Raw genomic sequence first — 230,686 nt, forward strand, 5'->3', positions numbered from 1 at the left:
CCTTTTTTGTCACAAAGTATAATAGCCTAGATAGAAAAAATAGTCTTTATTGGTCTCAGGGTGACGACATATTAGAAGCAGTTCTGAAGAGTGATCGATTGAAGGAGAAAATCATTCCAGAGGGATATCATCTCAGAAGAGCGGATAAAAAGGATGCAAAAAAGCTCGCAAATTTATATGGTCAAGTTTTTCAAGTTTATCCAACTCCATTAAATGAAGCTGCTTATGTAGAGAAAACAATGGAGGAGGATACAATTTATTGGGTTTACGAGAAGGAAGGATGCATTGTAAGTGCGGCATCTGCTGAAATTGATTTTTCACAAAGAAATGCTGAGCTCACTAATTGTGCAACGTTGGTTGAGCACCGTAAGCATGGGTTGATGAAAGAAATAATGAAAAAGTTAGAACAGGATTTAGTAAGTCAATCAATCTATTGTTCTTATACGATTGCACGCTCATTATCTTATGGAATGAACGCTGCTTTCCATCAATTGGGATATATGTATACTGGAAGAATGACAAATAATTGTTACATTTTTGATAAATTAGAAGACATGAATATTTGGGTCAAGGACCTTTCAGAAATAGTCTCTTAATGTATAACTGCCGAAAAATGAGCATAAAATCGCCGGTTTTTCGGCAGTAAAAGGATGGTGAGAATGATGATTTCAACAATTCCAACTAATGAAATGATTAGTGCTATATTAAACAGTATCGATGAAGCAATTCATGCTGTCGACAATAATGGAATGACGATTTTTTATAATCAAGTTGCAGCTGAGAATGATGGCGTATCAGTTGAAGATGTTCTTGGAAAACATGTGCTTGAGGCCTTTCCTTCATTGACGAAAGAAACTAGTACCTTACTCAAGGTATTGGAGACAAAGCAGCCAATTATACAACAGCCTCAACGATATGAGAACATAAAAGGCAAGTTCATTGATACAATTAATACAACAATTCCAATCATGCTAGATGACAATCTCATTGGCGCTGTTGAAATTGCAAAAGACTATTCTACGATTAAAAAGCTAGGAGAAAAGGTTTTAGATTTACAAGCCCGTATGAAGTCACAAACTAAGCAAGGTAAAACAAAACAAGCTCATTCTTATACCATTTCAGATATTCTAACAAATGACACTGCTTTATTAGAGGTTAAAATGCAAGTTGAGAAAGTTGCTAATGCCGATTCAGCAGTACTTGTCGTTGGGGAAACTGGAACTGGAAAAGAACTGTTTGTACAGTCGATTCATCATTGTTCAATTCGTTGTAATAATCCTTTTATTGCTCAAAACTGTGCAGCATTACCGGAATCATTATTAGAAAGTATTTTGTTTGGGACTACAAAGGGTAGTTATACAGGGGCGCTAGACCGTGTAGGATTATTTGAGTTGGCAGATGGAGGAACACTATTTTTAGATGAGCTAAATTCTATGCCGTTAGAGCTTCAAGCTAAGTTATTAAGAGTATTAGAGGATGGGGTCGTTCGACGAATTGGCGACCAAAAGACTCGAAAAGTAAATGTTCGGGTAATTGCTGCGATTAACGAATCACCTTTGGATTGTGTTCAAAATGGAACAATGCGACCGGATTTATATTATCGTCTAAATGTCTTTTCGTTGTTCATTCCGCCTCTACGAGAAAGAAATTTTGATATTGAGTTGCTTACATCTCACTTTGTAGAGCTGTTTAATGAACGTTTCTCAAAAAATGTAAAAAATGTGGAGCATACTGTATTTGAGTTATTTCATCAATACAATTGGCCAGGTAATGTACGCGAATTAAAGCATACGATTGAGCACGCGATGATTATGGCAGAGGGCCATACGCTTACAGTCAAACATCTGCCAATTCAACTTCAACAGATTAAAAAGAGTACTGATACAAAGGGAGTACAACCATTACGAACGGCGATGCAGGAAATGGAGGCTTCGCTCATTAAACAAGCATTACTGCAAACAAAAGGTAATATTCAGCAGGCTGCAGCACTGCTTGAAATACCGCGACAAACGCTTCAGTATAAGATTCAAAAACAAAACATTACTGTATAAGCTGCCGAAATGTAGGCGGAGCAAAGTGCCGAAAAAACGATCATTGTCTTAGCTTCTTCATCTGCATTCAAAGCTCCCTGGAATCCATGGTAATGCTACTCTTAATCAGGTTTTATGCCTCTAAAGATGAGCGATACAATCAGTCTATACATCATTTTTTATAGTTAATTACAAAATAAGCCGCCTAAATTTAGGCGGTTTTTATGTTTGTTTCATATTAAAAGATTGTTTTACTAAAATTCAATATGATTTCAAATGTGTAAAAAAATAAAATAAAACGTTAGAATAGTTAGAATTTTCAAATGTTAAAGCGTGTTTATGAATGATTAAAGGTAATGTTAGATAAAGTTTGGCACGACTCTTGCTTTATAAAAAATATAATATTCGAAAGGGGATGTACGTATGGTAAATGCAGTTTACGCTCCAGATAGACATTGGAAAGAAATCGAGTTGTGGAAAGACGTAACAGAAGAACAGTGGAATGATTGGGTTTGGCAACTAACAAACACAATTAAGACATTAGATGACTTAAAAAAGGTAATCAATATGACACCAGAAGAAGAAGATGGCGTAAAAATTGCTACAAAAACGATTCCGTTAAACATTACACCATACTACGCTTCTCTAATGAATCCTGAAGATCCGCGTTGTCCGGTCCGTATGCAATCAGTACCTATTTCTTCAGAGATTAACAAAACAAGATATGATTTAGAAGATCCATTACATGAAGATGAGGACTCTCCAGTGCCGGGATTAACTCATAGGTATCCGGATCGCGTTTTATTTTTAGTAACGAACCAATGCTCAATGTATTGTCGATATTGTACAAGACGCCGATTCTCAGGCCAAATCGGAATGGGTGTACCAAAAAAGCAGCTTGATGCAGCTATTAATTATATTAGTAAAACGCCACAAGTTCGAGATGTATTAATCTCAGGTGGAGATGGTTTATTAATTAATGATAATATCCTTGAATATATTTTAAAAAATTTAAGAGAAATTCCACACGTAGAAATTATTCGTATTGGTACTAGGGCGCCGGTTGTGTTCCCACAACGAATTACAGAAAATCTTTGTAATATCTTAAAAAAATATCATCCAGTATGGTTAAATACACACTTTAATACTTCAATTGAAATTACAGAAGAATCAAAACGAGCGTGTGAAATGCTTGCAAATGCTGGTGTACCTTTAGGAAACCAAGCAGTTATCCTTGCGGGAATTAACGATAGTGTTCCAATCATGAAAAAGCTAATGCATGACCTAGTTAAAATTCGCGTTCGCCCATACTATATTTATCAGTGCGATTTATCAGAGGGAATCGGTCATTTCCGTGCACCTGTTTCTAAAGGATTAGAAATTATGGAAGGTCTACGTGGTCATACTTCTGGCTATGCGGTCCCAACATTCGTAGTTGATGCTCCTGGTGGTGGAGGGAAGATTTCTCTGCAGCCAAATTATATGATTTCACAAAGTGCAGATAAGGTTGTTCTTCGAAATTTTGAAGGCGTTATCACAACATATCCAGAGCCACAGAATTATGTTCCGGGAAGAGCAGATGCTTATTTTAAAGAAATTTATCCTAACATGGATGAAAAACGCTCTAACGCTGGGATTGCGGGATTAATGAATGAAACAAAATTCAATCTAGTACCTGAAGGATTACAGCGTATGGATCTTCGAAAAACATATGCAACAAATCCAGAACATGCTTCATTAAAGGATAAACGTGAAAAACGTGATGAATTAAAAGAAAAGAAATTCCAAGCACAAATGACAAAGGTGCAAAGTACAGAAGAACTAGTTGGTAGTGCAAATGCTAAAGGTGATGCCGAATGAAGACATGTCAATGGTGTGAGTCTGTCAATATAGTAGAGACAACAAACACAGTATATTGGGAACTTCCAGATGGAACAAAAGCGATTGAGATTCGGGAAACACCATGTATTGAATGTCACGAATGTCATATAACGTATCAAACTGATGAAACTGTAAACGTAATTGAGGAACAACTATTTCTAATTAATACAAAGTTGCTTGAGAAAACGCTACGATTTGTAGAATTATTGCAGCAACCAAGACTATTAAAAAGAAATTATTTTGATTTCTCCAAATAGGGGATCGGAAGCGACTAACTGCTTCCGATTTTTCTCTAATTAGGTGACTACCGATTAGAAAGCTCATTTATATGAGAGGAATAAAGAAATGTAAGCGTTTTAGAGATAGGCTAATAAATAAAAATAGTAGAGTACATAAGTCATTGAATAAAAGAATACCAGCATATACGAATAATTGATGGAATGAAAAGGAACACTTTCAATCTTATGTTTCAAAAGTTGACTGAAAAAAGGAGTAGTGTAATGAAAAATTCAGTAAGTACATTAACAGTCCTTGAATCTAAGAATCAATTATCATCGGTGACAGGTGAGTTAAAACGAGGTTTAAAGCCTCGACATTTAACAATGATTTCACTCGGTGGAACAATCGGAACTGGTTTATTTTTAGCAAGTGGTGGTGCAATTCACAATGCTGGACCCGGTGGTGTTCTCGTATCCTATATCGCGATAGGCATAATGGTGTATTTTTTAATGACAAGCCTTGCTGAAATGGCTACATATATGCCAGTAGCAGGATCTTTTAGCACGTACGCAACTAAATTCGTAGATCCTGCGCTAGGCTTCGCTCTTGGTTGGAATTACTGGTATAACTGGGCAATTACCATCGCTGCTGAATTAGCGGCAGTCACTATGATTATGAAATTTTGGCTCCCAGAAACGTCTTCAATTCTATGGAGTGCATTGTTTTTAGCAATTATATTTCTACTAAACTATCTCTCTGTTAAAGGATTTGGTGAATCAGAATACTGGTTTTCATTAATCAAAGTTGTAACAGTTATCGTTTTTCTAATTGCAGGATTCTTAATGATTTTTGGAATCATTGGTGGAGAAGCAGTCGGGTTTAAAAATTTTACCATAGGTGATGCACCTTTTCATGGCGGATTTATGACAACTCTTGGGATTTTTATGGCAGCAGGTTTTTCATTCCAAGGAACTGAATTATTAGGTGTTGCAGCTGGAGAAAGTGAAGAACCAAATAAGAATATTCCTCGTGCAGCTCGCCAAATATTCTGGCGCATTCTTTTATTTTACGTTTTATCAATTATTGTAATTGGACTATTAATTCCCTATACAAATGAAAATCTAGCAAGTGGAGATGTTGCCGTTAGTCCATTCACTCTCGTATTTGATAAAGCAGGAATTGCTTTTGCAGCATCTATTATGAATGCTGTTATCTTAACTGCAGTATTGTCTGCAGGAAATTCAGGTATGTACGCTTCGGCAAGGATGCTATGGGACCTTGCTAGACAAAATAAAGCACCAAAATTTCTTGGTAAATTAAACAAGCGCGGAATTCCGGTAAATGCTTTGATTGCAACTTCTGCAGTAGGAACAATTGCATTTTTAGCTTCTTTATATGGTGATGGTGTTGTATATGTTTGGTTATTGAATGCTTCTGGAATGTCTGGGTTTATTGCGTGGATCGGCATAGCTATATGTCACTATCGTTTTAGAAAAGCATATATTGCGCAAGGGAGAGACATAAACGAATTACCGTATAAGGCTAAATGGTATCCGTTTGGACCATTATTTGCATTTGCTCTATGTGGAATTGTCATTCTTGGTCAAAACTATGCTGCATTTACTGGAGAATCTATCGACTGGAATGGAGTTCTTGTTTCATATATTGGTTTACCACTTTTTCTTGCACTTTGGATTGGTTATAAACTGATAAAAAGAACGAAAATCGTTCCAATCAATGAATGTGATTTAGATCATAACTAATAAAAAAAGAACAAATGACTGGAAAGTTTTGATTTCCGACATTTTATATAGGACGGTGTAAAAATGAGTAAAAGAAAATTTGTAAAAATCGAAACATCAATTCCTGGACCAAAGTCTAAGGATTTACTTGAGCGAAGAAAGAAAATAGTGCCAAAAGGTATTAGTAATAATAGTGAAACCTTTGTAAATAAAGCAAGTGGAGCACTTGTCGAAGATATTGATGGTAATACATTCATTGATTTTGCAGGTGCAATTGGAACTTTAAATGTGGGACATTCTCATCCTAGAGTAGTTAGAGCGCTTCAAAGTCAGACCGAGAATTTTATTCATACTGGTTTTAATGTCATGATGTATGAATCTTATATTCAACTGGCTGAACGCCTAGCTGAAATTTCACCTGGAAGTTTTGAAAAACAAGTAGCTTTTTTTAATAGTGGAGCAGAAGCAGTCGAAAATGCAGTGAAGATTGCGAGAAAGTATACAAAACGTCAAGGCATCATTTCATTTACTAGAGGTTTTCATGGAAGAACTTTGATGACAATGACGATGACAAGTAAAGTCAAACCTTATAAGTATGGTTTCGGACCATTTGCACCTGAGGTTTATAAAGCACCTTATCCATACGTTTATCGACGACCAGATCAGCTTAGTGAGCAAGAATATAGTCAATTTATGATTGAACAATTTGAACAGCTTCTAATTTCTGAAGTTGCGCCTGAAACTATTGCAGCCGTAGTAATGGAACCAATCCAAGGTGAAGGTGGTTTTATCGTTCCAGATCATAACTTTGTGAAAAGAGTAAGAGAAATCTGTACTGAATATGGCATTTTATTTGTGGCTGATGAAATACAAACGGGATTTGCTAGAACAGGTAAATACTTTGCGATCGAACATTTTGGAATTGAGCCTGACTTAATAACTATCTCTAAGTCTATGGGTGCTGGCGTACCGATTAGTGGTGTAATTGGTCGAAAAGAGGTAATGGATGTTTCTGAGAGCGGGGAATTAGGAGGCACATACGCAGGCAGTCCACTTGGTTGTCAGGCAGCATTAGCTGTTCTAGATATTATTGAGGATGAAGGTTTGAATGAACGAGCTGTTTTCATTGGAGATACAGTAAATAGAAGAATGAATCAATGGGCACAGCGTTTTGATCAAATCGGCGATATCAGAGGTATTGGTGCAATGTGTGCGATGGAAATTGTCACTAACAAAACTGATAAAACACCTGATAAAGTAGCTGTTGGGAAAATTGTAAAAGAAGCAAATAGTAGAGGACTGATGCTTTTAAGTGCTGGAATATTTGGGAATGTCATTCGTTTACTGATGCCATTAACGATTACTGATGAACAACTGGAAGAAGGTCTCGACATCTTAGGAGAATCGATTGAGGTAGTACTATCATCAGAATTACAAATGGAGGTAAACTTATGAGCCAAATAAAAGAAACATATAAAATCTATCCAATGTATATAGATGGGAATTGGGTAGGCAATGATAAAGGTTCATTTACTAAAGTAACAAACCCTGCAACTGGAGATGTAATAGGTGCAATTCCAACTGGAGGTACTATAGAAGCAAAACAAGCAGTAGATGCTGCTCATAATGCTTTTAAGATTTGGTCGAAAAAGACAGCTGAAGAACGATCCCATTTACTGATGAAGTGGCATCGTTTGATTGATGATCACAAAGAAGAGCTAGCTAAGTTAATGACGCTTGAGCAAGGAAAGCCTTTAAAGGAAGCACTTGGAGAGATGATTTATGCAAATGGATTTATATCTTGGTACGCAGAAGAAGGAAAGAGAATTTATGGTGAAACAATTCCAGCGTCTCAACCTAATAAACGAATCTTGGTAAGAAAAGAACCAGTTGGAGTTGTAGCGGCAATTACGCCATGGAATTTTCCTGCTGCAATGATTACGAGAAAAGTAGGACCTGCACTTGCCGCAGGGTGTACAGCTGTCATTAAACCAGCGACACAAACACCTCTAACAGCATTAAAGCTTGCTGAATTAGCGCATGAAGCTGGAATACCAAAAGGTGTGCTGAACGTCGTTACAGGTAAATCTTCAGAAATTGGCGAAGCATGGTTAAAAGATCCTCGAGTGACTAAAATTACATTTACTGGATCAACTGAAGTCGGAAAAACGCTCATGAGGAATGCAGCGGAAAATGTTAAAAAAGTTTCATTGGAGCTTGGTGGAAATGCACCTTTTATTGTTATGGACGACGCAAATTTGTCAAAAGCAGTAGTAGGTTTGGTTCAATCAAAATTTCGTAATGCAGGTCAAACTTGCATTTGTACGAACAGAATATATGTACATGAAAAAGTAGCTGAAGAATTTACATTGCTTTTTCAGAAAGAGCTAGAGAAGTTAAAGGTCGGCAATGGATTAGATGAAGGTATCGATATCGGACCATTAATCGATCAAGCCGCATTAGATAAAGTCAAAATGTTAGTTGATGATGCGACTAAAAATGGAGGTAAAGTTGTATATAGTGGCGTCCAACCAACTGAGTTAGAAGGGTTTTATTATGCTCCAACGATATTGTCAGGTATCACAGATGATATGGCGTGCATGAAGGAAGAAATTTTTGGCCCCCTTGCACCAATATCTACGTTCAAAACTGAGGAAGAAGTAATCGAAAGAGCCAATAATTCTGTATATGGGTTAGCTGCTTATGTGTATACGGAAAACTTAAGCCGTTCATTTAGAATAACAGAAGCATTAGAGTACGGGATAATCGGGTTAAATGATGCATTGCCTTCAGCTGTTCAAGTTCCTTTCGGAGGCTATAAAGAAAGCGGGCTCGGAAGAGAAGGTGGCCATTTTGGAATAGAAGAGTTTTTAGAAGTTAAATATATTTCTATAGGGTTAGATCTATAGGAAAAAACTTTAAGACATGGAGTCATATTGATTCTTATGTCTTTTTTTTATGCTCAATTATCATTTTTGTTAGTGAGTATTTAATAAGAAATTAACTAATTTCAGGTCGCAATCGACAAAAACAACTGAGGAGAAAAATAAAATTCGTGAAATCTTTCTTCAACCCTAACTATTTGGTAAGATAGTAGCTACTTGGATACGCAGGATCTCTTACGAGGTTGCAAAAATCATGATCATAAAGTTTCGTATGGGGTGAAGTCGATGGATTCAACTATTCAAACGTATTTTGAGAATCTTGATTCTACTGATAAGAATCTACAATATGAGGCATTTAACTATATTATTTCAGTTACTAAAGAAAAGGTAGATTGGTCGTACGATGTGTGGGACAAGTTAAAAGCAGATTTAACGCATAAAGGTAACCACCAAAGATCCAGAGCAGCACAGTTTCTTTCTAACCTGGCAATTAGTGATCCCGAAAAAAGAATCGTAAATGATTTCCCTGACATTTGGAAAGTAACTTACGATCCAAAATTCGTAACAGCAAGGCATACCTTGCAAGCCATTTGGAGAGTAGGATTAGCTGGTCCTGAACAAAGAGAAATGGTCATTCATCATTTATCAGACCGATTTCTAAATTGCAAAGAAAAGAAAAACTGTACTTTAATTCGCTTCGATATCATTCAGTGCTTAAAGAACTTATATGATGAAGTAGGAATTGAGGAGATTAAATATCTTGCCTTAGAATTAATTGAAAAGGAAGATGATCTTAAATATCAAAAAAAATATAAGACAGTGTGGAAATAAGTCATTTTTAGAAAAAAGGAATCCTATAACAAATGAGGATTCTTGTAGTCAATGTTTAATAATTTAATACTGTTTTTTTTTCAACATTTTGAAACCTAGAAACCTAGAGAATTATCTGGTAATAGCTTATGTTATGTTAAAAAATGGATTCGAATTATTCTAAGTTGTTGTAAATGTTGATATTCCGATTAAATTTGGACTAAATGTTTATAAAAAATACTTTTTTAAGTTATTAGTAAGAGATAAGTTTTATGAAAAATCTTGTTCATATGATTAAGTTGATTGGAACGGAAGGGTGATCGACTCCTGTGGGAAGTGCGTGAAGGCTGAGACCCCGCAGGAGGCCCACAGGATGTGGGTCATGCATGCGTTACGACAGGACGTCGTGTTTTTAGCATGCCTACCTTTTGTAGGAGGCTCAAATCTCGCCCCTCGGAAAGCGAGCATCCTGTAGTGGAAATCAACAAGATATTACTTATTTTAGTAACAAGTTTATATCTCAACAAAGTCAAACGCATCCTCTAATAAAAGAGGATGCGTTTATTTTTAATAATTTATATTCTTAGTTTGAGTCTAACTCATCATTTGCTTAATTAATGCACGATTACGTTGCTTAAACACATCATTATGTGATGAAACCATGGCAGCACTACTTGCATCAGGTTGCACATATTGTTTTGCTTTGTTCACTGCGTTTGCAGCATCTTGAAATGCGCCAGCAATCAATTGTAGCTTCCCATCATGCATTAAAATATCACCAGCAGCGTAAAGTCCTGCTATGGACGTTTCACTTGTTATGTTTCCTTTAATATAGTAGTTCTGAATCATCTCAATATTGATTTCACTATTATTTAATAATGAAGTATCTTGTTCATAACCATGGTTGATGATTACTTCATCAATTTGTAAATGTGAAATTTCATTTGTTTCATTATTAGTAAGTTCAACTTGATCAATTTCTTCATTATTCATACCGGCAATTAATTTCGTAATAGAAGTGTTAAATAAACATTCGACCGAACTATTCATTAATTGAGATACACCAGCTTCATGACCCTTTAACGCGTCTTTACGATATGTTAGATAGACTTTTTTAGCAATCGGTTCTAATTCATTGGCCCAGTCGATTGCAGTATTTCCTCCGCCTGATATGATAACTGTTTTATCTTTAAAGCGTTTTAATGATTTTACAGTGTAGTTTAAATTTGAAACTTCGAATCGTTCCGCACCTTCAATTTCAAGCTTTTGAGGATTCAGAATCCCACTACCAACAGCTACAATAACTGTTTTTGAATAGTGCTTTTGTCCTGAAGACGTTTCCAATACAAAGTAGCCATCTTCATTTTTATTAATTGTTTCTACTTTTTCATTTAAAACAACAGTGGGATCAAACGTTAACCCCTGTTGGACGATTTGCTTTATAAATTTCTCACCAGGAATAGGTGGCTGACCGCCAACATCCCAAATCATTTTTTCTGGATATACATGAACCTTACCACCCAATTGTGGTTGGAACTCAATAATTTTCGTTTTCATTTCTCTTAATCCACTATAAAAAGCAGAGTATAGTCCAGCTGGACCTCCACCGATTACAGTTACATCAAAAAGCGCTTCTATTGTCATTACCGTTTCACTCCAGTAAGTTTCCGTTATTGATTATCATTCTCAATAAATATAAACTATTCTCACATTTTTTTCAATATTAATTTTACGAACTATATTGACAATAGATTGGAATCAGATTATATTTACGTAGTGATGCGAAACTGATAATCATTATCAGTAGATTCATAATATTCAATGAATGGAGGTCAATTTATGGTACGTCTGTATACTGATGATTTAACCATTGGCTATGGAGAGCGTTTGATTGTAAAAGACCTTAATATAAAAATACCTGATAAACAAATAACAACAATTATTGGATCAAATGGATGTGGAAAATCGACTCTTTTGAAGGCGATTACACGTATTATTTCACATCAATCTGGCACAATTATTTTAGATGGTGAAAATATTTCATCTGAAAATACAAAATTACTTGCTAAGAAAATGGCGATTTTGCCTCAAACACCTGAGAGTGCTAGTGGATTAACAGTTGGTGAATTAGTTTCATATGGCCGTTTCCCATATCAAAGTGGTTTTGGGCGTTTAACGAAAAAAGATATTGAAGTGATTGACTGGGCACTTGAAGTGACTGGTACACAAGACTATAAATATCAACCAGTAGATTCTCTTTCTGGTGGACAACGTCAACGAGTATGGATTGCGATGGCGCTAGCTCAAGAAACGGAAATTATTTTCCTTGATGAACCAACTACATATTTAGATATGGCTCATCAACTTGAAATTCTAGAACTGCTACAAAGATTAAACCGAGAACAAGAACGTACCATTGTTATGGTATTACATGATTTAAATCAAGCTGCTCGTTTTGCTGATTATATTATCGCTTTAAAAGATGGCGAAATCGTAAAAGCAGGCAATTGTGAAGAAGTAATTAATCATGAGGTACTGAAAGAAGTATTCCAAATCGATACAGAGATAGGCAGAGATCCTAGAACAAACAAACCTATGTGTATAACGTATAATTTATTATAAGGGGATAGATTGATGAAGAAATTTATAGTACCATTCCTACTAGTTTTCGTATTGATTATTAGTGCATGTAGTAATGGTTCAACAGACAAAGATAAAAGCGCAAAAAAATCTGGAACAATTACATATGAATCTCAGAATGGTCCAGTTAAAGTACCAGCAGATCCAAAGCGTGTAGTTGTACTTTCATCATTTGCAGGTAATGTAATGGCATTAGATGTAAACATTGTTGGTGTTGATGCATGGTCAAAAGCTAATCCACGATGGACTGATAAATTAAAAGACGCAGAAGAAGTAACAGATGAAAGTTTAGAAAAAATTATTGAATTAAACCCAGATTTAATTATTGGTTTAGATAATGTTAAAAACCTAGATAAATTAAAAGAAATTGCTCCAACAGTAGTTTATACTTATGGAAAAGTTGATTACTTAACTCAACATATTGAAATTGGTAAACTATTAAATAAAGAAAAAGAAGCTCAAGCATGGGTAGATGATTTTAAAGAGCGTGCCGCACAAGCTGGTGAAGACATCAAAGCAAAAATTGGTGCTGACACAACTGTTTCTGTCATTGAAAAATTCGATAAGCAGCTTTATGTTTATGGAAATAACTGGGGACGCGGTACAGAAATTCTTTATCAAGAAATGAAATTAAAAATGCCTAAAAAGGTTGAAGAAAATGCTTTAAAACCAGGATATTTTGCGATTTCATTAGAAGTACTTCCTGAATTTATGGGGGATTATGTGATCTTTAGTAAATTTGATCAAACAGATACTTCAGTAGAAACAACGGAAACTTATAAGAATATCCCAGCTGTAAAAAATCAACATGTATATGAAGTAAATGGAAGTGAATTCTACTTCAATGATCCACTTACTCTAGATATGCAATTAGAATTCTTTAAAGAGAAATTTCTAGCTAACTAACTAAAAAGAGTAGGGATTCTAGTTTTAAGAATTCCTACTCTTTCATTCTATTAGAGAAAAGATGAGAGATTAATGACAAAAAAAAATAAAGGTTCAATTCCATTCTTTTTTAAACTCGTTATAGGATTACTAATTTTTTTAAGCATGTTTGTCATATCGATAATATACGGTGCTGCAGACACAACTGTAAGCGATGTATGGAAAGCTATCTTTACAAATGCAAAAAGTCAGCAAATATCAATCATTCAAGAAATTCGATTACCACGTGAGGTTGCAGCGATTTTTGTTGGGGCGGCGTTGGCAGTTGCTGGTGCAATTATGCAAGGGATGACAAGAAATCCTCTGGCTGATCCAGGTTTACTTGGATTAACTGCAGGTGCCAATGCAGCACTTGCAATTACAATTGCCTTTTTCCCTTCGTTAAATTATTTTGGCATTATGATTGCTTGTTTTATAGGAGCGGCGGTTGGTTCGCTTATCGTTTTTGGTATTGGTTCTATGAAAAAGGGAGGCTTTTCACCTTTTCGTATTGTTCTAGCTGGGGCGGCTGTTTCAGGATTTTTATATGCCATTTCGGACGGAATAGGAATCTATTTTAAAATCTCTCAGAACATCTCAATGTGGACGTCTGGAGGATTAATCGGTACATCATGGGGACAGATTAAGATTGTCGTTCCGTTTATTGTCATAGGAATTTTAATCTCACTTTTCCTATCTAGACAATTGACTATACTTAGTTTAAATGAAGAAGTAGCAATCGGTTTAGGACAAAATATTAACAGAATAAAGGCAATACTGTTCGTCATCATCATTTTACTAGCTGGTGCATCAGTTGCCTTAGTTGGAAATATGGCATTTCTTGGATTAATGGTACCGCATATTGTTCGTGCATTCGTTGGTACAGATTACCGTTTTATTTTGCCAATGTCAGCTATTTTTGGAGCTACTTTTTTACTATTCGCGGATACGCTTGGAAGAACGATTAATATACCGTATGAAACACCAGTTGCTGCAATCGTTGCGATGATTGGGTTACCTTTCTTCCTAATTATTGTTCATAAAGGAGGTAAGGAATTCTCATGATTCAACCTGCAGTAATTAGAAAACAAAGACTTATTTTGATTGTACTTTCACTACTTATATTCCTTACAATGGTGGTTGGAATGGGAATGGGTTATTCTGCCATTCCATATAGCAGACTTCTACCTACATTTTTAGGTGATGGTACGTTTAAAGAAGAATTTATTATATTTTCAATCAGATTGCCACGAATGATTATTACTTTTCTAGCTGGTATGGCACTAGCATTGTCCGGTGCGATATTACAAGGAATAACACGAAATGATATGGCAGAGCCAGGTATTTTAGGCTTTAATGCTGGAGCAGGTGTAGCCATAACAATATTCTTTTTATACATGCCAATAGAAGCGGGTTCTTTCGTTTACGTAATTCCTATTGTTGGGTTCTTTGGGGCATTATTAACAGCCGGAATTATCTATCTGTTTTCTTATAAAAAAAATACGGGTCTTCAACCAGTACGATTAGTACTAGTTGGGATCGGATTCTCTATGGCGTTATCAGGTATTATGATTGTACTGATTTCATCTGCAGAACGTGTAAAAGTTGATTTCATTGCAAAATGGTTGGCAGGAAGTATTTGGGGTACTGATTGGCCATTTATTTGGGCTTTTCTTCCTTGGTTAATTATTTTAATACCATTTACTTTATATAAAGCGAATTTACTAAATATACTTAGCTTAAATGAGCCAGTTGCAATAGGTGTAGGTGTGTCACTTGAAAAGGAACGTGTAATTTTACTTTTATCAGCTGTAGCTTTAGCAGCTTCAGCAGTTTCAATAACAGGTGGGATTGCTTTTATCGGGCTTATGGCTCCGCACATGGCAAAAAGTTTAATTGGTCCAAGGAATCAACTTTTTCTTCCAATTGCAATTTTAATAGGTGGACTATTACTATTAGTAGCGGACACAATTGGTCGTAATTTAGTTGAACCAGAAGGTATTCCTGCTGGGATCATCGTTGCATTAATTGGTGGACCATATTTTGTTTATTTAATCTTAAAAAAATCTTAATCGTCTCTAAAAAAACCATGAACAAACATGTTCATGGTTTTTTATATTGATAAAGTGAGAAAACATATCCTTCGAAGCTTTAAGCCATATTAGAATAGAAGAGATACCTTGGACAGTAAAGAGCTACGCAAGTAGGCAAATAAAGTTTGCGAATGCTACTACACTGAAGTCATAAACAAAGTGTTCGTGTTTTTTAAAACTAAATAGGACAATCTACCATTTTATGAAAAATGGACAAGTATACAATCATTTTTTTTGTTTTTTCATATAAAGTGTAAAATAAGAAACTTTTCAGGTTGAAAGACTAGTAAATAAATCATGGTCATTTGAGGTACGGTTTCTGATCATTTGATTGATGAGTCTAGCCAAGTTTCAGTCAGTTTAGTAGTAGGAATAATGATTAAATGATGTTTTAGGATACTGCTAAGTTCAAAAACAGAATAATAGACGTAGCTGGAATAGGAGTTCTGATGTTTCCAATATTAACAAGAAAAAAACCACACAGCAGTATCTGGTGGTAATATTCCAAATCCCAAAAGAGACATTGTTTTATGTTACAAGCAATGTCTCTTTTTTGTTTGGCTTATCATTATTTATTCATAACAGAGTGTCTTAAGTTTAGATATGCAACGTCTCTTCGACAAATGTCACTTTATTATCTTTTAATGATTGAATTCGTGCTAATGATTCAACACGATATCCTCGTTCACGTAGAAGATTACCACCTTCTTGGAATGCTTTTTCAATAACAATTCCAAAACCAACTGCTTCGGCTTTTGCTTCTTCAACGATAGAAAGTAAGCCAAGTGCAGCCTGTCCATTTGCTAAAAAGTCATCAATAATGAGCACTCTATCTCCAGCCTCTAACCACTTATGAGAAATAGAAATTTCATTTTCTTCTTTTTTTGTAAATGAATATACTTTTGCAGTGTAAACGTCTTGCTGCATTGTAATGGACTTTTTCTTACGTGCAAATACAAGCGGAACTTGTAATGCCAAAGCTGTCATTAACCCTGGTCCAATTCCAGATGATTCAATTGTTACTACTTTCGTTATATTTTCAGAAGAAAATAAGCGCGCAAATTCTTCTCCAATCTTTTTCATTAAAAAAGGATCCATTTGATGATTTAAAAAAGCATCAACCTTTAATACATCATTTGCTAGAACAGTTCCTTCATTTTTGATTTTATCTAATAATAACTTCATTTATTTTTCCCCCTTACTAATTAGCCTTCGTTTAAAATATCAGAACCTATACAAAAAAACTCAAAACATATTACTTCACTAAATAGAATGAGTGAAGTAACACATTTTGAGTTTTTCAAAAAGTCACATGTTAACAATAAACGACCAGCTGTGTTACCACTCATAGTCGGTATATTTAAGGTTAACCGGTAGAAACTTGTGAGCCATATCCTCACGATTATACGAGTGAATTGATTATGAATTTATTGAAACTATAACATGATTTCAATCGAAAGGTCTAGTTTAATCAGGGAATAACAATATTTGTCATAATAAATAGGAGAGAAAAGCATTATGTAGGTTATGTAGCTAGATAAAACAAGTGAATATCACCTTATGTATTGTGAAATTTGACTGATATCTCTTTGTGTTAATGTTGATTGAATATATGTGATTGGAATTCCTTCAAAATCAAGCTGATAATCAGATATGATTAAATCTAAGTTTAAAGAAATTAGATTTTCTTGTGTTAATCTTCCTTGTTTAAATTCTACAAATTGTATTTTGTTACTGAATTCTTGTTCAATTCTAGACATTAGATAGTGTTGTACACCATATCCCTCACTTGTTAATAGTAATACCCTATTCTTGTTGAGACTCTGCTTAAGAACGGACGCTTGAATCGTTAATGTAATCTTTGCGACAACATCATTAGGCGGATCAAAATAGGAATATTTTCTAGTCCAATTTGTCATTACTAGTTTTACAGTTTTATATAATTCTTGATAATTAGTTTGAACATATTGGACGACCGTGCTGGAGGGTTTTTTAATTTCTGTAGAGTTTATTAATAGAGTAAGATCCTTAAATTGCTTTTGTAATGAAATAATAAATTCATTATTCATATGTAATGTAAAACCTAACTCGCTTCCTAGCATATCCACAAATACATATAGCTCTTCATAAAAAGTGTTTTTTTGATAATGGTATAAATTTAGAACCTCAGATTTACTAATTTTACTATGACTAAATGAAGGACAAAATGAAATAAATAATGAGCAGGCGAGCCTTTCCTCAAGAGATATTTTCTTATGATAGTATTTCTCAATCTGGTCACAAACTTCATTTGAAACTGAAAAATATATAGACTTTTTTAACTGATAGATCGCATCTTTATGTAAATATAAAAGAGGTTTACTGTTTAGTCGATGGATCATAGTTCCAATGTAATAAACAAATTTGTAAGTTGTAGTAGGTGATAAATGTAATTCGTATTTCTCAGATACCCTTCCTACAATGTTTTTTAGATCTGTCACTGTATAGGATTCATATAGCCACGAATTTGTATGGGAATATAGATCATATAATAAATCACAACAAAGTATTCTTTTTTGAAATTCTGAGCCCTCAATAAAAAGGGGCATACGTTTTAAAGTTAATTGATAAGATTTTAGTATTTCCTCAATTCGACTAAGAATTTTGTATACTGAAGTGTGCTGCATATAGAGAACTTTCCCTAAGTCACTTATAAATTTTATTTCTTTAATGAGAATGAAGCTTAGCGCCTGATTTATTGTGAAATTTTTTATAAATAAAGAACGAATTTCATTAAGAGTAGAATGAGATGGCATTTGAAAGTATATGCCCTTGCCTTTTTTTATATCGATCTTCCAATCAAAAGGTAGCGTAGAATTTATGATTTGAATATCATTCAGAATTGTTTTTTCTGTGCAATTTAATGTAGTAGCAATTTCTTTAGATTTAAACCATTTATCATGTGTACTTAAAATATCAATGATTTGATATCTTCGGTTACTTGCCTTGTCCATTTTATTCACCACTTTAATAGAAAGTAATTTTAATGTGATTTTTTTCACATAGAATGTCAAATTGAATAGAAGTTTCAATATTATTTTAAGGTAATGATGTGACTTTGGACATGATAATTATTTCCTTTGTATTCGGTAAAAAAGTTCAGGCCTCAGGAAAGTGGGCGTCCTGGATTCATAATTAACTAATACGTTTTTTCATATCAATAATGTTTAAGAAAATAGACAAGTATATCAATCTATTTAACATCAAACTGTAAATTGTTTGGTGTTTTTTAGTGCTTTTGGGGGATTTTATATTATTCGAAAAATAGATAAAATTCTTTAGTGCTTATATTTTCAACAATTTTCGACATCGATATGATTAGTTAGGAGAGATTTATTTTGAATATAAAAATAAAGAAGTGGACAAGTGGTATTGCACTAATGATGGTAGCAGTATTGTTATTATGTTCTTGTTCAACAAAGCAGGTTGAAACGAATAGCAAGAAAAGATTAAAAGTAGGCATAATGCTTTCATCAGTTGGATTGGGTGATCAATCATTTAGTGATGCTGCTTTTTCGGGATTGATGAAAGCAAGAGAAGAAAACGATATATTTTTTGATTATCGTGAGCCTTCGGATGATTTGAGTTTCGAGCAAGGGTTTACTGAATTAATTAAGGAAGATTGTGAACTTGTCGTAGGACTTGGTTTTTCTGTTAAAGAAAGTTTAGAAAAAGTTGCAAAAGAATATCCAAAGCAAAAGTTTCTATTAATAGATGAGACTTCTGACCTACCAAATGTAACAAGTCTTACTTTTAAAGAAGAAGAAGGAAGCTTTTTAGTGGGTGCCATTGCAGGTCTTACAACAAAATCGAATGTTGTTGGTTTTATTGGTGGAGAAGATGTTCCACTTATTAAAAAGTTCGAAAAAGGTTTTGCTGAAGGTGTAAAAGCAACCAATCCTAAAGCAAACATTATGACAGAGTACGCAGGTGACTTTGGTAAAGCTGATTTAGGGGCAGAAATTGCTGGAAATATGATTAAACAAAAAAATGTTGATACATTATATGCTGCTGCGGGCTTTACGGGTGTTGGAGTATTACAAGAAGCACAAAAAAATGGCAAATATGCAATCGGTGTAGATACAGATCAGTTTTTTATTGCTGAAAAAGCGGTTGTAACATCAATGCTAAAAAACGTAGATGTTGCGATTCAATCAGCTATTAAATCTTATATTGATGAAAAGGGCAAGTTTCCAGAAAAGAATATGACATTTGGTTTAAAAGAAGATGGAGTTGGTAGTGCACCAATCCGCGTTATTACACTAGACCCTGAAAAGGAAAAAATCTTTGAGGATCTTAAACAAAAATTAGCAAACGGGGAAATAACAATTCCTTTAGATTAATAGGAATAGAGGTAAAACGATATGAAATTGCAAGGTAAAATAATTTTTAATGCAATGGTTTCTTTACTATTGTCTATGGGATTAATCATGTATATTATCGTTCAATTAGCAGGCATGCAATCTAAAAATAAAGATATTGTTCCTGCTATGATGAATATTCAACAACTTAAGAGCTCAGTAATCCTAAGCCAACAAGCTTTAAATAATTTTTCTTTCTCAATGTCAGAAAGCAATCGATCGGAAGTAGAGAATCAACTACAGGAAATAGATAAAGAAATAAAAGCATTGAATAAAGGCTTGAAGTTAGACGAACAAAAGAGATTATTAAAAAGCATAAGTAGTAAATATGAACAGTTAAAACAAAATTCAGAAACAGCAATGAATGATAAAAATAGCCCAGAAGTTAAACGTCAATCAATTAGAACACTAGGAATCTCAAATGATATTCATATGTTGGATATTGTTACAACTGAGCAATATGATACGTTAACTGCAGACCTAAGTGGAAAAATTCGATTTACATGGTTGTTAGCAATCATTGGTGGAGCAACATTAACGGTTGCTGCTGCTATTTTCAGTTATTGGATGGCGCGACGCATATCAAATCCGATTAAAAAACTGAGTAGTTTAGCAGAAGAAGTGGCGAATGGAAATCTTGCCGTAGAATTGAATGAAATTAAGGGTAAAGATGAAATTACTGATTTAAATCATTCATTTAAACGAATGATTGAAAATCTTCGAGGGATTGTTACATCTGTTGAAGATTCAGGTGTACGAGTTGATCAACTAGCTAAAGAAATAGAAACTGATAATGAAATGCTTACTGAAATTGTTAGTCAAATTGCTTCTTCGACCGAAGAATTAACAATAGGTAGTCAAACGATCGCTGATGATCTTCAAACGACAGTTACGGTAGTAGAAGAAATGCAACGTAACTTTACTGCAACACTTAAAGGAACGAAGCTATCAGCTGAATTTGGAGAGGAAGCTGTATCAGCAATTCAAATTGGTAGCAATGCAATGAAGGATCAACAACAAGTAGTAAATGATAACCTAAAAGCAATGTCAGTGATTGAACAATCAGTACAAGAATTAGTAGAGTTCGCTTCGGAAATTACTGAAATGACAGGTATTGTATCTAATATTGCAAAACAAACGAATCTATTAGCATTAAATGCCTCAATTGAAGCGGCTAGAGCAGGCGAAGCAGGAAAAGGTTTTGCAGTTGTTGCAGAGGAAGTAAAAAAATTAGCTGAGCAATCAACGTCAGCAACGATGAAAATATTTGATTCTGTCAGTCAAATTAAAGATGGCGTTAACAAGGTAAAAGATTCAGTTACAGAAGGACTTGAATTAGTTACTCGCCAAGAGGAAGCGATGGATATTACTGTTGAGTCATTCCAGCTTAATAGCGAAAAGGTTCAACAAATTGCAGAGCAACTGGAAGCTTTAAACAAAGATATGGAAGCATCTCAAGAATTAAGTATTAGAGTGATGGAATCTATTGAAAATATTAGTTCAATTACTGAAGAGTCTGCGGCTGGAAGTGAAGAAATCGCTGCATCGACAGTTGAACAACAAAAGAACTTCTTAACGGCAAGTGAAAAAGTGAAAGCTTTAAGACAAATTGCTGATGAAATGAAAAAGCAATTAGAACAGTTTAGACTAATTTAATAGTGTTATAGCGAAAAACCTCACTGGTTTCAGTGAGGTTTTTTCTATTTGTTATGAAATTCAATCGGTCTTTGACCTTCTATAATAATCAATTTAACTGAACTTGTTTGTGATTCCTTGTGCCAGTGGATATTTTTAAATGCCGTTTTAAAAAATAGGTAAATGGATTAGTAACAATGCCCAAGCATATTCCATATTTTGTTTTTGAGAGACTTGAAAATTTTGTTGATTTTAACGTTTAAGATTTTTTGACCTTTTTTCTATATTTTACGTCTTTTTACTTGCTCTCAAGCGAATTTAATTTTGGAGGTTTTTTAAAATGAATGATTTTCAAAATGAACTACAAAGATTAAACCTTGGTGAATTTCAATCTAGTGAAGTAGTGCCATGGGATCAAAATCAGTATTATATGGCTCAGGCTCGTCAATGTGGTGGCGGATTTAACCGATGTTTTAGATGCTTTAGTTGTTTCTTTTGCTTCTTTTTTACTTGCTTTAATTGTTTTAACTGTTTTGGGTGTTCTCGTTGCGGTGGCTGTGGCGGTCATTGTGGTCGTTGCGGAGGTCATTAATCAATATTTTCATTCAAATAAAGTCATACCCCCACGCAAGTTTATGTGGGGGTTTTACTCTGTATGAATAGACATAAGGGTAATGAAAAATACATAGTAATATGATGAAAGTAATAATGCTTTTTTTCATCAACTCACTGATAAAAGGGGTGTTGAATAGGTTGTCAAAATTGAATGCATCTACACGTCTGAAAGTGAATCGAGATACTTTTTTTATACCTGATAAAAATGGTAGTGTGTATTTTCGCAACAATATCAGCTCATTTCAAATGGAAGGTAGTACAATCTTTCAATGGATTGAAAAACTCATACCCATGTTTAATGGGGAGCACTCTTTAGGAGAGCTAACTAACGGGTTACCAGCACAATATAGAGATAGAGTTTACGAGATAGGAGAAATATTATACAAAAATGGGTTTGTTCGAGATATTAGTAAAGATCATCCGCATCAATTAACAGAAAGTGTTCAAAAAAATTATGAATCTCAAATCGAATTTTTAAATAGTTTTGGGGAATCAGGTGCGTATCGTTTTCAACTGTATCGTCAAGCAAATGTGTTGGCAATCGGTACTGGAGGAATTTTAGTATCGTTAGTATCTGCATTACTCGAATCAGGATTATCTAAGTTTCATTTGTTTATTACTGATATTGAGAAAACTAATAAAAAACGTATCAATGAATTGATTAAAAATGCTCGAAAACAAGATGTAGAAGTTGAGGTTAAGCTAATAAAGAGAAATCGTAAATCCTGGAAAAAAATTGTGGAATCTTATGATTCAATCATCTATGTAACAGAAGAGAATCAAGTCGAGGAAATCCGAATGCTTAACAAGATTTGTAAAGAAGAGAAGAAGAACTTTATACCGGCACTTTGTTTACAACAAATTGCGCTAGCAGGACCATTAGTCAGTTCAGATTCTGAAGGGTGCTTTGAGTCGGCATGGAGGAGCATTCATCAAAAAGAGTTAGTCAATAAAGATAAGTTACAACCGTTTTCTTCAGTAGCTTCTGCAATGTTGGCGAATGTAGTTGTATTTGAACTATTTAAAGACATAACAAAAACGAATCAATCTGAAAAGATGAATCAATTTTTCCTCATTAACCAAGAAACGTTGGAAGGTAATTGGCATACATTTTTGCCGCATCCATTCGTAACTGATGGTGTAAAAGCGGAGATTATTCAAGACTTTGATCAAAGGGTAGAACAAAATAATAGTAAGAGCAGTGATCAAAGTAACTTATTTCTTTATTTAGGTGAATTAACATCAGAAACATCTGGGATTTTTCATATTTGGGATGAAGGTGATCTAAAGCAACTACCTTTAGCGCAATGTCGTATTCAAGTTGTAAATCCTGTTTCTGAAGGTCCAGTTAGTCTCTTACCAAGTAATATATGTACTGCATTAACACATGAGGAAGCTAGAAGAGAAGCTGCCTTAAAAGGTATTGAGATGTATTCCTCAGAATTAGCTCGTGTTCTCGTTAAAAACAAAGTATCTATACCTCCAAATATTGATAATAGTTTAGTAGAAGAACAGGAAACTATTGGAATCGGTACTGGAGAAACTTTTGCTGAGTGTATTTGCCGAGGACTTCAAAAGTATTTATCTGAAGAGTTGCGTAAGCAAGAAATAAATGTAACTAATCCTCTAGCTGAAATAGAGCTTGGTGCCATTGAAGATAAACAATGTCAATATTATGTAAAAGCGTTAAATATTATGAACGGGAAACCTGTCATTGCTTTAGATAAGGATGTTTTTGGTTTTCCTATCGTCTATGTTGGTACAAAAAATAGATTGTATCGAAGTGTAGGACTAAATAAAACACTCGCTTTACGAGAATCATTACAACAGGCATTAATGGAGTCACAAAATGTTGATATTGATCTGCCTTCTCATGCTATTAGTCATTCAAATTCTCTATTATTAGAAGAAAATTTACAGAGAATGGTCATTCCTGAATGTGATGAAAGGGAGAAAACTGACCTATTAAAAACTGCTATGAAAATACTAAAAGAAAATAACAAGCAGCTAATTGCCATTGAATTAAAAATTGATTTATTTAATACAGAGGAACTGTCAGGAGTATATGGTGTCTTGTTACGGGAGGTGTAATTAGTTGATTACAACCGTAGTGATTGTTGGAGAAGGCTTATTAACGAAATATGTGCATGAAACACTTTCAAACAAATACGAGGTCATTCTAGCCTCAAAAGTAGAGGGAAACATTCCCGAAGCAGCCAATTTAGTACTTTTATTGGATGATGCTTGGGATTCCACTTTTCAGGAACAGGCAATTGAGAAGCTACGCTTCAGTAAGATTCCTTGGCTACGAAGCTTTGTTTCATTCGGAGAAGGTGTAATTGGTCCTTTAGTTCGTAATGGAAAATCCGGTTGCTTTAAATGTGCCGATTATCGACGTCTTATGGGTGGTCGCGACCGAAGAGAAATGAGAGAGCTTGAACAGAGTTTAGCTAAAAATGGTGGAAATGAACAGGATGTATGGGCATCAAAATCCGGACTTCTTCAAATGGCATATTTAATTGGGGCTGAAGTACAAAGGGTGATAGACGGCAAGGCAGCTAACTTTGAAAATCGAATATTCTTGATGAATTTAAAAACCATGAAAAGTTCAAGTCATACGTTTCTACCGAATCCGCTATGCCCCGTTTGTGGGCAGTTAGCTGATGACTCATCTACCTCAGCTCATATTTCGTTAAAACAAAGCTTGAAAATTAGCAAAGATAGTTTTCGTAGTCGTTCAATGGATGAATTAAAAAAAGTATTAGCGAAGGATTATTTGGATGAAAGAACTGGTTTACTAAACAGTAAAATTTATGATTTATCACCTCCATTTGCAGATGTAATTGTAAATCTGCCATTGATACAAGGGGATGAAGGTACAGCAGGCCGCACACATTCATATGAAATAAGTGAATTAACAGCTATATTAGAAGGATTAGAACGTTACTGTGGTCTGTCTCCTCGCGGTAAAAAAACCGTCGTTCATGACAGCTATCAAAATTTAAAAGATAGAGCGCTTAATCCAGAATCTGTAGGAATTCACTCGAAGGAACAGTATGCAATGAATGGATATCCGTTTAAACAGTTTGATCCGAATCGTTCTATGGATTGGGTTTGGGGCTATTCATTTTTGAAAGAAAAACCGATTCTTATTCCTGAATTACTTTCCTATTATAGTTTAGGCTGTGGGCAAGGATATATATATGAAACTTCAAATGGTTGTGCATTAGGAGGAAGTTTAGAGGAGGCAATTTTTTACGGTTTGTTAGAAGTAGTAGAGCGAGATTCATTTCTTTTAACGTGGTATGCAAAGATGGCTCTTCCACGTATTGATCCTTCTTCTGCAAATGATCAAGAATTAGATCTTATGGTCGAACGGATACGTGCAGTAGGTGGATATGAACTACACTTATATAATTCAACGATGGAACATGGGATTCCTAGTATTCTAGCCATCGCAAAAAATAAAAAGGATCGTGGCTTGAATCTTATTTGTGCAGCAGGAGCCCATCTTGACCCAGTAAGGGCTGTAAAAAGTGCATTGCACGAGTTGGCTGCAATGATGTTGACGCTAGATCAAAAATTTGAGGAAAACCAAGATAAATATATGCAAATGCTCCAAAATCCTGGACTTGTACAGCAGATGGATGATCATGGCATGTTGTATGGATTACCGAAAGCTGAGGAACGTCTAAACTTTCTATTGGAGGAAAATCGTCCATTAAAAACATTTGACGAAGAATTCAAGTGGGAAACTAAACACACTGATTTAACGGAAGATTTGAAGGATATGCTTCAGAAGTTTCGCCAATTGAACCTAGATGTAATTGTAGTAGACCAGACTACACCAGAAATTAGAAAAAGTGGCTTGTATTGTGTAAAGGTACTAATTCCTGGAATGCTACCAATGACATTCGGACATCATCTTACTCGAATTACGGGACTTGAAAGAGTGTTGAAGGTTCCTGTAAAAATGGGATATGCAAAGAAACCACTTACGTTAAAACAGCTAAATCCAAATCCACATCCGTTTCCATAGAAGGTGATTAGGGGGTGAATGATGAGTTTAACATCATTTCTATACAATCTACATTATGACATTGAAAAGGAAAGCCCGACCGACTGGGAAGTAGACTGGGAAGATGCCCCACTTACGTATAAGCTTTATAGAGATTTACCAACAATTCCACTATGTCACAATATACCTTTACGTCTTGAAGGACAGGATATAACTGAAAAACCTGAACTATCAAAAATAGGACATTATCTCTGGAATGTCTATGGAATCACTCAAATATGTCAGTCGGCTTTAGCTTCAGGTACTTCTGAAGAAGTTACGCTAATGCAATCAAACAGAAGGTTTATTCCATCAGGTGGGGCTTTATATCCAAACGAATTATATGTATATCTAAAATGCGAGGATGTACCTACTGGAGTATATCATTATGATGTTGCAAGGCATCAGTTGGTATTGTTACGAGAAGGGAATTTTGATTCATTTCTTACTAGAGCCTTAGGAAATAGATGTGATGTTACGAATTGCTTTGGTGCTATTTTTGTTTCGACTATGTTTTGGAAAAATTTTTTTAAATACAATAACTTTTCCTACCGCCTTCAAGGATTAGACGCTGGTGTATTAATTGGACAGATTTTGGAAGTGGCAAAACGTTTTGGATTTTCTACGGGCGTATATTTCCAGTTTCTTGATCGAGCTCTCAATCATCTACTTGGTTTAAGAGAGCAAGAAGAGAGTATTTACAGTGTTGTGCCACTTTCATTAGAGGCTTCATACTTTTCAAGCACAGATACATTAGTAGAATCATTAAACACTTCCACGGAATTGTGTCAAGAACTGCCAAAGATTGAGCATCGTTATTTCATTAAGTCAAAGAAAATTATAGCGTTTCCTAAGCTAATTCAAGTCAATGAAGCTTCAATGATCGAATCGACGAAAGTATTTCGGCATATTGAAGAAAAGAAGTACATTCAAAAAGATAGTAAGCAATTAAATTTGCCTAAAGTAGATAGGATTTCTTATGATCTACTATTAATAAATAGAAAAAGATTTTCTCCCGATATGGACTTTATCTCAAAAAAGGTAAGTAAAGTAGAGCTGGCAACTTTACTTCATGAAGCGACAAAATCATTCTCGTATTTAAATGATTTGGATCAATCAAATAGTAATAGTAGATCGCGTCCATCATTGTATATGTGTTTGAATAATATTGAAGATATCCCAAATGGTGCTTATTATTATGATGACCTAAATCATTCCTTACGAGAGATTCAACTTGGAGACTTTAGACACCAATTACAAACTGGATTATCAGGTACGAATGTGAATCTGTTCCAAGTACCAATTTGTTTACATGTAGTTGGAGATCAGAAACATTTTAACTCTTTACTTGGTTACAGAGGGTATCGAATACAGCATATGGAAGCAGGTATGATAGTCCAACGTTTATTACTGTCATCCACTGCATTGGGTATGGGGGGACATCCACTTCTAGGATTTGATGCAGGATTATGCGATGAAATTTATAAATTAAGTGAAGAACAAAAAACGAGTTTGATTCAAATTCCAATTGGTTATTACCGTAATCGTCCTATTATACAAGGAGGATTGCACTCTTAAGTTGTACAAAATAGTTTTGATTAATAAGGTAATGACTATTAAAAATGCACTTCTTTAGGCAAGTTCTAAAGAAGTGTTTTTTTTTGTTCTGTTAATATTAATTGCTGATTTTAGCTAAATACATTAAGAGTATGAAAAGAATAGCTGATTCGTGAGTAATTGGAATGGAAGGTGCGAAGACTCCTATGGGAGAAGTGGGAAACTTGAGACCCCAGAGGCCTAGTAAGGAAGGCATGCTAAAACCACGACGTCCTGTCGTAACGCATGCATGATCCACATCATGTGAACCCAGGAGGCTCAAGTCACGCCCCATGGAAAGCGAAGTACCTGGAATGGAAATCAACATTCTTTTTTAACAGACCTTTTATTTATATGAGAAATTATCAGATGAGAACAACTTGTAAAATATTTGTAACATGCCATTAAATCATTGACTATGAAGAACAGTTTAGATATTATCATGATGATAAATCAACAAATTACGACTAATTTTGTCATTAACTTATATTAAATAAGATCATCAAGAAATGGGATTATAGCTTAAAATAATTTAATTAAGCTTTGACTATATGGAGGAAACTAAATTGTCTATCGTAAGAAAACATCGTAGAAGAAAAAACAGAAGAACTATTTTAGCTTTATCAATTACAACTTTGCTTTTAGTTGGAACAGCAACTGTTATAAATAGTCACAAAAACGATAAAACTATGGTCATTAAAAAAAATACCCATGTAAAAAATGACATTGTAAAAAATAATGATACTCTCTCTTTTCCAGATTATGATCAAACTTCACAAAAAGACGATTCTGGATTATTAGAAGTATTAAATATTGATTCAAATCTTGTACTAGTTAATAAAAATAGAAAATTACCTAATGGCTATGAGCCAGAAGACTTAGTATACCCATCAATTCCTTTAAATGGAGCAGTAAAAGAAAAAACAAGAATGAGAAGTGAGGCTGCCAAGGCATTGGAGAATCTTTTTGCTGGAGCATTAGCCGACGGAAATACGTTAACAGCTATTTCTGGTTATCGTTCGTATGATCGACAAGTCTCTTTATATAATCAGTATCTTGAAACTCGAGGAGAAGAATGGACAAAGGCATATAGTGCTTTCCCAGGAACGAGTGAACATCAAACAGGACTATCAATGGACGTTTCTTCACCATCATTTGGAAATGCTTTAGAAGTGGAATTTGCAGAAACAAAAGAGGGAAAATGGTTAGCTGAGCATGCTCATGAGTATGGATTTATTATTCGTTATCCTGAAAATAAACAAGATACAACACAGTACCATTATGAGCCATGGCATATAAGATACGTTGGCGTAGATTACGCAAATTATTTATATACGAAGGACCTTGCTCTAGAAGAAGCAATGCCTTCAGAAAAGTAGAATAAAAATAAATTAGGCATGTCACACAGTTATGAGTGACATGCCTTTTATTGTTCAACATTAATTAATAATTGAGCAATTTGTAAAGCTTCATTTGTAAGATTCATCTTGGAATAATAGCTGAATAGTTCTTTCTTTGAACGTTGGATTAAATACATAAAACCAAACTGTTTAAACATCGGTAAGGCTTCTATTTTTAAGTATTGGTGATAATCATGTTCCTTGTTTTCAATTAATAAAATTTGAAGTTTAAACAGATGGATATAAAGTATTTCATTTTTATGTACTGCTTTTTCTAGCCCTTCTTTTACTAAATGTAATAATTCATTTTGGGAGAGTAGATTTCCATAAAATGAGCTACGAATATAGCCTTCTAATGATAATAAATATTTACTTGATTCAGGATTCTTTAATGTCATCGATTGAAAATAATACTGACTAGATAAATCATATTTCCTTCTTCTAAAATACTCATAAGCTAAATTATGGCATACTCTTGCTTTTCGCTCTGGTGAGCTACACAAATCACAACTTTGGATTAAACTTTCAAATCCTTTGATTGTTTCATGAAAGTTTTCATCATCTTTAATTTGTATTAACATGAGCATCTCGGTGTCGATAGCTCTAAGATAGTTATTCTGTTCTTTGAAAAATTGAAGTGCTTTTTCAGCGTAAAAATAAGACATAACAGGTAGTTCGAGAGAATGGTAGGCTGCCGCAAGATGGTAATAATATTCTTTATTATTGTACTCTGTTTCTTGAATTGATTTTAGAACTTGAATTGCTTTTAGATTTTCATGTTTTGCTAAATAATATATACCCAATGCGTGCTTTAATAGACTCGATTCATATGACGATAGCTTTTGTTCATTTTTTTGAATGTCAGTAATGATTTGATAGGATTCATCTATTGATTGATGCATTAATAAATATCTAACACGAAGCAACTGATAGAGATTAGTATAATTAGAGATTTGAATGAGGTCTTCTTGTTCGAGCTCATTATGTATTAAATCCATTTCTTCGAATAACTCCTTAATTATCACATCCTGCCACTGTACTAAGCGCTTCTTAATATTTTTAAGTTTCAAGATCTCCCTATCGATGTTAATGCCAAGACGCTCTGCTAACAGTGTGATAATTTCAGGCGCATACTCAGTTTGTAATCGTTCAATTTTGCTTATATGAGTACCAGAACAAATTCCTTTACCTAGTTGTTCTTGGGTCATTTGAAATTTCTCACGATAAAATTTTATGATTTTCCCCTCATACATAACAAATTTCTCCTTTTAGAAAAACCTTATTTTTAAGATTGAGTAATAGAAAACGAAGATTCCCCCCAATTAAAAATGTTAATCCCTAATAAACTTTATCTTTTGTCGTCCAATAGTAATTTTCAAATAAAAAAGGCAACAATTTTCTATATCAATTGTCCTGATTTGACAAATCTCTAGACTGAAATTTGTCGAAAAAAGGGTCCGATTTAGAAAAAACTATCCCTTAATTCCCCCAATTTACGGTAATGAAAAGCTAAAGTACAATTTGATTATACAGTTTTCAAATTATTCTTACTTTAATTTTACACTATTAATGCATAAGGAGGAAATGAACTATAATCAGGTATTTTTAACCATTTAATAGATTTAGACTATTAAACTATTTTACTGGTACATACTTGTTTGCTTAGTTCGCAGTCACAGTTATAGCTTGGAAAAAAAGTAGAAGGAGCGGTTGTTGATGTTCACTAAAAAGAAAAAATTATTGAATGTAATGGTCACAAGTGTACTTGCTACAAGTTTTCTCGCGTCTTACGTAATGCCTCAACAAAAATCATATGCAGTCTCAAATTCTGTAGAATCAATTCTAAAAGGTTTATCAGAAGAGCAAAAACAGTCTATTAATCGACTAACGCCACAAGAAGGCTTTATTATCGATCCGAGCTTATTGTCATTAAAAGATAAGACAGCAAATGTCATTGTTGAACTAAAAACTTCACCAGTAGAAGATAATCAGCTGTCTAAATCAAAGCTTTCCCCAAATAATAAGAAACAAAAAATTAGAGGAGAGCAAGAGTTCTTCAAGAAACGTTTTACGGAATTAGTTAATAAGAAAGACGCTAAGGAAAAAGTAAATCAGCAGTTAAATGAGCAAAATAATCAATTCGAAATTAAACAAACGTTTGAAAGTGTATTTAATGGTATGGCTATGACGATACCTACAAATCAAATTAATCTACTTCTTAAGACCGGCGTTGTAAAAAGAGTTTGGAAGGACAATAAGGTTAGTATTCCAATCACTGAGTTATCAACTACAAATGCATCAATCAATAAAGTAGTGCCACCAGCACTTCCACATTTAGGTGTTGATCGTTTACATAATGAGGATATTAAAGGGCAAGGAATCAAAGTAGGGGTTCTTGATACAGGAATTGACTATAATCACCCTGACTTAAAAGATGTTTACAAAGGCGGTTATGATTTCGTTGATGGAGACGCTGATCCAATGGAATCAACTCCAGCTGATCAAATCGCATCCGGTTCCCCTGAGTCCATTGATGGCATCCCATATATTACAGAACATGGTACGCACGTTGCTGGAACAATCGCATCTAATCCTAAAAATGATGTTGAATATGCAATGACCGGAGTCGCTCCAAATGTTGAATTGTATGCATACCGGGTATTAGGTCCTTATGGGTCAGGCTCAGATTCAAGTGTTATTGCTGGAATTGAGAGGGCTGTCCAAGAAGGAATGGATGTTATAAATCTATCATTAGGGAATGGTCATAATCATTCATTAGATGCTACTGCAGTAGCCATTAACAACGCAGCTTTACAAGGCGTTATACCAGTAGTAGCAGGAGGAAATGCTGGGCCAAATCCCGGTACATTAGGGTCTCCTGGTTCATCACCTTTAGCTATAACAGTGGGAGCAAGTGATGTACCGACAGATATTCCAACAGTAACCACGAGTTTGGGAGATGTATCTGTTTCAAATAAACTAATGGGACATGGTCTTGGCAAAGATTATTTACATGTTATTGATAAAAAATACGGTGTAGTGGAAGTTGGAATTGGTACAGAAGAAGATTTTAGCGGTAAAGATGTTAGTGGAAAAATAGCGTTAATTTCTCGTGGTTCAATATCTTTTGATGAAAAAATTAGACGTGCACAAGAAAAAGGTGCAGTAGCTGTTTTAATTTACAATGATGTTGAAGGAGAAATTCCTTATTTCTTAGGTGAAAACTTTGGTTATGTGCCAACTTTTAAAATGACTAAAGAAGAAGGTACTCAACTTGTTGAAAAGTTAAAAGAAAGCCAAGAAGCTAAAGTCACTATCTCTAATTTACAGTCAAATATGACAACGGGTGATGAATTAGCTGATTTTAGTTCTCGAGGACCAGTTAGTAACAACTTTGATATTAAGCCAGATGTGGTTGCTCCAGGTGTATCTACATTATCAACTGTTCCTGAATTTATTAATAATCCTCAGGAAGGTACAGATTATTCTAGTAGCTACGCAAGTTTAAATGGAACCTCAATGGCAACACCACACGTTGCAGGGGTTGCAGCATTACTGTTACAAACACATCCAAATTATACAGTTGCGGATGTGAAAGCAGCTTTAATGAATACTGCTGATCCATTGAAAGGAAGAACATACAATGTAAATGAAGTTGGTGCAGGACGAGTTGACGCTTATGAAGCAGTCCATCATACTACTTTAATAGAAGTACAAAACAAAACGTTTACTTTGGATGAAAATGGGTTAAAGAAACAAATTGACGATATTTCCGGTTCGTTACCGTATGGTAGTATAGCAACTAATGATGCAGATCAAAGTAGAACGACTGCGATTACGATTAAAAATGTTAGTAGTGAAAAAGAAACATATCATACAAGAGTAGAATTTTTAACAATTGATGGTGTTTCAAAAGATGCTAGTAAAAGTGGGGTAACGCTAAAGTTACCAAGCTCATTTGAAGTGAATGGCAATGAGAATAAAAATATTAATGCAGAAATAACAATTCCTGCAAATGCTGAAAAAGGTATTTATGAGGGGTATATTTATATCGAAAATGAATCGAAAACGGCGGAATATCAAATTCCTTTCCATGTTCGCTATTCAAATAGTGGTTTTGAAAAAGTGGAATTTTATAAACATGCCATTACAAATGATCTAAGTAACTTCCATCCATATATCGAACCATTTACACCTGCTACCTTCAAATTAAATAGTGAAATGAAAACAATTGATGTAGTAGTGAGTGATGTAAATGGAAAACCAATCGGAATTTATGGAACATATGATTTAGAAGGTGTGTCTGTTGATACGGAGTACTTAATTTTCTTTGGATTCTCCGGCGAGGTTAAGTTGTTTACTGGTGATCCAAACAAACCGTTATCACTCGAATATGAAAAATTAAACGAAGGAAAATACATTGTTTCATATATTGGTACTGGAGTCGACGGGAAAACATATAAAGTAGATAATGATATGGTAATCGATAATACAGCTCCTACTGTAGAATTTGATAAGGAATATGGTATTCATGAGATTTCTGATAAAGATTTAACGACGGAAACAAATCCATTCGATGGATTAGATTATAATGCTTATTGGGTACATGGGAAGATTCATGATGATACGATTGACTACCTGAAGAGTAGAGGACATGATGTTTCTCAAGAGTTCAATACTGTGTATGTTTACCAAGATTCATTTTGGCCAACAGCTCAATTACTGCCAAATAAAGATGGAGACTTTAAATTTGGCGTATTACCAGAAGAATATAAGAATTATCCAACGAACCTTAGAATGTACACTTATGATTATGCTACAGCAGGAAATCCTAATTTCCCAGAATACACATTCATTAATGAAGGATCTGAGTATGGAACGCTAAATCCGAACACAAAAGAAGTAAGACTTGGAACAGAGTTTGCTGCTACTTTCAAGGTTAAGAATCCTAAAAAATTAACAGGTGCTAATATCACAATTGATCTTCCACATTACTATAAATTAGTAGATGTTAAACCATCAAAACAACTAGAAGAGCTAGCAAAGAAAAATAACTGGAATATCCGTGTTGCAAAGCCAACGGTTAAACCTGACATTTGGTCTGATATTACAACATTTGCAGTAGATGTTTCAGATAAGAAGACAAGGTTACCAATTTCAATTAATGCTGATATTAATTTACTAGATATTCATTTAGAAGTTATTGATGACCAATTTTATAATGTAGAAAGTAGCTTCTATATTCTAGAATCATCGTACCAATCAAGTACTGGAAATAAAACAAATCTACCAACCATTGCAGATCGATTTAAATTCATTTCTAAGCACTCGATGTTAGAAGGGTACTATCATGGTGAAGCTGTTAATTTAGATAACTATGATATGGATTACTCAAAGATTGGTACAAAAGCTTATGTAGTAGATAAAAAAGGGAAACAGTATAAAGCGAATATTTCAGAAAATGGTTATATGACAGTTCAAGAAATTCCTGCTTTAGCAGATGACTACACTTTAGTTGTTGATATTCCAGGACATTTCTTATACAACAAAAAGATAAAGCTAAGTAGAATGATTGATGGTCAAGTACAAGGTGTCTTTTACATTGCATATACACCTACAGCAGCAGCAGGTGATGTCAATAGAGACAATGTCATTGATATTTACGATGCGAAGTTGATTGCGTATAGTGCAGGTAATACGGGTGATAAATTAAAAGAGGATTTAAACAAAGATGGAGTAGTTAATCTAACAGACTTTAACTTTGTTGAAAAGAACTTCATGACGGTGAACCCTTATTTCCCAACATCAATTAAACCAGTCGAAAAAACTGGTAAATTGACTTTAGAAGAGTTAAAGAAGCTTTTTAATTAAAAGTAAGGTGCCTTCATTATTGAAGGCACCTCTTTTTGTATCTTATTTCCATGATTCAATGGCTTTTACAAGTAATGAAGCATATACTTTTGCACCTTCAGGCTTTAAATGGACACCGTCCGATGAAAAATATGAATCATGATTCGCACTAGCTTTATACCAATCTACAACCTTTGTATTCTTTGGATATTTACTTGAAACTTCTTTTAGATTCTTATTAACAATGGATTCCCATTGTCTTGGTACACGAGTATTTACGAATAGTATGTTTCTGTTTTCTAACGATTTAATAACTGAAATCATCTGTTTCTTAGTAAAAGCACCATTCGTTCCTAATTCAATGATGACCACTTCACCCAAGCTGTTCGATTTTTGTAATTGTTGAATAATCTCAGGCGCATCAGCAAACTGACGACCTATTTTTGTATCTGCTTTAAGCGTTGGATAAGACTTTTGAAGATAAGGTATTGCATTGATAACAACAGAATCCCCAATGATCGTAATGGTTTGTTTCTTTTTCACTGCTTTATTATTATTTGTAACCGGTTTATTTGTAGTATGACCGATTTGACTATGTTGATTTGGCTTTGAAATATGTTCATCATGATCAACGATAGGGGTTTTATGAGGTTTAGGTTTTATCTTCTCTATTTCAACAATTTGTGAGGATTGCTTTGGTAAATTTTGAATGGCTTCAATCTCAGAACTTGCCTTTGCTCCATTTGCACCAGGAAGTGATGAAATGCCAAAACTAGATATTGCAATTAAAAGAATGAATGAGCTAATAACCACAAGATGTTTAAAACAAATATCCTTCATTTTTAATTGACCAGATCGTAATTTTCTCCAAATTAATTCTATTTTCCCTTTTCGAATAGGGTCTTCTATAAATCGATAAGATAAAGCAGCAAGACCGAGAATTAATATAATTTGAAATAAAATTCTAATAAATGATATTTCACCTGTATCAACTTTTGGTGTAAAAAGGATAATGACAGGGAAATGCCATAAATATATACCGTATGAACGTAAACCTACCCATTTTAAAGGTCTCATTGAAAGCGCTCGACCAATTATGCTTGCTGGGTGAGCAAGCGCAGCTATTAGCATAGCAGTAGAAATTGAAAGTAAAAACATTCCACCCCGATAGAGGAATTGATCGTATTGATTTGTCTTCCAAACCATACATAAAAACACTAGTAAACCAAATAAGCCCATACTATCTAATGTAATTCGACCAGATGCTGAAATTTTATTTGTAAGCTTCTGACTCGGCCACATCATAGCCAAAGCTGCTCCAATTAAAAGAGAAAATGCTCTTGTATCCGTACCGTAATACACTCTGCTCGGGTCACTTCCAGGAACAAATAGTAGTGCCATTAAAAGAGTGGAAATAATTGCTCCAGCAATCGTTACTAAGAATAGTAGACTCTTACGCTTCATAAAACGTAATCCGATTAAAATAAAAATTGGCCATAGTATATAGAATTGTTCTTCAACAGCCAAAGACCAAAAATGATTAAGTAAGGATGGTGGTCCAAACGATTCAAAGTATGATAAATCATGAAATATATACCACCAATTACTGTAATAAAATACTGCCGCAATGGAATCTTGTTTTAAGCTTGCAATGAGAGAGGGCTGAAATATGGAAACTGTTGCAATGACTACAAGTAATAATGTAAACATACCAGGTAAGAGCCTTTTTGCACGACGAATCCAGAAATTCTTTAAGTCTATTTTTTTCGTGATATTCCATTCTGTAATTAATAAATCAGTAATTAAATAACCAGAAAGGACAAAGAATACAGTTACACCAAGGAAACCGCCTGCGGCCCAAGGTAAATTTAAATGATATGCAATGACAGAAAGAACAGCTAGTGCTCTAAGACCATCCAAACCTGGCATATAGCGAAAATTTTTACTTCCTGACTTAGACATAATTGTAACCTCTGTGTACTAATAAATCGTAAATAATTGATCGATTAAATTGCATAGTTTTGTTATTTTTTTCTGTATTCATGCTGTTAACCATTACCAGTTACCCCTTCCCCTTGTAAATGAATATGTAAGCCAACTCTATTTTTATTGGCTTATTTTAAATTTGTAAATCGTTGAAAATAGAGCCAAATCTCAAATGAGAAAGGCTCCTATAAGTTAAAACATCTATTTAATGTAATGGTTGCCGACTAATATATTTGTAAGAATATTGGTTGGGATAATGAATTCAACAACACCCATATACCCAGGAGCAACTTCATATTTATCAAATGAAATAACTAATTTGTAATCTTTATTAATATAAAAATTTTGATTTTCTGTAATGCTGACAAATGGATCAATTGAATAATCAAGGTTTGCTTCAGGTATCCAATATATTTTGCCTTCATCTTGATTCATTTGGTCAATCATTTGTTCTTTAATATTTTTGTTTATGATGTCGATATATGATTTGTCTTTAAACAGAATTGGTAATGACAATAAAATTTCTTTTTTCTTATCAATCGTATCAAACTTCATAGTAGTAGAGGATGAAGCAGCTGTATTAACAACATATCTTTCAATTGATAGGATGTTTTCATTGTCTGTTTTTACTACATATCCACTGTCAACACCAAGATGTCCTCCAGAGTCTTTTTCTAGTGATGAAATTTCTTTTTTAAATTCATCATACAGCTTCTGATTTTCTTTTAAATATTTCTGATTTAGACTTTGCTCAAGATCTTTATTTTTTAGGTTCGAAACGGCTGGTACTTTAATATTTGCTTTATAAGTCGGTTCGTTAACAGTATATTCAGTAAAAGTCAGTACTTTAACTACATTTCTTAATACTGGAAAATTTGATAAAGACTTCGCAAATGTTGGGCTTGTATTTAAAGAGAGGACGAATATTGCTGCGGCAGTAAGTCCAGCAATTGATTTCATTGGGAAACGTCGTCTTGACTTAGAACGATGGATTGCATTTTTAACGATTTCATCTAAATGATTAGGTATAGGTACGTTCTTATAGTCTGATCTTAATTTTTCTAATTTTTTATCCACCTAAATTAACCTCCTAAAAAGAAATTCAGTTCATTTTAATTCGGAGTAATTCTAAAGCTTTATATAAACGAGTTTTAATTGTATTTGGACTTTCTTGCAGTATTTCTGCAACTTCTTCTATTTTTAAATCCTCAAAATAACGAAGGATAATCACACTTTTATATTTTGGTGGTAGAGCTTCTAACGACCTTTCTAAGTCAATATTTGTATAATGATCATTTATTCCAGAAGAATATGACTGGATTGTTTCTTCATCAACTACCACAACTCTTTTTTGTTTTCGTAAAAAATCTAATGAAGTATTAATGACAATTCTATAAAACCAACTTTTTAAAGATTGTTCCTTTTTTAAGTTATTTTTTGAGGAAATGGCTTTTTGTATAGAATCTTGTAATATATCAATTGCATCATTTGAGTTTTTGACATAACCATATGCTAATCGATAAAAGTCATCTTTATTATTCATGATAAAATCTACAAGTTCCTTTTCTAAATTTGAATTCCCCATCATGCTTAAAGAGCTCCTTTTTTTAGATACGTATCAAAAGGTATTACATAGTAAAGACGTATACCTAGTTAAAAAAGTTTGAAAAAAAATAAAAAAATTTAAGATTCTTCATTCATTTTTTATGCTCAGGATTGAGCGGCCTAAACTAGTATAACGATGTGAAACTAATTCGTAAACAGGTTCGGAGTATTTATTTAAAAAGTTATAATGGTAAAGTTTTTTTTGTGGAAAAAAGTTTAGTGATGAAGAGGTTTAACGTAAAAAATGGAATATTATTAGAAGTTTTTCCAAATCCTATGAAGTAGGAGATGATCATTCATTTTCATTTGAAGGAGCTAATCTTTTATTTAAATAGTTTTTTTAAAATAGCAAATTTTATGGATAAAACCTAATAGATTAAGGGTGGGTATATATATGCTTATTTTTCAACTTGCCATTATTTTAATCGCTTCAAAAGTAGCTGGAGATTTGAGTGTTCGCTTAAAGCAGCCATCAGTTTTAGGTAAGCTTTTAATAGGTATTGTTTTAGGCCCAACTGTATTGGGTCTTATTGAAGATACAGAAGTGCTTAAAGAAATTAGCAACATTGGGGTTATTTTACTAATGTTTATAGCAGGTTTAGAAACTGATATAGACGAATTTAAACGAACCGGTAAAGCATCTGCAGCTGTTGGAGTCGGGGGGATCCTAATTCCATTTGTTTTGGGGTATTTCACAGGGATCTATATGAATCTTTCTCCAATTCAAGCAAGTTTTTTAGGTTTACTATTATCAGCAACTAGCGTTAGTATTTCAGTGCAAGTATTAAAGGAGATGGATCAATTAAAGTCTCGTGAAGGTGCGACTATATTAGGTGCTGCAGTTATTGATGATATACTTGTCATCTTGGCATTAGCGTTTTTAATGAGTTTAGCTGGTGGAGATGTTAATTTAACGAAAGTCATTTTAAAGAAAGTACTATTTTTTGTTTGTGCCATCATTGTAGGGTGGAAATTTGTACCGTTCTTTCTTAGGAAGTTTTCAAGCTTACGCGTGACTGAGACAGTTATTTCTTCAGCACTAATCATTTGTTTTATTTATGCTTATTTAGCGGAGTATACAGGCGTAGCGGCAATTATTGGATCTTACATTGCAGGAGTAGCGATTAGTGTAACTGAATTTAAGCATGAAATTTTTGAAAAGGTAGAAACGATTAGCTACTCAATTTTTGTTCCTGTATTTTTTACATCAATTGGGGTCGCGGTACAGTTTACTGGAATCATGGAACACATCGGATTCATCGTCGCCTTAAGTTTAATTGCCATTTTTTCAAAATTAATAGGTTCTTCAGTAGGAGCAAAAATAACAGGTTTTTCTTGGAGAAATTCTTTAGGAATTGGATCAGCAATGGTATCAAGAGGAGAAGTAGCATTAATTATTGCTGCAATTGGTATTGAAAATGACTTACTAAATCAAGATTTATTTGCTGTTATTGTGATTGTCATCCTTGTAACAACAATTGTGACGCCACCAATGATGAAAGCATTTTTAAACAAAAGGTAAATTTGTTACCTTTTCATATTTAGTTATCTCGTTCTAACCACATTGATTGTAGTATCTAGAAATAAGTTCAATGCAAATTAGCATTACAAGTTATTGTAATGCTTTTTATTTTAAATCGAACTTGTGATACAGATAAAATAATTTGATAATGGAAATAGTGATCTATCACCATTAAGAGCAATAATTGGAGGTTCAAGTATGAATGATATTCAATTTTTACCATTTCCTAATTTATCTACCAACCGTTTACGTTTAAGACAAATGCAAATAGAAGATAAAGAAGCAATTTTTGCACTACGTTCTGATAAAAATGTATCAGAATTTATCGATCGACCAATAGCGACTTCTATTGATGATGCTCTTGAATACATTAAGATGATTAATGATGGTATTGAACAAAATAAATGGATTTTATGGGCTATAACTTACGAAGATTCTGATGATTTAATTGGGACAATCTGTCTGTGGAATTTTTCAAAGGAGCAATCAAAAGGGGAGGTTGGATATGAGCTTTCACCAACTTTTCAAGGTAAGGGGATTATGCAAGAAGCAATACGAGCTGTTTTAGAATTCGGTTTTGAAGATTTAAATTTACAATATATTGAAGGAATCGTTAATGAAAAGAATGAAAAGTCGATTCAACTTTTAGAGAAATATCAGTTTGTCAAAAGTGAAAAGATAGATCAGGAGAAGTCTAATTCAATCATTTACACTCTAAGAAAATAATCACTCTTAATTTACATATTAATAGAAGAAATTGGTAAAATTAACGAATTTTTGTTTTATTTAAAATGTTTTTAGATGAATAATTTCAGGGATATTTTGGTATTGTCGAATTATTTTTTAGTATATTTTCCCTAATAAATGTAAGTGTTTACAATACTTACTATTTAAACTTCATAGAATCTTAACTATTTTTTAAAAATATTAATTGTTTATTGTAATCAATGCAAGTTATAATTTAAAGCGTTGGGAAAATAGTAATATATCACAAAATAGTTATCAGAGGGAGAAAGTGTAAATATGTCTAAACGTGTAACATTATCAAGTTCTTTCAGTAAGATCGTTGCAACAGCATTAACTTTTGCTACAATTGCAACACCGTTTACAAATGTAAAAGCTGAAGAAGCATCAACACCTGCAGCAATTGATTTACAAATTTTAGAAACAACTGATTTACATGATAACATCATGGCTTACGATTATTACAAAGATACACCGGTATTAGATTATGGTTATACAAAAACAGCTACGTTAATTAACAAAGCTAGACAAGAAAGTGAAAATAATCTTCTATTTGATGCTGGAGATACAATCCAAGGTAATCCAATGGCTGATTATGTAGCGAAGGTAAAAGGTTTATCTGATACAGAAGTACACCCAATGATTAAAGCTATGAATATACAAAAATATGATGTAGCTACATTTGGTAATCACGAATTTAACTATGGTTTAGATTATGCGAAAAAAGTAACTGGTAAAGCAGAATTCCCTTATATCAATGCAAATATTTATAATGCTAAAACTGGTGAAAATGAATTTACACCTTATGTAATCTTAGATAAAACATTTAAAGATGCAAATGGAAATGCACAAAAAGTAAAAGTTGGTGTAATTGGATTTGCTCCTCCACAAATTATGGATTGGGACAAAGACAACTTAACTGGAAAAGTAATTGCAAAAGATATGGTACAAACTGCAAAAGAATTTATTCCAAAAGTAAAAGCTGCTGGTGCTGATATCGTTGTAGCACTTGTTCACTCTGGATGTGACGTAGCAACTGCTGGTCTAAAAAATGCAGAGAACGCTGTATACGACTTAAGTAAGGTTCAAGGAATTAATGCACTTCTTTTCGGTCATAAGCATACAAATTTCCCAGGCGCTGCGGAGTTTGACGGAAAAGAAGGAATCGATAATAAAATTGGCACAATCAACGGAGTACCTGCTGTAGAAGCTGGATTCTGGGGTAACAACCTAGGTGTTATGAAATTAACTTTAACACCAGATGAAAATGGTAAATATACAAAAGTTGAAGCAAAAGGTTCACAATTACGTCCAGTATATGATGCAACAAATAAGAAAAGCTTAGCTGACGAAGATCCTACTATTGTAAACGCTGTTAAAGAGTATCATGAAGGAACTTTAGCTTACGTTCGTGGAAAAATCGGTATGACAAGTGCGCCAATGTACAGCTACTTTGCACGTGTACAAGATGACCCAACGATTCAAATTGTAAACAATGCTCAAACTTGGTTTGCAAAAGATTTTATTGCTAAAAACTTACCTGAATATAAAGATGTACCAGTTTTATCTGCAGCGGCACCGTTTAAATCAGGCCGTGGCGGAGCAAATGACTATACAAGTATCCAAACAGGTGAACTTTCAATTAAATCTGCGAATGATTTATACTTATTCCCGAATACATTGAAAGCGGTAGAACTAACTGGAGCGCAAGTGAAAGATTGGTTAGAAATGAGTGCAGGTCAATTTAAACAAATTGATCCAGCTTCTAGCACTGCACAAGAACTAGTGGATAACACATTCCCTGGTTATAACTATGATGTAATTGATGGTGTTACGTATCAAGTTGATGTAACAAAACCTGCTAAATACAAAGCAAACGGTGATGTATTAAATGCTGATGCAAGCCGTATTGTAAATTTAGAATTTAATGGTCAACCAATTAAAGCAGATCAAAAATTTATTATCGTTACGAATAACTACCGTGCAAGTGGTGGAGGAAACTTCCCTGGCCTAAAAGGTGGAAAAGCAAAAGTAGTCATCGATACAATTGAAGAAAACCGTACAGTGTTAATGAACTATATTGAAAAACAAGGTGTAGTTAACCCTTCTGCAGACAAAAACTGGATGATCGCACCAATCGCTGGTAATCCAGAAGTAACATTTAAATCTGCTACAGATGCGAAAAATGTTTTATCTGATTCTGCTCATATCACTTATAAAGGTGAAGCATCTGAATTAGGCGTAACTTGGGGATTATATGCTTATAATACAAATTTAACAGTAGACCAAGTAAGTGATTTATCAAAAACTGTTTCTGGTAAAACAATTGCTAATGCAACTGTAACAGTAAAAGCAGGAGAAAAGACTGTAGGTACTGGTACTGCTGATGCAAAAGGTGCTTTCTCAATTAAAATTGCTACACAAAAAGCTGGTACTACATTAGTTATTACAGCAACTTCTGGTGCAACAACAACTTCAGTTAATGCAGTGGTTGTTAAGAAAGCAACTGATACAACAGCACCTGCTAAACCAGTTGTGAACCCAGTTTACAATAAATCAACAGTTGTAACTGGAACAACAGAGAAATATGCTTATATCACGATTAAAGTTGGAAATAAAGAAATTGCTACAGGTAAAGCAAATTCGAAAGGTGCTTTTGCGGTTAAAATTAGTGCACAACGTACAGGTACTGTTCTAAGTGTAACTGCTAAAGACGGATTAGGTAACACAAGTGCAGCGACTACTGTTGTTGTAAAGGATGGAACGCCACCTGCAGCTCCAATCATTACTCAAACAATCACTCATGGTACAACTGTGATTACAGGTAAAGGTGAAAAAGGTACTACAGTAACAGTAAAAGTAGGAACAAAAGTTATTGCTACTGGAAAAGTAACAACACAAGGAACGTTCAAAGTGAAAATTCCGAAACAAAAACGTGGAGTAACTGTATTAATTTCTTTAACTGATGCGGCGAAAAATCAAAGTGTTGTAGTAAAGAAAGTAGTTAAATAATAATGATGAGCCGAATCCAGCGTCTATTAGACAAAGGATTCGGCTCTTTTTTAATCTCGAAAAGCAGTTAAATATTTATTATGTAATCTTGACAAGACTAGTAAAGCAATGATGGAACCAACTAAGGTCAAACCCATATCCCACTGTGCATCCCAAATATCTCCCTGCATTCCTACAAACTGTTTCGCTTCCTTACCCCCGGACCGAATAGCCGAATAAATCCACTCGATTAATTCATATAAAGCTGAAATAGATAATGATATAGAAAGAGTCATCCAAACGATCCAATTCATTTTTAATGGCGTTTTTCTTACCAAAATCTCTCTAATCACAATAGCAATAAACCCTTTAAAAAAATGTCCAAAACGATCATAATGATTCCGACTTAAATCAAAAGTATCTTTAATCCAATTAAATAAAGGAACATCATCGTAAGTATAATGCCCACCGATAAACGTCAAAATTGATAAAATTACGATAATCACATAAGAAAGATTAGTAAACTTGAATTTACGATAAACCACTAAGACTACAATACACCCAACCACAGCAGGCAGTACTTCTAATACCCAAATAAGATATCCCGATGGTCTAATAACAGACCATATCAAAACAGCACTAACGATCAATAATAATAATATATGGACTCTCTTGTGTTGGTTCTGCAATAAATCTCACTCCACTAATAGGGTTAATATATACAGTATGAGAAAAATCTGCTTATTTAATACAAGGCAAGGATGTCTATAAAGGAGAATAGTAGATGAAATAGGTTGTCTCAATTTTAGCGGTCGTTATTAAAGTACTATAAGGGTAAAGTTGAAACCAAAAGTATTTAGACGCTGCGTGAATGAGTAGAGGGGCAAAACCGTATAACCATGAAAAATGAGTATCCAAGGAGCAAAAATAAAGATCCTATCTACTAAAGAACTAACTGTTTTAGGTACTATTAAGATTCAACATTGATAGTTAAATAATGGAATGGAACTATAGTCTATTTGGTATGTTCTACTTTACTTAACAGAAAGCAATCAAAAAAAGAGGGATTGAGTGAAACGAGAGGTCCTCGACTGTGTGAGAGAAGAGGAACATGTAAGAACTAGAGACCTGAATGAGTAGAGGAGGGTCACTGCAACCCCATCAAAATCGAGTATTCAGGAACGGAAATAAAGATTCTTTATATTACAGAGCTAACTGTTTTAGGTACTGATAAGCTTCAATATTGATAGTTAAATAAAGGAATGTAACTATAGTCTATTTGGTACGACCTACTTTACTTAATGGAAAGCAACCAAAAAAAGAGAAATAAATTGAAACGAAAGGTGCTCGACTCCTGTGGGAGTAGCGGGACAGATGAGACCCCGGAGGAGGGCGTGAGTAAAGGAGGCTCGCCGCACCCCAATGAAAACCGAGTATCCTGAAGAAAGAATAAAGATTCTTACTTTTAAAGAGCAACCTGTTTTAGGTATTTTTAAGGTGCAACTTCGGTAGTTAATTAAAGGAATAGGACTAGAGTATATGTAGTATGTACAAGAAAGCAACCCAAAAAAGAAAATAGATTGAAACGAAAGGTGCTCGACTCCTGTGGGAGTAGCGGGACAGGTGAGACCCCACAGACGCGAATGCGTCGAGGAGGCTCACCGCCTGCCCCACGGAAAGCGAGCATCCTGCAGTGGAAATCAAGGAATTCCATCCTTCCTAAAACGCAGTATTAAAAGATATAAAGGTTGCAAGTGTATACTGTTTGTAATTCTGATATAAAAAAAGAAAACTAATTACAATTAGTTTCCCTTAAACAGTTACTCATATTATTTTAAACTAACAATCTTCAAATTCTTAGACTGTAAATACTCAATAACCTTAGGTAAAGCCTCCACAGAAGCCTCTGATTCATGTAAAAGAATAATACAACCAGAATCCGAATTACTTTTTACATACTTAAGAATAGAATTAGCATCACGATTTTTCCAGTCCTCAGTATCCTTATTCCACAGAACCATTTTATAATCATATTTTTGCATTATATCAGTAGTGTACTTGTTTTTCGCTCCATAAGGAGGTCTAAACAAAGTAACATTTTGATGCGTAATATTTTTAATTAACTTACTGGACTGAAGTATATCGTTTTCTTGTTTTTTATAAGTTAGAGTAGTAAAATCCTGATGGTTCATAGAATGACTACCAATTGAAAAACCATTAGAATGTGCATACTTTACTTGATCCGGGTACTTTTTAACGTTTTGTCCAATATAGAAAAACGTTCCACCAGCATGATTCTTTTTTAATAGATTGATAATCTTAGAAGAATATTTAGAAGGACCATCATCAAATGTAAGAGCCACACTTCCTTTTGGAATACTGTATGTTACTACATTTTTTAAAGTAATACTCGGAATAGTTGGTTTTTTAATAACAGGATCTTTCGGTTTATTAACTTTTTGTATTTCTTCTTCTTTTATTTTTAGTTCATCGGCTTTTACAACACTTTCAGCCTTAACAGGTGTTTGTTCACAAAATAACGTTTTATTAATACAAGAATGACTAATATAACCTATGAGGATAGTAGAAATGAGACTAATCATAGCAACTGCAATCCAACCGACCATTGCATAGTGACTACGTGGGCTAGACTCTTCCACTTTTACTTTTTGATTTGAAGACATGTAGGGTAAATCAATTATAGATTTTAAATCAACAATGTTTTTGATCGCATGTAGTCTTGAATGATATTCCTCGGAACAGACAAAATTGATTTTTTCACTCGTATCTCTATAAGTACGTGTCAAATAGCTACTGAATGTTCTTGTATTTTGATCAAATGAACTATGAAGTGAAAGTCTATATTTATAATTTTCCCCAATAATGGAGTCTAATAGATTAGCAGTATCATTGTCAATTTCCCAAAATAGTTCAACTTCTTCATTAAATACTAATCTAATATGTAAAAATGACTTATCAATTGTTTGCTTGATTGATAAAAGTTCAATTAGTTTCCCATGGTAAATTGACATGATTGCCTCCTATCTCTTGTAATCTTTTATTCTGGAACAGTTACTGACGAAGCAGGTTTTGTTGAGAAAGAGAAAGACATTCGCTCAGTAAAATCGTTAATTGTCTTCATTAACTCATTCTTTTCATCAAGAATTTTATGATACTGTTCAACATATTTTTGATTTTCAACTTCTAAATCTCTAATTTTTTCTTCAAGATCTTTAATTTTAATCATGTTTTGATATTGCGTTTTAGTCGAGATATCATTTAATTTATTGTACTTTTGAACTTCTTTTTCCAATTGATTTGTCATTTTTTCGAATTCATTATTAGAATTATTTTGATATTCCTTATAATCTTCAATCAATTGGTCATAGCTCATTTGTTTCTTTGTAAGCTTGCCTTCAACTACACTAATTTCTTTGTTTTTTTCTTGGATAATCTGATCTTTCTTCATTTGATCGTGCTTTAGTCGGCTAATCATTTCATTAGCAGTGTATAACTGATCCTCTAAATCTTTGTTTTTAAAAATCGTAAGTTGGCGGTCATTTAGCATATTTTCTAAAGAAATAATTAGGTCTAGTGAGACTTTATCCTGATTATCCTTTGAAAATGGTTGTTTTTGAGTAGTTGACTCTATTGCTACAGTTTCTTCTATTAAACTATCATCTGTAACTTCGGACGATATATGTTGTACATTAATAGATGTTTCATATTGATTTTGTTTAGAAAGAACTCCTTTTAACCAATCAATTGACTTGTTTTTTGAATCTTTGGTCATCTTTTTCGCTCCTATGACTTAAAATGAAGGTAATTTAAATGGTAAAAAAGTGTATGGTAAATAAACCCTTTGTTAGAAAGTTTTTACTAATATTACAAAAATGTCGAAAATTCTATTATTAATTAATTTAATTGTAAAGTTATGTAACAAATTGTCAATGAATTGAAAAGAAAATAGTTCAATTGTATGGAGTTTGAGAAATGGTAATAGAATAGAATGTACTATAAAAATTATTGTTATGAGGCTAGAAATGAGTAATTGGATTCTAAAAAAATAGAAAATATTGTAAGGACTTACAAAGAAAAGTGAAAGATTATAAAACTTTATGTTTTATACCACATAATCTTGTTGTGATAAACATCTTTTTTTGATATGTTTAAGAAAAGTGTCGTAAAATTGGATGTTATCAGGAGACTACCTATAATATAGGAGAATTAAATGAATACAAAAGAGGATAAATATAACATTAAGTTAGTTTCCATGATAGGAAGTTTAATCATCTTAGAATTACTCGCTTCTACTTTACTTCTTCATGATAGTTTGACCCATGCTGTAATAGATACAGCCTTCATCTTAGTTATTTTACTCCTAGTTGTTTTATTTTTAAAAATGAAAGACAAAGGTTCAAATGATCACCTTAAAGATCGGCAAAGATTAGATCACATTTTCGACACACTAGATGTGGCGATTTGGTCTCATGATTTAAAAACAAATACATTATTAATTACACCAGGTATTGAAAACCTTTATGGTTATTCTTTAGATAAATTTTACGAGGACTCTTCGTTATGGAAGAAAGTAATCCATCCAGAAGATTTATATGTACTTGATGAACGTGAAAAAATGCTTGCACAGGGAAAAGCAGTTACAAGTATTTATCGAATTATTCGTAGTGATGGCGAAGTTCGATGGCTACAAGATCGAGGAATTCCAACAGTAGACGAAAAAGGGAAATTAGTAGATTTTAGTAGTGTTCTTTTTGATATTACAAACCGTAAAGAAAGTGAAGACCAATATCGTACGTTAGTTGAGATGTCACCAGACATAATTGCAGTATATAGCAGAGGCAGAATTGACTATATTAATGAAGCCGGATATAGACTTTATGGTGCGTCAAGTAATAAAGAATTAATTGGGAAACCTCCGTCTAAACTAATACATCCTAATATTTTAAGACGAATTAAAGAAAACGAACTTGTAATAGACGAACAAATAGAAAAAATGAGATTTGAGTTTCAAGCAATGCGCCTGGATGGTGAAAGTATTGAGGTTGAAATGACAACAATGCCGATATTCTATGAAGGACGAGCAGCGACACAAATCGTTGGTAGAGATATTTCTGATCGTAAAAAAGCCGAACAAACGATTCAACATATGGCTTATTATGATGGACTTACTGGTCTACCTAATAGAAATATGTTTAGAAAGCATTTAAATGAAGTTTTACATCAAACAAAATGTCAAAAACTTGCGATTCTATTTTTAGATTTAGATCGATTTAAAATTATAAATGACACAAAGGGTCATTCAGTGGGAGATCAATTACTACAAATAGTAGCAAATAGATTAGAGTCTGCTTTTAATAGTAAAGGCATGGTTTCTAGACAAGGTGGAGACGAATTCATCATTTTACTTGAAGAAATTGATAAAGAGCAGGTAATTGATGTTGCACAAAGTATTTTAAATGAATTTGGTAGTCCGATAGAAATAGATAAACTTGAATTTTTCGTCACACCAAGTATTGGGATTAGTATGTACCCAGCTGACGGTGAAGATGAAGAGACTTTGATAAAAAATGCTGATACGGCGATGTATTTAGCAAAAGAGCGTGGGAAAAATAATTATCAATTCTATTCTTCTAGACTAGCTGAACTAACATCTCGTAAATTAGACCTAGAAAAATGGTTGAGGAAATCAATGGAGAAAAACGAATTAACCCTTAACTATCAACCACAAATTGATTTGGAATCAAATAAAATTATTGGTGTAGAAGCACTTATCAGATGGCATCATCCTGAAAATGGCATTATTTCTCCAGCTGATTTTATTCCATTGGCGGAAGAAACAGGACTCATTGTTCCAATGGGTAAATGGATATTAAGAGAGGCTTGCTTACAAAATAAAAAATGGCAGGAATTAGGATTTGATCCAATTCCAATCGCTGTGAATATTTCAGTTCGTCAAATTCAAGAGGATAATTTTGTCGAATCAGTATTTGAAATATTAGAAGAAGTTGGCCTAAATCCTCGTTATCTTGAGTTAGAGATTACAGAGAGTATTATGCAGGATATTGAACGATCTACAATTGTATTAAATCAGTTAAAGGAAATTGGTGTTCAGCTTTCTATAGATGATTTTGGTACCGGCTATTCATCACTAAGTTATCTAAAGCATTTACCAATTGATAGCTTAAAAATTGATAAGTCATTTGTAGACGATATTATTAATCATTCAAATAAAGGTGAAATGGTAAAAACCATTATAGATATGGGACACAATTTAAACTTTAATGTGATTGCAGAAGGTATTGAAAAAGAGGAGCAGGTACTATTCTTAAAGCAGTACGCATGTAACGTAGGGCAAGGTTATTTTTATAGCAAACCATTACCTGTTCAACAATTAGAAGAACTGTTATTAAAAAATAGATATGAAAAAAGCATCCTATAATTTGGATGCTTCAGTTTGTATACAAAGTACAAAAAATAAGAGATTCAGACTGATTGAAAACGCTTGTCTTTCGAGGCGCAAAGCCGAATGAGGAGCGGAGTTACCTTTGACGGTAATGAGCACCACAAGCAGGCGAAGCAACGAAGAAAGCGAGCGTTTGTCAATAGTCTGAAGCATCCTATAGTTAGGATGCTTTTTTTATACAATTACATCTCTCTTGAAACTGGAGTGCTTGTAGATTTATTACTTCCATATGTTAGCAGTCTCCAAACATACTCAAGCGGCCCATATTTCCATTTAGATAAGATATATTTAGAAAACTGTATTTGTAAGATGATGATGGTGATTGCATATAAGGTCTGTATCCAAAGAGCAATGGACAATGTGTCTTTAATCAATAATGAAACAATTGCCAATGTAATAACAGAATGAGTTAAATAGTTTGTAAATGCCATCTTACCAAGCGGTGCAAGGAAGGAAAGTCTTTTTTCCCACAATGGTTTTTGAAGTAATCTCAAAAACGTGCAAACATAAAAAGTTGCTAAAAGCTTTCCAGTTATGAATACGTAATAGCTTGAAGTATATTGATGGTGTACGTACTCTTGGACCATTAAACAAAGAAAAGGTATAGATGCAATCAATACTAAATATTGAACTGTTTTGATTCCTTTTAAATAAGTAGATGTGTTGGTAAATATACCAGTTTTTGCAATTGCCATACCCACTAAAAAAATAGGAATAAATTCTAAAGGAAAGACAGTTATTTCATAAGGAATGGATGTTACGAAATAATTCCATCTCTCTTTCATTTGATCAAAAAACTGATAATAATAATTTACTTCACCATTTTCATTTTTAAATGCAGTGAATAGATTACTAGTTGATTCGTCAGTATAATTGTTTAACGCAAAATGAGCTATCGATTCTAAAGAAAAATATAGAAAAAACAAACAGCCAGCCCAAAGTAACATCTTTTTTACACTACTTTTATAGAATAATAATAAAATGAAGCCAAGTAACGCATATGTATGTAGAATATCTCCTGCCCATAAAAATAAAGTATGAATTACTCCGAAAATAAGCATCCAAGCTAATCTTTTACTAAAAAACTTGTATGGCGATAACCCCTTTTTTTCAATGTTACTCATAAAATAATATCCACTTACACCAAATAGGAATGCAAAGATTGTATAAAACTTTGTCTGGATAAACATGTCATATAGTAATCTAATAAAACGATCTATACCAACATATTCAAAATGATAGTAAAAATCAGGCATAAACATTGAAGGGATATTGACGAAAAAAATGCCAATTAAGGCGAAACCACGAATGATATCTATTGATATGATTCTTTCTTTTGTATTCGATAATGGTAAATTCATTTATAATCTCCTTTTAATAATTAGTTATATTATAAATGATTAGGCAATCTTATGTCCTTTTTTTAAAAGTTCATACTGTTAAACTTCTATACTTTGAATCTTAAATCTGGTTGGGGGATGTCACGAAACGAGCCGTATAGTTAGCGGCTCGTTTTCTTTTGCATAAAAAAATTCAAGTTCAATTGACATTTAATAAACAATATCATACTATGTTTATAAATAAATAAACAAATGAAGGTTGTGTTTGGTTTTATGGAAAACGCAGAAGTTTTTTGGAATGCTAGCTTGGAAGAACTAAAAAAAGGTTATATAGATGAAAATGAACATTATGTTTGTTTGTTATGCAGTAAAAAAATTGAAAAGGGAATTATTTATCAAGAAGATGGTATTTTCTATGAAGCAAAAAAGTATATGAAACTTCATATTGAAAGTATTCACGAATCAGTTTTTGATTATTTAATTCAGCTTGATAAGAAGCTAACTGGATTGACGGAGCATCAAAATCATCTACTGCGCCTGTTTTATTTAGGAAAAAGTGACGCAGACATTCAGAAGGAAACAGGAATTGGTAGTGCCTCTACAATTAGGAATCATCGTTTCGTTTTGAAAGAGAAGGAACGTCAAGCTAAGTTGTTTCTAGTATTGATGGAGCTTTTAAAAGAAAAGGATCAGCATGCGCCAAGTTTTTTACCACTGCATAAGACTGCAAAAATGGTGGATGAAAGATATAACATTACTGAAGATGAAAGAGAAAAAAGTTTGAAGAAATATTTTCCTGAAGGAATGGATGGACCATTAAAAAAATTCCCTCTGAAGGAAAAACAAAAGCTAGTTGTTCTAAGAGAGATTGTGAAACGATTTGATCCAAACAAAATCTATCATGAAAAAGAGATTAATGAAGTACTAACAAATATCTACGATGATTATGTGATCTTAAGAAGATATTTAATTGAGTACGGTTTTATTGATCGTAAACCGGATGGAAGTCAGTATTGGCTAAAAGAATAATAAAGAGAGGGAATAAAAATGAATCGTAAAAAAGAATTGAAAATGCAATATAAAGAAACGAAGACTCGAGCTGGAGTCTATCAAATAAAGAATTTGGTAAATGGTAAAGTTTTCATTGGAAGTACAATGAACTTTAAAACTTTAAATGGGAAGAAATTCGAATTAGAGGCTGGTTCTTCTACAAATAAACAACTCCAAAAAGAGTGGAATGAATTCGGTAAAGATCAATTCGTTATAGAGGAATTAGAAACACTAAAAGTAAAAGAGGAACCATACTTTGATGCAAAGCGTGAATTGAAGAAACTAGAAGATAAATGGTTAAATGAGCTTTCACCTTTTGGTGAGCGAGGGTATCATTCAGAGAAAATAAAATAAGGAGGGAGGTTGATGATCCAGACTGAAAAAGTAAATAAAGAGGAAGTAAACACTTCTAAGCAAAAACTCACACTTTTACGTCCAATGGTCATATTTCTGATACCATTATTATTCAGTAATATTTTACAGTCTATTGGCCAAGTATTTAGCATGATCGTTGTGGGGCATTGGCTAGGGGAAAGTGCATTAGCAGCAATATCGGCATTCTTTCCATTATTTTTTCTATTAATATCTTTTGCGATTGGGATTGGATCGGGTAGTTCGATATTAATAGGGCAAGCATATGGAGCAAAAATGACTGAAAGATTAAAGGCTATTGTTGGTACAACATTAACGTTTACTTTTATACTTGGACTTGTTCTTGCAATTTTAGGGAGCTTTTTTACAGAGGATATCTTAAAGGGTATGGGTACCCCTGTGGATATATTAGCAGTTAGTGTTAAATACGCCAGAATATTATTTTGGTCAATCCCAATTATGTTTTTATATACGGTTTACACGACTCTAATGCGTGGGACAGGTGATTCGAAAACACCATTCTACTTTCTTGTGCTTAGTACAATATTAAATGTAGTATTATTACCACCATTTGTATTTGGATGGTTAGGAATTCCGGAGTTTGGCATATATGGTGCTGCGTATGCAAGTCTTGTTTCAACAGTCATAACTTTTTTTGCACTATTAGTGTATTTACAGAAAAAACAACATTTAATTCAAATAGACTTTAAATCAAGTAAGTATCTGCGTATAGACAGGGGAATCCTAAAACTATTATGTAAACTTGGTATTCCGACAAGTATTAATATGATTTTTCTATCATTATCTGAAATAGCAGTCATTACTTTCGTAAATAAATATGGGTCTGATGCAACTGCTTCATATGGAGTTGTAAATCAACTACTCAGTTATGTACAAATGCCGTTGCTCTGTATCAGCATTACTGTATCTATTTTTGCTGCCCAATCGATTGGCGCGAAGCAATATGATCGTTTGAATCAAGTTGTTAAAATAGGTTTGATTCTTAATTATGTACTTGGTGGAGCAATTATATTATTAATGTATTTATTCACAAAACCAATTCTTCAGTTATTTTTAACAAGTCAAACAACATTATCAATTGCAAATAGCTTGTTAATGATTACTTTATGGAGTTATTTAATCCTCGGTCATACATTTATCATCACTTCAACAATGCGCTCTAGTGGAACAGTTTTGTGGCCAACTATTATTAGTATCATTTCAATTTGGTTAATTGAAGTACCAGTTGCATATACACTGTCCCATTATACAAATTTAGGGATGAAAGGTATTTGGATTGGTTATCCGGCAGCATTTATCGTGGGTCTTGGATTACAATATTTATACTACCATCTATCATGGAAGAAAAAGAGTATTACTCGTTTAGTAACATAACTAATAGTTTCATTGAATACGTTATTTAAAGTGAAAGCTAATCTCTTCAGATTAGCTTTTTTTCTATTTGAACCTAATTATGAAAGATATCGTTTTGTCACATTTTGTCGTATACCTTTAAAGTAATAAGTCCATACTTTTATAGATAATAGCAAATGTTTTTTGTGAACATAACTATAACTTTTTGAGAATAACTTTCTTTCATAGACAATATGATAATAAATTGTAGGGGGGATTTCAGATGGAGTTGGATAATGTAACGCTCAGTAGATTACTAACGAGCATGACGTTAATATTTCATATTATTTTCGCGACAATTGGTGTAGGAATACCCTTAATGATTGCAATTGCTGAAGGTCTTGGCATATTAAAGAAAGATCCGCATTATACGCTTATGGCGAGAAGGTGGGCAAGAGGTTATACCATTACAGTCGCAGTAGGTGTAGTTACGGGAACATGTATTGGTCTACAACTATCATTATTATGGCCAAGCTTTATGCGAATTGCTGGCCAAGCGATCAGTTTCCCATTATTTATGGAGACATTTGCCTTCTTTTTTGAAGCGATATTTCTAGGGATTTACTTGTATACTTGGGACCGATTTAAAAAGCCAATCTATCATTGGCTCATTATTTTACCTGTCATATTAGGTTCAACATTATCTGCTTTTTTTATCACAACTGTTAATGCATTTATGAATACACCTCAAGGATTTACATTAGAGAACGGTGTCATTAAAACTGTAGATCCGATTGCTGCTATGTTTAATCCTGCAGCTCCGTCTAAAACACTGCATGTAATTGTTACAGCATATGTGGCTTCGGCACTGATTTTAACGTCAATTGCCGCAATCCAAATGCTAAGAGGAAAAATTACCGATTACACAAAGAAGGGTCTTCGGTTAGCAGCAACTATGGGATTGATTTTTGCAGTCTTGACTGGTGTAACTGGTGACATTTCTGCAAAGTTTCTTGCTCATTATCAACCTGAAAAACTAGCCGCAATAGAATGGCATTTTGAAACTGAAAAAGGAGCGGACTTTATTTTATTTGGAACATTAGATGATGAAACACATGAAGTAAAGTATGAAATTCGTATACCGAAATTATTAAGCTTTCTATCTTTTTCGGATTTTAACGCGCCAGTTACAGGTTTAAATGAATTCCCTGAGGATGAAATACCACCTTTATTTATTCACTATTTATTTGATATTAAAATGACATTTGTTGGATTGATTATTTCTATGACATTTTTATTTGTTGCTTTTTCAATTAAGAAAAAGAATTGGATGCATAATAAATTACTATTAACCGGATTAGCACTTACGGGTCCCTTAGCGATGATTAATATTGAATTAGGTTGGATGATTGCGGAAATAGGTCGTCAACCATGGATATTAAGAGGATTTATGAAAGTATCGGAAGGGGCGACTACTGCAAAAGGATTAGGCAGTATGTTCTGGTTATTCTTCGCTTTGTACTTATTCCTTGGCATATTTTGTACAATTGTCATCCGAAAAATGTTTATTCATAATCCACCTGAAGAAGAGTTAGCATACCGTAACAAAAAATGATGTAAAAAAGGAGGGTGAACTATGAATACTGAGTTATTAGGAATTATTGTGTTATGGACATTTCTTTATGGATATATTATCGTAGCGTCTATTGATTTCGGAGCGGGTTTTTTTGCTTACTATGGAAAAGTTACGAAAAAAGACCATCTGATTAGTAATATAATTAGTAGATATTTATCTCCTGTTTGGGAAATTACGAATGTGTTTTTTGTTTTCTTCTTTGTCGGTATCATCGGTTTTTTTCCTAGTGTAGCATATTACTATGGAACGGCTTTATTGATTCCTGGAAGCATCTCTTTAGTGTTATTAGCCATACGTGGATCGTTTTATGCGTTTTCAAATTATGGTTCAAAGGAAAATAAAATTTATCTCTTTTTATATGGAGCAACTGGATTATTAATACCTGCATCTTTATGTACGGTTCTCACCATTTCTGGTGGTGGCTATATTGTTGAAAAAAACGGTGTTGTAGAATTTCTGGCAGAAAAGCTATTAACAAGTATTTATTCCTGGAGTGTAGTCATCATTGCAATCATTTCAGTACTGTACATTAGCGCTACATTTTTAACCTATTATGCCAGCAAAGCGAAAGATGAAGGTGCATTAGCAATCCTTAGGCAATATGCGTTATTTTGGACAGTTCCAACAATATTATCAAGTTTCTTAGTGTTTGTTGGTTTAAGAGATAACAATCTACACTTTTATCAAAATATTATTGATCGTTATTGGTGGATGTTTTTATTATCATTAATTTGTTTCCTGATTGCTTCTTTATTAATTTTGTTAAAACGCTATTATGGAATTGCCTTTCTATTTGTCATGCTTCAATTCTTCTTTGCATTTTTTGGGTATGGTGCTGCACATCTACCATATATTTTAGACCCGTATATAACAATCTATAATGGCTATACAAATGAAACATCTGGTACGATGTTAGTCATTGTATTTGTCCTAGGCTTGCTTTTATTAGTTCCTTCGTTACTATTTTTGTTTAAATTATTTTTATTTGATGCTGAGTATGTTCAAGGGAAAAAATAAAAGGGGAGACCTGAAATGCACTCTTCTAACAAACAGGAAAAGCGGCTAGTCATCTTATGTTTTATCGTTGCATTTATTATGATTCTATCGTTTATAAGTAAATTATTTCATTAAAAAAATCCTCCATTTGTTGGAGGATTTTTGTTGTTTAATCATTCGTTATAATATTTCCTTCTTTAACGATTAAAGTGCGTGTTGAAACATTTTTAGCAAATTCCATATCGTGAGTAATGACTAATATGCTCATCCCTTCAGCTGCAAGGCTCTTCATAATAGAAGCTACTCCATTTGTTAATTCTGGATCGAGAGCGGAAGTAGGTTCATCAAAACAAAGTATTTTAGGCTGAAGTGCACATGCTCTTGCTATGGCAACACGTTGCTGTTGTCCACCAGATAATTCAAACGGATAAGCATCTGCTTTTTGACCTAAACCGACCTGCTCTAATAAAGTAAGCGCTCGACGTTTAGCCTCTTCATTATTCAAGCCTAATACTAGTATTGGGGCTTCAATAATGTTTTCAAGTACTGTTTTATGAGGAAATAAATTAAAGTTTTGAAAAACAAGGCCAACATCTTTTCGAACTTTTAATAAATCTTTTTGTGATTGTATGATTTGTCCATCAATTTCAATTGTTCCACTATCAAAGTTTTCTAGGCCATTAACGCAGCGTAGGATTGTTGTTTTACCTGCTCCGGATTGACCTAATAGAGTGACAATTTCACCTTTATTTACTTCAAAAGAGACTTCTTTTAAAACAGTTTGTTTTCCAAATCGTTTTGTTAATGAATTTACTTTTAACATGAAAGTCCCTCCTTACTCATAATACGAAAATCGATTTTCTAATCGTTTAAAGATATTCGTTAAAATAGCCGTTAAAAGTAGATATAAAACAGAGACAAATAGTAAAGGAATTAATGAAGCACTCGTATTTGATGCGATTTTTGCCACACGCAGCATATCATCAAGCCCAACAACATAAACCAGTGCAGAATCTTTTATGAGTGTGATGACCTCATTCGATACTGGTGGTAGTACCTTTTTTGTCATTTGCGGTAAGATAATTCTTTTGAAAGCTTGAGATTTGCTAAGTCCTAAAACTTCAGCAGCTTCATATTGTCCTTTATCAATTGATTGAATGCCAGCTCTAAATATTTCACCAAAATATGCAGCATAGTTTAGTGTGAAGGCAATGATGACCGTAGTAAAACGATCAAAGACTATGCCGATTAAAGGTAAGCCGAAAAATATAAATATTAATTGTAAAAGGAGAGGTGTCCCTCTCATTACAAGGATATATGATTGTATGAATGTTCTAAGTGCTTTGTTTCGTGATAATCTGCCAAGTGCAATGACAATTCCAAGTGGGATGGATAACGCTAGCGTAATCACAAAGATTTCTAGCGTTACTGTTAGCCCATCCAACATTGAAGGAATTAAGGATATGATTGTTTCCATCGTGAATGCTCCTTTATTTCAATGTGCCAAACCATTTTTGATAAATTTTGTCATACGTTCCATCTTTTTTCATTTCATTAATTTGTTTATTAATTTTATTTAGTAATTCTTTATCGTCTTTTCTAACACCAATTCCGTAATCTTCTTCACCAAAATTATCTTCTAAAATTTTATATTTACTTTCGCCACGTTTATTCATGTAGTAGCGTGCTAATGTTTCATCTGCAACAACAGCATCAACACGTTTTGCTTCTAAATCCATTAATGCTTGATTATTGTTTTCGTATAATACAGGCTTGCCATCTTTGAATGAATCGACTAAGTCTTTCTCTTTATTAACAGCTTCTAAAGAACTTGAACCTTCTTGAATCCCAACAATTTGACCTTTAAGATCTGATTTTGATTGAATGTTTGAATTTGCTAGCGTGATTATAACTTGTCTATTACTTAAGTAAGCTTTTGAGAATTTCACTTTTTTCTTTCGTTCGTCAGTAATTGAATAACCATTCCAAATTGTATCGATATTTCCAGAGATTAATTCAGTTTCTTTCATTGACCAATCAATTGGTTGGAATGTTACTTTCATATTTTCACGTTTAAATACTTCTTTTGCCAAATCAATATCAAACCCTACAAATTTACCTTGATCATCTTTAAAACCCATTGGTACAAAAGTATCGTCTAAACCAAGGACTACTTCATTTGCATTTCTTTTTTCTTTACCACAACCTGAAACGATTAAAATTGATATCATAAGCACAATTATTGCTGTTATATATTTGTTTTTCATTTTTCTCTCTCCTTAAAATAGTAATTTATTTTTATAAACAAAAAACTCCCGCCCTCTAGCTATATAGTATAGCTAGAGGACGGGAGTATTACTCACGTGGTTCCACCTCTAATTTATTGATACCTCACGATACCAACCTCTTCGAGTACAGCATTTGCGTACACTCTAGCACGATAACGGGTGCAAAGGATTCCGGAAACAGTCTACTACCTAAAAAGGGTTCGGTGCTCAGCTCAGAGATGTGTTCAAAATATTGTCTTATGCCCCTCGCACCAACCGGGAACTCTCTGTTTAAGAACTTAATATTTTTACTATTTCTCATCATTGCTTTAAATGAATTGTATTATAGATTTGATTAATTACTGCAGTTAAAAAATCAAACCAGTTATTGTTTTGCGATGAACAAATAATATTACAAGATGCAAATAACTGTCAACCCATTTAATTTGAAAAAATATGACCTTTGTAAAACTTTTCCACATAAACATTTGAAAAATCATGTGATTGTCGAAAGATTTTTATTGAAAAATCATTAATATTATCTATTTTTAACCGTTATTATTTTTGAATAAGTTTTATCCAAATATTTCAAGATACAATACAATTTTAAAAAAGTAAATGAAACTTAGGGGGAATAAAAGTGTTAAAAAAAATCATCGCTTTAATCATTGCACTTTTTATTTTTTTCAGCGTAAATTCTGGCTGGACGAAAGCAGAAACACTCTATTTAGATACATTCATAAACGCTATTCCACTAAGTTTTGATAGTTCAGATGAATTGTCTGAGGCATATACATCGGGTGTGCTAAATCAACAGGGAGATGCAAAATACTATTCAATCAATATGCTAAAAAATGGTGAATTGTATTTTAGTATGCAACAAAATCCTTCTGTTGAAATCGGTGTTACTTTATTCGATTCAAACGGTATGGAATATGAAACATACTATGCGGATAAAGGTGTTAAAGTAGAGAATTTATTTGGTCAGGGATTAGTAAAAGGAAATTACTATATCAAGGTTTTTGTGTATGAAGGAACAGGTGTTGAATTACCTTATCAATTACATGTGACGCGTTTTTATGGTGATGATGTCGAGTTTGAAACAAATAACACAATCGAAACAGCAACACCGATTAAGATAGGGCAATACTACCTCGGTTATACCGATCAATTAGATACTAGTGATATATTTCGTTTTAAAACAAACAATGTAGGTTTGGTTAATATAAAAGGTACAGCAGCAATTAAATCAGATTTAAATTATAGACTTTTAGATGAAAAAGGACGTTTAATCGAAGCAAAAGTTATAAAGGCAAGTGATCAATACTCATTTTCATCTATCTTCACAAAACAGTTAAAGCCAGGAACTTATTATATCTCCGTTGCTAGTGATAGTAGAGTGTATTCTAATGAGAAATATGAATTTGTTGCTACGTTTATTGAAAGTATAAAGTTTGAAAAAGAGTCAAATAACACGCTTAAACAAGCGAATTCAATTAGTTCAAATATACAATATCACGGACTATTAACCGAGAAATCAGATAAAGATATTTTTAAATTTTACGTTTCAACGACTAAATATGTGAGCGTTTATTTTCATCGTCTAGAAAAGACAGCGTTTAAGATTCATGTGATCAATAGTAAAGGCAGAGTCGTAAAAACATATTCAACTAAAAAAGGTAACGAATCAATTGTAAAACTGGGTGAGCTAAGACTAGCAAAAGGTAGTTACTACTTAGATGTAGAATATAACGAAGGTGAAAGTGAACACGTATTATATCAGTTTTTATTAAAATAGTCTTTTTAACAATAGCATTTAAATATATCGATATAATGTTCAGTGCCTTGAATGAGTCCTCTTTATGGGCTCATTTTTTAATGCCTATTACATTATTAAATTTACAATGAGGATGCTTTCAATATAATCATCAAATGAACTATGTTTTCAAAGTACGGGGCAAGTTCTATTTGAAATGGTAATGATATAAATTTATTACAAATCTGTTCGGTTGGCAAAAATTGTACAGTGTGTTGAATTATCAATATTTATTAGAATGTAGTATGATAGAATGTATGATGTTTTTATACGATAGTAAAAGATTCGTGAATATAGATAAAATAATCAACAAATAGTAGGAGAGCTCAATGAGAAAATTTAAGAAGGTTTATATAGAGATTACAAATATTTGTAATTTAAAATGTAATTTTTGTCCAAGTCCGACGTTGGAACGCCCTTTAAAGTTTTTGGATGAAAAAGCATTTACACATGTTGTAAATTCAGTCAAACCATATACAGATCATATTTATTTTCATTTGATGGGTGAGCCATTTTTAAATAAGCAGCTAGGACGATTTTTAGATATTAGCCATGAGAACGGTCTGAAAGTTAATTTAACGACAAATGGTACGTTAATTAATAAGGTGAAGGATTTATTAATTGAAGCAAAAGGATTAAGACAAATTAACTTTTCACTTCATAGCTTTGAGGCAAATGATTTAACGAAGGATTTGCATGATTATGTAGAAAATATTACAAATTTCATTAATGAAGCAAATGAAAAAAGTGATATGATTTGTGCGATTAGATTATGGAATATGGATAGCGAAGAATTGAAGGCAAGTAATACTTTAAATATCGATATCTTACATTTATTAGAAGAGAAATTAAACTTAGATTTTTCTTTAAGTGAAAGATTACAGGAAACTCACAATATTAAATTACGTAATAATGTTTATTTAAATATGGCTGAAAAATTCCAATGGCCAGATATGGGTAATGATATTATTGATGAAAATGTTTTCTGTTATGGATTAAGAGATCAAATCGGGGTATTAGTTGACGGTACTGTAGTTCCTTGTTGTCTAGATAGCGAAGGGAAAATTCCATTAGGCAATATTTATGAAACATCTTTAGAGGAAATATTAAATTCTGAACGTGCAAGAGCAATTTATGATGGATTTTCTAGAAGATGTGCAGTTGAAGATTTATGTAAAAGATGTGGATATGCCACAAGACATAAGAAATAATTATGCAAAGCGCTTTCTTTTTTTAAAGAAAGTGCTTTTTTTATTGAATTGTTCTGTTATGAAAAAAAGTTATATTAATATCGCAATTTTTATAGTAGTATAGTTTAGTCTGTTTAAAAATTTAGGAGGATTTACATTAATGAAAGATATTCAGCAAGTTAAAATAACAACAGCTGATCCTTCAGCAATTGGCTTATTTGGATTAGCAATGGTTACGTTAGTAGCTTCAACACAAAAGTTAGGCATTACCGATGGTGTTTCTTTAGTTTTACCATGGGCGATATTCTTAGGTGCGATTGCACAACTATTTGCGAGTATTCAGGATTTTAAACATAATAATACATTTGGCGCTACTGCATTTGGTGGCTATGCGTTTTTCTGGCTTGCAGTAGGCACTACTTGGTTAATTCAATTAGGATGCTTTGGTGAGACATTAGCGAATGCTGCTGATGTTAAACAATTAGGTTTTGCATTTATTGGTTATTTAATTTTCTCTATTTTTATGACGATTGGTGCAATGGAAACTCATAAAGTATTATTTATTATTTTTGTACTGATTGATTGTTTATTTATCGGACTTTCATTAAGCACTTTAGGCATTATGGAACATGCAGCTCATACATTTGCGGCTTATAGTGAATTAGGAATAGCAATTATGTCATTTTACGGTTCAGCTGCAGCAGTATTAAATGTTCATTTTGGTAGAGAGTTTTTACCAGTTGGTAAGCCATTTGGTATTTTTAAAAAATAATATGTTAAAAACTAAAACCTTATCTCTTAGTTAAATGAGATAAGGTTTTTTTCATCAATGAAGTATCGAATTTTTATTTATGCAAAAGATAATATAGTGTTTTTAAATTGCTACTAATAAGTTAAAAAAATTGGAAGGTGGAAATTTATATGGCAACAGTTTTGTATATCACAGCACATCCGCATGACAAGACGACATCATACAGTATGGCAGTTGGAAGTGCATTTATCGATAGCTATAAAGCATCGCATCCAGATGATCAAGTAGTACATATCGATCTTTATAATGAACAAATTCCGAATATCGATGCAGAAGTATTTTCTGGATGGGGAAAACTTCAATCTGGCGGAGGATTTGATACATTATCTACAGGTGAACAATCAAAGGTTGGAAGATTGAATGAAATTGTAACTCAATTTGTAGAGGCAGATAAATATGTATTTGTAACACCAATGTGGAATTTTTCTTTTCCACCAGTTATGAAAAGCTATATTGATGCGGTATGTGTTGCTGGAAAAACTTTTAAATACACAGAAAATGGTCCTCAAGGATTATTAGGTGGTAAAAAAGCATTACATATTCAAGCTAGTGGTGGGGTTTATTCAGAAGGTCCTGCAGCTGGTATGGAGATGGGGCACCGTTATATTGGTGTTATTATGAGTTTCTTCGGTATTACTGACTTTAATGGTATTTTTGTAGAAGGTCAAAATGCATTTCCTGATCGTGCTGCTGAAATTAAAGAGCAAGCAATTCAAAAAGCAACTCAAGCAGCGAAGGATTTCTAAGAAAAAAGCTCACTTTTCAGTGAGCTTTTGTTGTTATTCAGGATTGTGAATTGGTAAGTAGATTCTAAAAGTTGTTCCAATACCTTCTTTACTAAAAACCTCGATATTCCCTTTGAATTTTTCAATGATATTATAACAAACTGTTAAACCGATGCCAGTTCCTCTTTCTTTTAAAGAATAAAATGGCGTTCCAAGTTTTTCAATCGTTTCCGGTGACATTCCAATACCAGTGTCAATCATCTCAATAAGTGCATAATCATTTTCGCGGCTTAAATTAATTGTAATATACCCAGGTTCAATCATTGATTCAATAGCATTTTTAACTAAATTAACAAGAACTTGTTTAAACTCTATAGGATTAATCTTTGTGGATAGTATTTCATTCAAATTTAGCTGAAAACCAATATTTTGGCTATTTGCCATTGAGGCTAATAAATCTGTGATATTTAGTATTTCTTGGTTTATTTCTACTTTTTGAATTGTTTCGGTCTGTGGCTTTGCAAGTGACAAATAATCATTGATGATAATTTGAGCGTATTCCAATTCTTTTAGCATTGTTTCAATATAGAACTGGTCATCAGAAGTCATTGTTTTCTTTTTTTGTAAAAGCTGAACAAAGCCTTTCACTACCGTGATTGGATTACGAATCTCGTGAGCAATTGTTGCTGCAAGTTGACCGATAGAATTTAATTGCTTCGCTTGCTGAATTTCATTATGATATGTTTCTAATTCAATAACTTTTGTTTCGGTTTGCAAAAATACAAATAAAAGTATGAATTGAATTGCCAAAAACTCTAAGATATTTCCAACTGGATCTAAAGCAATATATGTAAAGCGATCCTTTAAACTTGTAAAAGTGATTAAGAGAACAAATATTGGACCAATGATTATATTTAATATCCAACCGATATAAAAGGCAACACGATTATATAAAAAGATTGTAAAAATAGGTATAATTGCTACAAAACTATACATTGTTGAAGTCTCAGGGTAGGTCCAAAATTTAATGTAAACGTATAAAGAAGCGATTGTTGTGAATAGAACCTTTGAAAAGGTATTGTCTGTTTTAACAAAATTTATTAAAGCATAAATGACAATACACATTAAGATAATTTGAGTAATAAGTTCTACTGGTTGCTCCTTAAATGTTAATGGAGACAGAATTATTCCGATTGTAAGCAGTGTAACAATTGTAGCCATAAAGATAATATAAATTCTACGACTTCTATTATTGTAGTACTCTGTATTTTTCATCATTTAATTTAATCTCCATTCTAAAATAGAAACTCATACCTTAACATTTTACACTTTTCAGAATATTATTTATAGTTAAAATTAATGTTATTTATAAGAAAATTGTAATATATTTGTTAAATTATGATCTTAGCCAACTGGTTATTATGAATTACTTCTAAGAAGGAGCTATGAAAATTCTCATAATATATCTAAAAAAAGATACATTTTCATATTCATATAAAAACAAAAAAAGCACCTTTAAAGGTGCTTTTAAGTTTGTAGACAAGAATAACAACTCAGATATTCAGACTCTTTTCAATTACTACTCTCTTGAAAAGTAACGTTAATTGTGACAATTTCTGATGGATTACCTGTACGAATGGGTGGTCCCCACGTGCCGAATCCAGAAGAAACGACAAAGTGTGATAGATCTTTTTTCAAATAGCCCCAATCTAATTCGTATAGCTTACGTGTAATGAGGTGATTTGGTTTAAATTGTCCACGATGCGTATGACCTGATACTTGTAGGTCTACACCTAAGCTTGTTGGAATGTCTAAACGATAAGGTTGGTGATCTAATAAGATTATTGGTTTTGTATGATCTATATCTTTTAATAAATCATGTAATTCTAACCTTTTTTTACTTGCTAAGTCTTTTCTACCAACGATATAAAAGCTATTTTCTACTAGTACTTTTTCGTCTAAAAGAATGTGAATCCCTGCATCATTTAAATGATCAACAAGTAAACCTAAATGCCCTCCATAATAATCGTGATTTCCAGGAACAGCATAAGTACCTATATTTGGTTTTAATTTCTTAAAAGTCTCAACCATATTTTCTTCTACGAACGGCGTAATGTCTTCGTCGATAATATCTCCTGCAATCAATACTAAATCTGGTGAAAGTTTATTAATCTCATCGATTAAAAACGCTAATCTTTTATTTGTAACAAGTGTACTTAAATGTAAATCAGATACTAAAACAATCGACAGCTCTTTTGAATATAAATTTGATTTTTCTACGTGAATATCATAATGAATGAATTGTGTATTCAATGCATTTCTTCTTCCTTTTACAATCAGAAAAACAATGGAAAGTATGACGATCGTTCCTAAAGTTATGATTAGTTTTTTAAAAGAGAGAGGTGTAAATGTTAACAACAGCCAACCGACTAAATCAGAAATCAATAATATAAACATTAAATAGTAGATAACGGCTAGCCAGTATGCACCTATATGATGTAAAAACTTAAAAATAGATCTTTGGAGATGCTTTTTAAATACTCTTGATAAAATATAGGAAAAAGTAATCAACCAAAAAATCAACCAATAGATTAGTTTACCAACTGTATGTAACTCGTGCTTTAACAGTGTATTTATGTAAATCCAACCGTGAATTCCTAAATAAAAATTTATCAGTAAAAAGAAAAAGGTAACAATCACAAGATTGATAATGACTCTTCTATTCATAAATAATCCTTTCACTACTTTTTTTATTTGCATTTATAGTATAAATGTTTAAATAAATAAACTCATCTTTTATGTGAGCATAGTCCCAAAAATATTCAACTTATCGTTTACATTAAATGGAGAATTACATAATATGGAAATATTAGGAATAACATCGAATATTAAAGGATTTTTAGAAAATTTGTCGTAATATTAAGATTGTTATCATATAGTGTAAAAACTTCAATCAGCGAGGACTAAAATCATGTTAGTTGAAAAACTTTTATTACATGTCTTAATCATATTAAGTCCAATATTAATTTACAGTATTATTTATGAAAATCACGGGTATAAGGATAAAATTTATCTATTTGGTATGTTTCAAGCAGTGGCAGGATTTCTATGTATGGCGTTTCCGTATCCCGCTTATGGACTTTTTTGGGATTTACGCTATATTCCATTAGCGATTGCTTTCCTATACTGTGGTTTTAGATGGGGTATGTTAACGTTTTTATCAATTCTATTAGCAAGACTCTTATTAGGTGGAGATGCAATTCTTTTTGGAATCATTAGTGTTACTTTGTCTTCATTAGGGGCAATGGTATTATCAAGATGGTTTTGGAGATTCAAACCAAAACAAAGAATTATATTAACAGCAGCCATAGGCTTTTGGCCAGCACTCGTTCAATTTTGCATTTTATTTTCATATTTAATCTTAAACAATGTCAGCTTTAATACTGATTATCGACTATTTGGATTAATTTTAGTATTTATATTAATTGAACTTGTTGCAATCACATTAGCTGCAAAGCTTAATGAGATATTAATAGAAAAAAAGCTTTTACAAAGAGAAATTCAGCGTGCAGAGAAGTTGAACACATTAAGTGAAATGGCAGCATCCATTGCACATGAAGTAAGAAATCCACTTACAGTCGTAAAAGGTTTTCTTCAGTTAATGCAGCAAAATAAAGATCAGCAGTCTGGAGAGTATTTACCATTAGTATTGAGCGAGTTAGGTAGGGCAGAAGGAATCATTAATGATTATTTAAACTTTGCAAAACCACAGTTTGATAAAGTTGAAGTAGTGAATCTGAAGGAAAGTGTTTCAGATGTCGTAACATTATTAGAGCCATTGGCTTTGAAACAAAATGTAAAATTAAAAGGTGAAATTTTAGCTGAACCGTTTTTACATACCGATAAAAATCAATTAAAACAAGCACTTATTAATCTGATAAAAAATGCAATTGAAGCAACAGAATCTGGGGGATATGTGCATACGAAGCTGTATGATAATGGTTACAAAGCAGTCATTACAATACAAGACAATGGTAAAGGGATGACCAAGGAACAACTTTCACGTATCGGAACATTATTTTATTCTACGAAAGAAAAAGGAACTGGTGTAGGAACTACTGTATCAGTTCGTATTATAGAAGCGATGAATGGAACAATCACTTTCTCAAGTAAAATTAATGAAGGAACAAAAGTAACGATTAAATTGCCAAAAGTAGAAATTGTGAATCCGAATAAAGCAAGTAAAGAATGATTATCGGAGGAAAAGGATGTCATACGATATAAATTGTCCGTTTTGTAATCCACTAAAGGATCGTGAACAAAACATCATATTCGAAAATGAATCATGTTATTTTTTACAACATAATTTAGAGCAGGACGTTTTAGAAGGTTGTGGGGTAATCGTTCCGAAAAAACATCGTATCACTACTTTTGATTTAACAAAGGAAGAGTGGAACGATACTTATGAACTGTTACAAAGTGCGAAAGAATATTTAAATGAAAAATTCTCGCCAGATGGATATACTTTAGGATGGAATGTTGGTAAGGTATCAAATCAAACGATTTCTCATAGTCATTTACACATCATCCCAAGATATCATGATGAACCATTTGCAGGAAAAGGTGTTAGAAACTGGATTAAGCAACCTGAAAATAAAAGAGAAAAACTCATTCAAAAAAGGTAAGTACGATGTGTTGTACTTACCTTTTTCGCACTTCATGAAAATGAAAGAAGATGCTAGATACCTCAATACATATGTCTTATATTGGTGATACTCTTATTATAGTTCATCTATATTTTCTGACTAATATTGAAAAGGTTTAAGGTTTATAAAACAGATGTTGTTACACTATATAGTTTGTATTGGTTAAGGAGGGATATAATCGTGTCAGGTACAATTGAGCTTTTTGAAAGTCTTCGTTCTGAATTGATAAACGATTATGATGCAACGAAAGGAAGTATTTTTGGCCATAAGGGTTTAAAAGTGCAAGGGAAAATTTTTGCGTTTTATAATGAACCAAACCTTGTCGTAAAGTTAAAAAAAGAGGATGTTGAAGAAGCATTAAAGGTAGTAGGAACACAAAATTTTGATCCGATGGGTGGTAAACCGATGAAAGAATGGGTTGAGATCCCATACGATCATCAACAATGGTTTGATTACGCATTAAAAGGCATGATGTATGTAAAAAGTTTAATAAAATAAAACCTCCGAATTGGAGGTTTTATTTTATTAAACAAGCCACCATTCCTACGATTGGAATGGCAGTTACTAAAGCATAGCTAATTTTTTCAAGAGCTGAAATAAGAGGCTTTGCTTCTTCTTTTGTAGAATGATGAATAAGTAGTTCTTTACTTTGTCTTCTAATTAGAAAAGCATTAATAGCTGCTACAAATAGAATGAGGATAGCAGGTATCGTACTGTTCATTGTAGAAGATTCTATCCCGTTAAAACCTAGTATGATGAGCAAAATCGGTATTGCTTCAACAACGGCTACGCCAATAAACATTTTTGATTGAATTGTAGCAATCTCTTCTGGTTTTATTGCTATATGCTTTAAAGCGTTTCGTACAACGAGGCTAATCCCTGTCGTAGCAATGAAGCTTGCAATGATAAAATAAATTAAAGCATCCATATTGTCACCTAAAATCGTGTTTTAAGTTAATTATACAAGAAATTATATGAAAGGGGTATGGTGAAATGACTGAAAGAGTTGCAATCTCATGGAGTGGGGGAAAGGATTGTTGTTTGGCACTACATAGACTAATAGAAAGCAAACAAGAAGTCGTTTGTTTATTTTCTATGATTTCTAAAAAAGACGGTCGAAACCATGCCCACGGTACACCTCTTCCTTTCTTGCAAATGCAAGCAGATGCACTTGGGATCCCACTTATTATGATAGATTCAGCTGGGGATTATGAACAATCAATAATAAATGGAATAAAGGAAATGAAGGAGCAGTTCGATATAACAGCTGTAGCATTTGGTACCTTATATGTAGACGAAGATAAAAAATGGAATGAAGAAATAACAATAAAAAGCGGATTAAAGCCACTATTTCCAGTTTGGATTCATCAAAATGAATCGTTAAATTTACTAGATGAATGGCTAAATAGTAACTATGAAGCTATCATTTGTAGAGCAAGAGAATCCCATTTTGATTCGAACATCGTCGGACTAATGGTAAGCGAACAACTAAAAGAGCTATTCATTCAAAAAGGAATATGCGTAATGGGTGAAGGTGGAGAGTATCATACATTTGTAGTAGATGGTCCTTTATTTATTAAAAGGCTAAAGATTACGAATACGGAAACGATAATAAATTCTAATTTATGGTCATTGAATATAAAAGAAATGAAAATGATAGATAAGTAAATTAATAAGTATACTTTTAACTTTAAAAGTATATACTTTTGTTTTGTCGCTCATATATAATAGTAGAAAAGAAAGATTACTAAATTAGGAGTGATCAAGATGAAATATTCATTTGAAAAGGGATTTCTATGGGGAGCAGCTACTTCTGCAACACAAATTGAGGGTGCAGCATTTGAAGGTGGAAAAGGTAAAAATATTTGGGATCATTGGTATGAAATAGATCCAGAACGTTTTTATCAACAAGTCGGTCCAACAGAAGCATCTAACTTTTATGTTACATATAAAGAAGATATTCAAAGAATGAAAGATATAGGATTTAATTCTTATCGTACGTCGATTTCATGGTCACGTTTAATTCCAGATGGTAACGGTGCCGTAAATGAAGAGGCTGTCACTTTCTATCAATCTTTAATAGATGAATTAATGAAGCAGAATATCGAACCAATTATTGGCTTATATCATTTTGACATGCCTTTTGCAATGCAAGAAATTGGTGGTTGGGAAAGTCGTGAGGTTGTTGAAGCGTATAGTCGTTTTGCTCGCATTTGTTTTGAATTGTTTGGAGATCGAGTGAAAAAATGGGCAACTCATAATGAACCAATTGTTCCTGTTGAGGGTGGTTACTTGTATCAGTTTCATTATCCTTGTGTAGTTGATATGAAGCGAGCTGTCCAAGTTGCATACAATACAATGATTTCAAGTGCCATGGCAATTAGAGAGTTTCGTAGCGTAAGTGTAGAACATGGACAAATCGGAATTGTGATTAATTTGACACCGTCTTACCCAAGAGATGCTCAAAACCAGGATGATGTAAAAGCAGCAAATATTGCAGATTTACTCTTTAACAGAAGCTTCTTAGATCCTTCAATAAAAGGTACTTATCCAGAAGAATTAATTTCATTTATAAAAGAAAATAACTTACTTCCTGTTACTGATCCTGGAGATCGTACATTAATTCAGGAAAATACAGTCGATTTCCTTGGGGTTAATTATTATAGTCCACGTCGGATTAAAGCAAAAGAATCTGCTGTTGATTCATCGAAGCCAATTATGCCAGAGTCATTTTTTGATAATTATGATATGCCAGGGAAGAAAATGAATATTTACCGTGGTTGGGAAATCTATGAAAAGGCGTTATATGATATCGCAATTAACATAAGAGACAATTATGGCAATATCCCTTGGTATGTATCTGAGAATGGAATGGGTGTTCAAGATGAAGAGCGTTTCTTAGATGAAAACGGTATTGTACAAGATGATTATCGAATTGACTTTATTAGTGAACATTTAAAGTGGTTACATAAAGGGATTAGTGAGGGATCAAATTGCTTTGGTTATCACCTATGGACTTTTATGGATAATTGGTCATGGTTAAATGCATACAAAAATAGGTATGGATTTTATCGAGTAGATTTAAATAATCATTTTGAACGTAAGATTAAGAAAAGTGGACGTTGGTTTAAACAAGTTGCTGAAAGTAATGAACTAATTATTGAAGATAAATAAGCTTACTTAAAGGGAGAGCAAAACAATGAAACATTATGCAGTCATTGATTTGGGTGGTTCAGCAATAAAATATGCATTAATGAAAGAGGATGGCAGCTTTGTTGAAAAAAGTTCAGTCCCAACACCAAGAGAAGGAATTGAAGCTTTTATTAATGAAGTGACAAAAATAGTAAAAGACTATGAACGTGAAGTGAAAATTGAAGGTATAGCTTTAAGTATGCCAGGAGCGGTAGATGTAGAAACTGGTATCATCGCTGGGGCTAGTGCCATTCCATATATTCACGGTCCAAATATCAAAGATTTATTGCTTAAAAGTACAGGGTTACATGTTGAACTAGAAAATGATGCAAATTGTGCAGGGTTAGCTGAAGCATGGATTGGTTCTGCGAAAGACGTAAATGACTTTATTTGTATTGTGATTGGTACGGGAATTGGCGGCGTTGTTGTACTTGATAAAAAAGTGCGTAGAGGGAAAAATCTTCATGCAGGTGAATTTGGTTGTATGCTTGTAAAGGATTATATGTCAGAATCATTAGGTAGAAATTGGAGCGATGTCGCTTCTACGACAAGTTTAGTTCGTGCAGTTGCAAAACGTAAAGGCCTAGACTGGAAAACACTTAACGGCAAAATGGTATTTGAACTATTTGATCACGGTGATGAAGAGGTTAAAATCGAGGTTGAAAAATTTATCAAATACTTAGCTGTAGGTATTTTTAATGTAGCATATGTGATTGATCCAGAGAAAATATTGATTGGTGGAGCAATTAGTGCCCGTAAGGAATTAATTGATCAACTCAATGCAGTACTTGCCACAATGAGAGGCAAGCATGCAACTTTAGATATTTCAGTGGAACAATGTGCATTCGAAAATGACTCAAATTTAATTGGTGCACTGTACCACTATATGCAGCAAACAGGAGTGAACATTGTAAGTGAGCAAATATAACGAAATTGCTAAAGATATTCGTCAAAAGATTTCTGATCAAGTGTATGGAGTAGGTGAAATGCTTCCAGACGAGTTTTCATTAGCCAAGCAGTATGATTGTAGTAAAATGACAGTGAAGAAGGCAATGGACCTTTTAGTAAGTGAAGGCTTAATTGTAAAAAGGCGTGGCTACGGGACAATTGTAAAGGAAGCTCCTTTATTTAATGTGCATCAGTTAAATAGAAATGATAAAAAGCATTTTGGCTTAACTCAAAAAGTAGGTGCTAAACGAGTAAATTCTAAAGTTTTGTTATTTCAAGTAATTCCTGCATCAGAAAAATTATCTTCACTACTAAATTGTGAAACGAACAGCTTTATTTACGAAATTAAGAGAGTTCGATTTATTGATGGAAAACCATATGCGCTTGAAGAAATATATATGCCAATATCAGTTATCCAAGGATTATCGGAAAAACATGTAAATAAATCAATTTATCAATTCATCCAAGAAGAATTAGGTTTGAAAATAAAAAGTGCTCAAAAAATCATAAGAGCAGTTAAAGGGAATGCACTAGACATCCAGCATTTACATATTCATAGGCATGATCCCGTAATGGAAGTCGAGCAAATCGTTTTTCTAGCAGATGGGAAGGTTTTTGAATACTCCATCACACATCATGTTTACCAATTATTTGAATTTCAAACAGTCATTATTAATGAGTAAGAAGAGCAGGAAGGGCGAACAAAGAGCCTTTCCTGTTTTTTATGTACCTCACATTTAGATTTTTTTAGAAGATTGTTGTTTAAAAGAAGTCTGTTAAATCAAACAAACGTTTAATTAAGAAGTGAATTTGTATGGGTATACTAACTCATGTGAGATAGGCGATGTTACTACATAACCTTAGTTCCTTGGAAAACGTCTATCCTTTCGTTTAAGATCACCTACCAACTCATTTATACTGTCGTGCAAGATAAAAAATTATCATTGTAATAAAAAATTCTTATCAATAATTGTTTTTTCAGATAAAATAGAATCAGAGAGAAAAATGTGAATGGGGGATTCAACGTGAAATTTAACTTTAATGAAGAAATCAGCCGAAAGAATACTAACAGTACGAAGTGGGATTCAATTGATCAGGTATTTGGATGCACAGAAGTTCTTCCACTATGGATTGCGGATATGGATTTAGCATGTGCACCAGCTATAGTAGAGGCACTTACGAAAAGAGCACAGCATCCTATTTATGGATACGGACATATTCCAGAGGAATTTTTTGAAGCTGCTATCAATTGGGGTAAAAAGCGCTTTGATACAAAGATTAATCGTGAATGGTTAACGACTGTCCCTGGTGTTGTTCCGGCTTTAAATTTAGCGATTGATGCATTCACTAAGGTTGGAGATGAAGTCATTATTCAGCCGCCTGTTTATTATCCGTTTTTTAGTGTAGTGAAAAATAATGGCCGAAATTTAGTCGAAAATCCTTTGATCGAGCAAGATGGTTACTACTATATGGATTTAGACGATTTAGAAAAGAAAATTACGAGTAAAACAAAATTACTTATTTTATGTAGTCCAGCAAATCCAGTTGGTAGAGTGTGGTCAAGAGAAGAGTTAACCGCATTAGTTGAAGTATGTAAAAAGCATAAAATACTTGTTATCGCTGATGAAATTCACGCGGACCTAGTATATGAGAAAGGTACCCATATTCCTTTTTACTCTTTAAGTGAAGATGCTGCGAATATGAGTATTACGTTCATGTCGCCAAGTAAAACATTTAATATCGCAGGTTTATTTTCATCATTAGCTGTCATTCCAAATCCAGACTTATTTATAGAATTTACGCATTCAATACTTCGTGCTAGCCTAGAGAACTTAAATATTTTTGGAATTGAAGCTGTTATTGCCGCGTATAACGAAGGTGATGAATGGTTAGATGAGTTACTTATTCATTTAAAAGGTAATGCTGAATATATTCACAATTATTTAAAGAAACATATTCCAGAAATCAAAATGAAAGTAACAGAAGCAACGTATTTAGGTTGGTTAGACTTTAGAGAACTTGGCCTAACATGTGATGAACTAAATAAATTTTTAGTAAAAGATGCTAAATTGGGTTGTAATGAAGGGCGTGTTTTTGGATCTAATGGAAAAGGTTTCATGAGATTAAATTATGCTTGCTCTCGTAAAACAATTGAAGAAGCTATGGTACGGTTGGATCAAGCAGTTAGAAAGTTAAAGGTATGCGTTAATGAGTGAGGTAGAGGTTAAGCATTCACCACAATCAAATAAATGTCATAATGCATTATTAAACATGTATATCCCAATGGTTAAGTTTATTGCCTCAGTGATGGGTAAGCATTGTGAAGTTGTACTTCATGATTTAACAAATCCAGAAAACTCTATTGTCGCAATTGAAAATGGGGACATCAGTGGACGTAAAGTAGGCGGCCCAATTACTGATCTAGTATTAAAAGTCATGCAAGAGGGTGCTTATAAAGAAGTTGATTTTATCACTAATTATAAAGCAAGTGTAAAAGGTAACCGTACTTGTCGATCCTCTAGTTATTTTATTAAAAATGAAACTGGGGAAATCATAGGTGTGCTGTGTGTGAATATTGATGTAACTGTGTTAGAGAATGTGAAAACATATTTAGATGATTTTATTATGACTAGCTTTCAAAATGAAGGTCAAAAGCCTCTGAGGGTACACAACACAGAAGTTTTTGAAAATCTTCATGAAACTGTTGAGGACGTTTTAGAAAATATGATTTCAAAAGTATTGGGTGACTATCACTTGTCACCAGAGAGATTATCACTTGATGAAAAACTTGATGTTGTTCGAAAATTAAATGAAGCAGGTCTATTTCTTTTAAAAGGTGGCGTAAGTGAGTTAGCTCAAAAACTAAAGGTATCTGAAGCAACGATTTATCGCTATCTTAGTAAGGTAAAGTAAATATAGTTAATTGATAAGAGGATATGTGCATAAACAATTTGCATATATCCTCTTTTTTATATGGATAAATAGTATTGTGAAAATGAACGAGACAGATGATATGATTGAAGTAAAGCAGTTCAATTACATAAGGAATGGTAAAATAAAGAAAAATTTTAATAGAAATATCGGATGCGTTACTATGAGTCCATGTTTTGGAACAAGAAAATGAAATAATAGAAAAAATGGGAAAGAATTGATATATAGCTAATTTACTTAGGAGTGGAAAGATGAGAGATATTTCGATATTAATTGCTGATGATGAGGAGGAAATTGCAAATCTGATTGCCATCCATTTAGAAAAAGAAGGATACCATGTTGTGAAAGTGTCGGATGGACAAGAGGCTGTTCATGTAGTGGAAACCCAAATATTCGATTTGCTAATTTTGGATATAATGATGCCTATAATGGATGGTTATGAAGTAACACGTCGTATTCGAGAAAAGCATAATATGCCTATTATATTTTTAAGTGCTAAAACATCTGATTTTGATAAAGTACAAGGACTTGTAATAGGAGCGGATGATTATATGACAAAACCATTTACTCCGATTGAATTGGTAGCTCGCGTAAATGCTCATCTCCGCCGTTTTATGAAGCTAAATCAACCGAAAATTGAGAATAAAACCAACTTGGAATATGGTGGATTAGTGATTTCTCCAGATCAACGTACAGTTACACTATATGGTGAAAGTATTGAGCTAACACCGAAAGAGTTTGATATTTTATATTTATTAGCAAACCATCCAAAGAAAGTTTTTAGTGTAGAAAATATTTTCCAGCAGGTATGGGGCGAAGCGTATTTTGAAGGTGGGAACACGGTTATGGTTCATATACGTACGCTTCGGAAAAAACTTGAAGAAGATATACGGAAAGACAAGTGGATTAAGACAGTATGGGGAGTAGGTTACAGCTTCAATGGTTAAAATGATGCACAGTTTTCGTTCAAAGATGGTATTGTTATTTGGTTTAAGTATGTTTTTATCAGGTATCATAACGTATCTAATCTTTAAAGGTCTTCAAATCTACTATCACATGATGGTTCGATACGAGGATCCCTTGGCACAGTTTCGTTTTTTAATAAGAAGATTTGGAGACTTTAATATCTTCTTTGTCATATTTATTTTACTATCTTTCCTGTTCTTCTTTATACTTACTAAGCCTTATTCTACCTATTTTAAAGAAATATCAAACGGAATTCATTATCTTGCTCGTGGTGATTTTAAACATAAGGTACATATCAATTCAAATGATGAATTTAGAGAAATTGCACAAGATATTAATTTGGCAAGTGAAAAATTGGAAGAGGCGATTCAGCGAGGAGATTATTCAGAAAGCAGTAAAGATCAATTAGTCGTAAACTTAGCCCATGATTTACGAACGCCACTTACCTCTGTTTTAGGATATTTGGATTTGATTCTGAAGGATAAGAATTTGACAGAGGATCAAGTCAGACATTTTTTAACGATTGCTTTTACGAAATCTCAACGATTAGAAAAGTTAATTGATGAATTATTTGAGATCACTAGAATGAATTATGGAATGATATCAGTTGAAAAAAATAGAATCAATTTAACCGACTTACTGAATCAATTAAAAGAAGAATTGTATCCTGTATTCGAAAAAAATCACTTAATTGCTCGGATGAATAGTTCACAGCAATTACCCATTTTTGGTGATGGAGATTTGATAGTACGTGTATTTGAAAACCTTTTGACAAATGCAATACGGTATGGAAATGAAGGACAGTATGTCGATCTTAACGGTTTTATTGATGAAGATGAAGTGGTCGTTCAGGTTGTGAATTACGGGAATACGATTCCTCCTGATGAACTCCCGCATCTCTTTGATATGTTTTATACCGGGGACAAAGCACGAACTCAACAAGAAGATGGTACAGGACTTGGATTGTTTATCGCGAAAAATATTGTGGAGCAACACAATGGTTCGATTACTGTAAGTAGTAGCGTAATACAGACAATTTTTGAAGTTCGTTTACCAAAGCACAGTGAAGTAAATGATTAAGATAAATGAACTATAATTTCACAATTTAAGAAAAATTTAATATTTACCCCACTCTTTTTTTTAATAGTTTACCTTATTCTTTTAAGCAAGGACGAATAAGGAGGAAGCTAATTAAAATGAAGAAGTGGGTATTTTTATTGTTTTTATTATTGTTCTTGTCTTTACCTTTCATAAAAATTGGATCGTTTTTCGAGCCAAAAGTTGTCTTACAAAAATATAATCCATCTGAATACGATGAAGTAGAGGATGGAAGTTCTGAAAACACCCACAAAATTAAAATCACTAAAGAACAAATCTATCAAGGAAACTTGCTGTTGGTTAACAGTGAATATCCTGTTAATCCAGAAAGCATTAAATCAGATATCATAAATGTAGCTACTCATAATGAATTGGTAAGGGACTTCAACTTGATCGATAACGAAATCTATTTATCAAAGGATATAGCAAGTAGATTTTCAGAAATGATTACTGCTGCAGAAAAAGAAGGGGTTCGTAATTTTTCAATAACTAGTGGTTATCGAGACTTTGAGAAGCAAAATATACTTTATCAAGAAATGGGTTCTGCTTATGCCTTACCAGCAGGTTACAGTGAACACAACTTGGGTTTCTCTCTTGATGTAGGGTCAACTCAAAAGAAGATGGCAGTAGCACCTGAAGGAAAGTGGATCGAGAAAAATGCTTGGAAATATGGGTTTATTTTACGCTATCCAAAGGATAAAACAGAAGTAACAGGCATTCAGTTCGAACCGTGGCATATCCGATATGTAGGATTTCCACATAGTGCGATTATGAAGGAAAAGAATTTTGCTTTAGAAGAATATTTAGATTACCTAAAAGAAGAGAAACACATTTCTGCTAAAGTAAATGGGGAATCATACACGATTACCTATTACCCCGTTTCTCAAAGCAGAGTAATCAATGTAAAAAATAATAGCCATTATGAGATTTCGGGTAATAATATGGATGGTGTAATTGTTACTTTATACCAATGAAAGAATTTAATTAATAGTCTATGAGGTTAAGAATACACGATTAATTAAAACCTGCAGTTGAACTAACTAGCTTGTTAGTTCAACTGCAAGTTGCAAGAGTTGCTTAGGTGCTCTTTTTAAATTGCAGCGAAAAGTAGTTACCTGAGTTTTAAAAAATACATGAAAGCTTTTTATGCCCCTATGTGAATATACATATATAAATAATTCATTGGGGTGATTATGATTGCTGGGAAGATAAAATTAAGTGTTGCTTGGATCACACTATTTCTAATGGGTACCGACTTATTTGTGGTCTCTCCGTTATTACCGTTTATTTCTAAAGCATACAATATAAGTCCGACGACTACGGGATGGATGGTAACGACTTTTGCGATTACTTATGCATTGTCTGCTCCTTTGTTCGGATGGTTGTCCGATCAAAAGGGAAGAAGAGCATTCATTACAATTGGTTTATTGTTATTTGCAATTTCGAACTTACTTACAGCTATTGCTCCTACATTTTTATGGCTAATTTTTAGCCGTATTCTAGCTGGCTTGTCGGTGGCTTCAATTACTCCTTTGATTTATGCAATCATTGGAGATATTGCACCAGCAAATCGAAGAGGTACTTGGCTCTCAATTGTTGTATCGGGACATTTAACGGCTCTATGGGCAGGAGCACCAATTGGCACGATCTTAGAGAATGTTCTTGGTTGGCGTCCAGTATTTATTGTAATGGCAATCATGGGAGCTATATTGTCGATCGTGAACTTCAAAGTATGGAAATCGAACCCTAAAAAAGAACTCTCAAGAAATTTATTTGACGGGAATCTGCTAAGAATACTTGGTTCAGTAAGTGTTACTACCACTTGGGCAATTACAATGTATGCACTTTATGTTTACTTAGGTGCAGCTTTGTACTCAGAAAATAGATTTTCATCGTCAGAAATTACATTATCAGTTACTTTCTATGGCATGGGAGCTGTTTTAGGAAGCCTTTCAAGTGGGCGATTAACAGATAGATTTGGAGAAAGACAAATTTCGTGTGTTACATTATGTTTCTTAACTATAATTCTAGTATGTATAGGCATTTTCTTCTCATTTGGGGCTTGGATTTATTTTCTTCTTTTTTTATGGGCTTTGGTTGGTTATGCCGGATTTACATCTTACCAAGCAAGATTAGCAGTGGAATATCCAAAACAACGTGGCATTGTTATGGCATGGAATAATACAGCTCTTTATATCGGTATCACCATTGGGTCAATGATTGGTGGCTATGTCATTTCGAATTGGGGCTATTCTTTCGTTCCATACGTATGTAGTATTGGAGCATTCATAAGTTTTATGTTAAGTATCCAAAAGGTTCGGAATGGAAAAAAGAATTACCTGTTTCAATAGGTACCTAAATATAGAAACAATTACACGTGACCTATACAACTTTTCTTTCACTTCACGATTTAATAATCTATCTCTGTTTTATCTGTTTTATAATCGTAATAAAAACAATTTTAATAGAATGGAGAAATGTAGATGAATTTAAAAACGATAGATGCTAACGGACACATTATTGCAGTAGCTCATGCAGATACAATATTACTAAAAGATGAACAAAGTGCGTTGGATATAATGATGACAATTAGTTTTGAAAAAGGAAGTAATCGAATCATCTTAAATAAGGAAGCAATCTCAGAAGATTTTTTCAATCTTAGTACAAAACTTGCAGGTACAATTCTTCAAAAGTTCGTTAACTATAATATTAAGTTTGCAATTATCGGCGATTTTTCAGGTTATACTAGTAAACCATTGAAGGATTTCATTTATGAGTGTAATGAAGGAAATCATGTATTCTTTGTTTCATCAGAACAAGAAGCGATTAACAAATTATCTCAAGTAAAATAATCATTATATAGCGAATACGAGCAGTTTTTAAAGCAGAGAATTAATATACTAATTAAGTCATAGAAGGTAGGGGACATTTGAATGAGTAAACAACGTAATATTATTTTATACATTGGTACTTCTATTGATGGATATATTGCAAATGATGATGGCACATTAGAATGGTTAGAAACAACTGAAGTAGAAGGAGATTCTGGATATAATTCACTGCTTGAAAGAATTGATACAGTTGTGATGGGAAAAGGAACTTATGATGTCGTACGTGGATTTGATATAGATTATCCTTATAGTAATTATAAAAATTATGTTTTTTCTAATTCTGTAAATGGATCAGATGAGTATGCATTATTTGTTGATGAAGATGTCAAAACTTTCGTTAACAATTTAAAACAAAAACCTGGCAAAGATATATGGTTAATAGGTGGAGGACATTTAGCGCGTGAATTTTTTAAAGAAAATTTAATTGATGAATTCCAGCTTGCCATTGCACCGATTGTATTAGGAAAAGGAATCTCTCTTTATACAGGAAATGATATTACTCAAAATTACACTTTAACAAAAGTAGAAAAATTAGGTCAACTTGCTATGCTTCATTACATAAAAAAATAAAGCATTATAAGACTAGCGCATGCGTTAGTTCTACACACGCAAAAGTCGCTCGTGCGACTTTTTTTTATTTGGATGTTTGAGTTTTGGAAGGAATAAGAGGAGATTAATAGAAGATAAAAACAGACAAGGTTGTTCAAAGAACCATGCAGGAGGTGTAAAGAATGTTTGAAAAAGAATCAGAGAAAAGATTTAAAGTGGTTTATAAGGAAGGAAAGCTGGCAGGGAATAAAATTTTAGAAGATAGAGAGACAGGAGTTCAATATTTATTTAGTTGGGATGGCTATGCTGGAGGAATTACACCATTGTTAGGTAAGGATGGGAAACCAGTAGTAAACTCAAATAAAGAGTAATCAATCGACTGCTTCGGCAGTCTAATTTTATTTAATTAATATACAATAATTTAAATGCAAATCGTAGTATATTCTTATCTCGAATGCACGGGGTACATGATTGAAAATATTCTAACAAGAGAACCTTGACATGAAACAAAAAGTATCGTACGTTTATTACGATAAGACACCATTTAGTGTCCTTTTTAAAGTAAATCATGAAAGATTGATGTACTGTAGTTTAAACTCGTAAATTAAAATGAAAAAATCAAAATGGAGTATTGGAGGAATTAAAAAATGGCAAAAACAACCCTGTGTCAAAGCTGTGGTATGCCCCTAAAAGGGTCAAATGATTTTGGAACTGAAAAAGATGGGACAGCGTCTGAAAAATTCTGTCACTATTGTTACCAAAATGGTGAATGGGTGCAGCCTGATGTATCATTCGATGAATTTTATGCATACAGTTTAAAGAGGTTTCAGGATTCAGATATGAACAGAATTGAAAAGTTCTTTCTTAATAAAATGTACACAAAAAAATTCTTGAAAAAACTTGAGCGTTGGAGCTAAATTTTCGATGTAGGTAAAAGAATCGTTCGAACCATTAGATGTGTATTTTAATTTAAATGCTAAATAATTCTTAATTGTAATTACAGATTGGCTGCTTCGGCAGTTTTTTTTATTTTAGTTAAAGAATTAAATAATAGAAATACAATCTATAGAACTGATGAATGGCTAATTTTGTGTTTAAAAAAAACTATATTTTTATAGATTTCTTTGATTTTTTTTGGAATAACAAAGTTGATGAAAAGGTAATAATGGTAGTAGTTTATTCATTTACAAGATTAAATCAAAAAGGAGTAATTTTTTTTGAAATTTAAAGCAACCTTTCAGTTGCACATTCCAGTGTTATGTGCTACCATGTGGTTGCATATGTAAAAAAGGAGGAAAATAAATGAATAATGATCGTATCGAAAGGGAAATTTTCATTGAGGCGTCAGTTCAAACGGTATGGGAGTTGGTTAATCAACCTGCATGGTGGGTCGGAGATAAACCAGGTCCTGACAAAGTTCATGTTGATGGATCACGTATTGTAGCGGAAACAGCAAAATATGGTTCTTTTCCGGTTTTAATTGAGCAGATAGAAGCACCGAAATATCTTGCTTGTCGATGGGCAAGTTCTTTTCCTGGAGAGGAGCCTAGAGAAGGAAATTCTACACTTGTTGAATTTATACTAACACCGAAGGAAGGAGGAACTTTACTTCGCGTAGTTGAGAGTGGCTTTGATAGTCTGGAGGTATCAGAAGAGGAACGAAGACACTTCTTTGATGGAAATGTTAAAGGATGGGCTCAACAACTGGATGTATTACGAAAGCAGGCTGAAAAATAAAATGCAATCTACAAATCATAATGGTTATGAGGAAGTTTTGATTGCGTTAGCAGATCCAACACGCCGTCAGATACTTAACCTCATTGCTACAATGGGACAGGCAACAGCTACGACATTAGCAAAAAGGGTAACTGTATCCCGTCAGGCAGTAGTCAAGCATTTAACGGTGCTAAACGGAGCCGAGCTTGTTGCTTCTAATCGCGTTGGAAGAGAAGTAAAATATTCAGTATCTCCAGAAAAACTATCTGCAACAGCTGAGTGGATGGCAAGTCTAGCGAAGGATTGGGACAGACGATTAGAATGGATTAAGCATGCAGCGGAATCTAAAAATAAATCAGATTTAAATTGAGTTATCTTTTGTTCATGGTATACCAGAAAAAATAAATAGATAAAGGATGGTTTAAATGAATACTCAAATAATCACTAAATTAAAAATTAATAAGCCAACTAATGAGGTATTTGAAGCCATAGTAGACCCTGAAAAAATAGGCAATTTTTGGTTTTCGTCTAGTTCAAAAAGATGGGAACAAGACATGACAATTACATTGAGATATGACGAGTACAATGCAGAAGGTTCTATAAATGTAATGGAGATCAATGATAATAAAAAAATAGTGTTTTCATGGGGCGAAGAAGGTCAAGAGACGATTGTTACAATTACGTTAACTGAGGTCGACACAAGTACAATGATTGAAGTCATCGAATCAGGTTTGAAAGAAGATGATCCAGAGGTTGTAGCTAAAATGATTGGACAAAAAGAAGGTTGGGTATATACGTTAACTTGTTTAAAAGGTTATGTAGAGAATGGTATTAATAGTCTGAGAGCTTCTATCATCCATTAAAAGATGAGGTTCTGCTATAGATTGAAATGTTAGCTGAAGATTTATTCTAATTTAATAATGATAAATGAACAGTCGCATTTGCGGCTTTTTTTATTGTAGTTACAGACGGTTTAGTGGAATAAGAAGTGTTATAATAAATATATTAAATATTAAAAAGGCTCGTGTCAGATGTATTTTATTCTACATTATAAGTGCTGTTTTCTCCGTTGATGTTACATATCTAGCATAATTAGTTCAGCGTTTTTAGAATGTATATAGATTAATCTTTTCATTTATGTTCAATCGTTTTATGAGTAGGGTCAACAAGGAGGAGTTAACGATATATGGATTTTAAATTATCGAGTAGAAAACGAAGGTTTTTTGCATCATGGATTGATGGAATGGTCAGTATTGCATTGTCAAAAATAGGATTATTACTATTTGGGTTAACGAATGAGGAATTTTTGAATAACTATATGTTTGATAGTTTTTCTTTCTTTTTGAATACAATTTTTCTCATCGTAACAATCATTATATTGGATATTGTTATTCCGACTTACTTTTGGAATGGGCAAACTATTGGGAAGAAATTCTTGGGAATAAGAGTCGTTACTGATGATGGTGAAGATGTAGATGTTAAAACGATGACGATGCGTTCAATCTTTCTTTTAGTAAGTGGTATAAATCTACCGATTATACCTGAAGGAATGATGGTTATTTATTTAGTTGATTCATTTATGATTTTCCGAAAAGATAAAAAGACATTGCATGACCTAATGGCAAAAACGAAAGTAGTTTATTGCTAATTCGGTTAAATACTTCATATAACGGAATACTTTCCTAACTAAAGTATGGGTTTAAAACTAAGAAAGAAGATTACATAATAATCAAATTGATTATGTAATCTTCTTTTTTAATTTAGAAATCTTAGTCTATTAAAATAATATTATTTTGGATAAGCACTAATATATGAATTGTCGATCGGCGGGGTAGCGCCTAGTTTCAATGCAGCATCAATCGCCCAGTAAGGATTACGTAATAAACCTCTCGCAATTGCAATTAAGTCCGCTTGGTTTGTTTGGAGTGCATTCTCGGCTAGGTGAGGTTCTTCAAGCTTCCCAACAGCAATCGTAGGAATGAACGCATTTTGTTTTATTTCTTTAGAAAACGGTAATTGATAGCCTGGATATATTTCTTGTTGAAAAGAGGGTACTGCCCCACCACTAGATACGTCAATTATGTCGACACCATGCTCTTTGAACACTTTACACATTTGAACCATATCCTCTATTCCATAGCCATTACGATCATATTCAGTAGCAGATACTCTCATAAATAATGGCATATCTTCTGGCATTACACTTCTCATAGCTTGAATTACATCGGTTGCAAACCGTAATCTCTTTTCAAAGGTACCACCATATTCATCACTACGTTGATTACTTAATGGAGATAAAAACTGTTCAACTAAATAACCATGTGCAGCATGAAGCTCAATTGCATCAAATCCTGCGCGAACGGCACGTTCAGTTGAGTCTTTAAACTGTTTAATCATTTCTTGTATCTCGTCATATGTAAGTTCTTTTGGAGGAGTGTTACCTTCATAAAAAGGAATAGCTGAAGGTGCAACAAGGTAGTCATCAGCAGGTGCTTTACGGCCAGAATGATTTAATTGGATGGCGATTTTCCCATCAAGTGCATGTGCTTCTTGAACGAGTATAGTAAGCTTTTCTTCTTGAATATCATTATATAATCCTAAATCACGAGGATCAGTCATACCATTTGATGCAATTGCAGTAGACTCCAGCATAACAAGACCAACGCCACCAACAATTCGAGAAAGGTAATGTACATGGTGCCAATTATTTACTTCACCAGATTTTTCATCAGCACGGATTGTAACCATTGGTGACATTACAACTCTATTTTTTAATGCTAACCCTTTTAACGTAAATGCAGAAAATAAAGAAGTCATTTTTATATCTCCTTAAATTTTTATAGCCTCTAATTGAAATGTAATAGCCAGAATAGAAAATGTAAATTTATATGTCTTTTACTAGTTTGATAACTACTGTTCTCATACACTTATTTATGTGTTTTTTTGATTTTCATGTAAGTACCACTTCGTATATCGAGACATTCCTTCGGTTAAAGAAATTCTAGGTGTGTATTGTAAATCATTCTTTATTTTATCGATATTAAGCGTATAATCATAGCTTAAAAAGCTTGCAACATGTTTGGATAAAATGGGTGGCTTACCTGTAATGTTAGCTAACACTTCTGAGCTTGACGAGACAAAAGAAAGGATCTTTGGAGAGATATTCTTTGCATGGAGCTCCTCATTTAAATAAGAATATAATAATGTAAGTGCATCAATTAGGTAGATGGGTTGATCGTTCGTAATATTATAAAATTCGCCAATAAACAAATCATCGGCGTTTAAACATGAGATTATGACATCAATTACATTATCAACATATGTAAAATCCATTAAAATCTGCCCTTTATTAACTAGAGGGATTCCACGCTTCTTATTCGTATCTATTAGTCTTCCAAAAATCGTATGATCATATGGACCAAATACTTGTCTAGGTCTAAGTGAAATGGCAGGTAACCCTTTTAGTACTGCGTCTTTTACTATCAAATCAGCAATATGCTTCGTTTTTGCATAATAATTGGTATGATTTTGGGGTAGATCATCATTTTCTCTTACATTTTTTCGACTTTCATTTGTAAAGTAAACACTTGGTGTAGAAAGATAAATAAATTTTTCAATATTTGAGGTTAATGAGGCGTTAACTATATTTTGTGTCCCCTCAACATTCGTTTTATAAAATCGTTCATATTTTCCATATGGAGCTGCAAGTGCAGCACAGTGAATCACATAATCTACATCATTTATTAACTTTGTTAGTAATTCCGTATCCTCTAAATCGCCTTTTACAAAAACGACATTGTCCATAGTATTAAAAAATTTTGCCGCCTGCTCGTTCCTTCCAAAGGCGATTACATCATATCCAATTTCATTTAATCTCTTAACCGTGTGCTTTCCTAAAAATCCAGTTGCTCCACTAACAAATACTCTCATTGATTCACCTCATAATAGATTGTATTACCGTTCAAAATGTATAAATCTGTTACCTTGGTATGTTAAAATTCCTATTTCATTCTCAATAAATTTACCATAAGTTAAACCATCGACACTTAACTCAATACTTTCTCCACTTTCAACTTCAAATGTTAATGAGTAGGAAGTAGGACTTGGCATGATGTATTGATTTCTTTTTTGTTCAATAACCTTGGCTGTTTTTGTTATTAGCTTAGCTGAAACGGTTACCTTTGGTTGTTTATTATTAAAATTCCACTGTTTTAATACTTTTAGAAGAGTTAGAAAGATGCCAGCGAAAACAAAAATAAATAGTATTGGAAAGACAAAAGCAATGATCTTAAATGCATCTAAATTAGAAACAAATACAAACATTAGGTTTCCCTCCTAAAGTAATGCCTTTCTATCAGTTTATTAGACACTCAGAAATTAAATCAACTAATTATTTAGAAGTTTAGATTGTTTGGTAATAGGCACTTAAAACCATTCATTTTTTACTAATCTATCCGCAGATTGGTATTGAAGGATAAAAAGTTAACTCCTATTAATCTTAAAAATGAATCGGTATGGTAAGTAGAAAATAGAACGTAATGTGACAGAACTATAAACAAAGTAAAAAAACAGTTAAATTCGGTAAAAAATGACTGGATTTTAAATTGAAAAATAGTTTGTTGGGGGTTAGGATAATGCTAAGATTATTTTCTATTATCCTATTCAAATTAGGGAGGTAACTGTTTTCTTTAAACAATTTAGTTTCTGAAGAAGAAAGTAGTTACTAAGTTATTAAAATTTTTTTGTACATAAAAGGAGTGATTAGTAAATGGATGTTAATAAGTTAGCTTCGGTTTTTAAGCGATATTACGATTCGGATTATCGGATATTTTTTGTATCTGGCCACAATGAAGAAATGTTTGAAGTAGTAGATGAGAAAGATTACAACGGAAATCGAAATTTTGGGACATATGTTTTAATCGCAAAAACGAAACAGAATAAAATTAGACTTGTATCGTTAAATTATGAAGAATTAGGGATTATCGAATTTTCATTAACAGAGCTTGATGGTGAAAAGCGACATGATTGGACGACTTATCTTAAGAGCACAATTCGTTATTTAAAAGAAGCTGGCTATCGAATTAATCATGGCATGGATATATTAATTTGTGGCAATATACCGAATGAAGTTGGATTGTCATCCTCTACATCAATTGAAGCATTAACAGCTGTTATCATAAAATCTTTATATTGACGGAGAAAGAATACAGGATTGACTATTTCAAACTAGCGTACTAACTTCAGAAAAAACAATGTTATTTATCTTTGTAACCCCCACTTAAAGACTTTTCCTTTACTAATGACTTCCTTTTAAAAAATAATAGATTGATTAAGCAAATGATAAAATGTGAAAATTTACACAAAGTTTTGATGTGTAAAAAAATATCCATATTTCACCTGAAAAAAATTCAGAAAGACTGGTACAATTCTAAATATAATAAACCAGTTTCAAACTTTAAACCTTTAAATGAAGCAAAACATTTATACACTATCTTGATTTTCACGAATGACAACTTTGAAATATAAGTGTTTAACAAATAAAACAAAAAACTATTTATTTCATCTATTATATATGTTTCGCTTATGTTTGATCATAACGATGCGACAGTGGAAGTGTACAAGGAGAAGAGTAGAAATGACGACAATTAAAGAAATTGCAGAAAAAGCAGGTGTATCTATTGCTACAGTTTCAAGGGTGTTAAACTATGATCCTGAATTATCTGTAACCGATGACACAAAGCAGCGCGTTTTTGAAACAGCAGAAATGCTATCGTATATAAAAAAACCGAAAGTAAAAAAGAATATAGCGAAGATCGCACTTGTTCATTGGTATACAGAGAAAGAAGAATTAGACGATTTGCATTATATGTCTATACGATTCGGGATTGAAAATAAATGTGAAGAACAAGGAATTCATATTACAAAGTTCTTTCAAGGGACAGAAAAAGGATTAGCGGAAGAACAGTTTCAGGGGATTGTTGCATTAGGTTATTTCGATGAACAACAAATTAAAACTTTGAAAAAAATATCCAAAAAAATAGTATTTGTAGATTCATCACCTAATGAAGAAATATATGATTCAGTCGTATCCGATTACGAAAGTGCCACAAAGAAGGTATTAGACCATTTTATTTCGCATGGACACCAAAATGTGGGGTATATTGGTGGGCGTGAACGGATCAAACATACTTTAGGCAAGGACTTGTGTTCACGTGTAAAAGTATTTAAAAATTACTTGGCGGAGAAAAGCTTGTTTCAGAAAAATTATGTGTACATAGGTGATTTTTCAGCTGAAGAAGGATTTAATTTGATGAATAAGGCAATTCAAGAGCACGGGGACAAATTACCAACGGCATTTTTAGTTGGATGTGATACGATGGCAATCGGATGTCTAAGAGCGCTTCACGAAGCGAATATTGCAGTTCCAGATCGAGTGAATATTATAGGAATGAATGATCTAACTTTTTCAAAATATCTTTTCCCAAGTTTAAGTACCGTAAAAGTTTATTCAGAACTTATGGGGGAAACTGCCATTGATCTTTTACTTGAACGAATAATGAACAGAAAGATTCCAAAAAAGGTAGTTGTATCAACAAAATTAATGATTAGAAAAAGTAGTTTATAATATCCTAAGAGCCGTACAAAATAAAAATTGTAGGCTTTTTTTGTATATTAATTGAAAATATAAAATATTTTACTTTTAATAAAATATCTTTTTAGTATAATTAAAAATTAAAAGGAGTGTAGTGCATGAAGATAGCGTATTTAGGTCCGGAAGCAACTTTCACGCATGTTGCTGTTCAATCTGTTTTTACATCAGATGAACATATAGCATATTCGAGTATACCTGTCTGCATGGATAGTGTAGCAGAAGGAGAAGTAGATTTAGCTGTTGTACCAATAGAGAATTCTGTAGAAGGCTCTGTCACAACTACGATAGATTATCTTGTACATGAACAACCGTTAAAAATGGTTGGTGAAATCATCATACCGATTAGACAGCATTTACTAATGTCAAAAGGACAGGTTCATCGATTAAAGGATATTGAGGTAATCTATTCTCATTCTCATGCTCTAGCTCAGTGTCACACGTTTTTACATAATCAATATAAGTATACAAAACTAGAACCGGTTTCTTCTACAAGTGCTGCAGCAAAATTAGTTAGCGAGCACCCCCAGGAGTGTATCGCAGCCATCGCGAACGAATTTGCAGCAAAGAAATATGGTCTAGAAATTGTAGCTTCTGATATTCATTCAAATTCTTATAATCATACTAGATTTATCGTATTACAAAAAGAAGGATCGAATGTTGAAACGAATTATTTTCAAAAAATCCATACAAAAGCTACATTTGTAATCATGATGCCGGAAAACCGTGCAGGTGCACTCCACCAAGTATTATCGGCATTTGCTTGGAGACAAATCGATCTTTCCAAAATTGAGTCTCGTCCGATGAAAACAGGATTAGGTAATTATTTTTTCATTATTGATGTCGTAATGGGATATGATGATGTATTATTACCGGGCGTAAAACAAGAATTAGAATCACTTGGATTTTCTGTAGAGATTGTTGGGAGCTATTCAACAATTCAATTATAAAATGAAAAAGAGAAGGATATTTTCCTTCTCTTTTATATTTTTTGTGTTACCTTGCTAATTTGTCTGCTAACAATAATATCCTGGAGGACAATAAGGGTAATATGGGGAATACGGATATCCATAACCGTAACCATATCCGTAACCTCCTGCTAAAGTTCCTAGTAAAGCACCCGTTGCTAAGCCACCAACGAATCCTGGGTAAAACGGACGTCCGATTCCGAAGCCAGGACGGCCAAACCCAGGTCGACCAAATCCTCCTCCAAAAGGTCTGCGGTATTGATAATCATTGTACATCTATTCTAACCCCCTTCTTCTTGAGCGTAACGCTTACATAGTTACACTATGCAGGACAGACGCGGAAGGTTTGGGCGATAGTATTTTTAGGTTGTCAGATTGACATTAATGGAAGAGATTATTTTTCACTTGAAATATTAAATTTACGTATACGGTATTGTAAGTTTTGTCTGCTGATTCCTAATATTTTTGCAGCTTTTGTTATATTTCCATTTTGCTCACTTAATACATTCAAGATATGTTGTTTTTCTTTATCTAATAATGTGTTTTTTAGATTAAAATGGTTATCTTCGTTCTCGATTTTTGGTGTATTTACTTGTACAGGATCTTGGATCTTAGTTAGATTGTTATCATTGAAAAACCTTGTAGGTAAATGAAAAGAGGTTATCGTTTTTTCATTTTCAACTAAATTCATGGCACCCTCAATCATATGCTCAAGCTCACGAATATTACCAGGCCAGTTATGCTTTAAAAAAAATTGTGCTACATGATCATCTAGCTTCGCAACTGTACGTCCAAATAGTCGATTGTATTTTTGGATAAAGAAATTTGCTAATAGAAGAATATCTTCTTTTCGTTCTCTTAGAGGAGGTAGGAAAAGTGATACTACACTTAAACGATAATATAAATCCTTTCGTAAGTGGTTATTAGCAATTGCTTCTATCGGGTCTTCGTTTATTGTTGCAATAATTCGGACATCAAGCTCTTTTTCAGTCATATCACCGATTCTTCTGACCTTTCGATCCTGAAGTACTCTAAGTAATTTAGCTTGTAAATTAGGACTAAGTGAATTGATTTCATCCAATAGCAATGTTCCGCCATTTGCCTCTTCAAATAATCCAGGTTTATCGATCGCACCTGTAAATGCTCCTTTTTTTGTGCCGAATAGAATGCTTTCTATTAATGTTTCAGGTAATGCAGCACAGTTTTGAGAAATAAACGGCTTTGTGGATCTTTGACTAGCATTGTGTATACTTTGTGCAAATAATTCTTTACCAGTTCCTGTTTCTCCAATTAATAAAACAGAAGAGGAAGTTCTTGCAGATCTTTTCGCATCATCAATGATTAGTTTAAATGAAGGTGATTCACCTATTAATTGTTCAAAGGTATATCGTGTATTACGATTTTGCATAATGCCATCTTGAACTGATTGTTTTAATTCGGTTACATCTCTAACCATTTCAATTGCGCCAACGATTTGATTATCTTTCATGATGGGATATGTATCATTAATTGTCGTTACTTCTTTTCCTCTATTATTAAAATACGATTGTTTAATATTTTTACGTATTTTCCCTTTTTGAAGAGCTTCAAGTAAAGTGCTTGATTGATTATTTTGGAATGTGAATACATCTAATAGATTTTTATGAAGTACATCTTCTTCATTCATCATTTCAATTTCCATCATTTTTCTATTATAAACAATCGTTTTACCTTCATGGTTCACTACATGAATTCCGATATCAATTTCTTCTAATATTAATTGAAGTAATTCATCGACGACTAAATTTGGATCTTTATCATTTTTCATTGAAATCTCTCTTTTCTTGGAGGTGATAGAAAATTAGCATTCTTTTTTATTCGCAGGCAGTGTTGTTATAATAACTGCTCTTATTAAATAATAACAATCTCTTAGAAAAGCTCCTGCGTTTTTGATATGATTAAAAACGGGTTTCAAAATGGTGCAAAAATTTACTGTTTTTCGTTTTTTGCACTGCAAAGATTATATGCATATTCTAATGTAATTTGCACTTTAAGGCAAAAAAAATTTGCGCTTTATGAAAACGTTAACAGTTTTTTGTAGGAAAAAACATCTAAATGAGTACATTTTGTGAATTTTGAAGTTTTAGACATATTTGGCATGGAAATTGCTAAATAATTAAGTAAGACAGAAAATAAAAAAGTAATAATGGAGGAACTCATATGACAACTTACTCACAAAAAATAATTGATCAAACAAATCAATTCGGTGCAAATAACTACCATCCACTACCAGTCGTTATCTCTAAAGCAGAAGGTATTTGGGTTACAGATCCAGAGGGTAATAAATATTTAGATATGTTAAGTGCTTACTCTTCAGTAAACCAAGGACATCGTCACCCTAAAATTATCCAAGCTTTAAAAGATCAAGCTGATAAAGTTACATTAACTTCTCGTGCTTTCTATAGTGAAAACATGGGTGAGTGGTATGAAAAGGTTGCAAAAGTAACAAACAAAGAAATGATCCTTCCTATGAATACTGGTGCAGAAGCTGTAGAAACTGCATTAAAGGCTGCTAGAAGATGGGCTTATGATGTAAAGGGTGTTGAAGAAAACCAAGCTGAAATTATTGCTTGTATTGGAAACTTCCATGGTCGTACTTTAGCTGCAGTATCTTTATCATCTGAAAAAGATTACCAACGTGGCTTCGGTCCATTCTTACCAGGAGTTAAATTAATTCCTTATGGTGATATTGAAGCATTGAAAGCAGCAATTACACCAAATACTGCTGCGCTATTAATCGAACCGATTCAAGGTGAAGCTGGAATTAACATCCCTAGAGATGGATTCCTACGTGAAGTTTCTGATGTATGTAAACAAGAAAATGTATTATTCATTGCTGATGAAATTCAAACAGGTTTATGCCGTACTGGTAAAACTTTTGCATGTGATTGGGAAGAAGTAATTCCAGATATGTACATTTTAGGTAAAGCACTTGGAGGCGGCGTATTCCCAATTTCATGTGTGGCTGCAGATCGTTCAATCTTAGGTGTTTTTGAACCAGGTTCTCACGGTTCTACATTTGGTGGAAATCCATTAGCTTGTGCAGTTTCTGTAGCAGCTTTAAACGTTCTAGAAGAAGAAAAATTAGCTGAGCGTTCAAATGAGCTTGGAAATTACTTTATGGAAAAATTAAAAGAAATCGATCATCCTCATATTAAAGAAGTAAGAGGACGTGGATTATTTATTGGTGTTGAACTTCATGTACCTGCACGTGTTTATTGTGAAGCATTGAAAAAACAAGGTTTATTATGTAAAGAAACACATGATACAGTTATTCGTTTTGCACCACCATTAATTATTTCAAAAGAAGATTTAGACTGGTCAATTCAGCAAATTAACGAAGTATTTAGCCAATATAAAGCCACTGTATAAATGGAGCGAGAACAATGACAACTATTATCCCAGAAAATGAAAAAGAATTAGAAATTCAAAAGAAAATCAAAGAAGAAGGCAGAGAGTTAATTGAGTCTACTCAAGAAGTAATCTCTGAAGCACTTCATAAACTTGGTTATTCAAAGGAACTTTATGAATTATTAAAAGAACCTTTACGATTTTTAACAGTTCAAATTCCAGTGCGAATGGATGATGGCTCAGTGAAAATTTTCACTGGCTATCGTTCACAACATAATGATGCTGTAGGTCCTACAAAAGGTGGAATTCGTTTCCATCCAGAGGTAAATGAGGATGAAGTAAAAGCTTTATCAATGTGGATGAGCTTAAAATGTGGAATTGTTGATTTACCTTATGGCGGTGGAAAAGGTGGCATTATATGTGATCCAAGAAAAATGTCATTATATGAGCTTGAGAGATTAAGTCGTGGATATGTTCGTGCAGTTAGCCAAATCGTTGGTCCTACGAAAGATATTCCTGCACCAGATGTTTACACAAATCCTCAAATCATGGCTTGGATGATGGATGAATATAGCCGAATCCAAGAGTTTGATTCACCTGGGTTTATTACTGGTAAACCACTTGTATTAGGTGGCTCAGCAGGACGTGAGACTGCTACAGCTCAAGGTGTTACAATCTGTATCGAAGAAGCTGCTAAACGTAAAGGTATTGAATTAAAGGGTGCTAGTGTCATTATTCAAGGGTTCGGAAATGCGGGAAGCTTTTTAGCGAAATTTATGATTGAAGCTGGTGCGAAGGTAGTTGGTATTTCAGATGCACTTGGCGCATTATATGATCCAAATGGCTTAGATATTGAGTATTTATTAGATAGAAGAGATAGCTTTGGAACGGTTACAAACTTATTTACAAATGTTATTTCGAATAAAGAATTGCTTGAGAAGCCTTGTGATATTTTAGTTCCAGCCGCAATTTCAAACCAAATTACAATTGATAATGCTCATAATATTCAAGCATCAATTGTAGTTGAAGCTGCAAATGGTCCAACTACATTAGAGGCTACAAAAATATTAACAGAACGTGGAGTTTTATTAGTTCCTGACGTTCTAGCAAGTGCTGGTGGAGTTTCTGTTTCATATTTCGAGTGGGTTCAAAATAACCAAGGTTACTATTGGTCAGATGAAGAAGTAGCAGAAAAGTTACGCGATAAAATGGTTCGTTCATTTGATAGTGTTTACCAAACATCAGTAAATCGTCAAGTGAATATGCGATTAGCGGCTTATATGGTTGGTATTCGTAAAATGGCGGAAGCTTCTCGTTTCCGTGGCTGGGTTTAATATTAACTTATGCTCCAGATGGGAATATTTCATCTGGAGCACTTATTATCTTAATCTATGAAAATTTGACACAATTTTAAAAATATGTAAGAATATATTTTTTGAATTGTAGTATTATTTGGAGAAAATAATATTGTATACGCTTTCAACTGTTATGTGAAAAAATTCGATAGAGTACTTCATAGAATAGAGTCATCTTGCTTCTATCCAAAATGAGAGGGAAAATATATCCACTTCTATCAGAATATTTCAATAAATAGAAACAATTTATCAGTCAAGGGAGGTATTTTTCATGTTTCAACAAGAACAGGGGTTAAAAAAAGAGTTAAAAAGTAGACATTTGTTTATGATTGCGCTTGGGGGAATTATTGGAACAGGTTTATTTATGGGATCTGGCTTAACAATTAGTGAAGCAGGGCCAGGTGGTGCAATCGTTGCCTATTTAGTAGGTGGACTAGTAATGTATTTAACAATGCTTTGTCTTGGAGAGCTTGCTGTAAGATTACCTGATGCAGGATCTTATCAAACATATGCTACTAAATATGTATCGCCATCAACTGGTTATGTTGTAGGTTGGATGTCATGGTTAAACTGGTCAGTAACTATTGGTCTAGAATTAATTACAGTCAGTATGTTAATGAAGAGATGGTTCCCGGATGTATCTACATGGATCTGGTGTGTAGTATTTGGTGTACTATTATTTGCAGTTAATGCATTATCTACTAAAAGTTTTGCTGAAGTAGAGTTCTGGTTTGCTAGTATTAAGGTAGTAACAATCGTTGTATTTATTATTTTAGGTGCAGCTGTAATGTTTGGAATTGTATCTGTAGAAGGTACAAAGGCACCGATGCTTACAAACTTTACTGACCATGGTGGTTTATTCCCTAATGGCATCTTAGCGATTATTGTTACGATGGTTGCAGTTAACTTCTCGTTCCAAGGTAGTGAGCTTGTAGGGATCGCAGCTGGTGAAAGTGAAGACCCAGCAAAAGCAGTACCTAAGGCTATCAACAATACTGTTTGGAGAATTCTAGTATTCTATATTTTATCAATGTTCGTTTTAGCAGGTTTATTCCCATGGGAAAAAGCTGGATTAGTAGACAGCCCGTTTGTTGTTGTATTTGATAATATTGGTATCCCATACGCTGCAGATATTATGAACTTTGTTATTATCACAGCGGTATTATCTGTGGCAAACTCTGGATTATATGCAACTTCACGAATGATGTATTCTATGGCTCAAAAAGGGATGGTTAGTCCGGCACTTGGGAAATTAAATAAAAAAGGTGTACCTTTAAACGCATTAATTTTCAGTATGTTATTTGGATGTTTATCTCTATTATGTGGTATTTTTGCAGAGGATACAGTTTACTTATGGTTATTATCGATTGCTGGATTCGGAGCAGTTTTCATCTGGGCTAGCATTGCATTATCAAATCTTTTAGGTAGAAAAAAATATATTCAAGAAGGTGGAAGAGTAGAGGATTTAAAATATAAAACTCCACTTTATCCAATCGTTCCAATTGTTGCTTTAGTACTGAATGTCGCTGTTATGATCAGCTTGGCGTTTATTCCTGAACAACGTATCGCTTTATACTGTGGTATACCATTTATGATTCTTTGTTTAATCTATTATCATTTATCAGCGAAGAACAAAATTGGGAAGTTTGAATTGGAAGAAAATAAAAAGATTAGTTAATTTTCAGACTGTTGACAAACGCTCGCTTTCTTCGTTGCTTCGCCTGCTTGCGGTGCTCATTACCGTCAAAGGTAACTCCGCTCCTCATCCGGCTTTGCGCCTCGAAAGACAAGCGTTTTCAATCAGTCTGAATTCTAAAAAAAGGAAGAGTAGCTCAAAGCGACTCTTCCTTTTTTCATGTTTATTTATTTTTTTCTGATTCTTCACTTGTTACAGTGATTTCTTGTAAATGCCCTTGGAACCCTTGACCTGGAGTGATATCATAACCTTTCACTCGATTGTTTACTCCGTCTAATCCGAAGCGGAATAGAGTAGGGATTAACGGTACTTCTTCACTTACAAGCTCTTGCCATTTGTTATAAACCTCTTGACGGTGGTTTTCATCAAATGAATCAGGAGAGATACCATCTTTTAATAGTTGATCATTTTCATCGTTTACCCAACGAACATAGTTAAATGGTGCATTTTTAGACCAAATTCCAGATGGATCTGGGTCAGAACCAGTTCCCCAAGCTGCTGCGAATACTTCGATTTTTGGATCGTCTTTTTCAACCATTTCATAGAATGAGTTGAATTCATGTAAACGTCCATCTAATAATTGAACATCTAAACCAACATCTTTCCAAGCTTGTAAGTAGAATTGTGCTAATGGTTCTGCGATATCGCCACCACTCATAGATGCAAAGTTGATTTTGAACTCTTTACCATTTGGATCTTCACGTAAACCGTCACCAGTTACATCTTTGTAGCCAGCTTCATCAAGTAATGATTTTGCTTTCTTAGGATCATATTCATAACCTTTAAGGTTTTTATCAAAGTATTTCGGGAATGAAGGTGGAATAACAGATGTTGCAGGGAATCTTAGCCCTTTATAAAGCTTTTCACCTACAGATTTGTTATCAAGTGCATAAGCCATTGCTTGACGTAAACGTTTATCAGCGAATTTTGGATTATCCATTACGTTTACTCCATTTTTCGCGTCATAATGACCTAATTTAAATCCAATATAAGAGTAAGATAACTCAGTTCTACCAAGTAACTGAATATTTTTTAATGATTTTGCTTTATCATATTGATCAGCAGAAACTGAAGCAATATCGATATCACCATTTTCTAATGACGCTGTAGCAATTGTAGGGTTAACTACTTTTAAAAGTACGCCATCTAATTTTGGTGCACCATTCCAGTAGTCTTTAAATGCTTCAAACTCAACAGCTTCACCTGGTGTAATTTTCTTAATTTTGAAAGGACCAAAACCGATTGGTTCTTTACGGATTTGTTTAGATTCTACTAATTTATCAATTGCCACATCACCTAAATATTTTTTAGGAAGTGGGTAAGTCCAAAGACCAGTTAGTACTGATGGATTTGCTTCTTTAAAAGTAATTGAGATCGTTTGTGGATCGATTACTTTAACACCAGAAATGTTTTTTGCTTTTCCAGTATGATATTCTTCCATACCTTCAATCATTGACATTTGTGTATCGTAGCGTACACCAGTGTATTTAGGGCTACCAATTACTAGGTAAGCATATTCTAAATCTTCTGCTGTTACTGGGTTACCATCATGCCATTTTACATTATCTTTAATTTTTAAAGTGATTACTTTTTTATCTTCACTTAATTCGTATGTAGCAGCACCATCTTGATCGTATACATAGTTCTCATCTGTTGAAAGTAGTGCTTCATCAAAGAACTGTAATACTTCAGAGTCTGGTTGACCTTCATAAAATACAGTATTTAAAATACCTTCGAATGGTGTATCAGAAATAAGACCATATTTTAACACGCCACCAGCAATTGCTTCCTTATCATTTTTTACTTTTACAGGAAATGCAGATGTTTCTACTTTTTCTGTAGGTTTAGCTGATGTTGGCTTATCGTCTCCACCTTTACAAGCTGAAAGGATTAACATAGAAACAGCCATTGCACTTAATACTTTTGAAAAGCTTTTTACATTCTTCATACTTTCACTCTCCTTAAAGTTGTTTAACCTCTTCTTTGCCTTGCATCAGCTGCACGCTTTAGCGCTTCACCGATAAAATTTATACTTAGCATGAGCACTAAAATCATGCCCGATGCAGGTAACCAAATCCACCATTTATTCTGTAGAACATCTGGGTTTGTTGCATATGCAACGAGTGTACCTAAGCTTGGCGTGCTTTCAGGTAATCCGAATCCTAAGAAGGTAAGACCAGATTCAATCCCGATATTTCCAGCTAGGTTCAAAGTAAATGCTACTATAATCAGTGAGCTTACATTAGGTAATAGATGTGTTAATATGATTTTCCAGTTAGGTGTTCCAAGAGCTTTTGCTGCTGCAATGTAATCCAATTCACTTTCAGACAATACTTTTGAGCGAATCAGCCTTGCTTTACCTGTCCATAAGAAAATACTCATAATTAACACGAAATTAGGAATCGTAAATTTTGGTACTACAGTTACAAATACTATGATTAACATTAATGTTGGTAGAGATAGGATAAAGTCGATGATTCGCATGACAATACCATCTACTAGACCACCAAAGTAGCCAGCAATTAATCCTAATGATAAACCTAGAATATTCGTAATGATTGTAATAAATAAACCGATTGTAAATGAGTTTTTCGTTCCAATAATCAATTGTCCAAATACATCTCGTCCGCCATAATCAGTACCAAGCCAATGTAGTGAAGAAGGGGGCTGATAGATTGATAGGAAGTCAACCTTTGTAATTTGGTCTTGATCTAAAATAAGGGATGCGCCGTAAACAGTAATCAGGATTAGACTCAAAATAATCAGTGAAGCTAATGCCATTCGATCACGTTTGAACTCTGACCAGATTACACTAAAGCCAGAGGGGCTTTTTGATTTTTCTATCAGTTGTGTTTGATTTTCAAGTTTCAATTCCATTATTTTCACCTACCTTAATCAATCCGAATACGTGGATCAACTATGCTTAATATGATGTCAGAAATCAGTGTTCCAAATAATGTTGCTAGGCTTGTCATAAGTACAAGAGCATTTACAACTGTAAAATCGCGAAGCATTACGGATTTAATGAATAGCTGTCCAATTCCTGGGTAACCAAAAATGGACTCTAAAAAGATTGATCCAGCTATTAAACCAGTAATCTCGTAACCTAAAAAAGCAGCAATCGGTAAAAATGAATTTCGTAGAATATGTCTTGAATAAATTTTAGATTCAGGAACACCTTTTGACTTAGCTGTTCTAACAAAATCCTTTACCTTCGTATCAATAATTTCACTACGTAAATACTGTGAAATTCCAACAGTAGAAATTAGGGCACCGGCCATTGATGGAAGAATAAGATGTTGCAATTTACTCATATAATAAGCAAATGTTCCATTATCAATTTGCGGATCAACACTACCGCCAGTAGGCAATAAATCTAAATAAAAACCAAAAATAAATAACATGATAAGTCCAAAGATAAATAATGGTGTTGCGAAACCAATATAGTTATACCCTGTGACGAGCTTATCGGCCCAGGTATCATTCCAACGACCACTGATTATGCCAAGTGGAATCGCTAAAATATATGTAAGGATAAATACACAAAGAGCAAGTAGTACAGTGTTACCAATTCGTTCACCGATAACATCCGTTACTGCTAGTTTATGTGTGTAAGAGATTCCAAAATCACCTTTTACTACATTTTTTATCCAATTAACATATTGCACATGTACGGGATCATCTAGTCCCATCTGTTTTCGAATTTCAGCAATACGTTCTGGGGATGCTTTTGGATCCAATTGTTTACCAGTAAGAGCATCACCTGGCATCGCTTTAGCGAGTGCAAAAATTAATATACTCAAAATAATCATTTGAGGAATCATAATGAGCACTCTGCGAAGTAAAAATTTCCACATATAGCTTTCTCCTTTCTATGGAAGTGCTACTCGATGAGTATCAGATATTTGTTTTAAATCATAAGGACGTCCATTTGCATCAAAGTAGGAAGAGGAGTTCTTTTCATATTCATGTCGAACTTCCTGTCTAGCTTTTATTTTTTCAGACCTTACTTCTGGGCGAATATCTGGAATAGCTGCAATTAAACGTCTTGTATAGATATGTTGAGGGTTTGTTAAAATATCTTCTGTTGTTCCTTCTTCAACAAGTCTTCCACGATACATAACACCAATTCGATCACATAAATGACGTATAACACCAAGGTCATGACCAATAAATAAATAAGTTAATTTGAATTCCTCTTGAAGATCCTGTAAAAAGTTTAATACTTGTGCTTGTACTGAAACATCAAGTGCTGAAACTGGCTCATCAGCAACAATCAATTTTGGTTGTAAAGTTAAAGCTCTTGCTATCCCAATTCGTTGACGTTGTCCACCAGAGAATTCATGTGGATATTTGAAAAGCGCTTCAGGTGGTAATCCAACCTTTTGTAAATAGTAAAGCACTTTTTCTCTCTCTTCATCTGGAGATAGTTTTTCAAAGTTTCTTAATGGTTCTGCAACTAAATCTATGATTCTTTTTTTAGGATTTAAAGAAGAATACGGATCCTGGAAGATCATTTGAATTTCTTTTCGAAATGCTCTCATTTGTTTCTTACTTAAAGAAATTAGATCATTTTGCTCAAATTCAATACTTCCACCAGTTGCTTTTGTTAACTGTAAAATCGCTTTACCAGCAGTTGATTTACCACTACCAGATTCACCGATTAAACCATATGTTTCACCTTCGCGTAATTCAAATGAAATTCCGTCAACAGCTCTAACATAATCAACGACTGTTCGGAAAACTCCACCACGTATTGGAAAATGTACTTTTAAATCTTCAACCTTTAATAGAGACATTTACAATCGGTGCTCCTTTCTCATTCTTGAAATGGAAATGCTTATAACAAGAACAACGGACATAATGGTTTGGTGTTATTTCATGTAAACCTGGCTGCTCCTCGTGAGCATAAGATTGAATCCACGGAATGCGGTGGCTAAATCGGCAGCCTGTTCTTGGTAATTTATCTAATGGTGGGACAGTACCCTCGATAATATGAAGTCTTTGATTTTTTGAATGAGTAGTAGGAATCGAGTTTAATAGAGAGCGAGTATAAGGATGTAGAGGTTGATTGAAAATTTCTTCAACTGTTCCCGTTTCAATAATCTGACCTGCATACATAACAGCTACTCGATCAGCAACCTCAGCAACAACGCTTAAATCGTGTGTAATCAAGATAATGCCGAGCTTTGTTTCTTTTTGAATTTCTTTCAATAAATCCAATATTTGTGCTTGGATTGTTACGTCCAATGCAGTCGTAGGCTCGTCCGCAATAATAAACGATGGATTGCAGGCAATGGCAATAGAAATCATAACCCTCTGTCTCATACCACCAGATAGTTCATGCGGATATTGCTTATATGTAATTGTTGGCTTTGGAATTCCGACTTGGGCTAGCAATTGTAATGCACGTTCTTTTTTTTGTGAGGATGATAGGTTTGTATGGTAATCCAAATTTTCTTCAATTTGTTTTCCAACAGTCATTAATGGATTAAGTGCAGTAAGAGGCTCTTGAAAAATCATTCCGATTTCCTTACCTCGAATTTTATTCATATTACTATCAGATAATGATAATAAGTTGTTTCCCTTATAATTGATGGAACCTTCCATCTTTGTTCGTTTATTTTGATGAAGGCCTAAAATAGAAAGAGCTAAAGCACTTTTACCACAGCCAGATTCACCAACAATTGCTAATATTTCATTTTCATGAACAGTTAACGAAACATCATCTACAGCTGGATAATACTGATTATTAATACGAAATGATGTAGTTAAATGGTCAATTTTCAAAAGAGGTTTTGACATTTTTTGTCTCCTTTCGCGTAATTGTAAGGAAATTGTTAGTTTATTTAGAATTTTCATAAGTATAATATATATTATGCAATTGTTTCAATATTAAAACAATTGATACAAACTCTGGGTCTTTAGTCTCGTTTTTATAATTTTATGTATTTCGACTTTGATAAAAACTGGGTCGTAAAGATGAGGGTGAAATTTAAAATCATTGAGAATAAGTGATGAATACTGGAAAAAGAGGAAGTAACAAAGCTTCACTCGGTTAGAAAAAATTGGTTGTAATCAGAAATATAGATATAAATTGTTGGTAGAAAATTAAGAAGAAATGTGTCGATTATTGATGTAATTTTGTAGAAAATATAATAGGATATATGGGATGGGTAGGTGTAAATTCCTAGTTACTTTCACCTAGTTCGAATAGGTAATAGGAACTAGTGTGTAACGATTTACGCATAAGCTAGAACAATATGCTTTACAATCTATTAATAAATCGAAACGAATTGCCATTTTGTTTTCATTCGATCGAATAAATGGTTTTATTTTAAAAAAAATCAAAACCGGTTGTAAGGAAACAGCTGATATTGATAGAGAGCAAAATTAAACAAACATTTGTTTAATTTATAAAAATACCAATTAAAGACAAAAAACAGTGTAAACAACAAAGAATGATAAGTCATTCAATGATGTTATACACTGTTTTTTATTAACCTAGGAATGCTTTTAACATCCAAACATGTTTTGAAAGTTGTTCACGAATTGCTAATAGCATATCATGTGTAACAGAATCTTTTTCGTAATCTGTAATATCCATTCCATCCTTTAATTCTTCAATTAAGTATTGGTAGTCATGAATTAGATCTTGAACCATTTCTTCTGCTTTCACTAATTTGTTGGCTTCGTTAATCCCGGAAGTATCTAAATACTCTCTCATTGTAGCAAGTGGTTTCCCACCAATTATTAATACACGCTCTGCTAGTTCATCAATATGTATACTCGCTTCGTTGTATAGTTCTTCGAATTTAGCATGTAAAGTGAAGAAGTCTCCTCCTTTAACATACCAGTGATAGTTATGTAATTTTACATATAACACATTCCAGTCAGCTAATTGTTTGTTTAATACATCTACAGTCGTTTTTGTGATGGACGTATCCATTTAAAATTCCTCCTTTAATAATTCAAGAGTTCATGGTGTCTACGATAATCATGTACACCCATCATATATGATAATAAGCAGAAATAGTCATGGTAATATTTGATAACTAAGTGAACAATTAGTAAAATTAACGATTTATAGAAAATCTTGTACATAAAAAAAATAAAACCATCCAAATATATGAATGATTTTACAATTTTTTCAATTAGTATGATCCTCTTTTTCACTTGAGGGAGGTTTCGCATCGATGAGATTTTCATCGTCTACATTTAATGAATTTTTTAATAGCATGAAAAATGCGCCAATCCCACCTAAAAGTATAATCGTAAATATGAAGAAAATGATGATGTCATAAATCAAAGTACAAACCTCCTTTGATATTTTTTACTGTATTTATTTATATGAGTGAGGAGTGGAGCAAATAACTATAATTCACAAAGTGTTCAATAATTTTATGAATATATTTTATTTAGAATAGAAAAACCCTACTCAAGAAAGAGTAGGGTTATAAGTGAATAAATGATAGTTTTTAAGCAGCTTGATTCTTTTTCACGTTTGCAAGAACTGGAGCTGTTGAAAGTAAAAATATTAAAATGATTGCACAAATGATAAATGATGGAACCATATACCAAGCATTATAAACTAAAGAATACAATGATACCGGTGTTCCTTTTGGAGCGTACGAACCAAAAAATACGATTCCAGAAATGTAATGACATAGAAAACGAGTTAGTGAACCAATAAAAGTACCTACTATTATAAAGATAGTTGCTAATGTTTTATTTCCATTCGTTAAATTATTTTTAACTTGTTTGTAAACAATACCAGCTAATCCTAGACCTGTAAAAGCAATGATGTAATCTAATAATATTTGAATTGGATGAACAAAATAAAAGTTGGTAACTAATTGTAGTGCTGCAAGTAATAAGCCAGTTATTAAACCTTGTTTTATTCCCCATCTAAATGCGATTAAAAAAACAGGTAGCATTGATAATGATACAGATCCGCCTTGTGGTGCTTTAAATAATGGTAGTAAATCAAAAACCATTGCTAATGCTGCACACATTGCAATTTCTACCATCATTTGTATTTTTGAATTTCTCATATAAAATTCCCCCTTATCTCTCTTTGACAACACTCATTGTAAATGAAGCACTTTGGAATAGAGTTTGGATAACTCTTTCAATTGAAGTGTAAATTAGGGAGAGGAATGGTAAAAATAAAAAAAGTAACACTGGTAGCATGATGATCCCAGGGTTACTTTTTCATCGTGCCACATCCCTACGTTAGTATTAACTAACAGGTTCAAAGGGTAAGAATAGTTATGCTATTCACTCTCAGCCTCATGGCTCCCCTTGTGGTTCATCGTACATTTAGTTGTCATTACTAAATATAGTCAATGTGTTTTAAAAATACAATCATTTTATACGATAAAATAGAAATATTTTCATCATATAAAGACAGTAATCCCTGGTTATATGGATAAAGCAATAAATTTATGTGTGTTTACTTGAAAATTGTGATGATGAGTATAATCTTGTTAATTTTAAGTTGAATTATACACTTTAGCACTTCTTTTCTTTTTAAATTAGAAAGTGTAGAATGGAATCGAAACAAACAGCTAAATTTTGGCAAAAAGTGTAATTAATTTGAAGGAGACATCGAAATGATTCAAGTATTATTTGTCTGTTTAGGTAACATTTGTCGCTCGCCAATGGCAGAGGCTGTTTTTCGTCATATAGTGACAGAAAAAGGGTTAGAAAAACATTTTATGATTGATTCTGCAGGTACTGGTGATTGGCATATTGGTCACCCACCACACAAGGGAACAAAGGAATTACTAGGTCAAAAAGGTATAGATTGCGAAGGTATGAAAGCTCGAAAAGTGACAGATAATGACTTTAAATATTTTAGTTATATTGTTGCTATGGATGCACAGAATAAAGAGGATTTAATGAATTTAGCAAGAAATAATTGTATAGGAGAAATAACACTCCTTTCAGATTACGTACCATCTTCAATGTGGAAGGAAGTACCTGATCCGTATTATACGGGAAATTTTGATGAAGTATATAACATCGTTGAGGAAGGCTGCTCACACTTACTTCAGCATATTTTAAAGCAACACCAACTAACTGTTTAGAGGAGGATGTAGAATGTCAAAACGTAACAAAGCTTTACGCAATATTCTTGTCGGAGTCGCAATTGGTGCAGGAGTTACTTTACTGAACAAAGAAAATCGTGAAAAGATTACACGAAAAGGTAAAAGTGTATCTAAGAAATTAAATCAAATGAAAGAAGATCCAGAATTAGTAAAAGGAGCAGTTCGCTCTCAATTGAAGGTTGTTCAAAATTCTGTTGAAAAATTAGAAGATAACGTTCAACTTGTAAAAGATAAGTGGATTGAAATTAAAGATTCTACTATCAACAAGTTTGAATCGGTTAAAGGAGCTTCTAAAGTAGTATCTGGGGATGCTGCTGAAGAAGTTGAAGAAAAAGTAGAAAACGTGATGAAAGCAGTTAATGAGCCTGTAGAAAAAAAGGTAGATCCGTTTGAAGATAAAGTGGAAGATCAAGTAGAAGCGCAACTAGCTGCAACTCTTGAAAATGTTGAAGACATTAATGAAGAGAATGCAGAAGAAGTGGAAGAAAAAGTTGAAGAAGTTTTATTATCGAGTATATCTACATCAACTCCATCAAAAGAATAAACACATTGAAGGTGTAAACTTGATTAGCAAAAAGAATTTGATTGTCGCATTTGTTTGGGATTTAGTGAAAAAGTGTATGGCAGACGATATTGTGTCTCGTTCAGCGGAGCTAGCATATTACTTCATGCTATCTCTTTTTCCATTTCTATTAGTTTTAACACAGGTAATTATCTATTTACCGATATCAAACGATGAAGTTCTTGCATTTTTAAGTCAGTATGCTCCTCCAGATGCTATGGCAATTATTAAGAGTAATTTACAATTAATAATCGGACAATCACATGGTGGTGTGTTATCATTCGGGTTAATTGCAACAATTTGGGCATCTTCTAATGCAATTAATGCAATTATTAGAGCTTTTAATGATGCATATGACGTAGAGGACAAAAGAAATTATTTCGTTACACGAGGAGTTTCTATTTTATTAACGTTAATAATGGTGTTTGTAATCGTATTCGCTCTTTTAATCCCGGTATTTGGGAAGGTTATTGCGGAGTTCTTATTTGAATTTCTAGGAATTTCTGATCGTTTTTTATCTACTTGGAGTATTATCCGTTGGTCATTGAGTTTTATTATTTTATATTTGGTTTTTACCGTCCTTTATTCTATAGGGCCAAGTAAAGTAGTACATGTTAAAAAAGTATTTTTTGGCTCAATATTTGCAACACTTGGATGGATATTCTCATCTTTTGGTTTTGCATATTATGTAGATAATTTCGGTAATTTTACAGGTCATTACGGAAGTTTGGGTGGCATTATTGTTTTAATGATTTGGTTTTATATTTCAGCCATGGTCGTTGTAATTGGTGGAGAAATAAATGCCTTTTTAAAGCAAAGAAAAATGCGTGTTTAACATTTTTGGACGTATCTTCCATGAGTAGTCTTTTGCTGATTAGATAAACTATAAAAGACTTCAAATAAGGGAGGGAATGTTCATGAGTAATAACAAACAAAACCATAATGATAAGTCTAACAAAAAACAAAAAAGTAGTTCTCATCCAAAACATAAAACTAGTGGTTCAGCAAACGGACATAACGATTACCATTAAGTAAAAAAGCGCAAAGTACAATGAATAGGTCACTGTGCTTTGCGCTTTAATATTAATTTCTCAATAATCTTAATGAATTTAATATAACTAAGATTGTACTTCCCTCATGTCCGATTACTCCATAAGGTAAATCAATTATTTGTAAAAAGTTTGAACATATTAAAAATGATATCACTGCTAATGAGAAAATGATATTTTGTTTAACAATTTTATTCATACGTTTTGATAATGTAATGGCTTTTGATATTTTTGTTAGGTCATTTTTCATTAGTACAACATCGGCAGTCTCTAATGCGACACCAGTACCGCCACCCATTGCAATCCCCACATTTGCTGTAGCTAAAGCGGGTGCGTCATTAATCCCATCACCTACCATCGCTACTTGGCCATAACGTTCTTTTAATTTTTTAACGATTGATACTTTTTCATCAGGTAAGCAAGAAGAGAAGAATTCATTAATTTTGCTTTCTGAAGCAATTGCTTTTGCAGTTTGTTCAGAATCTCCAGTAATCATAACTGTCTGAACACCTAATTTATTTAATGTTTTTAATGCATTTTTTGTTTCATTTCGTACTAAATCTTTTAAAGAGAAGATTGCAACTAGAGTGTCTTCCGTTCCTACATAGACAATTGTATTACCTTCTTTTTCTGCATTTTCTTCAAAATGGGTAAAAGGATTATGTTTTACAGTAACAAATTCCTTTTTTCCAACTCGGTAAGCTATGCCATTTACGACTGCTGAAACACCAAAACCAGCATGATCATCAATCTGTTCAAAAGAAGTAGAGATAGTAGCGCCCTGTTTTGTTGCATAATCAACGATTGCTGAAGCAAGTGGATGCGTAGAATAACGTTCGATAGAAGCAATTATTGATAATAATTCAACACGATCCATTCCATTAATCATTTCAAATCCAGTTACTTCTGGTTTTCCTACTGTTAAAGTTCCAGTTTTATCGAAGGCAATCGCTTTTAAAACCGCCAATCGTTCTAAGTGTATACCACCTTTAACAAGTATGCCGGACTTAGCACCATTTGAAATTGCTGATAGTACTGCAGGCGTAATTGATGCTACTAATGCACAAGGTGATGCCACTACTAATAAAATCATTGCGCGATAAAAAGTTGTTGTCCATGACCAATCTAAAAGGAAATGAGGTAAAAACATCATGATCAATACTGCAATTAAAACACCTTTTACGTAGACACCTTCAAATTGATCAATAAACTGTTGAGAAGGTGTTTTTTCACTTTGAGCTGTTTGAACAAGATTGATAATCTTTTGGAACAGTGTTTCATCACTATGTTTCGTAATTTCAACGACTAAAGTTCCTTTCATATTAATCGTACCAGCGAAAACCTCATCTTTTAAAGCCTTTACAACCGGAATAGATTCACCAGTTAGTGCTGATTCATCTACTAATGTTTCACCTTTCATAATTTGACCGTCAGCAGGAATACGTTCACCAGCCTTAATCAAAATTAAATCACCTAGATTTAGATTCTTGATGCTTACAACTTCTTCTAAATCTCCATTCATACGAATGGCAGTTTGAGGTTGTAATGATAATAGAGAAGATATTTCTTGATTTGTTTTGTTTAATGTATACGTTTCAAGTGCTCCACTTAAAGCAAAGATAAAAATTAATACTGCACCTTCAGTCCAATATCCGATAATAGCTGAACCGATTGCTGCGAAAATCATTAGCATTTCAACATTTAGTTCTTTCTCAGCGATTGTATCCTCAATACCTTCTTTCGCTTTAGCAAAGCCTCCAATACAAAAAGCCAACACATATAATGAGATAGAGATGGTTGAATGTTTGTCGTTTAATAATGAAGCAATCAATATGAAAACCCCTGAAATTAAAGCGGCAATTAATTCACCGTGTTTTGTAAGAAAATTAGATGAAGCTTCGTGATCGGCTTCATATGTAGTTTGTATATTTGATACTTTAGTACTTGCTTCCATAATAATACCCCTTTCTTTTTATGCAATTGAGAAAAATAATCAAATTCACTACCCTTATAAAACGACGAAAGCTGCCGTCCATAGGACAGCAGCATACTTTTATAAGTTGGTTTTTCCATAATATATAGTTTCTAAGTTGAAAAAGAATCAAGTGGCTAGATTAAAATAATTCTTATTAAATATATATTACCATATTCCAACAAGTGTGATGAAATAATTTGCTTAAAAGTCAAAAATTAAGCAAATTTAATCAAAATGAATAGGAAATGTAGTAAGATTGACATTGGATTAGGATCTATTAATAGACAATAAACAAAGATAGAAAAGAAAAAGAGAAAGGGAGGGGAATCTGTGACAGCACAAAAGTTTTTTACACATCCTTTTGGCGTTATATCTTCAGCTATTATTACAACATTTTTATGGGGAAGTGCATTTCCATTTATTAAGCTTAGTTACGAACATTTAGATATCGGGAAAACTGATATTTGGGAGCAAATGCTATTTGCAGGCTATCGCTTTTTCTTGGCTTCGCTATTAATCATTATATTTTTTACGCTGCTTGGACGTAAATTAACATTTAAACGTGATACTGTACTAGTTGTTGGAAAAGTAGGGTTGTTTCAGACGTTTTTACAATATGTACTATTTTATATTGGTCTAAGTTTCTCGACAGGTGTTCAAGGTTCGATTATTGCAGGAACTACTTCATTCTTTCAACTGCTAGCCGCACATTTTATGTATAAAAATGATCGCTTATCATTCAAAAAAATAATTGGTGTTACAGTTGGATTTGCTGGTGTTATTATTGTGAATATAACGAAAGGAACACTTTCGTTGCACTTAGGTATAGGTGAAATATTATTATTAATCGCAATGGCATTTGGCGGTTATGGAAATGTTTTTGCAAAGGAAGCAGCAAAAAAAGTGGATGTAGCTTATTTGACAGCTTATCAAATGATGATGGGATCGTTTGGTTTACTTTTAATAGGTGGTGTAGCAGCAGGATTTTTACAGTTTCATTTTAATTTATTAACAGTTGGTATGTTACTTTATTTATCACTTCTATCTTCAGTTGGCTTCATTTTATGGAATAATGTAATGAAATATAATCAGGTTGGTAAGGTTTCAATGTACTTATTTTTAGTACCTGTTTTTGGCGTTATGTTATCATCTTTTATGCTTCATGAAGCATTGTCTTATCTAGTATTTATAGGTTTGATGATGGTAACTGCGGGGATTATTATTGTAAATTATCAAAGAGATCAGAAGAATACTGAGATTAGTAAAAGTGCTTCATAAAAGAGTGTTAATCTGTATTCATTTATAAATAGGAAAAACCGTCTATGAAAATAGGCGGTTTTTGTTTGTCTTAATATTCTTAGCGAAAGAGGTTAATTTATTTAAGCTTAAAGAAGCTCGCTTTTTGTAGGGTTTACCTGTCCAGTCACTCCCACAGAAGTCTCACTACCCTCGCTACAATCAATATCTAGAAAATTTGTGTATTTAAGAGATAGTCATTTTTTGGGGGATAACGTAAATGTTGAAGTAGTCCTTCGTTATGTAACTAACCCATGCATTGACAAACATTATTAACTTTTTTGTAAATACACCCACTTGTTTTTTGAGAATAAATAGAACCATGCGAATAAGATTTTACTCCCTTTTATATTACTTCCACAGTTAAACTGTGTCATTTCATTTTGCATACTATCAAACAATATATTGTTACTTTTACACCAATCAATTTCTAAAAAGATAGAGTGTTTTCCTGGTGCTACTTCTAAAGTTAGTTCTTCACCGTCTTTTATTTTACCTACTACTTTATTATCGATATAAACTTTGAAACTTCTTAATTTATTAACATATTGAGAAGTTCGTGAAATGCTTATTTTTGAATTCGAATTTTTATTCATATATTTCTCCTTCATTTTGAATATTGCATGTAAGATAATATATCTATTCAATAGGAAAACAAAAATATCCTCTCTTTAAATTACTATGCTGTCATAACGTGAAAAGAGGAACTAATAAGGAATCATCCTCTTTTTTTCAATCGATAACCATCAAAGAGTCCTCAAAGTGAATGGAAGTATTTAACGGGAGACATAAGATTTGTTAAGCATTCTGTTTTGTAGATTCATAGAAACTAAATATTAGTCAATATATTCCACCCTATTGTTCAAACCATTCTGTTTTCACTATTTCGTTGGTAAATTAAGATGAAGTTGGAGGTGGTTATATGCTCGAAACAAACAAGGTTTCAAGTGATTCCGTTCTTGAGGGAAAACAGAAGGTTACAAGTGCGGGAATAAAAAAATTAAAAAAGGCGTTAAATTTTTTTAGTTTTGTAGGACCTGTTTATCTAGTATTTATAGCAATTGTATTGGTTCCTTTTATAATGGGTATTTATTATTCATTTACTGATTGGAATGGAATTACTGGACATATAAAAATGGTAGGTTTAGAGAATTATAAGTATATTTTTAAGGATGATTTAGCTTTTCTTGCGTCCTTTAAATTAACAGCAAAATATACCTTAATTGCGGTCATTTTAACGAATATAGTGGGCTTTGGATTAGCTCTATTAGTTACGCAGGCTTTAAAGTCTCGTAATATTTTGCGAACGATCTTTTTTATGCCTAATCTCATTGGTGGTTTATTATTAGGCTTTATTTGGCAATTCATATTTAATCAGGGATTAATTTCACTTGGAAGCACATTAAAATTAAAGTTTTTAGAAACTGCTATGCTTGGGACTGCTAATGGTGCATTTTGGGCCATCGTCATTGTCGCTGTGTGGCAAGGTGCCGGCTATATTATGGTTATTTATGTAGCAGCATTGCAAGGTGTGCCGAATGATTTAATTGAGGCTGCCAAAATTGATGGAGCGAATAGATTTCAAGTTTTAAAGAAAATTACGATTCCGATGGTTGCGCCCGCGGTTACAGTTTGCTTATTTTTAACAATCTCTTGGTCTTTTAAAATATTCGATACAAACTTATCATTGACGGGTGGTGGCCCGTTCGGATCGACGGAAATGCTAGCTTACAATATTTATAAAGAAGCTTTTACAAATAATAATTTTGGCATAGGAGAAGCAAAAGCAATTGTGTTTTTCGTAGTTGTATCAATTATCACGGTTGTTCAAGTTTATTTATCTAAGAAAAGGGAGGTAGAGATGTGATGAAAAAGGAAAAATATACATTCAATCTATTTTCTTTAGAAATTTTAGCTATCTTAATCGCATTGTTATTTCTAGTCCCTTTTTATTATGTAATTGTTAATTCGTTTAAATCCTTTGCGGACATTCTTTCAAATACATCTGCTTTACCTAAGTCTTTGGGTATTTCGAATTACAAAGAGGCATGGAAAATTATGCATTTTGGTAAAGCGCTTCTCAATTCACTGATTATTACAATTGCTAGTAACTTGGTGATTGTGGTGTTTTGTTCAATGGCGGCATACAAACTAGTTAGAACAAAGAATAAAATATCGGCAGTATTGTTTTTTGTATTAGTTTCAGCGATGGTCATTCCTTTCCAATCGATCATGATTCCATTGATGAAGGTGGGAGATAAATTACATTTATTAGAAAGCCATTGGGGATTGGTTGTAATGTATTTAGGGTTTGGCTCTGCTTTATCTATATTCTTATATCACGGGTTTATTAAAACAATTCCCATTGAGCTAGAAGAGGCTGCAATTATTGATGGATGCTCGCCCTTTATGGTTTTCTGGAAGGTTATTTTTCCATTATTAAAACCTATTACAGTTACAATTGTTATTTTAAATACATTGTGGATCTGGAACGACTTTTTATTGCCATCCCTAGTTTTAGGCGAGGAACAACGTACCATTCCTTTATCAACCTTCTATTTCTTTAGTGCCTATATGAAGCAATGGCATTTAGCATTGGCTGGCTTAATTTTAGGAGTTACTCCTCTACTAATCTTTTTCTTTGCTGCACAAAAACATATTATTAAAGGAATTACGAGTGGTTCTATTAAGTGATATTGGACTTAGAAAATATCATCAATTTTTTCCACCCAATAGGTCAATTTTAACTATCTATGTATGAAAACTTTTACAAGTATAATGTAAACGTATTCATAATATTTTTTAGAAAAATGGGGGTTTTAAGGTGAAGATTAAAGCGATCAAAGCTATAGCCGCATTATCAGCATCATTTGTACTATTAACTTCAGTCGGAGCAAATGGCGCATTTGCAAAAAGTACAACACAAGCAACAAGTAGTAAAAAGGTTACATTAAATGTTTTCCAATTTAAAGCTGAAATTGCCAAAGATTTTGAAGCGATGGCAAAGGATTACCATAAGGCCTATCCAAATGTAACAGTAAAAGTAACGACTGTTGGTGGGGGAGCAGATTATGGAGCAGCTCTTAAAGCAGAATTTGCTAAGGGGAAAGGTCCAGATATTTTTAACAATGGTGGATTCCAAGAAGCAGTAACTTGGAAAGATAAATTAGAAGATTTATCAAAAGAGCCATGGGTGAAAAATCTTTATAAAGGTACTGAAAAACCAATGACGATGAATGGCAAACTTTACGGTATGCCAATGAATACTGAAGGTTATGGCTTTATTTATAATAAAGATTTATTCAAAAAAGCTGGAATTACAACTTTACCAAAAACAATTACAGAATTAGAAGCAGCAAGTAAAAAGCTTAAAGCAAAAGGAATCACAGCATTTTCAGTAGGGTATGCTGAATGGTGGATCCTAGGCATTCATTTACTTAATATCCCGTTTGCACAACAATCTAATCCTGACCAATTCATTAAAGATGTAAATTCAGGGAAAGTAAAAATTTCAGATAATAAGAAGTTCAAAGAGTGGGTTAAATTATTAGATTTAACTGTAAAGTATGGTAACAAAAATCCATTAACTACAGATTACAATAAGCAAGTTACACAATTTGCAAAAGGTCAAACAGCTATGATGCAACAAGGTAACTGGACTCAAACTACTATCGATGGAATTAAGAAAAATATGAAGATTGGTGTTTTACCAATGCCAATTAACAACGATAAAGCTGCGATGGATAAATTACCAGTAGGTGTTCCAAATAACTGGGTTGTAAATAAAAATTCTGCTAATAAAGCTGAAGCAAAAAAATTCTTAAACTGGATGGTAACTTCAAAAACAGGTCAAAAGTACATCGTTGAAAAATTTAAATTTATCCCTGCTTTAAAAACAATTAAAGGTACAAACTTAGGACCAATTGCAGACGATATCCAAAAGTACTCTGCAGCTGGTAAAACATTAACTTGGAACTGGTTCAAGTTCCCAGATGGTGCAACGAATGATCTTGGCGCTTCAATTCAAAAGTATATTGCTAAGCAATCTAGTTCAACGCAAATGCTAAAAGAATTTGATGCTACTTGGAAAAGTAAATATAAGAAATAATATAAGAAAGAAAGCTGATGAGTAGGATCATTAGCTTTCTTTTTTTTCTAATTATTTAAAATTTTTAGTTTTTAATTTAATATAGAAGATAAGGTGGTGAACTATTGAAACGCGGAATTCGTTTTAAATTAATTGTTTTTCTTTTAGCAGCTACGATCATTCCATTTGGAATTTCAATCATATCTATTTACATATATACAAAAAATTCGGTTGTTAATCGATTTGTAAAAAATAATCATGTATTAATCAACAAAAGTGGAAGTGATTTAAAAAACTACTTTGAGGAAATTAATAATATCCCATTATCAATTTACACAAACCGTCCATATTTAGAGGTATTAGAAAATGGTGCGACGGAGTTTATAGACAAAAATCAATTTGAAATCAATCGGAATCTATTAAACTTGTATTTTAACCGAAGAGAAATCGAACAAATGCATCTTTATATCGAACGGGGGAAGGATGATTTTTCTGTCTACAATGCAAAGGTAAGCGGAAGAGGAAAGCTTTTGAACTTTAATGATTTCCCTATTTATAAGACATTAATGAAGGACGAGCAGTTTGTTGAAATTGAATCAACTCATGATATTAAAAGCTATAATGATCTTTCTGATTTTCGAGTAAAGCCTGCTAAACAAGTCATGTCATTTCATTATCGATTAATGAATGTTACAACAGATCAGTTATTAGGTTTTCTCTCTATTGATGTTAGGTTAGATCGTATTAAAGAAATCTTTGATCGTATTTACGATAAAAATCGTGAGCATTTATATGTATTAGACGAAGATGGAAATGTATTTTATTCCTCAAATGAAAATCGAATTGGAGAAAGGTTAACCAATTCTTGGTATAAAGAGATAAATAATACGAAAGTTGAAAAAGGTCAATATGACTTTGAAGGCAAGAATAAACATTTCAAAGGAGTCTATGTATCAGATCAAGTTAAAGCTAGCGGAAAAACATGGACAATTATTAAGAGTATTCCTTATACAAACCTTTACCAAGATGCCAATAAAATTTTAATGATTAATATAACAATTGGGGCAATTTCTGTACTTTTTGTAACGTTACTAACGATTCTCGTTTCAGTAAAATTTACAAATCCAATCCATACACTCATTCGGAATATAAAACGGATTGAAGAAGGAGAGTTAGCTGTTTCTTTTGATTCACTTGGTGATGATGAATTTGGACAGCTAGGTCAACACTTTACTTCAATGATTGAAAAGATAAATGATTTATACATAAAAGAATATAAACTTCAAATAGAAAATAAAACGAATCAACTAAAAGTATTACAATCACAAATGAATCCACACTTTTTATACAATTCATTGCAGTCAATTGGTACTTTATCATTAAAAAATGATGGCAAAAAAGTATATAAGCTTTTAACATCTCTTTCAAAAATCATGCGTTATAGCATGAGAAATAACGAGGATTTCGTCCGAGTAGTAGATGAAATTAATCATATTAAAGATTACCTAGCACTACAAAATGAAAGGTATGATGGGAAGTTTGAATATAAATTGAATGTTGATGAACATTTATATTTTACTAACATGCCGAAAATGACTTTACAACCACTTGTAGAAAACTATTTTAAGCATGGTTTTGAACGGAAACAAAACTTTGGAAAGCTAGAAATTTCAATACGTCAATTTGATTTTGAAACGATGTGTATAAAGTTAATTGATAACGGTGTTGGTGTAGATCAAAAAAAATTAGAGAAGATTCAATTGTCATTAATGAATCAGGTGAAATCACAAAAGGAAAGTATCGGATTAAAGAATATAAATGACCGAATTCAATTATATTACGGTGAAAAAGGCAAGTTTTATATTGAGAGTAAACAGCATGAGCATTTCATTGTCACAATTTATTTGCCACTACATGTAGATAGAGGAGCAATAGAAAATGAAAGTGTTAATTATTGATGATGAAACCCATGTAAGAGAAGGGATTAAATTATTAGCGAATTGGGATGAAATAAATACAACGGAAATATTTGAAGCTGAAAATGGTAGAATTGCAAAGGACATTATCATAAGTGAGCGTCCACAAATTATTTTTACAGATATGATGATGCCTGAGTTGGATGGAAGAGAATTATTAAAATGGATCAAGTCAGAAAAATTAACGAGTAAAATCATTGTTGTAACAGGATATGAAGACTATCAATTTATGAGGGAAGCAATTCAAAATGGAGCTTCAGATTATTTATTAAAGCCAATTGATCCTGACACATTAAACGAAACGATTAGCAAAGTCGTTGAAGAATGGAAAAAAGAAGAACTGCAACGAAGAGAATCAATCAAACATACAAGGAAATTGGATGAAATATTACCTTTCTATCGGGACCAGCAGTTGAGTAATGCCATTTTTGGTAACGAGTACGATGAAAAGTTACTAGCGGATGTTGAAAAAACAGTAATAGCATCAGTTCATATATCAGTTATTAAATTAAGAAATTTAAAAGCATTTATCGGTATATGGTCGGAAGAATTGTGTTATTTTTCTATTTTAAATGTTGTAAATGAAATTCTTCAAAACGAGAATGTAGGGATCGCATTCAGAAATATTCATGCGAAACAAGAGGTCTGCTTCATCTATTGGGGAGAAGATGTTGAATGTTTTAATAAACAGCTATCAGAAATCTTAATGACAGTTGTTCCTTTTCCATTTCATATTTCAAGTAGTGAACAGTACGGTGTAGAAAAATTACATGATGCATACATAGAAGCAAAGCAGATAATTCATGAATACAATTTACTTGAAATGATTGAATGTCCTGTATATTTAAAAACAAACATACAGGAACATAAAGGTTTAAATTCAATTGAATTATTAAAATTACTAGATAAAATGATGGAGAAAAATGATATTTCGTATTTTGATGAAATTATAAACCGGATCGTAAACCATCTGAAGGAATTCAATTATTTCTCTTATGCTCAATTAGAAAATTGGCATCAAGAATTCGAGTTATTTTTAAATAGATGGATCACGAAAAATTCAATACAAACTTTACATAAAACTAGTATTGATGCTTTTTGGAATATCCGAGGACATTTCGAACTGAAAGAATTCCTACTGGCTCAAAGAGAAAGAGTTAGTTCACTCCTACATCAATCAGGACAACCAGCCAAAGAACAAAATACAATAGAAGAAATTGCTTACTATATACAAAATCATTATTCTGAAGAAATCTCTCTTCAAGAGTTTTCAGAGAAATTTTATTTAAGTAGAGAATACATTTCACGTAAGTTTAAACAAATTTACGGTGAAAATTTATCAGATTATATCGTTCGAATTAGAATGAATAAAGCAAAAGAATTACTCAAATTTCCTCGGTTAAAAATATATGAAATTGCAGGAGAAATTGGATACCAGGACGATAAATACTTTCGGAAAATATTTAAAAAAATGGTCGGGATGACACCTAATGAATATCGAAAAGAATATGAAGTAAAAGAAAGTGAGATATTTTAATGAAGCAAAAAAGTCTCGCCACTTAAAGTATATAAAAAAAGAAAGTTGATTAACGCTCCAGGATGCTCGCTTTTCGTGGGGCGTGCGATGAGCCTCCTACAAAAGGTAGGCATGCTAAAAACACGACGTCCTGTCGTAACGCATGCATGACCCACATCCTGTGGGCCTCCTCCGGGGTCTCATCTGTCCCGCTACTCCCACAGGAGTCGAGCACCTTCCGCTCCAATCAACTTCTCTTTATTAATTACTTTCTAATAAATAAAGTGAAAAAATGAAGGGAAATAGCCTAATTATTTAGAACTAATTAAAGTAGTCATTAAGTAGGTTTTTTGGAGGATTGAACAATGGAACATACAGTAGAAAGAGTTTTTACGAAAGAAATATTACATAATGCCGCATCAGCGTTCGGAATTGAAGTAGATGAGAAGCCAATAGGTGATTTTGAAAACTATATTTTTAAAGGCCATACAAAAGATGGAGTAGCCAGAGTATTGAGACTTACGCACTCTTCTCATCGCCAAAAAAATGAGATTGAAGCTGAACTAACCTTTTTAAAATATGTAAGAGAAAATGGTGCAAATGCAGCTGGTTCATTAGTATCATTAAATGGGAATTTAGTAGAAGAGCATGTTGCTAGTGATGGAACGAGCTTTTTTGCATCAATGTTTGAATGGGCTGATGGTAAATTAGTTGATCGAACAAACCCAGATGTATGGAATGATGATTTAATGTATAAGTTAGGGAAAACACTGGGGAAATTGCATGCCTTAACAGTTAATTATCCAGTTACGAAAGCAAGAGAATCATGGGATGAAGAAGCATATCTACAGGTGATGTTAAATCATGAAGAAATCGGTCCATATACAAAAGCCCTTTTAGAAGCAATGAGTCATTATCCAAGACATGCTAATTCGTATGGATTAATTCATAGTGATCTACACTTTCATAATTTCTTTGTAAATGATCATGGAGACATCACTGCCTTTGATTTTGATGATTTACAATATAATTATTTTATTTCAGATATCGCGATCGTCCTTTACTATACTGCGTGGGGAAGCAAAAAATCGTATGAAGAGAATTCAGCATACGCTAAAAAACAATTAGCTCTACTAAGAGAGGGCTATGAAACTGAATTTGTTTTAGATGAAGAATGGTACAGTCGTATTCCTGCATTTTTAAAGTGTAGAGATCATGTATTATATTATGTATTAAAAATGAAGTATGAAGGAAAAGAAGAACATTCACAGAGAATTAATGAACTTTGCGAACAAATTCGCGAAAGAATCGTTAATGATAAAACGATTGTAGACTTGGGTTAATAAAAAAACTCGGAATCAGCTAACTGACTCCGAGTTTTTTTTATTTATAAATTGCTGGGGAAGCAAATTTAGAATCTGTTTTGGAATTTATTACGAATCCATACAGCGACACCATTCATTACAATTAACATAACAAGTAGAACGATGATTCCAGCAGCTGCAACAAATTGGAATGCTTCTTGAGGACGAGAAGTCCAGTTGTAAATTTGAATTGGCATAACTGTGAAACCAGAGAAGATATCAGTTGGTACGAATGCAACATAAGAAAGGGCTCCAATTACTAATAGTGGAGCAGTTTCACCAATTGCACGTGAGAATGCTAATATACTTCCAGTTAATATACCAGGTAATGCAGTTGGGAAGACAATGCGATAAATAGTTTTCCATTTTGTACTTCCTAATGCAAAAGAAGCTTCACGTAATTGGTTAGGTACTGAACGGATGGCTTCTTGTGATGAAACAACAATAACAGGAAGAATGACAAGTGACATTGTTAATCCACCGGCTAAAATACTACGTTCAAATCCAAATAAACGAACAAAAACTGTTAATCCTAATAAACCGAATACGATAGATGGCACGCCAGCTAAGTTTGAAATATTTAATTGAATAAAACGAGTTAAAAAGTTTTTCTTTGCATATTCTTCTAAATAAATTGCCGTTCCGACACCTAAAATTAATGAAACAGGAATCACTACTGCCATTAACCACATCGTTCCATAAAGTGCAGCTTTAATACCTGCTCTTTCAGGTATACGAGAAGCAAAGTTTGTGAAAAAATCTGGTGTTATAAATGAAAATCCTTGGCTTCCAATTCTGTATAGTAAAACTGCTAATACGAATAAGCCAAACATAGTAGATAAAAAGAATATTTGTGAGCTTATTTTATTTTTTACTAAACGGCTACCAATTTTAGCAGAAACTTTATTGTGATCGATGAAATTCATGATTATACCTCCTCTTTAAAACGCTTCGAGATGAAATGTGCAATTACGTTCATCACTAATGTGAAGATGAATAATGTTGTACCAACCGCGTAAATACTGTAGTAACCAATTGAACCGTAACCTACATCACCTTGACTGACTTGTGCAATAAATGCTGTCATCGTTTGTACTGCTTTTGTAGGGTCAAACGATAGAATTGGGTTTGCACCACCAGCTACAGATACGATCATTGTTTCTCCAATAGCACGTGAGATACCAAGTACAAAAGATGCGATAACTCCTGACATGGCTGCAGGTAAGACAACTTTTAAAGAAACTTCAAGTTTTGTTGAACCTAAGCCATATGCGCCTTCACGTAGCGAATTTGGAACTGAACTCATTGCATCCTCAGATAAAGAGGTAATCATAGGAATAATCATTATACCGATTACTAGACCTGGACTTAAAGCATTGTAAATACCTAATGTTGGAATGATTTCTTTTAAAATTGGTGTAACAAAAGTTAATGCAAAGAAACCATAAACAATAGTTGGTACACCGGCTAATACTTCAAGAATTGGTTTAATAGTACGACGAGTTTTATCTGAAGCATATTCACTTAAATAAATAGCTGACGTTAAACCAATCGGTACAGCAACAATTGTTGCAATAAGTGACGTTAATAAAGTACCTGATATAAGTGGTAAAATTCCGTAATCTGGATCAGATAACGTTGGATGCCATTCTTTACTTGTTAAAAATTCAACGATAGATACTTTTTCAAAGAAGTGAACTGTTTCAGCTAATAATGTAAAAACAATACCAAATGTTGTAAAAATCGCAACAAGTGCACAAACTAAAAACAGTTTTGGCATTAATTTTTCTAAGATTGTATCCATTGAAACTTTTTTCTTTTTATTTGCAGCAATCGCTTGTTGAACAGGCGATATTTTTTTTGGTTCTAACATTTAAAAACCCCCTAATTTCAAGAATGAAAGAGGTAAGGCTTCATCCGGGTCCTTACCTCTCTTTAATTCAGTTACATTAATTTATTTTTTTGCAGCTTCGTCTAACTTTTTAAGGTTCTCTTCATACTTTGCATCTTCTAAAGGTACATAACCAACTTCTTCAGCTAATGTAGGTACGTTTTCGTTAGCGAATTTTAGGTAATCAATTACTTCTTCACGCTCAAGAGACTTTTTATTTACATATGTGAAGATTTCACGAGAAAGTGGTGCATAAGAACCATCTTTAATTGTTTCTTCAGTTGGTTCAACAGCTTCACCAGTTTCAGGATTTACAACTGGTACAACTTTTAATTTATCTTTGTTTTCTTCATAGTAAGCATGACCGAAGAATCCAATCGCATTTTTCTCACCAGAAACGCCAGTAACTAGAACGTTATCATCTTCTGACATTTGAGTATCTTTACGAACATCACCTTTGTCTAAGATTGCTTCTTTAAAGTAGTCAAATGTTCCTGATTCAGTACCTGGGCTAAAGAATTTTATTTCTTCTTTTGGCCAAGCAGGGTTTACATCGTTCCAAGTTTTTACTTTAGAATCTACTGCCCACATTTTAGCTAATTCTTCTACAGTTAATTTATCTACAAAATCATTATCCTTACTTACTACTACTGATAAACCATCGTAAGCTAATTCTAATTGGATATAGTCAATGTTATTTTCTTTTGCTATTTGTGCCTCTTCGTCTTTGATTGGACGAGATGCATTACTTAAGTCAGTTTCACCTTTTGTAAATTTCTCAAATCCTCCACCAGTACCACTGATACCAACTGAAGCATGTACATCTGGTTGAGCTGCTGTATATTCCTCAGATACTGCTTCCATAATAGGAGCAACTGTTGATGAACCATCAATTAAGATATCTCCAGATAACTGTTTACCTGACGTGCTTTCAGTTTTATCTGTATTTCCACAAGCTGCTAATGAAAGAAGAACTGCTGCTGATAATACTAGTAAAGGTTTTTTGATTAATTTCATTTTAAGATTTCCCCCTAAAAGTGGTTGTTTGTTATTTCTTACATTTCCTACTATATTCCACAAAAGTTAACTAGCTTTTAACTGAACGTAAAGAATTTGTAAATGTATAATGAATGTCCCCCTTTTTATAAAAGAATTCATTACAATGACTTTAAAAATGAAATGATAGTTTATACCAAAAAAATTTTAGGGGTTGAAAAAGCGTGGAGCAGGTTGTCATCGTTCAGGAAAAAAATGAAATTGAAAGTGCGCTTTTGCAAAGTAACCAATTTGACTTGTATAAAATAAGTACCTATCCATATAGAGAATTTAAAGAAGAGGTACATTTAGGTTTTTTAAAGGGATGCCTAATTTTAAAGAAAAGCCGTGTTTTAGATGAATTTATACCGATGATTTTAAGAATCAGACGGATCACAAATGTTCCTATCATATTATTGGTAGAACAATACGATACTTTTGAAGCGGCAATTTGCATAGAAGCGGGTGCAGACGAATATGTTAAATATCCAATTCATCCTAGAGATTTATCAGCTAGAATTAAAGCGGTTATGCGCAGGAGCTATCAAGATAAAGTAGAAGAGAAAGAGACAATCATACATGTCGGTAACATTTCTATTTATGTAAATAGGGAAGAAGTATATAGGTGTAAAAATAGAGTTGAAATAAATGCAAGAGAATTTGCGATCTTGATCTATTTAGTTAAAAAAGCAGGTCGTATTGTAACGAGAGAAGAATTGATGGAGGTCATTTCAGTATATAAAAATAAAAGACTGATCGATATTTATATTCATGGATTACGATCAAAAATAGAAGAACTCCCGAATTTTCCTAAATATATAAGAACAATAAAAGGAAAAGGGTATCGTTTTGAGCCTGTTTATTCTAATTGAAAAGAAATCGTTTACTAACTATTTTTAAGAAAAGCCAGTGAAAAAAATGCCCTTATATATAAAGGTATTTTTTTTTGAAATTCACATTAACTTTACATTTTATTTAAATAAGGTAAACATTGTCAAATTATACTTAAATATAGGAAATTATGTAATAAAATTAAGAAAAGTGGTGTGAATTGGTGAAAAATGGCGCAGTAAAAAACACTATAAAAAAGTTCATTCAACGAGACGTAAACAGAAAAGATAATCGTAAAATAAAAGAAAAATTGCTCAGCTTTTTTAGAAGAATTATTCTAAAAAAAGAAAATGAACCAAGAACAAAAATGGAAGAAGGAACTAATCGTAAAAAGAAGTTTGTTGAACGATTTACACTTCAGTCTCGTTTAGTATTATTTACTGTTGTATTAATTACTTTATCAATGTCGATTGTATCTTTGATTTCATATCAAAAAGCAAAGGAAACAACAATTACTACAATGAATAGTAGAATTGAGCGAGAAGCTTCTATTATGAAAGAAATCTCTCAAAGTCTTCAATATAGATACATTGGAGACGAGAAGGGGTTTGAAAAGGCTATTAATAATGTTGTAAAAAATCAAATGGCTAATTTATCACAAGATGGATTAAAAGCATCAGCGTTTTTTGTATCAGAAGAAACGAAAGAAGTGAAGCCATACAAAGCTAATTTACATAGCGACGGTAAAATACTTGATGAAGCAAAGAAAGTGATTCAAAAAAGTCAACATGGTGTAGGCAAAACAAATTTTCATGAAGTGTCTTATACATATGCATTCGAAAAAATTAGTGAGCTAAAGGGATACTATGCAGTCGTAATTGATGATCGTTCGTTTTTGTGGATGTTTGAGGATATGAAGAAAATCTTTATTTTGTCAATTTTGATTTGTATTTTGATAACAATCGTTATGACATACTTTGCAGTGAGAAGTATTATAAAGCCATTAGAGAAATTAAGGGATGTAATGAGAATCGTTCGAACAGGAGATTTGACCATAGAGGTAGATACGCATTCAAATATTCCTGAAATCGTTTCATTAACAAAAAGCTTTAAAAGTATGATTGAACAAATGCGTCAAATGCTTTCGAATATAGACGCAACAACAGTTTCTTTAGTTCATACTAGTAAAGAGCTACAACAAACTGCAAATCACTCATTCCAATATACAAAGGCTTCATTAGAAACAATGAATATTGTAAAAATGGGAGCAGAAGAAACTGCTGCTAGCTCTACTAATAATAGCAATATGTTTCTTCATATGAAAGACGAATCTTCTAGTGTATTGCAAACAATGGAACAAGTAATGGATGCATCTAAGAATATGAATCATTCAGCAATCAAAGGCGAAGAAAGTGTAGCTGAATTATTAAAATCCTTCCAAGTGATTCAACAAAAATGTAAACAAGTAGCCAACACGATTCATGAGGTTTCTGGATATAGTTCACAAATTACAAAAGTGATAACTTGGATTCGTTCCATTGCAGATCAAACGAAATTATTGGCATTAAATGCCTCGATTGAAGCAGCTAGAGCAGGGGATGCGGGTAAAGGCTTCGCTGTTGTTGCACGTGAAGTTCAAAATCTAGCTAGTCAATGTTCAACGGCTACTGAGGATATTTCAGAATCAGTTACAAATATGAACAATATGATGGCAAATGCAACAATGGAATTTAATCTCCTGGCAAATGATACAGAAGCTAGTACAGAAACAGTTGAAACATCTCGATTGGCATTTAATTCTTTATTATCCACGATAACTGATATAAACTTTAAAATTGAAGAAATGCATAAAGAACTGTCAAAATTAAAAGACACAATTCCTTTAATGGAAGAAACAACCTTACATTTTGGCTCTATTTCGCAACAAACATTAGCGAGTGCTGAAGAAATGCTGAATACCTCAGATGAGCAAATGAAACGAATGCAATTAACCTTTGATAATAGTCAGCAGTTAAATACTTTGGCACTATCACTTACTGCATTAACTAAGAAGTTTATTGTTAAATAAAGGGTTATGAAATTAGCCTACATAAAAACTAGGTAGATCCTGAAGGATCTACCTAGTTTTTATATGAATATTTATTATTCCGCATGGTGTAACATATATGTGTAAGTTGAGTTATAAATATGCTCTAAATCTGCATCTGTCATAAATACTAAATCATCAGTAGAAAGACCTCTCGCTCTCTCTAAAAATTGAACCATGTTTTTACGCTCTTCTCTACTCATTGTCAGCACTCCTTATTATTTAGATGTTTTTGTTTGTTTTCCATTCTGTATTAATACAGTGTATTTAATTACTAATTATTATATAACAGAATATTTAAAAAGTGCTAGGAAAATTTATCAAAATAAATAAAAAATTTTAATCGTTACAAATGAATTATGATCATTACATTTCGTTTAAGGCTAGATAAAGTTATTGTGAACGGAGAATTAGTCCAAATTAATTATGTAAAGTACAGTAGTCAGTACGATATTAAGTTGGAAGGTATTTCTTTCTTTCATGCTAAGTTAGTGGAATTGTAGAGATATTCTCATAAAAGATAATGATGAAAGGGTTGAAAAAATGGGGATATTCAAAAAATTAGTCGTCGTATTCTTAATTAGTTATTTTACATTTATCTCATTAACAGGCTCTTTGCCATTAAAAGCTACTGAAATATCGAAAAATACTACTGATTCCATAAAATATATACAAAGAATAAAACCCTCCAAATCAGTTGTTACATATGCAAATCAAATAATGGAGAATAAAATATATTTAGGTAATCAATTCCCTGTGTATCAATTAGAAAAGGATTTAACATGGAAGGAAAATCCTTATCATAATCGAACATGGCAACTATTTTTCCACAGTCTTGAGCATGTTGGTTATTTATTGAGTGCCTATGAATATACAAATGATGTTAAGTATTTAAAGAAATCGGAATCAATTATTAGTAGTTGGAAAAAACTGAACGGAAATCCCAAAAAGGCAGCTAGTCCTTGGGCATGGTATACAAATAGCACGCCGATTAGGACCGTGTACTTAATTCAATTTGAAAAGCTATATCAAAGTTCTTCTATTTATAATCAGAAATTTTATAATGAAGTATTGTCCTTAATAGAACAGCATGGTAGCTATTTAGCTGATCAAAAAAATTATGTCTGGGAGTCAAATCACGGGATTTTTCAGGATCAAGCATTAATAGGAATCGCGAAACTTTTCCCAGATTTATCGAAAAGTAAAGTTTGGTACGATACGGCTACGAACAGACTAATTAGGCATATTGAGAAACTGGTTACAAAAGAAGGGGTAACAAACGAACATAGTATCAGTTATCAAATTGTTGTATTGGATTTATTGAAACAAATTTCACCTCTTTTGGAGGATTTTGACTATACCAAGATTTATGTAGAAGATAAAATTGGCATGTTAGAGGATTCGCTCGCAACGCTACTACAACCAAATGGAACGATTCCACTTTATGGCGATTCTAAAAATAGCTATGTTGTTAATAATAATCTAAATGATATTAGAGGATATAAATTAAAATTCTTAGCATCAAATGGTGCTGTTGGAACAAATCCATATACGGATGTATTATATAAAGAGAGCGGAATAAGTATTTTTAGAAATGATTCAAATCATTTTCAATCGTATTTATTTTTTGTTTCAGCTTTTCATTCAACAGTACATAAGCACGCAGATGACCTATCATTCATATTTATGAAGGGCAAAACAGAATTTTTCGTTGATTCAGGACTATACAACTATGAATTAAATGATCCAATGCGAAAGTATATGACGAGTGCGTATGCCCATAATTCAATAACTGTTGATCATAAATCATATGAAATAAAAAAAGAAAACATAGATAAAGCAGTTATTCAAAACGGAAAAATTGAAGAAGACTATTCATACGTTGTTGGCAAACATGAATTGTATCCTGGAGTAACAATTAACAGAGTGATTTTATATGTGAAAACCACAGATACTATTTTAATTTTTGATAAAATGAATTCCAACAAGGCACATACATATACAAAGGTATTTAATGTAGGCGAAAATGTGAATTTCAGTCAGAAGTCACAAAACCAATTTCTACTTTCAAGTAAAATTGAAAGTAATCAGATTGAACTTATTAATTTAGATAGTAAAGCAACATATCAATCTTATTTTGGTTCTAAAAATCCATTGGCTGGATTTAAATCGAATGTGTTTAATAAAGTTATTCCGATTCAACAAGTGCGGTTCTCTACAAAAGCTAAAGCAGCTAATTTTAGAACGATTATGAATGCGGAAACTGGCAAAGGAATTAGCAACTTTTACGTTACGGGAGATAATAAAATTTTAAATTTTGATTTAAGTTTTAAAGATGGCACAAAAAAAATAGTGAAAGTAAATTTATACAAATAAACACTCACCATTATTGGTGAGTTTTTTTTTATTTGTATACGTAGGTAATTTTTCATAAGTACAATTGGTTAAATTATCATATTCGATTTTAAAAATATTATCTCGATATAGGTAAAATGATATGTTATTATTATTAAAGCTTTATTAGAAACGAAATAAAATTTTTTACTGTTTTGTACACTTAAGAAATAGGAGTGACACAATGAGAGAAGTCAGCAGCATGAATAACACAGATAATATCACTCTTTCTATTAATAAAAATCATTTAAAAGAAGTAGTTGTCAGTAATTTTAGTCATAAAGTGTTAAAAGAACAATTGAAAAATAATGATTTACCTGTTGAAAAAGATTTGTTAAATCAAATGAAACTTCAAGAAACAGAGATAAAATTATTAGAAAATAAAATTGTAGATCTACAGAACACTATACTAATACTAGAAAACGACCTTGAATTAAATATTTTGCAAAATATAGAAACGATTATTAAGCAAGAAGAATTTTTATTAGAAATTAATCAAGTTATTTCGAATTTAGAAATGAAAAATGAAAACTATCAAGCTAGTATTGTAAAACAAACAAAAGAATTGAAAAAAATGAATGAAAAGTATAATAAATTGAAGAAATCTAAACTTGGAAGTATTGTCATTAAATATTGGGATATGCGTAGAAAACTTAAAAAGTAGGTGAATTGATTGAACGAACTTATTGATAAACATTTAAACAGTCTTGGTGAATTGAAGAAAAATTCTAAGATTTTATTAAATAACTTGAATTCAGATTACAAAGGGATTAGTTTTAACTTTTTTGAACAATTTGTATTTGATAAAACGGATTTTTCAAATGAAAAAAACATAACTGTTAATAAAACTGATACAGGAGTTCAGTTTACATCTACTTTAAAAAATGATGAATTTAAATATATGTTTTTAAAGAATTCTGATCAGATTGATAGAATGCTAGATTTTTTAGTATCAAATAATGTTAAAAATAGACATATTAAAACAATAGGAATCGTTGAAGGTAAATGTAATGTAGAAATTAACATCATTGCTGTATATAAAGATGGCGTTAGATATGTTTCGAAAGCTAGATTTGATAAGACGATTAATATGAAAAATATTGACCTAAATAATATCGATCATATTAAGGTAGCAATCAGAATTAGTGGAAAAGGTAAATTTAATCTTCAAAGTATTACGTTTTTAGCAGAAAAGCCAAGTCTAAAACATAAATCGAATATAAACAAAAAGAAGAAAAAAATTAAAGATTTAAATGTCGCATTCATTGCTGATGAATTTACGACAAGATGTTTTGAACCAGAATTTAATATTATGAAAATTAAACCTGAGAACTGGTATGAAGAACTTAAAAGTAATCAACCTGATCTCTTTTTTTGTGAGTCTGCTTGGTTAGGAAATAATGGAAGCTGGACAAATAAAGTCGGTACTGGCGGTCCAAGAGATAATTCAGAATTACTAAATTTGGTTTACTGGTGTAAAGAAAATAATATTCCTACAGTTTTTTGGAATAAAGAAGACCCATTCCATTTTAGCGCTTTTATTAACACAGCTTTGCATTTTGATTATGTATTTACGACAGATCAAAATTCAGTTGAATTATATAAGCAAGAAGGATTAAAGAATGTTTATCCATTCCCTTTTGCAGCGCAACCAAAATATCACAATCCAGTTGAAGCATTTGAAAGAATAGAAAAGGTAGTTTTTGCAGGGGCATATTATGGTGATAAATTCCCAGAACGAACAAAAGCTATGGATAATATGATTAGCATCTCAGGTAAATATGGTATTGATATTTATGATCGAAACTATAATAATCCGAGCTCACCGAACCAATTTCCATTAGAATTTAAAAAGCATATTGTTGGCACACTAAAAGGTGATGAAATAGATTTAGCATATAAAGGATATAAAATTGCTTTAAATGTAAATAGTATTATTGATTCACCTACAATGTTTGCAAGAAGGGTGTTTGAATTACTGGCTAGTAATACACCAGTTATTAGCTCGGAATCACTTGGAATAAATAATATGTTTGGTGATTTAGTTGTTGCCTCTTCAAATTATGATGAACTAAAAAACATTATAAGTCGTTATTTTGAAGATGAACAATTTTTTAATCAAAATCGCCTATTATCACTTCGACATGTACTAGAAAACCATACGTATAAAAATCGTATTCAAACGATGTTAGATGATATCGGTTTTGCGTATACTAAGAGCGATGATTCAGTATCTATGATCGGTGTTGTGAGAAGTAAAGAGGATTATCAGAAGCTGATGAAAATCTTTAATAAACAATCATTAGAGAATAAAAAATTAGTTATACTTTTAGATATTTTTGATGGGTATTTAGAGATTTTTAATAAAAATAATAATGGACAAGTTAAATCATTTTTAATTGATTACATCCATCATTATTCAAATATTGGTCAAATAATTGAAACGACACATGTTGCTCCTGTTCAATACGACCATCATTATGGTGAAAATTATTTAAAAGATTTATATTTAACGACCACTTATATTGATGATGCAATTATTGTTAAAGCCCAGGGACAACCATATACTTTTGTTACAAATGGATTATTTAATTCATCATTGATTAACAAAGCATCATTAAAGTTAATAAATCCTAAAATGTTTATTAACTCATTAGAAAATGATGGTGATTTTAAAAATTGGTTTAAATACGGTGTTAGATTTTTTAACATTGATCAATTTAACTTTGCAGAGAAACAAAGTAACTTTTCAAAAAAAACATTGGACGAGATAAATATATAGGAGAAATTTTGGATGAAAATAGCATTTATTGGGCATGATTTAAAATTTTTAAATGATGCTATAGAATTTTTTAAACACTCACCAAATATTTCAGTGAAAATTGATAAATGGGAAGGTCATGAGATTAAAGACGAGCAAGCAAGCTTGGAAATAGTTGAATGGGCAGATATTTTATTTTGTGAGTGGGGTTTAGGCAATGTCGTGTGGTATCAAAAACACAAAAAACCACATCAAAAGTTAATTGTAAGAATGCATAGATTTGAAATGAATACAATTTATCCAAGTCAATTTGATTATCATAAAATAGATAAAATAATTGCTATTTCTCCATATGTTTACGAAGAGTTTCATCGTGTTGCTAGTATTCCGAGAGAAAAAATGACGGTTATATATAACGGAGTACTAACTGAAAAGTTTGAGAAAGTTAAATCATCAAAAGCTAAATACAATATAGGAATCATCGGGATTGTTCCTAAATTAAAGCGATTAGACAGAGCAATCGAGATCTTTGAAGAATTATATAGAAGAAATAATAAATATCATTTATATATTAAAGGGAAGCACCCGAAAGAGTTTGGATGGGTTTGGAATAATCAAACTGAACGAGAGTTTTATGATGAAGTATTTCTAAAAATAGAAAACTCTCCCTTCAAAAAGAACGTACATTTTGAAGGATGGGGAGATGTTTCAACTTGGTTAAAAGATATAGGTTATGTACTTTCTGTAAGTGATTATGAAAGTTTTCATATGGCGCCAATAGAAGGAATGGCTTCTGGTGCATTTCCGGTAGTACTGAAAAGAGAAGGCGTAAACGTTGTATTTCCGAAAGAATATATATTCGAGACGATTGAAGATTCAATAAATTTTATTTCTGAAAATGACTTCTCAATTAATAGCAATTTAAAAACATTTGTAAAAGAAAATTATTCTTTAACGAATATGTGTAATCAAATGATGGATATTTTCCTTGAAAAATGAAAAGTAGGCGAACTCATTGAAGAAGAATTTGGTTATTTTAGGCAGTTGTATTACAAGAGACGCATTTAATTTTAGTCATGATCAGTATGTAATTCAGCAGTATTTTGCAAGAACTTCATTAATAAGTTTGATGTCAAAATCATTGTTAGTAGATAAGTCTAAAATCAATTTAACATCTGCTTTTCAGAAAAACTGCATCGTTCAAGATATAGAAAAAAGTTTCTTCCATAAAATAAGTGAAAGTAATATTGATTTTATACTGATTGATTTCATTGATGAACGGTTTAATTTATTAAAATTAAATGAAAGTCTCATCACAAAATCAAATGAATTAGTTGCGTCAGGGCTTATGGATGAATACGATTTTACAGAAATTGTACGAAATGAAGATTTGTTATCAACGTGGCAAAAAAGTGCTAAGATTTTTTTTGCAACTTTATTAGAACATATTCCAGCGCATAAAATTATTATCCACAAAGGGTTATGGAAAACAAAGTATAAAAATGAAGATAGAACGATTAGTGAATTTTCCAATCAGTTACAACATATTGAACTGCAAAATAAGTATCTAAACTATTACTATCAATTTATTGAAGAAAACTTTAAAGAAATTAATGTAATAGATATGACGAATGAAGAATTGTATTGTTCGGTAGATCATAGATGGGGGCTTAGTCCATACCATTTTGAAGATAAATATTATGAACTATTTTTACAAAAATTAGATCAAATTGTTAAAGAAATCGATTCTAAAGATTTTGTTAATGTATTTGAGTCGGTTCAAAAGAATAGTGTTGTTCTTTATGAAAATGATTTGTTTGTTCATCAGTTAAACAATGATGATATGAATATAAATTTTGAAGATTTATCTATTGCTTATTATGTAAAGCTTCATAATGAAGTCGTATATAAGCAATGGTATGGAACAAGTAGAATTTTGAATTATCATCCAACTCAAAAGGGTGAATACCAGATTGTTATTTTTTTAAGGGATCCAGCTTATTTGGAAAATGTAAAATACTTTCAATACAAAGTGATGATTTAATGAAAATACGGTCGTACTAATGTGTATGACCGTATTTTATTGAGTTGTTTTATATCTTCTGATAACTTTTAATTTTGTAGATAAAAGTATGCAGATTATGACAGATAAAGTAAAATATTGTTAATGACAATAGTTCAAAATATTAAAATTTTTTTAATTTAAGGAGAATCACCTTGTCTAGAAAAGAAAAACACTCGAGAAAAAAAATGTCTACTTTTAAAAAGGTTCTTTTAAGTCTTTTAGTGATTGTAGTTGTTATCACTGCAGGAGTAGGTATATATGCTTACTCAATTTACAATAATGTTAACAATACATCAAAGAAAATACACAAGGATATAGAGAAAACAGATAAACGTAAAGTGGAAGTTAGCGTTCAAAAGAAACAACCATTTTCAATACTATTAATGGGTGTTGACCATCGTAAAGGTGATAAAGGCCGTTCTGATTCTATGATTTTATTGACAGTTAATCCAGAAAAGAAAACGACTAAAATGGTAAGTATTCCACGTGATACTAGAACTGAAATCATTGGTAAAGGAAAACAAGATAAATTAAACCACGCTTATGCATTTGGTGGCGTACAAATGACAGTAGATTCAGTCGAAAATTTCTTAAATGTACCGATTGATTACTATTTAGAAGTTAATATGGAAGGATTTAAAGATATTGTAGATGCAGTAAATGGTGTGGATGTTGTAAATGATTTAGATTTCACATACGAAAATACTCACTTTAAAAAAGGTCCAATTCATTTAAATGGGAAAGAAGCATTGAGCTATGCACGTATGAGAAAAATGGACCCTCGTGGTGATTTTGGACGTCAATTAAGACAACGTCTAGTAATTGAAGCGGTTATTAAAAAAGGTGCAAGTGTATCATCTTTAGGAAATTATCAAGATATCTTAAAAGCAATAGAGGAAAATGTCGTTACAAATTTAACGTTTAATGAAATGGTTTCAATTCAAAAAGATTATCGTGAAGCTGCAGGTAATATTGATAAAATTCAAATTACTGGTAAGGGAACTAAAATAGATGGTATTTATTATTTGCAAGTGCCAGATGAAGAACGAAACTATGTAATAGCTGAACTTCGAAATCATTTGGACCTATCTGTAGGTAATAATCAGGAATAGAAATAGACAAAATTTTTTTAAAATGTAATTTTTTAGCAAAGTAAGTTATGATAGGTAAGTATATACTACATAATACTTACTCTTTGCATAAAAGGAGAATGAACATGACAGTAAAAGTAATGACAATTTTTGGGACAAGACCAGAAGCAATTAAAATGGCTCCACTTGTTCTTGAGTTAGCAAAGTATCCTGAACAAATCGAATCAATCGTGACAGTAACTGCTCAACATCGTCAAATGCTTGATCAAGTACTAGAAATTTTTGAAATAACACCTGATTATGATTTAAACATTATGAAGGACCGTCAAACATTAATTGACGTAACAACTCGTGGATTAGAAGGATTAAATAAAATCATGCAAGAAGTGAAACCAGATATCGTTTTAGTACATGGTGACACGACTACAACTTTTATTGCAAGTCTTGCTGCGTTTTATAATCAAATCGCGATTGGTCATGTTGAAGCTGGCTTACGTACTTGGGACAAATACTCTCCGTACCCAGAAGAAATGAACCGTCAATTAACGGGCGTTATGGCAGATTTACACTTTGCTCCTACAACTAAATCTGCACAAAACTTAATTGCAGAAAATAAAAAAGAAGAAACAATATATATTACTGGTAATACGGCAATTGATGCATTAAAAACAACAGTAAAAGACGAATACTCTCACCCAGTGCTTGACACGGTAGGAAACGATCGCTTAGTCCTAATGACAGCTCATCGTCGAGAAAACCTTGGAGAGCCAATGCGCAATATGTTTAAGGCAATTAAACGTCTTGTTGAAAAACATAATGACATTCAAGTGGTTTATCCGGTTCACATGAATCCGGTTGTTCGTGAGATTGCAAATGAAATCTTAGGTGAAGATCAACGCATTCACTTAATCGAGCCATTAGATGTAATTGATTTCCACAATTTTGCTTCTAGATCTCATTTGATTCTAACTGATTCAGGTGGTGTTCAAGAAGAAGCACCTTCATTAGGCGTACCTGTTTTAGTATTACGTGATACAACAGAACGTCCAGAAGGAATTGAAGCAGGTACATTAAAACTTGCAGGAACAGATGAAGAAGTAATTTTCTCATTAGCTGACGAACTTCTTTCAGATAGTGAAGCGCATGCAAAAATGTCAAAAGCATCAAATCCATACGGAGACGGTGAAGCATCTCGCCGCATAGTAGAAGCGATTTTAAAAAATTTCAGTAAGTAACACATATGTAGCTGTAAAAAAACAGGACATTGAGTAGACAATGTCCTGTTTTTTATTTTTTCCTACTATTATAATAGTTGATCGTTGCTTTTAATCCTTCATGCAAGGTGTATTTTGGTTTCCATGATAGAAGTGCCTCAGCTTTTTGACAAGTTAAATAACTATATTTAATGTCACCAGGTCTTTCTTCTTCATATTCGATTTCAATTTTACGTTCAATGACATCCTCAGCAACTTTTATTAAATCATGTAAAGTTGTCGGTATGTTTGTACTAATATTGCATGTATCGTTAATTGGATGATCACTAGCCATCAGATTAGCATTTACGATATCCTGGACGAATATGAAGTCTCTTGTTTGTTCTCCATCACCAAACAAGGTAAAAAGAGAATTGTTTACAATCCGATCCACTAATATACTGATGACGCCACCTTCACCTTTAGGATCCTGACCAATACCGTAAACATTCGCATATCTGAAAATGGAATATGGAATCCCATATAAGTCATGGAATATTTTAATATACATTTCTGGTGATAGTTTAGATGAGCCATAAAATGAAATTGGATTGGTTGAATGGTTTTCGTCCACTCCTAGATAAGATGGATTCCCATAAGCAGCTGCAGAAGAAGCATAAATTAAATTGCAGTTTTTCATTTCATTTAATTGTCTTAATGACTCTAGGACGTTTATTGTACCAAGAATATTGATACTTGCATCTTCAATAGGATTTTGAATAGAGAACTGTACGTCAATTTGTGCTGCGTGATGATTGATGATATCCGGTTGTTCTTTCAGGATGATTTCGATAAACTGAGGATTACGAATATCCATTTCATAGAATTTTATGTCATTTGGTATATTTTCTAATTTGCCAGTTGTTAAATTATCGACAACTATAACTTCAAATCCATTGGATTTATATGCTTGTACTAAGTTAGAACCGATAAAGCCAGCTCCACCAGTAACAACTACTTTTTTCATAATGAATCTCCTCTAATTAACTTGCTGCAATTTATGTAAGTCTTACAATCTATTATACATTTTACCATAATAATCAAGTATTAATCCAATCATGGTAAATAATGAAAAGGTAGTAATATAATTGTCAGTTTAACCAAATTACATGTTTCTAATAGAAACAATTTGCGGTTCTTTGTTATATTATGTCATGATAACTATTTACATTTGAAATCAAATGGTAATGGATTATCTACCCAATTTATGCTAAAATTATTTTGTTTTGTAGCATTTTGGAGAACAATGTAAATAAATGATTTTTTTTAAGATAGACTTTCGACATTTGCAAAGCAAAGGAGGTGCAGTCGAACATGTCATCAAAGAAACGAATACTCTTAATTTCTCAGCATTTTTATCCTGAAATCGGTAGTGCAGCGAATCGATTGAAAAATATCTATTTGGAGTTGCATGAAAAGGGGTATGATGTAAAGGTTTTAACTTTAGAGCCTAGATATCCTAGTAAGGAATTATATGAGAATGAACGATTTTGGGACAGTGATTTAAATGAGGAAGATATTATACGAATTGAACCTCTCGTCCAAAAACATTCAACGAGTATTATGAAACGTTTATTTCTTTATTTAGAGGTTATGTTTCGTTTTATCCTCGAAATACTTAGATATAAGAAAGAAGTAGATTATGTTTTTGTCACATCTCCACCTATTTTTGTCGGAGTGGCTGGACTAATTGCAAAATGGAAATTGAAAGCTCCATTAATACTTGATATAAGAGACCTATGGCCTGAATCAATTATTGGTGTTGGAGTGTTTTCAAATAAACTACTACTATCGACTGCGTTTAAACTAGAAGACCTATTGTATCGTAAAGCAACTAAAATATTTGTTAATAGCAGAAGCTTTATCGATTATATGACAGCTAAAAATGTTCCAGTAGATAAAATATACTTTATGCCTAACTCACTTACTGAAGAAGAGCTCAGTATTGAAGTAGAGCAAAAGGTTAATGATACTAAAAAAACTGTTATATATACTGGGAATTTAGGATTAGCACAAGACATCCAAAAGTTAATAAAAGTTGCAGAAAAATTGAAAGATGAAGCAGATATTCAATTTACAATTGTTGGGTATGGATATCATCTGAATGAATTAGAAAAAGTGATCAAAGAGAAGAAATTAAATAATATTAATCTTCAATCAGCTAGATCGAGAAATGATACGTTACGATTAGTTGCAAATGCGAATATTGCTTATGTAAGTTTGGTTGATAAGGATGTCTTTAAAACTGTTTTACCAGGTAAAATTATCGATTATATGTGCGTAAGAAAACCGATAATCGGAGATGTATCTGGCTATGCAAGTGACATTATTCATACATCAAACTGTGGTATTGTTTCGAAAGAAAATAGCGTAGATGATTTAGCGGAAAACATATTGAAGCTAGCAAAAGATGATGAGTTATGTCAGAAGTTAGGTCAAAATGGATATCAATTCGCATATGAACAATTACGTTGGAAAACGAACATTCTTGTTTTAGAAAAAGCGATGGAGGACATCGATGAATAAAAAAGTTTGTGCATTTGTCTTTAATCATTTTACGAATGATGCACGTGTATTACGGGAATGCTCAGCACTTGTAGAAGCAGGGTACGAAGTAGATTTAATTGCATTGCATAATTTTGAAATGAAAGACTTACCTAAAAAAGAACATAGAAAAGAAGGTTTTCGCGTCATCCGTGTAAATGATCGCTTACCATTTATATTACGTTGGCCATTTTCAATAGCTGAAGCTGTTAAAGGCATTGCTACTATTAATATGGTGACTAAGGTTTTATCTTTGATTTTAATCTTACTATGCTTGTTTGCCTCTCCAATCGCTACAATTATTACTGTATTATTATTGATGATCTTTAGTCATCGAATTGTAAGAGTGGCTAGTAAAAGAGGATATTCAATATTAGAAATGACACTATATGGCTTACGTAAAAATTATGATATTTATCATGCAAATGACTTAAATACATTACCGCAAGCAATAGTAGGTGCCAAACTGTTTCGTCGTAAGAAATTAGTTTATGACTCACATGAGGTTCAATCAAGTCGTTCTGGTTATGAAAATCCTATCTTTGGAAAAATTGAAAAGTTTTTAATCAAATTCATTGATATTATGATTCATGAGAACGATACTCGTGCTAAGTTTACTCAAGAACTTTACGATATTCCTTATCCAGAAGTTATTCACAACTATCCATTTGTATCTCATCCTGAAAAAAGTCATTCAGTAAATCTACATAAATTAGTAGGCATTTCAGATGATGAACCAATTCTTTTATATCAAGGTGGAATACAAAAAGGAAGAGGATTAGAACAAATTGTACAAGCTACTCCACAATTTAAACGTGGTATTGTCGTTTTTATCGGTGATGGAAAAATAAAACCAAATTTGTTAAAGCTTGTAGACGAACTAAAATTGCATGATCGTATTAAGTTTATTTCAAAGGTACCAGTAGATGAATTATTAAACTATACAAGAAACGCGTATTTAGGCTTTCAAGTATTAAATAATATTAACTTTAACCATTATTCTGCTTCATCTAACAAGCTTTTTGAATATATGATGAGTGGAGTTCCAGCTATTGCATGTAGCTTCCCAGAAATACAAAAAGTTGTAGAAGCTGAAAATACAGGAATATGTGTTGATTCACATGATCCTAATTCAATCGCAGAAGGGGTTAATTATTTATTGGATCACCCAGAGCTAAGGGATGAAATGAGTCGAAATTGTCTTGTTGCTCGTGAAAAATATAATTGGAATGAAGAAAAGAAAATCTTTTTAGACATTTATCGGAAGTTACACTAATTCATGATATTTAACAATTATATGAACATAATACAAATAAGTATAAAAATATTTGAAGTATAAGTAGATTAGAGATAGAATGTAATATGGCGAAACGCTTATATTTTCACATAAAATTGTCGGATTATGACAATGAAATTAATCGAATGTGAGGGAATTTAAAATGAAAATTTGTACTATGGGCTTAGGATATATTGGATTACCAACATCAGCAATGTTTGCTAAATACGGAGCGACAGTTGTAGGGGTAGACCTATTTCCAGAAGTAGTGAATAAATTAAATAATGGTGAAATTCATATTGAAGAGCCAGGCTTAGGTGAAGTAGTGAAAGAAGTAGTAGAAAAAGGAAACTTCCGTGCTTCATTAACACCTGAAGAAGCTGATGCGTTCATTATCGCAGTACCAACACCTAATAATGACGACATGTATAAATCATGTGATTTAAGTTATGTATTAAAAGCAACAGAAACTGTATTACCATTTGTTAAAAAAGGTAATGTAATTATTGTTGAATCAACAATCGCACCACGTAGTATGGATGATCATGTTAAACCACTTGTTGAAGCAGCTGGCTTTACAGTAGGTGAAGACATTTTCTTAGTACACTGCCCAGAGCGTGTATTACCAGGTCAAATCTTACATGAATTAATTCATAACAACCGTATTGTTGGTGGTGTTACTGAGGCATGTTCAGAAGCTGGTGCTAAAGTTTATGGTTTATTCGTTGAAGGTGAAATCATTAAAACGGATGCTAAAACAGCTGAAATGTCTAAATTAATGGAAAATACTTTCCGTGACGTAAACATTGCATTAGCAAACGAATTAACAAAAATTTGTAACGTATTAGAAATCAATGTATTAGATGTAATTCAAATGGCTAATAAACACCCACGTGTTAACTTACATTCACCAGGACCTGGTGTTGGAGGACACTGTTTAGCAGTTGACCCTTACTTCATCGTTGCAAAAGCTCCTGAACAAGCACAAATGATTAACTTAGCTCGTGGTATTAACGTTTCAATGCCTGAGTACGTAGTTAACAATGTAAAAGAAATGGTAAGTGGCGTTGAAAATCCAAAAATCGCTGTGTTTGGTGTAACATACAAAGGAAACGTAGACGATATGCGTGAGAGTCCAGCAATGGATATTATTGATATTCTTCGTAACGAAGGTTTAGAGTGTGCTGTACATGATCCACATGTTGAATCAGACACTTTCAAATTATTATCAGCTGAAGAAGCAGTAACAGATGCACACTTATTACTAGTTCTTACTGATCATGATGAATTTAAAACTATGAATACTGATGAGTTAGCTGAAAAAATGGCGAAACCAGTATTATTTGATACACGTAATTGCGTGAAAACAAACGAGGGAAAAATGCAATTCGTAAACTTTGGTAATTTATATACAGTAGTAAACTCTAAAAAGGTTATGGCATGAATTCGTTAAAAACCGTATTCTCTGAACAATTTAATAATGTATATATGATAGGTAGACTGTCTGCATATGAGCTTAAAAAGCTCTATGCAAACAGTTTTCTTGGCGGTATATGGATATTTTTAAATCCAATTATCCAAATTGCTGTATATGGTCTAACGTTTGGACTAGGTATTCGTGGCGGAGCATCAGTTAATGGTATTCCTTACTTCACTTGGATGGTATGTGGACTAATACCATGGTTTTTTATTAGTGGATCCATCATGCAAGGTTCCAATGCAATCTATGCAAGGATTAATACAGTTGCTAGGATGAATTTCCCTCTAAGTATTACGCCGACGTACGTTATAGTTGCTCAATTATATACTCATCTTGTATTACTTATCTTATTAATTGCTATAGTTACTTTTACTGTAGGAATTGAAAACATTCATTTATTTGAATTAATTTACTATATTTTATCTAGTTTTTGTTTCTTAGTAGCTCTTTCTTTTATCACATCAACATTATCTACAATGATGAGAGATATTCATTTATTAATTCAAAATGCTACTAGAATGTTATTATATTTAACACCAGTTTTATGGGAGGCAAGTGAGAACGCTCCTAAGTTTTTATTAGATTTAATGAAATTAAATCCATTTTTCTATGTTGTAGAAGGTTATCGTTCGGCATTAATATATGACAACTTTAATTATCTTCTATCTCCATTAACACTTTATTTCTGGGGCTTAGTGTTAGTAATGTTAGTTTTAGGAACTACATTACATGTTAAGTTTAGACGAAATTTTGTGGACTATCTGTAAAGGTGAATGCCTATGAGTACAAAAGTTGAATTTAAAAATGTAACGAAAAAGTATAAGATGTACACTAGACAAATTGATAAAATAAAAGATTTATTTACTTCAAAAGAAAGTGGAGATTTCCACTATGCTTTAAGTGATGTATCTTTTTCAGTTGAATCTGGTGAAATTGTTGGAATTATAGGATTAAATGGTTCGGGTAAAAGTACCATGTCGAATCTAATTTCAGGTGTTACAATGCCCAATGAAGGAGACGTATATGTAAATGGTACTGCTTCTCTTATTGCAATTTCTGCAGGTTTAAATGGTCAATTAACAGGTTTAGAAAATATCGAATTAAAAGGCCTTATGATGGGCTTAAGTAAAAAACAAATTCAAGAAATAACACCAAAGGTAATTGAATTTGCAGAAGTTGGTAAGTTTATTAATCAGCCAGTTAAAAACTACTCGAGTGGTATGCGTTCACGATTAGGTTTTGCAATTTCTATTAATATAGATCCTGATGTTCTAGTAATAGATGAAGCATTGTCTGTTGGTGATCCAACATTTACTCAAAAGTGTTTAGATAAAATGAATGAATTTAAAGAAAATGGTAAAACGATTTTCTTCATTAGTCATTCACTTGGTCAAGTTAAATCATTCTGTACAAAAGCAATTTGGGTTCATTATGGTAAGATTAAAGATTACGGTGATGTATTACCAGTAACAGCACAGTATCAAAAATTCTTAGCTGATTACCAAAAAATGACGCCAGAAGAGCGCATTAAGTTTAAAGCAGAACAATTAAAAGAAAACAATCATGGTTTATTAATGACAAACGATGTTAAAACAAAAAAAGGATTTTTTGATATTTTTAAAAAGTAAAGCGTAAGTATCAAAATTTCATCATGGCTAGTTAACGATAATTTTTTTATATATGGTACTGAAATTGCACTCTTTAACTATTGAACTTATTCAAGCAATTAGCTTGTCAATAGTTAGAGTGTTTTTTCATAAAATCGCTACTTACTTGCTTAACCTGTTTTAAAAAGGAGTGAGAAGATGAATAATACAATTTTTGGAAAAACAAAAAACATTCTAAAAAAAGCCACAAGTACAATATTTGAAAAAAGTAAAGTAAGGCGAAACGAAGAAAGATGGATTATCAATATACCATCTGTGAAGGTTGAACCTAAATTTACATTAAAAGAGTTTAATGCAAAGTATGAAAATGAAGCATTAAAGAACGATTCATATAGTAGGCATAAAAAATTATTATTTGATTTTCCTGTGAGTAATGGTAGTAAGTATTATTTAAGACGTACTATAAAGCTTGGGATTCTTTCGGATGATAGATTCTTTCAAACATATGAACCAGTAGCTTATACAAAAAGAGTAACAGAAGAAAACTTCCAAACGATTTCTGAAGAAACAGATTTATTATGTATTGCATTTGATTTAGAAAATTTACCAGCAGAATGGAATGGATTGGGGAGTTCAAAATCAGATGTTGTTCGTAAGAAATTAGTCAAAATCATTCAGCATTTTAAATCAAAGTCGAAAAAAGTTGTTTTTTATTCCTTAGATGATACGGACTTATACAAGAGACTTGAATTAGTCATGAAGGAAGTAGACGCGGTTTTTACAATTCAGCAAAAAAACGCAGATTCAATTTTGTCTGAAAATATAAACAAAAATGTTCATGTCTTAAAAATGGGAATTAACCCATTGATTCATAATCCTATTGGAACTAGACTTCACAAATATAAAAACAAGTCAGCCTTATATGAATATTGGGACCCAAAAAATACGAAACGAAAAACGATGTTAAATACCTTTATTAATGGATCTGTTAATAGCCAAAATGAGGTAGTACTATATGATACAAAGCTAAGCCAGAAAGAATCAAATGCATATCCAGAAGACTTACATAAGTATTTAGCTCCAAATGTGTCTGAACAATATAAATACTCTTATTTAAAGTTTTTCCAGACAATCTTTTTGTTTAATGAAAATAAGGAAAAGTACTATTCTTATCATCGTAATCTTCACGATTTCATGGCAATTGGTAGTACATTAATTTCAAATTATCATTCAGAAATACATAATCGATTTCCAAATGTTTATAATGCTTATTCAGAAAGTGAAATTAAGGAGATCTTAAGTAATTATAGTGATAATGAGATTTATGAAAATCAAATGGCTGGCGTACGTAACGTCTTCAAACAAGATACCATCTTTGATCGATTTTATGAAATGTGTTCAAAGCTAGACTTAGATGAACAAATGCCACAAAAAAGAATTGCGGTTATCACAAATGAGAAAACCGAACTTGTTCTAGAAATGTTCAATTATCAAACGTATCCATATAAAGATTTATTGTTAGAATCAGAACTAACTGAATCTAAAAAAGCAGAGTATGACATGATTGCCTTTTTTAAAGATGAATATCAGTATGGGGAGTTTTATTTAGAAGATTTAGCAAATGGCTTTAAATACACGTTTTGTGATTATATAACTAAGGATTCTTATCTTCAAACTGAAGGAATTGAACATAATTACGTGAATCAAGTAAAGGATAAATATTTAACTTTATTTTGGGCTAGCTCATTTAAAGCAGCGACATTATTAAAGTTAAACAATCTTGCAGATGTAAAAAATGGCTATAGTATTGATCCATTTGAAGTTGAGGAAAAACCTGTACCTTTAATTGAAACAGAGCGTAAGTCATATAAGCTAACAATGATTATTCCAATTTATAACAATGGATTATTTTTATTAAATAAATGCATGCAGAGTTTAAAGCGAAGCAGCATGTTTAATGAAATGGAAATATTGCTAATAGATGATGGGTCAACCGATCAGTTTACGCCAAATATGGTGAAAAGACTAAGTAGGCAATATGATAATGTAAAATCTTTCTTCTTTAATGATGGAGGAAGTGGTAGTGCTTCACGCCCTAGAAATAAGGGGATTGAGCTGATGACTACAGATTATGTTACATACCTAGATCCAGATAATGAAGCAGTTTGTGACGGTTATGCTAAGCTCTATAACGAAATAATAGTAAATGATGTAGACTTAGTTGTCGGAAATATTTATCGTGTTTCGGATCGTGAAATGCGTTTAAACTATGTAAATGCAGTGAAAAGTGTAAATGATGGTCAAGACATGATTGAAGGAAACACGACAAAAATTCTAGTTGATTCAGGCTTTAAAGTGGCAAGTATCCAAGCTTTGATCGCAAAAAAATCATTAATAACTGAAAATAATATTTTAATGGTTGAAGGAGCTGCAGGAGAAGATTCTTTATTCTTTGAAGAACTTGTCACGTATTCAAATAAAATTAAATTAGTTAATGAGGATATTCATATTTATTATGCAGAAGTAGAAGGATCAGTAGTAAACACGGTTACTTCAAAATTCTTTAGGAAATATATGATTGTTCAGCAACCCCGAGTTAACTTCCTTAATAAACATGGTTTATTAGAAGCTTATTCAGAAAAACGCTTCGAGGCCTATTTTAAGGACTGGATTTTAGAGAAATTAAAATTGGTGAAACAAGATGAAGCATTAGAATCTGTAAAGCTTACTTGTGAAATCTGGGATTATTATAAAGATTATGTAAAGATTACCTATCCAGTAGTTGAAAGATTTGATGAACTAAGTAAACTAAAAGAGTATGACAAAATAATTGCTGAATATATTAATTCATAATATCTTTAGAAACAGGCAATGAAAATACACTATATGCTTTATTGTATAAGAGTAAAATAAAGAGGAAAAAATAAAAATACCTCAACAACTTGATTAACCATTTGAATGGGGGAGAAATTTTGTCTGATAATCAAAAGAAGAGCTCTGACTTTAAATTGAAAGTGAAGAGATCACTTGAAATTGATCCGAAAACGGATAATCCATTAATGATAAATTTTAAAAAGGTTGTAAAAAAATCAATTAGAACTGTGCAACTAATTAACAACGGACAGATTATTCCGGTCTTGAAAAAGAAGCTTAAAGGCGGAACGAATAAAGCTAACTCAAATACAAAGCGTAATATGACGGAAATGGAAAAAGGGGAATATATAAAATATCTCAAGGAACATAGTGATACTGGTTATTATGATGAAGTAAAGCCTATTATTGACAAAATTCCTGTAAGCAATGGTAGTCGATACTATCCACAAATTAATGCAAATATTGGGATTATCGCAGATGAGTTTCTATTTAATTCCTTTAACGGTATTGCAAATTTCGTTTATATTACGAGAGACAATTACATGGAGCATGTAAACACATTAGATATATTTATCGTTGCCTCAGCTTGGAAGGGATTAAATAATGAATGGAAGGGACTTGCGAATGCAAAAAACCGTCCATTAAGAGATGAATTATTCCAAATTGTTGAGACATATAAATCAAATGGTATTAAATGTGTATTCTATTCTAAAGAAGATCCTGTTAACTACGATCGCTTTATTGAAATTGCACAAAAGGCTGACTACATTTTTACGACTGCAGAAGAAGTTATAGAGAATTATAAAACTGATTGTAACAATCAAAATGTGGACGTACTTAAATTTGGTGTGAATCCTCTATACCATAATCCAGTTGGATTTAGAAAATATAGAAGAGAAAAAGAAGTCTTTTTTGCAGGGTCTTGGTATCTGAAGTATCCACAGAGACAAAAAGATTCACAAACAATTTTTGATGGTGTAATAGATGCTGGTTATAAATTGAAGCTAATTGACCGAAATTATAATTTATTTTTAGAACAACATTTTTTCCCGAAAAAATATGTAGATTATATTTCACCAGCCATTAATCATGAAGATTTACAGAGAATCCATAAGTTATACGATTGGTCACTTAACTTAAATTCAGTTAAATATAGCCCAACAATGTTTGCAAACCGAGTATTTGAATTGCAAGCACTTGGTAATTTAATGCTGTCTAATTACAGTATGTCGATTAACAATAAGTTCCCAAATGTTTTTATTGTTCATGACTCTAATGAAGTTGGACATATTTTAAATGGATATACGAATGATGAACTTTATAAGCATCAGGTTCAAGGAATCCGAAAAGTAATGAGTCATGAGACAACTGTTCAAAGATTAGAGAGACTTCTTCAATTTGTGGGCTTTCCTCATAAACCGTATGAACGTTCAGTTGCTGTAGTGGTTGAAGAAAAAACAGATAAAATTGAAGAAATGTTTCAATATCAAACTTATGAAAACAAACATTTATTTAAAGAGAGTGAATTTACTGAAGCAATTAAATCTCAATATGATCTTGTTGCATTTTTCCATGATGAAAAAGAGTATTATGAGTACTATTTAGAAGATATGATTAATGCTTTCAAATATACGAACAGTGCGTATATAACAAAAGAAGGATACTACGATGGAGAAACGCTTATAGACGGCATTGAACATGATTATGTTTCTACAATGAAGGATAAGTTCCGTACCATTTTCTGGGCTGAACTATTTAGTGTAAACAATTTGCTTGAAATGAATGGCGAACAAGCAATTGAAAATGGTTATAGTGTTGATCATTTTGAATTTAATAACAAGGTTAGAGTAGCTCAAAAAGGTACTAAAAAATATAAGTTCTCTGTAATCATTCCAGCTTATAATAACGGAGAATACTTACTAAATAAATGTTTCTATAGCTTACGTAGAAGTAGTATGTTTGATGAAATGGAAATCATTATTGTAGATGATGGTTCTACAGATTCATACACACCAATGATCATAAATCGTATAGCAAGAGAATATTCAAACGTAACTACTCATTTCTATAATGATGGTGGAAGTGGTACTGCTTCAAGACCTCGAAACAAAGGTGTTGAATTGAGTACAACTGACTATATTACTTTCTTGGATCCAGATAATGAAGCAGTTAATGATGGATATGCTAAATTGTACAAGGAAATAGTGGAAAATAATTATGACTTTGTAGTCGGTAATATTTATCGAGTATCTGATCGCGAGGTACGCTTGAATTATGTAAATGCTGTGAAGGATGTAAATAATCAACAGTATGAAATAAAAGGAAACACGAAAAAGGTATTAGTTGATTCTTCATTTAAAGCAGCTAGTATCCAGGCGTTAATTGTTCAAAAATCATTAATAACGAATAATAATTTACAAATGGTAGTCGGTGCTGCAGGTCAGGATACACTATTCTTCCATGAATTATTATTAAATGCTCAAAATGTAAAATTAATGAACCTAGATATCCACATTTACTATGCAGCAGTTGCTGGATCAACTGTTAATACAATTACGAAAAACTTCTTTAGAAAGTTCAAAATACTAGAAGTTCAAAGAATTGAAGCGCTGAAAAAGTATGAAGTATTAGATGAGTACTTAGAAAAACGCTTTGAATACTACTTCAAAAATTGGTATCTGGCAAAACTAAAGAAAATAAAAGAAACTGATGCCATGGAATCAATTGAAATTCTGTGCAGCATTTGGGATATTTACAAAAATGAAGTAAACCCTATTGACCCAGAAATCATTCGTTTTTCAAAATTTGCAGAAAAACAAGATTTTGAAGGCATCTACAATGAATATGTTTTAAATGAAGATAATTTAGTTAATGTTTAAATTTTGGAAGGAATCCCATTGTGGATTCCTTTTTATTTTTAAAGTATTTAGATGTAATGTGAAACTATTTTATTCAATCTAACGTCTAATCATTAAGGGGGCGTTAGCCAGTGAAAAAAATATACATTTTCTTATTATTACTCGTGCTATTTATTGTTTCAGGCTGTACAAAAATATTTGACACAGAACCACCCGAAGCTAAAGCACAAATAAAAAATAAAAGTATTTCATTAATAAGAGGAGGGTATCATTGGACGACAGAAGAGGGGAATTTCTTTACTTCAACGAAAACAACAATTGCTGATGCAGCTGCTCCTGTTCAAATTGCAAAAGAATTGATTGCATCACCTGTAGAAAAAGGATCAGAGGCAGCCATAGAGTTTAGTGATCATTCTAAACCGCAGCTAACATATCAATTTTGGGATGAAGATCAGCCTGGAAAATCCATTTCAATGAAAGGAAATAAATTAACATTCCCTCTTAAAAGTGGTAAATACATCATAGAAGTCAATGCTACATGGTCTAACGGGGATGCATCCTATACATTGTTTGTTGATGTTAAATAATGAAAAGTAAAAACGCCTGGAAGTGTGCTGTGCCCCCGTTGTTAGATACCATCTAACAATCGGAGACATTGCACATGTACCAAGCGTTTTTTGTATAAGTAATTTTTTACTTTGTATTTTTAACCTTATTAATATAGTAAATTGTATCTTCTAATTCAAGTGGGTTGTGCCCTTGCTCTTTATTTGAGTACATCTCAACAGTTAAACGGTTGTAAGTTAATGTATCTTTTAATGTATTTAGACCTCTTACAAAAGGCATGAAGTGCTTTACAACGTCATGATCACAAGCGGTATTTTGTAAGTAAAAAATATAAGGCATATAGTTAATTTCTTTGAAGAACTCTAGTACATTTAATCGTGTTACATATTTTTTAGCTGATTCCTCTGTCGGAAGAGACGGGTGAGCAGCTTCTAATAATCGATTAACATGTGTTTGATAGTAGTTTGGAATAATCGTTTGTGGATTATTGACTAAAGCCTTGGAACCTTTAATATATCCAGCAAGCACCATTGACATAAAACCGCCACCAGAAGAACCGTAGAATAATGTATCCTCAGCTTTGACAGACATTTTCGTCATTAGTTTTTCAATGATTTTAGCTATTTTTTCTAAGAAAAATGCATCGTCAGTTCCATGTCCCCAACCTAAACTCATTTGTCCTAAATAAAGAGTCGGGTCATTATAATAAATCATATTTGATTCAAAATGCTCTGTCCATGAATGACGTTGAAAAATCGGTGGTTTCATTTTTGCGGGATCATATGCACCAGATCCAAATACAAGTAATTCGTTTGAAGATGAGTTCGATCTAATTAAAAACTCATATTTTACATTATCCCAATTTACAGTAAGGATAAATGGTGTACGACTAGTTAAGTTTATTTCATCAATTTTTTCGAAAGTAGTATGTATATTTTCATATTTATTGAGCATTTATTTTCACTCCTAGTACTGAAATTTAATCATATCCAAACTTAAGTATACATATAGTTTTATCGATAAATCAACGGTATCACTCATTTTCATGAAAAAGGATATAATTTAAATCCTTCTATAAATAAAGAAGAAGAAACAACCGGAAATTGACCCATTAATAAAACTTGAACTATTATAGGTGTATTAAGAAAATAAAAGAATAAGGATTGAGGACCATTTTAGATCATAAATTTATTCGTTATTGGCTACCCGTACTATTAATAGCAGGTGGTATTTTTTATTCATCATCTACACCATATGGGGATCAGGATATAAGACCGCAATTAAATGATTTGAATGGGATGTATAGTTTCGTTGAGCAATTCGATTTTGTCCATTTTACATATGCTGGCAAAGAAATCAGTATACATCACTTAGGAAGTGCTGGTTTCGTAGAGTTCTTCATGCGTAAGCTTGCTCACTTTTCAGTATTTTGTTTACTTGCTTTCTTTACTACAAGATTAGTAAGTGTGTATAGACAAAAATTCTTTATTAGTGGTCTAGTGTTAACGATCCTTTACGCAGCTTCAGATGAGTTCCATCAATCATTTACAGCAGATCGAACACCACTTATTCAAGACGTTGTAATTGATTCGTGTGGTGCATTAGTAGGAGCTTGTTTATTTTTCATCCTATATAAAAAATTTTATAAGAAGAAATAAAAGTGAAAAGACATTGAACTAATAGTCAATGTCTTTTTTTGATAAAGTATATAAAATAGGGAGGCAATCTTTAGTTTACAAACTTTCAAAAAAAGTAATCTTGTTCGAAAAAGGATCTATAACTGTTATTTCTTTTGTATTCCATGGTGTTTTTTCAAGACCAGGTTTATTGTATTTAAAGTTTTTCGCTAATAATGTTGAGTGTAGAGATACAATGTTATTTACTTTCACTCTAATTGCAGAGCCAGGACTACAATCACCGTGGTGTTCTGATAAATGAATCACGCAGTTTCCTCGTGATACTTGCATATAAATGGGGAAATTATTTTCGTATTGATGCTCCCAGTCTAGTTGGAAATCTAGGAAATGTATATAAAACTCCTGCGCTTTTGCGATATCATAAATACGAAATATTGGCGTAATATCATGATACTCGATTAATTCTTGTTCCATTTTTAACCTCCAAAGGCGGAATTGTCTAAACTCACTAAGACATAATTCTTCAATTATATAGAAATTCCTTCCCTGAACACTTAATGATTGAAATACTTTATTTTATACACAGGAATGCTACATACGATCTTGCTCTATTCATAAATACTTCCATTGGATAACATTTTGAGCTTTTCCATATTTTTTACTAGTAAACTACCTTTTTTACGTTCAATTATTTCTTCCTTACAAAATTTATTTACGACCCTATTTAAATGACGATAGCTTGTCCCCAAAAGTTCCGCAATTTCGGTAAGCTTAGAAGATTTTATTTCATTTACAAAAGATGAATCATCTAATAGCGTTGATGCAAGATAACTTGCAAAACGATTTTCGACTGGGAATAAAAGATTTAAGCTAGAAATATTTGAAAAAGTATATAGTTTATAGCTTACATTTTTTAGAAGAAATTTTAGGAAATCAGGATTGTTTGATTGGGTTTCGTGAAGTAACTTATTATGAATGCCAATTAATATACTACTTTTTACGGCTTCAACATTACTTCTTACTTCAGAGTTATTGATAAATTCAACATCACCAATTAGAGCCAAAGGATTATTAAATCGAAGTAATAATGACTTTCCGTTAGGTAAAATAACAGAAATCTTTAATTTACCTTTAACCAAAAAATATAAACGATCAAGAAACTGTCCATTGCTACATATAAGGTCGCCTTCATCAAACTGAAATAATTTCATTTCCTGAATGACTTGATTTTCAAATATATCGTCTAATTTATATTGTGTAACATATTGTTTTAATAAATCTTGGTTTACCAATTCACGCATGATAAAATCTCCTATCAATCACCAAAGGATATATTTATTAAAATATAATTTATTACACAAAAAAAGGACATATGTCCTTTTTATTAAACCTCATTGTAAAAAGCTTCTAGTGTATTTTTATAAGAAATGCGTTAGTTACAACTCAAGGATGCTTCCTTTTCCGTGGGGCGTGAGCAGAGCCACCTCGGTGCCCTGCGGGGTCTCAGCCTTCCCGCATCTCCCACAGGAATCTCGCACCTTCCATTGTAATAAACTTTTATCTTTAGTGTTTCTAAAAAACCTTATCAGTAATTGATAAGGTTTAAGAGCATTTTATCGTTTGTTAAAGAGAAATGAAGTCCGGTTCTGCACCTGCATGAGCTACATAACCAACTTTAACGGGTTGCATTTTAATTAATATGTAATTCGGGTCATCTGGACCTTTAATCCATTTAGATAATTCATCTGTCCACACTTTATCCTCAGCATTTGCATTTTCTACTACTTCAGCTTTAGCGTACATTTCAACAAAATTGTCGTCTAATTGATTTCCATCATGTCCAATTAGTAGATGGACATTAGGATTATTTTTAATATCGTCCACTTTTTTAGATTCTTTATGAGTTGCAATATAAGGTGTTAATCCTCTGAAGAAAAAAATCATAAAACAACTATGTGGAAAGTCCTCTCGTATTGTTGTGAAAATTCCTAGTTGTTCTGCTTTTAACACCTTCATTATATTTTCTTGATTCATAATAAAACTCCTTTCATTGACCCACGATACAGGGATAAACGGATACGGATTGTTATTTTAGTAATGAGCTTTACATTTAGTACGCGTGTAACTTGTTATTAGGCTGGATTGATCTAAGAGAACCGTTACTCTTTTAAGTCTTTGTTAATTGATTTTGATTTAAACCTATTTTTTTGTGTCTTTTGCATATGATAGTTGTAAGTAATATTTTTTTAGGAGGTTTATAATGGCTCATCGTTTGTTTTTTATTATTTCCTTTATCGGTGTTCCACTATCTGTTCTTGGGAGTATCATGCATTGGAATGAAATCATCTTATTTGTCATTTATTGTGTGACAATTGTTGCTTTGGCAGGTATTATGGGTCGAGCTACAGAGAGTCTTGCAATTGTAGCAGGTCCTCGTATTGGAGGACTGTTGAATGCGACCTTTGGGAATGCAGTTGAATTAATTATTGCTATTTTTGCATTGAGAGAAGGTTTAGTTGAAGTTGTATTAGCTTCACTAACAGGTTCTGTAATTGGAAACTTATTGCTTGTTGGAGGTCTTTCATTTTTTGTTGGGGGATTAAAGTACAAGCGTCAAAACTTTAATGTGTACGATGCTAGACATAATTCAGGTTTATTAATTTTTGCAGTTGTACTAGCCTTTGTCATTCCTGCCATTTTTGCTGATCGAATGGATAAAGCAGATACGATGACATTAAGTGTTGGTGTATCGATTATTTTAATGGTTTTATATTTAGCGGCTTTATACTTTAAACTTGTTACGCACCGAGGCGTATATGTTGCGAAGGGACAAGAAGAAATAGAAGAACATGAAACAGCAGAGTGGGGCAAATGGAAAGCAATACTGATTTTAGCGATTGCAACAGTAGCCGTTGGATATGTATCTGAGAATTTAGTTCATACTTTCTCAACTGTTGGAGAAAAATTTGGCTGGACAGAGTTGTTTATTGGTATTATTGTCGTTGCTATTGTAGGAAATGCAGCAGAGCATGCTTCTGCAATTGTTATGGCCTATAAAAATAGAGTCGGGGTTGCAGTAGAAATAGCTGTAGGTTCCTCTCTTCAAATAGCTATGTTTGTTGCACCAGTATTAGTTATTCTGTCATTATTTATGAATCATAGAATGCCTTTGATTTTCTCAATTCCCGAACTAGTTTCAATGGTAACATCGGTATTTTTAACGATTGCCATAATGAATGATGGGGACACAAACTGGTTTGAAGGGTTAACACTTTTAGGAGCGTATGTTATTATGGGAATCGGTTTCTATTTATTATAAAGATTGAATTGAAGGTGGTAATACTTGAGAATAACTAGGATATTATTTTACGTAATCGGGTTATTAATTTTGACATTGGGAATTAGTTTAGCAATTACAGCGGGAAAAGGTGCAAGTGCTTGGGATGCATTAGCTGTAGGAGAATCGACAACCTTTGGGTTAACGGTTGGAACATGGATTATTATTAATTCATCTATTCTTTTATTTGTAAATGCTTTTTTACAGAAAAAGAGACCTGATTGGTTAGCCGCAATCACATTTATTTTGATCGGTAGGTTTCTTGATTTATGGTTATATATCGATTTGGAGCATATTTTTGCAGCAAATACATATACAAGATATCTACAATTAATTATTTCTATTTTCGCTATGACTTTAGGTATTGCGATATATTTACAAGCAAAATTCCCTTTAAGTCCAATCGATGATTTAATGATTTCTTTAAATAAACGTTTTGGCGTTAGTTTGGGAGTAGGAAAGACAATTGGTGAAGTATTTGCTTTAGTCATTGCGTTTTTATTACATGGTCCTATTGGAATTGGGACTTTACTAATTACGTTTAGTATTGGTCCTCTATTACAAAGAATCAGAATCCCAATCGAAAAACTTTATATAAAACTTACTACGTAAATAACAATTTTTTGACATGTAAAATTGAGAAGAGAATATTTCACAAATACATATATTTACAAAATATGTTCATGCTAAGAATAAATACATTTCTTTATACCGAAAGGGGCATGAATATGTCTAAATGGATAAAGCCATTCATACTGTTAAATATAGTTTTTTTACTTATTTTATTAACAAATTTACAACATACTGATGCGGCGAAACCAGAAGTTAATGTCCCAGGTTTTGCTGCAAATGTGTCGAAAGAAAATACCTATCCAAATCCATCTCAAGATTTACCGGAGTTACAACCAGGAGAGTTTGCAAAGCAATTACTTAAATCTTCCAATGTAAAAATTGAAAATCCTAATTTGATTCGGATGTTTAATGAATCTTCAGTTGGAAGAGCTCCATTTGCAGTTGGATATAATGCAAAGATTTTTTTAGGAGTTTGGCCATTAAATTATGAATCAAATGAGACAACTGTCAATTGGCAATATAAAAAAATAAATACGAATTATCTTGATAATCGTGGTGAAAAACACTATAAACGTGTTAAATACTATCAAAATGCTCAGCATATTATTCGTGGTGGATTAACAGCAAAAGTACGTGATTCAGACGATGTTATTAATTTGATGATGCACAGGGCTTCAGAAAAAACTACGCTACCTTTAGCGTTTCAAACGGTGATTGGTGCTGGTACTAAAAACGAAAGAGTATATAATGTGCCACCGAAGCAACTTGGTTATTTATACACATACGCACCAGCTGTAAATGAAAAAGGTAAGGTAACTTTTGGTGAAGTCTACTTAATCTTAAAAGGGAACAAAAAAACACTTCAGGTTAAAAATGTAGTTTCTCAAGGAATCGGTGCATGGATTCCCGTTCAAGACTATGTTTCGTTTGGATATATAGCAACATCCCAACCAAAGTAAAATATAGATCAAATAGAGAAGGGCAGGCTTACTACTTTTTAGTTTAAGTTTGTTCTTTTTTAGTTTTAATGGGGAGAGTGACTGAATGAAATTATTTTTATCGTCGGTCCAATGGACACTTTTTATATTAGCGGGTAGTATTGTAGCTCCGATCTCAATTGCCTCCATTTACGGTTTGAGCGGAATTGAAACAGTTGAATATGTGCAAAGAACATTATTCGTTCTTGGAATTGCTGGGATTTTACAGGCATGGAAAGGTCACAGATTACCGATTCAAGAAGGTCCAGCAGGATTATGGTGGAGTGTGATTACTTTATATGCTGGTTTAGGGGTTATTTTATACGGTTCACATATTGAAACGCTCCAAGTCATTCAATTTGCATTTTTATTAAGTGGTGTAATATTCCTTCTATTGGGGTTTTTAGGGTATATTCAAAAAATCGCTAATTTGATTACACCAGTCGTTGTCAGTACATATTTAATTTTACTTGTAGCTCAGTTAAGCGGTTCGTTCATAAAAGGAATGTATGGATTAAGTAGAGTAAATAACTCAGTTAATTTAAAAGTATTGGGTTTGTCAGCATTTATTGTCATACTTTCAATCGTTTTATCAAAACACTCGAAGCTCGGACAATTTTCAATCCTGATTAGTTTAATTTTAGGCTGGGTATTATTTTATATTTTCGATGCTTCTAATTCAATTCAACATGTAGATTCGATTTTTAAAATTCCAGAAATCTTTGCGTTTGGAAAACCAATTTATAAAGGAAATATGATTGTATTAATTGTCGTTATTACTTTTTTATTGTTAGCTAATATGTTGGCTTCCATTAAAGTTGTACAAATTGTTATGAAAAAGCAAGGAGTTAGCTTTAAAGAAGATATATACAATTCATCAGGTAAAATGGCAGGGTTGATCCATCTGTTAGGGGGCTTATTTTCTGCAATTGGTGCTGTTCCGATTTCAGGTTCTGCTGGTTTTATTGAGAACACAAAACTAACGAAAAAAATGCCATTTATATATGGATCTATTATTATCATTATCATCAGTCTAATTTCTCCTCTTACCGCATTTGTATCTTCTATTCCAGAAGCAGTTGGATATGCAGCAATCTTTCCTGTATTTTCAAGCATATTGACTTTGGCTTTTAAAGAGTTAGACGCAATAGAAAATAAAAAGAGTGCATATGAAATCGTGAGTGTAGCTGTTTTTATCGGGATTGGGGCAATGTTTGTACCTTTGGATTCGTTTGCGTCTCTTTCTCCAACTCTAGCTTCAATTTTCAGTAATGGATTGGTTTTTGGAACAATCATTGCTGTTATATTTGAGCAAATACAAAAAAGAAGATCGAAAATAAAAGTATGAAAAGAATCATAATAAAAAAAAGATCCCTTTTTTGGAGTGAACCCACTCTAATAAAAAGGATCTTTTTTATTATTATTTAGATAGCTTTGTCTTTTTAGTTGTAAAATCTGTATTAGGATAATAGCTATTTTTTACAAGAATATTAGGTCCAAGACATTTAACAGCGGGACAGTGACAACTTAATTCAACTGCAGTTTTTGAGGCTGACCAAGTATCATATGCTTGTTGTAGTGTATTTTCTTGTATGTTTCCTAAATGAGGCACATCACCAAAGTCAGTTACGATAATACTTCCATCAAATATATTTACATTTAATCGTGAACGTCCATCAGGATCATTACGTAATGTAACATTTTTGCTAGCATATAATCTTTGGATGATTTCAATATCTTGTTCATTATCACTACATGGATAGAAAGGTAATGTTCCAAAAAGCATCCACGTTTCTTGATCACGTACATTTAATAATGTTGAAATTGCTTCACGAAGTTCCTCTTTTGAAAGTACCTCTAAGTTACTTGCAAAATCACTTGGATACATAGGGTGTACTTCATGACGTTGGCACTTCATTTCTTCTACAATTTGACGATGGATTTTTTCTAAATAAGGAAGTGTACGTTTATTTAACATCGTTTCAGCAGAAACCATAACGCCTGCTTCTACTAGTCGTCGACTATTTTCAATCATATTATCAAATAATTTTGCACGTTGTTCGTAAGTAGGTTTACGCTCCATCATGGCAAATCCAGCTTCTACAAATTCATCAACTGTTCCCCAGTTATGTGAGATATGTAATACATCTAAGTATGGAATAATTTTTTCATAACGTCCAAAATCTAATGTAAGATTTGAATTGATTTGTGTGCGAACACCACGTTCATGAGCATATTTAAGTAATGGTACAACATAGCGATCAACCATTTTATTTGAAAGCATGGGTTCACCACCGGTAATACTAATACAACGTAAATGTTCAATTTCTTCTAATCGTTGTAATATTAAATCGATTGGTAAAGCATTAGGATCCTTCGGCTGTAATGTATATCCAACTGCACAATGCTCGCATCTCATATTGCAGATGGTCGTTGTTGTAAATTCTACATTTGTTAGTATGTTTTTCCCGTACTCTTCTACATCCATATATGCTTCCCAAGGATCATAAGTAGGTGTAATTTGTTGCAATACATTTTTCATAAAAAAACTCCTTCAGGTGCATTAGCACCTATCAGTGATAAATAATATAAATAGATTTTTCCTCAACTATTATAAGTAAGAAAAGTAAGGATTGTATAGAAATAAATTAAAAAAGTGTCGAAAAGCTTCGATATATAGACAGAGAAGGGTATAATATATTGTAAAATGTAGAAGAGGAGTGTAGATTCGTGGCAAACTCAGTTGAGCAATTATCATACATTAAAGAACGTTTTCATTCAGTAATGGAAACAATTGAATCATTAGAAGCAGAAGAGATTAGTTTAGATGAATTAGATCAGTTATTATCAGTGTTAGATGATATTGAAAGTAAATGTCGTGAAGTGAATCAAGTAGATTAAAGTCCATATAAATGGGCTTTTTTTCATGAATGGAATGTTTTTATACAACCGTTTATATGAAATTGTATTATAATGAAAAGGGGAAAATTCTTTCTTTTTTATAAAGGGTTGAGGGGGAGCAGTATGCAACAGTTACAAGAAAGTATATATCAGTTAATTGTAGAAACATCAACGAACCTACCGAAGGATGTGCGTAAAGCAATTCGACAAGCAAAAGCTAATGAGAGTGCAGGTACAAGAAGTGCCATCGCATTGGAAACGATTACAAATAATATTATGATGGCTGAGGGTGACGTTTCACCGATTTGTCAGGATACGGGAATGCCTACATTTAAAGTGAAAACTCCAGTTGGTGTAAACCAGCTTGAAATAAAAAAAGCAATCTTTGCAGCAATGGAACAAGCAACAAAAGACGGAAAGCTTCGTCCAAATTCAGTTGATTCGTTGTTTGGTAAAAACAGTGGAAATAACTTAGGACCAGGCACACCGGTTATTAAATTTGAACAACATGAAAATGATTATATTGATATTCGTTTAATCTTAAAAGGTGGCGGATGTGAAAATAAAAACATTCAATATAGTCTACCTTGTGAATTAGAAGGACTTGGTAAAGCAGGTCGTGATTTAGATGGTATTCGAAAGTGCATACTTCACAGTGTTTATCAAGCACAAGGACAAGGCTGTAGCGCAGGCTTTATTGGAGTAGGAATCGGTGGAGACCGTACGAGTGGGTACGAGCTTGCGAAGGATCAATTATTCCGTTTAACTGATGATGTGAATCCAATTGAAGAGCTTAAAGCAATGGAAGATTATATTCTAGAAAATGCAAATAAGCTTGGTGTTGGGACGATGGGCTTTGGAGGAGAAACTACTTTACTAGGATGTAAAATTGGTGTAATCAACCGTCTACCAGCAAGCTTTTTTGTATCTGTAGCGTATAATTGCTGGGCTTTCCGTCGTTTAGGTATGAAAATACATGCGGAGTCTGGTGAAATTTCTGAATGGATTTATCGTGATGGAGAAGAAATCAGCTTCACAAGTGAAACAAATGAATCTGGTGAACAACCTCGTGAAGTGAAATTAGTTGCTCCTATTACAGAAGAACAAATTCGCGAGCTTCGAGTTGGTGATGTTGTTTCAATTAGTGGTATGATGTACACTGGCCGTGACGCAATTCATCATCATTTAAATGACCATGATTCTCCAGTAGATTTAAATGGTCAAATTATCTATCACTGTGGACCTGTAGTTGTAAAGGACTCAGACGGAAATTATCAAATTAAAGCAGCTGGACCAACTACAAGCATTCGTGAGGAGCCGTATCAAGGTGATATCATGAAAAAATTTGGCATTCGTGCAGTAATCGGTAAAGGCGGTATGGGTGCAAAAACATTAAAAGCTTTAGGAGAACACGGTGGTGTTTATCTAAATGCGATTGGTGGGGCAGCTCAATATTACGCACAATGTATTAAAGAAGTAAAAGGTGTCGACTTCCTAGAATTTGGAATTCCAGAAGCAATGTGGCATCTTCAAGTTGAAGATTTCAAAGCGGTTGTAACAATGGATTCTCATGGAAATTCATTGCATCAAGAAGTAGATCAAGATTCACTTCAAAAGTTAGCTACAATGGCAGAAAAAGTATTTTAATATGTAAAGATTAAAAGCAGTGTTATTCGATTGGATAACATTGCTTTTTTATATTGGTGGAGCACTAATAAAGGGCAAAAAAGTAGCTAATTTGGTTTTCGGAGATAAAAACTAGTTTATTTCTTTCATATTTCCAACGTATTTACAAATACTACAAAAAAAGTGAGGTGAATGAAATTGAGAAAGTTGGCAAGCTATGTTGCATTATGTATCGCTTTTTTCTTGTTAACACCATTATCGACGTTTGCATACAGTAATGCACCACAGCATTGGGGTATTGCTCGTACAAAAAATGAGGTACCTCCAGATGCTGGAGCGGCATTTAATAAAATGCTCGAAAACACCGGATCGGTTTATTTAGGAAATACATCTAAAAAGGATATATATTTAACCTTTGATAATGGCTATGAAAATGGTTTTACACCAAAATTTTTAGATGTGCTAAAAAAGCATGATGTACCAGCAACATTTTTTATTACGGGTCATTATATTAAAACAAATCCGGAATTAGTCAAACGGATGGTGAACGAAGGCCATATTGTTGGTAATCATTCATGGAGTCACCCTGATATGACAACGATAAGTGATGATAAGATCCTACAAGAATTAGAACAGGTGAAAATGGCATATCAAGAATTAACTGGACGAGATGATATGAAATATTTCCGCCCTGCACGAGGTATTTTTAGTGAACGCACACTAGCAGTCGTTAACAAAGCAGGATATGATAATATATTTTGGTCGCTTGCTTATGTAGATTGGAAAATCGATCAACAGCGTGGATGGAAATATGCTTATGATAATGTTATGAAGCTCATTCATCCAGGAGCAGTCATCTTAATGCATACTGTATCAAAGGATAATGCAGAAGCAATGGATGCGGTCATCACAGCCTTACTTAAAAGGGGCTACACATTTAGAAGTTTAGATGATTTAATGATGGAACGAAGCGGCTTTAATCCTTATTTTTACGTTCCAAAATAAGCTTTTAAATTTGACACTAGTAACAAAACGATAAAAACGATTAGCGATGGAATTGATATCATTATCATTTTAAGTGATGCAATTAATACACACCCTAGTATTGGATAGTATTGCAACCAAACCAATCGAACGAATATGTTGAAAATTTCCTAATACCTATAATACAATAGACACGAAGCTTGGTTAGTCCCCAAGCTTTTTTGTCGTTTGAAGCGAGTTTGATTCGAAGAAAAACCCATAATAAAAAACATTTAAAAACAACTACCGAAACAAAAGGTTATCAGACTGAAACTAGAGATTATTCTCTAGTTTTTTATTCATACTGAAATTTCTTCGATTGTTCACCATGTGCTATAATACTCAACAGAGTATGAAAGGAGGAAACGGAAAATGTGGAAGGAAGAGGTAGCATTAAAAACACCTTATCAATGGGATGAAGTTCTAAAAAGATTAGAACACGAGCCAACTTTCTCAGTCCATTCGGCAGAGAAGCGTTTAAGTATTCCATTGTATATTGACGGTGAATATGCAGTTGTAAAGGTAAAAAGGATAAGTGATGATCCAGTATTGTTTGAGATAAATAGTGGGCACCCTAATAAAGAAAAAGTTATAGAAGAAGTTTATACTATTTTGCAATTGGAAACTCAATTTGACCATTTACATCATCATTTAAGACAGACAACCATTTCACCTCTTGTAGACCAATTCGCACACACACCAATTACCGTTTCTAATGATCCTTTTGCATGTTTGATTTCGTGTATTATTCATCAACAAATTCAACGAAGCTTTGCGATACAGGTAACAAAGAGATTTGTACGAATGTATGGAGAGCGCATCGAAAATGCCTGGTTTTTTCCCTCTCCCGAAAAAATTGCATCTTTAACAATCGAAGAATTAAGAGATTTACAGCTAAGCGTTCGAAAAGCTGAATATATGATCGGAATCGCAAAAGCCTGGAGTGAAGGCACTTTGAGGCATGAAGAATATAGAGACTTACCTTCTGAAGAAATTGGAAAAGAGCTACTTAAACTAAAAGGAGTTGGACCATGGACAGTCGAAAACTTCCTCTTATTTGGTTTAGGTAAAAAAGACATTTTTCCAGTTGGAGATGTAGGGATTCAAATAGCACTTCAAAAACTGTTAAATTTAGATGGAAAACCTTCTAAAGAGATAATGGAATATGTAAAAGAGCAAGCTTCACCATATGGAAGCTATGCAGCACTGTATCTTTGGAAGAGCATAGAATAATGGAGTTGTAAAACAATGAGTAATCAATTAACAAATAAATTAGAGGTTGGACAGAGCTTCCCAATTACAATCAAAAGGATTGGTATTAATGGGGAAGGTGTTGGATATTTTAAGCGACAAGTTGTATTCATCAAAGGTGCTTTACCAGGTGAAGAAGTAGTTGCAGAAGTGACAAATGTACGAAATGGATTTGCAGAAGGTAAGATTCAAAGAATCCGAAAAGCATCATCTGAGCGAGTAGAGCCTACTTGTAAAATTTATGATAAGTGCGGTGGATGTCAAATTCAACATGCTTCTTATGAAGGGCAGCTTGGATATAAAAAAGACATCGTCGTTCAAGCGATGGAAAAGTACGCGAAGGATTTATTAGAAAAAACTCCAATTAGAGAGACCATTGGAATGGAGAATCCTTGGAATTATCGTAACAAAAGTCAACTACAAACTGGATTGGAAAAAAACAAAATCATTGCTGGTTTGTATTCACAAAACTCGCATAATGTTGTAGACATCGGTCATTGCCCGATTCAACATGAAGATTTAAATAAAGTAACTGGTAAAGTGAAGAAAATCTTAACACGTTTAAATATTCCAGTTTATAATGAACGAAAAAATAAAGGTGTAATACGTACAATTGTAGCTAGAGTTGGCTTACGTACAGGTCAAATTCAATTAGTTTTAGTAACTGGTGCAAAAGAGTTTCCTCAAAAAGCTGAATTAATTAGTGAAATTAAGAAGAGAATGCCTGAAGTAACAAGTTTAATGCAAAACATTAACAATCAAATGACTTCTGTTATTTTTGGACGCGAAACTGTTTATTTAGCAGGAGAAGAAGTCATCGAAGAAAAACTTGGCGATTTATCATTTGAACTATCTGCAAGAGCATTTTTCCAACTGAATCCTGAACAAACTGTAAAACTATACGATGAAGTTAAAAAAGCAGCGGCATTAACTGGATCAGAAAAAGTGGTAGATGCTTATTGTGGCGTTGGAACAATTGGACTTTGGCTTGCAAAAGAAGCAAAAGAAGTTCGTGGAATGGACATTACAAAAGAAGCCATCATTGATGCGAAACAAAATGCCTTAAGTCACGGATTTACAAATACTCATTACGAAGCTGGACATGCAGAACAGGTGTTACCGAAATGGCTAAGAGAAGGTTGGAAGCCTGATGTAATCATAACTGACCCACCAAGAACTGGCTGTGATGAAGAATTTTTAAAAACAGTTTTAAAAATACAACCAAAGAAACTAGTTTACGTTTCATGTAATCCTTCAACACTAGCTAGAGATTTAAAGGTGTTAAGTTCAGCCTATGAAGTGAAATATTTACAACCTGTTGATATGTTTCCGCATACGGCTCATGTAGAGTGTGTGGCTCAACTCGTTTTAAAATAAGGCAGCAAGTCCTTATAGGAGCTGCCTTTTTAATAGTGGATCTGTAACGATAACCACCAATATGAAATAAGATACAACTATCTAAGACCTGGTATCACATAATGAGAGGATTTGAATGTAATTATGATAAATAATTTTTGGCGTGAATTACCAAAACCTTTTTTTGTACTGGCGCCAATGGAAGATGTGACGGATGTTGTTTTTCGTCATGTAGTAAGTGAAGCAGCCAGACCTGATGTATTTTTTACAGAGTTTACAAACAGTGAGAGTTATTGCCACCCAGAAGGGAAACAAAGTGTACGTGGGCGTTTGGCTTTCACAGAGGATGAACAGCCAATGGTAGCCCATATATGGGGAGACAAGCCTGAATTCTTTCGACAAATGAGTATTGGTATGGCAGAACTAGGGTTTCGTGGTTTGGATATCAATATGGGCTGTCCTGTACCGAATGTGGCACAGCATGGGAAGGGAAGCGGCCTGATCCGTCGTCCAGAAGTTGCAGCTGAGTTAATACAAGCAGCAAAAGCAGGAGGATTACCCGTAAGTGTAAAAACAAGGCTTGGTTTCAGTGAGGTAGACGAATGGCGCGACTGGCTAACTCACATATTAAAACAAGACATTGCCAATCTTTCCATCCATCTCCGTACAAGAGATGAAATGAGCAAAGTGGATGCTCATTGGGAATTAATCCCTGAGATAAAGAAACTTCGAGACGAAGTGGCACCAGATACACTCTTAACGATCAATGGGGATATTCCTGACCGTCAAACAGGCTTAAAGCTCGCTCAACAATATGGTATTGATGGGGTAATGATAGGGCGTGGTATTTTCCATAATCCATTTGCCTTTGAAAAGGAGCCGAGAGATCATAGTAGTAAGGAATTGCTTAATCTTTTAAGATTGCATCTCGATCTACATGATCAATATTCAAATTTGGTCCAGCGTTCGTTCAAGGCTCTCCATCGCTTTTTTAAGATATATGTTCGTGGATTTAGAGGCGCAAGTGAACTAAGAAATCAATTAATGAACACTGAATCAACAGATGAAGTGCGTGCAATGCTGGATCAATTTGAGTTAAAGAATCAAGATGAAATTGGGCAACAGTAAAATAAAAAAGGCAATGAATCTATCTAAGATTTATTGCCCTTTTTTATGATCTATGAGTTGCTTTATTTTTACTTGTAAAGTAGTAATACAATGATTGTATTGAAGATGAAAATCTTGGTTTTGAAAGAAACTACCGATATACTATTGCTAAAATTCAAAAAATATAATATATTTAAATTGGATATAGGGTTTGATGCTCTATTCTAAATCAAAATGTATTCTATAATTTCATATTTTTCGGTAACGAATTCTAGAATAGTATGCTAGATTTTAAAGCCACAGTAAGTAGTAGGATTAATCTGCTCTTATTGTGGCTTTTTTTATGTCATTTAATTAAAAAGAGGGGGGCTTCCTTATCACTACGCATGGAATCGACCGAAAAAGTGTTCTTTTAAAAGAATTTAGAGATACAAAAATGGATAAGGATTTCTTCGTCTTATCAACAAGTCATGATGCATATTTATTAATTGATTTAAAGGGAAATATTGAATACGCCAGTGAAACCTGTGAACAACTATTGGGCTCTTCAAGAGAAACCTTACAACATTCGTCATTACATAAACTTTTTATCAAAGAGTTTTTAAATCAAACGCTTACCTTTTTTAAATGTAGAGCTCAAGAGAAACTCGATAATTTCGATGCTCAGATACAAGGAACAGAAGGAAGAATCATAGATGTTAATATTACTTCTATGCCAATTTATTTTGAAAAGGATATGATCGGTTCATATTTAGTTCTTAAAGATATTACGTTAATAAAGAAACATAAACTTTCGATTGAACGTGAAAAAGAGTATCATACCTTAATTAATAAATTATCTCGTTTATCTGAAAAACATGCGATTGCTGGTCAGTTAGCAGCTGGAATTGCCCATGAGATACGAAATCCAATTACAGCCATAAAAGGATTCTTACAATTATTAATGGGAGAAACTGAAGGTAATAAATTCTATTATGATGTCATTTTTTCAGAGATTGATCGAATTGAAGTCATTTTAAAGGAATTAATGGTACTTGCTAAACCAACAAAGCAAAAATATGAAAGAATACATCTTCAAGATATATTAGAGCATGTAGTTACTTTAATGGTTCCTCAAGCTAACTTAAACAATGTTCAAATTGAAAAAGAGTTCAATTTTATGAATACCTGTATCCTAGGGGACAGTAATCAATTGAAGCAAGTTTTTATTAATTATATAAAAAATGCAATCGAGGCAATGCTTGATGGGGGAGTTTTGCGAATAAATGGAAGCCCCATTGATGGCAAACAAGTTAATATCAGCTTCATTGATCAAGGACCTGGCATTCCACTGGAGATACTTAAGAAAATAGGCCAGCCATTTTTTTCAACAAAAGAAAATGGAACAGGGCTTGGCATGTTAGTCAGCAGACAAATCATAAAAGAGCATAAAGGAGATATATACATAGAAAGCGATTCAAAGGGATCCTCCATCCATGTGAAATTGCCTGTATGTTCGTAATGAATTGTTAGTATTTCCTAATTTTTTCATTTAAAATTATTGTTATCCATGTATTATGGTGGTAATATATTACTTGTCTAATGTCTTGCTGTCATTAGTCATTTAATTCTGTGAATATGATGATTTTACATATACGTTAAATAAATGTAATGGTAAATGGTGGAAACTATTTTTATAGTCGTCTGAACTGTGGCCTAACTTCCTTTTTGGTGAAGTTAGGCCTTTTTTATTTTTTTTTAGGGGGATTTGAATGATTGCAACTCAAGAAGATTTGGTGTCTCTTAGCAGTATTTTTAGTAAAATCATAAAGCGAGGATTTGGAAAAGGTCCAGAAACTTGTTATGCGGTTTTAAGAGCAAACAGATTATATGTTTATATTGGTAACTTTATGACACCTTCTGAGGAAATTTTAACAAACAAACATGAATATTATTTAGTAACAAAATACAGGTCCACAGTCATTACAAACTTGTCAGAAGAACTTTTAAGGGAGGCATCAGACCTATTAGAAAATTCCTTTGACACCCTCTATCAAGACTGGAACTATCATTCTAATTCAGGTATTTTACTATTAGTGAATAATAGTTTTAATCCAGATGCTAAGATAGAAGACAGTTTTGAGAGAAAATTATTTCAATTAGTTCGACAAGTGGGTTCAAAGTTTCATAAAATCCCGGGAGAACTCAAGGTCGTTAAGTATACCCAAAATATCTGTGCAATTGAATCAAAAGGCGTCATGAATCCACTAGATTATTTGCTAGTTGAGCAGGAAAAGTCTGAATTATTATTTACCAATGCTAGGGAAATAAAAAAAGGGTATTATCAGCATCGAGAATTATTTGAAGAAATGTTCAATCGGACAATTGAAGATTTATTTATGATGTGGGATTCTAATAAAAATAGAAGTTATTTAATATTCATATTTAACAAAGGATATACTAATTAAAGAAATAAAGATGATACTGTCTGGGCAAGCTAATGTCAGGCAGTATTTTTTTGCCTTTTTTCGAAAGTGAGGTTGTAGTACTGATGTCATTGCCATTCCAACAAAAGCTAATGGATATAAGTAGCTTAACTAGTAAATTATTGAGGAAAAATTTTGGACGAGGACCTGTATCCTGTTTTGCTTTTGCAAATGACAGGTTTCTTGTTTTTTACATACGGGGATTTATGTCTCCATTAGAAACTACTTTGTTAGAGCACGGAAATGGTGATAATGTTGATATTTCACGATCTATTGTTATGAATACTGTTATTAATCAATTAAAGGGAATTCTAGAGTTAGAATTTGAACAGGATATTGAATCCTTCTATCACGATTGGAACTATACTCAGAACACAGGTATGATCACTGTTGAATTTGAAAACAAAATCATATTGGGTGTTGACTCGAATCAAGTTGCAAATATAGATTTAAGACCTTTAATCGATGAAGTTGATAGAATTAGTATATTAGTACAAAAAAAACCTGAAAAAACAGAAGCCTATTTTATATCACCAAAGATTTTTTTAGTAAAACGAAATGGAATTTTAGTAAGAATTGAAAAGGCATTGATTGCAAAAGGATTTGAACAGACTTTGCTGGTCACAAAGGATGAACTAGAAAAGTCATACCTACACCATGATGGTCGCTTTGAAGAAATTTTTAGCGACTCAGTTGTAGATATTTTTGTGGACTGGGATTTTAATGAAGATAAAAGCATTATTTGTTTTGTTTTAAAGTCATGATCCAAGAGAGTATTAAACGAAATTCAGAACAACAGTATTCTATAAAAATACACATCAATCATAAAAAAGAGCCTCCTAATATAGGTGGCTCTTTTATACATATTATTGTTATTTACATTCTCGCAGACTCTTTTAAAGTTACATTATTAGACTGAACTTCGGAAACTTGTTGTTTGCGTTTAATAAAGAAGGAGAGTAATAAACTCGCTATTCCTATTAACAGAATCACAAAGTATGCATCATTAATACCCTGAATTGCAGCTTCCATAATCATATGCTGTTGAGTTTCACCAGGAGTTCCTCCAGTGGACATTAAATCTTTAAGATGATCTTTTGTACTATTTGTCATGACAGTTACTAGTAGAGCAGTACCTACAGCGCCAGCGACTTGTCTGATGGTATTTGAAATAGCTGTGCCGTGTGCATTAAGGCTTGGTGGCAATTGATTTAAACCAGCAGTCTGTAAAGGCATAAGGAACATAGCCATCCCAATTCGACGAAGTGTCGACATGAAAATTAGAAAAGTATAACTAGTCGAGTCCGTCAAATCAATGAATCCATAAGTTGAGACAATAATGATTACAATACCAATAATTGTAAGCCATTTTGCCCCATATCGGTCGAAGAGCTTACCAACTAAAGGACTTAGTAAGCCCATTAGAAGTGCTCCAGGGAACATAAGTAATCCAGACTCTAATGCAGTGAAACCACGTACATTTTGAAGATATAGTGGAAGAAGCATCATATCTGCATACATCATCATAGTGACACCAATATTTATAATGGTCGTCAAGGTAAACATATTAAATTTAAAAGCACGTAGATCAAGTAGTGGATTTTGAGAAACTAGTTGTCGCCAAGTAAAGAGGACCAGTGAAATGATTCCAGCAACCAGTGAAATAACGACCTCTTTACTTGACCAACCAGCGTTGCCTGCTTGGCTAAAGCCGTACATTAAAGTACCAAATCCAATTGTTGATAGAATTACACTAATAAAGTCTACCTTGGATTGTACAGTTTCTGAAACGTTTTTCAGATAAATAAAACCACAAAGGATAACAATAATGGCAAACGGAATCATACCGTAAAACATTGCTTGCCAAGGGAATGTCTCAAGAACATAACCGGTAAGAGTTGGTCCAATTGCAGGGGCAAAAATAATTGCTAACCCAACCATCCCCATAGCCGAGCCTCTCTTCTCTGCTGGGAAGATTGATAAAACAACATTCATAAGTAACGGCATGATGATCCCAGCACCGGCTGCTTGAATCAAACGACCAGTTAGTAATACTGGGAAATTGGTCGCAATTGCTGACACGATCGTTCCTGCAAGAAAAATAATCATCGAACTTTGGAATAATTGACGAGTGGTAAACCTTTGCATTAAGTATGCTGTGATAGGAATTAATACCCCATTTACCAACATATAACCCGTTGTAAGCCACTGGGCTGTTGAAGCTTTAATGTCAAAATCATTCATTAATTCCGGAATGGCAACACTCATGATTGTCTGATTAAACGTTGCAAGGAAAGCACCTATGATCATCACAAACATGATAGGCCCTTTTTTGATAGAGTGGTTGATTGTTGCACTCTTACTCAATTTCATTCATCCTTTCATGTCTATCTTAGATAGATTTAATTTACAACATGTTGTATAATTAACATTGTATAAATGAGATTATAATGACAAATAATCGTGATGACAATCTACAAATAATGTTGAAATGTAAATTACTTTACACAAATTAATTTTTTGTTGCTTATCAGTGGGAAATAAGACGCTATTTTTGGAAATGTAGCATAGTAATTTTTAAGAAAGGAATGGAGATATGATGGAAAATAAAAAGTCTCACACAGACCCTCGTATACTGCGGACACGACAATTAATTAAAAATGCGCTTGTGGAGTTACTTGATGAAATGGATCTTAAAAAAATAACAGTTAATCGATTAGCAGAGCGAGCAACCATTAATCGAGTTACCTTTTATCTACACTACCGCGATATTCCTGATATGTTGGAAAAGATGGCAGACGAAATGATAGATGAATTTTCAATCGTTATTAAAAATACACCAGCGGTAGGACAAACCTCCTCTGGAGAGGGGAATTGGAAAATACTCGAAAACATACTTGAGCATATCGCAAAAAACGGAAATTTCTATAAAATCATCCTTGCCTCAAAGCAAATCCCAATTTTTAGAGATCGTTTATTGACGTTCTTAAAGGAGATGATTGTTACAAAGATTGATGAAAGTAGAAGTCATCCATATCTTCTATCTCAAGGTATTAAAGTAGACATCTTGATATGGTACAATTCTTCAGCCCTAATTGGTACAATTATTTCTTGGCTTCAAAATGACATGCCGTATACTCCAGCATTTTTGACCCAGCAATTTTCTTTACTTCACCTTAGGGGACTGAATAGAGAATCTTAAGAATAAACTTGTAAAGTTCAGTTATGCTGAGCAATATCAGGAATAGAATCGAAATGATGAAACCAAATCTTAAAGCGATTTGGTTTTTTAGTATGTAACTACTTATCTATCATGAACATTTTAAGAAATGGTTTTTAAAGGAGAATAGAAATTTATATAAAATCTACTACATAAGGAGGTGTAAATTTTGAAAAAGTATAAAGTCATTCTAATAGGACTGATCTGTTCTTTGAGTTTTTTTGGTTGTGACGATACGGAAACAAAAACTGTAACGACTAAAAATCCGAATGTAGAAGAAATTTTACGTCTTGATCGGCATGCTGACATATTTCAATGGAAAGAAGTAATTTATCAAACCAATATAGATTGGGTAGATGAACTTAAACTGACAAAGAATAAATCAGTGGGGGAAATTACAGCAGTTTCTTCAAGAGTTTCAAATAAATCATTTAAAAATGGAATGGCAAATAACTTACCAATAGGAGCAAAAATATACAGCGCTAAAGAGAGAGAAGATATATTGATTTTTGAATTTAATGGAAGAGTCAGTTATTACTTAGCTCTAGTGGAAGGATAAATAAGAAATTAAATAGGGATTGTCTTAAACGGAAAATAATCTGTAGTTTTTTACGCTTTAAAAATTCAATTATATTTTATTTAAATTTTCTCTTAAATATAGGTAGTTCTTCAAGAAGTCGATTGTAACGGAAGGTGCTCGACTCCTGTGGGAGTAGCGGGACAGGTGAGACCCCACAGACGCGAAAAGGAAGGCATGCTAAACGCACGACGTCCTGTCGTAACGCATGCATGACCCACATCCTGTGGGCCCAGAGGAGGCTCAGCGCACGCCCCACGGAAAGCGAGCATCCTGAAGTGGAAATAGACAAACTTCCTTCAATGGAAAGTATTTCGAGATTGCTATTATTGTTAATGATATTCACCTAAATTAAATACTGGGCATACAATAATTGGGCACAGAAACCTGTATATATACTGTAAGAGGAAGTGATTAACATTTATTCATCAGTGAATTCAATTCCAAGAAATATGGGATATTCATTTTCAAACCCTCACTATCAAAGAGTTTATCCCACTCGCCATAACAATAATATTAATAACTCAATTAGAGTAACTGGTAAGGGAGAAGTAACTGTTAAACCAAACCAGGCTTCACTATTGGTGGGTGTTATAGTCGATGATATGAAAGTACAAAACGCGCAACAACAGAATGCGATTATTTCTAATCGAATCATTGAAGCACTAAAAAACATAGGAATCAATCAGGAAGATATTGAAACTTATTCATACTCAATCGATCGGCTCGTTGATTATCAGGATTCACAAGAAATATTTCGTGGGTATCGGGTAAGCCATATTTTCAAGGTTACTGTTAAAGATATTGCTAGTGTTGGAAAAGTTATTGATGTTGCAACAGAAAATGGAGCAAATGTTGTCAGGAATGTATCTTTCGAAGTGTCAGATCCGGAACCATACTATGTAGAGGCTCTTAAACAAGCCACTTTAAATGCAAAAAGCAAAGCGGAAAGTATCGCCAAATCATTAGGGTTAACCATCAATAGCGTTCCAGAATGGATTGTTGAAGAAAGTGTTCAATTACTGAGACCACAATACTCAATGCAAACAGCTGTTTTGAGTGCATCTACCACTCCTATTCAAGAAGGTCAAATCAAAATTTCTGCATCAGTTCAAGCGTTATTTAATTATATAAGTTTCTAATGAAGAATTATTTCTAAGCCAAGTATTATTACTAGTTTTAGTGTGATTCTTAAATGATAATTTGAAAAAGAGAAAAGGGAAAAGATGAACGCAGTCATCTTAAATCTTTTCTTTTTTTTGTGGTTTTTACTAAACAAAAGAAGGAAACCCTTCGTAGAAAGAGAACTCAATTTGAATATAGTTCGACTTGATTTAGCTTCTATTAATGTTAGATGGTTTCTTTTCTTATATTGATAGTGATAAGGTCTTATCAGGTAAAAGGTTTATGAATACCTTGGTATAAGATACAGTGGACGAGTTTAAGCATAATTGGGGGGGAAGAAATGTACAAGAAACTGGGAATTGCAATTATTCATGGAATGGGGAATCAAAAGCAGGACTTCGCTAATGAAATGGTAGACTTGATTAAAAAGCAATTCGCCAAAAAATTAGAGTGTATCGTAACAGACCCTTCCTCCTATCTAGTATTTCAGCCTATACAATGGTCATCCGTCTTTGAGGAAAGGGAGGAGAAATTGTATGAAAATGTAGTATTGGCGAACGATCTAGATTTTAAAGGACTAAGAAGGTTCACTATACAATATGTAGGAGATGTTATTGCATATCAACAAGTAGAGACTTCTAAACAAAACTATGAAAGAGTACATGAATGTATCGGTAAACATTTAAATATCATCTCAAATAAAGCTGGAAAAGATGTGCCTTTATGTGTCATCTCACATAGCTTAGGTTCTGTCATTGCAAGTAATTATTTCTATGATTTGCAAGCAAAAAGAAATAGCGTATCATGCATTGTCAATGAATCCTCACCTTTGGAAAATGGATTTACATTAACCTTATTTTATACTTTAGGGACTGCGCTTCCGCTTTGGAGTTTACGATACCATAACTTTAACCGCCCGATTAATATACCCTCAGGAGAGCTTCAACAATTTTATCCTGGTTTGAAGGGTGAATGGATCAATTTTTACGATAAAGATGATGTTCTTGGGTTTCCATTAAGAGACGTTGATCAAACTTATCTTGACGCTGTTACTGAAGATAGACAAGTTAATATTGGCGGGTTATTGACTAGTTGGAATCCATTCTGTCATACAGGATACTTTAAGAATATGGAAGTTATTGAACAGATTGTAGAGGGATTAGTACGTATTTGGAAACAAGTTAATAAGATGGAGAAGATTTAATTTATCATATAAAGCATGTCATTTTTAAAAAAGATAATATTTTTTGTCATAATACTGTAAATTGAAGTAAATACCCATGTAACTTCCATGTAACCTTAGGATGATAAAATCATGAAAAAGGTTTCATCGGAGGTAAATTCTTAAATGAAAAAGATTATAGCATCATTTGTTGTGACAGGAGTGTTATTGTCAAATCCATTAGTTAGTAATGCTGCATTAGGAGATCATACGTTAAAAAGTGGAATGACTCATAAAGAAGTAAAACAATTACAGGAAGTTTTAAAGAAAAAAGGATATTTTAAAGCAAATTCAACTACTTATTTCGGAACAATCACTAAAGGTGCGGTATTAAAGTTTCAAAAAAGCAAAGGCTTAAAGCCTGACGGTGTTGTAGGTAAGAATACATATATAGCATTGGGTGTTAAAAAGAAGACACAACCTACCAATGTAGGTTCAAACAATAAATCTAAAGCATTAGTAACGAACAGTAAAAAGTATTTAAATGTACCATATTTATGGGGTGGGAATACACCAAAAGGCTTTGATTGCAGCGGATTCATAAAATACGTTTTCGAAAAAAGCACAGATGTCAATTTGCCAAGAACGGTATCGGAAATATATAAAAAAGGGACAAGGGTGTCCAAACCACAAGTTGGCAATCTGGTCTTTTTTGAAACCTATAAACCTGGTGCCTCACATGCGGGTATTTATATCGGAGGTAATCAGTTCATACACAGCTCCTCATCAAAAGGTGTAACTATTTCCTCATTAGATAATAGTTATTGGGAAAAGAGATACTTAGGAGCGAAAGAAATGTAATTAAGATAAAGACCAGTTCTTTTATAAAGAAACTGGTCTTTATAGTTTTATAACATAAAAATTCTTCATTAATGAAGAACCTTCCCGTTTTTTATTGAAATTGTTGGTATAGTCAAGAAGCATTTGGTTTATTAAATATTCTAAATAAACATATTATGGTAAAATATGGATACTAAACAGATGTTAGGAGAGTTCAGATGAAAACAAAACAAAGAATTCCATGGGAATTAATAAAACTTTTAGCTTACTCTTTTACTTTTGCATTTATTATCAAACTATTTATTTTTTCTCCATTTATAGTTGAGGGGGCGTCGATGCAGCCGACTTTACATAATGAAGATCATTTATTTGTTAATAAGATAGCCTTGCATTTATCAGATGTAGAGCGTGGAGATGTAATTATAATCAAAAAAGAAAATGATCCTAAATACTATGTAAAACGTGTAGTTGGTCTTAATGGTGACAAGATTGAGATTAAAGATGGAATATTAAATGTGAATGGAAAACCTATCAAAGAAGATTATCTTAACAATGAATTAAAAGACGAATATAATCAGTATTTACATTATGATCAAGTTACAGTTCCAGATAATTCCTATTTTGTAATGGGAGATAATCGTCTTAACAGTAAAGATAGTAGAAATGGATTAGATTACATAAAAGATTCAGAAATAGTAGGAAAAGCTCAAATAATTTATTTTCCATTTAACAGATTAGAATTTATTCAATAAAGAATACATATATCTTGTTCAACTAACGCATGCGTTCGTTCTATTAAAGCACTAGTCGTTGATGTGACTTCAAAGAATTATGATTATACTAACGTGAGAAACGTAGTAGTTTAGAAGATATATTGTATGGCTTTATTTTTGGAGTAATAAATTTTAAGAAGAATATGAATCTATCTATTTCACCATGGGTGGTCTTATATTTCTTATGATTGTGATTACTTCGATGTAATTAATCCTTATTTGAAATTACCAATATATATAAATATATATAGAAGAGCTTGGATAAAAATATCCAAGCTCTTTTGACTTTTGAAAGGAAACAATTATTTATCACATATATTCAAAGGTAGTGTGGTTGAACATTTTATTTCTCTTAAAGCTAAACTAGTTTGAATTCTAGTGATGCCAAGTTTGTTTAGTTTTCGAATAAAACTCTCTAATCCTTTACGATCTTTATTTGCAACTTTCAATAAGTAGTCATACTCTCCAGTTAATAAGTGACACTCCAATACCTCGGGCATCGCTTCTAAAGTTTTCTCTAGTACTGCTAATTCATCTGCTTGATGGATATTTGTATTAATAAATATAAAACAAAGTAAGTCAAAACCAAGCTTTTCTTGATTTAATATAGAGACTTGTCGCTTTATATACCCTTCATTTTCTAGTCTTTTTACTCTTGCATGTGTAGCAGGTGGAGACAAATTAACATATTTTGCTAGTTCAGTATTACTAGTTTGTGCTTCAATTTGAAGTTTGTCCAATATTTTTAAATCCACTTCATCTAACACTTTACTTTGGAAAGTTTCCACCTTCATCAACTCCATTTCAATTATTCCGTCACCGACACGTTTTCAACAAGAAAAACTAATTATATTCAATAATATCATATATAAACTTTATTTTATTTTGATTTTTTATCAATATACAAAATATTTTGAGTGTGATGATAAAATTATTTAAGGATTGTAAGTTTCTATTTATAAGAATCATAAATAAAGAATTTGATTGGAGGATAAGGATGTGCCGATATTTTATATGCTTTTGTTATTATTAACTAGTTTAATATGGGGAGGAAATTTTGTTGTTGGAAAAACACTCGTTGGTCATGCTTCTCCGATGACCTTAACAACTTTGAGATGGGCAATTGCAATTTTGTTTCTTTTACCATTGGTAATGTGGAAAGAGAAGAAGTTTTTTCCTCCACGTAAAGCTATCCTTCCGTTAATTATTATGGGGATTACAGGCGTTGCATTGTTTAATCTTTTTCAATTTTGGTCATTAGAAAGAACATCTGCGACTAATGTTGGCTTGATCTCAACCTTAAATGCAATTTCCATCGCCATTTTTTCATCCGTATTTTTAAAAGAGAGATTAAATATATTGCAATTATTTTCTATGCTTTTATCGTTTTTAGGAGTAGTACTCGTTTTGACAAAAGGAGATATGAATCTATTATTTTCTTTGGAGTTTAATGTTGGTGATGTGTTTATGCTCATTGCAGTGTGTATTTGGGGATTATACTCGGTTTGCAGTAGGTGGGCAACTAAGACCGTATCACCGATTATGGCAACTTTTTACTCAGGGGTCTTTGGACTAATATTTCTGATTCCCTTTAATCTGACGGATTTTACGGTTTCAAATGTTGATACTGCATTTATTGTTTCCATTCTATATACAGGTGTGATTTCGACAGTTCTATGCATGATTTTTTGGAATATTGGTGTTCAAAAAATAGGTGCAATCACAGCGGGGATTTTTTTAAACTTTAATCCTATTTTCACAGCCATTTTAGCGTTTTTCATATTAGATGAAAAACTGTCCTGGATTCAGGGAATTGGGAGTGTTATCGTAATTTTAGGATGTTATTTATTCACATACTTTAAAACTCATAGGATTTCAAAAAATAAAATTGTTTTAAAGGATGCATTGTCATAAACTCGGGATGAGATACTTTTGGCTTGATAAGGTGAATTATTATAGATTTGAAGGAAAAGGGGACCGCGGTTTTAAGCCTAATGATACTTTATTAATCCCAGTTGGTATTATTCATAGAACAAGAGCAAATCTTTATTTTGAATTTAAACATGCTGATACTGTAATAGTAGAATAGTTTTGTAACTTACTGGTTATAAATGAGTGTAGATTAGGGGATTAACGGTAATTAAAGGTGATGTCATGATACATACTTACTTAGGTGAAACAATTAATTTTGAGATTAATTTTAAAAAGCGTAAATCCATTGGGATTTATTTAGATATTTATGGAAATGTTGAAGTCCGTGCACCAAAAGGGACAACAGAAGAAAGTGTACTTTTATTATTAGAAGAAAAGTGGGCATGGATTTTAGAAAAATCAAAAGAGATGAAGGACCGATTCGAGGGACCTCAAAAGAAAGAATACGAGTACGGTGAAAAGTTTCTTTACTTAGGAAATAGTTATCCAATTCAAATTTTTCAAAATGAAACGGAAGGTCAAGACAACGTAAAGTTTGAAGACGATACGTTACGAATATTTGTGAAGGATCTTGATGATGAAAAAATAAAACAAGCGCTGAAACGATTTTATTATCAGCAGTGTAAATCATTAGTAGAAAGTGGAACTAAGAAATATCAAATTAATTTTAATGTAAAACCTACTGCTATACGTATCACTGATAGTAAAAAAAATTGGGGAACATGTGATTCAAATCGTCAATTAACATTTAATTGGAGACTAGCAATGGCACCTCAAAAGGTGATTGATTATGTAATCGTTCATGAAATGTGCCATATGATTCATATGAATCACGACAGATCTTTTTGGAGATTAGTCGGTAAAATAATACCGGATTATAAAGAATGTGAATATTGGCTAGCAATCTCAAATTGGAAAATGACGGTTTAGTCCCTATTTACAAATAAATAGAAAAGTGAGATAATAAACAAAATTTCGAGGAGGGAAGTAAGTTTATGGAACCAACAAATTGCTAATATTAATTTATTTAAAAATTAATATGAATTTTGTATTGAGTGAGAATTAGCCTGATTATATAGGTTTATTTGTTATGCTCTTTATGGAATTAAGGCAATTTAGAAGGTAACTTACTTACTAAAATCGAGATTATAATTTTATCGGATATTTCTATTAGAAATGTCTAATCAGGTACGATCATATAAGCAAGCCTGATCTATAGTATATGGCATAAGTATGTGCTTTTTTAGGCATGTGAATTGCTGGAAATACTGTGGAAAATTATATTCAATATGAATTTTAAGACTGTAAGAAGAAAATCTTCTTATGGTCTTTTTTGCTTTGTAAATTAAATAGTAATGAAGTTCTTCTTTACCTTATCCATAAAATGCATGACTAAGATTATGGATGAAAGAAGGAATTTGTATGTTTGAATTAAAATTAAATGGAATTAAAAAATTTATGGACGCGACACTTGTTCTTAAAAATATAAGCTTTGAAGCCTATGAAGGGGATAAGGTCGGAATCGTTGGGGTAAATGGCAGTGGTAAAAGTACAATTTTGAAATTAATTGCAGGTATTGAACCGATGCATTATTATCCTGGATATCCTCAAACCTCAAGCTATGGTTACGATGAAGGGTTAATAAACATGTCCAGGGGCGCAACATGTGCTTACCTTGAACAAATGCCGGTTTACCCTCAAGGGCTTAAAGTAATTGATGTATTGAACTTAGCATTTGAGGAAATTGATTCAATTGAGGTTCAAATGCGTGAATTGGAAGAAAAGATGAGGAATTTGGTAGATAATGCTTTGGAAAAAGCTTTAAAAAAATATAGTGATTTAGTTCAATTATTTGAGGTTAAGGGCGGATACGATCGAGAAGAAAAATTAAGTAAAGTATGCACTGGTCTTAAATTCGGCGAAAGCTTTTTAAATAAAGATTTTGATTTATTAAGTGGTGGAGAAAAAACGACTGTGGTGCTTGGGAAACTCCTAATTAATGTTCCTGATATTTTATTACTCGATGAGCCGACCAATCATTTGGACATGGATTCAATCGAATGGCTTGAGGGTTACTTAAAGAACTATAAAGGGATCGTTCTAATCGTTTCGCATGATCGATACTTTCTTGATAATGTTGTAAATAAAATTGTAGAAGTCGAGGACATGGAAGCCATTTCCTATAAAGGTAATTATTCATCCTTTGTTAGTCAAAAAGAGGAGAATATGCGAATTCAATTTGAGCATTTTAGAGAACAACAAAAAAAGATTAACGCCATGGAAAAGACTGTAACTGATTTAAGGGACTGGGCTATGAGAGCTGATAATAACAAATTCTTTAAAAGGGCTGCCAGTATCCAAAAGAAACTAGATAAAATCGACAGAATAGACAAGCCAGTGTTTGAAAAGAAAAATATGAAATTAGATTTTAAAGCAACCGAACGATCTGGAAAGGAGACAATTAAGGCAATCGGTTTATCAAAAAGCTATGAAGATAAAGTAATCTTTAAGGATTCAAATTTAATGGTTCAATTTGGAGAAAGAGTTGGGCTCATCGGATCAAATGGCAGTGGAAAAACAACATTTTTACGGATGCTTTTAGATGAAGAACAGCCTGACTCAGGTGTTGTGGAGTTGGGTGCTAATGTGAAGGTTGCATATTTACCACAGAAGATAACATTTAAAAATGAAGAATTTACACTACTTGAATGCTTTCGAGAAGATATTTCTATAGTAGAAGGAAAAGCTCGAGAGTATCTATCCAAATTCATGTTCTATAAGAAAAGTGTCTTCAAAAAAGTAAAGAATTTGTCTGGTGGGGAAAGAATTAGATTAAAACTTGCAATGTTACTTTTTCAGGATATAAATTTATTAATACTTGATGAACCTACCAATCACCTTGATATAAAATCAATCGAAACATTTGAAGAAGCACTTGAAGAATTTAAAGGAACAATATTTTTTATTTCTCATGATCGCTATTTTATTAACAAAATTGGTAATCGAGTGATTGCTGTTGAGAACAATACTTTTAAAAGCTATCTCGGAAATTACGATGATTATAGAAATGAAAAAGAACAGTTAATGCAGCAAATACTCGAGAAAGCAGAGTCACAGAGTAATGAAAAAAACAAGAAACCCACAAATCAAAAAAAAACAGTTAAAAATGAAGTAGCAGAGGCAAAAACTTTAGCTAAAATTGAAGTTCTTGAGACTAAAATTAAAGAAATAGATTTAGCTATGTTAGCTGAGCAACTAGAGTATGATGAGCTTAATAATCTTTACTATAGAAAGCTGGAATTAAATAACGAACTAGATTCAATGATGGATTTGTGGTTGAATAATAATTTAAATGATTTGGGTGAAATGTAGAGTTAAAGAATGCGAATGCCAAATAACTTGAATATAGTCTAAATGAAAAGCCTAGAGGCAAAGGTCTTCTAGGCTTTATAAATAATATAGGTGCTAATTAGCTGTCTTTTTAAAAAGTCTATATTATCCTTCAATAAAATTAACAGAGTTTTAACAAAACTGATCTTCCATATTGTTGCTAATTAGTAACCTATTTCAAGTATTAATTTGTTAAGTGAAGTCATTTTTTAAAATTATTACCGTAAATTGACTTTGACATTTTTATAAATGGACCATATAATATTTTTGTGTTTTAAATAAGATTTGTCGATTATTATAAAAATGAGTATCAACAATCTTCTTTAAAAGATTCTAAATTAACTGGAGGATTATTAAAAAATGACACATGCTATGAGACTACGTTTCCCAACTTTGAACAAGTAATTAAATATGTTCAAAGACTCTGTTTTGTAATTTACAGAGTAACGGGATTAGTCTGTCCTTTTTTAATAATCTTTATTTTGCATAGAAAATATGTCATATAAAGAAAGGCTGATCGAATACGCCTTTCTTTTTTTTATTAATTTACCTCTTTCGCAAGAAAAGAAAGGGTTATTTAGTGACGACTAACTTAGCTTAACCCTATTTAATTAGGATGGGTCTTTATCCCTTACTCTCAAATCGCAGGCAGATTGCCTGTGATTTTTTTGTATAAAAAGAACATTCAGTTGAATTGGAGGCAGTAAACAATGGAAAAGGTTTATATAGAATTAGAAAATGTTGAACTATCATTTTTAGATAAAATAGTGTTAAATATCCCTCGTCTTGCAGTACATCAATTTGATCGTATTGGAATTGTTGGTAGAAATGGGGCAGGAAAAAGTACTTTATTAAAATTAATAGCTGGTCAAATTAAACCCGATATAGGAAAGGTTAATTGTGTTGTAGATTTTTCTTATTTCGATCAAATGTCTATAGCTATTGAAAGAGAATTCGATTATGAGTTATTAAGTAAATTATCTGTTCCTAAAACTGACATTGAACATTTAAGTGGTGGTGAACAAACTCGTCTAAAGTTAGCCCAATTATTCGCAGAGTTTCATGAATGTTTATTGATTGATGAGCCAACAACTCATTTAGATACAGAAGGTATTCAATTTTTTATTGAGGAATTGACTTACTATTATGGAGCTTTAATCCTAGTAAGTCATGACCGTAATATTTTGGATCAACTAGTCAATAAAATTTGGGAAATACAAGATGGAGAGGTTATCGAATATATAGGAAATTATTCAGATTATGTGGCACAAAAAGAGCTTGAAAGTAAACAACAAAAAGCAAGGCATGAAAGTTATGTAAAAGAAAAAACGCGCCTAATGAAGGCAGCTGAGGAAAAAATGAAAAAAGCTAAAAAAATTACCCAATCGAACGGACATATCTCACAAAAAGAGGTGAAAGCGAAAGCCAATAGAATGTTTATGACAAAATCAAAGGAATCAAGTCAAAAAGCAGTTCAAAAAGCGGCAAAAGGGATTGAAAAACGAGCAGAGCAGCTTGAAGTAGTAGAAGCGCCAAAAATGGAGAGAACTCTTTACTTTCCTCAGTCTTCTAGTCTAAAACTACACAATAAGTTTCCGATTATGGCAGATCGTTTAACATTGATGGCTGGAGATAATGTTCTTTTGAAGGAAGCAAGTTTTCAATTTTCATTGGGCAGTGTGAATGCAATTACTGGTAAAAATGGTTCTGGAAAATCAACACTTCTTAGATATATTTTACAAAATGGCGATGGAATGATCATTTCACCGAAAGTAGTTATAGGGTTGTATAAGCAAATGGGATATCAATTCGAAAAATCAGAAACCATTATGGACTATATAGTTAATAGAAGTGATTATGATATAAGTAAAATTCGATCAGTACTTAATGGAATGAATTTTACTGGAAATGATCTGAAAAAGAATGTACGCGATTTAAGTGGTGGAGAAGCAATCAGACTAGTCTTATGCCAACTATTTCTCGGAAGATATAATGTACTCATTTTAGATGAGCCAACTAATTTTCTAGATGTATTTTGCATCGAAGAATTAGAGCGTTTTTTAAAGGCATATGAAGGGACTGTTATTTTAGTATCACATGATCGCATGTTCATCGATCGTGTAGCAGATTATGTTTATGTGATTGAACATCAACAATTAAAATGTACCAATTAATCATAAGAAGTAAATTGATTGAATGTTAAGAATTAGTTGGATTAGGTATCGGATTTCTAGTAGGTTTAATGATTACATTAGTAAATGTTAAAAATTCGCTATTTGGATTGATGTCTAAAAAATCATTATCGGTGGCAATTGGAGATCATCTAGTTTTTACCCTACTAGGATTGATTCAAGGATTTTTTATGTAGTAATAATAATTTTAAGTGATTTCTAAATAAGTGTTTCGAATTGAAACACTTATTTTTTATTTTTGAGCAATAAGTAATTTATTCCTAGAAAAAATCAAAATATTTATGATGAATTCGTATTCATAAGAGCTTGGAATGTGTTATATTGATACGTATAATAAATTTCCTGACAGATAAGAATTTTTTTCTGTCCGTCTTTAAGAATCAATAAGCGAGAGAACCTCATTTAAGGTGATCTCTTTTTTTCTTTAATCATTCATCATATAGAAAGAAGTGGAGAAGTTGAAAAAGCAACATATTTATCTCATCCTATTTTGTATTATGGTAGTATGGGGATTAAATGTTATTGCCACAAAGATTTTAGTGGCAAATTTTATGCCTGTTACGATGACAGCATTTCGTGTTTTTACAGCTGGAATAAGTGTGTTTATTATTCTATTTTTTGTTAAAAAAGTTCGTAAACTTACAAAAAAAGAGTTTAAATATGTCTTTTTTGCTATGTTGCTTAATGTAGTCGCTCATCATTATTTTTTATCGATTGGACTTTCTCAAACTTCAGCCTCTAACGGAGGACTTATTCTAGGAATGGGTCCACTTTTAACAGCTTTATTGTCTGTTTTCTTTTTGGGGAGTGTATTGACTTTCGTAAGGATATTAGGTGTGCTTTTTGGATTTTCTGGTGTTGCATTTATTGTATTGCAAAGTGGTGGAGGCTTCCATGGTATATCACATGGTGATTTTTACGTATTCCTAGCAATTTTGGCTCAAGCTGCAAGCTTTGTTTTAATTAAAAAGGTTTCTAGTACATTAGATCCACGCTTAATGACAGGTTATATGCTTGTGATGGGATCAATTATTTTGTTTGGAATTAGTCAAATTGTTGAACCAAATGGAATGGCAAGTATGGTCCATCATTCAATTGGAATATGGGCAGTGTTCTTTTCATCTGCAATTATAGCAACGGCGATTGGTCATATGCTTTATAACTATGCACTTGGTGAAGTTGGAACGACAGAAGCCTCTGTCTTTATAAATTTAAATCCATTCTTTTCATTAATCGGAGCTGCGCTTTTTTTGGGAGAGAAAATCGTGTTAACCCAGATCGTTGGATTTGTCTTAATTTTAATTGGCGTTGTATTTGGATCAGGAGCATTCGAAGAAATTTCGCGTAAAATGAAAAGAGATCAACAGATGCATGTTTAAACAAAATGAAAATATTTGTAGAAAGAAGTCCTGTAGGGCTTCTTTCTATTTCTTTAAGTAAGGTTAAATAGCCTTAATTAAAACACCAACAGATTAGCACATCTAATTAATTGACTTTAAAACTAATCGTCTTTGGATAACGAGGAAGTGATGCTTTAGCAGTATATTGCCCTTTAGGGAGATTTTTAAGTTCAAGATTTCGACTAATAAATTCACCAGGAGCTAAGTTTTGTTCCACCACTACCTGTGTACATACGATTGGTTTTTTATTAGTTATGTATGGATAGTTACTTTTAATTAATTTATTTTTATTATCATAAATATATATAAAAGGACCCTTCGGACTACATGGATTAGCTCCAATAACAATTCTTTCATTTGTTTCTTTATGATTTTGAATTCGATAATTTACAACAACAGAGTTTCCATTTACTTTAGCTGATAGTGTAGATGTAACATTTCCTACACTTAATTCTTCGACTTGTTTTTGTACTACGTCTGTTTGCGCTTGTGCTTGTTTTACATCAGCGATTGCTTGATTAAGTTGTAATTTTAATTTATTTATTTCAGTTTGATTTGTGTCTAAGTTATATGACCATTTATTTGTATTGTAGCTTAGTTTATATTTCGCTGAAGGGAGAGATTTAATGTTTACATATATTTTGCCATTCTCTGATATTGTATTCTCCAGGCTTTTTCCATCTAGCTTTACTTCGTACTTGTTATTTTCGATCGTTTCTTTCTCTACAGAGTAGTAATTTCCTCTTGGTGTTTTATCCTTTTTTATCAAGGTTCCAGCATAAACTCCACCACTACAACTTAGTACAGCTAATACAAGTGCCCCAATCAGTAATTTATTTTTCATGTTTTTCTCTCCTATGTAATTTATTCCTAAAATATTTTTTGAAATGTTAATCCTAGTATATTTTATATTTAGAGTGAAGCCCACGGCCAAATTTACTTAATTTATTATTAAATTGCTTTCATTACTGAGACATTTATCAATATTGCTAATTGTAGTACTAAATGTCATTTATTCTGTAAAAATTTTATTTTGAATTTGTCCTAATATTTAGAAAAGTGAATATATATTTATTGAGATTAATTTCTAAACAGAGAGGGGTCATTTAAAGCCTAGTTATTCTGCTAGGAATAGAAAGAGAATCATAATTTGGCTACTTTTTGAAAGCGTTTTCTAATATACAAAAAAAGGGGGGATTGAATGAACATATTATTATGTTGTGCAGCTGGAATGTCTACGAGTTTGTTGGTTACCAAAATGGAGGCAGCTGCAAAGTTGGAAGGAATTGATGCTAAGATTTGGGCGGTTAGTGCAAATGAAGTGAAAAATCACCTTGATGATGCGGATGTCCTACTTGTAGGGCCACAGGTTCGATATCTACTTCCTCAGTTAAAAAAGACGGGTGAGGAAAAAGGAATTCCAGTAGATGCCATTAATCCCGTTCATTATGGGATGTGTAACGGTGCAGAGGTTTTAAAATTTGCTAAGAATTTAATAGGTTCATAATTCAATATAGGGGTGATTAGTGTGGCCAAATTTACGCAAATGTTAGAAGAGAAGGTAATGCCAGTTGCTGGCAAAATTGCGGGTCAAAAACACTTACAAGCTTTACGTGATGGACTAATTTTAACGATGCCTCTCATTATTGTAGGATCTATTTTCTTGATTTTGGGCTTTATTCCAATAGATAGCTATCCACAATTTATGGCAGATACCTTTGGTGCTGATTGGTTAACGAAGCTACTTTATCCAGTAAATGCAACGTTTGATATTATGGCACTAATTGCAGGATTTGGGATTGCTTACCGACTCGCTGAACATTATAAGGTGGATCCGTTAAATGCAGGTGCTGTTTCTGTTGCTGCTTTCATTCTTTCTACTCCATATTTTACATTGTTTACGCCAGAAGGAGCAGATGCTGCTATTCAAGTTGGTGGCGTATTACCAATGGCCTTTTTAGGAAGTAAAGGATTGTTCGTTGCCATTATTATCGCATTATTTTCTACTGAAATTTATCGCTGGGTTATCCAGAAAAATATTGTTATTAAAATGCCAGATGGTGTACCTCCAAGTGTAAGTAAATCATTTGTTGCGTTATTCCCAGCATTTTTAGTCATCCTTGTTGTATGGGTTATTCGATTATTAATTGAAAAAACTTCATTTGAAACTTTACACAATGTCGTTGGAAAGCTTTTACAAGAGCCGTTAGGTGCTCTTGGTGGGACTTTAGTTGGTGGATTAATTGCTGTTCTGTTAATTCAACTATTATGGTCAACGGGCTTACACGGTGCTAGTATCGTTGGTGGAGTAATGGGGCCAATTTGGTTAGCAGCAACTGATGCAAACCGTTTAGCGCTTCAAGCTGGTAAAGAGATGCCAGAAGTTATTACACAACAGTTTATTGATATCTTTATATATATGGGTGGATCTGGCGCGACATTTGCATTTGCTATCATGATGTTACTATTTGCTCGAAGCCAGCATGCTAAGCAATTAGGTAGACTATCGATAGGGCCGGGTATCTTCAACATTAATGAACCGATTACCTTTGGTGCTCCTGTTGTGATGAATCCACTGTTATTAATGCCATTTATCTTAGCGCCATTGGCATTAGTAGTTACAACTTATATCGGTATGACTACAGGCTTTGCTCCAAAAACTTCAGGAATTGCTATTCCATGGACTACTCCTCCAATTATTGGTGGATACCTTGCGACTGGTGGTAACTGGAGAGGTGCTGCAATGCAATTAATTAATCTAGCTGTTTCATTTGCAATTTACTACCCATTCTTTAAAATGTGGGATAAACAAAACTATGAAACAGAAAAATCAGCAGCTAACTAAAAATAAAATACAGGAGCTTGCCCTATGGCAAGCTCTCGGTGTTTAAACAAAATATACTTTTTAGACCTACTGAAAACGCTTGTCTTTCAAGTTGTGAAGGCTGATACGTAGTGATGTTACCCAAGCATAGAAAGTGAGCGTTTTTCACCGGTATGGGAGCTTATCTTATGGCATATATTTGACATATTAATCTTTTATTCTAATAGAAGGCGGGAGTTCAGTTGACAAAAGAAGAGTTGTACAACCTTTCCTTTCAATTAATACTGCATAGTGGTAATGCTAGAAGCCTTGCAATGGAAGCCATTTATGATGCAAAGGATTTACATTTCGAATTGGCTCAAGAAAAGCTGTCAGAGGCCGATCAAGAGTTTATTCAAGCACATCATTTTCAGACCCAACTCATTCAAGCTGAAGCTGGAGGGGTTGATTTTGACATCCCGATTATTTTAATACATGCACAAGACCATTTAATGACTGCAATGACTTTAAAAGATTTAGCTAGGGAAATAGTGGAACTTCGTAAGGATATGAATAGTCAATCATAAGGAGGTTACATAATGAGTAAATCAATTAAAATCACGACGATTGGTGGAGGATCAAGTTATACCCCAGAGCTTGTAGAGGGGTTTATCAAACGATATGATGAACTACCTTTGCGCGAGCTTTGGCTTGTTGATGTAGAGGAAGGAAGAGAAAAGCTAGAAATTGTTGGTGATTTAGCTAAACGTATGTTTCAAAAAGCAGGGCTACCCGTTGAGGTTCATTTAACACTTGATCGAAGAGCCGCATTAAAAGATGCAGACTTTGTAACAACTCAATTCCGTGTTGGTTTACTGGAAGCAAGAGCGAAAGACGAAAGAATTCCATTAAAATATGGGGTTCTTGGTCAAGAAACAAATGGTCCAGGAGGTTTATTTAAAGGTCTTCGGACGATTCCAGTTATTTTAGATATCGTTAAGGATATGAAAGAGCTTTGTCCAGATGCATGGCTCGTTAACTTTACAAATCCTGCCGGGATGGTGACAGAAGCTGTGCTGCGTTATACAGATCACCATAAAGTAGTTGGATTATGCAATGTTCCTATTGGTATGGAAATGGGAATTGCAAAGCTTTTAGATGTAGAACATTCACGTGTTCGTATTGATTTTGCCGGGTTAAATCATATGGTATATGGATTAGATGTATATGTAGATGGAGAGAGTGTAAAAGACAAAGTAATTGATTACTTAACTCATCCTGAAAATTCAAGTTTTGTTAAGAATATTCAAGGGTATGGTTGGGAGCCAGAATTTATTAGTGCTTTAGGCGTTCTTCCATGTCCATACCATAATTATTATTATAAAACGAGGGAAATGGTTGCAAAAGACCTTAAGAGTGCTGAAACTGATGGCACACGAGCTGAAGTCGTTAAGAAATTAGAAGATGATTTATTTGAACTTTACAAGGATCCGAATCTTTCAATTAAGCCACCACAGCTTGAAAAACGTGGAGGAGCTTATTATAGTGATGCTGCAGTTCGATTGATTTCTTCGATTTATAATGATAAAGGCGATATTCAGCCAGTCAATACCAAAAATAATGGTTCGATTGCTAGCATTCCAAATGATTCAGCAGTAGAAGTTAGCTGTGTCATAACGAAGGATGGACCAAAACCAATTGTTATGGGAGATTTACCTGTAGCTGTTCGAGGACTTGTTCAACAAATTAAATCGTTCGAACGAGTTGCTTGTGAAGCAGCTGTCGAAGGGAATTACAACAAGGCTGTCCTTGCGTTAACAATCAATCCACTAGTAGCTTCAGATAAAGTTGCAAAACAAATTGTTGATGAAATGTTAGAAGCACACAAGGCACATTTACCTCAATTTTTTAATGAGGTGAAAACTCGATGATTAAATTAATTGTAAATGCTGACGACTTTGGTTATTCAAAGGGTATTAATTATGGGATTATCGAGGCTCATAGAAATGGAATCGTAAACTCTACGACAATGATGATGAATATGCCTGGTGTAAGTCATGCTGTGGATTTAGCGAAAGAGAATCCTAATTTGAAAGTTGGAATTCATTTAGTTCTTACATGTGGAAAACCACTGTTAACTGATGTGCCAACTCTTGTAGATCAGGACGGATTCTTTAAAAAAAATCGAGATATTCTTGAATCAAATATATCACTTGAAGAACTTGAAAGAGAATGGACCGCACAGGTTGAAAAATTTTTAGAAACAGGACTGACATTAACCCATATCGATAGTCATCACCATGTTCATACTGTACCTAGGTTTTTACCTGTAGTTCAAAAGCTATCAAAAAAGTATAACCTAAGTGTACGACGAGTTTCAGATCATGCACTTGAAGGTGTTCCACCATATAGTGATGTATTTCTTCATGAATTCTATGGTGAAGGTGCGACTTATGACTATTTCGAGAAAATAGTAACACAAGTCCAAGATGGGCAGACTGTCGAAGTTATGTGTCATCCAGGGTATCTTGATCATGAGGTATTAAATAACTCTTCATATGCAAAAGATCGGGTAACAGAGATTGAAATACTAACTTCTATCCGACTTCCAAACAAATTTGTTTTAGTATAAAATTACACAAATATGAAAAGTAGATATTTTCCATAGAGTAAAAGAAACATATATACATGTTTCTTTTACTTTTTTTATTAGTCCACTTATGGAAAAAAACAAAACCAGCTCTTTTAAAAGAGCTGGTTTTTTGTGACATTAGACAGTAGCTGACTTGTTTGTTTCTTTATTATTGCGCTGTTTTTTTGATTTTCTAAAATGTAATAATTCATATACTACTGGAATGACAATTAACGTTAATAGAGTAGAAACTGTTAGCCCACCAACAACTACTACTGCTAAACTTTGAGATACGAGACTGCCAGTTTCTGCTTTTTTAAATAAAAGAGGAAGCATCGCACACACAGTTGCAACTGCAGTCATGACAATTGGTTTCATACGAGTAATTGCCGCATCTATGATTGCTTCTCTTAAAATCATATGCTTTTCTTTTTGTTTTACTCGATCTAATAATACAATCGCATTTGTAACAACAATACCGATTAGCATTAGTGCACCTAAAAGGGCTGTCGGTTCTACTGCAATTCGGCTAATAACTAGACCAAGAACAGCTCCAATTGCAGCAAGTGGTAATGAACACATAATTGCAATAGGGGCACGGAATGTTTTAAATGTGATAATCATAATTAGGAAGACTAATCCAATCGAAACAAGCATGATCATATATAAATCTGAAAAGTCTTCTGATTGTTGAGCAAGTGCTCCACCAATGTAAATGTTCACATCATCTGGAATATCCATTCCTTTTTCTTTTTTATCTCCAAAAATAATTTTGTTTATATTTGCATTAATTTCTGATAGTTTATTAGGTTTCACTTCAGCGGTTACACTTAAATAAGTATCGCCATCTTTATGAAATAAATTAGTAGGTTTTTCTTCTTCTTTTAAAGTAGCAATCGATGAAACTGGAACCATACCAGTTTTCGTCATGACTGGGATATTATTGATATCGTTCTTTGATTTTGGTTCTAAAATCGGTTCTAGATAAACATTTGTCGATTGGTCATTAATCGAAACTGTTCCTAGTGGTGTACGATTTAGCATAGCAAATAGTTGCCCAGATAACTGCTCAACATTCCCTTTAGAAGGGTCAACATCTAAAGAATAGACAGTCTTTTTGTCTTCTTGATTTGTTGTTACTTTCTCAACACCATTTATGTCTACTAGTTTCGTTTTAATTTCACTAGCCGTTTTTTCTAGAGCGTTTAGATCGTTTCCAACTATATCTATTGTAACTTGTGTTTTAGCACCGCCAAACATAGTCGTTGCTGCCGCAAGCAATTCGGCATCAGAATATCCATTCTTTTGATCATTAATTTTCTTTACAATCTGATCAGTATCCTTTTTATCTTTTAAAGTAATATAGTAAATTGCTTGGGTAGAAGATCGTACATCTCCAAATTTTGCTGCATCTTCATTACTACCTAATTGTGTGAAAACGCCCTTCACTTCTTTTTGATCTAAGATGAATTTTTCTAATTTAAGTGTATGTTCTTTTACAGTTTCGACAGGTGTATCGCTAGGGTAAGTTAATGTTGTTTGTATAAAATCTGCAGAAGAGTTATCTGTTGCACCTTTTGGCATGACAAAATAAGTACCGATAGATCCAACAAATAATAGTAATGATACTACGATTACGATCCATTTATGATTTAACGACCAAGTAAGTAATTTTTTATATCGAACTGATGGCTTATGTTCAGGTAATTTAGCGTTTTTAAGAAAGAACGCACTTAATACTGGTACGACAGTTAGTGCAACAAGTAATGAAGCTAATAATGAATAAGTGATTGTTAGAGCGAACGGCAGTACGAAATCTTCAAGACCAGTGCTGATGATACCGATTGGTAGAAATACCGCAACAGTCGTTAAAGTAGATGCTGTTATCGCGATTCCAACTTCTTTTGTAGCATCAATGATCATGTCTACTGAGAAGCTTTCCTTTTGCATTCTTCTAAAAATATTTTCAATAACAACGATACTATCATCAACTAGTCGACCAACTGCAACTGCTACACCGCCTAATGTTAATACATTTAATGTGATGCCAGATTGCGAAAGTAAAAATAAGGTTAAACATAGTGAAAGAGGAATAGATACAATTGTAATCAGCGTAGAACGAATATTTCGTAAGAAAATCATGATAACAATCGTTGCAAACAATGCACCTAGTAATACCTCTTTAATCATTGCATTTACTGATGTTTTGACCATATCTGCAGTTGCAATCATTACTGAAGAATGTAAGTTTTTATATTTCTTATTTAATTCTTTTGTTGCTTCTCTTACTTCCTTCGTAATACTAACCGCATTTGAATGGCTATCTTTCGTAACAATTAATAATAATCCATCCTGACCATCAACTCTTGTAATATTCTGTTCAGGCTTTTTCATTTCTACATTGGCGATTTCACTTAATTTTATATTCTCACCAACTGAAAGATTTTTTAATTTGTCTATTTGGTCAATTTTTCCAACAACATTTATATTACTAGTTTTTTCATTAATAATTTTTTCTCCAACTGATATCGTTGAATTTTGACCGCGAAGAATACCCATAACACTTTCTAAGGATACTTTCTTCTGTGCCATTTTAGCATTATCAATTTTTACAGATACAAATGATTTTTCTGTTCCGTAAGTTTGAACATTAGCTACACCTTTAATGTCTTTAAATAATGGAATTAATTTTTTATTTGCAAAATCGATATTGTTTGGAGTTAATCCATCGTCAAACGTTACAGAGACGTCAGCGATCGGAATCATAGAAGTATTTAGTTGAACAATTGTCGGTTTACTTACACCTTGAGGTAAATTAATGTTACTTAATGATTCTTGAACTTCTTGTTTTGCGTCTTTCATGACGGTACCGGATTCAAAATACAAATCAATTTTTGAAAAACCGTTACTAGTACTTGAATAAATATGTTTCTTACCTTTTACGCCAGTCACTGCATTCTCAATTGGAGTCGTTACTTGTGCTTCCATTGTTTTAGAATCAGTACCTTGCCCCATTACAATGACTGACACAACAGGCTGGTCTGCGGCTGGCAGAAATTCCATTGGAAGTTTGTTATAGCTTAAGATTCCAACTAATAGAATGAGAACTGATAAAAAAGTTATGGCCGCTTTATTATTAAAGGCCCATTTTGTAAACCAAGACATGAAAAGTATCCCCCTTTTATGGTAAAAATACCCAGTAACACAAGGTGAATCGTAACACACTAATCTTAAAAACAAAATAGTCTTCAGTCTGAATTTACAAAATATTTACGGGCAAAAATCGACATCGGCATAAAAAAATTTAGTTTTTAATTATTGTAAATTACCTTGAAATGGCGCCTTTCATCAATTTTACTTCCTTCAATTTCGTTATTGTTTCCTTTTACAAAACACTGTTTCTGTTTTAAGGTATTAGTTATAAAAATAAAAAGGGGTGAGGATGATTGGGATTTGCAGTAGGATTAATGTCTGGAACTTCGCTAGATGGGATCGATGCAGCATTAGTAGAATTAAAAGGTAGCGGTCTTGAGACAGAAGTAAGACTGATAGATTTTATGACAATCTCCATTGAACAAAGTTTATTAAGAGAAATTGAAGATGCCATATCCTTGAAGTCTTCAAATGCACAGCATTTATGTAGTTTAAATTTTAAGCTAGGGTATGCATTTGCAGATGCTGTTAAACAAATTTGTGAAAAAAATCAGTTTCCATTAAAAGAATTGGATTTTATCGGATCACATGGTCAAACAATTTATCACCAACCTGAATTAGAGGGACAATTTATTCAATCAACTCTACAATTAGGGGAACCAGCGGTCATTGCTTATGAAACGAGTACAAAGGTCGTTTCAAATTTCCGTGTAATGGATATGGCAGCAGGTGGGTATGGAGCACCTTTAGTTCCGTATTCTGAGTTATTACTTTATCAAAACAAATCGAAGTCACGTTTACTTCAAAATATTGGTGGTATTGGAAATGTGACAGTTATTCCTAGAAATGCAACAGTTGATGAATTAGTAGCTTTTGATACTGGACCAGGAAATATGATTATAGATGAAATTTGTAAGCGTTTTTTTAATGTGCCATACGACGCTAATGGTGATTTGGCTGCGAAAGGGACAGTAAATGAGAGATTGCTAGAAAGATGTATGTGTGTTCCTTATATTGTAGCTCCTATACCTAAAACAACTGGTAGAGAGTTATTTGGAACACAATTTGTTGATCAAATATTAGCAGAATTTAGTGAGGTTTCACCACATGATTTAGTAGCTACAATGACAATGTTTACAGCTAAATCAATCGCAGATAACTATAAACAATTTATATTTCCGAAACATTCCATTGATGAGGTCATTGTTAGTGGTGGAGGTAGCCATAATAAAACCTTACTAAGAATGCTTCAAGATTTATTAGTTAATGATTGCAAAGTGTGTACTCAAGAAGATATTGGATATTCTTCAGATGCGAAAGAAGCAATTGCTTTTGCGATATTAGCGAATGAAACATTGCATGGAATTCCAAGTAATGTACCTAGCGCAACTAAAGCGGGTAGATCAGTGATTCTAGGAAATATAACACCGGTACCATATTAAAAAAGCAACTTATGAAAGAACATTTAGGAGGAAACATCTTGAAAAAATTAGGTATTTCAATTTATCCAGAACATTCAACGGTTGAAAAAGATAAAGCTTACATTAAGCTAGCTCATGAGTATGGCTTTAAACGAATTTTTACTTGTTTACTATCTGTAGATGGTGATCAAGATCAAATTATGAAAGAATTCAAAGAAATTATTGATTATGCAAATAGTCTTGATATGGAAGTAATGGTTGATATTGCGCCAAGAGTATTTGGTAAATTAGGTATTTCTTATAATGATCTTTCGTTTTTTGCGGATTTAGGTGCTTATGGCATTCGATTAGATTTAGGCTTTACGGGCAATGAAGAATCAATTATGACATATAATCCTTATGGATTAAAAATCGAAATTAATATGAGTAATGCAACCAAATATCTTGAAAACATATTAGCTTATCAGCCAAACCAATCAAATTTAATTGGTTCACATAATTTCTATCCACATCGATACGCAGGATTAAGTTATCAGCATTTTGTAAAATGTAGCGAAGAGTTTAAAAAGCATGGAATCCGTACAGCTGCATTTATTAATTCACAAGCAGCAACCTATGGTCCTTGGCCTGTTTCAGAAGGACTTTGTTCGTTAGAAATGCACCGTAATTTATCAGTTGTAACACAAGCAAAACATTTATTTTACTCTAATTTAATTGATGATGTCATTATTGCTAATGCATATGCATCAGAAGAAGAATTTAAACAACTTGCTGATTTAAATCATGATGGGAAAGATTTGTTTACATTAACGATTAACTTACATGATACGATTACACCTTTAGAGAAAAAAATTGTTTTAGACGAATTTCATTTTTATCGTGGAGATGTGTCAGATTATTTAATTCGTTCAACTCAATCACGCGTTAAATATAAGGCAGAAGAATTTAAACCAACTTACACACCTACTATTCGTAGAGGAGATATTCTAATTGAAAACGAACTTTACGGTCAATATAAAGGTGAGCTACAAATAGCACTTCAAGATATGGAAAACTCAGGTAAAACAAATGTTGTTGGACGAATAGCAGAGGAAGAAATTTTCTTATTGGATTTCTTACATCCTTGGAGCAAGTTTCAATTTAAAGAACTCAAGCTGTAATTGAAATATTAGGAACACTGTTTAGTAAAAAACTTGAAATAAAATTTTAGAATGTATATTTTTTTTAAAACTTTTTAAAATTTTATTTCAGTTTTTAAACTATTTTATTGAAATTTTATTTTACGGAGAATATAATAAGGTAATAGAAAACGTTTTCAATATTTTGTCATTTTTATAGTTTTATAATCTAGATCTAGGAGGAATGAAAAAGATGAAAGTATTATTTGTATGTGCAGGCGGAATGTCTAGTGCAATCGTTGTAAACGCTTTAAAAAAAGAAGGCGAAAAAAATGGTTTAAACTTGGAAGTTTTAGCTGTTGGTACACAAGAATTTGCTTCAGAAGTCCAAAATGGATGGGATGTTGCTATGGTAGCACCACAAGTAAGACATCGTTTTGATAATTTTAAAGCTTCTGCAGATGAAGCAAAAGTACCTTGCTCGGTAATTCCGCCTCAAGCATATAGTCCACTTGGTGGACCAACACTTTTAAAATTAGTTCAAGAATTAGTTAAATAGGTAATCATAATTTACTAGATTAAGGGAGAAGTGAGAATGGATAAGTTTGTTGCATTTTTAGAAAACAATCTATCAACACCTATGGCAAAACTATCTGAACAAAAGCATTTACGTGCGATTCGTGATGGTGTAGTTTCTGCGTTACCGTTTATCATCTTTGGGAGCTTATTCTTAATTATCGCATTCCCTCCAGTGCCAGCTGACTCTGCAATTGCTGAATGGGCGGCAAAACACATTGCAGAAATACTAATTCCATACCGCTTAACAATGTACATAATGACCTTATATATAACTTTTGGTATTGGATATAGTTTATCTCAAAGTTATAAGTTAGACCCACTTTCTGGTGCACTATTAGCAGGTGGAGCGTTTTTATTCACAACTGGCGTTAAAATGGTTGAAGAAGTAGGTTTTGTTTTACCTATGGCAAATATGGGTGGTCATGGACTTTTCGTTGGTATGATCACATCTATTTTTGCAGTCGAAGTATTACGATTATGTAAAACAAAAAATATTACGATTAAAATGCCAGATTCAGTTCCAAGTTCAGTAGCACGTTCATTTGAAGCACTTATTCCTGTAACAGTTGTTTTAACAGTCATGACTTTGATTACAGTTGTATTCCAAGTTGATACTCACTCACTAGTAGATAAAGCAGTAGCTCCGCTAATTAAAGCTGGAGACTCACTACCAGGTGTATTAATTCCTGTATTTTTAATTACATTCTTTTGGTCATTTGGTATCCATGGAGTTTCTGTAGTGGGTGCAGTAGCACGTCCAGTTTGGGAAGTTTATTTAGCAAACAATTCTGCAGCTGTAGCAGCTGGTAAAATTGGAACTCAGTTACCACACGTAGCTCCTGAGACTTTCTTCCAATGGTTTATCTGGATTGGTGGTTCTGGTGCGACTTTAGGATTAGTCATTGCAATGTTAATTGCTGGGAAATCTAGCTATTCTAAAGCTTTAGGAAGAACAGCAATTGTACCAAGTATTTTTAACATTAATGAACCTGTTATTTTCGGTATGCCGATTGTGTTAAACCCTGTATTAATTATTCCGTTTATGATTACGCCATTAATTGGTGCAACGATTGCTTACGTTGCAACTACTGCAGGATTAGTTAATCCAACATATGTAATGGTTCCTTGGACGCTACCAGCGCCGATCGGAGCATACTTATCAACAGGTGGTGACTGGAGAGCAGTTGTATTAGTCATTATCAACATTACATTATCAATTGTTATCTACTTACCATTCTTTAAAATGTACGATAAAAAATTATTAGCTCAAGAAAATACAATTGAAGTATCTAATGGTGCAAATATTCCGTCATAAGATCATAGTAAAGGGAGTTTGGGACAGATGCTCCAAACTTCCTTTCTTTCACTTTAAGAACGAATAAATGGCAGCGAAGAAGGATCAACGACGTAGAAGCCAATTCTAGGAATCAAGTATAAGTGCAACTACGCCTCTGTCTTTGCCTAAAAGGCTCGTCAGTCGGCGAGTTTGATTTATTTACTAGACTTTAAGAAAGAGGTTGAAACATGGATACAACAAAAAAATTCCATTTTTTTAGCTATAAGAGTGCTTTTCTATTTTTTATCTTTATTCTTGCTTTTAATCTTATCTTTAATCCCGTTCTACAACTAATTGGGGTAACGAAGGAATTTGCCCTTTTTATCACAAATAGTTTGGGACTAAGCATCGGTTTAACAGCTATTATTGTGTTCATTGAAGGTAAGTTTAAGAATAAGAAGCAATCATTCACATTATTTTTTTCATTACTAGTTTTTTGTACAGTAACTTGTTACATTGTTGTATTTAGCTCTTGATAAAAATATTTTTAAATAGAAGGTGTACTTACTATGAATAAACGTAATGGACTAAAAATCGTAACAATTGGTGGAGGTTCTAGTTATACACCAGAATTGGTTGAAGGCTTTATTAAGCGATATGAGGAATGTCCGATCAGTGAATTGTGGTTAGTTGATATTGTAGAAGGAAAAGAGAAATTAGAAATCGTAGGAAACTTGGCAAAGCGAATGGTCGAAAAAGCCGGTGTTCCAATGGAAATTCATTTAACTTTAAATCGAAAAGAAGCATTAGAAAATGCCGATTTTGTCACAACACAGATGAGAGTTGGTCTGTTAAATGCTCGTATTAAAGACGAAAAAATACCACTTATGCATGGTATGATCGGTCAAGAAACAAATGGTGCAGGTGGTCTATTTAAAGGGTTAAGAACAATACCAGTTCTATTAGAAATTGCAGAAGAAATGCAAAGTCTTTGTCCGAACGCCTGGTTAATCAACTTCACTAATCCTGCTGGGATGGTAACAGAAGCGTTGCTACGTTACAGTAACCATAAAAAAGTGATTGGCGTATGCAATGTACCAATCAATATGCATATGACGATTGCTAAACTTTTGGATGTGGATCTGAACCGAGTTCATATAGATTTTGCAGGATTAAATCATATGGTATATGGGCTACATGTATATGTAGATGGACAAGAAGTAACAAAAAAGGTATTGGAGTACCTTGCAAATCCTGATATTCAAATGACGATGAAAAATATTGCGCCATTACCTTGGCAAAAGGAATTTTTACTTTCATTAGGTGTGTTACCGTGTCCGTATCATAGGTATTACTACAAAACTCAACAAATACTGAATGAGGAATTAGAAGCATTTAAAACAGGTACAACTCGAGCGGAAGTAGTAAAGAGACTTGAAGATGAGTTATTTGAATTGTATAAAGACGAAAATCTTTCCATTAAACCGCCTCAGCTAGAAAAAAGAGGTGGGGCTTATTATAGCGATGCAGCATGTAGCTTAATTTCATCAATCTATAATGATAAAAAGGATATTCAAGTATTGAATGTCCAAAATAATGGATCGATACAAGGAATTCCAAATGAATCAGCAGTTGAAGTAAGTTGTGTTGTTACAAAACAAGGACCAATTCCAATTACTATAGGTGAATTGCCACCTGAAATCAATGGACTTGTACATCAAATCAAATCCTTTGAACGAGTTGGTGCTGAAGCTGCGGTAACAGGCTCTTATGAAAAAGCTTTATTAGCACTGACAATTAATCCTCTAGTTCCAAGTGATGAGGCTGCAAAGATTGTATTAGATGAATTACTAGAAGCACATAAAGAGTTTTTACCCAAATTTTTTAATAAAGAAATGACAGTTCAATCTAAATAAATTGGTAAGAATAGGAGAAATGAACATGACAAACGAACAAGAGATTTTTGAAATTATTTCACATGGTGGAAATGCAAGGTCGTTAGCATACGAAGCACTTGAAGCAGCTGAAAAAAATGATTTTGAAGAAGCAGATCGTTTAATCAAGGAATCACATGAGGAAATTGGTTATGCACATAAAACTCAAACAACTTTAATTCAAGCTGAGTTAAATGGTGAACCTTGTGAAAAATCTTTATTAATGATTCATGCCCAAGATCATTTGATGACTGCAATGAGCGAGCAAAAATTAATCGAACATATTATTCGTTTACATAAAAAATTAGCAGATAAAAATTAATTTGTACGTTTCTATTTAAACGAAAATACGTAGATTGCTATTCATAGTGATTCATATAATAGGTTAACTTCTACGTTAGGAGGCAGCTATGAAGAAATACATAATCAGTCTTGATGGTGGAGGAACAAAATCAGAGGCAATTGCTTATAAGTTAGATGGCACGATCATTGGTCACGGCTATTCGGGATTTAGCAATATATTAATAAATGAACAAGATGCGATAAAGCATATCATTGAAGCAATTGAAAATTGTCTATGTAACTTAGAAAAAAAAGATTGTATATTTCTATTTTTGGGATTAGCCGGGTATGGCGGAGTGAAAGATCGGAAGAATGTAGAAAAAGCATTGTATGATAGATTTCAAATTCCATTCAAAATAGTAAATGATGCACAAATCGCCCATGCTGCTTTATTGGATGGAAAAGATGGTGTGCTAACAATTGCTGGAACAGGGTCAGTCAGTCTAGGATCGAATTTAAACCGTTTCGTGACCACTGGTGGTTGGGGACATTTATTAGGAGATGAAGGAAGCGGATATTGGATTTCAATGGAGGTTTTCAAAAAGATTACGCGTGAATTTGATGAAGACTTACCACTTAGTAACTTATCTCAGAAACTATTAAATCGTTTAAAATTAAACGAAATTGATGAGATAAAACGATATATTTATCATGAAACAAAAGGGGAGATTGCTTCAAACGTTCCGTTTATTGTAGAAGAAGCTGTATTGGGCGATTTATTTGCAAAAGAAGTTTTAGAAAGAGCAGGTCAGTTACTAGCAAATATAACACTCCAAGCTTTAAAGAAATTAAGTCTTCACTCATCACCGCGAGTTGCGATTAAAGGAAGTATACTTCAGCAAATTTCATTTGTTCAAAATGCCTTCGTTGATGCGATTCACGAAAAACATCCAACTGTAGAATTTTGTATGAAAGACGTTTCTTCTACTTATGGTGGCTATTTATTAGCGTTGAAGGAAATTCATAAAAGTGAGCTTAAGTAAATGGCAGGCTTAGTATCATATAACGAAATGATTGTCGTAATATTCAGTAGTGGATAGAGGGTGCAAAAATGTTAGAACATTTAACGACTGAAAATCGAAATGATCGTACAGAAAACTTAGATCAGCTTTCAATTGATCAGTTTTTAACGATCATGAATGAGGAAGATCAAAAGGTTGCTTTAGCAGTACGTGAGCAAATACCGGTAATATCAAATGTTGTTCAAATTGTCATAGATTCAATGCGAGTTGGTGGACGTTTAATATATGTTGGTGCTGGAACAAGTGGCCGAATTGGATTACTAGATGCAGTTGAGTGTCCTCCTACGTTTGGCACTAATCCAAACGAGGTAATTGGACTAATTGCTGGGGGGAATTCCGCATTTATTAAAGCGGTTGAAGGTGCAGAAGATAATGAAGTTTTAGGGGAAGAAGATTTAACGAAGCTATCTCTGACAAAAAATGATGTAGTGATCGGAATTGCTGCATCAGGTAGAACACCTTATGTAATTGGTGCTCTACAATATGCAAACGAAGTAGGGGCAAATACTGTAGCGATTGCATGTAATAGAAACTCAGAAATTGGAAAAGTAGCAAAGTATCAAATTGAAGTTGATAATGGCCCTGAAGTTTTAACTGGCTCTACGAGACTGAAAGCAGGAACTTCACAAAAATTGATTTGTAATATGATTTCAACAGCTTCCATGGTAGGCATTGGAAAAGTTTATAAAAATCTTATGGTTGATTTGCAATTAACAAACTTAAAATTAATTGATCGAGCAAAGCGTATTATTATAGAAGCAACTGGTTGTGACTACGAGACTGCGAGTGAATTCTTAATAGAAGCGAAAAATGAAACGAAAGTAGCGATCGTTATGATTTTAACTGGAATGAATTATGAGGAAGCGATCAATAGTTTACGTAAAGCTGAAGGGTTTATTAGTAAAATCGTATAAGAATGTGAAGCGAAAAGTGACAACTAGCAACTAAACTTGCTAGTATGTCACTTTTTATATTAATGAGATATGAGTTTATTAAAATAGTCTAAGTTTCATTTAGTGAATCTGAAGGGAAAATGCACTGTTGTCGGCAACTCATCAAGCTTTATGATATAATAATGAATCTAAATTAATTACAAAATTGACTGTTTAAAAGTTTTTACCGTTTTAATATTGTTGATGTATCTTATAAGAATTTACTATGTAGAGAGAGTTGAGTTTGATTAAATGAATGCATTAAATGGCGGATTAATCATGTTAAAGGAAATGTTACCTAAACTACCTCCATCTGAGCGAAGAGCTGCTAATTATATTTTAGAAAATCCAGATAAATCCATACAATATACAGTGTTTGAGCTTGCAGAAAAAAGCCAAACGAGTACCTCTGCTATCATAAGATTATGTCGTTCTATCGGGGTTAAAGGTTTTCAAGAATTAAAGCTTCGAATCGCAGGAGATATTATCACAACAAAAGAAACGGGATCTAGGGATATCCATTCAGGTGAATCGATTAGTACAATCATCCAAAAGATGACGAACAATAGTATCCAATCAATTAAGGATACAAGCGATATATTAAATGTAAGTGAATTAGAAGAAGCTGTATTAGCCTTAAGTAAGGCTAGGAATATATATTTCTTTGGTGTAGGTGGCTCAATGGTTGTTGCACTTGATGCACAACAAAAGTTTTTGCGTATTAAAAAATATACTTCTGCCTTTGCCGACCTTCATTTATTGGCTGTCCAAATCGCTAATCATGAAGAAAATGATGTATTGGTAGGGATATCCTTTTCAGGAGAAACAACCGAGGTGCAAAAAGCATTTAGATTAGCAAAAGAAAATGGTGTGAATACAATTAGTATTACTGGATTTGGTTCTAATTCTGTATCTAATTTGGCGAATATTAAATTGTTTAATTCACCGAACAAAGAAGCAACTTTTAGAAGTGGAGCTACTTCTTCAAGAATGGCTCAATTACATGTTATAGATATATTATTTATGGCCGTTGCTACTCAGGAATATGATAAAACAATTCTATACGTTGACCAAACGCGAACTGCTATTAATTCATTGCAAAACAAAAAATAAAAAGCTCCTTTATAGTGACTAGCTATAAAGGAGTTTTTTTATTGATGATTATCGTACTCTGCTGCTTGTAAAAGTAAATCAACAATATGAACGACATCAGTTCTATGAGTCTGTTGTTCTCTTTCAACACCAAGTTTCATTTGGAGTAAGCAACCAGGATTTGCTGTAACTATTGTAGTTGCTCTAGAATGTTTTACTTGTTCCATCTTATAGTCTAGAATCTGCATTGACATTTCGGATTCAACAATATTATAAATACCAGCGGATCCACAGCAACGGTCTGCATCCTTCATCTCATGATAAATAATGTTTTCAATCGATTGTAATAGAATTCGTGGAGCTGAAGCAGTTTTCATCACATTTCTTAAATGACAAGAATCTTGGTAAGTAATAATTTGAGTTGGTAACTTTAATTTTACTTTTTTATGGAACTCTACTTCTACTAAAATTTGAGATATGTCTTTTAATTTATTTTTAAATGATTGTGCGCGGTCCTTCCACATTGGATCATCTTTTAGAAGGTGATCATAATCAATAAGAAATCCGCCACAACCACCTGCATTTGTAATGATATAGTCTACTTCAAGGTTTTCAAATGCTGCAATATTTTTTTTAGCCATTTCCTTAGCAATGTCTTTTTCACCACTATGTCCATGTAATGCACCACAGCATGCTTGATCATTTGGAATGACAATCTCACAGCCTGCTAACTGTAAAAGCTTCATCGTGGCATTATTTGTTTCTAAGAACATTGTATCCATTAAACAACCTGAGAAAAATGCTACTCGGCTTATTTTAGATTGCATTGGTGGTAAATAATTAGGGCGTGATTTCATTTGTTTCATTGAAGGAACGGTTGGTAATACTTTTTCCATTGCTGATAAATTATGAGGGATTAGCTTCATAACACCTGATTTTCTAGCAATTTTTTGTAATCCTGTTCGCTGATAAAGACCTAGAAACCCGACTGCTAGTCTCATGCGATTTTGGTGAGGAAATAAATCTTTAAAAACAAACTTACGTACCACACGAGTAGGAAGAGAGTGTTGTTTGTGTTGTGCAATGATATCTCTTGCTTCTTCTAGTAAATGACCGTATTTTACGCCTGACGGACAAACAGGCTCACAAGCACGACATCCGAGACAAAGTTCTAGTGTGCGTTCAACATCTTCATCAGGTTCAATCAATCCGTCCGTTACTGCCTTCATAAGTGCAATACGACCTCTAGGAGAATGTGATTCTTTTTGCCCTGATTCAATATATGTTGGACAACTAGGTAAACAAAATCCACATCTCATACAGTTTAATAACTCATCTTCGTTCATTCTTGCTTTAAATTGTTCTTGAAGTTTTTGCTGTTCTTGTAGTGTTGTCATTTTGACACCACCATTCGTTTTCGAACATCTTTTGCAAATACTTTTCCGGGATTCATAATGTTATGAGGATCTAATGCTGTTTTAACAGCTAGCATAGCTTGAATACCTTCTTTTCCTAATTTCAATTCAAGATAAGGTGCCTTAACGATTCCAACGCCATGCTCTCCAGTAATGGTTCCACCTAATTCAATTGCTTTTTCAAAGATCTCGGCAAATGCCATTTCAACCCTTTCCATTTCTTCATGGTCTCTGGCATCAGTTGGGCAGGTAGGATGTAAATTTCCGTCGCCGGCATGACCAAATGTACAAATTTTAACTTGATATTTTTGTGCGATTTCATTTATTGCTTGAACCATATCTGCTATTTTTGATCGAGGTACTGTAGCGTCCTCTAATATAGTTGTCGGTCTTAATTGAGCAAGTGCAGAAAGTGCTGAACGTCGAGCTGTTCTTAAGGCAATTGCTTCATCTTCAGATTTTGCTACACTCACCGAGATGCATTTTTCTTTCTCACAAATGTTCTTTATCAGTTCTATGTCTCTATTCACAACTTCTTCTGGACCATCTTGTTCAATTAATAACACTGCTTTTACGTCAGTTGGTAAACCGATTTGAGCAAAATTTTCTACAACCTCTAAAGTGGGTTGGTCCATAAATTCTAGTGATGTAGGAATAATTTTGTTAGCAATAATTTTTGATACAGTTCTAGCAGCGTCCTCTAAACTGTCGTAAAGAGCTAGCATAGTTTTTTTCGTTTCAGGCATAGGAATTAATTTTAAAGTAGCCTCAGTAATAATCCCAAGTGTACCTTCAGATCCTACGAATAAACGAGTAAAATCATAACCGGCTACATCTTTAGCTAGCTTTCCACCAGTTCTAATGATATCTCCATTTGCTAACACAATTTCAAGCGCAATGACGTAGTCTCTTGTTACACCGTACTTTAACCCACGTAGTCCACCTGAATTCTCATTAATATTGCCACCGATTGTAGAAATTTTCATTGAGCTCGGATCTGGTGGATAAAACAAACCTTTTTCTTCTATTGTATTAATCATATCAAGCGTAATCACGCCTGGTTGTACGGTAATTGTTAAATTCTCTTCATCGATTTCAAGTATCTTATTTAAATGCTTGAATAAAAGAACAATTCCACCATTGGTCGGACATGTGCCACCACAAAGATTCGTACCAGAACCTCTTGGAACAATTGGAATTTTGTTTTCGTTACAAATTTTAATAATGTCCGAAACCTCTTTTGTCGAACGAGGACTGATGACTGCAACTGGCAACGATTGAAGATTCGGAGTTGCGTCGTAGGAATAAACAAGTCTTTCCATTTTTGAATCATCAAAGTTTGCTTCACCTACAATTGCAATTAGCTTTTGGGCAATTTCTTTTGACACCATTCATATTCCCTCCCTATTATCTTATCTAAAGTATAAATAGAAATAGGTCGCATTTACTATGGAGAATTCTATAGAAAAAACACCTGTTATAGGTGTTTTTTTGTAGAATCATCCAATAGGTTAATTCCGATATAAAATTTGCTTAAATCATGGATCTCTCTTGGATTTAAATGGGTTAATTCAGTAATCTTATTCAGACGATATAGAAGTGTATTGATATGAATATGCAATGATTGTGCCGTATTTTTTAATGATTGATTATGTTTAATGTATTCTTCAATTGTAATGAAAAGCTCTTTTTCTTTCATTAAAGGTGCAATCGTTCTTTGAATAAAAGTACTTTTCGTTTCATTTGATAGATCTTGTAAGATTAAATCAATTGTGAGATCTTCATCAAATACAATTGAATTTGTTCTACTGGATACTTTTAATGCTCGAACTGCTTGATGATATGATTTACTCAGTTGTTTAGGGTGGGTTGGTTGACCCACACCAGTCGCAATTTTTAATTGTAAGCGACTTTGTACATAATGAAGGATGGATTCAACAAGCTTTTGATTTTGTGATTTTGTATAAGACTGCTCAACTCTACATAATACTACTAACCGATTATTTCCCCAACGAATAAATAATTCATCACTTTGTCTGTTATTCCAATCGAAAATAATTTGCCTAGTATCCGAAAGCTTGCTTTGATGCTCCCATTCAAAAATGAGTATTTGTCTTTGAAGTGTTAAATCAATGTTAAGCATTTGGGCACGTTCATAAAAGGAATCATCCCATTCATCTTGCTGAATCCAATCGAATACAAATGCCTCAAGCCCTCGTTGTGTGAGTTCGATTTGATCAGTATAGTAATTTTCACTAATTAGTAGCTCCGTCATGCGTCGCAACATTTCTCCAAAAGGGGAAATTAATTCTGGCTCACCAGTTATTCCGATTACACCGATAATTTCATTTTGAAAGAAGACAGGCAGATTGATTCCAGCCTTTACACCTTTTAATCGTTTTTCGTCTTCAGTTGTGATGATAAATGTTGTCCCTTGCTTAATGGCAATCAATGCTCCCTCGTGATAAGTGCCCGTTCGAGCTTGATCTGTACTTGCAATAATGATTCCATTTGTATTGATTATAATGATATCCTCATGGATTAGTTTTCTAACTTCATTAATTATTTTTGTAGCTAATTCATCTAAAATCATGATGTTTTATCTCCTGTCACGATAGTTAGTGTAATTATAAATAAAATGGATGTAAAATAAAACATTTCTTTAGCAATGAAAATAGCGTTTAATAGTCACGTGTTCAATATCATATATTTTGAATTCTGCAGTGTATCTTCAGTGATGTCATAAAATTTAGCGAGTATTCTCGTTATTTCTAGTAAATAGTACTTTACACATTCATCAATACCATATTTCCACTTTTTAGATGATTATATAGCACACTTACTTTACATGTGATAATGTAATATCATCTACCAAAGTATGAAATGTAACAGAGATGGGGTGTGTAGTATTTCTATGATAAAAAGATTTTTTAAATATTATATTCCACACAAAAAACTATTTTATATAGACTTTTTTTGTGCGGTGCTTGTTGGATTAATGGAACTTGGGTTTCCTCTTGCTGTCTCGTGGTTTATTGATCAGCTTCTTCCTGAAGGGAATTGGAGTTTAATCATTGCAGTAAGTGTTGGACTTCTAGCACTCTATTTAATCAGTTCGGGAATGCAATTTGTTGTTAACTATTGGGGACATAAGTTAGGAATTAATATTGAGACAGACATGCGTCGAGAGTTGTTCAATCATGTACAGCGTCAGTCGTTCCGTTTCTTTGATAATACAAAAACCGGACATATTATGAGTCGAATTACGAATGATTTAATGGATATTGGAGAATTAGCTCATCATGGTCCTGAAGATTTATTCATTGCAATCATGACGTTTATTGGTGCATTTTGGATTATGCTAGCAATTAATGTGAAGTTGGCATTAGTAGCAATTATCATTGTACCGTTTCTTGTATGGTTGATTTCATATTCAAATATGAAAATGAATGCTTCTTGGAGTCAAATGTACGGAAATATTGCAAATGTTAATTCCCAAGTGGAAGATAGTGTTTCAGGAGTTAGAGTTGTCCAATCATTTACAAATGAACAATATGAAATGAAGCGTTTTAACAAAAACAATCAGTTTTTCCGCAAGACTAAATTGAGAGCTTATAAAGTAATGAGCTGGAATCTATTAGGAATATATGTTTCAACTCGACTGATGACGCTTGCCATCTTAGTTTTTGGAGCATGGCTTAGTTTTACAGGAATATTATCTTATGGTGAGTTAGTTGCCTTCATACTTTATTTAAACATCTTATTTAAACCGATTGATAAAATCAGTGCGTTACTTGAGCTATATCCAAAAGGGATGGCCGGTTTTAAGCGTTTTACAGAACTGATGGATTCAGAACCAGATATTGAAGATGTACCAGATGCTATCGAGGTTTCATCATTAAAAGGAGATATTCGTTTCCAACATGTTACGTTCGGTTACGAAAACAAACGCACAATCTTAAATGATATGTCATTTAAGATTGAAGCTGGGAAAACAGTTGCTTTTGTTGGTCCATCTGGAGCAGGTAAAACGACTATTTGTTCATTAATTCCTCGTTTCTATGATGTATTAGAGGGATCCATTTCTATTGATGGAATCGATCTTCGGGAAATGACAAAAAAATCACTGCGTTCAAACATCGGTATTGTTCAACAGGATGTTTTCCTATTTACAGGTACGTTGAGAGAAAATATTGCATACGGAAAATTAGGAGCTTCACAGCAAGAAATAGAAGAAGCAGCTAGAAAAGCGCATTTGACTGATTTAATTGCTTCATTACCTGATGGGTATGAAACGCAAATAGGTGAAAGAGGATTAAAGCTGTCTGGTGGTCAAAAACAACGCTTGGCGATTGCTAGGATGTTCTTAAAAAATCCGCCAATTTTAATATTAGACGAAGCAACTTCAGCACTTGATACTGAAACGGAAGCAATTATACAAGAAGCATTAAATGATCTAGCAAAAGATCGAACAACTCTTATTATTGCACACCGTTTAGGTACGATTAAAAAAGCTGATCGTATACTTGTCATAACTGATGAAGGTATTGCAGAGGATGGTACGCATAAAGAGTTACTTTCTCAAGAAAATGGAATCTTTGCTAAATTGCATGCTCACCAGCATTGATTGATGCCTTAAACTAAAAAAGTCGATTTCCAAATATGGAAATCGGCTTTTTTATTGTAAATGTAATCTATACATTACTCATTCATTATTCATATAATTCTGTTTTTCTAAGTAATCTAGAACTGTCTTTGAAAATTGATGATGTGATTCTTGTGTATATTTAGCAATTGTATAAATTTGAGCTAAATTCTTTAACCCTAATTGTTCTGTCATTTCTTTCAGCTTAGGGATATCCATGTAGCGTTTCCAACCCTTTTCATCTCTGTCTTTGTAAATTTCAAGAATCTCTTCATTAGAATAATCATGGTACTGTTCATAATGAACTAACCCATGACGCGGAAGTCGATCGCGTAAAGGAGGATTTTCTTTTGGATAGCCTAAGGAATAACCTACAATTGGCACGACATTTGGTGGTAAATTAAGGATTTCACCAATCTGATTACAATTTGCTAGTGTAGAGCCCATATAACAAAGTCCTAGTCCAGCATTCTCTGCGGCCAAAGCACAGTTTTGAGCAACTAAAGTAGCATCAATGGCACCAATCATAAAGCTCATAAAATTATCAAAGTGAACTGGTGCATCATTCAGTGTAAGCCACTTTCTCATTCTATTAAAATCTGCACAAAAAGTTAAAAGGATTGGTGCATCAATTACCATTGATTGATCCATATGAGCGGTATATAATTTTTTCTTCAGTTCTTTGTCTTTTGTGACAATAATGGAATAAGATTGCATATTGCCACTAGAAGAAGCACGAATCCCAGCATCTAATATTTGTTCTAACAGTTCTTGACTGACTTCCTTATCCTCGTATTCTCGTATGGATTTGTGCCCATGTAATACATCGTTTAATTCCAAAACTATCACTCCTCATAAAATAGGTTTTATTAGAAATATAAAGAAAATCATATCCAAAGTTGAGAAAGACTCCTTATTTCGACATTAATTCTGAATAATCAAATTATAGTGTAAAACGTTTATAAAATCTATTTTTTGGTTATGGTTCTTTTATGAAGTATCCTCGCTTTTGGAATTGGTAATGATAGAAGCTGATTATAACGGAAGGTGCGAGACTTCTAGTGGGAGATAAGGTTAGGGTGTGAGCCCACAGGGTAAGTTAGGAAGGCATACTAAAACCCAGAGGTCCTGACGTTATGCATTTGTTTCTTATTGTTAAAGATGCGGTAACATTAGAATCAAAGAAACATTTTATCCCAATAGATTAATGTATTCAATTAAAAACTTATTTTTCCTATTATGAAATCTTTATTTTATTAAGAAAATATTTAAAACAAAGAGTATATTCATAGAAATGACACAACTTGTTTCATAAAGTTTACAACTTTACCTTAATTGTTTATCGTTTCGAAACAATTGAAAACTACTCTTATTAAGTAATTAAGCAATTATGAATGATAAATGGGGTAGAAAAAATGTGTGGATTCATAGGGATATTATCTTCGAGTAGGAATGGGAAAATTAATAGAAAATCAATAAAAGAGTATAATAGAATAATGAATCATAGAGGACCAGATGATGAAGGATACTATCATGACGAATATTTATCCCTCGGATTTAAGCGTTTAAGTATTATCGACATTGAAAACGGTCACCAACCATTAAATTCCTTAGATCAAAGATATTGGATTGTTTTTAATGGAGAGATTTATAACCATAAACAGTTAAAGAATGAACTTGAAAAATTGGGTTACCAATTTGAAACGAACTCTGACACTGAGGTGTTACTATATGGATTTATTGAGTGGAAAGAAGAAGTGTTACATAAACTTCGAGGAATGTTTTCATTTTTGATATGGGATACAATTACACAAACCTTATTTGGAGCAAGAGATCCATTTGGAATTAAACCTCTCTACTATTATGAAACAGAAAATGTCATTGCATTTTCTTCTGAAAGTAAAGTGATTAATAGAGTGGTAGAAGACTTAGATAATTCATTAAAAATAGATGAAATTGCATTGCAGCATTATTTATCATTTCAATTCATCCCAGAACCAAGTACAATCTTTTACGAAATAAAGAAAATTGAACCAGGTACTTATTTCATCAAAAAAATGTATCAAGAGATTACAATAAAACCTTATTGGAAACCCTCCTTTGCACCAACAGTTCATTCAAAGGAAGTTTTGAGCAAAGAGATCAGGGATGTGCTTATAGAATCTGTAACTATGCATATGAGAAGTGATGTTCCTGTAGGTGCATTTTTGTCAGGAGGTATCGATTCAACTGCAACTGTAGCAATTGCCCGTCAAATTAATCCTAAACTTAAAACATTCTCAGTAGGTTTCGAGAATAAAGGTTTTAGTGAAATTGATGTGGCAAAAGAGTCTGCTTTAGCCTTAGATGTTGAAAATATTCATAGGTTTATCACACCAAAAGAATATATCGAAGAATTACCAAAAATTATTTGGCATTTAGATGATCCCTTAGCAGATCCAGCGGCAATCCCACTTTATTTTGTGGCAAAGGAAGCTAGAAAGCATGTAACTGTTGTACTATCTGGCGAAGGGGCAGATGAGTTATTTGGTGGCTATAATATATATAAAGAACCAAATTCATTAAGAATGTTTGAATATCTCCCAACTAAATTAAAAAGAGGGCTAAAACATTTGTCCTCGATTATGCCAATTGGAATGAGAGGAAAGAGCTTAATAGAAAGAGGATGCACCCCATTGGAAGAAAGATATATTGGGAATGCAAAAATATTTGAAGAAAATGAAAAGAAGAAAATCTATTTAAAACATGATAGCACAGTAAAATACAGTTCAATATTAGAAACTTACTATAACTTGGTTAAGCAGGAACCCCTCGTCAATCAAATGCAATATATTGATATGCACACTTGGCTAAGAGGGGATATACTTGTAAAAGCTGATAAAATGACTATGGCAAACTCAATCGAACTACGAGTTCCATTTTTAGATACAGAAGTATTTAAAGTAGCCTCCAAAATACCTGTCTCATTAAAGATTTCAGGCGGTACAACAAAGTATTTATTTAGGGAAGCAATGCGGGGAATCGTTCCTAATCATGTCATAGATCGAAAAAAGCTCGGGTTTCCCGTTCCAATCAGTCAATGGCTAAAAAACGAATTGTATGATTGGGCAATTAACCTAATTCATGAAAGTCAAACGGAATACTTATTAAATAAATTTTACATTATGACTCTATTAGAAGAGCATTGTTTGAATAAAAAAGATAATAGTAGGAAAATATGGACTGTATTACAGTTCATGTTATGGCATCAAGTATTTATTGAAAAAAAATATAACTTTGTAGAAAATAATGATGAAGTTAAATTTAGTCTAATGACATAAAAAGTATGAGGTAAAGTACAAGTAAAGTTAATAAAGGAATTTATGAATAAACTAGGAATTAGCTTAAGATTTGTAAAATCATGGACTGCTCGGCAGTCCTTTTTTGATGGTAACTGACAGTATCGTGGAAGATATCAAAATCAACTTTTTTTGCAGGATACCTCCTTGTTTTAAGTCTATCACTTTCTACTAGTAAGTATTTTTAATAGTTCTGTTGAACTCTTCTTGTCTAATTGAACATATTCACTTGTAGCATTTATGGCAAGTTCTACTTGATCTTTATTAGGACTAATCCAAAGCTCATATAACACTGCTTTTGCCTGCATATCTGGATTTTTAAACTGAAAAATAAATTTGTAATCGGCAATGCGTGACATATTCACTTTTGCATGTACCCAATCATTAGTATTTAATATCTCTCTTACCTGTTGAACTTTCTCATTATTCTTTATTACCTTAAATTCTTCATAATGATTTGCCTCAGCAACGCGTTTTTCAACAATTATATTTTGCTCTTCATTTCCAATTTGGTTTGAACAACCTGTTATAAAGGTAGAGATGATGATCATAAGCGTAAATAAATTTTTCAAATGAATCCCCCTTTAAGACAATTGTAGAAATAAAAGCACCATATTTTTCCTTTTAGTTTAATATAGCATGAAGAGCTATACTGCCGGGGAAATAAATGTGGATTTACTAAATTGAGCCTAACAACTAGGATAAATACCATATTATGTAGAATAAAATTCTAAACATAGGATGTTTAAAGAAAAACATTTTTTAATTCAAGTGGAAAGTGAAAAGTTTAAAGATTGGGGATTTATAATGATGAGATTAGATTTGTTTATTACGTTTATTCTTTTCGGTGCTTATACAAACTTACTCTCAGAATTCGTTGCAGAGTTTTTCCATTATTCACATATAATGATGTATGGACTGTCTGGAGCAATTATCAGTAGTTTCATTTTTTTAATGATAAAAAATATACCTGGGATATCCCGTAAGACTATGAATCTGAAATTAGCTTTAGTAATGATAATGATTAACGGTGGGATTTTTGGAATGATAGGTAGATATTTTGGTCTGGAATAATGGGAATAGATTGCCACATACGTTTTTCTAGTATGTGGTTTTTTATTTTTCATATTTAGTAAAATAAAAAAATGTGTGAGTTTAGTATAATATGTATTATTGATCAAGAGTCAGAAGTGATAAACGAGTAGAATTATTTGGTGTAAAAATAAAGCCAAAGTAATTATAAAATGTAATGGAAATTATTTTCGGTGTTTTGATTACTGCAATTTGTAAATAAGAACAAATAATATGAAGTTAGGTCTAGTTTTTATCTTAGCAACAATAGGTTGCGCCTTGATGCGCCTACAACTATCTTTACTTTTACTATGCACTCCCTCAATACTGGAAATAAGGAAAGGTGATAAATAAAATGATTTTTAGCGAACGCTTAAAAAAGGAACGGGAAAAAAGAGGTTGGTCACAAACTGATCTAGCTGAAAAAATTCATGTTAGTCGTCAATCAGTTTCAAAATGGGAAACTGGTAAGAACTATCCGAGTATCGAAGTTATTATTGGTTTGAGTGATCTATTTTGTATTACAATAGATGAAATGCTGAGGAGTGACGATGAATTGAAAGAAAAAGTAATTCGAGATAGTAAGAAATTGGCGTATCCGAAATGGAAAATGTTCTTTGATAATTTAATTTTAATAGGGACATTTTTATTAGTAGCGAAATTAATCATCATAGGATTAAATTACTTTTTTAACACAAATATTATCATTCCAGAAGGCTTACCAAAGGTTCTATCCAACTTTTTACCATTAGCTTTAATGGTCATTGGGAGCATTGGTTCGGATCAATTAAAAAATAAATATGTTGATTAGTTAATGAATGGGTAGTTGCTAAGGGGCTATCCTTTTTTTGTTTAGGCATGATGTCGCGAAAAAAGAAGTGAAAGGCATATAACACAATTTGAATAGGGAATGCATTATAATATAGTTTTGAAGATAAGATTAGTAGAATGAGGTTAAGAAAATGAAAAAAGTTAGTACAGTATTAATATTGGGAATCATAGGGGTAACGTGTTTTTTTCTATTTTCAGGTAATGAAGGGTTTAAAATTAAGATTGTTAATCATACGAACAAAAAAATCACTGGCCTAATTCTTACTACTCCTAAAGGAGATATTAAAATTCCTAAAATAGTAAAAGATGAAGTATATAAATTAAAAGTAATGCCTAGTAATGATGGTTCGGGTTCTATATATCTACACTATAATGATGAAGAGGGAGAACCACAGACTATTGGTATTATTGGACTAACGAATAAGAAAAACCATGGAAAGGCTGAAATCGTTTTTAAAACGATTGATGAAAGTGGAACGATAACCGTAGAAAGCTCATCCTCGGTTAGTAATTACAATTTCTTTGATTAATATTTGTATTAGTTTACATATCGATTAGGAGTAGTGAATTGTGAAAAGAATATTTCCAGTCTGGTTGGCACTAAGCTTTTTAATTGGAGTATTTGGGATTTTTAAAACTTATCATACCGTAAGCCCTGAAACTGATTTTCCTTTGGTTATGGATGTTTCATTAATACTATTTTTTATTCCAAGTATTTCACTAGTTATGAGCACGATTATTTTAATATCTTTTAATTTGATTAAGTCCAAACTTGTTTTCGTTTCATTGAGTTTAGTAATGTTATTAGTTGTAGTCATTTATTCCTTTTCATTTTTTAGAGGAGTATACGGAACTGTGGGATTATTAATTGTGAATTCTGAGTTTATCTTATTAATCGCATTACATTTCTATATCTCTACTATTCCAAAACTATTGAATTTGAAAAATATTGAAAAGATATAAGCAAACTAATTTTTGTAATTAAGACATGTTTTAAATGAGAGCAAATGCATTCTTAAATTTGAATAGGAGTAAAAAAATGTTTCTAATAAAGCAAGAACCTCTAGAGATTGAGGATCCTCAGTTTGTATTCTTTGATGATGAAAAAAATACCATTGAATCTTTAGTGGGTTTAAATAATCGTATACCAAACATAGAAAATATAAATCGATATGTTTTAACGGTCGAAGAAGGAATGGAATTACTGCTGGATTTTGCAAGTAACGGAGAGTATATCTATTTTATTTATGACTATGGTAGAGAAAACAGGGTTAATAGTAATTTTAGAATCATTTTTGGTGATCCTGAAAATGAAAATGGCTGGGAAAAACTAAATAATGAAGGATTATGGGTCCGAGTATATCATATTGATTGTGAGTTTTTTGAATTTTATTCCTCTGAGGAACTTTGCTTAGTATTTTCAAATCCAAATAAACTAAGTAATGATGAAATTTTAAAATACTTAAATGAGATAGATACGAAAAAAGGAATCCCTTCTATTAATTATTTAAACCATATTAATAAAATGAATTTTTTTGCCCATACAACTTGGTCGAAACAGTTTGATGGTTTAGATGACAATGATTTACTTGTATTGAATTTATATACATTAAAGAAACTGAGCAAAAGGTACACATGTCCTTGTTGTGGCTTTAAAACATTGAAAGAACTTAATAATTATGAAACTTGTCCTATATGTAAGTGGATAGATGATGACATTCAATCATTTAAACCTCATCTAGGCGGTGGAGCAAATGAAGAATCTTTGATTGAAGCTCAAAAAAATTTTATTGAGATAGGAAGAGCCTCTAAAACATTTTTTCATTCACCAGGTGAACCAACTTCTGATTATGAAAAAGATGAGAATTGGAAGCCTTTAACTGAGAAATAATTATATAGTGCTCAACGAATACAAGTTGAAGAATCAAGAGTTGCTACGGCAGCTCTTGATTCTTGAATTCTTACAATTTCTTTTAATATTCTCTTTACTTTACTCTCATCTCTTTGATACAATAGCATTCCGTCTGAAAATTCGGTGTTCTATTTAAGTAGGGAGGTTAGTAAAAATGGAAACACAAGCATATGAAGAAGAACTTCAGCAGTTAAACACAATTATGTACGAAATTGACCGGCAGTTAACCAAGCTTGAAGGAGTCCCTATTTATACAGGGAGTGATGTAACAGAACAAGTATTAGAAGGGATACGAGAAACAAATCGTAGAAACCTTCGAATAGCCGTAAATGAGCCATACTTTGGTCGAATGGATTTTCAGGAAGAAGGCAAGGAATCAGTTCCACTTTATATTGGAAAAATTGGTGTATCTGACATAGCGACCGAGGATCCGATGGTAATTGATTGGCGTGCACCTGTTGCTAGCATGTTTTACTCATTTACTGGAGGAGACGACCTCGCTTACTATGAATCTCCTGAAGGGATCATTGAAGGCTTAATCTATCTTAAGCGAAATATTGTAATCCGCAAAAAAAATCTCCAACGGGTTGTAGATACATATATAAAAGGCAGCCAAAATGAATCAGTTACTGATGATTTTCTACTATATCGATTAAGTGAAAACAAAGATAACCGCTTAAAGGATATTGTTTCAACAATTCAATCCGAACAAAATGATATTATTCGTTCACCCAAAAATACCCCATTAATTATTCAAGGAGTTGCCGGAAGCGGTAAAACAACAGTTGCCCTGCATCGTCTTGCTTACCTAATTTATCAATATCGTGAAACGATACGAGCAGAAAAAATGATTATTTTTGCACCAAACAATATGTTCCTCAATTACATTTCTAATGTACTTCCTGAGCTGGGAGTAGGTGGTATTCAACAAACAACATTTACAGATTGGGCTTTAGATATTTTAGACAATGAAGTGACTGCTAAGGATTCTTCAGAGAATCTGGAAAAATGGTTCATTACTGGAGTCGATCGCCCTAATATAAACGAAAATACGCCTGGCAAGTGGAAGGGCTCAACTCATTTTAAAAATTATATTGATAAATGCATAGAAAAATATGAAGCATCAGCTGTTCCAGACAGAGATTTTGAACCATGGGACAATATAAAAATCGAAAAAGAAACACTTCATCATTGGTTTAATTTCGAGTATACACATTATCCATTAGCTAAAAGAAGAGAACGTATTGTTGCGCGGATAAAAAAATGGATTGATGGTGAGCTCAAAAACATAGAAGAAACGAACGTAAAAAAAGAACGCAAGAAAAAAGCAACTCAGTATCTAACTTCTTATATGAAGCAATGGCCTAAGCACACTGCTCTTTCATTCTATAAATCACTATTTGTATTAACTGACAAATCAACATTGGCAGACAACATACCAGCTGAGATTATGAAGACGACTGCAATGAACTGCAAAAAGAAAGAGGTAGACCTTGAGGATCTTGCTCCGCTTGTCTATATTCACAACTGTCTGTACGGCATCGAGGCAAAATACAAGTATCATCATGTCATTATCGATGAAGCGCAGGATTTTTCACCTTTTCAAATTGCATTATTAAAGCAGATGACACAGGGGAATTCATTTACCATCTTGGGAGACTTATCTCAAGCTATTCATGAGTACCAGGGAATTAGTAACTGGGACGAATTCTTAAATATTTTCAATCTTGATCAAGTTAAATATTACGAATTAAACAGAAGCTATCGTTCTACAATGGAAATCATTCACTTTGCTAATGAAATCATTTCAAAAGCAGAAATCCCAGTTAGTTTAGCTAATCCTGTATTTAGGAGCGGCGAAAAAGTAAAAATGATTCAAGTAGAAGATACAAACCGGATCAAACTGATTATAAAAACCATCGAACAGCTTCAACATAATAAAATGGATACAATAGCGATCATTGGCCGGACGGAAAAAGAATGTGCACTTTTACATGAGGCTCTGAAAGAAGCTGGTTTGTCTGCTACTTTTATTCATTCAAAACAACGAAAATATGAAGGTGGCATTTCAGTTGTTCCGGTCTACCTTGCAAAAGGACTTGAATTTGATGCCGTATTACTTATGGATGTAGACGAACAGCATTACGAATCCACAAAACAAGATGCAAAGCTCCTCTACGTTGGATGTACGCGTGCACTACACGAACTATGGGTGTTATATTCTGGGCGTAAATCTCCACTGATTGAGGATATTGATCAACAGCTATTTACAAATACGATTTGAAGTACAACGATTCCCAGTCGGGCACATGCGTTCCTTTTTTAAAAGAGTCACATTTCTGTGGCTTTTTTTGTATGTAAAATAGTTTCGTTTTTTGTATAAGCTAAGGAATATGAATAAAAAGTGTTAGAACATGAAGGAGCATTATTAGTAATCTAGAATTTCTATACATGAATGTCATGAATTTTTTCAAAATGATAAAGGAGGAGATTTACTTTGAATCGAATTGACCTGCTTATAAACGTACTAGATTCAACGTATGATAAGGAAAGCTGGTATGCTCCACTCAAAAATGCCATTGATGGAATCACTGCAGAACAAGCTACTTGGAGACCGAACGGCGAAGCCACTAAAACAATCTGGGAAAACGTTAATCATCTTATTTATTATAAAGAGAGACTTGTAGCGAACATGGCAGGCCGTGAATGGCCTCACAGTCTTGATGGTGATCAAACTTTTTCTCTCACAGATCATTCAAAAGAAAATCAAGAATGGCAGAAAGTCGTTGATCGAGTTGAAAAAGCTCACAATAGTTTAAGAGATTTATTAAGTAAAACTACTATTGAGGAGCTCGACAAAAATTCTCTTGAAAAAAAATTACTGGATATATTTCTTCATGATGCTTACCATACAGGACAAATTATTCAAATCAGAAAAATGCAAGGTTTATGGCCATCGCATCGTTGATAGAGCGAAGAATTAAGAAATTAATCTAAAGTAAAAAAGGCATTGCTCTGAGCAGTGCCTTTTTCTCAAGTTTATTTTTCTCTAGGTTAATAGACTAAGTTTCCTAATCTTTCTTTAAATCAAAGTGTAAGATCTAAATCCCATCTTTCTTCAATTAACATTGTATCTGTCCATTCAGTATTAGGTTTTTCTTCAGTTAATGTAAATTGATATTTTTTGTATAGATGGCGTGCTGCTTCTAATGTGCTAACTGTCCATAAAAACACATGATTGTACTTCTGTTCCTTACAAAAGCCAAGTGCTGTCTCAATTAGTTTTTTTCCGATACCCATTCCTTGATAGTTTTCATCTAGAATAAACCATCTAAGTTGTGCAATTTGATCACTGAATTTCGTAATAGCAATGGAACCTACGACTTCTCCGTTTACTTCAGCGACCCACAATTCTCCACCATCATTATTGATGAGGTAATCTGTTAAACCCTTCATCACATAATATTCAAAGATTTGTCCAAATTGATAAGTTGAGCCATATAATTTTCCGTGTAGGTAAGCTATGTATCCTACATCCCCAGGTGAAAAAGGACGAATACTGATTTCTGGTTTACTAGATTTACTTTCAGTGAAAATCGATTCAATTGTTTCCATAGAAGTAACTAGTTTAGTAAGGCTATGTTCAGATATGTTATTAATCATCATATCTACTCCAATATTTGCATTTTTGACTAAGTCATTATAAATATTAATACCATGCTCTGTTAAATAAAGACTATATTGACGTTTGTCTTTCGTAGATTGCTTTTTAAACATAATCTTCTCATCTTCAAATCGTTGAATAATGCGGCTCAAATATCCACGGTCAATCCCTAAGTTTTCTTGAATTTCTGTAGCAGTACAACCGTTTCTATAATGAATTTCTGTTATAACCCGAGCTTCTGTTAAGGGAAAAGGTTTATGATAAATCTTTTGGTCAATCTTACCTAATAAATTTGCATAGTATCTGTTAAATTTACGAATTTTCTCTACAAAATGAATAGCCCCCATAATTAACCACCTTAATATTTTGAATTTTAAATCAATTACTAATAATATAATACCATTAGTTGACAAAGTCAACTAAGTTTATATTTTTTCTCTCTCTATTAAAACGCAAAATCATTTATAATCATAAATATGGAAGTATATGGAGTTTAATAAAGATACTATTTTATGGAGTATGGAGAGTGCTAGATGAATATTAATGCTATTTTTAATGAGTTACCTATATTAAAGTCAGAAAAAATCGTGTTAAGTAAAATCGAAGCTGACCATTTAGAGTCCTTGTTTTCAATTTATGATAATGAAGCTGTTTTTGAGTATTGTGGTATTATTCCAAAACATAATAAAGAAACTGTCAAAAAAATGATTGGTCATTTCGAACGTGATTATGGTAAAAAGACGAGAGTTAAGTGGGGAATATTCACAAACGATGTATTAGTTGGAATCATTGAAGCTTTTGATTTTAACCAAAAAGTGAATATGATAACAATAGGATATTATTTGGCTGAAGAATATTGGGGAAATGGTATCGCAACAGAAGCGGTAAGTATACTATTGGAGTATTTATTTAATGAAGGAAATGTAAATAGAATTCAGGCAGAAGTAATGTCGGAAAATGAACTATCTAAAAAAGTTTTACTAAAGAATGGATTTCTAAAAGAAGGCATACTTAGACAAGCAACAATGTGGTCAGGAAAAGGTATAGTAGATTTAGAAATATACAGTATCTTAAAAGAAGAATATTTGAAATGAGTAGAGTTAAATAGAAGAATTTTTATCTAAACATAAACAAGATCTCAAGAAGCAAATTGAGGTCTTTTTTTGCATTGTTTTTTTAAATCTCATCGAAAAAGTGAAAAGCATGAAAAGGTAATTACATAAATTGGTAATGTTTTGAAAAAAATAGTTTTACATAGACTCATAAATTGAAGGAGGATAAAATGCGGAAACTATTTTTTTTAAAAGGTCCGTTGATTTATTTCATTATTTTCGTTGTGTTTTTTTTAGGCAGTGATCAAATCGTAAAAGTAAGTGCTTTTACAAATCAAGTGATCCAAATGGGCGCAGTTGGTGAAGATGTAATTGAACTTCAATCAAGACTAAAGTATAACGGCTATTATACAAGTAAAGTAGATGGTGTTTTTGGTTATAACACATACTGGGCTCTAAGAAACTTTCAAAATAACTTTGGACTACCAGTAGATGGGATTGCTGGTGCGAAGACAAAGGCGATGCTAGTTAGAGCAACAAAATATGAAAAAACTGGTACAAGTGCTGGTTCAAATGTACCAAGTGGGTATTCACAAAACGATATTCAGTTAATGGCAAATGCTGTATATGGGGAATCCCGAGGCGAGCCATATATTGGTCAGGTTGCAGTAGCGGCGGTCATATTAAACCGGGTTGGAAATTCAGCCTTCCCTAACACAGTATCAGGTGTGATTTTTGAACCGGGTGCATTTACTGCAGTTGCAGATGGTCAAATCTATTTAACCCCAAATGAAACTGCTAAGAAAGCTGTATTAGATGCAGTAAATGGTTGGGACCCAAGTGATAATGCACTTTATTATTTTAATCCTAAAACTGCAACAAGTGCTTGGATATGGAGTCGCCCACAAATTAAAACAATCGGTAATCATATTTTTTGTAGATAGGAGGTTGGTTCTATGTTGAAAGGAATATTAATTGGTGTGTTATCAATAGGTCTAATAGGTACAGCTTTCTGGGGCTATTCAGAACGTGAAGAAAAAAGGGCGGTTAAGATTCAGGCAGAAAATAATTATCAACGAGCATTTCATGAACTGACTTATGAAGTAGATTTACTTCATGATAAGATTGGTGACACTTTAGCAATGAAGTCAAAAACATCATTGTCCCCTGCATTAGTAGAAGTTTGGGGTCTTACATCTCAAGCACATTCAAATGTAGGGCAACTTCCTTTAAGATTATTACCTATTAATAAAACAGAAGAGTTTTTAAGTAACATTGGTGATTTTAGTTATCGGACTGCTGTTCGCGACCTTGATAAGGAGCCATTAAGTGAAAAAGAGTATGCGACACTTCAAAGGCTATATGATAATTCTGCAGAAATACAAGGTGAGCTAAGAAAAGTACAACATTTGGTCTTTGAAGATAAATTAAGATGGATGGATGTAGAGCTTGCTTATGCTAAAGAACAAAACCCAAAAAATAATGTCATTATTGACGGATTTAAGTCAGTGGAAAGTAGCGTTGCTTCGTACTCGGATGCAAATATGGATCCCGCACTAACAAACTTTAAAGTGAACCGCAATAATCTTGCGAATGTAAAAGGTGAAGATATTACGAAAAGTCAAGCGAAAAAAATTGCGAAGAAGTTTCTTGAATTAAATGGTACGGAGAAAATAAAAGTTAGCCATACAGGAGAGAAGTTAAAGGATCATTATTATAGTTTAGAAATTACTGATCCAAAACAGAAAAATGAAATATATATGGATATTACGGAAAAAGGTGGCTATCCACTTTGGGTAATTAGTAATCGTGAAATAGGAAAGCAAAAAATTGATTTAAACAAAGCTTCACTAAATGGTTTGAAATTTTTAGAGAGAAATAAGTATCCAAACATGGAGCTCACTCAAAGTTCACAGTATGATACAATTGGTGTCTTTACGTATGTTTCAAAAGTAAATAACGTTAGAATCTATCCAGAATCTATTACGATGAAGATAGCATTAGATGATGGAAGTATCGTTGGATTTTCTGCAAAAAATTATTTAGCAGCTTACACTATAAGAAAAATTCCAGAACCTAAAATTTCGATTGAGGAAGCACGTAAAAGCGTGAATTCTAATATGAAAATAATGGAGGAAAGAAAAGCCATCATTTTAAATAAATTAAATCAAGAAATACTATGTTATGAATTTGTTGGAACAAGAGGTAACGATACCTATCAAGTCTTTATAAATGCAAATACAGCTGTTGAGGAACAAATTAAAAAACTAAATAATGTTGTAGAAAATTTTGATTAAATAACATAGAAAAACCTTAGAATTATGTAACTAAGGTTTTTCTTTTTTTGTAGTAAGAGATTTAGATTGATTAAGAATTAGAAAAGAATAATTTGAGAACTTCCTGCGAACATTAACTATATGTTTTATTTGGAAAAGAAAAAAATACTTAGGACGGAACTGTATATGACAGAAATGAATCCTTCTAATCGAAAATCAAAAAAAGTAAAGATTTTAAAAAATGCAATTGCAATGTGTGTTGGGGCAATTCTCGTAGCCGTAGCATTAGAAATTTTTTTAGTACCTAATGATGTTATTGATGGAGGTATTACCGGGATTTCTATTATGATTTCAAACCTAACAGGTTTACCATTAGGAATTTTTATATTTGTTTTAAATATTCCTTTTTTCTATTTAGGTTATAAGCAAATAGGGAAAACATTTGCCTTTTCCACTATTTTCGGAATCATTGTATTATCCTATTTCACATCAAGATTTCATCCGGTACCGGCTTTTACAGACGATATTCTTCTCGCAACAATTTTTGGCGGAATTATTCTAGGAATTGGTGTCGGATTAGCCATCCGGTATGGTGGAGCATTAGATGGAATTGAAATACTGGCAATCATCATTAATCAAAAGATTCCATTTTCAGTCGGTCAAATTATCTTGATCTTCAACTTATTTATTTTAGGAACAGCAGGTTATGTTTTTACATGGGATAGAGCAATGTATTCTATTTTAGCCTATGTCATTGCATTTAAAACGATTGATATTGTAGTAGATGGATTAGAACAATCTAAATCTGTTTGGATTATTAGTGACAAAAGTATTGAGATAGGAGAAGCGATATTATCAAGGTTAGGTCGAGGTGTTACATATATTAATGGTGAAGGGGCTTTTTGTAGGAATGATACGAAAGTAATCTTTTGTGTTGTTACACGACTAGAAGAAGCAGAAATCAAGGACCTAGTCGATGATATTGATCCAACTGCTTTTTTAGCAATTGCGGATATTGCTGAAGTAAGAGGCGGAAGATTTAAAAGTAAAGCAGCACATTAAGAAATAATAAACATATCAACTAATTTGGTGTTTATCTATTTTAAGTAAACTACATAAAAGACCATTTCGAATCGTGAAATGGTTTATTTTTTTGTTATAAAAATCAAGCAACAATATAAATGTAAGATTAGTTGATTAACCCCTTAGCAATATGGAATGTTAAAATTATCAACTAATTTGTGAATAATGTCACAAAATAGACAATGAACAGACAAAAAGTAGACATATAATATTGAGGCAATTCGAATTATCAGAAGTAAACTATAGATAAGAACATAAATGGTTAAAGGATTCTATGAAAATGATTTGCTCTAACGTTGTTCTAATTATTTTAGTTAAACTTATCACACTTTGTGAAAAAGTTTCATAATAAAGGAGGAAGTAATGTGAGCATGTTAGAACTTGCACGATTACAGTTTGGTTCAACAACGGTTTTTCACTTTTTATTTGTACCACTTTCAATAGGTTTAGCATTTATGGTTGCATGTCTTGAAACATTGTATGTTTATCGTAAAAATGAAACTTATAAAAAATTAACAAAATTCTTTGGGCACTTATTTTTAATTAACTTTGCTGTAGGAGTAGTAACAGGTATTATTCAAGAATTCCAGTTTGGTATGAATTGGTCTGAGTATTCACGTTTTGTAGGTGACGTGTTTGGCGCACCTTTAGCAATTGAAGCACTTTTAGCATTTTTTATGGAATCGACATTTTTAGGGATTTGGATATTTGGATGGGATCGTCTTCATAAAAAATTACATTTAATGTGTATTTGGTTAGTATTTTTTGGTACGTTGATGTCTGCCTTTTGGATATTGGCGGCAAACTCATTTATGCAAGAACCTGTAGGTTTTACGATTCATAACGGTCGTGCAGAAATGAATGATTTCTTTGCACTCATTACAAATCCTCAGCTATTAGTTGAGTTTCCGCATACAATTGCCGGTGCTTTAGCTACAGGTTCATTATTTGTTGCCGGTGTTAGTGCTTATAAAATTTTAAAAAAGCAAGAAACAGAACTATTTAAAAAAGCATTTAACCTTGGAATGATTGTTGCGTTAGTTGCTGGTATTGGTATAGCGTTTAGTGGCCATTCGCAGGCGAAGCATTTAATGGAGTCACAACCAATGAAAATGGCTGCAAGTGAAGGGTTATGGGAAGATAGTGGCGACCCAGCAGGTTGGATGGTTTTTGGATTAATTGATTCGAAAAATAAAGAAAATAAATTTGAAGTTGAGGTTCCTTACTTATTAAGTTACCTTGCTTATGAAAAGTTTGAAGGTAAAGTACCTGGGATGAATACATTGCAAGCAGAGTATGAGAAATTATATGGTCCAGGCAACTATATTCCACCCGTTAATACAACATTCTGGAGCTTTAGAATTATGGCTGGAGCAGGCATGGTTATGATTTTGATGTCATGCTTAGGCTTATTATATAGCTACCGTAAGAAATTAGAGTCAAAGAATTACTTTCTGAAGGCAACGATATTTTTAATATCTTTACCATTCATTGCAAACTCAGCCGGTTGGATTATGACGGAAGTAGGTCGACAACCATGGACAGTTTTTGGATTAATGACAACTTCTGCTTCTGTTTCACCTAATGTTACAAAAGGATCATTAATCTTCTCCTTAACAACATTTACAACAATGTATGCTATTTTAGCAGCGGTTTTAGTTTATCTCTTTGTTAAGGAAATAAAGAAAGGAACGGATCACGGAGTAAAAGATAATGAGTCAAACGTTGATCCATTTGCAAGGGAGGCTTCAATCCTATGATAGAACTGAATGAATTATGGTTTTTACTTGTAGCAATATTATTTATAGGCTTCTTTTTCTTAGAGGGTTTCGATTTTGGCGTAGGTATATCTACAAAGTTACTTGCTAAAAATGATACAGAGAGAAGAATCTTAATTAATACAATCGGTCCATTTTGGGATGCGAATGAGGTATGGTTATTAACTGCAGGAGGCGCAATATTTGCAGCCTTTCCTCACTGGTATGCGACGATGTTTAGTGGGTACTATATTCCATTTGTATTCGTATTGATGGCTTTAATTGGTCGTGGTGTGGCCTTTGAATTTAGAGGGAAAGTGGATAGTCCTAAGTGGGCAAAAACATGGGATTGGGTCATTTTCTTCGGAAGTTTATTACCACCATTTTTATTTGGCGTTTTGTTTACAAGCATACTGCGTGGAATGCCAATTGATAAAAATATGAATATAACTGCTAGCTTTTCAGACTATGTAAATACTTATTCAGTAGTTGGCGGAGTAACCGTGACACTTTTATGTTTGCTACATGGTGTATTGTTCTTAACGTTAAAAACAGTAGGAGATCTAAGGTCTCGTGCTCGAACATTTGCTAGTAAATTAATATTACCTGTACTTATTTCATTAATCATATTTACTGTTTTATCATATTTCGAGACTGATTTGTTTTCAGTTAGAGCACAAGTTACAGTACCACTAATTTTATGTATCGTTGTAGCCTATGTACTTGCGGCATTCTTTATCTCTAAACAGAGAGATGGTTGGTCATTTGCTATGACAGGTTTAGGGATTGCATTAACAATAAGTACGATATTTACTGCATTGTTTCCAAGAGTGATGGTGAGCTCGATAAAAAATGCATATGATTTAACTGTTTATAATGCATCTTCGGGTCCGTATTCATTAAAAGTTATGACAATCGTTTCGTGTACATTATTACCATTTGTACTCGGATACCAGATTTGGAGTTACTATGTGTTTAGAAAACGTGTAGACGAGAAGGATTTGACATATTAATGGGAAAAAATCTGCTTAAATATAATGGAATGTCGAAGTTATTCATTCTATTAATCGCATTAACTGTTATTCAAGGGACGGCCATAGTCGTTCAAGCATATATGCTTTCAAAAGCAATTGTTAGTTTATTTAATGGGAAAAGTAGTAGCGAAATATTTTACGCTACTATTTTCTTCATTATCGCTTTCATTTGTCGGTATATCATCAATTCAATTAAACAAAAGTATTCTGAACGTTTTGCTGACCTTGCTGTAAGTGAATTAAAAATGAAAGTTCTTGATAAGCTTTTTAAACTTGGCCCAAGATTTGCTAAAAAAAATGGGACTGGAAATATCGTTACATTAATAATGGAAGGGTCAGTTCAATTAAAACAATATTTAGAGATTGTTCCTGCTAAAATGATTAACCTAGCAATTATTACGCCACTGGTTGCATTATATATTTTCTTTGTTGATAAGCTTTCCGCCATTATTTTAATCGTTACTTTTCCAATATTAATTGTATTTATGATTTTACTAGGTTTAGCTGCTAAAAAGAAAGCAGATAAACAATGGAAGGTATATCGACTTTTATCAAACCATTTTACTGACTCATTAAGAGGATTAGAGACTTTGAAATATTTAGGGATTAGTCGTAATCATATTCATCAAATTGATTCTGTGAGCGAGCGTTATCGTAAAGCGACTATGAGCACTTTAAAAGTTGCTTTTTTATCATCATTTGCACTCGACCTTTTTACTATGCTTTCAATCGCAACAGTTGCAGTATTTTTAGGCTTGAGATTAATTGAAGGTGAAATTCTATTTGGTCCAGCACTAACAATTTTAATTCTTGCTCCCGAATATTTTTTACCTGTACGTGAAGTCGGAACAGATTATCACGCAACACTGAATGGTCAAGAAGCGGGTAAAGCGATGCAAGCTGTTTTAGATGAATATGAATTTAAAGATCAATTAAATACAACTATTGAAGATTGGAAACATGATAGTTTTCTTACATTAAATGATATTACAGTAGAAATTGATAAAGATACGCCAGTCGTATTAAAAGATATAAATGTGAGTTTTAATGGCTTTCAGAAAATAGGAATTGTAGGTGAGAGTGGTTCGGGTAAATCCACATTGATTGATTTAATTGGTGGATTTTTAGAACCTTCAAAAGGCGAGATAAATATTTCAGGGAAACAATTTTCTCATCTGCAATTAAAAGATTGGCAAAAACAATTACTCTACATTCCGCAACACCCCTATATCTTTTCTAAAACTTTAAGCGAGAATATTCGTTTTTATCAACCGAATGCGTCAACGGAAGAAGTAAAAAAAGCATGTGAAGAAGCTGGATTAACGGCATTATTAAACGAATTACCTAATGGTTTAGAAGAGAAAATTGGTGAAGGTGGAAGGAGTTTAAGCGGAGGTCAAAACCAACGAATTGCGCTAGCAAGGGCATTTCTAGAAAAAAGGCAAATTCTTCTTTTAGATGAACCCACAAGTCACCTTGATATAGAAACAGAATTTGAACTGAAAAAAACAATGCTTACTTTGTTTGAAAATAAATTAGTCTTCTTAGCAACGCATCGACTTCATTGGATGAAGGATATGGACTTAATACTAGTTATGAAAGAAGGTAATTTAGTAGAAGTTGGTACGCATAAAGAATTAATGACTAAAAACGGGCACTACTATCACTTAATTACTAGTTAGAAGGGAAAATGAATGTTTAATAAAAATGGTTGGGTATTACCATATATAAAAGAAAATCAACGCTTATTTTTGTTGGTGATTGTCATAAGTGCAATAACAGTCTTTTCAGCAGCTGCCTTAATGTTTATGTCAGGCTTTTTAATATCAAAAGCGGCAACAAAACCGGAAAATATTCTAATGATTTATGTTCCAATTGTAGCTGTCCGTACATTTGGTATTGTAAGGTCAGTCTCAAAATATATAGAAAGATTAATTGGGCATCATACAATATTAAAAATCTTATCTAAAATGAGAACAAGATTATTTAGTGTCCTTGAGCCATCTGCACTTAAAATTAAATCAAAGTTTAAAACAGGTGATATTTTAGGGATATTATCTGATGATATAGAATATTTACAGGACATTTATTTAAAGACTATATTTCCAGGTTTGGCTGCATTGTTTATATATGCAATTTCTATTATTGCGCTTGGCTTTTTTTCAATTCCATTTGCGATTTTAATAGCTTTCGTGTCATTTGTATTGATCGTCATCCTTCCACTTATTTCGTTACTAGTGGAAAAAGCTAGAACTCATAAGATTAAAAATGAAAAGAACACATTATATAAAAGTCTTACCGATGCAGTAATGGGGATTAGTGATTGGGTGTTTAGCGGACTTCAATCTAAATACATTCGAGAATTTGATAAGGATGAAGGAGTATTACGAAAGCTTCAATTACAAGAGAAAGCTTTTAGAAGAAAACGAGATTTATTCGCTCAAATGATAGTAGGGATTCTTGTTTTATTAATGTTATGTTGGGTCGGAAATGAGAGTATAGTTGGGGAGATACCAAGAACTTTAATTGCTGCATTTGTTTTAGTTCTTTTTCCACTAACTGAGGCATTTATTCCATTATCTAATTCAGTTGCTAGTATGACTATATACAGTGATTCAATTAATCGTTTAGATAGTATTGAAGAACGTCAAATTGAATCAACTTCTCTTGTGTATAATGGGGAAATCACTGAAGGTGTAAATATTATGTTTGAAGATGTTAGCTTTCAATATAATGAAGGTGAAAAAATCTTAGATCATATAACATTTACATTAGCTCCAAGTACAAAAACAGCATTATTAGGACCAAGTGGATCAGGAAAATCTACCATTTTAAAACTAATTGAAGCTGTAGAAGTACCGAATGCGGGAAGTGTTACCTTAAATGAAATAAAGAGTGAGTTATATGGAGAAAACATAGCCAAGGTTGTATCAGTACTTAATCAAAATCCGTACTTATTTGATACAACAGTTTTGAACAATATACGGTTAGGTAATCCAAAAGCTAGTGACGAAGAAGTCAAAAGAGTAGCTAAAATGGTGGAACTGCATGATTATATTGAATCCCTTCCTCAAGGATATGATACGCCAATGCACGAAACAGGTATGAGGTTTTCAGGCGGTGAACGTCAACGAATTGCCTTAGCAAGAAACTTGCTTCAAAATACTCCAGTAGTTATATTGGATGAGCCAACTGTTGGCTTAGATTCAATTACAGAAAAAAAGTTACTCAATACTATTTTTCATGTGTTAGAAGGTAAGACAGTTCTTTGGATTACCCATCATTTAATCGGTGCCGAAATGGCAGATAATATATTGTTCTTAGATAAAGGTAATATATTAATGAATGGGACACATGAAGAACTATATCTGAATGAAGAAAGATATCGTAAGTTATTCGATCTTGATCGTCCATTTCGTGAATAAAGTCAGTATTGTTAAGTCATTTGAAGTCTTAAATTTTGCTGATGAGATTACCTGTCATTGGAAAGAGTCATTTAGATTAGAAATTAACTAATCTCATTGTTAAACAGTTAAATGAAAAAACACAAAAGATGATCCTTCCCTCATGAAAGATCATCTTTTTGTGGTATATCTTATCAAATTTAATTTCATTAAGGTTATAGCTCATCAATTAGGGAGCGGATTATTTATAATTCTTTACATATAAAAAAGACCAAACATTTACCTTTTGGTCTCAGCTATTCAGGAGGAATAAAAGTCATGTCAGCTGCATCTTGAATTTCATCATCAATAACTTTTGCCGTTCCTAAGATTTCAACAATACTACCGAACAATTGTACATAATCTGCAAGAAGCAAATTCTTGTGTATATTGATGACTCTATTTGGCTCATCTGTAAATAATTCTTTAGTGACACCAATCGCACTTGCAAATTGTCCAATTGTGCCAATTAAAAGCCCAGATAGAATTTCATTTTTACCTTCAAATTCAGCTTGAGAATTTGGAGCTTCATCTAGAGTAAATAGTTGTTCTACACTTGTCGTTTCTATAACTTGTGCAATAACTTTTAGCCATTCTGCTGCAACAATTTGCTTTTCGAGTTTTGAACGCAGTTTTTCATTTTCATCGTTTCTTTGGTTCGTGGTTGCTTGTGTATTCCCTTTCCTTAGTAACCCGATTTTAATCACCTCGGTATTATTTTATTTACAGTACTATTCATTATTAGTATTCTAGGTAAGCTACATTTGCGACGTGGAAATGATAAATGTAATATAAATTTATATTTTGAATAACTAAACAATGGTATATTTATAATTCCTTCTTTAAGATACAATAGATAAGGTTTGTTAAATAAAAACTCTGGTAAGAATAACATGATAGTACATGAAGCTTAAATTCATTGGTTTGAAGGAAGAAGTTGATTTTGAAGGAAAATGATCGTTCAAGATTCAGAACTTCAGAATTCACATGCAACAGTGCGGGCCTATAATATGAAATTGAATTAATGTTAGAATATACATAATGTATTAGGATAAGGAGAAGTAAATGAACAATTATAAATTAGTCATTCAATATGATGGCGGAAGATATAAAGGATGGCAAAGACTGGGTAGTGGAGAGAATACAATTCAAGGGAAAATAGAAAATGTATTATCAGAAATGATCGGTAGACCAATTGAAATTATCGGTTGCAGTAGAACCGATGCAGGCGTGCATGCATATGCTCAGATTGCCAATGTTAAAATAGGGGAAAATATCCCCGTATCTGAAATGAAACAGTACTTAAATCGTTATTTACCCCAAGATATAAGCGTGATTGATGTATCGATTGAGAGTGAACGATTCCATGCACGTTATAATTCAAAAGCCAAAACATATTTATATAAGATTTGGAACGAGGATTATTCAAACCCATTTATGCGAAAATACAGTATGCATGTTGAAGAAGCTTTGGATATTCATAAAATGGAAAATGCAACGAAGTATTTTTTAGGTGAGCATGATTTTACTGCTTTTTCGAATGCTAAATCAAAGAAAAAGTCTATGGTACGTAATATTTATTCGATTGAAATAGAAAAAGTAGATGGATTTCTTCAAATTAGAGTTAGCGGAGATGGATTTCTATACAATATGGTCAGAAAGATAGTCGGAACATTAATTGAAGTTGGTATTGGGAAAAGGGATGCTAAAGAAATTAGTGGAATGA

The 230,686-nt window shown here is 32.9% G+C and carries 198 protein-coding genes, 1 pseudogene, 2 riboswitches and 1 other annotated feature (2 of these 202 only partly in view); of the genes and pseudogenes, 146 read left to right on the forward strand and 53 right to left on the reverse strand.

Translation table 11 applies throughout. The annotated features are described in order from the left end of the window. The 8 genes from ablB to ACX6U0_RS11250 all read left to right on the forward strand — a co-directional run. Positions 1-596, forward strand: partial view of a putative beta-lysine N-acetyltransferase gene (ablB, locus tag ACX6U0_RS11215; RefSeq protein ID WP_464960019.1) — the 3' portion only. 268 nt of this gene lie to the left of the window's left edge; 596 of the gene's 864 nt are visible here — the last part of the coding sequence; its start codon lies beyond the left edge, outside the window; it ends in the stop codon at positions 594-596. A gap of 69 nt (positions 597-665) precedes the next feature. Then, a complete protein-coding gene (locus ACX6U0_RS11220; RefSeq protein ID WP_464960273.1) occupies positions 666-2,051 on the forward strand; it encodes a sigma-54 interaction domain-containing protein in 1,386 nt (461 codons plus the stop codon). Positions 2,052-2,453: 402 nt separating this feature from the next. Then, on the forward strand, positions 2,454-3,890 hold the full coding sequence (kamA, locus tag ACX6U0_RS11225) for a lysine 2,3-aminomutase (protein ID WP_464960020.1): 1,437 nt from the start codon (positions 2,454-2,456) through the stop codon (positions 3,888-3,890). Further along, positions 3,887-4,168 carry a YokU family protein gene (locus ACX6U0_RS11230; protein WP_464960021.1) on the forward strand — a complete coding sequence of 94 codons (282 nt, stop codon included), beginning with the start codon at positions 3,887-3,889 and terminating at the stop codon, positions 4,166-4,168. The genes kamA and ACX6U0_RS11230 overlap by 4 nt, the downstream gene beginning before the upstream one ends. A gap of 243 nt (positions 4,169-4,411) precedes the next feature. Continuing rightward, positions 4,412-5,893 carry an amino acid permease gene (locus tag ACX6U0_RS11235; RefSeq protein ID WP_464960022.1) on the forward strand — a complete coding sequence of 494 codons (1,482 nt, stop codon included), beginning with the start codon at positions 4,412-4,414 and terminating at the stop codon, positions 5,891-5,893. A gap of 63 nt (positions 5,894-5,956) precedes the next feature. Beyond that, positions 5,957-7,327, forward strand: coding sequence for a 4-aminobutyrate--2-oxoglutarate transaminase (gene gabT / locus ACX6U0_RS11240; protein WP_464960023.1), 1,371 nt, complete (start codon positions 5,957-5,959; stop codon positions 7,325-7,327). Between the two features lie 32 nt (positions 7,328-7,359). After that, positions 7,360-8,781: an NAD-dependent succinate-semialdehyde dehydrogenase gene (locus tag ACX6U0_RS11245; RefSeq protein WP_464960274.1), complete on the forward strand. Its 1,422-nt coding sequence runs from the start codon at positions 7,360-7,362 to the stop codon at positions 8,779-8,781. A gap of 261 nt (positions 8,782-9,042) precedes the next feature. After that, on the forward strand, positions 9,043-9,588 hold the full coding sequence (locus ACX6U0_RS11250) for a hypothetical protein (protein WP_464960024.1): 546 nt from the start codon (positions 9,043-9,045) through the stop codon (positions 9,586-9,588). A gap of 573 nt (positions 9,589-10,161) precedes the next feature. On the opposite strand, the gene ACX6U0_RS11255 is transcribed toward ACX6U0_RS11250, so the two are convergent. Further along, positions 10,162-11,211, reverse strand: a complete 1,050-nt coding sequence (locus tag ACX6U0_RS11255; RefSeq protein ID WP_464960025.1) for an NAD(P)/FAD-dependent oxidoreductase — start codon at positions 11,209-11,211, stop codon at positions 10,162-10,164. Positions 11,212-11,406: 195 nt separating this feature from the next. On the opposite strand from ACX6U0_RS11255, the gene ACX6U0_RS11260 reads away from it, so the two are divergent. From ACX6U0_RS11260 to ACX6U0_RS11275, 4 genes are all read left to right on the forward strand, one after another. Beyond that, entirely contained in the window at positions 11,407-12,189 is a 783-nt protein-coding gene (locus ACX6U0_RS11260; protein ID WP_192603757.1) for an ABC transporter ATP-binding protein, read from the forward strand. 12 nt (positions 12,190-12,201) lie between these two features. Beyond that, positions 12,202-13,113 (forward strand): iron-hydroxamate ABC transporter substrate-binding protein, encoded by a 912-nt coding sequence (locus ACX6U0_RS11265; protein WP_464960026.1) that lies wholly within the window; start codon positions 12,202-12,204, stop codon positions 13,111-13,113. Between the two features lie 72 nt (positions 13,114-13,185). Further along, on the forward strand, positions 13,186-14,196 hold the full coding sequence (locus tag ACX6U0_RS11270) for a FecCD family ABC transporter permease (RefSeq protein ID WP_464960027.1): 1,011 nt from the start codon (positions 13,186-13,188) through the stop codon (positions 14,194-14,196). Next, positions 14,193-15,203 (forward strand): FecCD family ABC transporter permease, encoded by a 1,011-nt coding sequence (locus ACX6U0_RS11275; protein WP_464960028.1) that lies wholly within the window; start codon positions 14,193-14,195, stop codon positions 15,201-15,203. The genes ACX6U0_RS11270 and ACX6U0_RS11275 overlap by 4 nt, the downstream gene beginning before the upstream one ends. A 618-nt stretch (positions 15,204-15,821) precedes the next feature. Here ACX6U0_RS11275 and ACX6U0_RS11280 read toward each other — a convergent pair. Beyond that, entirely contained in the window at positions 15,822-16,409 is a 588-nt protein-coding gene (locus tag ACX6U0_RS11280; RefSeq protein ID WP_464960029.1) for a xanthine phosphoribosyltransferase, read from the reverse strand. Between the two features lie 143 nt (positions 16,410-16,552). Continuing rightward, positions 16,553-16,654: riboswitch (purine riboswitch) on the reverse strand. 123 nt (positions 16,655-16,777) lie between these two features. Next, positions 16,778-18,217: a BglG family transcription antiterminator gene (locus tag ACX6U0_RS11285; RefSeq protein WP_464960030.1), complete on the reverse strand. Its 1,440-nt coding sequence runs from the start codon at positions 18,215-18,217 to the stop codon at positions 16,778-16,780. A 426-nt stretch (positions 18,218-18,643) separates the two neighbouring features. Here ACX6U0_RS11285 and ACX6U0_RS11290 point away from each other — a divergent pair, with 426 nt between their 5' ends. The 7 genes from ACX6U0_RS11290 (at position 18,644) to ACX6U0_RS11320 (ending at position 28,906) form a co-directional block, all read left to right on the forward strand. Then, positions 18,644-19,606 (forward strand): BMP family lipoprotein, encoded by a 963-nt coding sequence (locus ACX6U0_RS11290; protein WP_464960275.1) that lies wholly within the window; start codon positions 18,644-18,646, stop codon positions 19,604-19,606. Between the two features lie 21 nt (positions 19,607-19,627). Then, positions 19,628-21,280, forward strand: coding sequence for a methyl-accepting chemotaxis protein (locus ACX6U0_RS11295; RefSeq protein ID WP_464960031.1), 1,653 nt, complete (start codon positions 19,628-19,630; stop codon positions 21,278-21,280). Positions 21,281-21,599: 319 nt separating this feature from the next. After that, positions 21,600-21,851, forward strand: coding sequence for a heterocycloanthracin/sonorensin family bacteriocin (locus ACX6U0_RS11300; protein ID WP_464960032.1), 252 nt, complete (start codon positions 21,600-21,602; stop codon positions 21,849-21,851). A gap of 161 nt (positions 21,852-22,012) precedes the next feature. Continuing rightward, positions 22,013-23,965 carry a putative thiazole-containing bacteriocin maturation protein gene (locus ACX6U0_RS11305; protein WP_464960033.1) on the forward strand — a complete coding sequence of 651 codons (1,953 nt, stop codon included), beginning with the start codon at positions 22,013-22,015 and terminating at the stop codon, positions 23,963-23,965. A 4-nt stretch (positions 23,966-23,969) separates the two neighbouring features. Beyond that, the gene (locus tag ACX6U0_RS11310) at positions 23,970-25,913 is read left to right on the forward strand and encodes a TOMM precursor leader peptide-binding protein (RefSeq protein WP_464960034.1); all 1,944 of its coding nucleotides are present in this window, start codon (positions 23,970-23,972) and stop codon (positions 25,911-25,913) included. A gap of 21 nt (positions 25,914-25,934) precedes the next feature. Next, entirely contained in the window at positions 25,935-27,509 is a 1,575-nt protein-coding gene (locus ACX6U0_RS11315) for a SagB/ThcOx family dehydrogenase (protein WP_464960035.1), read from the forward strand. 584 nt (positions 27,510-28,093) lie between these two features. Next, positions 28,094-28,906 carry a M15 family metallopeptidase gene (locus ACX6U0_RS11320; RefSeq protein ID WP_464960036.1) on the forward strand — a complete coding sequence of 271 codons (813 nt, stop codon included), beginning with the start codon at positions 28,094-28,096 and terminating at the stop codon, positions 28,904-28,906. Positions 28,907-28,953: 47 nt separating this feature from the next. On the opposite strand, the gene ACX6U0_RS11325 is transcribed toward ACX6U0_RS11320, so the two are convergent. Beyond that, on the reverse strand, positions 28,954-30,180 hold the full coding sequence (locus tag ACX6U0_RS11325) for a helix-turn-helix domain-containing protein (protein WP_464960037.1): 1,227 nt from the start codon (positions 30,178-30,180) through the stop codon (positions 28,954-28,956). Between the two features lie 463 nt (positions 30,181-30,643). Here ACX6U0_RS11325 and ACX6U0_RS11330 point away from each other — a divergent pair, with 463 nt between their 5' ends. Then, a complete protein-coding gene (locus tag ACX6U0_RS11330; protein WP_464960038.1) occupies positions 30,644-34,798 on the forward strand; it encodes a S8 family serine peptidase in 4,155 nt (1,384 codons plus the stop codon). Between the two features lie 42 nt (positions 34,799-34,840). Here ACX6U0_RS11330 and ACX6U0_RS11335 read toward each other — a convergent pair whose 3' ends face one another. From ACX6U0_RS11335 to ACX6U0_RS11345, 3 genes are all read right to left on the reverse strand, one after another. Next, positions 34,841-36,739, reverse strand: a complete 1,899-nt coding sequence (locus ACX6U0_RS11335; protein WP_464960039.1) for an acyltransferase family protein — start codon at positions 36,737-36,739, stop codon at positions 34,841-34,843. A gap of 225 nt (positions 36,740-36,964) precedes the next feature. After that, the gene (rsiV, locus tag ACX6U0_RS11340) at positions 36,965-37,840 is read right to left on the reverse strand and encodes an anti-sigma-V factor RsiV (protein ID WP_464960040.1); all 876 of its coding nucleotides are present in this window, start codon (positions 37,838-37,840) and stop codon (positions 36,965-36,967) included. Positions 37,841-37,865: 25 nt separating this feature from the next. Beyond that, positions 37,866-38,348, reverse strand: a complete 483-nt coding sequence (locus ACX6U0_RS11345) for an RNA polymerase sigma factor (RefSeq protein WP_464960041.1) — start codon at positions 38,346-38,348, stop codon at positions 37,866-37,868. A 414-nt stretch (positions 38,349-38,762) separates the two neighbouring features. Here ACX6U0_RS11345 and ACX6U0_RS11350 point away from each other — a divergent pair, with 414 nt between their 5' ends. The 3 genes from ACX6U0_RS11350 to ACX6U0_RS11360 all read left to right on the forward strand — a co-directional run bounded on the left by ACX6U0_RS11350 (position 38,763) and on the right by ACX6U0_RS11360 (position 43,646). Continuing rightward, positions 38,763-39,890 carry a cation:proton antiporter gene (locus ACX6U0_RS11350; protein ID WP_464960042.1) on the forward strand — a complete coding sequence of 376 codons (1,128 nt, stop codon included), beginning with the start codon at positions 38,763-38,765 and terminating at the stop codon, positions 39,888-39,890. A gap of 198 nt (positions 39,891-40,088) precedes the next feature. Next, positions 40,089-40,616, forward strand: coding sequence for a GNAT family N-acetyltransferase (locus ACX6U0_RS11355; RefSeq protein ID WP_464960043.1), 528 nt, complete (start codon positions 40,089-40,091; stop codon positions 40,614-40,616). A gap of 297 nt (positions 40,617-40,913) precedes the next feature. Further along, a complete protein-coding gene (locus ACX6U0_RS11360; RefSeq protein WP_464960044.1) occupies positions 40,914-43,646 on the forward strand; it encodes a bifunctional 2',3'-cyclic-nucleotide 2'-phosphodiesterase/3'-nucleotidase in 2,733 nt (910 codons plus the stop codon). Between the two features lie 50 nt (positions 43,647-43,696). Here ACX6U0_RS11360 and ACX6U0_RS11365 read toward each other — a convergent pair whose 3' ends face one another. The 3 genes from ACX6U0_RS11365 to ACX6U0_RS11375 all read right to left on the reverse strand — a co-directional run bounded on the left by ACX6U0_RS11365 (position 43,697) and on the right by ACX6U0_RS11375 (position 47,418). After that, the gene (locus tag ACX6U0_RS11365; protein WP_464960045.1) at positions 43,697-44,314 is read right to left on the reverse strand and encodes a DUF2238 domain-containing protein; all 618 of its coding nucleotides are present in this window, start codon (positions 44,312-44,314) and stop codon (positions 43,697-43,699) included. 1,140 nt (positions 44,315-45,454) lie between these two features. Further along, positions 45,455-46,657, reverse strand: a complete 1,203-nt coding sequence (locus ACX6U0_RS11370) for a polysaccharide deacetylase family protein (protein ID WP_464960046.1) — start codon at positions 46,655-46,657, stop codon at positions 45,455-45,457. 26 nt (positions 46,658-46,683) lie between these two features. Next, the gene (locus ACX6U0_RS11375; RefSeq protein WP_464960047.1) at positions 46,684-47,418 is read right to left on the reverse strand and encodes a hypothetical protein; all 735 of its coding nucleotides are present in this window, start codon (positions 47,416-47,418) and stop codon (positions 46,684-46,686) included. A 438-nt stretch (positions 47,419-47,856) separates the two neighbouring features. On the opposite strand from ACX6U0_RS11375, the gene ACX6U0_RS11380 reads away from it, so the two are divergent. Then, entirely contained in the window at positions 47,857-50,085 is a 2,229-nt protein-coding gene (locus tag ACX6U0_RS11380; protein WP_464960048.1) for a sensor domain-containing protein, read from the forward strand. Between the two features lie 206 nt (positions 50,086-50,291). On the opposite strand, the gene ACX6U0_RS11385 is transcribed toward ACX6U0_RS11380, so the two are convergent. Beyond that, positions 50,292-51,470, reverse strand: coding sequence for a DUF418 domain-containing protein (locus ACX6U0_RS11385; RefSeq protein WP_464960049.1), 1,179 nt, complete (start codon positions 51,468-51,470; stop codon positions 50,292-50,294). Between the two features lie 252 nt (positions 51,471-51,722). On the opposite strand from ACX6U0_RS11385, the gene ACX6U0_RS11390 reads away from it, so the two are divergent. The 5 genes from ACX6U0_RS11390 (at position 51,723) to ACX6U0_RS11410 (ending at position 56,877) form a co-directional block, all read left to right on the forward strand. After that, positions 51,723-52,478: a DUF2087 domain-containing protein gene (locus ACX6U0_RS11390; RefSeq protein ID WP_464960050.1), complete on the forward strand. Its 756-nt coding sequence runs from the start codon at positions 51,723-51,725 to the stop codon at positions 52,476-52,478. Between the two features lie 18 nt (positions 52,479-52,496). Then, positions 52,497-52,853, forward strand: a complete 357-nt coding sequence (locus ACX6U0_RS11395) for a GIY-YIG nuclease family protein (RefSeq protein WP_464960051.1) — start codon at positions 52,497-52,499, stop codon at positions 52,851-52,853. Positions 52,854-52,937: 84 nt separating this feature from the next. Then, complete coding sequence (locus ACX6U0_RS11400; RefSeq protein ID WP_464960276.1) at positions 52,938-54,266, forward strand: MATE family efflux transporter; 1,329 nt, start codon at positions 52,938-52,940, stop codon at positions 54,264-54,266. Positions 54,267-54,507: 241 nt separating this feature from the next. After that, positions 54,508-55,839, forward strand: a complete 1,332-nt coding sequence (locus tag ACX6U0_RS11405) for a cytochrome ubiquinol oxidase subunit I (protein WP_464960052.1) — start codon at positions 54,508-54,510, stop codon at positions 55,837-55,839. 21 nt (positions 55,840-55,860) lie between these two features. Beyond that, complete coding sequence (locus ACX6U0_RS11410) at positions 55,861-56,877, forward strand: cytochrome d ubiquinol oxidase subunit II (protein WP_464960053.1); 1,017 nt, start codon at positions 55,861-55,863, stop codon at positions 56,875-56,877. 148 nt (positions 56,878-57,025) lie between these two features. Here the strand turns inward: ACX6U0_RS11410 and ACX6U0_RS11415 are convergent, their stop codons facing one another. Genes ACX6U0_RS11415 through ACX6U0_RS11425 form a run of 3 tightly spaced genes read right to left on the reverse strand, consistent with a single transcriptional unit; the run spans position 57,026 to position 59,123 of the window. Further along, the gene (locus ACX6U0_RS11415; RefSeq protein ID WP_464960054.1) at positions 57,026-57,679 is read right to left on the reverse strand and encodes an amino acid ABC transporter ATP-binding protein; all 654 of its coding nucleotides are present in this window, start codon (positions 57,677-57,679) and stop codon (positions 57,026-57,028) included. 12 nt (positions 57,680-57,691) lie between these two features. Further along, the gene (locus ACX6U0_RS11420; protein ID WP_464960055.1) at positions 57,692-58,333 is read right to left on the reverse strand and encodes an amino acid ABC transporter permease; all 642 of its coding nucleotides are present in this window, start codon (positions 58,331-58,333) and stop codon (positions 57,692-57,694) included. Between the two features lie 13 nt (positions 58,334-58,346). Next, positions 58,347-59,123, reverse strand: a complete 777-nt coding sequence (locus ACX6U0_RS11425; protein ID WP_464960056.1) for an amino acid ABC transporter substrate-binding protein — start codon at positions 59,121-59,123, stop codon at positions 58,347-58,349. A gap of 72 nt (positions 59,124-59,195) precedes the next feature. After that, positions 59,196-59,457, reverse strand: a binding site (T-box leader). Between the two features lie 306 nt (positions 59,458-59,763). Here ACX6U0_RS11425 and ACX6U0_RS11430 point away from each other — a divergent pair. From ACX6U0_RS11430 to ACX6U0_RS11445, 4 genes are all read left to right on the forward strand, one after another. Beyond that, entirely contained in the window at positions 59,764-60,921 is a 1,158-nt protein-coding gene (locus ACX6U0_RS11430) for a hypothetical protein (RefSeq protein WP_464960057.1), read from the forward strand. A 347-nt stretch (positions 60,922-61,268) separates the two neighbouring features. After that, positions 61,269-62,150: a radical SAM/SPASM domain-containing protein gene (locus ACX6U0_RS11435; protein ID WP_464960058.1), complete on the forward strand. Its 882-nt coding sequence runs from the start codon at positions 61,269-61,271 to the stop codon at positions 62,148-62,150. 139 nt (positions 62,151-62,289) lie between these two features. Then, the gene (locus tag ACX6U0_RS11440) at positions 62,290-62,901 is read left to right on the forward strand and encodes an acetate uptake transporter (RefSeq protein WP_464960059.1); all 612 of its coding nucleotides are present in this window, start codon (positions 62,290-62,292) and stop codon (positions 62,899-62,901) included. Between the two features lie 149 nt (positions 62,902-63,050). Continuing rightward, positions 63,051-63,686: an FMN-dependent NADH-azoreductase gene (locus ACX6U0_RS11445; protein ID WP_088001946.1), complete on the forward strand. Its 636-nt coding sequence runs from the start codon at positions 63,051-63,053 to the stop codon at positions 63,684-63,686. A gap of 33 nt (positions 63,687-63,719) precedes the next feature. On the opposite strand, the gene ACX6U0_RS11450 is transcribed toward ACX6U0_RS11445, so the two are convergent. Further along, positions 63,720-64,943 carry an ATP-binding protein gene (locus tag ACX6U0_RS11450; RefSeq protein WP_464960060.1) on the reverse strand — a complete coding sequence of 408 codons (1,224 nt, stop codon included), beginning with the start codon at positions 64,941-64,943 and terminating at the stop codon, positions 63,720-63,722. A 294-nt stretch (positions 64,944-65,237) separates the two neighbouring features. Beyond that, the gene (locus ACX6U0_RS11455) at positions 65,238-66,392 is read right to left on the reverse strand and encodes a metallophosphoesterase (protein WP_464960061.1); all 1,155 of its coding nucleotides are present in this window, start codon (positions 66,390-66,392) and stop codon (positions 65,238-65,240) included. Between the two features lie 244 nt (positions 66,393-66,636). On the opposite strand from ACX6U0_RS11455, the gene ACX6U0_RS11460 reads away from it, so the two are divergent. From ACX6U0_RS11460 to ACX6U0_RS11470, 3 genes are all read left to right on the forward strand, one after another. After that, positions 66,637-67,917 (forward strand): ATP-binding protein, encoded by a 1,281-nt coding sequence (locus tag ACX6U0_RS11460; RefSeq protein WP_464960062.1) that lies wholly within the window; start codon positions 66,637-66,639, stop codon positions 67,915-67,917. A gap of 16 nt (positions 67,918-67,933) precedes the next feature. After that, the gene (locus ACX6U0_RS11465) at positions 67,934-68,350 is read left to right on the forward strand and encodes an HIT family protein (RefSeq protein WP_464960063.1); all 417 of its coding nucleotides are present in this window, start codon (positions 67,934-67,936) and stop codon (positions 68,348-68,350) included. A 201-nt stretch (positions 68,351-68,551) separates the two neighbouring features. Then, positions 68,552-68,869, forward strand: coding sequence for a hypothetical protein (locus ACX6U0_RS11470; RefSeq protein ID WP_464960064.1), 318 nt, complete (start codon positions 68,552-68,554; stop codon positions 68,867-68,869). A gap of 19 nt (positions 68,870-68,888) precedes the next feature. Here the strand turns inward: ACX6U0_RS11470 and ACX6U0_RS11475 are convergent, their stop codons facing one another. After that, positions 68,889-69,299 carry a hypothetical protein gene (locus ACX6U0_RS11475; RefSeq protein WP_464960065.1) on the reverse strand — a complete coding sequence of 137 codons (411 nt, stop codon included), beginning with the start codon at positions 69,297-69,299 and terminating at the stop codon, positions 68,889-68,891. A 65-nt stretch (positions 69,300-69,364) separates the two neighbouring features. Between ACX6U0_RS11475 and ACX6U0_RS11480 the strand changes: the two genes are divergently transcribed. The 18 genes from ACX6U0_RS11480 (at position 69,365) to ACX6U0_RS11565 (ending at position 84,310) form a co-directional block, all read left to right on the forward strand. Continuing rightward, entirely contained in the window at positions 69,365-70,039 is a 675-nt protein-coding gene (locus tag ACX6U0_RS11480; RefSeq protein WP_464960066.1) for a Dph6-related ATP pyrophosphatase, read from the forward strand. Positions 70,040-70,138: 99 nt separating this feature from the next. Then, positions 70,139-71,545 carry a glycoside hydrolase family 1 protein gene (locus ACX6U0_RS11485; RefSeq protein ID WP_464960067.1) on the forward strand — a complete coding sequence of 469 codons (1,407 nt, stop codon included), beginning with the start codon at positions 70,139-70,141 and terminating at the stop codon, positions 71,543-71,545. A gap of 25 nt (positions 71,546-71,570) precedes the next feature. After that, the gene (locus tag ACX6U0_RS11490; protein ID WP_464960068.1) at positions 71,571-72,491 is read left to right on the forward strand and encodes an ROK family protein; all 921 of its coding nucleotides are present in this window, start codon (positions 71,571-71,573) and stop codon (positions 72,489-72,491) included. Beyond that, positions 72,478-73,194, forward strand: coding sequence for a GntR family transcriptional regulator (locus tag ACX6U0_RS11495; RefSeq protein ID WP_464960069.1), 717 nt, complete (start codon positions 72,478-72,480; stop codon positions 73,192-73,194). Before ACX6U0_RS11490 ends, ACX6U0_RS11495 begins: the two co-directional genes overlap by 14 nt. A gap of 342 nt (positions 73,195-73,536) precedes the next feature. Continuing rightward, positions 73,537-74,727 carry a MalY/PatB family protein gene (locus ACX6U0_RS11500; protein ID WP_464960070.1) on the forward strand — a complete coding sequence of 397 codons (1,191 nt, stop codon included), beginning with the start codon at positions 73,537-73,539 and terminating at the stop codon, positions 74,725-74,727. Next, positions 74,720-75,424 (forward strand): helix-turn-helix transcriptional regulator, encoded by a 705-nt coding sequence (locus ACX6U0_RS11505; RefSeq protein WP_464960071.1) that lies wholly within the window; start codon positions 74,720-74,722, stop codon positions 75,422-75,424. The genes ACX6U0_RS11500 and ACX6U0_RS11505 overlap by 8 nt, the downstream gene beginning before the upstream one ends. 269 nt (positions 75,425-75,693) lie before the next feature. Further along, positions 75,694-76,389 (forward strand): vancomycin resistance response regulator transcription factor, VanR-F/VanR-M family, encoded by a 696-nt coding sequence (gene vanR / locus ACX6U0_RS11510; RefSeq protein WP_464960072.1) that lies wholly within the window; start codon positions 75,694-75,696, stop codon positions 76,387-76,389. Beyond that, positions 76,382-77,488 (forward strand): sensor histidine kinase, encoded by a 1,107-nt coding sequence (locus ACX6U0_RS11515; RefSeq protein ID WP_464960073.1) that lies wholly within the window; start codon positions 76,382-76,384, stop codon positions 77,486-77,488. The genes vanR and ACX6U0_RS11515 overlap by 8 nt, the downstream gene beginning before the upstream one ends. A 116-nt stretch (positions 77,489-77,604) precedes the next feature. Then, the gene (vanY, locus tag ACX6U0_RS11520) at positions 77,605-78,480 is read left to right on the forward strand and encodes a VanY-A/VanY-F/VanY-M family D-Ala-D-Ala carboxypeptidase (protein WP_464960074.1); all 876 of its coding nucleotides are present in this window, start codon (positions 77,605-77,607) and stop codon (positions 78,478-78,480) included. A gap of 219 nt (positions 78,481-78,699) precedes the next feature. Further along, the gene (locus ACX6U0_RS11525; RefSeq protein WP_464960075.1) at positions 78,700-79,857 is read left to right on the forward strand and encodes an MFS transporter; all 1,158 of its coding nucleotides are present in this window, start codon (positions 78,700-78,702) and stop codon (positions 79,855-79,857) included. A gap of 132 nt (positions 79,858-79,989) precedes the next feature. After that, the gene (locus ACX6U0_RS11530; RefSeq protein ID WP_464960076.1) at positions 79,990-80,358 is read left to right on the forward strand and encodes a DUF4180 domain-containing protein; all 369 of its coding nucleotides are present in this window, start codon (positions 79,990-79,992) and stop codon (positions 80,356-80,358) included. A gap of 81 nt (positions 80,359-80,439) precedes the next feature. Next, complete coding sequence (locus ACX6U0_RS11535) at positions 80,440-80,967, forward strand: dihydrofolate reductase family protein (RefSeq protein WP_464960077.1); 528 nt, start codon at positions 80,440-80,442, stop codon at positions 80,965-80,967. Between the two features lie 161 nt (positions 80,968-81,128). Next, on the forward strand, positions 81,129-81,317 hold the full coding sequence (locus tag ACX6U0_RS11540; RefSeq protein ID WP_464960078.1) for a DUF6440 family protein: 189 nt from the start codon (positions 81,129-81,131) through the stop codon (positions 81,315-81,317). Between the two features lie 276 nt (positions 81,318-81,593). Then, positions 81,594-81,863, forward strand: a complete 270-nt coding sequence (locus ACX6U0_RS11545; RefSeq protein WP_464960079.1) for a zinc ribbon domain-containing protein — start codon at positions 81,594-81,596, stop codon at positions 81,861-81,863. Between the two features lie 385 nt (positions 81,864-82,248). Then, complete coding sequence (locus ACX6U0_RS11550) at positions 82,249-82,683, forward strand: SRPBCC domain-containing protein (protein ID WP_464960080.1); 435 nt, start codon at positions 82,249-82,251, stop codon at positions 82,681-82,683. A gap of 1 nt (position 82,684) precedes the next feature. Then, positions 82,685-83,032 carry an ArsR/SmtB family transcription factor gene (locus tag ACX6U0_RS11555; RefSeq protein ID WP_464960081.1) on the forward strand — a complete coding sequence of 116 codons (348 nt, stop codon included), beginning with the start codon at positions 82,685-82,687 and terminating at the stop codon, positions 83,030-83,032. Positions 83,033-83,087: 55 nt separating this feature from the next. Continuing rightward, positions 83,088-83,525, forward strand: a complete 438-nt coding sequence (locus tag ACX6U0_RS11560; protein ID WP_464960082.1) for an SRPBCC family protein — start codon at positions 83,088-83,090, stop codon at positions 83,523-83,525. 323 nt (positions 83,526-83,848) lie between these two features. Beyond that, complete coding sequence (locus tag ACX6U0_RS11565; RefSeq protein WP_464960083.1) at positions 83,849-84,310, forward strand: RDD family protein; 462 nt, start codon at positions 83,849-83,851, stop codon at positions 84,308-84,310. 140 nt (positions 84,311-84,450) lie between these two features. Here the strand turns inward: ACX6U0_RS11565 and ACX6U0_RS11570 are convergent, their stop codons facing one another. From ACX6U0_RS11570 to ACX6U0_RS11580, 3 genes are all read right to left on the reverse strand, one after another. Beyond that, the gene (locus tag ACX6U0_RS11570) at positions 84,451-85,479 is read right to left on the reverse strand and encodes an NADH:flavin oxidoreductase/NADH oxidase (protein ID WP_464960084.1); all 1,029 of its coding nucleotides are present in this window, start codon (positions 85,477-85,479) and stop codon (positions 84,451-84,453) included. A gap of 114 nt (positions 85,480-85,593) precedes the next feature. Next, positions 85,594-86,592: an NAD-dependent epimerase/dehydratase family protein gene (locus ACX6U0_RS11575; RefSeq protein ID WP_464960085.1), complete on the reverse strand. Its 999-nt coding sequence runs from the start codon at positions 86,590-86,592 to the stop codon at positions 85,594-85,596. Between the two features lie 24 nt (positions 86,593-86,616). After that, positions 86,617-86,985: a DUF2500 domain-containing protein gene (locus tag ACX6U0_RS11580; protein WP_464960086.1), complete on the reverse strand. Its 369-nt coding sequence runs from the start codon at positions 86,983-86,985 to the stop codon at positions 86,617-86,619. Positions 86,986-87,430: 445 nt separating this feature from the next. On the opposite strand from ACX6U0_RS11580, the gene ACX6U0_RS11585 reads away from it, so the two are divergent. From ACX6U0_RS11585 to pheA, 3 genes are all read left to right on the forward strand, one after another. Next, on the forward strand, positions 87,431-87,856 hold the full coding sequence (locus ACX6U0_RS11585; protein ID WP_464960087.1) for a GHMP family kinase ATP-binding protein: 426 nt from the start codon (positions 87,431-87,433) through the stop codon (positions 87,854-87,856). A 441-nt stretch (positions 87,857-88,297) separates the two neighbouring features. Further along, positions 88,298-89,287 carry a LacI family DNA-binding transcriptional regulator gene (locus ACX6U0_RS11590; protein ID WP_464960088.1) on the forward strand — a complete coding sequence of 330 codons (990 nt, stop codon included), beginning with the start codon at positions 88,298-88,300 and terminating at the stop codon, positions 89,285-89,287. Positions 89,288-89,412: 125 nt separating this feature from the next. Beyond that, positions 89,413-90,261: a prephenate dehydratase gene (pheA, locus tag ACX6U0_RS11595; protein WP_464960089.1), complete on the forward strand. Its 849-nt coding sequence runs from the start codon at positions 89,413-89,415 to the stop codon at positions 90,259-90,261. A 66-nt stretch (positions 90,262-90,327) separates the two neighbouring features. Here the strand turns inward: pheA and ACX6U0_RS11600 are convergent, their stop codons facing one another. Then, a complete protein-coding gene (locus ACX6U0_RS11600) occupies positions 90,328-90,555 on the reverse strand; it encodes a spore coat protein (protein WP_464960090.1) in 228 nt (75 codons plus the stop codon). Between the two features lie 118 nt (positions 90,556-90,673). Then, positions 90,674-92,086, reverse strand: coding sequence for a sigma-54 interaction domain-containing protein (locus tag ACX6U0_RS11605; RefSeq protein ID WP_464960091.1), 1,413 nt, complete (start codon positions 92,084-92,086; stop codon positions 90,674-90,676). Between the two features lie 392 nt (positions 92,087-92,478). On the opposite strand from ACX6U0_RS11605, the gene ACX6U0_RS11610 reads away from it, so the two are divergent. The 3 genes from ACX6U0_RS11610 to ACX6U0_RS11620 all read left to right on the forward strand — a co-directional run bounded on the left by ACX6U0_RS11610 (position 92,479) and on the right by ACX6U0_RS11620 (position 96,702). Beyond that, the gene (locus tag ACX6U0_RS11610) at positions 92,479-93,690 is read left to right on the forward strand and encodes an ornithine--oxo-acid transaminase (RefSeq protein ID WP_464960092.1); all 1,212 of its coding nucleotides are present in this window, start codon (positions 92,479-92,481) and stop codon (positions 93,688-93,690) included. Between the two features lie 23 nt (positions 93,691-93,713). Next, positions 93,714-95,003 carry a Glu/Leu/Phe/Val family dehydrogenase gene (locus ACX6U0_RS11615; protein ID WP_464960277.1) on the forward strand — a complete coding sequence of 430 codons (1,290 nt, stop codon included), beginning with the start codon at positions 93,714-93,716 and terminating at the stop codon, positions 95,001-95,003. Positions 95,004-95,295: 292 nt separating this feature from the next. Beyond that, complete coding sequence (locus ACX6U0_RS11620) at positions 95,296-96,702, forward strand: amino acid permease (protein WP_464960093.1); 1,407 nt, start codon at positions 95,296-95,298, stop codon at positions 96,700-96,702. 181 nt (positions 96,703-96,883) lie between these two features. On the opposite strand, the gene opp4A is transcribed toward ACX6U0_RS11620, so the two are convergent. The 8 genes from opp4A to thiT form a co-directional block, all read right to left on the reverse strand. Beyond that, the gene (gene opp4A, locus ACX6U0_RS11625; protein WP_464960094.1) at positions 96,884-98,668 is read right to left on the reverse strand and encodes an oligopeptide ABC transporter substrate-binding protein; all 1,785 of its coding nucleotides are present in this window, start codon (positions 98,666-98,668) and stop codon (positions 96,884-96,886) included. Positions 98,669-98,691: 23 nt separating this feature from the next. Continuing rightward, positions 98,692-99,597, reverse strand: coding sequence for an ABC transporter permease (locus ACX6U0_RS11630; protein ID WP_464960095.1), 906 nt, complete (start codon positions 99,595-99,597; stop codon positions 98,692-98,694). Positions 99,598-99,611: 14 nt separating this feature from the next. Continuing rightward, positions 99,612-100,577 carry an oligopeptide ABC transporter permease gene (opp4B, locus tag ACX6U0_RS11635; protein WP_464960096.1) on the reverse strand — a complete coding sequence of 322 codons (966 nt, stop codon included), beginning with the start codon at positions 100,575-100,577 and terminating at the stop codon, positions 99,612-99,614. Positions 100,578-100,592: 15 nt separating this feature from the next. Next, complete coding sequence (locus ACX6U0_RS11640; protein WP_464960097.1) at positions 100,593-101,519, reverse strand: ABC transporter ATP-binding protein; 927 nt, start codon at positions 101,517-101,519, stop codon at positions 100,593-100,595. After that, the gene (locus tag ACX6U0_RS11645; RefSeq protein WP_464960098.1) at positions 101,500-102,525 is read right to left on the reverse strand and encodes an ABC transporter ATP-binding protein; all 1,026 of its coding nucleotides are present in this window, start codon (positions 102,523-102,525) and stop codon (positions 101,500-101,502) included. Before ACX6U0_RS11645 ends, ACX6U0_RS11640 begins: the two co-directional genes overlap by 20 nt. Positions 102,526-103,219: 694 nt before the next feature. Beyond that, complete coding sequence (locus ACX6U0_RS11650) at positions 103,220-103,669, reverse strand: Dps family protein (protein WP_464960099.1); 450 nt, start codon at positions 103,667-103,669, stop codon at positions 103,220-103,222. A 201-nt stretch (positions 103,670-103,870) separates the two neighbouring features. After that, on the reverse strand, positions 103,871-104,029 hold the full coding sequence (locus ACX6U0_RS11655; protein ID WP_464960100.1) for a hypothetical protein: 159 nt from the start codon (positions 104,027-104,029) through the stop codon (positions 103,871-103,873). Between the two features lie 169 nt (positions 104,030-104,198). Further along, positions 104,199-104,774, reverse strand: a complete 576-nt coding sequence (gene thiT, locus ACX6U0_RS11660; protein WP_464960101.1) for an energy-coupled thiamine transporter ThiT — start codon at positions 104,772-104,774, stop codon at positions 104,199-104,201. 156 nt (positions 104,775-104,930) lie between these two features. Next, positions 104,931-105,035: riboswitch (TPP riboswitch) on the reverse strand. Between the two features lie 300 nt (positions 105,036-105,335). On the opposite strand from thiT, the gene ACX6U0_RS11665 reads away from it, so the two are divergent. The 3 genes from ACX6U0_RS11665 to ACX6U0_RS11675 are packed head-to-tail and all read left to right on the forward strand — an operon-like array spanning position 105,336 to position 107,230. Then, positions 105,336-105,812, forward strand: a complete 477-nt coding sequence (locus tag ACX6U0_RS11665) for a low molecular weight protein-tyrosine-phosphatase (protein WP_464960102.1) — start codon at positions 105,336-105,338, stop codon at positions 105,810-105,812. Between the two features lie 13 nt (positions 105,813-105,825). After that, entirely contained in the window at positions 105,826-106,377 is a 552-nt protein-coding gene (locus ACX6U0_RS11670) for a YtxH domain-containing protein (RefSeq protein ID WP_464960103.1), read from the forward strand. Between the two features lie 19 nt (positions 106,378-106,396). Next, positions 106,397-107,230 (forward strand): YihY/virulence factor BrkB family protein, encoded by an 834-nt coding sequence (locus ACX6U0_RS11675; protein WP_464960104.1) that lies wholly within the window; start codon positions 106,397-106,399, stop codon positions 107,228-107,230. 248 nt (positions 107,231-107,478) lie between these two features. On the opposite strand, the gene ACX6U0_RS11680 is transcribed toward ACX6U0_RS11675, so the two are convergent. Then, positions 107,479-109,398: a heavy metal translocating P-type ATPase gene (locus ACX6U0_RS11680; RefSeq protein ID WP_464960105.1), complete on the reverse strand. Its 1,920-nt coding sequence runs from the start codon at positions 109,396-109,398 to the stop codon at positions 107,479-107,481. Between the two features lie 351 nt (positions 109,399-109,749). Between ACX6U0_RS11680 and ACX6U0_RS11685 the strand changes: the two genes are divergently transcribed. Beyond that, positions 109,750-110,697 (forward strand): DMT family transporter, encoded by a 948-nt coding sequence (locus ACX6U0_RS11685; protein ID WP_464960106.1) that lies wholly within the window; start codon positions 109,750-109,752, stop codon positions 110,695-110,697. 290 nt (positions 110,698-110,987) lie between these two features. Here the strand turns inward: ACX6U0_RS11685 and ACX6U0_RS11690 are convergent, their stop codons facing one another. Continuing rightward, entirely contained in the window at positions 110,988-111,311 is a 324-nt protein-coding gene (locus ACX6U0_RS11690; RefSeq protein WP_464960107.1) for a hypothetical protein, read from the reverse strand. Positions 111,312-111,637: 326 nt separating this feature from the next. On the opposite strand from ACX6U0_RS11690, the gene ACX6U0_RS11695 reads away from it, so the two are divergent. From ACX6U0_RS11695 to ACX6U0_RS11720, 6 genes are all read left to right on the forward strand, one after another. Next, positions 111,638-112,582 carry a carbohydrate ABC transporter permease gene (locus tag ACX6U0_RS11695; protein ID WP_464960108.1) on the forward strand — a complete coding sequence of 315 codons (945 nt, stop codon included), beginning with the start codon at positions 111,638-111,640 and terminating at the stop codon, positions 112,580-112,582. Beyond that, positions 112,582-113,409 carry a carbohydrate ABC transporter permease gene (locus ACX6U0_RS11700; protein WP_464960109.1) on the forward strand — a complete coding sequence of 276 codons (828 nt, stop codon included), beginning with the start codon at positions 112,582-112,584 and terminating at the stop codon, positions 113,407-113,409. Before ACX6U0_RS11695 ends, ACX6U0_RS11700 begins: the two co-directional genes overlap by 1 nt. Positions 113,410-113,539: 130 nt before the next feature. Beyond that, positions 113,540-114,823 (forward strand): ABC transporter substrate-binding protein, encoded by a 1,284-nt coding sequence (locus tag ACX6U0_RS11705; RefSeq protein ID WP_464960110.1) that lies wholly within the window; start codon positions 113,540-113,542, stop codon positions 114,821-114,823. Between the two features lie 104 nt (positions 114,824-114,927). Continuing rightward, positions 114,928-116,760 (forward strand): sensor histidine kinase, encoded by a 1,833-nt coding sequence (locus ACX6U0_RS11710; RefSeq protein ID WP_464960111.1) that lies wholly within the window; start codon positions 114,928-114,930, stop codon positions 116,758-116,760. After that, on the forward strand, positions 116,741-118,315 hold the full coding sequence (locus ACX6U0_RS11715) for a response regulator transcription factor (RefSeq protein WP_464960112.1): 1,575 nt from the start codon (positions 116,741-116,743) through the stop codon (positions 118,313-118,315). Before ACX6U0_RS11710 ends, ACX6U0_RS11715 begins: the two co-directional genes overlap by 20 nt. A gap of 344 nt (positions 118,316-118,659) precedes the next feature. Next, entirely contained in the window at positions 118,660-119,637 is a 978-nt protein-coding gene (locus ACX6U0_RS11720; protein ID WP_464960113.1) for a phosphotransferase enzyme family protein, read from the forward strand. A gap of 68 nt (positions 119,638-119,705) precedes the next feature. On the opposite strand, the gene pstA is transcribed toward ACX6U0_RS11720, so the two are convergent. From pstA to ACX6U0_RS11735, 3 genes are all read right to left on the reverse strand, one after another. After that, the gene (gene pstA, locus ACX6U0_RS11725; RefSeq protein ID WP_464960114.1) at positions 119,706-120,584 is read right to left on the reverse strand and encodes a phosphate ABC transporter permease PstA; all 879 of its coding nucleotides are present in this window, start codon (positions 120,582-120,584) and stop codon (positions 119,706-119,708) included. Between the two features lie 2 nt (positions 120,585-120,586). Continuing rightward, complete coding sequence (gene pstC, locus ACX6U0_RS11730) at positions 120,587-121,531, reverse strand: phosphate ABC transporter permease subunit PstC (RefSeq protein WP_464960115.1); 945 nt, start codon at positions 121,529-121,531, stop codon at positions 120,587-120,589. 81 nt (positions 121,532-121,612) lie between these two features. Continuing rightward, on the reverse strand, positions 121,613-122,566 hold the full coding sequence (locus tag ACX6U0_RS11735) for a PstS family phosphate ABC transporter substrate-binding protein (RefSeq protein ID WP_464960116.1): 954 nt from the start codon (positions 122,564-122,566) through the stop codon (positions 121,613-121,615). 203 nt (positions 122,567-122,769) lie between these two features. Here ACX6U0_RS11735 and ACX6U0_RS11740 point away from each other — a divergent pair, with 203 nt between their 5' ends. Further along, positions 122,770-123,456 carry a winged helix-turn-helix domain-containing protein gene (locus ACX6U0_RS11740; protein ID WP_464960117.1) on the forward strand — a complete coding sequence of 229 codons (687 nt, stop codon included), beginning with the start codon at positions 122,770-122,772 and terminating at the stop codon, positions 123,454-123,456. A gap of 182 nt (positions 123,457-123,638) precedes the next feature. Continuing rightward, complete coding sequence (locus ACX6U0_RS11745; RefSeq protein WP_464960118.1) at positions 123,639-125,483, forward strand: methyl-accepting chemotaxis protein; 1,845 nt, start codon at positions 123,639-123,641, stop codon at positions 125,481-125,483. Between the two features lie 74 nt (positions 125,484-125,557). Here ACX6U0_RS11745 and ACX6U0_RS11750 read toward each other — a convergent pair whose 3' ends face one another. Next, positions 125,558-125,704, reverse strand: a complete 147-nt coding sequence (locus tag ACX6U0_RS11750) for a BH0509 family protein (RefSeq protein ID WP_464960119.1) — start codon at positions 125,702-125,704, stop codon at positions 125,558-125,560. Between the two features lie 340 nt (positions 125,705-126,044). Between ACX6U0_RS11750 and ACX6U0_RS11755 the strand changes: the two genes are divergently transcribed. The 7 genes from ACX6U0_RS11755 to wecB all read left to right on the forward strand — a co-directional run bounded on the left by ACX6U0_RS11755 (position 126,045) and on the right by wecB (position 135,047). After that, positions 126,045-127,877 (forward strand): heparinase II/III family protein, encoded by a 1,833-nt coding sequence (locus tag ACX6U0_RS11755; RefSeq protein ID WP_464960120.1) that lies wholly within the window; start codon positions 126,045-126,047, stop codon positions 127,875-127,877. A 202-nt stretch (positions 127,878-128,079) separates the two neighbouring features. Beyond that, positions 128,080-128,559, forward strand: coding sequence for a hypothetical protein (locus ACX6U0_RS11760; protein ID WP_464960121.1), 480 nt, complete (start codon positions 128,080-128,082; stop codon positions 128,557-128,559). 9 nt (positions 128,560-128,568) lie between these two features. Then, positions 128,569-130,677: a CgeB family protein gene (locus ACX6U0_RS11765; protein ID WP_464960122.1), complete on the forward strand. Its 2,109-nt coding sequence runs from the start codon at positions 128,569-128,571 to the stop codon at positions 130,675-130,677. Between the two features lie 12 nt (positions 130,678-130,689). Continuing rightward, on the forward strand, positions 130,690-131,655 hold the full coding sequence (locus ACX6U0_RS11770) for a glycosyltransferase family 4 protein (RefSeq protein ID WP_464960123.1): 966 nt from the start codon (positions 130,690-130,692) through the stop codon (positions 131,653-131,655). A 16-nt stretch (positions 131,656-131,671) separates the two neighbouring features. Then, positions 131,672-132,700: a DUF6270 domain-containing protein gene (locus ACX6U0_RS11775; RefSeq protein WP_464960124.1), complete on the forward strand. Its 1,029-nt coding sequence runs from the start codon at positions 131,672-131,674 to the stop codon at positions 132,698-132,700. A gap of 206 nt (positions 132,701-132,906) precedes the next feature. Continuing rightward, complete coding sequence (tagU, locus tag ACX6U0_RS11780) at positions 132,907-133,833, forward strand: polyisoprenyl-teichoic acid--peptidoglycan teichoic acid transferase TagU (protein WP_464960125.1); 927 nt, start codon at positions 132,907-132,909, stop codon at positions 133,831-133,833. Between the two features lie 98 nt (positions 133,834-133,931). Further along, positions 133,932-135,047: a non-hydrolyzing UDP-N-acetylglucosamine 2-epimerase gene (gene wecB / locus ACX6U0_RS11785; RefSeq protein ID WP_088002083.1), complete on the forward strand. Its 1,116-nt coding sequence runs from the start codon at positions 133,932-133,934 to the stop codon at positions 135,045-135,047. Between the two features lie 52 nt (positions 135,048-135,099). Here the strand turns inward: wecB and ACX6U0_RS11790 are convergent, their stop codons facing one another. Beyond that, positions 135,100-136,032 (reverse strand): GDP-mannose 4,6-dehydratase, encoded by a 933-nt coding sequence (locus tag ACX6U0_RS11790; RefSeq protein ID WP_464960126.1) that lies wholly within the window; start codon positions 136,030-136,032, stop codon positions 135,100-135,102. Between the two features lie 347 nt (positions 136,033-136,379). Here ACX6U0_RS11790 and ACX6U0_RS11795 point away from each other — a divergent pair, with 347 nt between their 5' ends. The 8 genes and pseudogenes from ACX6U0_RS11795 to ACX6U0_RS11830 all read left to right on the forward strand — a co-directional run bounded on the left by ACX6U0_RS11795 (position 136,380) and on the right by ACX6U0_RS11830 (position 148,291). Further along, on the forward strand, positions 136,380-137,591 hold the full coding sequence (locus ACX6U0_RS11795; protein ID WP_464960127.1) for a glycosyltransferase family 4 protein: 1,212 nt from the start codon (positions 136,380-136,382) through the stop codon (positions 137,589-137,591). Beyond that, positions 137,584-138,885, forward strand: a complete 1,302-nt coding sequence (locus tag ACX6U0_RS11800) for a glycosyltransferase (RefSeq protein WP_464960128.1) — start codon at positions 137,584-137,586, stop codon at positions 138,883-138,885. The genes ACX6U0_RS11795 and ACX6U0_RS11800 overlap by 8 nt, the downstream gene beginning before the upstream one ends. 163 nt (positions 138,886-139,048) lie before the next feature. Continuing rightward, the gene (locus ACX6U0_RS11805) at positions 139,049-140,329 is read left to right on the forward strand and encodes a nucleotide sugar dehydrogenase (protein ID WP_464960129.1); all 1,281 of its coding nucleotides are present in this window, start codon (positions 139,049-139,051) and stop codon (positions 140,327-140,329) included. Then, entirely contained in the window at positions 140,326-141,132 is an 807-nt protein-coding gene (locus ACX6U0_RS11810; protein ID WP_464960130.1) for an ABC transporter permease, read from the forward strand. The genes ACX6U0_RS11805 and ACX6U0_RS11810 overlap by 4 nt, the downstream gene beginning before the upstream one ends. A 12-nt stretch (positions 141,133-141,144) precedes the next feature. After that, positions 141,145-141,966: pseudogene (gene tagH / locus ACX6U0_RS11815) on the forward strand (teichoic acids export ABC transporter ATP-binding subunit TagH); the annotation flags it as partial. Between the two features lie 204 nt (positions 141,967-142,170). After that, entirely contained in the window at positions 142,171-144,825 is a 2,655-nt protein-coding gene (locus ACX6U0_RS11820; RefSeq protein ID WP_464960131.1) for a glycosyltransferase, read from the forward strand. A gap of 119 nt (positions 144,826-144,944) precedes the next feature. Beyond that, entirely contained in the window at positions 144,945-147,725 is a 2,781-nt protein-coding gene (locus tag ACX6U0_RS11825; protein WP_464960132.1) for a glycosyltransferase, read from the forward strand. 110 nt (positions 147,726-147,835) lie between these two features. Next, positions 147,836-148,291 carry a hypothetical protein gene (locus ACX6U0_RS11830; RefSeq protein ID WP_464960133.1) on the forward strand — a complete coding sequence of 152 codons (456 nt, stop codon included), beginning with the start codon at positions 147,836-147,838 and terminating at the stop codon, positions 148,289-148,291. Positions 148,292-148,397: 106 nt separating this feature from the next. Here ACX6U0_RS11830 and ACX6U0_RS11835 read toward each other — a convergent pair whose 3' ends face one another. Further along, positions 148,398-149,225 (reverse strand): glycosyl transferase family 2, encoded by an 828-nt coding sequence (locus ACX6U0_RS11835; protein ID WP_464960134.1) that lies wholly within the window; start codon positions 149,223-149,225, stop codon positions 148,398-148,400. A gap of 209 nt (positions 149,226-149,434) precedes the next feature. Between ACX6U0_RS11835 and ACX6U0_RS11840 the strand changes: the two genes are divergently transcribed. Beyond that, positions 149,435-149,929, forward strand: coding sequence for a VanZ family protein (locus ACX6U0_RS11840; RefSeq protein WP_464960135.1), 495 nt, complete (start codon positions 149,435-149,437; stop codon positions 149,927-149,929). A gap of 75 nt (positions 149,930-150,004) precedes the next feature. Here ACX6U0_RS11840 and ACX6U0_RS11845 read toward each other — a convergent pair whose 3' ends face one another. The 3 genes from ACX6U0_RS11845 to ACX6U0_RS11855 all read right to left on the reverse strand — a co-directional run bounded on the left by ACX6U0_RS11845 (position 150,005) and on the right by ACX6U0_RS11855 (position 151,942). Beyond that, positions 150,005-150,382 carry a glyoxalase superfamily protein gene (locus tag ACX6U0_RS11845; RefSeq protein WP_464960136.1) on the reverse strand — a complete coding sequence of 126 codons (378 nt, stop codon included), beginning with the start codon at positions 150,380-150,382 and terminating at the stop codon, positions 150,005-150,007. Between the two features lie 134 nt (positions 150,383-150,516). Next, positions 150,517-151,209: a cyclic nucleotide-binding domain-containing protein gene (locus ACX6U0_RS11850; protein WP_464960137.1), complete on the reverse strand. Its 693-nt coding sequence runs from the start codon at positions 151,207-151,209 to the stop codon at positions 150,517-150,519. Between the two features lie 322 nt (positions 151,210-151,531). After that, positions 151,532-151,942: a pyridoxamine 5'-phosphate oxidase family protein gene (locus ACX6U0_RS11855; protein WP_464960138.1), complete on the reverse strand. Its 411-nt coding sequence runs from the start codon at positions 151,940-151,942 to the stop codon at positions 151,532-151,534. A 226-nt stretch (positions 151,943-152,168) separates the two neighbouring features. On the opposite strand from ACX6U0_RS11855, the gene cax reads away from it, so the two are divergent. The 4 genes from cax (at position 152,169) to ACX6U0_RS11875 (ending at position 156,143) form a co-directional block, all read left to right on the forward strand. Beyond that, complete coding sequence (cax, locus tag ACX6U0_RS11860) at positions 152,169-153,227, forward strand: calcium/proton exchanger (protein WP_464960139.1); 1,059 nt, start codon at positions 152,169-152,171, stop codon at positions 153,225-153,227. 24 nt (positions 153,228-153,251) lie between these two features. After that, positions 153,252-153,857, forward strand: a complete 606-nt coding sequence (locus tag ACX6U0_RS11865) for a YczE/YyaS/YitT family protein (RefSeq protein WP_464960140.1) — start codon at positions 153,252-153,254, stop codon at positions 153,855-153,857. A 116-nt stretch (positions 153,858-153,973) separates the two neighbouring features. Then, positions 153,974-154,777, forward strand: coding sequence for a YfkD family protein (locus ACX6U0_RS11870; protein WP_464960141.1), 804 nt, complete (start codon positions 153,974-153,976; stop codon positions 154,775-154,777). Positions 154,778-154,862: 85 nt separating this feature from the next. Continuing rightward, positions 154,863-156,143 carry a purine/pyrimidine permease gene (locus ACX6U0_RS11875; protein WP_464960142.1) on the forward strand — a complete coding sequence of 427 codons (1,281 nt, stop codon included), beginning with the start codon at positions 154,863-154,865 and terminating at the stop codon, positions 156,141-156,143. A 72-nt stretch (positions 156,144-156,215) separates the two neighbouring features. Here the strand turns inward: ACX6U0_RS11875 and yfkAB are convergent, their stop codons facing one another. Continuing rightward, the gene (yfkAB, locus tag ACX6U0_RS11880; RefSeq protein WP_464960143.1) at positions 156,216-157,337 is read right to left on the reverse strand and encodes a radical SAM/CxCxxxxC motif protein YfkAB; all 1,122 of its coding nucleotides are present in this window, start codon (positions 157,335-157,337) and stop codon (positions 156,216-156,218) included. A 188-nt stretch (positions 157,338-157,525) separates the two neighbouring features. Here yfkAB and ACX6U0_RS11885 point away from each other — a divergent pair, with 188 nt between their 5' ends. From ACX6U0_RS11885 to ACX6U0_RS11925, 9 genes are all read left to right on the forward strand, one after another. Further along, positions 157,526-157,696, forward strand: a complete 171-nt coding sequence (locus ACX6U0_RS11885; protein WP_088002123.1) for an SE1561 family protein — start codon at positions 157,526-157,528, stop codon at positions 157,694-157,696. Between the two features lie 123 nt (positions 157,697-157,819). After that, complete coding sequence (locus tag ACX6U0_RS11890) at positions 157,820-159,343, forward strand: fumarate hydratase (protein ID WP_464960144.1); 1,524 nt, start codon at positions 157,820-157,822, stop codon at positions 159,341-159,343. A gap of 171 nt (positions 159,344-159,514) precedes the next feature. Beyond that, on the forward strand, positions 159,515-160,327 hold the full coding sequence (pdaA, locus tag ACX6U0_RS11895) for a delta-lactam-biosynthetic de-N-acetylase (RefSeq protein WP_464960145.1): 813 nt from the start codon (positions 159,515-159,517) through the stop codon (positions 160,325-160,327). 390 nt (positions 160,328-160,717) lie between these two features. Further along, positions 160,718-161,578 carry a DNA-3-methyladenine glycosylase family protein gene (locus ACX6U0_RS11900; RefSeq protein ID WP_464960146.1) on the forward strand — a complete coding sequence of 287 codons (861 nt, stop codon included), beginning with the start codon at positions 160,718-160,720 and terminating at the stop codon, positions 161,576-161,578. 15 nt (positions 161,579-161,593) lie between these two features. Further along, positions 161,594-162,973, forward strand: coding sequence for a 23S rRNA (uracil(1939)-C(5))-methyltransferase RlmD (gene rlmD / locus ACX6U0_RS11905; RefSeq protein WP_464960147.1), 1,380 nt, complete (start codon positions 161,594-161,596; stop codon positions 162,971-162,973). Positions 162,974-163,096: 123 nt separating this feature from the next. Continuing rightward, positions 163,097-164,080, forward strand: a complete 984-nt coding sequence (locus ACX6U0_RS11910) for a tRNA dihydrouridine synthase (protein ID WP_464960278.1) — start codon at positions 163,097-163,099, stop codon at positions 164,078-164,080. Positions 164,081-164,495: 415 nt separating this feature from the next. Next, positions 164,496-165,560 carry an ATP-binding protein gene (locus ACX6U0_RS11915; protein ID WP_464960148.1) on the forward strand — a complete coding sequence of 355 codons (1,065 nt, stop codon included), beginning with the start codon at positions 164,496-164,498 and terminating at the stop codon, positions 165,558-165,560. 250 nt (positions 165,561-165,810) lie between these two features. After that, positions 165,811-166,506: a Na-translocating system protein MpsC family protein gene (locus tag ACX6U0_RS11920; RefSeq protein WP_464960149.1), complete on the forward strand. Its 696-nt coding sequence runs from the start codon at positions 165,811-165,813 to the stop codon at positions 166,504-166,506. A gap of 110 nt (positions 166,507-166,616) precedes the next feature. Next, positions 166,617-167,288, forward strand: coding sequence for a Na-translocating system protein MpsC family protein (locus ACX6U0_RS11925; RefSeq protein ID WP_464960279.1), 672 nt, complete (start codon positions 166,617-166,619; stop codon positions 167,286-167,288). A gap of 112 nt (positions 167,289-167,400) precedes the next feature. Here the strand turns inward: ACX6U0_RS11925 and ACX6U0_RS11930 are convergent, their stop codons facing one another. Next, positions 167,401-168,843: a DHA2 family efflux MFS transporter permease subunit gene (locus ACX6U0_RS11930; protein WP_464960280.1), complete on the reverse strand. Its 1,443-nt coding sequence runs from the start codon at positions 168,841-168,843 to the stop codon at positions 167,401-167,403. A gap of 280 nt (positions 168,844-169,123) precedes the next feature. Here ACX6U0_RS11930 and ACX6U0_RS11935 point away from each other — a divergent pair, with 280 nt between their 5' ends. From ACX6U0_RS11935 to lepB, 6 genes are all read left to right on the forward strand, one after another. Then, positions 169,124-169,726: a TetR/AcrR family transcriptional regulator gene (locus tag ACX6U0_RS11935; RefSeq protein WP_464960150.1), complete on the forward strand. Its 603-nt coding sequence runs from the start codon at positions 169,124-169,126 to the stop codon at positions 169,724-169,726. 187 nt (positions 169,727-169,913) lie between these two features. Continuing rightward, on the forward strand, positions 169,914-170,303 hold the full coding sequence (locus tag ACX6U0_RS11940; RefSeq protein WP_464960151.1) for a hypothetical protein: 390 nt from the start codon (positions 169,914-169,916) through the stop codon (positions 170,301-170,303). 428 nt (positions 170,304-170,731) lie between these two features. Continuing rightward, positions 170,732-171,463, forward strand: coding sequence for an SIMPL domain-containing protein (locus tag ACX6U0_RS11945; RefSeq protein ID WP_464960152.1), 732 nt, complete (start codon positions 170,732-170,734; stop codon positions 171,461-171,463). Positions 171,464-171,786: 323 nt separating this feature from the next. Then, positions 171,787-172,650, forward strand: a complete 864-nt coding sequence (locus tag ACX6U0_RS11950) for a PGAP1-like alpha/beta domain-containing protein (protein ID WP_464960153.1) — start codon at positions 171,787-171,789, stop codon at positions 172,648-172,650. Between the two features lie 144 nt (positions 172,651-172,794). After that, the gene (locus ACX6U0_RS11955) at positions 172,795-173,469 is read left to right on the forward strand and encodes a C40 family peptidase (protein ID WP_464960154.1); all 675 of its coding nucleotides are present in this window, start codon (positions 172,795-172,797) and stop codon (positions 173,467-173,469) included. A 197-nt stretch (positions 173,470-173,666) separates the two neighbouring features. After that, positions 173,667-174,200 carry a signal peptidase I gene (lepB, locus tag ACX6U0_RS11960; RefSeq protein ID WP_464960155.1) on the forward strand — a complete coding sequence of 178 codons (534 nt, stop codon included), beginning with the start codon at positions 173,667-173,669 and terminating at the stop codon, positions 174,198-174,200. 323 nt (positions 174,201-174,523) lie between these two features. On the opposite strand, the gene ACX6U0_RS11965 is transcribed toward lepB, so the two are convergent. Then, entirely contained in the window at positions 174,524-175,009 is a 486-nt protein-coding gene (locus ACX6U0_RS11965) for an Lrp/AsnC family transcriptional regulator (protein WP_464960156.1), read from the reverse strand. 211 nt (positions 175,010-175,220) lie between these two features. Here ACX6U0_RS11965 and ACX6U0_RS11970 point away from each other — a divergent pair, with 211 nt between their 5' ends. The 6 genes from ACX6U0_RS11970 to ACX6U0_RS11995 all read left to right on the forward strand — a co-directional run bounded on the left by ACX6U0_RS11970 (position 175,221) and on the right by ACX6U0_RS11995 (position 183,114). Continuing rightward, positions 175,221-176,135, forward strand: coding sequence for a DMT family transporter (locus ACX6U0_RS11970; RefSeq protein ID WP_464960157.1), 915 nt, complete (start codon positions 175,221-175,223; stop codon positions 176,133-176,135). 240 nt (positions 176,136-176,375) lie between these two features. After that, positions 176,376-177,083, forward strand: coding sequence for a M48 family metallopeptidase (locus ACX6U0_RS11975; protein WP_464960158.1), 708 nt, complete (start codon positions 176,376-176,378; stop codon positions 177,081-177,083). A 492-nt stretch (positions 177,084-177,575) separates the two neighbouring features. Then, a complete protein-coding gene (abc-f, locus tag ACX6U0_RS11980) occupies positions 177,576-179,525 on the forward strand; it encodes a ribosomal protection-like ABC-F family protein (protein ID WP_464960159.1) in 1,950 nt (649 codons plus the stop codon). Between the two features lie 378 nt (positions 179,526-179,903). Continuing rightward, a complete protein-coding gene (locus ACX6U0_RS11985) occupies positions 179,904-179,948 on the forward strand; it encodes an erythromycin resistance leader peptide (protein ID WP_108745583.1) in 45 nt (14 codons plus the stop codon). A gap of 305 nt (positions 179,949-180,253) precedes the next feature. Beyond that, on the forward strand, positions 180,254-181,717 hold the full coding sequence (locus ACX6U0_RS11990; protein ID WP_464960160.1) for an Msr family ABC-F type ribosomal protection protein: 1,464 nt from the start codon (positions 180,254-180,256) through the stop codon (positions 181,715-181,717). 467 nt (positions 181,718-182,184) lie between these two features. After that, positions 182,185-183,114 carry a DMT family transporter gene (locus tag ACX6U0_RS11995; protein WP_464960161.1) on the forward strand — a complete coding sequence of 310 codons (930 nt, stop codon included), beginning with the start codon at positions 182,185-182,187 and terminating at the stop codon, positions 183,112-183,114. Positions 183,115-183,220: 106 nt separating this feature from the next. Here ACX6U0_RS11995 and ACX6U0_RS12000 read toward each other — a convergent pair whose 3' ends face one another. Continuing rightward, positions 183,221-183,979: a hypothetical protein gene (locus tag ACX6U0_RS12000; RefSeq protein WP_464960162.1), complete on the reverse strand. Its 759-nt coding sequence runs from the start codon at positions 183,977-183,979 to the stop codon at positions 183,221-183,223. Between the two features lie 357 nt (positions 183,980-184,336). Here ACX6U0_RS12000 and ACX6U0_RS12005 point away from each other — a divergent pair, with 357 nt between their 5' ends. From ACX6U0_RS12005 to chbG, 5 genes are all read left to right on the forward strand, one after another. After that, entirely contained in the window at positions 184,337-184,642 is a 306-nt protein-coding gene (locus ACX6U0_RS12005) for a lactose/cellobiose PTS transporter subunit IIB (protein ID WP_464960163.1), read from the forward strand. A 21-nt stretch (positions 184,643-184,663) separates the two neighbouring features. Continuing rightward, the gene (gene celB / locus ACX6U0_RS12010; RefSeq protein ID WP_464960164.1) at positions 184,664-185,980 is read left to right on the forward strand and encodes a PTS cellobiose transporter subunit IIC; all 1,317 of its coding nucleotides are present in this window, start codon (positions 184,664-184,666) and stop codon (positions 185,978-185,980) included. A gap of 221 nt (positions 185,981-186,201) precedes the next feature. Continuing rightward, entirely contained in the window at positions 186,202-186,525 is a 324-nt protein-coding gene (locus ACX6U0_RS12015; protein WP_464960165.1) for a PTS lactose/cellobiose transporter subunit IIA, read from the forward strand. 12 nt (positions 186,526-186,537) lie between these two features. Continuing rightward, the gene (locus tag ACX6U0_RS12020) at positions 186,538-187,869 is read left to right on the forward strand and encodes a 6-phospho-beta-glucosidase (RefSeq protein ID WP_464960166.1); all 1,332 of its coding nucleotides are present in this window, start codon (positions 186,538-186,540) and stop codon (positions 187,867-187,869) included. Further along, complete coding sequence (chbG, locus tag ACX6U0_RS12025) at positions 187,866-188,570, forward strand: chitin disaccharide deacetylase (protein ID WP_464960167.1); 705 nt, start codon at positions 187,866-187,868, stop codon at positions 188,568-188,570. The genes ACX6U0_RS12020 and chbG overlap by 4 nt, the downstream gene beginning before the upstream one ends. A gap of 138 nt (positions 188,571-188,708) precedes the next feature. On the opposite strand, the gene ACX6U0_RS12030 is transcribed toward chbG, so the two are convergent. Next, positions 188,709-191,735 carry an efflux RND transporter permease subunit gene (locus ACX6U0_RS12030; protein WP_464960168.1) on the reverse strand — a complete coding sequence of 1,009 codons (3,027 nt, stop codon included), beginning with the start codon at positions 191,733-191,735 and terminating at the stop codon, positions 188,709-188,711. 281 nt (positions 191,736-192,016) lie between these two features. Between ACX6U0_RS12030 and anmK the strand changes: the two genes are divergently transcribed. The 10 genes from anmK to ACX6U0_RS12080 all read left to right on the forward strand — a co-directional run bounded on the left by anmK (position 192,017) and on the right by ACX6U0_RS12080 (position 201,460). Then, positions 192,017-193,165 (forward strand): anhydro-N-acetylmuramic acid kinase AnmK, encoded by a 1,149-nt coding sequence (gene anmK, locus ACX6U0_RS12035; protein ID WP_464960169.1) that lies wholly within the window; start codon positions 192,017-192,019, stop codon positions 193,163-193,165. Positions 193,166-193,203: 38 nt separating this feature from the next. Further along, the gene (locus ACX6U0_RS12040; protein ID WP_464960170.1) at positions 193,204-194,304 is read left to right on the forward strand and encodes a DUF871 domain-containing protein; all 1,101 of its coding nucleotides are present in this window, start codon (positions 193,204-193,206) and stop codon (positions 194,302-194,304) included. 211 nt (positions 194,305-194,515) lie between these two features. Further along, positions 194,516-194,821 carry a PTS sugar transporter subunit IIB gene (locus ACX6U0_RS12045; RefSeq protein ID WP_464960171.1) on the forward strand — a complete coding sequence of 102 codons (306 nt, stop codon included), beginning with the start codon at positions 194,516-194,518 and terminating at the stop codon, positions 194,819-194,821. Between the two features lie 36 nt (positions 194,822-194,857). Further along, positions 194,858-196,156: a PTS sugar transporter subunit IIC gene (locus tag ACX6U0_RS12050; RefSeq protein WP_464960172.1), complete on the forward strand. Its 1,299-nt coding sequence runs from the start codon at positions 194,858-194,860 to the stop codon at positions 196,154-196,156. 209 nt (positions 196,157-196,365) lie between these two features. Further along, positions 196,366-196,653: a hypothetical protein gene (locus ACX6U0_RS12055; protein WP_464960173.1), complete on the forward strand. Its 288-nt coding sequence runs from the start codon at positions 196,366-196,368 to the stop codon at positions 196,651-196,653. Positions 196,654-196,686: 33 nt separating this feature from the next. Beyond that, positions 196,687-198,033 carry a 6-phospho-beta-glucosidase gene (locus ACX6U0_RS12060; protein WP_464960174.1) on the forward strand — a complete coding sequence of 449 codons (1,347 nt, stop codon included), beginning with the start codon at positions 196,687-196,689 and terminating at the stop codon, positions 198,031-198,033. Positions 198,034-198,052: 19 nt separating this feature from the next. After that, on the forward strand, positions 198,053-198,373 hold the full coding sequence (locus ACX6U0_RS12065) for a PTS lactose/cellobiose transporter subunit IIA (protein WP_464960175.1): 321 nt from the start codon (positions 198,053-198,055) through the stop codon (positions 198,371-198,373). A gap of 88 nt (positions 198,374-198,461) precedes the next feature. Continuing rightward, positions 198,462-199,376: an N-acetylglucosamine kinase gene (locus ACX6U0_RS12070; protein ID WP_464960176.1), complete on the forward strand. Its 915-nt coding sequence runs from the start codon at positions 198,462-198,464 to the stop codon at positions 199,374-199,376. 68 nt (positions 199,377-199,444) lie between these two features. Beyond that, a complete protein-coding gene (murQ, locus tag ACX6U0_RS12075; RefSeq protein ID WP_464960177.1) occupies positions 199,445-200,329 on the forward strand; it encodes an N-acetylmuramic acid 6-phosphate etherase in 885 nt (294 codons plus the stop codon). Between the two features lie 270 nt (positions 200,330-200,599). Further along, the gene (locus ACX6U0_RS12080) at positions 200,600-201,460 is read left to right on the forward strand and encodes a MurR/RpiR family transcriptional regulator (protein WP_464960178.1); all 861 of its coding nucleotides are present in this window, start codon (positions 200,600-200,602) and stop codon (positions 201,458-201,460) included. Positions 201,461-201,498: 38 nt separating this feature from the next. On the opposite strand, the gene ACX6U0_RS12085 is transcribed toward ACX6U0_RS12080, so the two are convergent. The 3 genes from ACX6U0_RS12085 to ACX6U0_RS12095 form a co-directional block, all read right to left on the reverse strand. Next, the gene (locus ACX6U0_RS12085; protein ID WP_464960179.1) at positions 201,499-202,836 is read right to left on the reverse strand and encodes a (Fe-S)-binding protein; all 1,338 of its coding nucleotides are present in this window, start codon (positions 202,834-202,836) and stop codon (positions 201,499-201,501) included. Further along, positions 202,833-204,245: a glycolate oxidase subunit GlcD gene (gene glcD, locus ACX6U0_RS12090; RefSeq protein ID WP_464960180.1), complete on the reverse strand. Its 1,413-nt coding sequence runs from the start codon at positions 204,243-204,245 to the stop codon at positions 202,833-202,835. The genes ACX6U0_RS12085 and glcD overlap by 4 nt, the downstream gene beginning before the upstream one ends. A gap of 86 nt (positions 204,246-204,331) precedes the next feature. Continuing rightward, a complete protein-coding gene (locus tag ACX6U0_RS12095) occupies positions 204,332-205,447 on the reverse strand; it encodes a CdaR family transcriptional regulator (RefSeq protein WP_464960181.1) in 1,116 nt (371 codons plus the stop codon). A 321-nt stretch (positions 205,448-205,768) separates the two neighbouring features. Between ACX6U0_RS12095 and ACX6U0_RS12100 the strand changes: the two genes are divergently transcribed. Next, entirely contained in the window at positions 205,769-207,481 is a 1,713-nt protein-coding gene (locus tag ACX6U0_RS12100) for an ABC transporter ATP-binding protein (RefSeq protein ID WP_464960182.1), read from the forward strand. A gap of 78 nt (positions 207,482-207,559) precedes the next feature. On the opposite strand, the gene ACX6U0_RS12105 is transcribed toward ACX6U0_RS12100, so the two are convergent. Beyond that, a complete protein-coding gene (locus tag ACX6U0_RS12105) occupies positions 207,560-208,339 on the reverse strand; it encodes a nitroreductase family protein (RefSeq protein WP_464960183.1) in 780 nt (259 codons plus the stop codon). A 575-nt stretch (positions 208,340-208,914) separates the two neighbouring features. On the opposite strand from ACX6U0_RS12105, the gene asnB reads away from it, so the two are divergent. Further along, the gene (asnB, locus tag ACX6U0_RS12110) at positions 208,915-210,819 is read left to right on the forward strand and encodes an asparagine synthase (glutamine-hydrolyzing) (RefSeq protein WP_464960184.1); all 1,905 of its coding nucleotides are present in this window, start codon (positions 208,915-208,917) and stop codon (positions 210,817-210,819) included. Positions 210,820-210,998: 179 nt separating this feature from the next. On the opposite strand, the gene ACX6U0_RS12115 is transcribed toward asnB, so the two are convergent. Continuing rightward, positions 210,999-211,409: a hypothetical protein gene (locus ACX6U0_RS12115; RefSeq protein ID WP_464960185.1), complete on the reverse strand. Its 411-nt coding sequence runs from the start codon at positions 211,407-211,409 to the stop codon at positions 210,999-211,001. 235 nt (positions 211,410-211,644) lie between these two features. On the opposite strand from ACX6U0_RS12115, the gene ACX6U0_RS12120 reads away from it, so the two are divergent. The 7 genes from ACX6U0_RS12120 (at position 211,645) to ACX6U0_RS12150 (ending at position 217,619) form a co-directional block, all read left to right on the forward strand. Further along, positions 211,645-211,911, forward strand: coding sequence for a hypothetical protein (locus ACX6U0_RS12120; RefSeq protein WP_464960186.1), 267 nt, complete (start codon positions 211,645-211,647; stop codon positions 211,909-211,911). 352 nt (positions 211,912-212,263) lie between these two features. After that, a complete protein-coding gene (locus ACX6U0_RS12125; protein WP_464960187.1) occupies positions 212,264-212,719 on the forward strand; it encodes a helix-turn-helix domain-containing protein in 456 nt (151 codons plus the stop codon). A gap of 151 nt (positions 212,720-212,870) precedes the next feature. Next, positions 212,871-213,269 carry a hypothetical protein gene (locus ACX6U0_RS12130; protein ID WP_464960188.1) on the forward strand — a complete coding sequence of 133 codons (399 nt, stop codon included), beginning with the start codon at positions 212,871-212,873 and terminating at the stop codon, positions 213,267-213,269. Between the two features lie 40 nt (positions 213,270-213,309). After that, the gene (locus ACX6U0_RS12135; protein ID WP_464960189.1) at positions 213,310-213,702 is read left to right on the forward strand and encodes a hypothetical protein; all 393 of its coding nucleotides are present in this window, start codon (positions 213,310-213,312) and stop codon (positions 213,700-213,702) included. Positions 213,703-213,778: 76 nt separating this feature from the next. Beyond that, on the forward strand, positions 213,779-214,630 hold the full coding sequence (locus ACX6U0_RS12140) for a CPCC family cysteine-rich protein (protein WP_464960190.1): 852 nt from the start codon (positions 213,779-213,781) through the stop codon (positions 214,628-214,630). Between the two features lie 175 nt (positions 214,631-214,805). After that, positions 214,806-216,935, forward strand: a complete 2,130-nt coding sequence (locus tag ACX6U0_RS12145; RefSeq protein WP_464960191.1) for a HelD family protein — start codon at positions 214,806-214,808, stop codon at positions 216,933-216,935. Between the two features lie 213 nt (positions 216,936-217,148). Next, a complete protein-coding gene (locus ACX6U0_RS12150; protein WP_464960192.1) occupies positions 217,149-217,619 on the forward strand; it encodes a DinB family protein in 471 nt (156 codons plus the stop codon). A 119-nt stretch (positions 217,620-217,738) separates the two neighbouring features. Here ACX6U0_RS12150 and ACX6U0_RS12155 read toward each other — a convergent pair whose 3' ends face one another. Next, positions 217,739-218,662: a bifunctional helix-turn-helix transcriptional regulator/GNAT family N-acetyltransferase gene (locus ACX6U0_RS12155; protein ID WP_464960193.1), complete on the reverse strand. Its 924-nt coding sequence runs from the start codon at positions 218,660-218,662 to the stop codon at positions 217,739-217,741. A gap of 186 nt (positions 218,663-218,848) precedes the next feature. Between ACX6U0_RS12155 and ACX6U0_RS12160 the strand changes: the two genes are divergently transcribed. From ACX6U0_RS12160 to cydC, 8 genes are all read left to right on the forward strand, one after another. Next, complete coding sequence (locus ACX6U0_RS12160) at positions 218,849-219,409, forward strand: GNAT family N-acetyltransferase (protein WP_464960194.1); 561 nt, start codon at positions 218,849-218,851, stop codon at positions 219,407-219,409. A gap of 188 nt (positions 219,410-219,597) precedes the next feature. Continuing rightward, complete coding sequence (sleB, locus tag ACX6U0_RS12165; protein WP_464960195.1) at positions 219,598-220,311, forward strand: spore cortex-lytic enzyme; 714 nt, start codon at positions 219,598-219,600, stop codon at positions 220,309-220,311. 12 nt (positions 220,312-220,323) lie between these two features. Continuing rightward, positions 220,324-221,664 carry a germination protein YpeB gene (ypeB, locus tag ACX6U0_RS12170; protein WP_464960196.1) on the forward strand — a complete coding sequence of 447 codons (1,341 nt, stop codon included), beginning with the start codon at positions 220,324-220,326 and terminating at the stop codon, positions 221,662-221,664. A gap of 165 nt (positions 221,665-221,829) precedes the next feature. Next, positions 221,830-222,705: a YitT family protein gene (locus ACX6U0_RS12175; RefSeq protein WP_464960197.1), complete on the forward strand. Its 876-nt coding sequence runs from the start codon at positions 221,830-221,832 to the stop codon at positions 222,703-222,705. A 386-nt stretch (positions 222,706-223,091) separates the two neighbouring features. Continuing rightward, complete coding sequence (locus ACX6U0_RS12180) at positions 223,092-224,486, forward strand: cytochrome ubiquinol oxidase subunit I (protein WP_464960198.1); 1,395 nt, start codon at positions 223,092-223,094, stop codon at positions 224,484-224,486. Next, the gene (cydB, locus tag ACX6U0_RS12185; RefSeq protein WP_464960199.1) at positions 224,483-225,496 is read left to right on the forward strand and encodes a cytochrome d ubiquinol oxidase subunit II; all 1,014 of its coding nucleotides are present in this window, start codon (positions 224,483-224,485) and stop codon (positions 225,494-225,496) included. The genes ACX6U0_RS12180 and cydB overlap by 4 nt, the downstream gene beginning before the upstream one ends. After that, positions 225,496-227,199 (forward strand): thiol reductant ABC exporter subunit CydD, encoded by a 1,704-nt coding sequence (gene cydD / locus ACX6U0_RS12190; protein ID WP_464960200.1) that lies wholly within the window; start codon positions 225,496-225,498, stop codon positions 227,197-227,199. Before cydB ends, cydD begins: the two co-directional genes overlap by 1 nt. A gap of 12 nt (positions 227,200-227,211) precedes the next feature. Continuing rightward, complete coding sequence (cydC, locus tag ACX6U0_RS12195; protein WP_464960201.1) at positions 227,212-228,942, forward strand: thiol reductant ABC exporter subunit CydC; 1,731 nt, start codon at positions 227,212-227,214, stop codon at positions 228,940-228,942. Positions 228,943-229,217: 275 nt separating this feature from the next. Here the strand turns inward: cydC and ACX6U0_RS12200 are convergent, their stop codons facing one another. Next, positions 229,218-229,667, reverse strand: coding sequence for a hypothetical protein (locus ACX6U0_RS12200; protein ID WP_464960202.1), 450 nt, complete (start codon positions 229,665-229,667; stop codon positions 229,218-229,220). A gap of 358 nt (positions 229,668-230,025) precedes the next feature. On the opposite strand from ACX6U0_RS12200, the gene truA reads away from it, so the two are divergent. Further along, positions 230,026-230,686 carry the 5' portion of a tRNA pseudouridine(38-40) synthase TruA gene (gene truA, locus ACX6U0_RS12205; protein WP_464960203.1) on the forward strand. The gene runs 77 nt beyond the window's last position, so 661 of the gene's 738 nt are visible here — the first part of the coding sequence; its start codon is at positions 230,026-230,028; its stop codon lies beyond the right edge, outside the window.

Source organism: Gottfriedia sp. ABJ_BB2_2 (assembly GCF_055484705.1).

Coding starts and splice junctions, on each gene's coding strand:
- ACX6U0_RS12020 (WP_464960166.1), top strand. CDS start 186,538: ATGAGTAAATCAATTAAAATCACGACGATTGGTGGAGGATCAAGTTAT.
- ACX6U0_RS11810 (WP_464960130.1), top strand. CDS start 140,326: ATGAATTCGTTAAAAACCGTATTCTCTGAACAATTTAATAATGTATAT.
- ACX6U0_RS11255 (WP_464960025.1), bottom strand. CDS start 11,211: ATGACAATAGAAGCGCTTTTTGATGTAACTGTAATCGGTGGAGGTCCA.
- ACX6U0_RS11300 (WP_464960032.1), top strand. CDS start 21,600: ATGAATGATTTTCAAAATGAACTACAAAGATTAAACCTTGGTGAATTT.
- cydB (WP_464960199.1), top strand. CDS start 224,483: ATGATAGAACTGAATGAATTATGGTTTTTACTTGTAGCAATATTATTT.
- ACX6U0_RS11315 (WP_464960035.1), top strand. CDS start 25,935: ATGAGTTTAACATCATTTCTATACAATCTACATTATGACATTGAAAAG.
- ACX6U0_RS12005 (WP_464960163.1), top strand. CDS start 184,337: ATGAACATATTATTATGTTGTGCAGCTGGAATGTCTACGAGTTTGTTG.
- ACX6U0_RS11790 (WP_464960126.1), bottom strand. CDS start 136,032: ATGAAAAAAGTAGTTGTTACTGGTGGAGCTGGCTTTATCGGTTCTAAC.
- ACX6U0_RS11680 (WP_464960105.1), bottom strand. CDS start 109,398: ATGGAAGCAAGTACTAAAGTATCAAATATACAAACTACATATGAAGCC.
- ACX6U0_RS11650 (WP_464960099.1), bottom strand. CDS start 103,669: ATGGATACGTCCATCACAAAAACGACTGTAGATGTATTAAACAAACAA.
- sleB (WP_464960195.1), top strand. CDS start 219,598: ATGCGGAAACTATTTTTTTTAAAAGGTCCGTTGATTTATTTCATTATT.
- ACX6U0_RS11975 (WP_464960158.1), top strand. CDS start 176,376: ATGATACATACTTACTTAGGTGAAACAATTAATTTTGAGATTAATTTT.
- ACX6U0_RS11330 (WP_464960038.1), top strand. CDS start 30,644: ATGTTCACTAAAAAGAAAAAATTATTGAATGTAATGGTCACAAGTGTA.
- ACX6U0_RS11645 (WP_464960098.1), bottom strand. CDS start 102,525: ATGTCAAAACCTCTTTTGAAAATTGACCATTTAACTACATCATTTCGT.
- ACX6U0_RS11930 (WP_464960280.1), bottom strand. CDS start 168,843: ATGTTTGTGATGATCATAGGTGCTTTCCTTGCAACGTTTAATCAGACA.
- ACX6U0_RS11375 (WP_464960047.1), bottom strand. CDS start 47,418: ATGACCAAAGATTCAAAAAACAAGTCAATTGATTGGTTAAAAGGAGTT.
- ACX6U0_RS11350 (WP_464960042.1), top strand. CDS start 38,763: ATGCTTATTTTTCAACTTGCCATTATTTTAATCGCTTCAAAAGTAGCT.
- abc-f (WP_464960159.1), top strand. CDS start 177,576: ATGTTTGAATTAAAATTAAATGGAATTAAAAAATTTATGGACGCGACA.
- ACX6U0_RS11235 (WP_464960022.1), top strand. CDS start 4,412: ATGAAAAATTCAGTAAGTACATTAACAGTCCTTGAATCTAAGAATCAA.
- opp4B (WP_464960096.1), bottom strand. CDS start 100,577: ATGTGGAAATTTTTACTTCGCAGAGTGCTCATTATGATTCCTCAAATG.
- ACX6U0_RS11720 (WP_464960113.1), top strand. CDS start 118,660: ATGGAACATACAGTAGAAAGAGTTTTTACGAAAGAAATATTACATAAT.
- gabT (WP_464960023.1), top strand. CDS start 5,957: ATGAGTAAAAGAAAATTTGTAAAAATCGAAACATCAATTCCTGGACCA.
- ACX6U0_RS11755 (WP_464960120.1), top strand. CDS start 126,045: ATGGGGATATTCAAAAAATTAGTCGTCGTATTCTTAATTAGTTATTTT.
- ACX6U0_RS11270 (WP_464960027.1), top strand. CDS start 13,186: ATGACAAAAAAAAATAAAGGTTCAATTCCATTCTTTTTTAAACTCGTT.
- ACX6U0_RS11575 (WP_464960085.1), bottom strand. CDS start 86,592: ATGAGAGTATTTGTTAGTGGAGCAACTGGATTTTTAGGAAAGCACACG.
- wecB (WP_088002083.1), top strand. CDS start 133,932: ATGAACATGACAGTAAAAGTAATGACAATTTTTGGGACAAGACCAGAA.
- ACX6U0_RS11475 (WP_464960065.1), bottom strand. CDS start 69,299: ATGGATGCTTTAATTTATTTTATCATTGCAAGCTTCATTGCTACGACA.
- ACX6U0_RS12055 (WP_464960173.1), top strand. CDS start 196,366: ATGGATACAACAAAAAAATTCCATTTTTTTAGCTATAAGAGTGCTTTT.
- ACX6U0_RS11480 (WP_464960066.1), top strand. CDS start 69,365: ATGACTGAAAGAGTTGCAATCTCATGGAGTGGGGGAAAGGATTGTTGT.
- ACX6U0_RS11415 (WP_464960054.1), bottom strand. CDS start 57,679: ATGTTAAAAGTAAATTCATTAACAAAACGATTTGGAAAACAAACTGTT.
- ACX6U0_RS11445 (WP_088001946.1), top strand. CDS start 63,051: ATGGCAACAGTTTTGTATATCACAGCACATCCGCATGACAAGACGACA.
- ACX6U0_RS12050 (WP_464960172.1), top strand. CDS start 194,858: ATGGATAAGTTTGTTGCATTTTTAGAAAACAATCTATCAACACCTATG.
- ACX6U0_RS11335 (WP_464960039.1), bottom strand. CDS start 36,739: ATGTCTAAGTCAGGAAGTAAAAATTTTCGCTATATGCCAGGTTTGGAT.
- ACX6U0_RS12080 (WP_464960178.1), top strand. CDS start 200,600: ATGAATGCATTAAATGGCGGATTAATCATGTTAAAGGAAATGTTACCT.
- ACX6U0_RS11890 (WP_464960144.1), top strand. CDS start 157,820: ATGCAACAGTTACAAGAAAGTATATATCAGTTAATTGTAGAAACATCA.
- pheA (WP_464960089.1), top strand. CDS start 89,413: ATGAAGATAGCGTATTTAGGTCCGGAAGCAACTTTCACGCATGTTGCT.
- ACX6U0_RS12120 (WP_464960186.1), top strand. CDS start 211,645: ATGATGAGATTAGATTTGTTTATTACGTTTATTCTTTTCGGTGCTTAT.
- ACX6U0_RS11950 (WP_464960153.1), top strand. CDS start 171,787: ATGTACAAGAAACTGGGAATTGCAATTATTCATGGAATGGGGAATCAA.
- ACX6U0_RS11370 (WP_464960046.1), bottom strand. CDS start 46,657: ATGTCAATTTACCATGGGAAACTAATTGAACTTTTATCAATCAAGCAA.
- ACX6U0_RS11820 (WP_464960131.1), top strand. CDS start 142,171: ATGAATAATACAATTTTTGGAAAAACAAAAAACATTCTAAAAAAAGCC.
- ACX6U0_RS11555 (WP_464960081.1), top strand. CDS start 82,685: ATGCAATCTACAAATCATAATGGTTATGAGGAAGTTTTGATTGCGTTA.
- ACX6U0_RS11440 (WP_464960059.1), top strand. CDS start 62,290: ATGAAAGATATTCAGCAAGTTAAAATAACAACAGCTGATCCTTCAGCA.
- ACX6U0_RS11600 (WP_464960090.1), bottom strand. CDS start 90,555: ATGTACAATGATTATCAATACCGCAGACCTTTTGGAGGAGGATTTGGT.
- ACX6U0_RS11505 (WP_464960071.1), top strand. CDS start 74,720: ATGAGTGAGGTAGAGGTTAAGCATTCACCACAATCAAATAAATGTCAT.
- chbG (WP_464960167.1), top strand. CDS start 187,866: ATGATTAAATTAATTGTAAATGCTGACGACTTTGGTTATTCAAAGGGT.
- ACX6U0_RS11260 (WP_192603757.1), top strand. CDS start 11,407: ATGGTACGTCTGTATACTGATGATTTAACCATTGGCTATGGAGAGCGT.
- yfkAB (WP_464960143.1), bottom strand. CDS start 157,337: ATGAAAAATGTATTGCAACAAATTACACCTACTTATGATCCTTGGGAA.
- ACX6U0_RS12030 (WP_464960168.1), bottom strand. CDS start 191,735: ATGTCTTGGTTTACAAAATGGGCCTTTAATAATAAAGCGGCCATAACT.
- pdaA (WP_464960145.1), top strand. CDS start 159,515: ATGAAATTGAGAAAGTTGGCAAGCTATGTTGCATTATGTATCGCTTTT.
- ACX6U0_RS12160 (WP_464960194.1), top strand. CDS start 218,849: ATGAATATTAATGCTATTTTTAATGAGTTACCTATATTAAAGTCAGAA.
- ACX6U0_RS12175 (WP_464960197.1), top strand. CDS start 221,830: ATGACAGAAATGAATCCTTCTAATCGAAAATCAAAAAAAGTAAAGATT.
- ACX6U0_RS11550 (WP_464960080.1), top strand. CDS start 82,249: ATGAATAATGATCGTATCGAAAGGGAAATTTTCATTGAGGCGTCAGTT.
- ACX6U0_RS11990 (WP_464960160.1), top strand. CDS start 180,254: ATGGAAAAGGTTTATATAGAATTAGAAAATGTTGAACTATCATTTTTA.
- ACX6U0_RS11585 (WP_464960087.1), top strand. CDS start 87,431: ATGGATGTTAATAAGTTAGCTTCGGTTTTTAAGCGATATTACGATTCG.
- ACX6U0_RS12095 (WP_464960181.1), bottom strand. CDS start 205,447: ATGATTTTAGATGAATTAGCTACAAAAATAATTAATGAAGTTAGAAAA.
- ACX6U0_RS11355 (WP_464960043.1), top strand. CDS start 40,089: ATGAATGATATTCAATTTTTACCATTTCCTAATTTATCTACCAACCGT.
- ACX6U0_RS11900 (WP_464960146.1), top strand. CDS start 160,718: ATGTGGAAGGAAGAGGTAGCATTAAAAACACCTTATCAATGGGATGAA.
- ACX6U0_RS11325 (WP_464960037.1), bottom strand. CDS start 30,180: ATGTATGAGGGGAAAATCATAAAATTTTATCGTGAGAAATTTCAAATG.
- ACX6U0_RS11770 (WP_464960123.1), top strand. CDS start 130,690: ATGAAAATAGCATTTATTGGGCATGATTTAAAATTTTTAAATGATGCT.
- ACX6U0_RS11670 (WP_464960103.1), top strand. CDS start 105,826: ATGTCAAAACGTAACAAAGCTTTACGCAATATTCTTGTCGGAGTCGCA.
- murQ (WP_464960177.1), top strand. CDS start 199,445: ATGTTAGAACATTTAACGACTGAAAATCGAAATGATCGTACAGAAAAC.
- ACX6U0_RS11265 (WP_464960026.1), top strand. CDS start 12,202: ATGAAGAAATTTATAGTACCATTCCTACTAGTTTTCGTATTGATTATT.
- ACX6U0_RS11910 (WP_464960278.1), top strand. CDS start 163,097: ATGATAAATAATTTTTGGCGTGAATTACCAAAACCTTTTTTTGTACTG.
- vanY (WP_464960074.1), top strand. CDS start 77,605: ATGAAGAAGTGGGTATTTTTATTGTTTTTATTATTGTTCTTGTCTTTA.
- glcD (WP_464960180.1), bottom strand. CDS start 204,245: ATGGTGTCAAAAGAAATTGCCCAAAAGCTAATTGCAATTGTAGGTGAA.
- ACX6U0_RS11845 (WP_464960136.1), bottom strand. CDS start 150,382: ATGGAACAAGAATTAATCGAGTATCATGATATTACGCCAATATTTCGT.
- ACX6U0_RS11800 (WP_464960128.1), top strand. CDS start 137,584: ATGAATAAAAAAGTTTGTGCATTTGTCTTTAATCATTTTACGAATGAT.
- ACX6U0_RS11395 (WP_464960051.1), top strand. CDS start 52,497: ATGAATCGTAAAAAAGAATTGAAAATGCAATATAAAGAAACGAAGACT.
- ACX6U0_RS11590 (WP_464960088.1), top strand. CDS start 88,298: ATGACGACAATTAAAGAAATTGCAGAAAAAGCAGGTGTATCTATTGCT.
- ACX6U0_RS12125 (WP_464960187.1), top strand. CDS start 212,264: ATGATTTTTAGCGAACGCTTAAAAAAGGAACGGGAAAAAAGAGGTTGG.
- ACX6U0_RS11870 (WP_464960141.1), top strand. CDS start 153,974: ATGTCTAAATGGATAAAGCCATTCATACTGTTAAATATAGTTTTTTTA.
- ACX6U0_RS11400 (WP_464960276.1), top strand. CDS start 52,938: ATGGTCATATTTCTGATACCATTATTATTCAGTAATATTTTACAGTCT.
- ACX6U0_RS12045 (WP_464960171.1), top strand. CDS start 194,516: ATGAAAGTATTATTTGTATGTGCAGGCGGAATGTCTAGTGCAATCGTT.
- ACX6U0_RS12070 (WP_464960176.1), top strand. CDS start 198,462: ATGAAGAAATACATAATCAGTCTTGATGGTGGAGGAACAAAATCAGAG.
- ACX6U0_RS11405 (WP_464960052.1), top strand. CDS start 54,508: ATGGAGTTGGATAATGTAACGCTCAGTAGATTACTAACGAGCATGACG.
- ACX6U0_RS11855 (WP_464960138.1), bottom strand. CDS start 151,942: ATGAATCAAGAAAATATAATGAAGGTGTTAAAAGCAGAACAACTAGGA.
- thiT (WP_464960101.1), bottom strand. CDS start 104,774: ATGAGAAATTCAAAAATACAAATGATGGTAGAAATTGCAATGTGTGCA.
- ACX6U0_RS11230 (WP_464960021.1), top strand. CDS start 3,887: ATGAAGACATGTCAATGGTGTGAGTCTGTCAATATAGTAGAGACAACA.
- ACX6U0_RS11605 (WP_464960091.1), bottom strand. CDS start 92,086: ATGAAAAATGATAAAGATCCAAATTTAGTCGTCGATGAATTACTTCAA.
- ACX6U0_RS11535 (WP_464960077.1), top strand. CDS start 80,440: ATGAGTAAACAACGTAATATTATTTTATACATTGGTACTTCTATTGAT.
- ACX6U0_RS11715 (WP_464960112.1), top strand. CDS start 116,741: ATGAAAGTGTTAATTATTGATGATGAAACCCATGTAAGAGAAGGGATT.
- ACX6U0_RS11850 (WP_464960137.1), bottom strand. CDS start 151,209: ATGCGTGAATTGGTAAACCAAGATTTATTAAAACAATATGTTACACAA.
- cax (WP_464960139.1), top strand. CDS start 152,169: ATGGCTCATCGTTTGTTTTTTATTATTTCCTTTATCGGTGTTCCACTA.
- ACX6U0_RS11580 (WP_464960086.1), bottom strand. CDS start 86,985: ATGTTTGTATTTGTTTCTAATTTAGATGCATTTAAGATCATTGCTTTT.
- ACX6U0_RS11515 (WP_464960073.1), top strand. CDS start 76,382: ATGGTTAAAATGATGCACAGTTTTCGTTCAAAGATGGTATTGTTATTT.
- ACX6U0_RS11760 (WP_464960121.1), top strand. CDS start 128,080: ATGAGAGAAGTCAGCAGCATGAATAACACAGATAATATCACTCTTTCT.
- ACX6U0_RS11390 (WP_464960050.1), top strand. CDS start 51,723: ATGGAAAACGCAGAAGTTTTTTGGAATGCTAGCTTGGAAGAACTAAAA.
- ACX6U0_RS11245 (WP_464960274.1), top strand. CDS start 7,360: ATGTATATAGATGGGAATTGGGTAGGCAATGATAAAGGTTCATTTACT.
- ACX6U0_RS12140 (WP_464960190.1), top strand. CDS start 213,779: ATGTTTCTAATAAAGCAAGAACCTCTAGAGATTGAGGATCCTCAGTTT.
- ACX6U0_RS11665 (WP_464960102.1), top strand. CDS start 105,336: ATGATTCAAGTATTATTTGTCTGTTTAGGTAACATTTGTCGCTCGCCA.
- ACX6U0_RS11955 (WP_464960154.1), top strand. CDS start 172,795: ATGAAAAAGATTATAGCATCATTTGTTGTGACAGGAGTGTTATTGTCA.
- ACX6U0_RS11425 (WP_464960056.1), bottom strand. CDS start 59,123: ATGAAAAACAAATATATAACAGCAATAATTGTGCTTATGATATCAATT.
- ACX6U0_RS11610 (WP_464960092.1), top strand. CDS start 92,479: ATGACAACTTACTCACAAAAAATAATTGATCAAACAAATCAATTCGGT.
- ACX6U0_RS11835 (WP_464960134.1), bottom strand. CDS start 149,225: ATGCTCAATAAATATGAAAATATACATACTACTTTCGAAAAAATTGAT.
- ACX6U0_RS11360 (WP_464960044.1), top strand. CDS start 40,914: ATGTCTAAACGTGTAACATTATCAAGTTCTTTCAGTAAGATCGTTGCA.
- ACX6U0_RS11545 (WP_464960079.1), top strand. CDS start 81,594: ATGGCAAAAACAACCCTGTGTCAAAGCTGTGGTATGCCCCTAAAAGGG.
- ACX6U0_RS11565 (WP_464960083.1), top strand. CDS start 83,849: ATGGATTTTAAATTATCGAGTAGAAAACGAAGGTTTTTTGCATCATGG.
- ACX6U0_RS11920 (WP_464960149.1), top strand. CDS start 165,811: ATGATTGCAACTCAAGAAGATTTGGTGTCTCTTAGCAGTATTTTTAGT.
- ACX6U0_RS12155 (WP_464960193.1), bottom strand. CDS start 218,662: ATGGGGGCTATTCATTTTGTAGAGAAAATTCGTAAATTTAACAGATAC.
- ACX6U0_RS11935 (WP_464960150.1), top strand. CDS start 169,124: ATGGAAAATAAAAAGTCTCACACAGACCCTCGTATACTGCGGACACGA.
- ACX6U0_RS11690 (WP_464960107.1), bottom strand. CDS start 111,311: ATGAATAAAAATTCGAATTCAAAAATAAGCATTTCACGAACTTCTCAA.
- ACX6U0_RS11750 (WP_464960119.1), bottom strand. CDS start 125,704: ATGAGTAGAGAAGAGCGTAAAAACATGGTTCAATTTTTAGAGAGAGCG.
- lepB (WP_464960155.1), top strand. CDS start 173,667: ATGAAAACAAAACAAAGAATTCCATGGGAATTAATAAAACTTTTAGCT.
- pstA (WP_464960114.1), bottom strand. CDS start 120,584: ATGAATTTCATCGATCACAATAAAGTTTCTGCTAAAATTGGTAGCCGT.
- ACX6U0_RS11795 (WP_464960127.1), top strand. CDS start 136,380: ATGTCATCAAAGAAACGAATACTCTTAATTTCTCAGCATTTTTATCCT.
- ACX6U0_RS12145 (WP_464960191.1), top strand. CDS start 214,806: ATGGAAACACAAGCATATGAAGAAGAACTTCAGCAGTTAAACACAATT.
- vanR (WP_464960072.1), top strand. CDS start 75,694: ATGAGAGATATTTCGATATTAATTGCTGATGATGAGGAGGAAATTGCA.
- ACX6U0_RS11735 (WP_464960116.1), bottom strand. CDS start 122,566: ATGAAATTAATCAAAAAACCTTTACTAGTATTATCAGCAGCAGTTCTT.
- asnB (WP_464960184.1), top strand. CDS start 208,915: ATGTGTGGATTCATAGGGATATTATCTTCGAGTAGGAATGGGAAAATT.
- ACX6U0_RS11620 (WP_464960093.1), top strand. CDS start 95,296: ATGTTTCAACAAGAACAGGGGTTAAAAAAAGAGTTAAAAAGTAGACAT.
- ACX6U0_RS11460 (WP_464960062.1), top strand. CDS start 66,637: ATGTTAGTTGAAAAACTTTTATTACATGTCTTAATCATATTAAGTCCA.
- ACX6U0_RS11280 (WP_464960029.1), bottom strand. CDS start 16,409: ATGAAGTTATTATTAGATAAAATCAAAAATGAAGGAACTGTTCTAGCA.
- ACX6U0_RS12130 (WP_464960188.1), top strand. CDS start 212,871: ATGAAAAAAGTTAGTACAGTATTAATATTGGGAATCATAGGGGTAACG.
- ACX6U0_RS11560 (WP_464960082.1), top strand. CDS start 83,088: ATGAATACTCAAATAATCACTAAATTAAAAATTAATAAGCCAACTAAT.
- ACX6U0_RS12060 (WP_464960174.1), top strand. CDS start 196,687: ATGAATAAACGTAATGGACTAAAAATCGTAACAATTGGTGGAGGTTCT.
- ACX6U0_RS11525 (WP_464960075.1), top strand. CDS start 78,700: ATGATTGCTGGGAAGATAAAATTAAGTGTTGCTTGGATCACACTATTT.
- ACX6U0_RS11455 (WP_464960061.1), bottom strand. CDS start 66,392: ATGAATAGAAGAGTCATTATCAATCTTGTGATTGTTACCTTTTTCTTT.
- ACX6U0_RS11385 (WP_464960049.1), bottom strand. CDS start 51,470: ATGAATTTACCATTATCGAATACAAAAGAAAGAATCATATCAATAGAT.
- ACX6U0_RS12065 (WP_464960175.1), top strand. CDS start 198,053: ATGAACATGACAAACGAACAAGAGATTTTTGAAATTATTTCACATGGT.
- ACX6U0_RS11285 (WP_464960030.1), bottom strand. CDS start 18,217: ATGGACAAGGCAAGTAACCGAAGATATCAAATCATTGATATTTTAAGT.
- ACX6U0_RS11875 (WP_464960142.1), top strand. CDS start 154,863: ATGAAATTATTTTTATCGTCGGTCCAATGGACACTTTTTATATTAGCG.
- ACX6U0_RS11540 (WP_464960078.1), top strand. CDS start 81,129: ATGTTTGAAAAAGAATCAGAGAAAAGATTTAAAGTGGTTTATAAGGAA.
- ACX6U0_RS11275 (WP_464960028.1), top strand. CDS start 14,193: ATGATTCAACCTGCAGTAATTAGAAAACAAAGACTTATTTTGATTGTA.
- kamA (WP_464960020.1), top strand. CDS start 2,454: ATGGTAAATGCAGTTTACGCTCCAGATAGACATTGGAAAGAAATCGAG.
- tagU (WP_464960125.1), top strand. CDS start 132,907: ATGTCTACTTTTAAAAAGGTTCTTTTAAGTCTTTTAGTGATTGTAGTT.
- ACX6U0_RS11630 (WP_464960095.1), bottom strand. CDS start 99,597: ATGGAATTGAAACTTGAAAATCAAACACAACTGATAGAAAAATCAAAA.
- ACX6U0_RS11465 (WP_464960063.1), top strand. CDS start 67,934: ATGTCATACGATATAAATTGTCCGTTTTGTAATCCACTAAAGGATCGT.
- ACX6U0_RS12000 (WP_464960162.1), bottom strand. CDS start 183,979: ATGAAAAATAAATTACTGATTGGGGCACTTGTATTAGCTGTACTAAGT.
- ACX6U0_RS11450 (WP_464960060.1), bottom strand. CDS start 64,943: ATGATGAAAAATACAGAGTACTACAATAATAGAAGTCGTAGAATTTAT.
- ACX6U0_RS11295 (WP_464960031.1), top strand. CDS start 19,628: ATGAAATTGCAAGGTAAAATAATTTTTAATGCAATGGTTTCTTTACTA.
- cydD (WP_464960200.1), top strand. CDS start 225,496: ATGGGAAAAAATCTGCTTAAATATAATGGAATGTCGAAGTTATTCATT.
- ACX6U0_RS12100 (WP_464960182.1), top strand. CDS start 205,769: ATGATAAAAAGATTTTTTAAATATTATATTCCACACAAAAAACTATTT.
- ACX6U0_RS11570 (WP_464960084.1), bottom strand. CDS start 85,479: ATGACTTCTTTATTTTCTGCATTTACGTTAAAAGGGTTAGCATTAAAA.
- ACX6U0_RS11640 (WP_464960097.1), bottom strand. CDS start 101,519: ATGTCTCTATTAAAGGTTGAAGATTTAAAAGTACATTTTCCAATACGT.
- ACX6U0_RS11250 (WP_464960024.1), top strand. CDS start 9,043: ATGGATTCAACTATTCAAACGTATTTTGAGAATCTTGATTCTACTGAT.
- cydC (WP_464960201.1), top strand. CDS start 227,212: ATGTTTAATAAAAATGGTTGGGTATTACCATATATAAAAGAAAATCAA.
- ACX6U0_RS12085 (WP_464960179.1), bottom strand. CDS start 202,836: ATGACAACACTACAAGAACAGCAAAAACTTCAAGAACAATTTAAAGCA.
- ACX6U0_RS11380 (WP_464960048.1), top strand. CDS start 47,857: ATGAATACAAAAGAGGATAAATATAACATTAAGTTAGTTTCCATGATA.
- ACX6U0_RS11700 (WP_464960109.1), top strand. CDS start 112,582: ATGAAAAAGGAAAAATATACATTCAATCTATTTTCTTTAGAAATTTTA.
- rlmD (WP_464960147.1), top strand. CDS start 161,594: ATGAGTAATCAATTAACAAATAAATTAGAGGTTGGACAGAGCTTCCCA.
- ACX6U0_RS11485 (WP_464960067.1), top strand. CDS start 70,139: ATGAAATATTCATTTGAAAAGGGATTTCTATGGGGAGCAGCTACTTCT.
- ACX6U0_RS11345 (WP_464960041.1), bottom strand. CDS start 38,348: ATGGGGAATTCAAATTTAGAAAAGGAACTTGTAGATTTTATCATGAAT.
- ACX6U0_RS11695 (WP_464960108.1), top strand. CDS start 111,638: ATGCTCGAAACAAACAAGGTTTCAAGTGATTCCGTTCTTGAGGGAAAA.
- ypeB (WP_464960196.1), top strand. CDS start 220,324: ATGTTGAAAGGAATATTAATTGGTGTGTTATCAATAGGTCTAATAGGT.
- ACX6U0_RS11490 (WP_464960068.1), top strand. CDS start 71,571: ATGAAACATTATGCAGTCATTGATTTGGGTGGTTCAGCAATAAAATAT.
- opp4A (WP_464960094.1), bottom strand. CDS start 98,668: ATGAAGAATGTAAAAAGCTTTTCAAAAGTATTAAGTGCAATGGCTGTT.
- ACX6U0_RS11290 (WP_464960275.1), top strand. CDS start 18,644: ATGATGGTAGCAGTATTGTTATTATGTTCTTGTTCAACAAAGCAGGTT.
- ACX6U0_RS11925 (WP_464960279.1), top strand. CDS start 166,617: ATGGATATAAGTAGCTTAACTAGTAAATTATTGAGGAAAAATTTTGGA.
- pstC (WP_464960115.1), bottom strand. CDS start 121,531: ATGTTAGAACCAAAAAAAATATCGCCTGTTCAACAAGCGATTGCTGCA.
- ACX6U0_RS11915 (WP_464960148.1), top strand. CDS start 164,496: ATGGATAAGGATTTCTTCGTCTTATCAACAAGTCATGATGCATATTTA.
- ACX6U0_RS11530 (WP_464960076.1), top strand. CDS start 79,990: ATGAATTTAAAAACGATAGATGCTAACGGACACATTATTGCAGTAGCT.
- ACX6U0_RS11410 (WP_464960053.1), top strand. CDS start 55,861: ATGAATACTGAGTTATTAGGAATTATTGTGTTATGGACATTTCTTTAT.
- ACX6U0_RS11805 (WP_464960129.1), top strand. CDS start 139,049: ATGAAAATTTGTACTATGGGCTTAGGATATATTGGATTACCAACATCA.
- ACX6U0_RS11420 (WP_464960055.1), bottom strand. CDS start 58,333: ATGGAAACAATCATATCCTTAATTCCTTCAATGTTGGATGGGCTAACA.
- ACX6U0_RS11435 (WP_464960058.1), top strand. CDS start 61,269: ATGAGAAAATTTAAGAAGGTTTATATAGAGATTACAAATATTTGTAAT.